The sequence below is a fragment of the Halorientalis marina genome (assembly GCF_023028345.1).
GTDB classification, from domain to species: domain Archaea; phylum Halobacteriota; class Halobacteria; order Halobacteriales; family Haloarculaceae; genus Halorientalis; species Halorientalis marina.
In genome coordinates this window covers 1,996,876-2,214,802 of record NZ_CP095487.1, presented here as the reverse complement: position 1 = coordinate 2,214,802, position 217,927 = coordinate 1,996,876, and the positions used below count along the sequence as shown (strand labels likewise).

At 67.0% G+C, this 217,927-nt stretch carries 229 protein-coding genes and 2 tRNA genes (2 of these 231 running past the window's edge); 106 read left to right on the top strand and 125 right to left on the bottom strand.

The genetic code is table 11. From position 1 onward, the window contains the following. From MUG96_RS11240 to acs (MUG96_RS11225), 4 genes are all read right to left on the bottom strand, one after another. A protein-coding gene (locus tag MUG96_RS11240; protein ID WP_246982743.1) for a substrate-binding protein crosses the window boundary here: on the bottom strand, positions 1 to 1,161 show its 5' portion. The gene continues 180 nt to the left of window position 1, outside the view; only the first 1,161 of its 1,341 coding nucleotides appear in the window; the start codon lies at positions 1,159 to 1,161; its stop codon lies off the left edge, out of view. A gap of 216 nt (positions 1,162 to 1,377) precedes the next feature. After that, positions 1,378 to 3,357 (bottom strand): acetate--CoA ligase, encoded by a 1,980-nt coding sequence (gene acs, locus MUG96_RS11235; RefSeq protein WP_246982741.1) that lies wholly within the window; start codon positions 3,355 to 3,357, stop codon positions 1,378 to 1,380. A 132-nt stretch (positions 3,358 to 3,489) separates the two neighbouring features. Further along, positions 3,490 to 5,667, bottom strand: a complete 2,178-nt coding sequence (locus MUG96_RS11230; protein WP_246982739.1) for a bacterio-opsin activator domain-containing protein — start codon at positions 5,665 to 5,667, stop codon at positions 3,490 to 3,492. 165 nt (positions 5,668 to 5,832) lie between these two features. Further along, positions 5,833 to 7,806: an acetate--CoA ligase gene (gene acs / locus MUG96_RS11225; RefSeq protein ID WP_246982737.1), complete on the bottom strand. Its 1,974-nt coding sequence runs from the start codon at positions 7,804 to 7,806 to the stop codon at positions 5,833 to 5,835. A 97-nt stretch (positions 7,807 to 7,903) separates the two neighbouring features. On the opposite strand from acs (MUG96_RS11225), the gene MUG96_RS11220 reads away from it, so the two are divergent. The 3 genes from MUG96_RS11220 (at position 7,904) to MUG96_RS11210 (ending at position 10,705) form a co-directional block, all read left to right on the top strand. Continuing rightward, positions 7,904 to 8,530, top strand: coding sequence for a uracil-DNA glycosylase family protein (locus tag MUG96_RS11220; RefSeq protein WP_246982736.1), 627 nt, complete (start codon positions 7,904 to 7,906; stop codon positions 8,528 to 8,530). Between the two features lie 209 nt (positions 8,531 to 8,739). Beyond that, positions 8,740 to 9,621, top strand: coding sequence for a PKD domain-containing protein (locus MUG96_RS24215; RefSeq protein ID WP_308220105.1), 882 nt, complete (start codon positions 8,740 to 8,742; stop codon positions 9,619 to 9,621). A gap of 592 nt (positions 9,622 to 10,213) precedes the next feature. Continuing rightward, entirely contained in the window at positions 10,214 to 10,705 is a 492-nt protein-coding gene (locus MUG96_RS11210) for a hypothetical protein (RefSeq protein WP_246982733.1), read from the top strand. 1 nt (position 10,706) lies between these two features. Here the strand turns inward: MUG96_RS11210 and MUG96_RS11205 are convergent, their stop codons facing one another. Both MUG96_RS11205 and purD read right to left on the bottom strand, forming a co-directional pair. Beyond that, complete coding sequence (locus MUG96_RS11205) at positions 10,707 to 11,207, bottom strand: acyltransferase (RefSeq protein WP_246982731.1); 501 nt, start codon at positions 11,205 to 11,207, stop codon at positions 10,707 to 10,709. 51 nt (positions 11,208 to 11,258) lie between these two features. Beyond that, positions 11,259 to 12,548: a phosphoribosylamine--glycine ligase gene (purD, locus tag MUG96_RS11200; protein ID WP_246982727.1), complete on the bottom strand. Its 1,290-nt coding sequence runs from the start codon at positions 12,546 to 12,548 to the stop codon at positions 11,259 to 11,261. Between the two features lie 107 nt (positions 12,549 to 12,655). On the opposite strand from purD, the gene MUG96_RS11195 reads away from it, so the two are divergent. Next, entirely contained in the window at positions 12,656 to 14,773 is a 2,118-nt protein-coding gene (locus MUG96_RS11195; RefSeq protein WP_246982726.1) for a thioredoxin domain-containing protein, read from the top strand. 18 nt (positions 14,774 to 14,791) lie between these two features. Here MUG96_RS11195 and MUG96_RS11190 read toward each other — a convergent pair whose 3' ends face one another. Both MUG96_RS11190 and MUG96_RS11185 read right to left on the bottom strand, forming a co-directional pair. Then, complete coding sequence (locus MUG96_RS11190) at positions 14,792 to 15,193, bottom strand: TlpA family protein disulfide reductase (RefSeq protein WP_246982725.1); 402 nt, start codon at positions 15,191 to 15,193, stop codon at positions 14,792 to 14,794. 51 nt (positions 15,194 to 15,244) lie between these two features. Continuing rightward, the gene (locus tag MUG96_RS11185; RefSeq protein ID WP_246982723.1) at positions 15,245 to 17,878 is read right to left on the bottom strand and encodes a PAS domain S-box protein; all 2,634 of its coding nucleotides are present in this window, start codon (positions 17,876 to 17,878) and stop codon (positions 15,245 to 15,247) included. Between the two features lie 157 nt (positions 17,879 to 18,035). Here MUG96_RS11185 and MUG96_RS11180 point away from each other — a divergent pair, with 157 nt between their 5' ends. Both MUG96_RS11180 and MUG96_RS11175 read left to right on the top strand, forming a co-directional pair. Then, positions 18,036 to 19,037 carry a PLP-dependent cysteine synthase family protein gene (locus tag MUG96_RS11180; RefSeq protein ID WP_246982721.1) on the top strand — a complete coding sequence of 334 codons (1,002 nt, stop codon included), beginning with the start codon at positions 18,036 to 18,038 and terminating at the stop codon, positions 19,035 to 19,037. A gap of 63 nt (positions 19,038 to 19,100) precedes the next feature. Beyond that, a complete protein-coding gene (locus tag MUG96_RS11175) occupies positions 19,101 to 19,262 on the top strand; it encodes a hypothetical protein (protein WP_246982719.1) in 162 nt (53 codons plus the stop codon). Here MUG96_RS11175 and MUG96_RS11170 read toward each other — a convergent pair whose 3' ends face one another. The 3 genes from MUG96_RS11170 to cyaB are packed head-to-tail and all read right to left on the bottom strand — an operon-like array spanning position 19,263 to position 21,695. Beyond that, positions 19,263 to 19,817, bottom strand: a complete 555-nt coding sequence (locus tag MUG96_RS11170; protein WP_246982717.1) for a DUF5804 family protein — start codon at positions 19,815 to 19,817, stop codon at positions 19,263 to 19,265. It abuts the gene before it with no gap. Positions 19,818 to 19,868: 51 nt separating this feature from the next. Then, on the bottom strand, positions 19,869 to 21,071 hold the full coding sequence (locus MUG96_RS11165; RefSeq protein ID WP_246982715.1) for a methionine adenosyltransferase: 1,203 nt from the start codon (positions 21,069 to 21,071) through the stop codon (positions 19,869 to 19,871). 60 nt (positions 21,072 to 21,131) lie between these two features. Beyond that, positions 21,132 to 21,695 carry a class IV adenylate cyclase gene (cyaB, locus tag MUG96_RS11160; protein WP_246982713.1) on the bottom strand — a complete coding sequence of 188 codons (564 nt, stop codon included), beginning with the start codon at positions 21,693 to 21,695 and terminating at the stop codon, positions 21,132 to 21,134. Between the two features lie 126 nt (positions 21,696 to 21,821). Between cyaB and MUG96_RS11155 the strand changes: the two genes are divergently transcribed. Continuing rightward, a complete protein-coding gene (locus MUG96_RS11155) occupies positions 21,822 to 22,853 on the top strand; it encodes an FKBP-type peptidyl-prolyl cis-trans isomerase (protein WP_246982711.1) in 1,032 nt (343 codons plus the stop codon). Between the two features lie 269 nt (positions 22,854 to 23,122). Here the strand turns inward: MUG96_RS11155 and MUG96_RS11150 are convergent, their stop codons facing one another. Beyond that, on the bottom strand, positions 23,123 to 23,752 hold the full coding sequence (locus MUG96_RS11150; RefSeq protein ID WP_246982710.1) for an RAD55 family ATPase: 630 nt from the start codon (positions 23,750 to 23,752) through the stop codon (positions 23,123 to 23,125). Positions 23,753 to 23,781: 29 nt separating this feature from the next. Further along, the gene (locus MUG96_RS11145) at positions 23,782 to 24,429 is read right to left on the bottom strand and encodes a MinD/ParA family ATP-binding protein (RefSeq protein ID WP_246982709.1); all 648 of its coding nucleotides are present in this window, start codon (positions 24,427 to 24,429) and stop codon (positions 23,782 to 23,784) included. A gap of 251 nt (positions 24,430 to 24,680) precedes the next feature. Between MUG96_RS11145 and pyrB the strand changes: the two genes are divergently transcribed. From pyrB to MUG96_RS11130, 3 genes are all read left to right on the top strand, one after another. Beyond that, positions 24,681 to 25,595: an aspartate carbamoyltransferase gene (gene pyrB, locus MUG96_RS11140; protein WP_246982705.1), complete on the top strand. Its 915-nt coding sequence runs from the start codon at positions 24,681 to 24,683 to the stop codon at positions 25,593 to 25,595. Continuing rightward, complete coding sequence (pyrI, locus tag MUG96_RS11135) at positions 25,592 to 26,056, top strand: aspartate carbamoyltransferase regulatory subunit (protein ID WP_246982703.1); 465 nt, start codon at positions 25,592 to 25,594, stop codon at positions 26,054 to 26,056. The genes pyrB and pyrI overlap by 4 nt, the downstream gene beginning before the upstream one ends. A gap of 234 nt (positions 26,057 to 26,290) precedes the next feature. Further along, a complete protein-coding gene (locus MUG96_RS11130; RefSeq protein ID WP_246982701.1) occupies positions 26,291 to 27,115 on the top strand; it encodes a glycoside hydrolase family 18 protein in 825 nt (274 codons plus the stop codon). Here the strand turns inward: MUG96_RS11130 and MUG96_RS11125 are convergent, their stop codons facing one another. Together MUG96_RS11125 and MUG96_RS11120 are read right to left on the bottom strand one after the other, a co-directional pair. Further along, positions 27,116 to 27,616, bottom strand: coding sequence for a hypothetical protein (locus MUG96_RS11125; protein WP_246982699.1), 501 nt, complete (start codon positions 27,614 to 27,616; stop codon positions 27,116 to 27,118). A 109-nt stretch (positions 27,617 to 27,725) separates the two neighbouring features. Then, positions 27,726 to 28,286: an NUDIX hydrolase gene (locus MUG96_RS11120; protein WP_246982697.1), complete on the bottom strand. Its 561-nt coding sequence runs from the start codon at positions 28,284 to 28,286 to the stop codon at positions 27,726 to 27,728. 294 nt (positions 28,287 to 28,580) lie between these two features. Between MUG96_RS11120 and MUG96_RS11115 the strand changes: the two genes are divergently transcribed. The 4 genes from MUG96_RS11115 (at position 28,581) to MUG96_RS11100 (ending at position 30,871) form a co-directional block, all read left to right on the top strand. Then, the gene (locus tag MUG96_RS11115) at positions 28,581 to 29,267 is read left to right on the top strand and encodes a DUF7504 family protein (protein ID WP_246982695.1); all 687 of its coding nucleotides are present in this window, start codon (positions 28,581 to 28,583) and stop codon (positions 29,265 to 29,267) included. A gap of 89 nt (positions 29,268 to 29,356) precedes the next feature. Next, the gene (locus MUG96_RS11110; protein ID WP_246982693.1) at positions 29,357 to 29,539 is read left to right on the top strand and encodes a DUF1918 domain-containing protein; all 183 of its coding nucleotides are present in this window, start codon (positions 29,357 to 29,359) and stop codon (positions 29,537 to 29,539) included. Between the two features lie 4 nt (positions 29,540 to 29,543). Then, positions 29,544 to 29,996, top strand: coding sequence for an RNA-binding protein (locus MUG96_RS11105; protein WP_246982691.1), 453 nt, complete (start codon positions 29,544 to 29,546; stop codon positions 29,994 to 29,996). A gap of 158 nt (positions 29,997 to 30,154) precedes the next feature. Further along, the gene (locus tag MUG96_RS11100) at positions 30,155 to 30,871 is read left to right on the top strand and encodes an RNase P subunit p30 family protein (RefSeq protein WP_246982689.1); all 717 of its coding nucleotides are present in this window, start codon (positions 30,155 to 30,157) and stop codon (positions 30,869 to 30,871) included. Here MUG96_RS11100 and MUG96_RS11095 read toward each other — a convergent pair whose 3' ends face one another. Next, entirely contained in the window at positions 30,872 to 31,807 is a 936-nt protein-coding gene (locus MUG96_RS11095; protein ID WP_246982686.1) for a hypothetical protein, read from the bottom strand. A gap of 104 nt (positions 31,808 to 31,911) precedes the next feature. Here MUG96_RS11095 and MUG96_RS11090 point away from each other — a divergent pair, with 104 nt between their 5' ends. The 6 genes from MUG96_RS11090 (at position 31,912) to MUG96_RS11065 (ending at position 36,692) form a co-directional block, all read left to right on the top strand. Continuing rightward, positions 31,912 to 32,550: a class I SAM-dependent methyltransferase gene (locus tag MUG96_RS11090; protein WP_246982684.1), complete on the top strand. Its 639-nt coding sequence runs from the start codon at positions 31,912 to 31,914 to the stop codon at positions 32,548 to 32,550. Further along, the gene (locus tag MUG96_RS11085; RefSeq protein ID WP_246982680.1) at positions 32,547 to 33,023 is read left to right on the top strand and encodes an Rpp14/Pop5 family protein; all 477 of its coding nucleotides are present in this window, start codon (positions 32,547 to 32,549) and stop codon (positions 33,021 to 33,023) included. Before MUG96_RS11090 ends, MUG96_RS11085 begins: the two co-directional genes overlap by 4 nt. Positions 33,024 to 33,025: 2 nt before the next feature. Next, complete coding sequence (gene psmA / locus MUG96_RS11080; protein ID WP_246982679.1) at positions 33,026 to 33,811, top strand: archaeal proteasome endopeptidase complex subunit alpha; 786 nt, start codon at positions 33,026 to 33,028, stop codon at positions 33,809 to 33,811. Between the two features lie 71 nt (positions 33,812 to 33,882). Beyond that, positions 33,883 to 34,608 carry a ribosome assembly factor SBDS gene (locus tag MUG96_RS11075; RefSeq protein WP_246982678.1) on the top strand — a complete coding sequence of 242 codons (726 nt, stop codon included), beginning with the start codon at positions 33,883 to 33,885 and terminating at the stop codon, positions 34,606 to 34,608. Positions 34,609 to 34,720: 112 nt separating this feature from the next. Next, the gene (locus tag MUG96_RS11070) at positions 34,721 to 35,638 is read left to right on the top strand and encodes a S49 family peptidase (protein ID WP_246982676.1); all 918 of its coding nucleotides are present in this window, start codon (positions 34,721 to 34,723) and stop codon (positions 35,636 to 35,638) included. Further along, on the top strand, positions 35,631 to 36,692 hold the full coding sequence (locus tag MUG96_RS11065) for a DUF4350 domain-containing protein (protein ID WP_246982674.1): 1,062 nt from the start codon (positions 35,631 to 35,633) through the stop codon (positions 36,690 to 36,692). Before MUG96_RS11070 ends, MUG96_RS11065 begins: the two co-directional genes overlap by 8 nt. A gap of 8 nt (positions 36,693 to 36,700) precedes the next feature. Here MUG96_RS11065 and MUG96_RS11060 read toward each other — a convergent pair whose 3' ends face one another. Further along, on the bottom strand, positions 36,701 to 37,015 hold the full coding sequence (locus tag MUG96_RS11060; protein WP_246982672.1) for an FUN14 domain-containing protein: 315 nt from the start codon (positions 37,013 to 37,015) through the stop codon (positions 36,701 to 36,703). A 216-nt stretch (positions 37,016 to 37,231) separates the two neighbouring features. Here MUG96_RS11060 and hflX point away from each other — a divergent pair, with 216 nt between their 5' ends. Then, positions 37,232 to 38,548 carry a GTPase HflX gene (gene hflX, locus MUG96_RS11055; protein ID WP_246982670.1) on the top strand — a complete coding sequence of 439 codons (1,317 nt, stop codon included), beginning with the start codon at positions 37,232 to 37,234 and terminating at the stop codon, positions 38,546 to 38,548. Here the strand turns inward: hflX and MUG96_RS11050 are convergent, their stop codons facing one another. The 6 genes from MUG96_RS11050 to MUG96_RS11025 all read right to left on the bottom strand — a co-directional run bounded on the left by MUG96_RS11050 (position 38,549) and on the right by MUG96_RS11025 (position 42,967). Next, positions 38,549 to 38,791: a hypothetical protein gene (locus tag MUG96_RS11050; protein WP_246982666.1), complete on the bottom strand. Its 243-nt coding sequence runs from the start codon at positions 38,789 to 38,791 to the stop codon at positions 38,549 to 38,551. Beyond that, complete coding sequence (locus MUG96_RS11045; RefSeq protein ID WP_373222112.1) at positions 38,791 to 39,591, bottom strand: M48 family metallopeptidase; 801 nt, start codon at positions 39,589 to 39,591, stop codon at positions 38,791 to 38,793. Before MUG96_RS11045 ends, MUG96_RS11050 begins: the two co-directional genes overlap by 1 nt. A 119-nt stretch (positions 39,592 to 39,710) precedes the next feature. Further along, positions 39,711 to 40,235, bottom strand: a complete 525-nt coding sequence (moaC, locus tag MUG96_RS11040) for a cyclic pyranopterin monophosphate synthase MoaC (protein WP_246982661.1) — start codon at positions 40,233 to 40,235, stop codon at positions 39,711 to 39,713. Further along, positions 40,228 to 41,667, bottom strand: coding sequence for an NAD(P)H-hydrate dehydratase (locus MUG96_RS11035; protein WP_246982659.1), 1,440 nt, complete (start codon positions 41,665 to 41,667; stop codon positions 40,228 to 40,230). The genes moaC and MUG96_RS11035 overlap by 8 nt, the downstream gene beginning before the upstream one ends. A 66-nt stretch (positions 41,668 to 41,733) precedes the next feature. Beyond that, the gene (locus tag MUG96_RS11030) at positions 41,734 to 42,018 is read right to left on the bottom strand and encodes an acylphosphatase (RefSeq protein ID WP_246982651.1); all 285 of its coding nucleotides are present in this window, start codon (positions 42,016 to 42,018) and stop codon (positions 41,734 to 41,736) included. A 37-nt stretch (positions 42,019 to 42,055) separates the two neighbouring features. Then, on the bottom strand, positions 42,056 to 42,967 hold the full coding sequence (locus tag MUG96_RS11025) for a DNA-3-methyladenine glycosylase family protein (protein ID WP_246988675.1): 912 nt from the start codon (positions 42,965 to 42,967) through the stop codon (positions 42,056 to 42,058). Between the two features lie 147 nt (positions 42,968 to 43,114). Here MUG96_RS11025 and MUG96_RS11020 point away from each other — a divergent pair, with 147 nt between their 5' ends. Further along, entirely contained in the window at positions 43,115 to 43,615 is a 501-nt protein-coding gene (locus tag MUG96_RS11020) for a DUF555 domain-containing protein (protein WP_246982649.1), read from the top strand. A 75-nt stretch (positions 43,616 to 43,690) separates the two neighbouring features. On the opposite strand, the gene MUG96_RS11015 is transcribed toward MUG96_RS11020, so the two are convergent. Beyond that, on the bottom strand, positions 43,691 to 43,927 hold the full coding sequence (locus tag MUG96_RS11015; RefSeq protein ID WP_246982647.1) for a UPF0058 family protein: 237 nt from the start codon (positions 43,925 to 43,927) through the stop codon (positions 43,691 to 43,693). A 228-nt stretch (positions 43,928 to 44,155) separates the two neighbouring features. Here MUG96_RS11015 and MUG96_RS11010 point away from each other — a divergent pair, with 228 nt between their 5' ends. After that, entirely contained in the window at positions 44,156 to 44,560 is a 405-nt protein-coding gene (locus MUG96_RS11010; protein ID WP_246982645.1) for a translation initiation factor IF-2 subunit beta, read from the top strand. Here the strand turns inward: MUG96_RS11010 and MUG96_RS11005 are convergent, their stop codons facing one another. Next, entirely contained in the window at positions 44,561 to 44,740 is a 180-nt protein-coding gene (locus MUG96_RS11005) for a DUF7836 family putative zinc-binding protein (protein ID WP_246982643.1), read from the bottom strand. It abuts the gene before it with no gap. 69 nt (positions 44,741 to 44,809) lie between these two features. Next, a complete protein-coding gene (locus MUG96_RS11000) occupies positions 44,810 to 45,820 on the bottom strand; it encodes a transcription initiation factor IIB (RefSeq protein WP_246982641.1) in 1,011 nt (336 codons plus the stop codon). Between the two features lie 232 nt (positions 45,821 to 46,052). Here MUG96_RS11000 and MUG96_RS10995 point away from each other — a divergent pair, with 232 nt between their 5' ends. Next, positions 46,053 to 47,579, top strand: a complete 1,527-nt coding sequence (locus MUG96_RS10995; RefSeq protein ID WP_246982635.1) for a sodium:solute symporter family transporter — start codon at positions 46,053 to 46,055, stop codon at positions 47,577 to 47,579. After that, positions 47,579 to 47,722, top strand: a complete 144-nt coding sequence (locus MUG96_RS10990; protein WP_246982634.1) for a hypothetical protein — start codon at positions 47,579 to 47,581, stop codon at positions 47,720 to 47,722. Before MUG96_RS10995 ends, MUG96_RS10990 begins: the two co-directional genes overlap by 1 nt. Here the strand turns inward: MUG96_RS10990 and MUG96_RS10985 are convergent. The 4 genes from MUG96_RS10985 to MUG96_RS10970 form a co-directional block, all read right to left on the bottom strand. Then, positions 47,716 to 48,555, bottom strand: coding sequence for a DUF4397 domain-containing protein (locus MUG96_RS10985; protein ID WP_246982633.1), 840 nt, complete (start codon positions 48,553 to 48,555; stop codon positions 47,716 to 47,718). The genes MUG96_RS10990 and MUG96_RS10985 overlap by 7 nt on opposite strands. Positions 48,556 to 48,680: 125 nt before the next feature. Then, positions 48,681 to 48,983, bottom strand: a complete 303-nt coding sequence (locus MUG96_RS10980) for a DUF8036 family membrane protein (RefSeq protein WP_246982632.1) — start codon at positions 48,981 to 48,983, stop codon at positions 48,681 to 48,683. A gap of 55 nt (positions 48,984 to 49,038) precedes the next feature. Beyond that, entirely contained in the window at positions 49,039 to 49,314 is a 276-nt protein-coding gene (locus MUG96_RS10975; protein WP_246982631.1) for an ArsR/SmtB family transcription factor, read from the bottom strand. A gap of 82 nt (positions 49,315 to 49,396) precedes the next feature. Further along, on the bottom strand, positions 49,397 to 49,681 hold the full coding sequence (locus MUG96_RS10970; protein WP_246982630.1) for a DUF357 domain-containing protein: 285 nt from the start codon (positions 49,679 to 49,681) through the stop codon (positions 49,397 to 49,399). A 102-nt stretch (positions 49,682 to 49,783) separates the two neighbouring features. Here MUG96_RS10970 and MUG96_RS10965 point away from each other — a divergent pair, with 102 nt between their 5' ends. Continuing rightward, positions 49,784 to 50,836 carry an NAD(P)/FAD-dependent oxidoreductase gene (locus MUG96_RS10965; RefSeq protein ID WP_246982628.1) on the top strand — a complete coding sequence of 351 codons (1,053 nt, stop codon included), beginning with the start codon at positions 49,784 to 49,786 and terminating at the stop codon, positions 50,834 to 50,836. A gap of 12 nt (positions 50,837 to 50,848) precedes the next feature. Here the strand turns inward: MUG96_RS10965 and MUG96_RS10960 are convergent, their stop codons facing one another. Beyond that, complete coding sequence (locus MUG96_RS10960; protein WP_246982626.1) at positions 50,849 to 51,955, bottom strand: hypothetical protein; 1,107 nt, start codon at positions 51,953 to 51,955, stop codon at positions 50,849 to 50,851. 112 nt (positions 51,956 to 52,067) lie between these two features. Between MUG96_RS10960 and MUG96_RS10955 the strand changes: the two genes are divergently transcribed. After that, positions 52,068 to 52,355: a DUF7545 family protein gene (locus MUG96_RS10955; RefSeq protein ID WP_246982624.1), complete on the top strand. Its 288-nt coding sequence runs from the start codon at positions 52,068 to 52,070 to the stop codon at positions 52,353 to 52,355. 20 nt (positions 52,356 to 52,375) lie between these two features. Here the strand turns inward: MUG96_RS10955 and MUG96_RS10950 are convergent, their stop codons facing one another. Further along, positions 52,376 to 53,038: a 2,5-diamino-6-(ribosylamino)-4(3H)-pyrimidinone 5'-phosphate reductase gene (locus MUG96_RS10950; protein ID WP_246982622.1), complete on the bottom strand. Its 663-nt coding sequence runs from the start codon at positions 53,036 to 53,038 to the stop codon at positions 52,376 to 52,378. Positions 53,039 to 53,183: 145 nt separating this feature from the next. On the opposite strand from MUG96_RS10950, the gene MUG96_RS10945 reads away from it, so the two are divergent. Beyond that, the gene (locus MUG96_RS10945) at positions 53,184 to 54,287 is read left to right on the top strand and encodes a bactofilin family protein (protein WP_246982620.1); all 1,104 of its coding nucleotides are present in this window, start codon (positions 53,184 to 53,186) and stop codon (positions 54,285 to 54,287) included. Positions 54,288 to 54,301: 14 nt separating this feature from the next. On the opposite strand, the gene MUG96_RS10940 is transcribed toward MUG96_RS10945, so the two are convergent. After that, complete coding sequence (locus MUG96_RS10940) at positions 54,302 to 54,562, bottom strand: DUF7513 family protein (protein ID WP_246982619.1); 261 nt, start codon at positions 54,560 to 54,562, stop codon at positions 54,302 to 54,304. Continuing rightward, a complete protein-coding gene (locus tag MUG96_RS10935) occupies positions 54,559 to 56,142 on the bottom strand; it encodes a Na+/H+ antiporter NhaC family protein (RefSeq protein WP_246982617.1) in 1,584 nt (527 codons plus the stop codon). Before MUG96_RS10935 ends, MUG96_RS10940 begins: the two co-directional genes overlap by 4 nt. A 123-nt stretch (positions 56,143 to 56,265) precedes the next feature. Here MUG96_RS10935 and MUG96_RS10930 point away from each other — a divergent pair, with 123 nt between their 5' ends. Genes MUG96_RS10930 through MUG96_RS10915 form a run of 4 tightly spaced genes read left to right on the top strand, consistent with a single transcriptional unit; the run spans position 56,266 to position 63,016 of the window. Then, a complete protein-coding gene (locus MUG96_RS10930) occupies positions 56,266 to 57,543 on the top strand; it encodes a Single-stranded DNA binding protein (RefSeq protein ID WP_246982615.1) in 1,278 nt (425 codons plus the stop codon). Continuing rightward, positions 57,540 to 59,327, top strand: coding sequence for a hypothetical protein (locus MUG96_RS10925; RefSeq protein ID WP_246982613.1), 1,788 nt, complete (start codon positions 57,540 to 57,542; stop codon positions 59,325 to 59,327). Before MUG96_RS10930 ends, MUG96_RS10925 begins: the two co-directional genes overlap by 4 nt. Continuing rightward, complete coding sequence (locus tag MUG96_RS10920) at positions 59,327 to 60,082, top strand: metallophosphoesterase (RefSeq protein ID WP_246982611.1); 756 nt, start codon at positions 59,327 to 59,329, stop codon at positions 60,080 to 60,082. Before MUG96_RS10925 ends, MUG96_RS10920 begins: the two co-directional genes overlap by 1 nt. 54 nt (positions 60,083 to 60,136) lie before the next feature. Then, a complete protein-coding gene (locus MUG96_RS10915) occupies positions 60,137 to 63,016 on the top strand; it encodes a DEAD/DEAH box helicase (RefSeq protein WP_246982609.1) in 2,880 nt (959 codons plus the stop codon). Positions 63,017 to 63,037: 21 nt separating this feature from the next. Here MUG96_RS10915 and MUG96_RS10910 read toward each other — a convergent pair whose 3' ends face one another. Both MUG96_RS10910 and MUG96_RS10905 read right to left on the bottom strand, forming a co-directional pair. After that, positions 63,038 to 63,928: a COG1470 family protein gene (locus MUG96_RS10910; RefSeq protein ID WP_246982606.1), complete on the bottom strand. Its 891-nt coding sequence runs from the start codon at positions 63,926 to 63,928 to the stop codon at positions 63,038 to 63,040. Positions 63,929 to 64,014: 86 nt separating this feature from the next. Beyond that, entirely contained in the window at positions 64,015 to 64,698 is a 684-nt protein-coding gene (locus MUG96_RS10905) for a YqjF family protein (protein ID WP_246982604.1), read from the bottom strand. A 112-nt stretch (positions 64,699 to 64,810) separates the two neighbouring features. Between MUG96_RS10905 and MUG96_RS10900 the strand changes: the two genes are divergently transcribed. Both MUG96_RS10900 and MUG96_RS10895 read left to right on the top strand, forming a co-directional pair. Then, positions 64,811 to 65,125 carry an Hsp20/alpha crystallin family protein gene (locus tag MUG96_RS10900; RefSeq protein ID WP_246982603.1) on the top strand — a complete coding sequence of 105 codons (315 nt, stop codon included), beginning with the start codon at positions 64,811 to 64,813 and terminating at the stop codon, positions 65,123 to 65,125. 89 nt (positions 65,126 to 65,214) lie between these two features. Next, positions 65,215 to 65,427: a DUF8145 family protein gene (locus MUG96_RS10895; protein ID WP_246982602.1), complete on the top strand. Its 213-nt coding sequence runs from the start codon at positions 65,215 to 65,217 to the stop codon at positions 65,425 to 65,427. An 18-nt stretch (positions 65,428 to 65,445) separates the two neighbouring features. Here the strand turns inward: MUG96_RS10895 and MUG96_RS10890 are convergent, their stop codons facing one another. From MUG96_RS10890 to MUG96_RS10870, 5 genes are read right to left on the bottom strand one after another with little or no spacing between them, the layout of a single operon-like run. After that, positions 65,446 to 66,597 (bottom strand): alpha/beta hydrolase, encoded by a 1,152-nt coding sequence (locus MUG96_RS10890; RefSeq protein ID WP_246982600.1) that lies wholly within the window; start codon positions 66,595 to 66,597, stop codon positions 65,446 to 65,448. A 3-nt stretch (positions 66,598 to 66,600) separates the two neighbouring features. After that, positions 66,601 to 67,575 (bottom strand): aldo/keto reductase, encoded by a 975-nt coding sequence (locus MUG96_RS10885; RefSeq protein ID WP_246982598.1) that lies wholly within the window; start codon positions 67,573 to 67,575, stop codon positions 66,601 to 66,603. Between the two features lie 36 nt (positions 67,576 to 67,611). Beyond that, positions 67,612 to 68,676, bottom strand: coding sequence for an ABC transporter permease (locus tag MUG96_RS10880; RefSeq protein WP_246982596.1), 1,065 nt, complete (start codon positions 68,674 to 68,676; stop codon positions 67,612 to 67,614). Beyond that, entirely contained in the window at positions 68,663 to 70,534 is a 1,872-nt protein-coding gene (locus tag MUG96_RS10875; RefSeq protein ID WP_246982592.1) for an ABC transporter permease family protein, read from the bottom strand. The genes MUG96_RS10880 and MUG96_RS10875 overlap by 14 nt, the downstream gene beginning before the upstream one ends. Next, complete coding sequence (locus MUG96_RS10870; protein ID WP_246982591.1) at positions 70,531 to 71,406, bottom strand: ABC transporter ATP-binding protein; 876 nt, start codon at positions 71,404 to 71,406, stop codon at positions 70,531 to 70,533. Before MUG96_RS10870 ends, MUG96_RS10875 begins: the two co-directional genes overlap by 4 nt. Before the next feature lie 92 nt (positions 71,407 to 71,498). Between MUG96_RS10870 and MUG96_RS10865 the strand changes: the two genes are divergently transcribed. Continuing rightward, entirely contained in the window at positions 71,499 to 71,942 is a 444-nt protein-coding gene (locus MUG96_RS10865; RefSeq protein ID WP_246982590.1) for an SRPBCC family protein, read from the top strand. Between the two features lie 12 nt (positions 71,943 to 71,954). Here MUG96_RS10865 and MUG96_RS10860 read toward each other — a convergent pair whose 3' ends face one another. The 6 genes from MUG96_RS10860 to MUG96_RS10835 form a co-directional block, all read right to left on the bottom strand. Continuing rightward, the gene (locus MUG96_RS10860) at positions 71,955 to 72,191 is read right to left on the bottom strand and encodes an HVO_2901 family zinc finger protein (protein ID WP_246982589.1); all 237 of its coding nucleotides are present in this window, start codon (positions 72,189 to 72,191) and stop codon (positions 71,955 to 71,957) included. Positions 72,192 to 72,410: 219 nt separating this feature from the next. Continuing rightward, positions 72,411 to 74,255, bottom strand: coding sequence for a PAS domain S-box protein (locus MUG96_RS10855; RefSeq protein WP_246982588.1), 1,845 nt, complete (start codon positions 74,253 to 74,255; stop codon positions 72,411 to 72,413). Between the two features lie 101 nt (positions 74,256 to 74,356). Continuing rightward, positions 74,357 to 75,226 (bottom strand): succinate--CoA ligase subunit alpha, encoded by an 870-nt coding sequence (sucD, locus tag MUG96_RS10850; protein WP_246982584.1) that lies wholly within the window; start codon positions 75,224 to 75,226, stop codon positions 74,357 to 74,359. Further along, on the bottom strand, positions 75,223 to 76,368 hold the full coding sequence (gene sucC, locus MUG96_RS10845) for an ADP-forming succinate--CoA ligase subunit beta (protein WP_246982583.1): 1,146 nt from the start codon (positions 76,366 to 76,368) through the stop codon (positions 75,223 to 75,225). Before sucC ends, sucD begins: the two co-directional genes overlap by 4 nt. 210 nt (positions 76,369 to 76,578) lie before the next feature. Further along, positions 76,579 to 77,766 (bottom strand): hypothetical protein, encoded by a 1,188-nt coding sequence (locus MUG96_RS10840; protein ID WP_246982579.1) that lies wholly within the window; start codon positions 77,764 to 77,766, stop codon positions 76,579 to 76,581. 114 nt (positions 77,767 to 77,880) lie between these two features. Continuing rightward, positions 77,881 to 78,603, bottom strand: coding sequence for a DUF7979 domain-containing protein (locus MUG96_RS10835; protein WP_246982577.1), 723 nt, complete (start codon positions 78,601 to 78,603; stop codon positions 77,881 to 77,883). 248 nt (positions 78,604 to 78,851) lie between these two features. Between MUG96_RS10835 and MUG96_RS10830 the strand changes: the two genes are divergently transcribed. Further along, positions 78,852 to 79,817, top strand: a complete 966-nt coding sequence (locus MUG96_RS10830) for a transcription initiation factor IIB (RefSeq protein ID WP_246982576.1) — start codon at positions 78,852 to 78,854, stop codon at positions 79,815 to 79,817. A gap of 30 nt (positions 79,818 to 79,847) precedes the next feature. Here the strand turns inward: MUG96_RS10830 and MUG96_RS10825 are convergent, their stop codons facing one another. The 4 genes from MUG96_RS10825 to MUG96_RS10810 form a co-directional block, all read right to left on the bottom strand. Further along, complete coding sequence (locus tag MUG96_RS10825) at positions 79,848 to 80,582, bottom strand: bacteriorhodopsin (protein ID WP_246982575.1); 735 nt, start codon at positions 80,580 to 80,582, stop codon at positions 79,848 to 79,850. 2 nt (positions 80,583 to 80,584) lie between these two features. Further along, the gene (locus tag MUG96_RS10820; RefSeq protein ID WP_246982574.1) at positions 80,585 to 82,903 is read right to left on the bottom strand and encodes a methyl-accepting chemotaxis protein; all 2,319 of its coding nucleotides are present in this window, start codon (positions 82,901 to 82,903) and stop codon (positions 80,585 to 80,587) included. Between the two features lie 93 nt (positions 82,904 to 82,996). Further along, positions 82,997 to 84,637: a DUF3604 domain-containing protein gene (locus MUG96_RS10815; RefSeq protein WP_246982573.1), complete on the bottom strand. Its 1,641-nt coding sequence runs from the start codon at positions 84,635 to 84,637 to the stop codon at positions 82,997 to 82,999. Between the two features lie 109 nt (positions 84,638 to 84,746). After that, complete coding sequence (locus tag MUG96_RS10810) at positions 84,747 to 85,214, bottom strand: NUDIX domain-containing protein (protein ID WP_246982571.1); 468 nt, start codon at positions 85,212 to 85,214, stop codon at positions 84,747 to 84,749. A gap of 120 nt (positions 85,215 to 85,334) precedes the next feature. Here MUG96_RS10810 and MUG96_RS10805 point away from each other — a divergent pair, with 120 nt between their 5' ends. Both MUG96_RS10805 and MUG96_RS10800 read left to right on the top strand, forming a co-directional pair. After that, the gene (locus MUG96_RS10805; RefSeq protein ID WP_246982570.1) at positions 85,335 to 86,813 is read left to right on the top strand and encodes a protein kinase domain-containing protein; all 1,479 of its coding nucleotides are present in this window, start codon (positions 85,335 to 85,337) and stop codon (positions 86,811 to 86,813) included. After that, a complete protein-coding gene (locus MUG96_RS10800) occupies positions 86,810 to 87,556 on the top strand; it encodes a hypothetical protein (RefSeq protein WP_246982566.1) in 747 nt (248 codons plus the stop codon). The genes MUG96_RS10805 and MUG96_RS10800 overlap by 4 nt, the downstream gene beginning before the upstream one ends. 50 nt (positions 87,557 to 87,606) lie before the next feature. Here MUG96_RS10800 and MUG96_RS10795 read toward each other — a convergent pair whose 3' ends face one another. Beyond that, entirely contained in the window at positions 87,607 to 88,272 is a 666-nt protein-coding gene (locus MUG96_RS10795; protein WP_246982564.1) for a glycerophosphodiester phosphodiesterase, read from the bottom strand. Positions 88,273 to 88,404: 132 nt separating this feature from the next. Between MUG96_RS10795 and MUG96_RS10790 the strand changes: the two genes are divergently transcribed. The 3 genes from MUG96_RS10790 to MUG96_RS10780 all read left to right on the top strand — a co-directional run bounded on the left by MUG96_RS10790 (position 88,405) and on the right by MUG96_RS10780 (position 92,034). Beyond that, on the top strand, positions 88,405 to 89,112 hold the full coding sequence (locus tag MUG96_RS10790) for an SDR family NAD(P)-dependent oxidoreductase (RefSeq protein ID WP_246982562.1): 708 nt from the start codon (positions 88,405 to 88,407) through the stop codon (positions 89,110 to 89,112). Positions 89,113 to 89,251: 139 nt separating this feature from the next. Continuing rightward, positions 89,252 to 90,592 (top strand): sodium-dependent transporter, encoded by a 1,341-nt coding sequence (locus tag MUG96_RS10785; protein ID WP_246982560.1) that lies wholly within the window; start codon positions 89,252 to 89,254, stop codon positions 90,590 to 90,592. A 44-nt stretch (positions 90,593 to 90,636) separates the two neighbouring features. Further along, a complete protein-coding gene (locus MUG96_RS10780) occupies positions 90,637 to 92,034 on the top strand; it encodes a sodium-dependent transporter (protein WP_246982558.1) in 1,398 nt (465 codons plus the stop codon). A gap of 14 nt (positions 92,035 to 92,048) precedes the next feature. Here MUG96_RS10780 and MUG96_RS10775 read toward each other — a convergent pair whose 3' ends face one another. Then, a complete protein-coding gene (locus MUG96_RS10775) occupies positions 92,049 to 92,489 on the bottom strand; it encodes a DUF7960 family protein (protein WP_246982551.1) in 441 nt (146 codons plus the stop codon). A gap of 118 nt (positions 92,490 to 92,607) precedes the next feature. Between MUG96_RS10775 and MUG96_RS10770 the strand changes: the two genes are divergently transcribed. Further along, complete coding sequence (locus MUG96_RS10770; RefSeq protein WP_246982550.1) at positions 92,608 to 93,642, top strand: tyrosine--tRNA ligase; 1,035 nt, start codon at positions 92,608 to 92,610, stop codon at positions 93,640 to 93,642. Positions 93,643 to 93,655: 13 nt separating this feature from the next. Here MUG96_RS10770 and MUG96_RS10765 read toward each other — a convergent pair whose 3' ends face one another. The 3 genes from MUG96_RS10765 to MUG96_RS10755 all read right to left on the bottom strand — a co-directional run bounded on the left by MUG96_RS10765 (position 93,656) and on the right by MUG96_RS10755 (position 94,664). Further along, entirely contained in the window at positions 93,656 to 93,841 is a 186-nt protein-coding gene (locus MUG96_RS10765) for a glycine zipper domain-containing protein (RefSeq protein WP_246982549.1), read from the bottom strand. 63 nt (positions 93,842 to 93,904) lie between these two features. Beyond that, complete coding sequence (gene glnK1, locus MUG96_RS10760) at positions 93,905 to 94,255, bottom strand: nitrogen regulatory protein GlnK1 (RefSeq protein ID WP_246982548.1); 351 nt, start codon at positions 94,253 to 94,255, stop codon at positions 93,905 to 93,907. 43 nt (positions 94,256 to 94,298) lie between these two features. Beyond that, entirely contained in the window at positions 94,299 to 94,664 is a 366-nt protein-coding gene (locus tag MUG96_RS10755) for a winged helix-turn-helix transcriptional regulator (protein ID WP_246982547.1), read from the bottom strand. Positions 94,665 to 94,833: 169 nt separating this feature from the next. On the opposite strand from MUG96_RS10755, the gene MUG96_RS10750 reads away from it, so the two are divergent. The 3 genes from MUG96_RS10750 to MUG96_RS10740 all read left to right on the top strand — a co-directional run bounded on the left by MUG96_RS10750 (position 94,834) and on the right by MUG96_RS10740 (position 96,756). Beyond that, positions 94,834 to 95,253, top strand: coding sequence for a DoxX family protein (locus MUG96_RS10750; RefSeq protein WP_246982546.1), 420 nt, complete (start codon positions 94,834 to 94,836; stop codon positions 95,251 to 95,253). Positions 95,254 to 95,387: 134 nt separating this feature from the next. Continuing rightward, positions 95,388 to 95,933: a flavin reductase family protein gene (locus MUG96_RS10745; RefSeq protein ID WP_246988673.1), complete on the top strand. Its 546-nt coding sequence runs from the start codon at positions 95,388 to 95,390 to the stop codon at positions 95,931 to 95,933. A 61-nt stretch (positions 95,934 to 95,994) separates the two neighbouring features. Continuing rightward, on the top strand, positions 95,995 to 96,756 hold the full coding sequence (locus tag MUG96_RS10740) for a PKD domain-containing protein (protein WP_246982544.1): 762 nt from the start codon (positions 95,995 to 95,997) through the stop codon (positions 96,754 to 96,756). On the opposite strand, the gene artA is transcribed toward MUG96_RS10740, so the two are convergent. The 5 genes from artA to MUG96_RS10715 form a co-directional block, all read right to left on the bottom strand. Beyond that, on the bottom strand, positions 96,744 to 97,619 hold the full coding sequence (gene artA / locus MUG96_RS10735; RefSeq protein ID WP_246982537.1) for an archaeosortase A: 876 nt from the start codon (positions 97,617 to 97,619) through the stop codon (positions 96,744 to 96,746). The genes MUG96_RS10740 and artA overlap by 13 nt on opposite strands. A 79-nt stretch (positions 97,620 to 97,698) precedes the next feature. Beyond that, positions 97,699 to 98,817 carry a hybrid sensor histidine kinase/response regulator gene (locus tag MUG96_RS10730; RefSeq protein ID WP_246982536.1) on the bottom strand — a complete coding sequence of 373 codons (1,119 nt, stop codon included), beginning with the start codon at positions 98,815 to 98,817 and terminating at the stop codon, positions 97,699 to 97,701. 3 nt (positions 98,818 to 98,820) lie between these two features. Further along, positions 98,821 to 99,309: a response regulator gene (locus tag MUG96_RS10725; RefSeq protein ID WP_246982535.1), complete on the bottom strand. Its 489-nt coding sequence runs from the start codon at positions 99,307 to 99,309 to the stop codon at positions 98,821 to 98,823. A 13-nt stretch (positions 99,310 to 99,322) separates the two neighbouring features. Next, positions 99,323 to 101,644, bottom strand: a complete 2,322-nt coding sequence (locus MUG96_RS10720; RefSeq protein ID WP_246982534.1) for a PAS domain-containing protein — start codon at positions 101,642 to 101,644, stop codon at positions 99,323 to 99,325. 67 nt (positions 101,645 to 101,711) lie between these two features. After that, positions 101,712 to 102,788 carry a phosphotransferase family protein gene (locus MUG96_RS10715; protein WP_246982533.1) on the bottom strand — a complete coding sequence of 359 codons (1,077 nt, stop codon included), beginning with the start codon at positions 102,786 to 102,788 and terminating at the stop codon, positions 101,712 to 101,714. A 148-nt stretch (positions 102,789 to 102,936) separates the two neighbouring features. Between MUG96_RS10715 and MUG96_RS10710 the strand changes: the two genes are divergently transcribed. Both MUG96_RS10710 and MUG96_RS10705 read left to right on the top strand, forming a co-directional pair. Then, a complete protein-coding gene (locus MUG96_RS10710; RefSeq protein WP_246982532.1) occupies positions 102,937 to 104,151 on the top strand; it encodes an acyl-CoA dehydrogenase family protein in 1,215 nt (404 codons plus the stop codon). 50 nt (positions 104,152 to 104,201) lie between these two features. Beyond that, a complete protein-coding gene (locus tag MUG96_RS10705; RefSeq protein ID WP_246982531.1) occupies positions 104,202 to 105,890 on the top strand; it encodes a rhomboid family intramembrane serine protease in 1,689 nt (562 codons plus the stop codon). Between the two features lie 517 nt (positions 105,891 to 106,407). On the opposite strand, the gene MUG96_RS10700 is transcribed toward MUG96_RS10705, so the two are convergent. Then, positions 106,408 to 107,028, bottom strand: a complete 621-nt coding sequence (locus MUG96_RS10700) for an METTL5 family protein (RefSeq protein ID WP_246988671.1) — start codon at positions 107,026 to 107,028, stop codon at positions 106,408 to 106,410. 237 nt (positions 107,029 to 107,265) lie between these two features. Between MUG96_RS10700 and lipP1 the strand changes: the two genes are divergently transcribed. Together lipP1 and MUG96_RS10690 are read left to right on the top strand one after the other, a co-directional pair. Next, positions 107,266 to 108,207, top strand: a complete 942-nt coding sequence (gene lipP1, locus MUG96_RS10695) for a LipP1 family hormone-sensitive lipase (protein ID WP_246982530.1) — start codon at positions 107,266 to 107,268, stop codon at positions 108,205 to 108,207. A 23-nt stretch (positions 108,208 to 108,230) separates the two neighbouring features. Next, on the top strand, positions 108,231 to 108,611 hold the full coding sequence (locus MUG96_RS10690; protein WP_246982529.1) for a DUF4112 domain-containing protein: 381 nt from the start codon (positions 108,231 to 108,233) through the stop codon (positions 108,609 to 108,611). 37 nt (positions 108,612 to 108,648) lie between these two features. Here the strand turns inward: MUG96_RS10690 and dph2 are convergent, their stop codons facing one another. Continuing rightward, positions 108,649 to 109,716, bottom strand: a complete 1,068-nt coding sequence (dph2, locus tag MUG96_RS10685; protein ID WP_246982526.1) for a diphthamide biosynthesis enzyme Dph2 — start codon at positions 109,714 to 109,716, stop codon at positions 108,649 to 108,651. A gap of 82 nt (positions 109,717 to 109,798) precedes the next feature. Then, on the bottom strand, positions 109,799 to 111,202 hold the full coding sequence (locus MUG96_RS10680) for a hypothetical protein (protein ID WP_246982525.1): 1,404 nt from the start codon (positions 111,200 to 111,202) through the stop codon (positions 109,799 to 109,801). Between the two features lie 135 nt (positions 111,203 to 111,337). Between MUG96_RS10680 and MUG96_RS10675 the strand changes: the two genes are divergently transcribed. The 7 genes from MUG96_RS10675 (at position 111,338) to MUG96_RS10645 (ending at position 119,093) form a co-directional block, all read left to right on the top strand. After that, positions 111,338 to 111,733 (top strand): YlbF/YmcA family competence regulator, encoded by a 396-nt coding sequence (locus MUG96_RS10675; protein ID WP_246982524.1) that lies wholly within the window; start codon positions 111,338 to 111,340, stop codon positions 111,731 to 111,733. A 62-nt stretch (positions 111,734 to 111,795) separates the two neighbouring features. Then, on the top strand, positions 111,796 to 112,482 hold the full coding sequence (locus tag MUG96_RS10670; protein WP_246982516.1) for a histidine kinase N-terminal 7TM domain-containing protein: 687 nt from the start codon (positions 111,796 to 111,798) through the stop codon (positions 112,480 to 112,482). Positions 112,483 to 112,521: 39 nt separating this feature from the next. Then, positions 112,522 to 113,355, top strand: a complete 834-nt coding sequence (locus MUG96_RS10665) for an MBL fold metallo-hydrolase (RefSeq protein WP_246982514.1) — start codon at positions 112,522 to 112,524, stop codon at positions 113,353 to 113,355. Between the two features lie 112 nt (positions 113,356 to 113,467). After that, entirely contained in the window at positions 113,468 to 114,730 is a 1,263-nt protein-coding gene (locus MUG96_RS10660; RefSeq protein ID WP_246982512.1) for a hypothetical protein, read from the top strand. 69 nt (positions 114,731 to 114,799) lie between these two features. Beyond that, on the top strand, positions 114,800 to 115,696 hold the full coding sequence (locus tag MUG96_RS10655; protein ID WP_246982510.1) for a phosphoribosyltransferase HisG-related protein: 897 nt from the start codon (positions 114,800 to 114,802) through the stop codon (positions 115,694 to 115,696). 1,955 nt (positions 115,697 to 117,651) lie between these two features. Then, positions 117,652 to 118,044 (top strand): DUF5805 domain-containing protein, encoded by a 393-nt coding sequence (locus tag MUG96_RS10650; protein ID WP_246982508.1) that lies wholly within the window; start codon positions 117,652 to 117,654, stop codon positions 118,042 to 118,044. Next, a complete protein-coding gene (locus MUG96_RS10645) occupies positions 118,041 to 119,093 on the top strand; it encodes a tyrosine-type recombinase/integrase (protein WP_246982506.1) in 1,053 nt (350 codons plus the stop codon). Before MUG96_RS10650 ends, MUG96_RS10645 begins: the two co-directional genes overlap by 4 nt. A 90-nt stretch (positions 119,094 to 119,183) precedes the next feature. Here the strand turns inward: MUG96_RS10645 and MUG96_RS10640 are convergent, their stop codons facing one another. Next, on the bottom strand, positions 119,184 to 119,609 hold the full coding sequence (locus tag MUG96_RS10640) for a hypothetical protein (RefSeq protein ID WP_246982504.1): 426 nt from the start codon (positions 119,607 to 119,609) through the stop codon (positions 119,184 to 119,186). 546 nt (positions 119,610 to 120,155) lie between these two features. Between MUG96_RS10640 and MUG96_RS10635 the strand changes: the two genes are divergently transcribed. The 3 genes from MUG96_RS10635 to MUG96_RS10625 all read left to right on the top strand — a co-directional run bounded on the left by MUG96_RS10635 (position 120,156) and on the right by MUG96_RS10625 (position 122,861). Further along, positions 120,156 to 120,926, top strand: a complete 771-nt coding sequence (locus MUG96_RS10635; RefSeq protein WP_246982502.1) for a helix-turn-helix transcriptional regulator — start codon at positions 120,156 to 120,158, stop codon at positions 120,924 to 120,926. Positions 120,927 to 120,975: 49 nt separating this feature from the next. Further along, the gene (locus MUG96_RS10630; RefSeq protein WP_246982500.1) at positions 120,976 to 121,683 is read left to right on the top strand and encodes a dolichyl-phosphate hexose transferase; all 708 of its coding nucleotides are present in this window, start codon (positions 120,976 to 120,978) and stop codon (positions 121,681 to 121,683) included. 65 nt (positions 121,684 to 121,748) lie between these two features. After that, the gene (locus MUG96_RS10625; protein WP_246982498.1) at positions 121,749 to 122,861 is read left to right on the top strand and encodes a DUF3179 domain-containing protein; all 1,113 of its coding nucleotides are present in this window, start codon (positions 121,749 to 121,751) and stop codon (positions 122,859 to 122,861) included. Here MUG96_RS10625 and MUG96_RS10620 read toward each other — a convergent pair. From MUG96_RS10620 to MUG96_RS10600, 5 genes are read right to left on the bottom strand one after another with little or no spacing between them, the layout of a single operon-like run. Next, positions 122,849 to 125,014 carry an ArnT family glycosyltransferase gene (locus tag MUG96_RS10620; RefSeq protein WP_246982490.1) on the bottom strand — a complete coding sequence of 722 codons (2,166 nt, stop codon included), beginning with the start codon at positions 125,012 to 125,014 and terminating at the stop codon, positions 122,849 to 122,851. The two genes, MUG96_RS10625 and MUG96_RS10620, sit on opposite strands and share 13 nt — an antisense overlap. A 3-nt stretch (positions 125,015 to 125,017) precedes the next feature. Continuing rightward, positions 125,018 to 126,166 carry an ABC transporter ATP-binding protein gene (locus tag MUG96_RS10615; protein WP_246982488.1) on the bottom strand — a complete coding sequence of 383 codons (1,149 nt, stop codon included), beginning with the start codon at positions 126,164 to 126,166 and terminating at the stop codon, positions 125,018 to 125,020. Next, entirely contained in the window at positions 126,156 to 127,805 is a 1,650-nt protein-coding gene (locus MUG96_RS10610) for an ABC transporter permease (RefSeq protein WP_246982486.1), read from the bottom strand. The genes MUG96_RS10615 and MUG96_RS10610 overlap by 11 nt, the downstream gene beginning before the upstream one ends. Positions 127,806 to 127,836: 31 nt before the next feature. Next, positions 127,837 to 129,003 (bottom strand): extracellular solute-binding protein, encoded by a 1,167-nt coding sequence (locus tag MUG96_RS10605; protein ID WP_246982484.1) that lies wholly within the window; start codon positions 129,001 to 129,003, stop codon positions 127,837 to 127,839. Positions 129,004 to 129,044: 41 nt separating this feature from the next. Next, complete coding sequence (locus MUG96_RS10600; protein ID WP_246982477.1) at positions 129,045 to 130,214, bottom strand: alpha-1 4-glucan-protein synthase; 1,170 nt, start codon at positions 130,212 to 130,214, stop codon at positions 129,045 to 129,047. 224 nt (positions 130,215 to 130,438) lie between these two features. Here MUG96_RS10600 and MUG96_RS10595 point away from each other — a divergent pair, with 224 nt between their 5' ends. Genes MUG96_RS10595 through MUG96_RS10585 form a run of 3 tightly spaced genes read left to right on the top strand, consistent with a single transcriptional unit; the run spans position 130,439 to position 133,063 of the window. Continuing rightward, a complete protein-coding gene (locus MUG96_RS10595) occupies positions 130,439 to 131,182 on the top strand; it encodes a beta-ketoacyl-ACP reductase (protein WP_246982475.1) in 744 nt (247 codons plus the stop codon). A 1-nt stretch (position 131,183) separates the two neighbouring features. Next, positions 131,184 to 132,758: an acyl-CoA carboxylase subunit beta gene (locus tag MUG96_RS10590; RefSeq protein WP_246982473.1), complete on the top strand. Its 1,575-nt coding sequence runs from the start codon at positions 131,184 to 131,186 to the stop codon at positions 132,756 to 132,758. After that, positions 132,755 to 133,063 (top strand): DUF8022 family protein, encoded by a 309-nt coding sequence (locus tag MUG96_RS10585; protein WP_246982465.1) that lies wholly within the window; start codon positions 132,755 to 132,757, stop codon positions 133,061 to 133,063. The genes MUG96_RS10590 and MUG96_RS10585 overlap by 4 nt, the downstream gene beginning before the upstream one ends. A gap of 2 nt (positions 133,064 to 133,065) precedes the next feature. Here MUG96_RS10585 and MUG96_RS10580 read toward each other — a convergent pair whose 3' ends face one another. From MUG96_RS10580 to MUG96_RS10570, 3 genes are all read right to left on the bottom strand, one after another. Next, positions 133,066 to 133,662 (bottom strand): cysteine hydrolase family protein, encoded by a 597-nt coding sequence (locus MUG96_RS10580; RefSeq protein WP_246982464.1) that lies wholly within the window; start codon positions 133,660 to 133,662, stop codon positions 133,066 to 133,068. After that, entirely contained in the window at positions 133,649 to 134,452 is an 804-nt protein-coding gene (locus MUG96_RS10575; RefSeq protein WP_246982461.1) for a YqcI/YcgG family protein, read from the bottom strand. The genes MUG96_RS10580 and MUG96_RS10575 overlap by 14 nt, the downstream gene beginning before the upstream one ends. 61 nt (positions 134,453 to 134,513) lie before the next feature. Further along, positions 134,514 to 134,969: an MOSC domain-containing protein gene (locus MUG96_RS10570; protein ID WP_246982453.1), complete on the bottom strand. Its 456-nt coding sequence runs from the start codon at positions 134,967 to 134,969 to the stop codon at positions 134,514 to 134,516. Positions 134,970 to 135,075: 106 nt separating this feature from the next. Between MUG96_RS10570 and MUG96_RS10565 the strand changes: the two genes are divergently transcribed. Together MUG96_RS10565 and MUG96_RS10560 are read left to right on the top strand one after the other, a co-directional pair. Next, a complete protein-coding gene (locus MUG96_RS10565) occupies positions 135,076 to 136,230 on the top strand; it encodes a thiolase family protein (RefSeq protein ID WP_246982452.1) in 1,155 nt (384 codons plus the stop codon). 2 nt (positions 136,231 to 136,232) lie between these two features. Continuing rightward, positions 136,233 to 136,598, top strand: a complete 366-nt coding sequence (locus MUG96_RS10560) for a Zn-ribbon domain-containing OB-fold protein (RefSeq protein ID WP_246982450.1) — start codon at positions 136,233 to 136,235, stop codon at positions 136,596 to 136,598. A gap of 37 nt (positions 136,599 to 136,635) precedes the next feature. Here the strand turns inward: MUG96_RS10560 and MUG96_RS10555 are convergent, their stop codons facing one another. The 4 genes from MUG96_RS10555 to MUG96_RS10540 all read right to left on the bottom strand — a co-directional run bounded on the left by MUG96_RS10555 (position 136,636) and on the right by MUG96_RS10540 (position 138,954). Continuing rightward, positions 136,636 to 137,118 (bottom strand): HTH domain-containing protein, encoded by a 483-nt coding sequence (locus MUG96_RS10555; protein WP_246982449.1) that lies wholly within the window; start codon positions 137,116 to 137,118, stop codon positions 136,636 to 136,638. A gap of 69 nt (positions 137,119 to 137,187) precedes the next feature. Further along, positions 137,188 to 137,667 (bottom strand): HTH domain-containing protein, encoded by a 480-nt coding sequence (locus MUG96_RS10550; protein WP_246982447.1) that lies wholly within the window; start codon positions 137,665 to 137,667, stop codon positions 137,188 to 137,190. Between the two features lie 73 nt (positions 137,668 to 137,740). Then, positions 137,741 to 138,241 (bottom strand): HTH domain-containing protein, encoded by a 501-nt coding sequence (locus MUG96_RS10545; protein ID WP_246982445.1) that lies wholly within the window; start codon positions 138,239 to 138,241, stop codon positions 137,741 to 137,743. Between the two features lie 155 nt (positions 138,242 to 138,396). Then, the gene (locus MUG96_RS10540; protein WP_246982443.1) at positions 138,397 to 138,954 is read right to left on the bottom strand and encodes a DUF7547 family protein; all 558 of its coding nucleotides are present in this window, start codon (positions 138,952 to 138,954) and stop codon (positions 138,397 to 138,399) included. A 106-nt stretch (positions 138,955 to 139,060) separates the two neighbouring features. Here MUG96_RS10540 and MUG96_RS10535 point away from each other — a divergent pair, with 106 nt between their 5' ends. Next, complete coding sequence (locus MUG96_RS10535; RefSeq protein WP_246982441.1) at positions 139,061 to 139,654, top strand: DUF7504 family protein; 594 nt, start codon at positions 139,061 to 139,063, stop codon at positions 139,652 to 139,654. A gap of 44 nt (positions 139,655 to 139,698) precedes the next feature. Continuing rightward, positions 139,699 to 139,878 (top strand): hypothetical protein, encoded by a 180-nt coding sequence (locus MUG96_RS10530; protein ID WP_246982439.1) that lies wholly within the window; start codon positions 139,699 to 139,701, stop codon positions 139,876 to 139,878. A 28-nt stretch (positions 139,879 to 139,906) separates the two neighbouring features. Here the strand turns inward: MUG96_RS10530 and dpsA are convergent, their stop codons facing one another. From dpsA to MUG96_RS10515, 3 genes are all read right to left on the bottom strand, one after another. Next, positions 139,907 to 140,452 carry a DNA starvation/stationary phase protection protein DpsA gene (gene dpsA / locus MUG96_RS10525; protein ID WP_246982437.1) on the bottom strand — a complete coding sequence of 182 codons (546 nt, stop codon included), beginning with the start codon at positions 140,450 to 140,452 and terminating at the stop codon, positions 139,907 to 139,909. A 92-nt stretch (positions 140,453 to 140,544) separates the two neighbouring features. Next, positions 140,545 to 141,321, bottom strand: coding sequence for a carbon-nitrogen hydrolase family protein (locus MUG96_RS10520; RefSeq protein ID WP_246982429.1), 777 nt, complete (start codon positions 141,319 to 141,321; stop codon positions 140,545 to 140,547). After that, the gene (locus MUG96_RS10515) at positions 141,321 to 141,692 is read right to left on the bottom strand and encodes a DUF8048 family protein (RefSeq protein WP_246982427.1); all 372 of its coding nucleotides are present in this window, start codon (positions 141,690 to 141,692) and stop codon (positions 141,321 to 141,323) included. The genes MUG96_RS10520 and MUG96_RS10515 overlap by 1 nt, the downstream gene beginning before the upstream one ends. Positions 141,693 to 141,807: 115 nt before the next feature. On the opposite strand from MUG96_RS10515, the gene MUG96_RS10510 reads away from it, so the two are divergent. The 4 genes from MUG96_RS10510 to MUG96_RS10495 all read left to right on the top strand — a co-directional run bounded on the left by MUG96_RS10510 (position 141,808) and on the right by MUG96_RS10495 (position 146,236). Beyond that, positions 141,808 to 142,401, top strand: coding sequence for a protein sorting system archaetidylserine decarboxylase (locus MUG96_RS10510; RefSeq protein WP_246982425.1), 594 nt, complete (start codon positions 141,808 to 141,810; stop codon positions 142,399 to 142,401). 48 nt (positions 142,402 to 142,449) lie between these two features. Beyond that, positions 142,450 to 142,926: a YbaK/EbsC family protein gene (locus tag MUG96_RS10505; RefSeq protein WP_246982423.1), complete on the top strand. Its 477-nt coding sequence runs from the start codon at positions 142,450 to 142,452 to the stop codon at positions 142,924 to 142,926. A 98-nt stretch (positions 142,927 to 143,024) separates the two neighbouring features. After that, complete coding sequence (locus tag MUG96_RS10500; protein ID WP_246982421.1) at positions 143,025 to 145,172, top strand: acetate--CoA ligase family protein; 2,148 nt, start codon at positions 143,025 to 143,027, stop codon at positions 145,170 to 145,172. Beyond that, positions 145,169 to 146,236 (top strand): phosphotransacetylase family protein, encoded by a 1,068-nt coding sequence (locus MUG96_RS10495; protein ID WP_246982419.1) that lies wholly within the window; start codon positions 145,169 to 145,171, stop codon positions 146,234 to 146,236. Before MUG96_RS10500 ends, MUG96_RS10495 begins: the two co-directional genes overlap by 4 nt. A 350-nt stretch (positions 146,237 to 146,586) precedes the next feature. Here MUG96_RS10495 and bioD read toward each other — a convergent pair whose 3' ends face one another. The 8 genes from bioD to MUG96_RS10455 form a co-directional block, all read right to left on the bottom strand. After that, positions 146,587 to 147,282 carry a dethiobiotin synthase gene (gene bioD / locus MUG96_RS10490; RefSeq protein ID WP_246982417.1) on the bottom strand — a complete coding sequence of 232 codons (696 nt, stop codon included), beginning with the start codon at positions 147,280 to 147,282 and terminating at the stop codon, positions 146,587 to 146,589. Next, the gene (locus MUG96_RS10485; RefSeq protein WP_246982415.1) at positions 147,279 to 148,562 is read right to left on the bottom strand and encodes an aminotransferase class I/II-fold pyridoxal phosphate-dependent enzyme; all 1,284 of its coding nucleotides are present in this window, start codon (positions 148,560 to 148,562) and stop codon (positions 147,279 to 147,281) included. The genes bioD and MUG96_RS10485 overlap by 4 nt, the downstream gene beginning before the upstream one ends. Next, a complete protein-coding gene (gene bioU, locus MUG96_RS10480) occupies positions 148,562 to 149,701 on the bottom strand; it encodes a (S)-8-amino-7-oxononanoate synthase BioU (RefSeq protein WP_246982413.1) in 1,140 nt (379 codons plus the stop codon). Before bioU ends, MUG96_RS10485 begins: the two co-directional genes overlap by 1 nt. 85 nt (positions 149,702 to 149,786) lie before the next feature. After that, on the bottom strand, positions 149,787 to 150,917 hold the full coding sequence (gene bioB, locus MUG96_RS10475; protein ID WP_246982411.1) for a biotin synthase BioB: 1,131 nt from the start codon (positions 150,915 to 150,917) through the stop codon (positions 149,787 to 149,789). A 58-nt stretch (positions 150,918 to 150,975) separates the two neighbouring features. Next, positions 150,976 to 151,758 carry a sensor domain-containing protein gene (locus MUG96_RS10470; protein ID WP_246982409.1) on the bottom strand — a complete coding sequence of 261 codons (783 nt, stop codon included), beginning with the start codon at positions 151,756 to 151,758 and terminating at the stop codon, positions 150,976 to 150,978. A gap of 81 nt (positions 151,759 to 151,839) precedes the next feature. Next, a complete protein-coding gene (locus MUG96_RS10465) occupies positions 151,840 to 152,112 on the bottom strand; it encodes a DUF7521 family protein (RefSeq protein ID WP_246982407.1) in 273 nt (90 codons plus the stop codon). After that, positions 152,109 to 152,468, bottom strand: a complete 360-nt coding sequence (locus MUG96_RS10460; protein WP_246982397.1) for a hypothetical protein — start codon at positions 152,466 to 152,468, stop codon at positions 152,109 to 152,111. Before MUG96_RS10460 ends, MUG96_RS10465 begins: the two co-directional genes overlap by 4 nt. Next, a complete protein-coding gene (locus MUG96_RS10455; protein ID WP_246982395.1) occupies positions 152,465 to 152,827 on the bottom strand; it encodes an ArsR/SmtB family transcription factor in 363 nt (120 codons plus the stop codon). The genes MUG96_RS10460 and MUG96_RS10455 overlap by 4 nt, the downstream gene beginning before the upstream one ends. A gap of 165 nt (positions 152,828 to 152,992) precedes the next feature. On the opposite strand from MUG96_RS10455, the gene MUG96_RS10450 reads away from it, so the two are divergent. Further along, positions 152,993 to 153,751 (top strand): sensor domain-containing protein, encoded by a 759-nt coding sequence (locus MUG96_RS10450; RefSeq protein ID WP_246982393.1) that lies wholly within the window; start codon positions 152,993 to 152,995, stop codon positions 153,749 to 153,751. 21 nt (positions 153,752 to 153,772) lie between these two features. Here MUG96_RS10450 and trxA read toward each other — a convergent pair whose 3' ends face one another. Beyond that, the gene (gene trxA, locus MUG96_RS10445; RefSeq protein WP_246982391.1) at positions 153,773 to 154,177 is read right to left on the bottom strand and encodes a thioredoxin; all 405 of its coding nucleotides are present in this window, start codon (positions 154,175 to 154,177) and stop codon (positions 153,773 to 153,775) included. Between the two features lie 151 nt (positions 154,178 to 154,328). Between trxA and MUG96_RS10440 the strand changes: the two genes are divergently transcribed. Then, positions 154,329 to 154,760, top strand: coding sequence for a DCC1-like thiol-disulfide oxidoreductase family protein (locus MUG96_RS10440; RefSeq protein ID WP_246982389.1), 432 nt, complete (start codon positions 154,329 to 154,331; stop codon positions 154,758 to 154,760). A 48-nt stretch (positions 154,761 to 154,808) separates the two neighbouring features. On the opposite strand, the gene MUG96_RS10435 is transcribed toward MUG96_RS10440, so the two are convergent. Continuing rightward, complete coding sequence (locus MUG96_RS10435) at positions 154,809 to 155,117, bottom strand: HalOD1 output domain-containing protein (RefSeq protein ID WP_246982387.1); 309 nt, start codon at positions 155,115 to 155,117, stop codon at positions 154,809 to 154,811. Between the two features lie 122 nt (positions 155,118 to 155,239). Between MUG96_RS10435 and MUG96_RS10430 the strand changes: the two genes are divergently transcribed. Both MUG96_RS10430 and MUG96_RS10425 read left to right on the top strand, forming a co-directional pair. Continuing rightward, positions 155,240 to 155,746, top strand: coding sequence for an LUD domain-containing protein (locus MUG96_RS10430; protein WP_246982385.1), 507 nt, complete (start codon positions 155,240 to 155,242; stop codon positions 155,744 to 155,746). Next, complete coding sequence (locus MUG96_RS10425; RefSeq protein WP_246982383.1) at positions 155,743 to 157,929, top strand: LUD domain-containing protein; 2,187 nt, start codon at positions 155,743 to 155,745, stop codon at positions 157,927 to 157,929. The genes MUG96_RS10430 and MUG96_RS10425 overlap by 4 nt, the downstream gene beginning before the upstream one ends. A 1-nt stretch (position 157,930) precedes the next feature. Here MUG96_RS10425 and MUG96_RS10420 read toward each other — a convergent pair whose 3' ends face one another. Then, entirely contained in the window at positions 157,931 to 158,458 is a 528-nt protein-coding gene (locus MUG96_RS10420) for a hypothetical protein (RefSeq protein ID WP_246982381.1), read from the bottom strand. A 157-nt stretch (positions 158,459 to 158,615) separates the two neighbouring features. Here MUG96_RS10420 and MUG96_RS10415 point away from each other — a divergent pair, with 157 nt between their 5' ends. Beyond that, positions 158,616 to 158,912 (top strand): PRC-barrel domain-containing protein, encoded by a 297-nt coding sequence (locus MUG96_RS10415; protein WP_246982379.1) that lies wholly within the window; start codon positions 158,616 to 158,618, stop codon positions 158,910 to 158,912. A 49-nt stretch (positions 158,913 to 158,961) separates the two neighbouring features. Here the strand turns inward: MUG96_RS10415 and MUG96_RS10410 are convergent, their stop codons facing one another. Further along, positions 158,962 to 160,428, bottom strand: a complete 1,467-nt coding sequence (locus MUG96_RS10410; RefSeq protein WP_246982377.1) for a DHH family phosphoesterase — start codon at positions 160,426 to 160,428, stop codon at positions 158,962 to 158,964. Positions 160,429 to 160,582: 154 nt separating this feature from the next. On the opposite strand from MUG96_RS10410, the gene MUG96_RS10405 reads away from it, so the two are divergent. The 6 genes from MUG96_RS10405 to MUG96_RS10380 all read left to right on the top strand — a co-directional run bounded on the left by MUG96_RS10405 (position 160,583) and on the right by MUG96_RS10380 (position 166,015). Then, positions 160,583 to 160,656 (top strand) — tRNA-Lys (locus MUG96_RS10405). 443 nt (positions 160,657 to 161,099) lie between these two features. After that, positions 161,100 to 162,386, top strand: a complete 1,287-nt coding sequence (locus MUG96_RS10400) for an ABC transporter substrate-binding protein (RefSeq protein WP_246982375.1) — start codon at positions 161,100 to 161,102, stop codon at positions 162,384 to 162,386. 6 nt (positions 162,387 to 162,392) lie between these two features. Further along, positions 162,393 to 163,262, top strand: coding sequence for a branched-chain amino acid ABC transporter permease (locus tag MUG96_RS10395; protein WP_246982373.1), 870 nt, complete (start codon positions 162,393 to 162,395; stop codon positions 163,260 to 163,262). Beyond that, positions 163,259 to 164,434, top strand: a complete 1,176-nt coding sequence (locus MUG96_RS10390) for a branched-chain amino acid ABC transporter permease (RefSeq protein WP_246982367.1) — start codon at positions 163,259 to 163,261, stop codon at positions 164,432 to 164,434. Before MUG96_RS10395 ends, MUG96_RS10390 begins: the two co-directional genes overlap by 4 nt. Next, entirely contained in the window at positions 164,424 to 165,215 is a 792-nt protein-coding gene (locus MUG96_RS10385) for an ABC transporter ATP-binding protein (protein WP_246982365.1), read from the top strand. Before MUG96_RS10390 ends, MUG96_RS10385 begins: the two co-directional genes overlap by 11 nt. Next, positions 165,212 to 166,015 (top strand): ABC transporter ATP-binding protein, encoded by an 804-nt coding sequence (locus tag MUG96_RS10380; protein ID WP_246982357.1) that lies wholly within the window; start codon positions 165,212 to 165,214, stop codon positions 166,013 to 166,015. The genes MUG96_RS10385 and MUG96_RS10380 overlap by 4 nt, the downstream gene beginning before the upstream one ends. Here the strand turns inward: MUG96_RS10380 and MUG96_RS10375 are convergent, their stop codons facing one another. Beyond that, positions 166,016 to 167,143 (bottom strand): ATP-binding protein, encoded by a 1,128-nt coding sequence (locus MUG96_RS10375; RefSeq protein ID WP_246982355.1) that lies wholly within the window; start codon positions 167,141 to 167,143, stop codon positions 166,016 to 166,018. It abuts the gene before it with no gap. Between the two features lie 232 nt (positions 167,144 to 167,375). Continuing rightward, on the bottom strand, positions 167,376 to 168,863 hold the full coding sequence (gene guaB / locus MUG96_RS10370) for an IMP dehydrogenase (protein WP_246982354.1): 1,488 nt from the start codon (positions 168,861 to 168,863) through the stop codon (positions 167,376 to 167,378). 506 nt (positions 168,864 to 169,369) lie between these two features. Here guaB and MUG96_RS10365 point away from each other — a divergent pair. The 3 genes from MUG96_RS10365 to MUG96_RS10355 all read left to right on the top strand — a co-directional run bounded on the left by MUG96_RS10365 (position 169,370) and on the right by MUG96_RS10355 (position 170,743). Beyond that, a complete protein-coding gene (locus tag MUG96_RS10365) occupies positions 169,370 to 170,254 on the top strand; it encodes a DUF5794 domain-containing protein (RefSeq protein ID WP_246982352.1) in 885 nt (294 codons plus the stop codon). A gap of 45 nt (positions 170,255 to 170,299) precedes the next feature. Then, the gene (locus tag MUG96_RS10360; protein ID WP_246982350.1) at positions 170,300 to 170,527 is read left to right on the top strand and encodes a DUF5795 family protein; all 228 of its coding nucleotides are present in this window, start codon (positions 170,300 to 170,302) and stop codon (positions 170,525 to 170,527) included. A gap of 40 nt (positions 170,528 to 170,567) precedes the next feature. Then, positions 170,568 to 170,743, top strand: a tRNA-Trp gene (locus MUG96_RS10355). 214 nt (positions 170,744 to 170,957) lie between these two features. On the opposite strand, the gene MUG96_RS10350 is transcribed toward MUG96_RS10355, so the two are convergent. Beyond that, a complete protein-coding gene (locus MUG96_RS10350) occupies positions 170,958 to 171,467 on the bottom strand; it encodes a type IV pilin domain-containing protein (RefSeq protein ID WP_246982348.1) in 510 nt (169 codons plus the stop codon). A 376-nt stretch (positions 171,468 to 171,843) separates the two neighbouring features. Between MUG96_RS10350 and MUG96_RS10345 the strand changes: the two genes are divergently transcribed. From MUG96_RS10345 to dinB, 5 genes are all read left to right on the top strand, one after another. After that, the gene (locus MUG96_RS10345; protein WP_246982346.1) at positions 171,844 to 172,725 is read left to right on the top strand and encodes a hypothetical protein; all 882 of its coding nucleotides are present in this window, start codon (positions 171,844 to 171,846) and stop codon (positions 172,723 to 172,725) included. A 245-nt stretch (positions 172,726 to 172,970) separates the two neighbouring features. Beyond that, positions 172,971 to 174,620, top strand: a complete 1,650-nt coding sequence (locus MUG96_RS10340; protein ID WP_246982344.1) for an FAD-binding oxidoreductase — start codon at positions 172,971 to 172,973, stop codon at positions 174,618 to 174,620. 174 nt (positions 174,621 to 174,794) lie between these two features. Then, complete coding sequence (locus MUG96_RS10335) at positions 174,795 to 175,226, top strand: hypothetical protein (protein WP_246982342.1); 432 nt, start codon at positions 174,795 to 174,797, stop codon at positions 175,224 to 175,226. A 41-nt stretch (positions 175,227 to 175,267) separates the two neighbouring features. Beyond that, positions 175,268 to 175,792: a hypothetical protein gene (locus tag MUG96_RS10330; protein WP_246982340.1), complete on the top strand. Its 525-nt coding sequence runs from the start codon at positions 175,268 to 175,270 to the stop codon at positions 175,790 to 175,792. A gap of 75 nt (positions 175,793 to 175,867) precedes the next feature. Then, the gene (dinB, locus tag MUG96_RS10325; protein ID WP_246982338.1) at positions 175,868 to 177,109 is read left to right on the top strand and encodes a DNA polymerase IV; all 1,242 of its coding nucleotides are present in this window, start codon (positions 175,868 to 175,870) and stop codon (positions 177,107 to 177,109) included. A gap of 8 nt (positions 177,110 to 177,117) precedes the next feature. Here dinB and MUG96_RS10320 read toward each other — a convergent pair whose 3' ends face one another. Continuing rightward, a complete protein-coding gene (locus MUG96_RS10320; RefSeq protein WP_246982331.1) occupies positions 177,118 to 178,899 on the bottom strand; it encodes a PAS domain S-box protein in 1,782 nt (593 codons plus the stop codon). Positions 178,900 to 178,986: 87 nt separating this feature from the next. Continuing rightward, positions 178,987 to 179,340 carry a hypothetical protein gene (locus MUG96_RS10315; protein ID WP_246982329.1) on the bottom strand — a complete coding sequence of 118 codons (354 nt, stop codon included), beginning with the start codon at positions 179,338 to 179,340 and terminating at the stop codon, positions 178,987 to 178,989. A gap of 157 nt (positions 179,341 to 179,497) precedes the next feature. Between MUG96_RS10315 and MUG96_RS10310 the strand changes: the two genes are divergently transcribed. Together MUG96_RS10310 and MUG96_RS10305 are read left to right on the top strand one after the other, a co-directional pair. Continuing rightward, on the top strand, positions 179,498 to 181,627 hold the full coding sequence (locus MUG96_RS10310; protein WP_246982327.1) for a helicase HerA domain-containing protein: 2,130 nt from the start codon (positions 179,498 to 179,500) through the stop codon (positions 181,625 to 181,627). Continuing rightward, positions 181,624 to 181,872, top strand: a complete 249-nt coding sequence (locus tag MUG96_RS10305) for a hypothetical protein (protein ID WP_246982325.1) — start codon at positions 181,624 to 181,626, stop codon at positions 181,870 to 181,872. Before MUG96_RS10310 ends, MUG96_RS10305 begins: the two co-directional genes overlap by 4 nt. On the opposite strand, the gene tpiA is transcribed toward MUG96_RS10305, so the two are convergent. Then, positions 181,843 to 182,490, bottom strand: coding sequence for a triose-phosphate isomerase (gene tpiA / locus MUG96_RS10300; protein ID WP_246982323.1), 648 nt, complete (start codon positions 182,488 to 182,490; stop codon positions 181,843 to 181,845). The two genes, MUG96_RS10305 and tpiA, sit on opposite strands and share 30 nt — an antisense overlap. Before the next feature lie 106 nt (positions 182,491 to 182,596). On the opposite strand from tpiA, the gene MUG96_RS10295 reads away from it, so the two are divergent. After that, positions 182,597 to 183,160: a response regulator gene (locus tag MUG96_RS10295; RefSeq protein ID WP_246982321.1), complete on the top strand. Its 564-nt coding sequence runs from the start codon at positions 182,597 to 182,599 to the stop codon at positions 183,158 to 183,160. Positions 183,161 to 183,181: 21 nt separating this feature from the next. Here MUG96_RS10295 and MUG96_RS10290 read toward each other — a convergent pair whose 3' ends face one another. The 4 genes from MUG96_RS10290 to hisC form a co-directional block, all read right to left on the bottom strand. After that, the gene (locus tag MUG96_RS10290) at positions 183,182 to 183,733 is read right to left on the bottom strand and encodes a multiprotein bridging factor aMBF1 (RefSeq protein ID WP_246982313.1); all 552 of its coding nucleotides are present in this window, start codon (positions 183,731 to 183,733) and stop codon (positions 183,182 to 183,184) included. Positions 183,734 to 183,805: 72 nt separating this feature from the next. Further along, positions 183,806 to 184,414: a CDP-alcohol phosphatidyltransferase family protein gene (locus tag MUG96_RS10285; RefSeq protein WP_246982311.1), complete on the bottom strand. Its 609-nt coding sequence runs from the start codon at positions 184,412 to 184,414 to the stop codon at positions 183,806 to 183,808. Continuing rightward, the gene (locus tag MUG96_RS10280) at positions 184,411 to 184,917 is read right to left on the bottom strand and encodes an adenylate kinase family protein (RefSeq protein ID WP_246982309.1); all 507 of its coding nucleotides are present in this window, start codon (positions 184,915 to 184,917) and stop codon (positions 184,411 to 184,413) included. The genes MUG96_RS10285 and MUG96_RS10280 overlap by 4 nt, the downstream gene beginning before the upstream one ends. Then, a complete protein-coding gene (hisC, locus tag MUG96_RS10275) occupies positions 184,914 to 185,987 on the bottom strand; it encodes a histidinol-phosphate transaminase (RefSeq protein ID WP_246982307.1) in 1,074 nt (357 codons plus the stop codon). The genes MUG96_RS10280 and hisC overlap by 4 nt, the downstream gene beginning before the upstream one ends. Positions 185,988 to 186,089: 102 nt before the next feature. Here hisC and MUG96_RS10270 point away from each other — a divergent pair, with 102 nt between their 5' ends. Then, positions 186,090 to 186,542 (top strand): transporter, encoded by a 453-nt coding sequence (locus MUG96_RS10270; RefSeq protein WP_246982305.1) that lies wholly within the window; start codon positions 186,090 to 186,092, stop codon positions 186,540 to 186,542. 164 nt (positions 186,543 to 186,706) lie between these two features. Here MUG96_RS10270 and MUG96_RS10265 read toward each other — a convergent pair whose 3' ends face one another. The 4 genes from MUG96_RS10265 to MUG96_RS10250 form a co-directional block, all read right to left on the bottom strand. Next, positions 186,707 to 187,444: an ATP-grasp domain-containing protein gene (locus MUG96_RS10265; RefSeq protein WP_246982303.1), complete on the bottom strand. Its 738-nt coding sequence runs from the start codon at positions 187,442 to 187,444 to the stop codon at positions 186,707 to 186,709. A gap of 143 nt (positions 187,445 to 187,587) precedes the next feature. Continuing rightward, on the bottom strand, positions 187,588 to 189,252 hold the full coding sequence (locus tag MUG96_RS10260; RefSeq protein ID WP_373221668.1) for a GMC family oxidoreductase: 1,665 nt from the start codon (positions 189,250 to 189,252) through the stop codon (positions 187,588 to 187,590). Then, complete coding sequence (locus tag MUG96_RS10255; protein ID WP_246982301.1) at positions 189,249 to 189,794, bottom strand: gluconate 2-dehydrogenase subunit 3 family protein; 546 nt, start codon at positions 189,792 to 189,794, stop codon at positions 189,249 to 189,251. Before MUG96_RS10255 ends, MUG96_RS10260 begins: the two co-directional genes overlap by 4 nt. A gap of 127 nt (positions 189,795 to 189,921) precedes the next feature. Next, the gene (locus tag MUG96_RS10250) at positions 189,922 to 190,695 is read right to left on the bottom strand and encodes a fumarylacetoacetate hydrolase family protein (RefSeq protein ID WP_246982299.1); all 774 of its coding nucleotides are present in this window, start codon (positions 190,693 to 190,695) and stop codon (positions 189,922 to 189,924) included. Between the two features lie 62 nt (positions 190,696 to 190,757). Here MUG96_RS10250 and MUG96_RS10245 point away from each other — a divergent pair, with 62 nt between their 5' ends. The 4 genes from MUG96_RS10245 (at position 190,758) to MUG96_RS10230 (ending at position 192,974) form a co-directional block, all read left to right on the top strand. Then, entirely contained in the window at positions 190,758 to 190,985 is a 228-nt protein-coding gene (locus MUG96_RS10245; RefSeq protein ID WP_246982297.1) for a hypothetical protein, read from the top strand. 89 nt (positions 190,986 to 191,074) lie between these two features. After that, positions 191,075 to 191,803, top strand: coding sequence for a metal-dependent hydrolase (locus tag MUG96_RS10240; RefSeq protein WP_246982295.1), 729 nt, complete (start codon positions 191,075 to 191,077; stop codon positions 191,801 to 191,803). A gap of 69 nt (positions 191,804 to 191,872) precedes the next feature. Beyond that, positions 191,873 to 192,271, top strand: coding sequence for an OsmC family protein (locus tag MUG96_RS10235; protein WP_246982287.1), 399 nt, complete (start codon positions 191,873 to 191,875; stop codon positions 192,269 to 192,271). Positions 192,272 to 192,521: 250 nt separating this feature from the next. Continuing rightward, positions 192,522 to 192,974: a DUF5799 family protein gene (locus tag MUG96_RS10230; RefSeq protein WP_246982279.1), complete on the top strand. Its 453-nt coding sequence runs from the start codon at positions 192,522 to 192,524 to the stop codon at positions 192,972 to 192,974. Here MUG96_RS10230 and MUG96_RS10225 read toward each other — a convergent pair. From MUG96_RS10225 to MUG96_RS10185, 9 genes are all read right to left on the bottom strand, one after another. Then, positions 192,968 to 193,120: a DUF7557 family protein gene (locus tag MUG96_RS10225; RefSeq protein ID WP_246982277.1), complete on the bottom strand. Its 153-nt coding sequence runs from the start codon at positions 193,118 to 193,120 to the stop codon at positions 192,968 to 192,970. The genes MUG96_RS10230 and MUG96_RS10225 overlap by 7 nt on opposite strands. 69 nt (positions 193,121 to 193,189) lie before the next feature. Further along, positions 193,190 to 194,218, bottom strand: a complete 1,029-nt coding sequence (locus MUG96_RS10220) for an isocitrate/isopropylmalate dehydrogenase family protein (RefSeq protein ID WP_246982275.1) — start codon at positions 194,216 to 194,218, stop codon at positions 193,190 to 193,192. A 69-nt stretch (positions 194,219 to 194,287) separates the two neighbouring features. Further along, positions 194,288 to 194,947 (bottom strand): 3-isopropylmalate dehydratase small subunit, encoded by a 660-nt coding sequence (gene leuD, locus MUG96_RS10215; RefSeq protein ID WP_246982273.1) that lies wholly within the window; start codon positions 194,945 to 194,947, stop codon positions 194,288 to 194,290. Next, positions 194,944 to 196,365 (bottom strand): 3-isopropylmalate dehydratase large subunit, encoded by a 1,422-nt coding sequence (gene leuC, locus MUG96_RS10210; protein WP_246982271.1) that lies wholly within the window; start codon positions 196,363 to 196,365, stop codon positions 194,944 to 194,946. The genes leuD and leuC overlap by 4 nt, the downstream gene beginning before the upstream one ends. A 55-nt stretch (positions 196,366 to 196,420) precedes the next feature. After that, positions 196,421 to 196,675 (bottom strand): DUF7989 family protein, encoded by a 255-nt coding sequence (locus MUG96_RS10205; RefSeq protein WP_246982269.1) that lies wholly within the window; start codon positions 196,673 to 196,675, stop codon positions 196,421 to 196,423. Then, positions 196,672 to 197,670, bottom strand: coding sequence for a ketol-acid reductoisomerase (gene ilvC / locus MUG96_RS10200; RefSeq protein ID WP_246982267.1), 999 nt, complete (start codon positions 197,668 to 197,670; stop codon positions 196,672 to 196,674). Before ilvC ends, MUG96_RS10205 begins: the two co-directional genes overlap by 4 nt. Continuing rightward, positions 197,663 to 198,310, bottom strand: coding sequence for an acetolactate synthase small subunit (gene ilvN / locus MUG96_RS10195; RefSeq protein ID WP_246982265.1), 648 nt, complete (start codon positions 198,308 to 198,310; stop codon positions 197,663 to 197,665). The genes ilvC and ilvN overlap by 8 nt, the downstream gene beginning before the upstream one ends. Position 198,311: 1 nt before the next feature. Next, the gene (gene ilvB, locus MUG96_RS10190; RefSeq protein ID WP_246982257.1) at positions 198,312 to 200,108 is read right to left on the bottom strand and encodes a biosynthetic-type acetolactate synthase large subunit; all 1,797 of its coding nucleotides are present in this window, start codon (positions 200,106 to 200,108) and stop codon (positions 198,312 to 198,314) included. Between the two features lie 294 nt (positions 200,109 to 200,402). Further along, positions 200,403 to 201,656 (bottom strand): LeuA family protein, encoded by a 1,254-nt coding sequence (locus MUG96_RS10185; protein WP_373221664.1) that lies wholly within the window; start codon positions 201,654 to 201,656, stop codon positions 200,403 to 200,405. 102 nt (positions 201,657 to 201,758) lie between these two features. Here MUG96_RS10185 and MUG96_RS10180 point away from each other — a divergent pair, with 102 nt between their 5' ends. After that, positions 201,759 to 202,049: a DUF5779 family protein gene (locus tag MUG96_RS10180; protein WP_246982255.1), complete on the top strand. Its 291-nt coding sequence runs from the start codon at positions 201,759 to 201,761 to the stop codon at positions 202,047 to 202,049. 28 nt (positions 202,050 to 202,077) lie between these two features. Here the strand turns inward: MUG96_RS10180 and MUG96_RS10175 are convergent, their stop codons facing one another. Then, a complete protein-coding gene (locus tag MUG96_RS10175) occupies positions 202,078 to 202,758 on the bottom strand; it encodes a VOC family protein (RefSeq protein WP_246982253.1) in 681 nt (226 codons plus the stop codon). Between the two features lie 138 nt (positions 202,759 to 202,896). Between MUG96_RS10175 and MUG96_RS10170 the strand changes: the two genes are divergently transcribed. Then, positions 202,897 to 203,577 carry a hypothetical protein gene (locus tag MUG96_RS10170; protein WP_246982251.1) on the top strand — a complete coding sequence of 227 codons (681 nt, stop codon included), beginning with the start codon at positions 202,897 to 202,899 and terminating at the stop codon, positions 203,575 to 203,577. Positions 203,578 to 203,593: 16 nt separating this feature from the next. Here the strand turns inward: MUG96_RS10170 and MUG96_RS10165 are convergent, their stop codons facing one another. Then, positions 203,594 to 203,887: a PadR family transcriptional regulator gene (locus tag MUG96_RS10165; protein WP_246982249.1), complete on the bottom strand. Its 294-nt coding sequence runs from the start codon at positions 203,885 to 203,887 to the stop codon at positions 203,594 to 203,596. A gap of 111 nt (positions 203,888 to 203,998) precedes the next feature. Here MUG96_RS10165 and MUG96_RS10160 point away from each other — a divergent pair, with 111 nt between their 5' ends. Further along, the gene (locus tag MUG96_RS10160; RefSeq protein WP_246982247.1) at positions 203,999 to 204,412 is read left to right on the top strand and encodes a JAB/MPN domain protein-containing protein; all 414 of its coding nucleotides are present in this window, start codon (positions 203,999 to 204,001) and stop codon (positions 204,410 to 204,412) included. On the opposite strand, the gene MUG96_RS10155 is transcribed toward MUG96_RS10160, so the two are convergent. After that, a complete protein-coding gene (locus tag MUG96_RS10155) occupies positions 204,413 to 204,622 on the bottom strand; it encodes a ribbon-helix-helix domain-containing protein (RefSeq protein ID WP_246982245.1) in 210 nt (69 codons plus the stop codon). Between the two features lie 93 nt (positions 204,623 to 204,715). Here MUG96_RS10155 and MUG96_RS10150 point away from each other — a divergent pair, with 93 nt between their 5' ends. Next, positions 204,716 to 205,042, top strand: a complete 327-nt coding sequence (locus MUG96_RS10150) for a DUF5789 family protein (RefSeq protein WP_246982243.1) — start codon at positions 204,716 to 204,718, stop codon at positions 205,040 to 205,042. A 1-nt stretch (position 205,043) separates the two neighbouring features. On the opposite strand, the gene aglJ is transcribed toward MUG96_RS10150, so the two are convergent. Together aglJ and MUG96_RS10140 are read right to left on the bottom strand one after the other, a co-directional pair. After that, positions 205,044 to 206,093 carry an S-layer glycoprotein N-glycosyltransferase AglJ gene (gene aglJ / locus MUG96_RS10145; RefSeq protein WP_246982242.1) on the bottom strand — a complete coding sequence of 350 codons (1,050 nt, stop codon included), beginning with the start codon at positions 206,091 to 206,093 and terminating at the stop codon, positions 205,044 to 205,046. Between the two features lie 81 nt (positions 206,094 to 206,174). Continuing rightward, a complete protein-coding gene (locus tag MUG96_RS10140; RefSeq protein ID WP_246982240.1) occupies positions 206,175 to 206,351 on the bottom strand; it encodes a DUF8595 family protein in 177 nt (58 codons plus the stop codon). Positions 206,352 to 206,438: 87 nt separating this feature from the next. Between MUG96_RS10140 and MUG96_RS10135 the strand changes: the two genes are divergently transcribed. After that, complete coding sequence (locus tag MUG96_RS10135; RefSeq protein WP_246982238.1) at positions 206,439 to 207,281, top strand: TrmB family transcriptional regulator; 843 nt, start codon at positions 206,439 to 206,441, stop codon at positions 207,279 to 207,281. On the opposite strand, the gene MUG96_RS10130 is transcribed toward MUG96_RS10135, so the two are convergent. After that, a complete protein-coding gene (locus tag MUG96_RS10130; RefSeq protein ID WP_246982236.1) occupies positions 207,282 to 208,478 on the bottom strand; it encodes a sulfatase-like hydrolase/transferase in 1,197 nt (398 codons plus the stop codon). 53 nt (positions 208,479 to 208,531) lie between these two features. Beyond that, positions 208,532 to 209,527 (bottom strand): polysaccharide deacetylase family protein, encoded by a 996-nt coding sequence (locus MUG96_RS10125; RefSeq protein WP_246982235.1) that lies wholly within the window; start codon positions 209,525 to 209,527, stop codon positions 208,532 to 208,534. A gap of 123 nt (positions 209,528 to 209,650) precedes the next feature. On the opposite strand from MUG96_RS10125, the gene MUG96_RS10120 reads away from it, so the two are divergent. The 3 genes from MUG96_RS10120 (at position 209,651) to MUG96_RS10110 (ending at position 213,797) form a co-directional block, all read left to right on the top strand. After that, entirely contained in the window at positions 209,651 to 210,793 is a 1,143-nt protein-coding gene (locus tag MUG96_RS10120) for a glycosyltransferase family 4 protein (RefSeq protein WP_246982233.1), read from the top strand. Further along, on the top strand, positions 210,786 to 212,342 hold the full coding sequence (locus tag MUG96_RS10115; protein WP_246982231.1) for an oligosaccharide flippase family protein: 1,557 nt from the start codon (positions 210,786 to 210,788) through the stop codon (positions 212,340 to 212,342). The genes MUG96_RS10120 and MUG96_RS10115 overlap by 8 nt, the downstream gene beginning before the upstream one ends. 72 nt (positions 212,343 to 212,414) lie before the next feature. Then, positions 212,415 to 213,797 carry a sulfatase-like hydrolase/transferase gene (locus tag MUG96_RS10110; RefSeq protein WP_246982229.1) on the top strand — a complete coding sequence of 461 codons (1,383 nt, stop codon included), beginning with the start codon at positions 212,415 to 212,417 and terminating at the stop codon, positions 213,795 to 213,797. A gap of 40 nt (positions 213,798 to 213,837) precedes the next feature. Here MUG96_RS10110 and MUG96_RS10105 read toward each other — a convergent pair whose 3' ends face one another. After that, complete coding sequence (locus MUG96_RS10105; protein WP_246982228.1) at positions 213,838 to 215,232, bottom strand: sulfatase family protein; 1,395 nt, start codon at positions 215,230 to 215,232, stop codon at positions 213,838 to 213,840. A 142-nt stretch (positions 215,233 to 215,374) separates the two neighbouring features. Between MUG96_RS10105 and MUG96_RS10100 the strand changes: the two genes are divergently transcribed. After that, positions 215,375 to 216,454, top strand: a complete 1,080-nt coding sequence (locus tag MUG96_RS10100) for a glycosyltransferase (RefSeq protein WP_246982220.1) — start codon at positions 215,375 to 215,377, stop codon at positions 216,452 to 216,454. 5 nt (positions 216,455 to 216,459) lie between these two features. On the opposite strand, the gene MUG96_RS10095 is transcribed toward MUG96_RS10100, so the two are convergent. Both MUG96_RS10095 and MUG96_RS10090 read right to left on the bottom strand, forming a co-directional pair. Then, positions 216,460 to 217,272, bottom strand: coding sequence for a polysaccharide deacetylase family protein (locus MUG96_RS10095; RefSeq protein WP_246982217.1), 813 nt, complete (start codon positions 217,270 to 217,272; stop codon positions 216,460 to 216,462). 7 nt (positions 217,273 to 217,279) lie between these two features. Next, on the bottom strand, positions 217,280 to 217,927 hold the end of the coding sequence (locus MUG96_RS10090) for an alkaline phosphatase family protein (RefSeq protein ID WP_246982215.1). 870 nt of this gene lie beyond the right edge of the window; only the last 648 of its 1,518 coding nucleotides appear in the window; the start codon falls outside the window, past its right edge; its stop codon occupies positions 217,280 to 217,282.

Sequence of the window (217,927 nt, the reverse complement as noted above, 5' to 3'; positions counted from 1 at the left end):
CATGGTTTCCGAGCCGAGACCCGCGTTCTCGTACTGGACCCCTTCGAGCTGACGGATGACCTCCGGCGGGTAGAAGGTCTCCGCGCGCTCGACCGCGGCCGCGTACTGCAGGGTCTGGACGTACGCCAGCCGGGCGGCGTACGACGGCACCTTGTCGTACTCGCTCTGGAACGACTCGACGAACGTCTGCGAGACGGAGTCCTCGAGCTGCCAGTTCCAGTCGGCCGTCCCGAACACGCCCTGGATCGAGTCGCTGGCCGCCTGTGCCATCAGCCGGTTGTACAGCGGCACCACCAGTTCCATGTCCTCGTCCATGCCCTGCTCGATGGCCTGGGGCAGCGAGTTCGCCGCGTCCAGCCCGTAGTGGACGAGCAAGAGCGCGTCCACCTCGTCTCGCGGCACGTCCGAGAGGAACGACTGGTAGTCCGATGTCCCCAGCGGCGTCGCCACGGAGTCGACCTCGTTCCAGCCGGCCTCCTCCAGGAACTGCGTCATCGACGACTGGACGGTCTCGCCCCAGGTGTAGTCCGCGTACAGCTGGTAGAAGTTCAGGTCGTCCCCGTACTCCTCGGAGAGCACCGGCGCGAGCGACTGCCCGGTCATGTACGCGTTGAACATCTCACGCGTCGAGTACCGGACACACGCGCTCCCGGTCGTGTCGTTGGAGTGGGTCAGGCAGGCCTGGAACTGGACTTTCTCCTGCTGACACAGCTCCTGGACTGCAATCGCCACTGCCGACGAGGACCCGCCGGAGATCATGACCGCGTTGTCCCGGTCGATCATCCGTGAGGCGGCCTGTCGCGCCGTGTCCGGGTCCGTCGCGGTGTCACCCTCGACGGACTCGACGGTCTTGTCCAGTACGCCGTTCCCCGACAGGTCCGACCAGCTGTCGACCCAGCCACCGCCGTTGTTCAGGTGTTTCTGCGCGAGGTTGTACCCGCGAAGCTCGTCTTCCCCCTCCTGGGAGTACGACCCCGACTGGGGAACGTTGTACCCGAACGTCACCGTATCACCATCCACCGGGTAGTTCCCCAGTGGGGGGTACTCGCTGCCGCCGCCGCCGCCGGAACAACCGGCCAGTCCCGTGAGACCAGCCACACCTGCGGCACCGGCTCCTTTCAGTAGCGTACGCCTGTCCACACGTTTGCCATCCCGTGTCATGTCCACTGGAATAGATAGACCTATCCCGTATAACCGTGCGTGCTAAATATTTACAATTGTCCGTCCCGCGCAGCGACTCGATGGCTCTCCGAACGACACACGAAGCGGTCGAATCGACCGCCAATTCCCTCGAAGGAACTATTTGGGTTAATATTTTAGAACCGGCACCGCAGTAGCCACGCGGTGAAAAAACGGGTGTGCTGGGGCGCGGCGCTCTCAGTCGTTGCTGACTTTGCTCTGGATTTCGCTGACGATATCCGGGTTCCGAAGCGTGCTGGTGTTCCCGAGTTCCTCACCGTTGGCGATGTTCTCGAGCAGGCGGCGCATGATCTTGCCGGAGCGCGTCTTGGGCAGGTCCTCGGTGAAGACGACCTCCTCTGGCCGCGCGATAGGGCCAATGGCGTCCTCGACGCCTTCGATGATGCGCTCGCGGAGGTCCTCGCCGCCCTCGTAGCCGTCCTCCGTGATGACGTATGCGTAGACGGCCTCGCCCTTGATGTCGTGTTTGCCGCCGACGATGGCGGCCTCGGCGACACCCTCGACGCCGACGACGGCCGATTCGAGTTCCATCGTCCCGAGGCGGTGGCCGGAAACGTTGATGACGTCGTCCACGCGCCCGAGGACGGTGATGTATCCGTCCTCGTCGATCTTCGCGCCGTCCTCGGGGAAGTAGACCCACTCGTCCTCGTCCGGGTCGGAGTACTCCTGCCAGTACTCCTCGATGAACCGCTCGTCGTTCTTGTACAGCGTCCGGAGCATTCCGGGCCAGGGCTTGTCGACGACGAGGTAGCCCGCCTCACCGGGGTCGACCTCGTCCCCGTTCCCGTCGACGACTTTGGCGCTGACGCCGGGCAGGGCTGGGCCGGCGGAACCGGGTTTCATCTCCGCGACACCGGGGATGGTCGTGACCATCATGCCGCCGGTTTCGGTCTGCCACCAGGTGTCGACGACGGGACACTCCTCGTTCCCGATGTGGGTGTAGTACCACTTCCAGGCGCGGGGATTGATCGGTTCACCGACCGTCCCGAGCAGGCGGAGACTGGACAGATCGTGTTTCTCGGGGTACTCCTCGCCCCACTTCATGAACGCCCGAATCGCCGTCGGCGCAGTGTACAGCTGGGTCACGTCGTAGTCGTCGACGATCTGCCAGAGGCGGTCCTTCTCCGGGTAGTCAGGGGTCCCCTCGTACATCACGGAGGTCGTGCCGAGCGCGAGAGGGCCGTAGACGATGTAGGAGTGGCCGGTGATCCAGCCGATGTCCGCCGAACACCAGTAGGTGTCCTCCGGCTTGATATCCAGGACGGACTGAGAGGTCCAGGAGACCCACGAGAGGTAGCCGCCGGTGGTGTGTTTGACGCCTTTCGGCTCGCCGGTCGTTCCCGAGGTGTACATCAGGAAGAGCATGTCCTCGGCGTCGCGGGTGACCGGTTCGACGGACGCGCCGGCCTGGGCCTCGACGAGGTCGTCCCAGTCGTGCTGGCTATCGCCGAGGTCGTGGTCGAGGTCGTCACCGAGGCGGTCGACGACGACCGTGGTCACGTCCTGTTCCACGTCTTCTAGGCCCTCGTCGGCCTTGTTCTTGTGGTTCAGCGGGTCGCCGCGGCGGTAGTAGCCGTCGCAGGTGACGAGATACTCCGAATCGGCGGAGTTCATCCGGGTGGCGAGGGCGTCGGCGGAGAAGCCGGCGAAGACGACCGAGTGGGGCGCGCCGATGCGGGCGCAGGCGAGCATCGCAATCGGGAGTTCCGGGATCATCGGCATATACATCGTGACGACGTCGTCCTCCTCGACGCCCATCTCCCGGAGGGCCGCGGCGAACTCGTTGACCTCGTCGTGGAGTTCCTGGTAGGTGTACGACCGTGTCTCCCCGAGTTCGCCGATCCACTCGATAGCGGTTTCGTCGCCTCGTTCGTCGAGGTGCCGGTCCAGGCAGTTGGCCGACGCGTTCAGTTTGCCGTCCGTGAACCACTCGTAGAACGGCTCGTCGCTGTCGTCAAGCACCTGATCGTACTCCTCTTCCCAGGTGAGCAGGTCCGCGGCCTGCTCCCAGCACTCGGGCCAGTTCTCCTCGAACTCCTCGTAGATGTCCTCGTCGGCCACGTTCGCCTGCTCGACGAACGACGCTGGTGGGTCGAAACTCTCACCCTCTGCCAGCCGCGCCTCGAGTTCTACCTCGGACTCGCCTTGGTCTGACATGTGCGGGTCTAGCATCACGAACGTCGCTGTTAAGAGGCGGTTCTAATTATCACAAGTCCACGGACAAAGCCAGGTCGACCGGCCGACGGCAGCCGGTTTCCTTCAAGGGAATGGCGGGTGACCGCGGCCCGCTCAGTCGTCGGCCCACGGCGTCTCGTCGCCGAGCAACTGCTGGTCTTGCTCCTCGAAGAACGTCACCAGCAGTTTCTGGAGCCCCCGCCGGAGGTGGTTGTGGAGCGTCGGCGAGGTGATCCCCATCGAGTCGGCGAGTTCCTCGGCAGTGCTCCCGCGGGGCCACTCGAAGTAGCCCGCGTGGTGGGCCGCCTGGATGACCGCGGCCTGCTTCTCGGTGAGCGCGTTCTGGAGCGACGAGCGGAACGCCGCGCCCGTCTCGACGGATTTCTCGCGTTCGCGTTTCGTCAGCAGTTCGGTGTCCGGGAACGCGTCGGTCAGCGTGTAGACGGTCTCGCGCACGTCGGCGTCGGAGGGCATCGCCCCCACGAACGTCTGGACGCCGTCCTCGACGGTCATCTCCCGGACGGTCCCGCCCTGCTCGGTCAGACACTTCGACACCTCGCTGTCGGTGACGACGAACTCCAGCAACGCCTCGTCGCCGTAGTCACGGACGAGACGCACGTCCGCGATGCAGTCCCGGTCGTCGGCCCACTGGCGGACCGCCTCGTCGTCCGCGTCCTCGAGAACGACGAAGTACAGCAGTGACCCCTCCTCGCCGGGGACGACGCCTTCGAGCGTGAACGTACAGCCGAGTTCCTGAGAGGCGGCGACGAAAAACGAGGCATCGTCGGTGCTCTTGAACTCCAGTTCGACGACCGTGTCGGCGAGCAGGAGCTTTCGCCGTTCCGCGGCGGTCAGCGCCCCGCCGATCCGCTTGCCGAGGTCTTCGAGGAGGTCACACTCGCGGTCGCCGAACGCCTCCGGATCCGCCGCTCCGACGCTCACGACGCCGTACGTCGTGTCACCGTCCGTGACGGGGACGACGGCCGCGGCCCGGTATCCTTCCTCCCGGGCGTGGTCGGCCCACGTCTCGAACTCGGGGTCGTCGGTCACTTCGGTGGTCGCGACGACGGACTCCGTTTCGAGCGCGGTCGTCACCGCCCCCGACGCCGTGGCGAAGCGGTCGACCGCCGCGTCGTCGATACCGGCCCGCGCACATGTGTGGAGTTCCTGCCCCGAGCGCTTCCCCGCCACCGCGAACTCGTAGGCCTCGCCGTCGGCGAGGCGCTGACAGGACCGCTGTTCGATCTCCTCGCGCATCGACGACTCGACCAGTTCCTCGCCGACGGCCCGATACCGGTCGAGGACCGCGTCGAAGCGCGCGTCGACGGTGCGTTTCCCGTCGTCCAGCGGCCGTTCCCCGGCGACGGCGACGTACCGGCGCGTCCCGTCCTGGCTGGTGATGGGTGCGATAGTCTGGTGGACCCGGTACTCCTCGCCGCCGTCGCGGACTGCGGTCACGTCGTGCTCGGAGACCTCCCCGTCTTCGAGGTCCTCCCAGCAGGTCGTCGGGTCCCCCTCGTCGCCGCCGACGAGGGCCTGTGGGGAGCGGCCGATAGCGTCACCGGCGGCGTACCCCGTCATCTCCTCGAAGCGGCGGTTGACGTACTCGATGACGCCCTCGTCGTCGGTGATGTAGACGGCGTGACCACACCCCTCGATAGCCGTCGCGAGCGCTCGCCGGTCGAGTCCGTGGCCGCCTCGTGCCGAGAGGCTGGTTCCCTCGAAGGCCGCGATTATATCGTTCCGGTCCGGATCGGACAGGTACGGTTCCAGGCTCGCGAGCCGTTCCCAACCGCCGACGAGCTGGACGACTTTCGGGTGGACGCCTTCTTCGTCGAGCAACTGTCGCGCGAAATAGCGGCGTAGACTCCGCGAGGAGACCGTCTCGAAGCGTTCGTTCCCGGTCCGGTCGGCCGTGCGGGTGACGATCTCCGAGACGAGCATCTGGATACGCCGCGGCGTGACCGGGAGCACTCGCTCGTCGTCGGCGATGTCCTCCGCCTGGACGTACTTTCGCAGGTCGTTCTCCACGTCGTCGGGCAGGTACGCCCGGCGGTCGGTGCCGCCGTCTTCGCTCGGCACGTCGACGAAGTGGTGAAACCGTCCGCCCCGTTCGTGTGTCGTCACGTCCGCCGGACGGAGACGCGTCATCTCCGCCGGTCGCAACCCAACCTCCGCTCCCAGCCGCAGGACCAGTTCCTGCCGGTACGTCTCGACACCCATCCTGAGCTGGCGGTAGTGTCGATCCGTCAGCCTGAGTGCCGCGTCGTCGGCCGCCTCCTCGAGGAGCATGGTTTCGTTCCCGTACACACATACGAAACTTCAATCTATCGCCACTGTACTGATCGACTCCTGATAGAACCAGTCTGGACCGCACATCAGCGGGCGGATGTGAATCACTATCAGTGGCTTCTCGTCCGCTACCGTTTCGAGGAAATATCGCAAACCGAAATCGACTCAGCGCTCGCTATCGATCGCGGATTCGAGTTCGCCGACCACCTCGGGGTTGCGGAGGGCGCTCGTGTCACCGAGATCGTCCCCACGGGTGACGGACGCCAGCATCCGGCGCATGATTTTCCCGGAGCGCGTCTTGGGCAGGTCCGGCGTGAACACGATGATATCGGGCGCGGCGAGCGGACTCACCTGCTCGGAGACGGCCTCGATCACGTCCTCCCTGAGTTCCTCGCCGTACCCCTCGGCCGTACTGACGTACGCGTACACCGTCGCCGCACCCCGCCCATCCGATTCCTCCGGCCCGCTGACCACAGCCGCCTCGGTGACGCCCTCCGTGTCCGTGATGGCCGTCTCGATGTCGGCCGTCCCGAACAGGTGGCCGGAGACGTCGATGAGGTCGTCTACACGACCCAACACCGTGATGTAGCCGTTCTCGTCGACCGTACCGGCGTCTTCGGAAAAGTACACCCAGTCGAAGCCCTCGAGCGAGGGATATCCCTCGTTTCGCTCGACGAACCAGCCCTCGTTCTCGACCATCGACAGCGGCATCCCGGGCCAGGGCCTGTCGACGACGAGGTAGCCCGCCTCGTTCGAGGATATGGGTTCACCGGTCCCGTCGACGACTTTGGCGCTGACGCCGGGCAGCGGTGGCCCGGCGGAACCGGGTTTCATCTCCGCGACGCCCGGGAGCGTCGTGACCATCATGCCGCCGGTTTCGGTCTGCCACCAGGTGTCGACGACGGGACACTCTCCGTTTCCGATGTGTTCGTGGTACCACCTCCAGGCGCGGGGATTGATCGGTTCACCGACCGTCCCGAGCAGGCGGAGACTGGACAGATCGTGTTTCTCGGGGTACTCCTCGCCCCACTTCATAAACGCCCGGATGGCAGTGGGGGCGGTGTAAAACACGTCGACTGCGTTGCGCTCGATGAGTTCCCAGACGCGGTCCTTCTCCGGGTAGTCGGGGGTCCCCTCATACATCACGGAGGTCGTGCCGAGCGCGAGGGGGCCGTAGACGATGTAGGAGTGGCCGGTGATCCAGCCGATGTCCGCCGAACACCAGTAGGTGTCCTCCGGCTTGATATCCAGGACGGACTGTGCCGTCCACGCGACGTGCGAGAGATAGCCACCCGTCGTGTGACGCACGCCAGTCGGCTCGCCCGTCGTGCCGGACGTGTAGATGAGGAACAGTTCGTCGTTCGCGTCGCGAGGGACCGGTTCCACCGTCGCGTTGCGGTGGCGCGCTATCAGGTCACTGTAATCGTACTCGCTGTCACCCAGCGGGGTCCCGTCCCCGAGCCGTTCCACGACCACTGCGGCAGCGACGTCGTGATCGAGCTTCAGTCGCGCGTTGTCGGCTTTGCTCTTCTGGTGGACCGGCGTCCCGCGGCGGTAGTAGCCGTCGCAGGTGACGAGATACTCCGAGTCGGCGGAGTTCATTCGAGTGGCGAGGGCGTCGGCGGAGAAGCCGGCGAAGACGACCGAGTGGGGCGCGCCGATGCGGGCGCAGGCGAGCATCGCAATCGGGAGTTCCGGGATCATCGGCATGTACAACGTGACGACGTCGTCTTCCTCGACGCCCAGTTCCCGGAGGGACGCGGCGAACTCCTCGACTTCGCGTTTGAGCGCGAGATAGGTGTACGAGCGGGTTCCGTTCTGTCGCCCGGACCACTTGATAGCCACCTTGTTTTTCCGTCCGGCCTCGACGTGGCGGTCGAGACAGTTCACCGATGCGTTCAATTGCCCACCCTCGAACCAGCGGCGCGTCTCGCCGTCCCGTGCGAGCACCTGCTCGTAGTCCGACTCCCAGTCGAGGAGGTCGCCCGCTCGCGCCCAGCACTCGGGCCAGTTCTCCTCGAACTCCTCGTAGATATCCTCGTCGGCCACGTTCGCCTGCTCGACGAACGACGCCGGCGGACTGACGGGAGCGCTGGCTGGCGGGTGGTTCTCCAGCTGCGACTCGTGGTCCGGGGCCATTCGATTCGAAGCTACAGTGGTCCTCGGTTAAACGTTCCCTCTAGTTACTGGGAATACCTGACACAGTGTTTTAGACCGTCGCCGCCCAGGGACGGCTGTGGAGAACGTCACCGACCGCCAGTCCAACCCCTTCGGGATGTCACCCCCTTGCGAGCGGTTCGTCCCGGGCTACGGCGACGCCAACGCCCACTTCCACGTCGTCGGCGACCACCCGACCGTCCACGGCGGCATCCGATCCGGCGTTCCGTTCACAGACACGGATGTCGGAGAGCGGCTCCAGCGCGCACTCGCTGCCGGGGGTCTGCTGTCCGACACCGGTACACCGCCCGTCGTCGACCGGACGTTCCTCTCGTACCTCTGCCTGTGCGTTCCCGACGGAACCGAACCGACCGCCACCGAGTACGCGGAGACCGAGCCGTTCTTCGACGCCGAACTACGTGCCATCACCGCCCACGTGCTCCTGCCGGTCGGGGACCGTCCCATCCAGCACGTCCTCGAAACGTACACCGCTCGTCGCCCACCGGCGACCCCCGGAGACCTGCACGCGACCGAACTCCAGGGTAGCGGCTTCCTCGTCGTCCCTATCGACGACCCGTCGGATTGGACCCGTGAGGACGAACTGACTCTCGTGGACACCCTTCAGGACGTGCAGTCGTCAGACTACCGCCGTGAGGCCGACCTCGGGCGGTTCACTGCCGACGACACTCCCTACTTCGTCCGATAACGGACCGCCGCTCCCCGCACCCCGTCCTGTCGTCGAACCGAACGTTTATAACCAACACCGCGGCAACCTCGGCGTGGGAAATGACAGACAGTGTGGGGATTGGACTTCTGATTTCGATGGTCGCAATGGGTCTTACGACCTCGGCGGTGTCGATGGCGGCGGCGACACCGCGGTCTGAGGCTGTGACAACGGGAGGGAACCAGCCTCCGTTGGCGGACGCGGGTCTCGATCAGCAGGTCGAGTACGGCGCGACGGTCAGGCTCGACGCGACCGGATCGCGCGACCCCGACGGCGACGTGAGAGCCTACGAGTGGCGCATAGAGCGGCCCAACGGGACGACGGTCGAACCGGACTGTCGGTCCTGTGGGCGGACCAGTTTCCGACCGCGGGCGGTCGGCACCTACGAGGTGACGGTAACAGTCACCGACGACGACGGGGTGAGTCGGTCGGACACGCTCTACGTCGAAGTCGACGGTGGGACCGGCCCGTCGGTGTCGCTGTCGGGACCGCAGGACCCGCCGACCGCGACGGACCAGCTGTACACGGCTCGGGTCGAAGCGGGGACCGTGCCCATCGACCAGCTGACCTGGATCGTCGACGGCGAAACCGTCGCCGAGACGACCGCAACAGCCGGCAACGAATCACGGACATTCCGATTCGGGGACACCTCTGAGACGGTCGTGACGGTCCGCGTGACCGACAGGGCAAACCAGACCGCCACGGCCAACCGAACCATCGAACCACGCCTGAACCGCGGGGTTCGGCCCTCGCGCGTCGGGGACGACGGCCCACCGCCGGTCGGTACATACATTCCGGCGAAAGACGTCTGGATTCGCAGCGGCGCTATCGAAACCGAAGAAGAGGCCATCGCGTTCGCTATCGAAGGGAGTCAGGCTCTTGACGAGAGCGAAAAAGGTGGATACCACGTTGATCGGAGCTTGGATGAAGGGGATGGAGGAAGTAGCGACGGTGATGATGGTGGTGGGGGCAATAATTTAAATCGGCAAGCATCATCTAAAAATGAGAATAATAATTATAATAGTATTAATTCAGTAATAGACAAAGCAAAAAGTGTGTTAGAAAATGAATAGAGTCCACTTCTCGGTAGCCGTCTGCATACTGATGATAATCTCTGGTTGTAGCGGGTCACAACTTCCTGAAAAGACATCAGAACAGCAGATCCAACCGGAAACAGCAACCGTCGGAACCACTACTACTGCTACTACTACCTCAACATCAGTAACTGACCAGTCTACGTCAACACCGAACAGAGAGAACAATGGTTCGGTAAAAGACACCAACGATTCCGACGATTACACACAACAATTCTACAACATCATAACAAATGATTCTGCTCGTCTCAGTCAATTAAATAATCCATACGAGCCTGGTCGTTATGACAGAGTTGATATCAATATCACCGAGGTCCGAATCCGAGAAGTCCCGCCTGACGATCAAAATATTCTCATTGTGTCCCAGAATCTGGAAAATTTGTCTACCCAACCTCTCAGGAATAGTCTAGGTAAGATCAGTATCGCTTTTGCAACAGTCCTGAAACGGGAGGCAGTCTATAACGAAGGAGACTGGAATATTTCTCAGGTACGAGTACTTACCCGGTATAATGAATCTCTGTTGTTCAAACATCGTATTGAATATAATTGGGCCGGTGCCTGGGTATTTCAGTTGAAAGACTGGACCACTAGCGGCTATGTACGAGGTTCCGTAGGTACTTCATCAGCTGTTCACCGTCCAAACGAAGGTACATTCTCCTCTCCATATGCTGAAACCCTTGAGTCCAACCTCGAGGTAGAGACCATTGACACCAACATCACTGGCGTCCACGTCAACCAGTCGGGGAGACAAGTGTTTCTCACCTACACGACGACGACGCCCCCGACGGACACGCATCTGTACGATCATATGGACGAGTATCACTTGATACTCGACGAATACGGGAAACTCGCTGCCGACGAGGACTTCGGCTCGCGCAATTGGACGAGACTATCCATCGAGGAGGTCTACGAAACGCCGAACGGGACGTACGATACACGGCGGATGTACACTGTCAACTCCACCTACGCGGAGCGGGTCTACAACGACGAGGTGACGAGACCGGAGATCGCGCAGTATCTTATCGATAACGCAACGCTCGAGCAGGACGCCTACTACGAGTAACTCAGACTTCTTCTGCTGGAACCCCGGCGACCGTCGTCTCAGGGTCGACGTCCTCGGTCACGAGCGAGTTCGCGGCGACCTGTGCACCCTCGCCGATCTCGACGCCGGGGAGGACGATTGCGCCGGCGCCGATCATGGCTCGCTCGCGGACGACGACCTCGCCGGTGCGGTACTCGTCCTGGAGGAACTCGTGACAGAGGATCGTGGCGTTGTAGCCGACGATGACGTGATCCTCGACGGTAATGAGTTCGGGCCAGAACACGTCGGGCGTCGATTCGAGGCCCCAGGAGACGCCCTCGCCGACGGTGATCCCGATGCGGCGGAGGAGCCAACTGGTGAGCCAGAGACTGGGGGAGTGCCGAGCCAGGACGATAACGACGTAGTTGAGATACACCTGGAGGGGATTGCGAGCGTCGAGCCAGTGCCGGAGGGAGTTCCGTGGTCCGGGTGTCGCGTGGGCCGTGACTCGCTCGTGTCGCTCCGGAGCCTCGTCGTCTGTCACGTCCCGTGATTCACCGCCGGGTGTCTTGAAACCAACCGAAAACGGGGCTGCTCACTCGCGAAGTTCGGCCATGTGGTCGATCCGCTGCTGGACGAGGTCGGGCTTGCCGATGTCGTGGCGAACACGGAGTCCTTCCGTGCCGGCGCGCTGGAGCGCGTCCTCGGCGATTTCTTCGGCTTCCGTGATGGAACCGGCAACGCCGACGACGGCGTAGGAGCGGGAGGTGGTGGTGTAGATGCCGTCGTCGCGCTCGTCGACGCTGGCGTAAAAGAGGAGCGCGTCGCCGGCCGAATCCTCGTCGATGGTGACTTTCGCACCGGCGTCGGGGTCGGTTGGGTAGCCGTCGGGGACGGCGTACTTACAGACCGTGGCCTGCTTCCGGAAACTGAGTTTGGGGAGGTCGTCGCCGTCGCGAGCTGCGGTGACGACGTCGAGGAAGTCGGTGGTGAGAACCGGGAGCGTGTTCATGGCTTCGGGGTCCCCGAAGCGGGCGTTGAACTCGACGACCTTGATGCCGTCTGCGGTGAGCATGAACTGACCGTAGAGAACGCCCTTGTAGCCGTCGAGAGCGTCGACGACGGCCTCCATGATGTCGACGGCGTCGGTGTACTCCTCGCGGACCATGAACGGGAGCTCGAGGCTGGCGTCGCTGTAACTGCCCATGCCGCCGGTGTTGGGCCCGACGTCGCCCTCGTAGGCACGTTTGTGGTCCTGCACGGCCGGCGTGACCCGTAGTTGTCCGTTCGCGACGAACCCCTGGATCGTGAACTCCTCCCCGACGAGTCGCTCTTCGAGGACGACGCGGTCGTAGCCGGACTCGCGGATGTACTCCTTGGCTTCCGCGGCGGTGACCTGGTCGCCGATGACGCGGACGCCCTTGCCCCCGGTCAGGCCGGCGGGCTTGACCGCGAGGTCGCCGTCGTACTCGTCGATGTACTCGCAGGCGGCTTCGGTGTCCCGGAACTCCTCGAAGTCGGGGCAGCCGGGGATGTCGTGCTCGGCCATGAACCGTCGCTGAAAGCCCTTATCCGTCTCGATGCGGGCCTCTTCGGCCTGTGGACCGAACGTGTAGATGCCCGCGTCGTCGAGGGCGTCGGCGACGCCGGCTTCGAGGGCGGCCTCGGGGCCGATGACCGCGAGCGTGGCGCCGACATCCTCGGCGAAGGAGACGACGGCGGGGGGCGTGGTGGTATCCAGCGTCTCGAACGCCTCGGCGAGGTCGGCGATCCCCGGGTTCCGGTTCCCGGCGCAGGCGTAGAGGTCGGCGGCCGAGTCGGCGAGTGCGCGAGCGATGGCGTGCTCCCGACCGCCGCCGCCCACGAGCAGCACGGATTCTGTCATATCGGAAACGCTGACACCCGTGTCACGTAAGCGTTGCCATCAGTGGCCGCGAGTGGCCCGAAATCGCTGTTCCCGTGTTTTAGTAGCCTCGTCACGTAGGCCGGGGTATGAGCGACACAGCGGCTGACCGCAACCGCCTCGACGAGGAGGAAAGCCCCTACCTCCGCCAGCACGCCGACAACCCCGTCAACTGGCAGCCATGGGACGAACGAGCCCTCGACGCCGCGGCGGAACGGGACGTGCCCATCTTCCTCTCCGTCGGCTATTCGGCCTGTCACTGGTGTCACGTGATGGAAGAGGAGAGCTTCGAGGACGAGGGAATCGCCCGGACGCTCAACGAACACTTCGTCCCCATCAAGGTCGACCGCGAGGAACGACCCGACCTCGACAGCATCTATCAGACCATCTGCCAGATGACCAGCGGGCAGGGGGGATGGCCTCTCTCGGTCTGGCTCACGCCCGAGGGGAAGCCCTTCTTCGTCGGCACCTACTTCCCGAAGGAACCCCGCCGCGGGATGCCGGGCTTCGGCGATCTGCTCGAACGCATCCGCGACTCCTGGGAGAACGACCGCGAGGAACTCGAAGGCCGTGCCGAGAAGTGGACCGACGCGGTCCGTGGCGAACTCGAGGAAACGCCCGAGCCGGCCGACGAGACGCCTGGCGGTGACACGCTGGAGACGGCTGCGAAAGCCGCCCTCCGCGGCGCCGACCGCGAGCACGGCGGCTGGGGCCGCGGCCAGAAGTTCCCTCAGACCGGCCGCGTGCACATCCTCCTCCGCGCGTGCGAACACTCCGGGCGCGAGGAGTACCGCGACGTTGCCAGGGAAGCCATCGACGCGATGGTCGACGGCGGCCTCTACGACCACGTGGGCGGCGGTTTCCACCGCTACTGCACGGACCGCGACTGGACCGTCCCGCACTTCGAGAAGATGCTCTACGACAACGCCGAAATCACGCGGGCGGTCCTCGCGGGCTACCAGCTGTTCGGGACGGAGCGATACGCCGACGTTGCCCACGAGACCTTCGCGTTCGTCGAGCGAGAACTGACCCACCCCGACGGTGGGTTCTTCAGCACGCTCGACGCCCAGAGCGAGGGCGAGGAAGGGAAGTTCTACGTCTGGACGCCCGCGGAAGTTCGGGACGCGGTCGAGGACGAACTGACCGCCGACATCGTCTGTGACCGCTTCGGAATCACCGAAGCGGGTAATTTCGAGGGGAAGACGGTCTTGACCGCCGGTGCCTCCGTGACCGACCTCGCGGATGCCTACGACCTCCCCGAGGTCGACATCGAGGACCACATCGACCGGGGCAAAGAAGCCCTGTTCGAGGCCCGGAGCGACCGCGTCAGGCCAGGCCGGGACGAAAAGGTCCTCGCCGGCTGGAACGGCCTGCTGATCTCCGCGTTCGCCGAAGGCGCGCTCGTCCTCGGCGACGACGACCTGAGCGAGACGGGTAGAGCCGCGCTCGACTTCTGCCGCGACCAGCTCTGGGACGCGGACGAGAAACGCCTCTCTCGGCGGTACAAGGACGGCGAGGTGAAAATCGACGGCTACCTGGAGGACTACGCCTTCCTCGGTCGGGGGGCACTCGACCTCTACCAGGCGACCGGCGACGTGGACCACCTCGCGTTCGCGCTCGACGTCGCACGTGCCATCGAGGAGGCCTTCTGGGACGACGAGGCCGGCACGCTCTACTTCACGCCCGAGGGTGGCGAGGAACTCGTCGCGCGGCCGCAGGAACTCAACGACCAGTCGACACCGTCCAGCGCGGGCGTGGCCGCCGAACTCCTGCTCGAACTCGACCACTTCCTGCCCCGGTCGGGCTTCGCGGACGTGGCCGAGGGCGTCCTCCGGACCCACGGCAGCGCCATCGAGGGGAACCCCCTCCAGCACGCCTCACTCGCGCTCGCGGCCGAGGGCTTCGCGAGCGGGCAAACCGAACTCACGGTCGCCGCGGACACGCTCCCCGCGGACTGGCGAGCGCGCATCGGCGAGACGTACCTCCCCGGTCGGCTGCTGACGGTCCGCCCGCCCACCGAGGACGGGCTTGACGACTGGCTCGATACCCTGGGGCTGGACGAGGCACCGCCGATCTGGGCCGACCGCGAGGCACGTGACGGAGAGCCGACTGTCTACGCCTGTCGGAACTTCGCCTGTTCGCCGCCAACCCACGACATCGACGACGCACTGGACTGGTTCGCGGACGGTGGAGCCGCCGGAGAGTAGCTGCGGCGCGTTCGACGCTCAGGCCTCGGCTTCGAGGTCCGCCAGCCGCTCCGCGAGGTAGACCGCGATGGGCTGGGATTCCTCCTCGACGAATCGCGCCACTTCCTCGCCGTCTTGCTCGACGACGACGGTCGGGATGTACTCGATACCGTACTCCTCGACGCCGGGGCCGGTCTTCGAGCCGTCCTCCTCCTTCTCGGTCGGGTAGTGCTCGATGTGGTCCTCGGGGACTTCCGCGGCCGCGAGCGCGGCTCCGAAGTCGGGGAGCTGGGCGCGACAGTCCTTGCACCAGTCGCCGCCCCAGACCTTGTAGACCAGGTCGTCGGCGTGTTCGGCGAGCGTATCGACGGTGTCTGGGTAGGATTCTTCGTCCCACACCGGATTCGGTTCCATCGTGGACAGGCGTCCCTCGTCGGTCATGGCTCGGAGTTGACGGGCCAGGGGCTTAACCGCGCCGCTTCCGTGGACGGGTCAGGCCGCCGCGCGGAGCCTGACCGTCACGACGCTCCCTTCGTCGTCGGACCGAATGTCGATGGTGCCGTCGAACGAGCCGACGATCCAGGAGACTGCCCAGAGACCCAGGCCGCTCCCGTGTTTGAGCGGTGTCGCCTCGGTGTCCTCGTCGACGACGACCCGCTCTTGCTCCGGGATGCCGGGTCCGTCGTCCGCGACCGTAATCTCGTACCAGTCGCCGCGGTCCGTGTCCTCCTCGTCGATGCGCACCGTCACCGTCGGCGGCCCGTCGCTGTGGACGATGCCGTTCTCGACGAGGTGTTCGACGGCGAGTGCAAGCGATTCGCCGGCCTCGACGGGCGCCCGCTCCGGGAGGTCGAGCCGGAGGTCCGCGTCGGGATGGGCCTCGTGCACGGAGTCGACCACGTCGGTCACGACTGCGACGGCGTCGACCGACGGGACCTCGCCGCGGTCCCGTTCCAGCGCCGACTGGATGCGCCGGACCTCCTCGCTGATGTCGAGGAGGTCCCGCCCGGACACAGCCACGTCGTCGGCCATCCGCGCGTTCTCGGGGTCGTCGTATTCGGTTCGGAACTCGTCGGCGAGCGCGTCGGCGGCCGCGATCATCACGCCGAGGTCGTTGCGGAGGTTGTGTCTGAGGACGCGGTCGAGGACCGCCAGGCGCTCGCGGCGCTGCTCGCGTTCGGTGACGTCCCGCAGGATACCGGTGATGCCCCGGAGGTCACCGTCCGCGTCGAGCATCGCCGTGAAGTGGTTCTCGGCGGGGAAGCGCCGCCCGTCGGTCGTCACGCCCGTACACTCCACGACCGCCTTGTCGCCCGTGTCGTACCGGTCCGAGAGGAGCCGCCTCGTCGCCCGTTCGAGGCGGTCCTCGTCCTCCGCGGCGACGAACGACGAGAAGTGTGGCCGCTCGCGCGCGACCGTCTCCGCGTCGAGGCCGAACTGGGAGAGACACGCCGCGTTGTGGAGGTCGAGGCGACCCTCGGCGTCCAGCGCGAACACCGCGTCCGGGACGGTCTGGACCAGCGTCTCGTAGCGTTCGAGTTCCTCGATACGCTCCTTGCGCTCCGTGATGTCGCGCACGACGCCGATGATCCCCTCGTACCCCCCGTCGTGGGGCCGGAGCGCGACCCGCGCCTCGCAGACGAGTCGCGGGTCGTCGTCACCCCGGAGCGCCTCGAACTCGACACGAGCCTCGTCAACGGGCGAGTCAGCCGCGAGCAGGTCCGGGACGACGCGTCTGATTTCGTCACGGAGCGTCCCGCCGAACCGCCCCTCGGCGACGAGTTCGTCGCTATCGGTCCCGATGACGTCCTCGTAGTCGAGTCCGAGCAGGGCCGCGAAGTTGTCGTTCCCGCCAACGATCACGTCGTTTCCGTCCGTCACGAACACGGCGTCCGGCACCGTCTCGACGATCGTCTCGTACTGGGCGAGTTCCCGCTCGCGCTCCTTGCGGTCCGTGATGTCGACGACGGCACCGAGCAGTGCCGGCTCGCCCTCGTACTCGATGCGGCCGCTGTGGACCTCGAACTCGAACTCCGTCCCGTCCTTCCGGCGGCCGGTCAGTTCGTACTGGATCTCGCGCTCCTCGCCCTGTTCGCGCCGGCGGATGTTCTCCGCGAGCCGGTCGTGGTCCTCGGGCGCGACGATGTCGAAGACCGAGAGTTCACTGACCATCTCGTCGGGGTCGTAGCCGAACAGGTCCGCCGCCTTCGGGTTGGCGTACTCGATGCGCTCGTTCTGGACGATGTAGATGCCAAAGAGGTTCTGCTCGACGAGTCGCCGATACCGCTGTTTCGTCCGCCGGAGGCGCTGTCGTGTCTCCGTCCGCTCCGTGATGTCCCGGACGACGGCGACGGTCCCCCGGAACGGGACCCCGTCGTCCGGCGGTAACAGCGCCAGATGCGTCTCCGTGGGAATCGACTCCCCGTCGGCCGTCCGGAGCGTGACCTCGACGGTCCCCGTCGCCCGGTCGTCGTCGAGCAGGCCGGCGGTCGGCCTGCCCGCGCCGGTGGCGTCGTCCTCGACGAGGACGGACACGTCCTCGCCGACGAGGGCCGCCGGGTCGTACCCGGTCAACGCCTCGATGGCGTCGTTGACGAACCTGATGGTCCCGTCCGTGCCGAAGACGAAGACCGGGTCCGGGAGCCGTTCGACCAGGTCGCGGTACTCGAACTGGCCCGTCGTCCCCATCGGGGACTCGGCGCCGACTCCGGTGTCGGACGCGAACGGGTCGTGCTCCCCGGTGGCGACGACTCCACGGACGGCCCGTTCGAGCGCCTGCATCGGCTCCGCCGCCGTCGTGAGACAGCACACGTCGGTCACACCCGCGTCGAACGCGCTCGCAGGGACACACTCGTCCGGGCCCGCTGCGAGGTGGAGGACCGGCACGTCGCCGCTCCTCCCTCGAAGCCGCTCGATGAACTCGCTGGCACCGTCCGCGAAGGCCGTCCCGTTCACGAGACAGTCGAGCGCCGACGCGTCGTCCGCCAGCGCGGCCGCTGGCGTCTCGTGGAAGACGACCTGCGCCTCGGGGAGGGCGTCGTCCAATCGCCGAGCACAGTCGCGTGGCGTCAGGTCGGCCGGCACTGCGAAGCCGGTGCCGACGAATCCGACCACCGCACCCACCATACACGAGGGTTCCCGACCCAGCGGTTAAACCTAGTCGAAGTGTGAATCGGTGAGTCGCGGGTCCGCGGGCGCTACGCTCGTGTCTGCCCGTCACCGGCCACGGCACGGCCTGCCGGAGGCGGCGGGCACTTGTACCGGGCCGGCCAACGCGGGCGTAATGCACGGGAGCGTTCTGGAGACCGTCGGCTCGCCGCTCGTTCAGGTGAAGTCGCCGCCCGGCGCGACGGTCGCCGCGAAAATCGAGTCGAAGAACCCCGGCGGCTCCGCCAAGGACCGCCCGGCGCTTTCGATGATCGAAGCGGCCGAGCGGGCCGGCGATATCGAGCCCGGGGACCACCTCGTCGAACCCACAAGCGGCAACACCGGTATCGGCCTCTCGCTCGTCGCCGCCGCGAAGGGCTACGACATCACCATCGTCATGCCCGCCTCGAAGTCACAGGAGCGCCGCGACCTGATGAAGGCCTACGGCGCCGACCTCGAACTCGTCGAGGGGGAGATGGCGGACGCCCGCGCCGTCGCGGACCGCCTCGAAGCCGAGGAAGGGATGTACCAGCTCCGCCAGTTCGAGAACGACGCCAACCCCGACGCCCACTACCGCACCACCGGCGTCGAAATCCTCGACCAGATCGGCGACCGGGAACCCGACGCCTTCGTCGCCGGCGTCGGCACCGGCGGCACCATCACCGGCACGGCCCGCAGACTGCTCGAGGAGTTCCCCGATATGGAGGTCGTCGCCGTCGAACCCGAGACCAACGCCGTCCTCTCGACCGGCGAGTCCGGGTCCGACGACTTCCAGGGGATGGGGCCCGGCTTCGTCTCCGACATCCTCGACACAGACCTCATCGACAGCGTCGAGACTGTCGGCATCGACGCGGCCGAGGCCGAGTGTCGCCGCCTCGCCCGCGAGGAAGGTATCCTGGTCGGCCAGTCCAGCGGCGGGACGAACCTCGTGGCCCGCCGCGTGGCCGAACGGCTGGCCGACGAGTCCGCGGACTGCCCGCCATCGCCCGACACGTCACCGCCCGCGTCCGGTATCGTCGTGGACGGCGACGAGCCGGTCGACCCCGGGGACGAGGCGTTCGCCGACTGCCCGCTCGTCGTGACCGTCTTCTGGGACTCCGGCGAGCGCTACATGTCGACCGGGATGTTCGACGGGTGAGCCCGCTCTTGTTACTGCCGACACAGGCAGTACGTTCTTTGTCGTTCGACCGGAGGCACTGATATGCCGATGATGTCCTCCGAGGATTTCACGGTCCACGACGATGGCTGCGAGGCAGCCGCCGACGGAATGCCCATCTCGGACCTCCCCGACGAAGTCACCGCCATCGACGACCTCGACTGCGAGTGCTGGGCGGAGTACGACTCCCTCGCCGAGATCGAGTGACTACCGCTGGCGTTCCCCGCCGAACTCCTCTTCCGTCACCCGGACGGTCAGCGTGTCGGTGACCGGTCGGAGGTCGTACTCCGGGAGGCTCCGACCCGTGCGCGTCACGTACATCGGTTCGACGAGTTCCGGGGGTGCGTCCTCGCCCGCCCCCTCACCGTCGACCTCGCTCTCCTCACCGTCCTCGCCTTCGCTCCCGTCGTCGTCGGCCCCGTTCTCTTCGTCGACGACCCCGTAGAGCTTCAGGAAGCGGTCGGTCTCCTCCGGGTCGACGGCGTCGTCGCGGAGGCCCGTGGCGACGGCGCGGGAGAGCCACTCCGTCTCGCTGACGCTTTCCTCGCGGACGAAGGCGTCACGGGCGAAGCGAACGAGATACCAGTTCAGGTCGTTCAGGAGGGCAACGGCACTGCCCAGGCTCACCGTCTCGACGGCCACCGTGTTCTCGTACGGTTCTCGCAGGTCGTAGGTCGCGAGGGCGTCGCGGGCGGTCTCCCGGGAGAGCAGTTCGTACCGCAGATTCACCTCGGGGTCGCCGACGAGACAGACCTGCGCCATGTCCGGGTTCACAGGCCCGCGAGTGATAGCGGTTTCGCTCGTCCGCGCCGGTCAGAAGGTCCTGATCTCGCCGTGGATCGCCCGCTCGGTGACGCTCGTCACGTCCGCGAGTTCGCGGTCGACGATCCGGGTCACGTCGCCCTCGATGTCGGCCACCGAGACGCCGTCCTCGGTGACGAGGTGGGCGTCGGCGACGTGGGGTTCGTCGATGGGCCGCCCGATCTGACTGAGCAGGCGAATCTGGAGGTCACGAATCCCGTCGACCTCGTCGACGACCGTCTCGGCGATGTCCGTCGAGAGCAGATTGTAGATCTTCCCGATGTGGTTGACCGCGTTCTTCCCCGAGGTCGCTTCCATGCTCATCGGCCGGTTCGGCGTGATGAGGCCGTTCGCGCGGTTGCCGCGGCCGACCGACCCGTCGTCGCCCTGTTCGGCGGAGGTGCCGGTCGTCGTGAGATAGATCGCGCCGTCCTCGTGGTCGTCGGCGGTGTTGACGTCGACGCTCACCGCGCGGTCCGTGTACTCGCGGGCGAGGTCCGAGACGTACTCGCGGACACCCTCGACGGCCGCCCGGTACTCGTCCATGCCGGCGACGTGCTCGTCGACCATCGCCGCGGCGACGGTCACATCGATGTGGTCGTCCTCGCGTTTGCCCATGACCTTCACGTCCGGGCCGACCTCTGGGTTGTCCGCCGCGTACTCGGTGTTCAGGCTGCGCTCGGTCCGGAAGACGATCTCCTCGGTTTCGGTCAGCGGCGCGTGTCCGACGCCGAAACTCGTGTCGTTCGCCATCGGAACGGTCCCCTCCTCGCCGAACACGTCCCTCAGATCGCCGCTTCCCTCGCCGAGTTTCACGTCCACGACGACGTCCTTGCCCACGTCGAGCCGTGGGAGGGTCTCGTTCAGGTACTCGCGGGCGGCCTCCAGCGCGATGGTCTCGGCCGGGATTCTCTCGCCCTCGTACTCCTTGGTGGCGCGCCCGACGATGAGGAGATAGATCGGTTCGAGCACTTCGCCGCCACCGAACGCCGGCGCGGCGGTCCCGGCGACCAACTGCGTCTCGTCGGTGTTGTAGTGGAGAGGCTTGCCGAAGCGCTCGAGGTACTCCTGTGCGAGCGCGCGGGCGACCGACTCCGCCACGCCGTCACAGATCGAATCGGGGTGGCCGATCCCCTTCCGCTCGACGATCTCTACCTCCTGGTCCTCTACTGCGAGCCGATTCGTCGGCTCGACGCGAATGTTCCGGTCCGTCATTACTCGACCCCTTGGGAGGTGGGCGTTCTATAACTTCCGGAAATTTCACGCCACACAGGATTACTCTGAGGTATCGAGCAGGAGTCCCAGGTAGGAGGTCCTGATGCCGTCGTCGGGGTCGAGACCGAGCGAACGCAGGAGGTCGGCGGCGTCGTCGCGGCGGTCCGGGACGGCGCTTTCGGTTTCGACCTCGGCATCGACCTCGACGAACTCGCCGAGCCCGTCGATGGTGTCGAGCGTGACGGTGAACCCCTGAAGCGAGAAGCGTTCCCGTTCTTTTTCGACGGTCGCGGCCGGGGCGAACCCGACGGATTCGAGGATAGCGCGCACGTCGTCGCCGTTCTCGACGCCGGCCTCGATCTCCTCGCGGGTCTTGGACTCCGAATCGACGAGCGGCCCCTTGTAGGTCAGCTGCGCGTCCGTCTCCCCCTCGCCGGTCGCGTCGGCGGTTCGTGACTCCCGGCGGATCCGCAGCGCCTCGTCCGTCTCGGCGAAGTCCCGGTGTGGGGCGTCGAAGTACGTATCGACCTGCGTGACGCGCCCGAGCGAGGTGGCGTCCGCGTCGGCCAGTCGTTCGCGAACGTCGTCGTGGGCCGCACGGACCTTGATCTCGACCTCGTACATACCCTCTGATAGACCTTTTCCCGGCCTAAAACCGGTGGTTTCGGCCGCGCTTCGCGGGTCGTGACCGGTTGCCACTCCCCGCGGTGAAACGTTGTCCTTATACCGTCAACGACTGTCCATCCGGGTATGAGTGACGAAGCCGAGGCCGACGAGGCCAGCGAACCGGCCGATGACGTCGCGGAGAGCGACGAGGGAGCGGACACCGAACAGGACGTCGACGCCGAAACGGAGACCGAAGAGGAGACCGGACTCCAGACCGGCGACTTCATCGAGCTCGACTACACCGCAAAGACCGTCGAGGACGGCATGCTCGTCGACACGACCCACCAGGAGGTCGCCGAAGAGGAGGGCATCGACGACGAGGAGCGCGAGTTCGAACCCCGGACCATCGTGCTCGGCGAGGGCTTCATCTTCGACGCCGTCGAGGACGATATCGTCGGCAAGGAAGTCGGTGACACCGGAACCGTCCAGATCGCCGCCGAAGAGGCGTTCGGCGAGTTCGACGAGGACCAGGTCCGGACCGTCAGCGCCAACAAGATCGACGAGGACGACCGCTACCCTGGCGCACAGGTGCAGATCGACGGCGACCAAGGCCGCGTCGAGACCATCGTCGGCGGCCGCGCTCGCGTGGACTTCAATCACCCGCTGGCCGGCGAGGACGTCGAGTACGAGTACGAGATCGCCGGCACCGTCGACGACCAGCTCGAGCGCGCACAGGGCCTGTTCCAGATGTACCTCGACATGGACCTGGAGATGTGGGTCCAGACCGACACCGTCGAGGAGGAACAGCTGATCCAGCCCGACGAGGACGAACTCGAAGAGGGCGAGGAGCCCGAACCCGAGACCGAAACGGTCGAGGAGGACAAGGAGACGCTGTACATAGAGGCGACGCCGCAACTGACGATGAACCAGCAGTGGATGTTCCAGAAACAGCAGATCGCCCAGCAGGTCATGGACCTGCTCGACATCGACCGCGTCATCATCCAGGAGACCATCGACGGTGGCGGTATGGGCGGCATGATGGGCGGCATGGGCGGCATGATGGGCGGCATGGGCGGCGGCGAGGAAGACATCGAGGAGGCCCTCGAAGACGCCGACGTCGACGCCGACGAGATCGTCGAGGAGATCGAAGGCGCCGCCGAAGAAGCGAACGAGTAACGTAGTCGCGCTGTTTTCGCGGCTTCTGCGGTCGCGGTCTTTTGACGAGCACCAGCATCCGAGCGAGCGACCGCAGGGAGCGAGCGCGGTTCACCGGACGCGAGGCTTCGCCGAGCGTCCGGCAGTTTTTGTACTAAATTTTTGCGAGTAGTGCGGGACCGGAGGTCCCGCATACCGTGCGAACGGGCGCTTCGCGCCCGTGAGCAGACGTGGTTCCCGCAGGCGCTCGAAGAGCGCCGAGGAAACCCGCCGAAGTAGAAATTTAGTAGTTACGCGATGTCGCGGCTGGTGTCGATGGACACCTCTTCGACGAGGTCGAGCTTGATGACGTCGCTGGGCGCGCGCCCGCCGCGGAACTTCGGGATCGCGAGCCTGTTCTCGACGTCGTCACCGGCGACGGTAGTGTCCAGCTGGAACACCACGTCGGCGAAGTGCTCGGTGGCGTCGCGCAGACGCGGAATCTGGTGACCGGTGAGACAGTGCAGCACGGCCAGTGACCCGGTGTTGAAGATGTGGTTCTGCATCTCGTTCATGAAGTTCCGGAACCGCGACGGCGGCTCCTGTGTCTCCAGGACGTTCACCGGATCGATGATGAGATTGGAGGTTTCGGGGAGGGCGGAGACCAACTTGCCGGCGTTGTCAAGCGGTGCCTCGCCCGGAACGTGTCGGACCGTGGGATCGCCGGTCTCGGTGGGGGAGTTGGTGATGCTGTCGGTGACCGCCTCCTCGGAGCGGTCGAGCGAGAGGTAGAGGGTGCCACGCGTCGCTGTCAGTTCGTACAGAAACAACTCCGCCTGGCTCGCCGGGTCAGCACACAGCGCGACTGTACTCCCGGCCGGGATACCCCCGTTGAGCTTCCTGTCGAGGACGTCGATCCCGGTCCGGAGCCGATTCTCCATGCCAATGAGAAGCAAGCAGACCGAGCGGATTAAATATTCCGTTTGTTGATCTTTTTTGCGACCCGGTCGTACGCTGAGCGAACGATTCCGGCGGTCAACGGCCGAGCAGGACCCGGGGGAACCCGGCCCAGAAGGGGACACTCGAACGCCGAGCGCGCGGCGAACGGGGCTCCCGGCGACTCGGGCGCGCCGCGAGCGCACACGAAGACGACTCCGATCGGCGGCGCGCCGAGCGACCGCGCCATCGCGGCCGTTTTGACCGTATCCAGCACACACTGTCTGGTTTGCGTCGTGACGAGGAGCGTTCTGTCTGCGACTCGCAGCGGTACTGCCGCGTCGCGCGCGGCCCCGGCCGGACAGTCGACGATCGCGTGTCCGGGCCACCCCCGGAGCCTGGTCAGCGCACTCGGGAGGTCGGTCTCGTCGATTCCCGCCGCGGGCGCGGCACTGACGCCGTCCAGTCGCGTCCGGTGGGTCGCGGTTTCGAGCGACTGCCCGCGCGCGATGGCGCGCAAACCGGGCTCGGTGGGGACGTCCGCGACGACGTGGACGTCCGGCATTTCGATGTCGGCGTCCGCCACGAGCGGCGTGTCGCCGTTCCGTGCCATCGCGTGCGCGAGTCCGATTGCTGTCGTGGTCTTCCCGCACCCTCCTTTGCCTCCGGCGATGGCGAGCATGGCGGCTCTGGTCCCGGGTTCCATCAAAAAGGTTGGCCCGCCGCTCGCGCATCCGATGGCGCTCGTTGCACTCGCGCCATCCGGCTCACGGGTCGCTCCGTTCACCGCTCGCCAGCCGTTGCACCTCGCTGCGCACGGAGCAACCGGCTCACGGGTCGCTCCGCTCCCCGTTCGCACAAACGATGGCACTCGTTGCACTCGCGCCATCCGGGTCGGGACATTCAAGGGGGTTCGGGTCGCGGTTCCCGACAATGCGGCACGACCACATCATCAGCGCGAAACAGCTCTCCCGGGCTGATATCGCGTCCGTACTGGACCGCGCTGCCGAGATCGACGAGGATCCCGGTGCGGTCGCGGACCGCCACAGCGGGAAACTGCTCGGCACGCTCTTTTTCGAACCGAGCACGCGCACGAAGATGAGTTTCACTGCGGCGATGAAGCGGCTGGGCGGCGATATCGTCGACATGGGGCCGGTCGACCAGTCCAGCGTCAAGAAAGGGGAGAGCCTCGCCGACACCGTCCGGGTCGTCGAGGGATACGCCGACGCGCTCGTGATGCGCCACCCCCTGGAGGGCTCGGCGAAGATGGCTAGCGAGTTCGTCGACGTCCCCCTCATCAACGCCGGTGACGGGGCGGGTCAACACCCGACACAGACCCTGCTCGACCTCTACACCATCCGCGAGTCGGCGGGCTTCGACGACCTCACGGTTGGCATCATGGGCGACCTGAAGTACGGGCGGACGGTCCACTCGATGGCGCACGCGCTGACGAACTTCGACGCACAGCAGCATTTCGTCAGCCCGGAGAGCCTCAAACTCCCGCGGGGCGTCCGCTACGACCTCCACGAGGCGGGCGCGTCGATGCGGGAACACACGGACCTGAACGAGGTATTGGACACCCTCGACGTGCTCTACGTGACGCGTATCCAGCGCGAGCGCTTCCCCGACGAGAACGAGTACCGCGAGGTCGCGGGCCAGTACCAGATCGACGCCGACACGCTGGCGGCGGCCAAAGACGACCTCGTGGTAATGCACCCGCTCCCCCGCGTCGACGAGATCGCGCCCGACGTCGACGAGACCGACCACGCACACTACTTCCAGCAGGCCCACAACGGCGTGCCGGTGCGGATGGCTCTGCTCGATCTGATCCTGGAGGACTCGACATGAACGGCGACGAAGAACTCCGCGTCAGCAAGATCAAAAGCGGTACCGTCATCGACCACATCACCGGCGGGCAGGCGCTGAACGTCCTGGCGATTCTTGACATCGACGGCAACAACGGCGAAACAGTCAGCGTCGGCATGAACGTTCCCAGCGACCGTCTCGGGCGGAAAGACATCGTCAAGGTCGAGGGTCGGGAGCTGAGTCAGGACGAGGTGGACGTGCTCTCGCTCATCGCGCCCGCGGCGACGATCAACATCGTCCGCGATTTCGACGTGATCGACAAGTCCCGCGTCGAGCGCCCCGAGCGGGTGTTCGGCGTACTCGACTGCCCGAACCGCAACTGCGTGACCACCGAAAACGAACCCATCGATACCCACTTCGAGGTGCTCGACGACGGCGTTCGGTGTGCCTACTGCGAGACGATCATCCGCGACGACATCGCCGACCACATCCAGGTCGAGTGAGCGGTTGGGGTGCCCGCTCTTATGCGGGCGTCTGACGCCCCGGAAAGATTATAGCCCGACCGTGCGTTCGTTCGATTGTAATGTCGAAGAAGCTCAAACTCGCCGTCGCCCTGGTCGCGGTCGTTCTCGTCTACCGCCTCGCGGTCAAGAAGTAACGGGACGGCACCGACTGGCGTACCGCCCGCAAAACCGCGTTTCCCAACGCCTTTTCCCGCTGCCCACGTATGCAGTTCCATGTACGGCGTCGTCACGCGCAACGAGGAGGAACTGGTCTGGTCCGAGTTCGATATCGCCTTCTACGAGGTCAAGGACGTGACCGGCCGGGCCGCCGAACCCGTCCCCGAGGGCATCAGCATGGTCTCGTGTTTCGGCGACAACGCCGCCGCCGACGCGAACGAGGACCTCGTCCCGGTGAGCGAGGACGGCGAACTGGCGACCCGCGACCGCGACTACTTCGACTGGGCCTACGTCTGCCCCAACGCGGAGGAGTACCGCGAGGGCCTCCTCGAAATCGTCGACGACGCCGTCGAGGTTACCGAGGACCTCCGGCTCGACGACGTGGGCTTCCCGCGTCCCGAGTACTGCCACTGCGAGCGCTGTGAGACTGCCTTCGCCGAGAGCGACTTCGAGGACTGGTACGCCTGGCGCGCCGACGTCATCACCGAGTTCGTCCGCGAGGCGCGCGAGCGCGTCCCCGGCAAACTGTATCTCACGCTCTACCCCGACCCCTACCCCGGCCACGTCTACGAACGTGCGGGACTGGACCTCGACGCCCTCGCCGAGTACGTCGACGAGTTCGTGGTCCCGCTGTACGACATGGCCTACGAGACGACCTACTGGCTGGAGATCATCGCCTCCGGGTTCGAGGACGCGCTCGACACTCCCTTCAGCATCGAACTTTACGCGGTCAACGTCGATATCGACAACCTCGTGCACGCGGCGGAGGTCGCCGCCGAGTACGGCGAGTCGGTGCTGTTCGGGTACGACGCGAGTAACGCGCGGGCGACGCTACGGCGGCTCGACGCCGACGCCCGCGACGGCAAAGAGTTCGGCGGGTGACTAGCCGACGTTGTCCTCGTCGCTGAACTGGGTCTGTCGTTCACCGTCCGCGTAGACGGTGGTGATGACCGTGACGTCGCCGTCGTTCCCCCGAATCTGGAGTCCGTCCTGGATACCGACCTCGATCCGGGTCGTCCGCTCGGCGGTCGCGTTCGCGTCGAGTTCGCCGACGGATTCGGTCCCCTCCCAGACCGTGCTGTTGCCGCCGGCGTACACCTCGAACGCGAGGGTCACGTTCGACGCGCGCTCGTCCACGCCGTTCGTCAGTTCCCAGGTCATGTCCCGACAGGTCTGACCGCACTCGCTGAGGTTCGTGATATCGAACGCGTAGGTAGCGTTCCCGTTTTCGGTCTCCTTGCTCGAACTGTCGACCGAGGGCGGACTCCCGGTCGAGTCCGGCGCCCCGGTGCTCGGAGCGAGACCGAGCGCGACGGCGCCGGCGGCGACGGCCGCGATCACGACGATCACACCCCCAACGAGGGCGAGCGTTCTCCGTTCCATGTGTCTGTCTCCGCGCAAAACGCGGTCCGTGCCCTCCTTCCGCTGTCGGTGTCAAAACAGTGTGGGTTCTTCGTGGGGTCGAAACGCGGTTCCCGCGGAGCGACCGTCGCTAGATGCCCGTCCGCTCGCGCCACGCCTGCAACACGTCGCGGTCGCGGGTGTCCGTCGGGAGGTCGTCGAACCATCTCGCCTCGGAGATCTCGTCGTCCGGGTCGTCGACCTCGGGGTCGACGGTGTCCGGGCGGGCCTCGAAGACGGGGAGGACGCCCCAGGTGTCGTGGCCGTCGCTGAAGAAGTCGACCTGTGCGAGGATGCCCATGCCGTCGTAGGTCGCGTCGATACCGGCCTCCTCCGCGAGTTCCCGGCGTGCACCGTCGAGCAGCCCCTCGCCGGGCTCCAGTTCGCCGCCGGGAATGACCCACATGTCGACTCCCTCGTGGCGGACGAGGAGGATTTCACCCGAGTCACGGCGGACGAGCGTGTGGACGCCGTACGGGAGGCCGTTCTCGCGGATGCGGTCCGAGACGGTTCGGAATCGCTCCCGGGAGACGTGCCGGGTCCGGTCGACTTCGAGCGTCGCGTCGTACTCCTCCTGTAGCCGGTGGTACGATTGCGCGGCTCGCTGGTCGGCCTCGTCGGCCAGGTACCAGAGGTTGTCGACCGCCGTCATCGTCCGCGCGGTGCAACCGAACGGATACAGGGCCGACCCGGGGGGCAGAGGCGGAAGCGGCGTGTGTCGTACATATCCAAACGTAACGAGCGTACCTGCAATAAGTCTTCGACACGGCCTTCGCCCGCACTCGCCGCGATCTCGTCGAACCGTCGCGTACGAGCGGCAGACGGCCGTCTGACGGGGTGTTTTGTGACTAACTGACAAACATGGCGACAGCAATGGGACCGTGGGGACGACGCGGGAACGGCCGACGGTGGCACAGGAACGGACGGGATGGACGGTGGTTCGAGCGTGGACACGACCCCGAACGCGGGGGTGGTGCGAGCGACGGGACAGGGCTGGCGCTCGGGGGAACGAGCGATGGTCGGGCGTAGCGAGCGCTCCGTCGCGACCGAGCGGGAGTCACTACCGGCGGACGGAAACCTCCTTCTCCTGGCCCCATCCATCGGGTCGGCCGAGCGCCGGGCGTGTACGAATCTCCTCGGTCGGCACTCGCTCGACATCACGAACGCGCTGCACGTCCTCTACGTGGAATCGCCGGCCGAGCGGTACGAGACCGTCGAGGCGCATCTCCCGCACCACCCCGCGGAGACGGCGGTACTCACCGTCGGTACGGGTGGGCTGGTCGAGGAGCGTGGCCCGGCACCGACACACACCGACTATTTCGTCGAGACGGTCCCGGACCCGGCCGATCTAACCGGCCTCGGGATGGCCCTGGAGGACTGCCTCGCGGCGTGGCACGGCGACGGCTACGACGTGGGCGTCTGTTTCGACTCGGTGTCCGTCCTGCTCCAGTACGCCGAGACCGACCGCGCCTATCGGTTCCTCCACTCGCTCACGGACCGACTCGCGGCCGTCGGTGCCGCCGGTCACTTCCACCTCGACCCGGCAGCCCACGACGAGCGCACGGTAGCGCGACTGTCCTCGCTGTTCGATAACGTGGTCGAGGTGACCGGCGACCATACCGTCGGGCCCTGACGCTCTCGGGCGGTTGCGGCCGGAGTGATGTCGGCGGACGACGAGTCGGAATCAGTCCCTTTTTACTGGGCCGCGGGGTACGGAAGCGTATGAGCTTCGAGGAAGACGATACGGTCATTCTGCACGACGAACACAGCGACTTCGACGGCGAGGAAGGAACCATCACGGCGATTTCGGAGACGATGTTCGGCGACGAGAACTACACCGTCAGTTTCGAGGACGGTCAGGAAGCGGGCGTCCCCGAGGACTCGCTCGAAGCCGCCGAGGAGTAAGGCCGTGGCCTCGGTCCCGTTTCACTACCTCGATCTCCGTGCGTTCTGTTACGCGACCGAGGACGAAAAACGGGTCGTCGCGGCGTTAGAGACGTTTCTCCCCGAAGACGTCGAGATCGAGCGGGCGACCTCGGAGGGTCACCACGGCGACCGCATCGTCGTCTGCTCGGCGCGCGTCGAGCGCGCCGACGAGATGCGTCACGTCCTCGACCGACTCGGTCGAATCGACGACGTGGCCGGTCTCCGGGACGAACTCGACGACCGCATCGACGACAACACCGCCTTCTACGTGACGCTCGACAAGCAGGCCGCCTTCCGCGGCGAGGTCCGCCGCGGTGACGGTATCACGCTCCGCGCGAAAGTCGAGGCCTATCCCGCGACGAGGGAGAAAGCCGTCGCGAACGCCCGCGAGGCGCTCGATACCTTCGTCGCCGACGGCGAAGACGACGGTGAGTGAGCGGGTACGCGGGGCCGTCGGGAAGCGACGGCGACCTGCTCCTCTGCAAGTTCGCCGCGCACCTGGTCCGGGTCGGGCTCTCGGAGGTAGGCGAAACGGAGCCCGCTCCGGCCCGTCGTTCCGAAACGCCCAAGCACCGGGGTCCGGTTGCAGGCGGTATGTACGAGGCGGTACACGGCCGACCGGACGGTGACAGCACCGTGGCGCGCCAGGCCCTGACCGCCGCCGAGTTCGGCTTCGAGGGGATCGTCGTCCGCAATCACGGCGACGCGGACCACGACGCCGACCTCGACGCCGTCCGGAGCGAGTACGATATCGACGTGGTCGACGGGGTCGAAGTCCGGGCCGACGACCCCTCCCGCGCGAGCGGGTACGTCGGCAACTACCGCGACGAGCGGACCGTCGTCTGCGTCCACGGCGGGACGGAGCGCCTGAATCGCTTCGCCGTCGAACAGTCGGCCGTCGACGTCCTCGCCCACCCCATGGTCGGCGACGGGGACTTCAATCACGTCCTCGCGAAGGAGGCCGCGCGCAACGGCGTCCGGGTCGAGTTCTCCCTCCGGCGGGTGCTCCGGGCACAGGGCGGTCGTCGCGTCCGCGCAATCGGCGACATCCGGAAGCTCCGGGAGATCGTCGACCACTACGACACGCCGTACGTCGTCACCGCCGACCCGCGGTCACACCTCCAGTTGCGTGCCCCCCGCGAACTCCGGGCCGTGGGCGATGCTATCGGCTTCGACCCCGAGGACATCGAGCGCGGACTGGCCGAGTGGGGCCGACTCGCGGCCCGCAACAGGGAGCGCACCGCGGACGCGTTCGTCGAACCCGGCGTGCGACGCGGCAGTGCCGAGACCGGGAACGGCGACGACCAGTAGCTACTCGTCGACGGTCTCGATCTCGATGCTGGTCCCGTCGGGACCGTCGTCGACGCCGGTGCGGTAGAGGTTGTCGAGCGCCGTCGCGGCGTGGGAGACGAGCATCTCCAGCAGGGTGATGGTCTCGTCTTCGACCTCCTCGCCGCGGTTGAACGCGACGATCGTGATCGTCGCGCCGCGGGTCTCGGTGACGAGGATCGTGACGACTGACTCCACGTCCGCCGGGAGGTCCGCGGGGAGGTCGTCGGCGTGCGTCGTGACGGTCGCCTGGTCGCCGTCGGCGCCGCGGCCGGCGAGTTCGGCGACGATGCTCTCCTCGACGCCGACGATGCTGTTGTCGAGGATGGTCGCGAACTCGTCGCGGCGCTCGACGAAGGCGGCGTCGTGGAAGCCGACGAGCGTCGCGATTGCCTCGACACAGAGGGCGCTGACCTCCTCGATGGACTCGGACTGGTTCAGCGCGCGACCGTAGTTGTTCACGTCCGCGGCCCGATTCGCGTAGGCCTCGATGCGGTCGCGCTGGCGTTCGAGTTCGGCCTGCCTGGCCTGACTGCGGGCGTCGTAGATGCCGACGAGCAGTCCGGCGAGCGTCCCGGCCGTGATGGTGTCGGTCGCGACGTGCTGTGCCGACGCGAACACCGGGAAGTCGCTCACGGCGACGTTGGCCGAGAAGACCGTGAGCGCGCTCACGGCCGCGAAGCCGACTGCGCCGCCCGCTGCCCACGCCGAGATGCGGGTCGTGTGCGCCCCGAGGTCGTCGGCGGTGATCACCCAGTAGCCGACGTACGTTATCGCGAGTGCCATCAGCACGAACGGGACGGCGTTGAAGGCCAACCCGACGGTCGTCTCGGTCCCCGAGAGCGCGTGAGCCACCTGCACGCCGGCAAGGACGAGCCCAGCGACCCCGATCAACGCCCCCTGTGCCTGGCGGTGCATACGCACCTCCATGAGTTCCACCTAATTGGCTTTGTGGGCCGTATCGTGCCCGCACACTGCCCGCCATCGGGGGATTCTTTGGTTTCGGGACCCACGTGGCTGGTATGAAACAGAGCATCGACGAACACGCGGCCCGCTTCGACGAGAAGGCCGCCGACTACGACGACGACGCAACCCCGGAGTACCGGGCCTGTGCCGACCTCGTCGTGCAACACGCCGCGCCCGGCCCCACGGACACCGTCCTCGACCTCGGGACCGGCACCGGGGCCATCGCGCTGGCGCTGGCACCCGACGCCGGCAGAGTCGTGGGCCGGGACATCAGCGAGGGGATGCTCCAGCAGGCCCGCGAGAAGGCCGCCGACGCCGGTCTCGGAAACGTCGAGTTCGGCGAGGGACGCTTCCGGGCGCCGAACGTTGACGGCAGTGGCGTGGACATCGTCACCTCGAACTTCGCCATGCACCACCTCAGTGACGACGAGAAACGCGAGGCCATCGACACTATCGCAGCGTTGGAACCCCGCAGGTTCGTCCTCGGCGACGTGCTGTTCTTCGGCGAACCGGACCCCGACGAACCGTTCTACACCCCCGAAGTCGACGACCCGGCGACGGTCGGCGTGCTCGCGGACGCCCTGACCGACGCCGGCTTCGCACTGACGGCGGTCGAACTGGTCCACGAGCAGGTGGGCGTGCTCGTGGCCGAGCGAGGCACGCCAGCGGTCGACGGGAGCACTGACGAGTCGTGAAACACCTTCCGAAACACCTCCAGCCGCGGTGGCGCTACCTCGCGGTCGGGATCGAGACGTGGCCGGACGCGGAGTTCGACCGCGGGGCGTTCCAGCGGCACCTCTGGTACGCGGCCCAGAACCTCCTCGGGGAGGCGGCGAGTGCCGCGATGGACCTGCGCGTCCTGCGGTTCGAGTTGGCCTCGGGCGCGGGCCAGGCAGTCGTCCAGGTGCGCCGCGGTGAAGTGGAGCGGGCACGGGCGGCGCTCGCCTGTCTCGACGCGGTCGACGGTGCTCCAGTCGGCGTCCGCGTGCGGGGCGCGAGCGGGACGGTCCGTGCCTGTGAGGAAAAATATATACGAGACGGCCCGGAAGCCGTGGCAGAGAGAACCGTCGCCTTCGAGGACGACCAGCGGACCGCAGTCGTGCGGTCGCCACGGTACGACGTGGCTACGCCCGACGGGTTCGCGGGGGCGACCACCCTCGACATCTAGCTATGCAGGGACAATCACAACAGCAGGCATACGACCGTGGTATCACGATCTTCTCGCCCGACGGCCGCCTCTACCAGGTCGAGTACGCCCGCGAGGCGGTCAAGCGCGGGACCGCCAGCATCGGCATCCGCGGGACCGACGGCGTCGTCCTCGCGGTCGAGAAACGCGTCCGGTCGCCCCTCATGGAGCGGTCGAGCGTCGAGAAGATCCACAAGGTCGACGACCACGTCGGGATCGCAAGCGCCGGCCACGTGGCCGACGCCCGCCAGTTGATCGACTTCGCCCGCCGCCGGACACAGGTCAACCGGCTCCGCTACGGCGAACCCCTCGGCGTCGAGACGCTCACCAAGGAGGTCACGGACCACATCCAGCAGTACACCCAGATCGGCGGCGCGCGTCCGTTCGGCGTCGCGCTCATCGTCGCCGGGATGGACGACGGCGAGCCGCGCCTGTTCGAGACCGACCCCTCGGGGACGCCCTACGAGTGGAAGGCCCTCGCCGTGGGTGCCGACCGAAGCGACGTGCGTGAGTACCTCGAGGAACACTACTCGGAGGACGTCGACCTCGACGGTGCAGTCGAGTTGGCCCTCGAAGCGCTCGCGTCCGTGAACGACGACTCCCTCACGCCGGAGAGCGTTGGCCTCGCAGTGGTCGATTCGGACGGCTACCGCCGGCTGACCGACGACGACGTATCGGGGTATCTGGACGGCCTCGACATCCTCGGCGAGGGTGAGGACGACACCGAAGGCGACGGAGCCGCCGAGGACGACACCGAAGGCGACGAGTAGGGACTGTTCGGCCCCCAGCCGGCGCCCGGATGGGGACATACCTTTTTAATTTCCCCCGCCAAGGCTCAGGTATGATTTCACTCGACGAGGCCGTGACTGCCCGTCTGGAGTCTCACGGGCAGCGGTTCGAGGTACTGGTCGACCCGGACGCCGCGCTGTCGATCAAACGCGGCGAATTTGACGGCGAACTGGAGGACGTCATCGCCGCCGAGGACGTCTTCGAGGACGCCTCCCGCGGCGACCGCCCTCCGGAGGACTCCCTCGAAGAGGTGTTCGGGACGACGGAACCCCTGGAGGTCATTCCCGAAGTGATCGAGCGTGGTGAAATCCAGATTACGGCCGAACAGCGCCGCGAGATGCAAGAACAAAAGGAGAAACAGCTGGTCCAGCACATCGCGCGCAACGCGGTCAATCCCCAGATGGACGACGCGCCCCACCCGCCAGACCGCATCGAGTCGGCCCTCGAAGAGGCGGGCTTCAGGGTCGACCCGATGGAACCAGTCGAGGCCCAGGTCGACGAGGCACTGGAGATGCTCCGGCCCGTCATCCCGATCCGGTTCGACGAGATGACCGTCGCCGTCCAGTGTCCGGCCGACTACGCCGGCAGCGCACAGGCCCAGATCCGTCAGTTCGGCGACCTGGAGCGCGAAGAGTGGCAGGCCGACGGCTCCTGGATCGGCGTCATCACGTTCCCTGCCGGGATGCAAAACGAGTTCTACGACGTGGTGAACGAGCACACGAGCGGCGAGGCCGAGACGCGGATCATCAGCAACGAGGACGAGATTTCGACGCGGTGAGGCGTCCGCGGGGCACCGCCGGAATCCGGCCGCGCACCTCGATAAACAGTTAGAAACGTAATAGGTGTTTGAAAACGCTTCTTGTGAGGTGGCGTGAGGTGAGCCGTGCATCATGTCACAGTTAGGTGAATCGACCGGGACGAGCGCGTGGCGGTACGTGATCGTCGTGGTCGTTGCCGTCCTGATTGGTGCGGTGGTGGCGCCCTACGCACCGAGTCTGTCGAGCCCCCAGCCCGACAAGGTCGCCGTGGTCTCCCTCGAAGGGCCGATCACGGCGGACTCGGTGGAGGCGGTCCGTGAGGACCTCCGTCGGGTGCGCCAGGATGGATCGGTGAAGGCGGTGGTGCTCCGGGTCAACAGCCCCGGCGGGACCGTCGCCGCGACTGAGTCGCTGTATCTCGCGGTGAACAAGACCGCGTCACGCAAGCCGGTCGTCGCGAGCGTCGGCGGTATCGGCGCGTCCGGCGCGTACTGGGCGATGCTACCGGCCGACCGAATCTACACGACGCCCGGCTCACTGGTCGGGAGCGTCGGCGTCATCGGGTCCGTCCCGAGCGGCCCGACGACCGCCGGCGGGCAGATATTCACGGGGCCGGACAAGCCGACCGGTGGCACCGCCGACGACGCGCGAACGCGACTGCAGACCCTCCAGACGCTCTTTCTCGATACGGTGTACGAACACCGTGGCGAGAAACTGCGTTCGAACGGGACCCCGCGTGAACGGCTGGCATACGCCAAGGTCTACTCCGGCGCGCGAGCCGTCGAGAACGGCGTCGCCGACCGGATCGGTGGCATCGACAGCGCCATCGCCCACGCCGCAAACGAAGCGGGCATCGACAACTACCGGGTCCAGCGGCTCGAACCGCCCCGGCGGAACGTCGGCATCCTCCTCGCCGGCGGCGACGGCGCCGGGAATCGGACAGTCCTCCTCGAGGAGGACCCGTTCGGCTTCCGTGGCGTCGAGGCACCGCAGTACTACGCCCTCTATGGCCGGCTCACCAACGATACGGAGGTGAGCGTCGATGGCTAGCCTCGCCAAGTACGCCGGCGTCTTCGTCGTCGTCGTGGCGCTGGTCGTCGGCGCCGCCGCCGTCGCACCGGCCGTTCTCGGCGGTGGCGCACCGCCCGGTGTCCAGCCCGAGAACGCGAGCACGTTCGACTCCGACGCGATCCTCGCCGACGACTTCGACGAGCGAGGGAACGTTTCCGTCGACGGGAACGAGTCCGGCAAGGTCGTCGTCGTCGACGCGGCCCACGCAAACAGTTTCTCGCGGAGCGAGATTCAGCCGTTCGTCGACGCGCTCGTCGAATCGGGTCACGAGGTCCGGTTCCACGGCGCCGGCCAGCAGGCCGGGTCCGGCTTCGGCCCGCCGTCCACTCAACGGCCGCTGAACGCCTCGCTCGCTCGGGCCGACGCGTTGGTGGTCATCAGCCCCGGGGTACGCTACTCGACGAGTGAAGTCAACGGCGTCCGGAACTTCACCGAGCGTGGCGGACGCGTCGTCATGCTCGCCGAACCCGAAAGCGTCAGCGTCGGCCTCGGCGGCGGTGGCGGCCCGATTGGCGTCTCCGTCCAGCGGATTCAGAGCCAGCTGACGCCGCTGGCCTCCACGTACGGGTTCGACGTCGGGACCGACTACCTGTTCAACATGGAAGAGAACGCGAACAACTTCCAGTACGTCTACGCGACGCCGACGGGGAACGGATCGCTCACCGACGGCGTCGACCGGGTCGCCCTCCCGCAGGCGACGCGGCTCACGGTGGACGAGGACAACGCGACGACGCGCCTGACCGCGATAGACGGGACGCAGCTCCAGTCGACGCGGTCCGCGGGGACCTACGCAGTCGCCGCCCGGAACGGGAACGTCACCGCGCTCGCGGACAGTTCGTTCCTCAGCCCGGACTTCCACACGGTCGCCGACAACGAAGTGCTGCTCGGGAACGTCGTCGAGTTCCTCACGAGCGGCGAGAAAGAACCGAAACCAACGCCGGAGACCGATGCTGGGCCAGGTCGGCCCGGCCCCGGTCCAGGACCGGGCGGCCCGTCGCCGCCGCGACCGACGCCGACGCCGCCGTCACCCTGACCGCCCGGCTACCCTTTTCTGAAGCCGACGAGGAAGCCGCCGGTGAACCCCGCCGTGACCGGCAGGGCCGAGAGGAGGCTGACGATCCAGCCCGGGGCTTCGGCGGCCTGTCCACCCGCATCGGTGGCAGCGCCGCCGATGGCCTCCCAGTTCACCACGAGGATGCCCTTGGTTTCGAGGAATTTGAAGAGGGCGAGTTCCAGCCCGACGATAATGGCGATGATCTTCGCGACCTTCTTGGCCGCGAAGCCGATGACGCCACCGATCAGTGCGCCGCCGCCGACTTCGAGACCGATCTGTGTCGGATCGAATATATCGGCCATGATACCCCTCTTGCCAGCCTGGGTTAAGACTCTTGTGCCCGGCCGGAGTTCTCGATATCCAGCCGACCTACGTGCGCTGATACGTCGGGCGAGCGTCCGTGACTGCGGACCGACCACGGGTCGGGACCCCACCACCCGCAGCTCCGGCTCGCCGGGGAACCGCCGGACGCGAGCCGGCCGGGTTTTTAAATACCAGCGTATCTTATTTCTGGATAAGTGACGGACGAACCAGTACGGACGGAGCAGGCGGTCGTCGCCAAACGGGTAGACTCCGGGACGGCCGACACGGCCGAAATCCGGGAGTTGGCTCGCGCGGCCGGGTACGACGTCGTGGGCGAACTCACCCAGACCCGGACCGAGGACCCGGCAATGCACGTCGGGGAAGGGAAGGCCGAGTCGCTCGCGGCCCTGGTCGCCCGCGAGGACGCTGCTGTCGTCATCTTCGACAATCAGCTGGGTCCCTACCAGACGTACAACCTCGGGAACGTCCTGCCCGACGGCGTCCGACTCATCGACCGGTTCCGACTCATCCTCGAGATATTCGGCCAGCGTGCACACACCCGGAAAGCCCAACTCCAGGTCGAACTCGCGGAACTTCGGTACGAACTCCCCCGGGCCGAGGCGAAGGCGAGCCTCGCCAGACGCGACGAGCGGCCGGGGTTCATGGGGCTCGGCGAATACGACGAGAGCCGGGAACGGGACATCAAGGCCCAGATCGCGCGCATCCGGGACGAACTGGAAGACATCGAGCAGACCGAACAGCACCGCCGCGAACAGCGCCGTGAATCGGGGTTCGACCTCGTGGCCCTCGCGGGGTACACCAACGCCGGGAAGTCGACGCTGTTGCGCCGGCTCGCCGAAGACCTCGACGTCGACGAGAACGAACGCCTCCACCCGGACCTCGATTCGACCGCCGAGAGCGAGGACCGACTCTTCACCACGCTCGGGACGACGACCCGCCGCGCCGACATGGACGAACGGGACGTGCTCGTCACCGACACGGTCGGGTTCATCACCGACCTCCCGCACTGGCTCGTCGAGTCGTTCAAGTCGACGCTCGACGCAGTCTACCGCGCCGACCTCGTCCTCCTCGTCGTCGACGTGAGCGAGCCCATCGACGATATTCACGAGAAGCTCGTCACCTGCCACGACACCCTCTACGAGCGAAACGAGGCACCCATCGTCACCGTCCTGAACAAGATCGACAAAGTGGACGACGAGGAGCTATCGCGGAAACGCGAGTCGCTGTCGGCACTCGCTCCCAATCCCGTCGCCGTCAGCGCCAGATCCGGCGCCGGAATCGACGATCTCCGGACCCGAATCGACGGGGAACTCCCCGACTTCCAGCACGAACGCCTCGTCCTCCCGATGACCGACGACACGATGAGCCTCGTCTCGTGGATTCACGACAACGCGAACGTCGAGACGGTCGATTACGGCGACGAGGTCGTCATCGAGTTCGAGGCTCGCCCCTCGGTCGTCGAGCAGTCGCGGGCCAAGGCCGGCGAACTCGTCCCCGCCGAGTCGGCCTGATCAGAACAGGTTCAGCAGGCCGGCACCGATGACGCCGCCGATGCCCAGACAGGCGACGCCGAGCACTCGAACGAGCCACAGCCACTTCGCGTCGGTGTCGCCGTCGGGACCCGCCGGGCCGGGCGTGCGTGGCCGGCGACCGACGGTGTGGACCTGGACGATCACCTGTGGGTAGGCGATCATGACCAGCCCGAGCAGGACGCCGAGAACGGCAGCCAGCAGGTCGCGAACCGGGACCGCCATCAGTTACGGAGGCGTGCGATGCGTTTCTCGGTCGGGGGGTGCGTCGAGAGGAAGCGGGCGATGCCCTTCCCGTCGCCGAAGATACAGAGGGCGTTGACTTTCTCGTCGACTTTCGAGTCGGAGGCGCGCTGGTTCCCCTGGCTGATTTTCTCCAGCGCACGGGCGAGCGGATCGCCGCGGCCGATGGAGCGGGCGGCGTCGGCGTCGGCCACGTACTCGCGGTACCGCGAGATGGCGAGCACGAACAGCATGACGAACATCTGGACGATCTGGCCGACGACGAGGGCGAGGAAGAAATCCGCCAGTTCGTTGTCGCCGGTCAGCAGGACGACGTACTGGGCGACGATGGCGACGATGGAGGCGATCCCCTGTCCGAGGACCATCAGCACCACGTCGCGGTTGTCGATGTGCGCGAGTTCGTGAGCGATGACCCCCTCGAGTTCGTCGTGCTCGAGGATCTGGATGAGTTCCTCGGAGATGACGACGGTACCGTTACCGCGACGCCCCACAGCGAAGGCGTTGGGGACGCCCATCTGGGCGATCTTGATGCTCGGCTTCTCCAGGTTCATGTCCTGGCAGATGCGGTCGACGCTGCGGTGTATCTCGGGATACCGGTTCTCGTCGAGGTCTTCGGCGCCGACCGACCGGAGGGCGGCCCACTTCCCGACCTTGTACTGGATTCCGACGAGGAGGACGCTCCCGACGAGGACGATGGGGAGGACGCCGGTGCCGAACGCCGCCATCGCGACGACGGCGGCGACGGCGTAGAACGCGAACAGGATCGAACCGACGATCGCCATTCGCACCTTCAGACCGAAGTGTCTCATGGACAGTACTAGTTCCTGATCGTATTTAACCTCGGGGTTTGGCCGCCCGCCGAAAGAGTCTTGTCGGTCCGGCACGGCGCCGGTGTCGCCACTCAGTTCAGCTCTCTTTTCTCCTTCGAGACGACCCGCACGTCCCTGATCGCGGTGTCGGGATACTGACCATCGTCGTCCTTCTCGGCGGCCTTGACCATGTCCCAGACGACGTTCAGCCCCGTCGTGACCCCCTCCAGGGCCTCCATCTCGCAACCGGTCTTGCCGGTCGTCTCCACCGCGACTTCCAGTTCGACCCGGTCCTCGTCGAGGGAAAAGTCCGTCTCGACGTTCGTGATCGGGATCTGGTGGCACATCGGGATCGTCTCCCAGGTGTGTTTGACGGCCTGGACGGCGCCGACGCGGGCGGTCGCCAGCACGTCGCCCTTCGAGAGGTCGTTGTCACGGATCGCGTCGACCGTCGACGGCTGGAGTGCGATTTCTCCCCGGACGACCGCTCGCCGTGCCGTGTCGGGCTTGTCGCCCACGTCGACCATCTGTACGTCCCCGGACTCGTCGGTGTGGGTGAGGTCAGCGTCGGTAGCTCCCTCCCCGCCACGGCCGTCGCCTCCCTCGCTCTCAGTCATCGTCGTCACCCCACATCGCCTCGGGAACGGCGTCGAGCAGGTCCGAGGCGACCAGCCCGTAGCCCCGCTCGTCGACGACAATGTCGCCCGCCCGACCGTTCGCGTACGCGGCGACTGCGGCGGCGTGGTGGGGTTCGAGAACGGAGACGAGCGCACCGGCGATGCCCGCCAGCACGTCGCCGGTCCCGCCGACGGTCATGCCGGGGTTGCCGGTCCGGTTGGCCCGCGTCGTCTCGCCGTCCGAAACCACGTCGTAGGCCCCCTTGACGAGCAGCGTCGCGTCGACGTCGTCGGCGAAGGACTCGACGAGAGCCATGCGGTCGCGCCAGTCGTCGGCCGTCTCCCCGCCCATCTTCCGGAGTTCGCCCTGGTGGGGGGTACAGAGGAGCGTGGCGGCGGTCTCGACTTCGGGGACGACCTGGAGCGCGTCGGCGTCGACCACGGCCCGGCCGTCGAACTCGGCGAGGAACCGCCGCACGGCCTCCAGTGTCGCGTTCGCGTCGCCCAGGCCGGGTCCGAGCACGACCGCATCCTGCTCGACGGCGATGTCAAGCAGTTGGTCGACGTGCTCCGGGCGGAGCATTTCACCGGCGAGTGGCCGGGTGATGATACCCTCCTCGAACGCCTGTACCTCGCGGGCGATGGCCGTCGGACAGGCGACACGGACGAGGTCGGCCCCGGCGCGGAACGCCGCCTGTGCGGAGAGTGCCGGTGCGCCCGTGTAGGGGCCGCCACCGACCACGAGCACCTCGCCGTGGTCGCCCTTGTGGCTCGTCGGGTCGCGGGAGAGCCGCAGGAGATCGCCACGTTCGACGAACAGCTCGGCGGCCTCGGGAATGCCGATGTCGGCGACGGTCACCGCGGCCTCGACGTCGGCGAGTCCGGGCTTCGTCTCGTGGAAGGTAACGACGTGGTCGGCGTCGACGGCGGTGCCGTCGGCCTCGCCCGTGTCCGCGTCGACGCCGGAGGGAACGTCGACGGAGATCACCGTCGCGTCGGCGGCGTCGATGCGGTCGGCGGCCGTCGCCTCCGGTTCGCGAAGCGCGCCCGTGACGCCGGTGCCGAGCATCGCGTCGACGATCACGTCGGGGTCGTCCAGGTCGAGCGCCGACGAGTCCCGGACCTCGCGGGCGTCGACCGCGGCCTGCCCGAGTGCGTCCCAGTTCTCGGCCGCGATGTCGGTGGTGATGGTCTCGGCACGGCCGAGGAGGTGGACGGTCACGTCGTGGGCCGAGAGGAAGCGGGCGGCGACGAAGCCGTCACCGCCGTTGTTCCCGCGGCCGGCGACGATGGCGACGGAATCGCCGGGGGCGGCGTACTCGCGGACGACCCGTGCGACGGCGTTGCCACTCGACTCCATCAACTGCTTCCGTGGCACCCCCAGTGCCGCGGCGTTCTCGTCGAGGACGGACTGATCGACGGCGTGCATCATGACCCCGGGTTCGACCGCGCCGGGCGTAAGGCTTCGGGAGCGGCCCGACTCGCGGCCGCCGACCCGTCAGTACCGCACCTCGAACCCGTCGATTCCTTCGGGGTCCTCGTACTCCACGTCGACGCCGTCGACGCGGGCGCGGGGACTCCCCTCGTGGCACCACTCGACCATCGACTCGACCGCGCTCCCGGGCCCCTCGAAGACGGCTTCGACGCGGCCGTCGTCCAGGTTGCGGACCCAGCCGTCGATCCCGTGCTCCCGTGCGGTGTCGCGGGTGTTCGCGCGGTAGTAGACCCCCTGGACTTTGCCGGAGACGAACACGTGTGCGCGGACGCGGTCGCTCTCGTTCATACCCGACTCATCGCGCGCCGGCGTGATATGCGTGGTCCTACTCGCCGCCCGACCGGAGGTAGTGGAAGACGTACGTCTGGGCGTACCCGGCGTACTCCCCGCCGAAGGTCTCCCGGATGGCCCGCGAGGTCTCCTCGTAGGAGCCCCGTTCGCAGTCGGGGTAGTACTCCTCGATGGTCGTCCGTATCCAGGTGTCGAGCGGCACCGCTTCGAGATAGCCGAGCGAGAACAGGAGGACGCAGTCCGCGACCTTCTGCCCGACGCCGACGAACCCGGTGAGGAACTCTCGGGCCTCCTCGTACGGTCGGCCGGTGGCGTCATCGGGGTCGAGTTCGCCGTCCGCGACCAGTTCGGCGCTCCGCTTGACGTAGGGGGCCCGGTAGCCGAGACCTACCTCCCGGAGGTCGGCCTCCGTCGCGGTCGCCAGCGACTCGGGCGTGGGGTAGGCGTGGTACGTCCCGCCGTCGAATGTGACAGGCTCGCCGAAGGCCTCTCGCAGGGCCTGTTGCATGCCGTGGATGCGGCCGACACGCATCTGGGCCGAGCAGATGAACGAGACGAGCGACGCGAACGACGGGTCGCGGACCAGCCGCATCCCGCGATAGGCGTCGAAGGCCCGGCCGAGGAGCGGCCGGTCGGGCGTCGCGGCCTCGATTGCGCCGAGGTCGTCGTCGAGGCGCAGGCGATGCCGCAGCCGGTCGGTCGCGTCGACGGTCGATTCCCACTCCAGCCGGCCGTCGGTCTGTCGGACGCGGACGACGGCAGGGGTCCCGTCGTCGGTTCGGACCGTCGTCCAGTACCAGGCGGTGCCGCCGTAGGCGCCCCCGTCACGGTTCTCATACATACGGCCGTCGGTCCGGTCCCAGAGGTACGACTGGCCGCTCTCGACGGTCGCCTGGAGATCGAAGCCACCGGACAGCGACGACAGGTCGACGACACCCCGTTCCATCATCGGGACGGACGGGCCGGACGCCCTTCCCGGTTACGAGTGGGGGTCGAAACCGCAGACTGGGGGTGGTATGCGGAGCCGAACACCTGCCGCGGGGGGCGTGAACGGACGCCAACCTTGATAGGACTGGACGGAGAACAGACGTGTATGAACTGCAGAGTGGTCGTGGAGGCCGCTGTGCCGGTGTACGATGTAGAGACTCCGGACGAAGCCGTCCGGATCGCGATCTCGAAGACCGGCGAGATGCTCAACCCTGACCTCAACTACGTGGAGATCAACATGGGTGAGCGGTCGTGCCCGCACTGTGGGGAGGAGCAGGAGCCAGCGTTCATCGCTGCCGACGAGTCACTCGTCGCCCTCGAGCTGGAGATGACAGTGTTCAACGTCGAGCGCGACGAACACGCGGCCCGCATCGCGCGCAAAGAGATCGGCCAGCGGCTCGACAACATCCCGCTGGAGGTCGTCGAAATCGAGGAGATAGCCGAAGAGGGGGAGGCCGAGGAGGAGGAGGAGAGCGAGGAGTCAGCCGACGAGGTCCCCGTCGAAACGTCGACCGTGGACGAAGTGACGGACGACGCCGACATCGGCGAGGAGCGCGCGCGAGACGACGACATCCTGCCGGAGTTCGAGGAACTCATCGACGAGTAGACGGCGGCAGGTCGGTAGTTCCCACTCGCGGCCGCTAAAGACGAAACCCCGAGAACTGAAAGTGACGGAGAACGATCAGTCGGCGGCTGCAGGAACCTGCTCGGTCGCTTCGTCGCGCATCTCGGACGTGATGCCGCCCGCGAGGGCGAACACGGCGTCTTTGTGATCGTCTTTCGACATGTGAATCGAGGTGGGTCGCACGTTGATCTCCGCGTAGCGGTCGTGCTCTACGGTGTTCCCTGTCCGCTCCTCGTAGTGATTCTGCACCTGTGCGAGCAGGCCATGCAGATGGATGAGTTCCTGCTTTTTCATGGTCATCCGACCGTTAAGACTCAAGGGTAATAGTAGTACTCTGAGGAGAGTTAACATGCATCTTCGCAGTAGAGCCGGCAATAAGGGGTTTTTCAAGTGTTGAACCATCGGCAGGTCCGTTGTCGAGAGTTGTTCGGGGGGTCGCTGCGATCGCGGTTCGCCCCGCCGAGCGGGGGGCACAACGACGAGTTTGAAAGGTTTTTGTCGACCCGGTGGCATCGATGAGGTATGGACTACGACGATCAGCTCGACCGGGCGCTCGACGAGACGCCCGACATCGAGGGCAGCGGCGACCGCTTCGACGTTCCCGACCCGGAGGTGCGACAGGAGGGGAACGCGACCGTCTACGAGAACTTTCAGGACACGACGAAACGGCTCGGCCGCGACGAGGACCACGTCATGAAGTTCTTCCAGAGCGAACTCGGGACGAGCGGCCACATCGACGAGTCCGGCCGCGCACGACTCACCGGCGAGTTCAATCAGCGACGGGTCCAGGACGCTCTCGACGCCTACGTCGAGGAGTTCGTCCGCTGTTCGGAGTGTGGATTGCCGGACACGAAGCTCGAGAAACAACAGGGCGCGCTCATCCTTCGGTGTGAGGCCTGTGGGGCCATCTCTTCGACGAGCGGCTGACTACTGGAGGGACTTCAGCGTCGAGAGGTCGTGTTCCGTCCGCGTAAACTCCGCGAGCCGCCGGCTCGCGTGACAGTTCGGGCAGTGATAGGTGCGTCTGTGTGACGGCAGATCGCTCGGGGTCGACTCCCACCCCTTCTTACACTCCGGACAGAGCAACCGAACGTAGGTCTCCCTCATGTGTGGTTCGTTCACACACGGCAAAGATAAAAAGGTTGCCGCCGGTTCGAGTGCCGGAACTACCGGGTTTCAGGCCGGGACCTGACCGGCTTCGAGCAGTTCCTTGTAGCGGTTGCGGATGGTGACTTCGCTGATGTTGGCGACGGCGCTGACCTCCGACTGTGTGACCTTCTCGTTAGCCAGCAGTGAGGCGGCATAGACCGCAGCAGCGGCCAGTCCGACGGGCGACTTCCCGCTGAGAATCCCCTCCTCGCGGGCCCGGTCGAGTAGTTCGCGGGCGCGGCGTTCGACCTCGTCGGAGAGTTCGAGGTCCGAGACGAACCGCGGGACGTAGCTCTCGGGGTCGGCGGGCTGGATTTCGAGGTTCAGTTCCCGGACGATGTACCGGTAGGTCCGGGTCATCTCCATCTCGCCGACGCGGGAGACGGCGACGAGCTCGTCGATGCTGCGCGGGACGCTGGCCTGTCGCGCGGCGGCGTAGACGGCGGCGGTGGCGACCCCTTCGATGGAGCGACCGGGCAGCAGGTCCTCGTCGAGCGCCCGTCGGTAGATGACGCTGGCCGTCTCGCGGACGCTCTCGGGGAGGCCGAGTGCGGAGGCCATGCGGTCGATCTCGCCAAGCGCCTGCTTGAGGTTCCGCTCTTTCGAATCCCGGGTGCGGAACCGCTCGTTCCAGGTCCGGAGCCGCTGCATCTTCTGTCGCTGGCTCGCGTTGAGTGAACGGCCGTAGGCGTCCTTGTCCTGCCAGCCGATGTTGGTCGACAGCCCCTTGTCGTGCATCATGTTGGTGGTGGGGGCACCAACGCGTGACTTCTGGTCTTTCTCGGCCGAGTCGAACGCACGCCACTCGGGCCCGTGGTCGATCTCGTCTTCCGAGATGACCAGGCCGCAGTCGTCACACACGCTCTCGCCGTGTTCCGCATCGTTGACGACGCTGCCGCCACACTCGGGGCAGACGTGTTCGCGTTCGTCGCCGTCCGTCTCCGTCCGTTCGCCGGCCGTCCTCGTCTCCTCCGCCGTCGCTTCTGTACTCTCGCGGGTGCGTTCCTCGGTGCTGGTCCGTGTTGTTGTATCGCTCATGATGGGGGGTGGGTGGCCCGGGTGCGCAAGGCAAAAAACATACCGGGCTACTACTTACTCATAGTTAGTCCGATAGATATTTAAACCTTTCGCTACCTGCGTCGGTTTTCCGACGCCTCGTATTCGACCGCAGTGTTGCGATTTCGGATGCGGTGTATGGTGTCATCTGACGTGTTCTCATAACTGGCCTATACCACTATATTATATATACGGGAGCGAACAATGCTACCCCATGGTCGAGAGCCGGCTGGCACTGGGTGCGACCGTCGTCGTTCTCGGGGCGTTCAGCGCCATCGGGCTGTGGTACAGCGCGGGTCGGGTACGGTCCATCGAGGACTTCATCAGCGCCCGTGGAACCGCGGGCGGCGGGACGCTGACGGCGACGCTCATCGCGTCGAGCATGGGTGCCTGGATTCTGTTCAGTCCGGCCGAAGCGGGCGCGGCCTTCGGCGGGATTACGGCCGTGTTCGGTTACGCCGCCGGGAGCGCCCTGCCGCTTCTCGCGTACGTCGTCGTCGGCCCGCGAATCCGGGAGTACCTCCCCGACGGGCACTCGCTGACCGAGTACGCCTACGCACGCTACGGACGTGCCATGTACGCGTACGTGCTCGTCGTGTCCGTCCTCTATATGTTCATCTTCCTCGCCGCCGAGATGACCGGCATCACCGGCGCGCTCGAACTCGTCGCGGGCGTCCCGCGCTGGCAGACCGCCGCCGTCGTCGGCCTGTTCGTCCTCTCCTACACCGTCTACGGTGGCCTGCAGGCGAGCATCTTCACCGACACGATCCAGACGCTCGTCATCCTCCCGCTGCTCGCCGTCGGCTTCGGCGGTGCCCTGCTGGCGCTCGGCGGTCCCGGAGAGATTCACGCCTCCGTCGCCGCCAGGAATCCCTCCCTGCTCGATCCCGGATTCGTCACGGGCCTGCAGTTCGGAGGCTACGTCGCCATCGCGGTCCTCGGCGCTGAGATGCTCAACCAGGCCTGGTGGCAACGCATCTACGCCGCCGAGAGCGACCGCACGCTCCGCCGGTCCTTCCTCGTCGCCGCCGTCGCCGTCGTCCCGATGATCCTCGTCGCCGGCCTCTTCGGCCTCGCGGCGACCGGACTCGACGCTATCGTCACCGACCCGACGAGCGCCGGCTACAACGCTGACGTGGCCTTCTTCCTCGTCGTCGACAGTGCCTTCCCGGCCTGGGTCGCGCTGGCCGTCGTTTTGCTCGCCATTCTGCTCGTGATGAGTACCGCCGACACGCTGTTCAACGCCATCGCCAGCGTCGTCACGGCGGACCTCCCGACCCTCCTCGACGACCCCGACGACCGCACGCTCACGCTCGGTGCGCGCGGGCTGACGGTCGCAGTCGCACTCGCCGCGACCCTCGTCGGCGCACAGGGCTACAGTGTCCTCCGGATTTTCCTGACGGCCGACCTGCTGGCCGCCGCGACGTTCCTGCCGCTGCTCTACGGCCTCTTCTCGTCGCGGCCCGGCGGCCACGGAATGCTCGTCGCGAGTGTCAGCGGCCTGCTGGTGGGACTCGCGTTCTTCCCGACCCTCCGGGGTCTGGTCGCGAGCGTGCCCGGGGTCGGCCCCCTCCTGCCCGCCCCGGACTTCCTGCTGGCTTTCGCCGGTGCGGCGTTCGTCTCCGGCGGTCTCGCAGTCGTGTTCGCACTGCTCACGCCGGGTCGGTTCGACCTCGACGACCTCGGTCGGGACGTGCGACGGCTCGACGACGCCGCGGAGTCCGGGGAGGTGAGCGACTGATGGCCGCCATCGGCGCGACGGCGTTCGCCGTGCTCGCGTGGGGCGGAATCGCGCTCGTGGTGGCCGTCTTCGCGTACGAAACATATCAGGTCTTGCGGGAGTACCGGGGCGGCTCGGAGAGCCGAGGGCAGGGGGATCAGTAACTGGCGTCCTGCTCGACGAGCAGATCGAAGGCCTCGTCCGTCGGCTCGTCGTCGGGCGAGAGGTAGCCCGCCGCGAAGGCCGTGTACACCGTCCCGCCGTTCAGTGACACGTCGTAATCGGCGACCACGTCGCCGTCGTTGCTCTCCGTGTCGCCACGGATTTCGAGCGTGTAGTCGTTGGCGGGGACGGTCACCGACGCCGTGTCACCGAAGGCCGCGCCGTCGACGATGGCGTCGCCCGAGGCGGCGACGGTCACGTCCACTGCGGGCGCGTCCGGCGAGGCGTGGACCACGCGGACTCGCGCCGAGTCGCCGCCGGGGTCGGACACGTCGTCTTCGAGGACGAGCGGGCGGAACTCGGAGTCCTCGCTCGTGAGTTCGCCGATGGCCGCGACCGTGTAGCTGGTGCCGGCCTCCACGGACACGTCGCCTTCGAAGGCAACGGTGTCCGCGTCGCCGGCGGCCGTGATCGTCACCGTGTACGTCCCTCCGGGGAGCGGGAGGTAGTCGCTGGTCGTGCCGAAGGGGACGTCAGACAGCACCGGGTCGCCGCCGTCGACGTAGACGTCGACGTTGGGCGCGTCCGGCGACATGTGGGAGACACGGACCATCGCCTGCTCGCCGTCGTCCATGCCGCCCTCGGTCATCTCACCCTCCGTCGTCGTCATCTCCGACATCTCGGTATCGGTCGATTCACCCTCCGTCATGCCACCCTCGGTGGTGGTCGCGGCGTCAGTCGCCGTCCCGTTGCCGCCACCGCTGCAGCCGGCGAGGCCGACCGCGACTGTTCCACCGAGCGCTGCGAGTACTCTCCGTCGCGTCTGATCTGACATCACCAGTCCGTTCGACTAGTCAGGATTTGTACATTTTCCCAACTGCGGCCGGACTCTCACCCAAATTCGGCTAGACTGGACGGGGGCGTCCGAGGCGGAGGTGGAAATGAACTGGGAAGCGGTCGTCAGTCCCAGGTGACCCAGGTGAGAAAGCAGAGCGCGGCGAGTTCGAGGATCTGGACGGACATCATGGCGCGGCCGGCGACGGGAGCGGCGCTGTTGAGCAGGGTCGCGACCTGCGGGTCGAGGACGTAGTAGTAGAACGCGAGGACGTTCTCCGCGAGGAGGAGCACGCCGAACAGGGCCAGTCCCAGGGCGTGTTTGGACCCGAACGAGCGGTAGTTTCGGCCCCAGATACCGACGAGGACCACGAGCAAGACGACGTTCAGCGCCGTGGCCGCACTCGCCGCATCTAACCAGATACCCATGCTTGCCTCCCTTGGCGCCTCCGTCGTATATGCACTTTCCCAAATTCGACCATACTCACTCGACCTCCGCCAGTATCTCCTCGACTGTATCCCAGTTGTGCCGGGCGCGGTCCGTCGGCAGGTACACCGCTCCGTAGTCGTCGCCGCTGTTCGTCAGGATGTCGTTGTCCATGAGAACGTCCAGGTGGTGTCGAACCGTCTTGTAGTCGAGATCGAGGTCCTCGGCGAGTTGATTGGCGTTTCGCGGGCGCTCGTCGAGCGCACGCAGGATGCGCACCCGGTTCTCGCCCCCGCGAGTACCCGTCAGCACGTACCAGAGGACCGCCTCCATCGAACGTTTCGAACACGCCCCCGGGGTTTATAAGCACCGACAGACGGCGAGACTGCCCGTACTCACGGAGGCGGTCGGGCAATCACACGGTGAACAGATGCCCCTCGTCGGGCACGTCGAACAGCCCCATCCGGGCGCCAGCGTCGAGCCAGGCGTGGCCGTAGGAGAACGCGGCGAGCGCGTTGACCGGGTCGCCGTCCTCGCGGAAGTGGCGACCGTCCTCCAGGTACGAGCGGGCCATCTCCTCGAACTCGGTGGCGGCCTCGCCGAGCGGCGTGTCCGGCGGGACGGCGGTTTCGGATTCCGACAGGGCCTCCGCGAGCAGCCCCTCGTACCGATCGGTCTTCTCGTCGAGGTCGGCGGGCATGGCCGAAGGGAGGCCCGGACGGCCCCTAAGCGTGTCGTCGTGGTTGTGCGCCCGGTACCCGACAGCGCAGGGTTAATAGCCCGGCCACGACTACGTCGAGACATGACTGACGAGCCCGTCGAACACCGCACGTTACTGATCGCCGGCTCGGGCATTGCCGGCCTGAGCGCCGCCATCTACGCCGCACGCTCGAACAACGACCCGCTCGTCTTGGAAGGTGACGAGCCGGGGGGACAGTTGACGCTCACGACCGATGTGGCGAACTACCCCGGCTTCCCGGATGGCATCAACGGCACCGAACTCGTGAACAATATGAAAGAGCAGGCCGAGCAGTTCGGCGCCGAGATCGACCACGGCATCGTCGTCGACGTGGACGAGAGTCAGCGCCCGTTCCGCGTCGAACTCCGGGACGGCACCGTCTACACCGCCGACGCCGTCATCGCCGCCTCCGGCGCGAGCGCACGGACGCTCGGGATTCCCGGCGAGGACCTGCTGATGGGCCACGGCGTCTCGACGTGTGCCACCTGTGACGGCGCCTTCTTCCGGGGCGAGGATATGCTCGTCGTCGGCGGCGGCGACGCGGCGATGGAAGAAGCCTCCTTCCTCACGAAGTTCGCCGACACGGTCTACATCGCCCACCGCCGCGAGGAGTTCCGCGCCGAGGACTACTGGATCGACCGCGTCCGCGAACACGTCGAGGCCGGTGACATCGAGATCATGAAAAACACCGAGGCCATCGAGATTCACGGCTCGAAAGAGGACGGCGTCGACCACGTCACCCTCGTCGAACACCCCGAGGGCCACCCCACCAACAAACTCGACGACCCGGACACCGAGGAGTACGATTTCGACGTGGGCGCCGTCTTCCTCGCTATCGGCCACACGCCGAACACGGAGTACCTCGAAGGCACCGGCGTCGAGATGGACGACGCGGGCTACCTCGAGACCCAGGGCGGCGAGGGCGGCGGACAGACGAAGACTGCCGTCGAAGGAATATTCGGTGCCGGTGACGTAGTGGACTACCACTACCAGCAGGCGGCGACGGCCGGTGGCATGGGCGTGAAGGCCGCGCTCGACGCCGACGACTACCTCGAAGACAACGCGACGGCCGCGGCCGAGGCCGGCGGACAGGCGACGGCCGAAGGCGACGACTGACCGCGCCGCGGCTCAGCTCCCGGTCGCCCGCTCCGGTATCCACTGTCCGACCATCGGGTAGAGGAACCAGCTGACGGTCGCGACCACCAGCGCGTACCCCGCGAGCATGGCGACCAGGATGATCCCGAACATCGGATAGGGATGCAGCGGTGGCACGAGCAGGAACGCCACGACGAGGTAAGCGAGCAGTGACGACGCGAACCAGCCGACCGCGGCGTAACTCCGGGGGTTCAGACCCTCCTGGCGGCGCGTCCGCAGGGCGTGAACCAGACCCAGAGCCGCGACGAGTACCACGAGACCGGGCAGGTGGAACGAGAGGAACGCGTCGACGGCGGTCGGCAGGGTCGCGGCGGCGAGTCCGACCGCGGCGCGAAGCCCGGCGGCGTCACCCCGCGGGACGAACGCGACGTAGATGTCGCTCCGAGCGACCCTCGTCGCGTTCTCCGGGTCGCCTTCGAGGACGACGCGCCGGTTCTCGACGGATTCGAGCGACGGGCCGAACGCGGTCCGCACGTCGTTCCCGACCGTGGTGTCCGGCGGGCCGACGATGGTCAGCCGGTCCACGTCGACGTACCACCCGCTTCCGAGGCCGCGGGTGTGGTACTCCTCGAACAACAGTGCGCCACCGGTCACGTTCCGTGCGACGTCCGGCTCGCGGAAGGAGAATCGGAGCGTCGAGTTCGTCATCGAGACGGACTGGAGCCCCGCGTCCGGGCGGTCGGGTTCGAGGTACTCGCGGCTGTCGCCGACGGCCTCGCGCACGACCGACCGACGGAGCGTCGCGTTGGTTCGCAGTTCGCTCACGTTCCGGAGCGAGGCGTTCGGCCGGAACTCGTTCGCGTCGGGATCTCGGGCGGCGACCGTACTGGTGACCATCCACGTCGCGGAGCCGTTGGGATGGACCTGGACGGTCGCGGTGCTCTCGGTGACGCGAAGCGGGAGGGAGTGCTGGTGGCCGGCACCGACCAGCCCGTCGTTGCAGGGGCCACAGACCGACTGTGGCGGTGGTGCGGCGAGGACACCGGCAGTGGCGACCAGGAACAGGACGGCGAGGGCGATGCAGACGAGGAGCCGGCGATGCGACCGGATGGAGGGCCACCGGAGCGGCGGGGAGGGCATGGTGACGAGCGAGTGTGCTCGCGGCGCGCACAAAGCGCTTGTGCTGTGCGCGTTCCCGCGACGGCGGCACCGACCCAACAGTCCCTTACGTCCGGTTCGCGAAGGGGCTGGCATGGCAGACGACACGATCACGCTGACGATCGAAGCCGACGACGGCTCGCTCGACGAACTGACCGTCCCGACGGGACTCCTCGATATGCTCCGGGAGAACGACGAGTCGCCGCCGCAAATCGTCGGCGATATCGCGATGTTCGGCCTCGCACAGCGCATCCACGGGGCCATTCACCACGCCGAAGGCGAGGTCTCGCCCGAGGTGCGGGCGGCCGAGGAGGAGACGATGGAGGTCTTCGAGGAGCGATTCGGCGCGACCTTCGGCGAGATGACCGGCCACGACCACTAACGGGTTCTCTCGGGCCCGCTTCAGGGCACGTCCCACTGCAGCAAGGCGCCGTCGTCGAGTCGCTCGACCGACTCCAGGGTGAGTTCCGGGAAGTCCTCGGTGAAGCCGTCGCCGTCGGCGAGCGTGGGAGCGTCGCGGCCGCCGATGAGCGTCGGGCCGACGAACACCGAGAGTTCGTCGACGAGGCCGTCGGCGAGCAGCGAGAAGATGAGTTCGCCGCCGCCCTCGACCATCAGCTGGTCGATACCCTCGGCTTCGAGTTTGCCGAGGGCGGTCACGAGGTCGACGCGGTCCTCGCCGGTCGCGATGACGGTCGCACCGGCTTCCTCCATCTCCTCGACGAAGTCGGTCGGGGCCACTTCGCTGACCATGAGGTACGTGTGCGCTGCATCGTCGAGGACGGTCGCACCCGGCGGTGTACGGATTCGCGAGTCGGCGACGACCCGCGCGGGGTTCGGTCGCTCGCCGCGTGCTTCGCGCTCGGCCCGGCGGTCCTCGCTGTCGACCGTCAGCGAGGGGTCGTCGGCGAGGACGGTCCCGACGCCGACCATGACGGCGTCACTGTCGGCACGGAGTTGGTCGACGCGGTCGAAGTCCCCGGGCCCGCTGATTTCGACCTGCGTCCGCTCCCGGGACGAGAGCTTTCCGTCGGCACTCATCGCGGCGTTGACGACGACACGCATACGCGCCAGTTTCAGCCGGGTTCCTAACGACCTTTCGATGCCGCCGCGATGGCGGCCGAGTGTTCCGGCCGGTGATGGGTCCCTGATCGTGTGGGTACCGCCGACGGTTATGAGGCTACACGTCGTAGCTTCCGCCGGTGATCCGATGGAAATTACACTGCCGAACGGTACCGCTCAGGTTCTACTGGCCCTCCTGCTTGCGGTTTCGGTCCTGCCAGGTGTCGCAGCCGCGGAGAGTCGCTCCGGAGGCTCGATCGTCGTCGAACGCGGCGAAACCGTCGACGGCAATCTCGAAGCCTTCGGCGGGAACGTCGTCGTCCGTGGCACCGTAACGGGTGACGTGTCGGCGTTCGCAGGGAACGTCCGTATCGAAGGGCGTGTCGACGGCGACGTCGAGGCGGCCGCGGGGAGCGTCGTCGTCGCGCCCAACGCGAGCGTCGGCGGCGACCTCCGGGCCTCGGCGGGAACCGTCCGCATCGCCGGCGCTATCGACGGCTCCGTCGAAGCCGCGGCGGAGACGGTTACGCTGGCGTCGACCGGCACCATCGGTAGTGACTTCCAGGCCGGGGCCGAGACCCTCCGGCTCGCGTCCGGCTCGTCCGTCGGTGGCGACGTGCGGTACGGCGGGCAACTGGAGCGCGAGGACGGCGCGCAGGTCGGTGGCTCCGTCGAACGCGATTCCGACCTCGTCGTGGAGGGGCCCCTCGTCGGGGGCGTACCGCAGGTTCCCCCGTGGGTCGGCTCGGTGTACGGCTTTCTCGTGAACGCCGCCCTCGGCGCGCTCCTGCTCGTCGCGTTCCCGGTGTTCTCGCGAGCGGTGTCGACACGGGCGAGCGACTCCCCGCTCCGAAGCGCGGGGGTTGGCCTCGTCGCCCTACTCGGCGTGCCGCTGGCGCTCGTGGCCGTCGCCATCACGATCATCGGCATCCCGCTCTCGATAATCGGGGCGCTCCTCTTCGCGCTCTCGCTGTGGATCGGGGCCGTCTACGGCCGGATCGCGGTCGGCGATTGGCTCGTGGCGCGTGCCGGCACCTCGAACCGCTGGCTCGGATTGCTCGTCGGGCTCGTCGTGGTGGCGGTCGGCGTCAGAATCCCGCTCGTCGGGGGGCTCGTCGAACTGCTGGTCCTCCTGCTCGGCTTCGGCGCACTGGCCGTCACGCTCTCCCGTGGCTACCGGAACCGTGACCGCGAGGTATCCGACGCGGAGTCCGACGAGGCCGGCGACGACGGGCGGACACAGCCCGCCTGAGCACCGGGTTCCCGTCAGAAATCGGCGGTGTCCAGCACCTCGAGTAGTTCCGCATCGCCGCGATGTGTCTCCTCGTCGAAGGCAGTCACGCGCACACTGACTCGGGCACCCGTCGGGGCACGCTCGTCCAGTTTCAGGCGGGTATCCCCGACCCGCACGAGGGAGGTGTCGTCGTCGGCGTCGGTCACGTTGACGACGAGTTCGTCCCCGGGAGCGTAGCTAGGCGTGCGGGAGCGGAACTGCCAGCCCGCCATGTACTTCTCGAGGAAGCTCATATCCGGGACACCTCCTCGGACTCGCGGTCGGGCGTGTACTCGCGCCCGAAGCCGGTCAACGCGGCGAACAGGAACGCCACGAGTAGCAACCACCCGTGGAAGACGAAGGGGACGACTGCCACGGGGTTGACCATCATCGACGGCTCGAACCAGGAGTAGGCTTCGGGGAGCCCCTGCATCGCGGCGACGCCGACAAGCACACCGCCGGCCCACGGGAAGATGTACCCCAGTGCGGACGTGTTGGCGTCGAGGATGTTCGCCCGCCGGTAGCCGTTGAGGTTGAACCGCCGGCCGATGTTGGAGACGTAGGGTGCGATGGCGATCTCCGCGGCCGTGTTGATCGTGATCATCGCGTTGACGCTGGCCGTCCCGAGGACCATGACCGTCTCGGCACGGGTCACGGTCGTCGCGACCCGGTCGAGCAGCCAGTTCTGGAGCGCGGCGAACCCGCCACCGCGGATCATGATCCGCGCACCGGCGACGATGAGCAGGGTGAGGACGATCAGCGGGAAGAACCCTTCCGCGCCGGTGAAGATACTTCCGCCGACGACCGCCGCGGTTTCCTGTGGGTCGACGACCTCGACCACGGGGAGCCAGGAGACCGACTGCGCGATCCCCGACCGGGCTGGAGCGCGGAACACGAGCATATCCGCCGGTGCGGCCAGGCCGAACGCCAGGTTCGCGGCGATCGCGACGACGAGTCCCCACGAGACGGCTTCGACGATGTGCCGGCCTCGGACCGCGGTGACGATGACGACGCTCATCGAGACGAGGTGGACGAGCCCCGCCGGTTCGGCGCTATCGACGAACACCTGCCGGGCGTCGCCGGCGACCTCGATCCCGCTCATGGTCGATCCCGCGACTACGTAGAGGGCGAACGCGACGATAGCGGGCACGATGGCGTACTTGAACCGCGACGCGACGACGCCGCCGATGTCCGAATCCTGCGTGACGGCGCTCACGATTGTCGTGTCGCTCACGGGCGCGAGGTTGTCCCCGAACACGGCCCCGGACAGGATGGCCCCGAACGTGAGCACCGGGCTCGCCCCGAGGACGACGCCGGCGGGGAAAAACAGCGCCGTGAAGGCGACCGTCGTCCCGTAACCGGTGCCGATACCCGTCGCCAGCAGGCCGGCGAGGACGAACGTGAGCGCGGGGAACAGGGCCGCGCCGATGTCCAGGGCGCTGGCCGCCCAGACGAGGCCGCCGACGAACCCACCCGTCTGGATCGTTTCGGCGAACATCCCCGCCCAGAGCCACGCGACGATCGCGGTCGCGGCCACGCGCTGTGTCATCCCCTCGAAGATCGTGTCCGCGTAGGTCTTCCAGTCGCCTTTCACCAGGAACATCCCGACGATGAGTGCGAGCAACATCCCTGGGATCAGCCCGGCGGTGTGTGCGATGCCGAACAGACCGCTCTGGACGATCGCCCAGCAGATGAACAGCCCGATCGGGACGGCACTCGCCGCGCGTCCACCGTAGAACTCGATCGTCGTTTCGTTCGACGACTCGTCGGCATCGAACTCGTCGACGACCGACTCGGTCCGTGTTCCCGCAGCCTCATCGTCCCGGTCCGACATATTTTGCCTGTTCCGATAGCGTCGATACAAACCTGTTGGTTGTGGGCGGACGCGACCAGGTGGCGGGTACGGTCCGCGTCGGCCACAGCACGTTTTTATCCCGTCCTCCCGAAGTCCGGTTCGATGGAGTTAGACGATCATGCCGAGGAGCTCGCCTCCGACCTCGGCGTCGACAAAGAGGAGGTCAAATCCGACCTGGAGAACCTGGTATCGTACAGCGTCCCGATGGACGAGGCGAAACAGAGCCTGCGCCGGAAGTACGGCGACGGGTCCAGTGGTGGCGGGGGCGGTGCGCCACCGGCCGTCGACCTCGCCGACGTGGACCCCGACGACTCGAACGTGACCGTCACCGTGACGGTCCTGACCGTCGGGAAACGCCCCATCTACTACCGCGGCGAGGAACACGTCATCTTCGAGGGGCGGATCGCCGACGAGAGCGGGGAACTCTCCTACACCGCGTGGGAGGACTTCGACCTCGAACCCGGCGAGACGGTCCGCGTCGGCAACGCCGGCGTCCGCGAGTGGGAGGGCGAGGCCGAACTCAACCTCGGCGAGTCGACCGACGTGGAGCGCGTCGACGAGCGCCTCGACATCGACGCCGAGATCGGCGGCAACGCCCGCCTCGCGGACCTCTCACCTGGCGACCGCGGCGTCAACGTCGAGGTGAGCGTCATCGAGTGCGAGGGCAAGACCATCGACGGCCGCGACGGCGAGACGGAGATCCTGAGCGGCACGCTCGCCGACGAGAGCGCCCGGCTCCCCTTCACCGACTGGGAACCCCGCGACGGCGTCGAGGAGGGGGCCTCGCTCCGCATCGAGAACGCCTACGTCCGGGAGTTCCGCGGCGTTCCATCGGTGAACCTCTCGGAGTTCTCGACGGTCGAACCGCTCTCGACGCCCGTCGAGGCACGTGAGGAACCGGAACGCCTGACCATCCGCGAGGCCGTCGACCGCGGCGGCGCGTACGACGTGGCACTGGTGGGGAACGTGCTGGCAATTCGCGACGGCTCCGGGCTCATCGAGCGCTGTCCCGAGTGTGGTCGCGTCATCCAGAAGGGCCAGTGCCGGAGCCACGGCGAGGTCGATGGCGAGGACGACCTCCGGACGAAAGCCATCCTCGACGACGGGACGGGCACCGTCACGGTCGTCCTCGACGACGACCTGACCGCGCAGGTCTACGGCGGCGGCCTCGAGGACGCGAAGGACCACGCCCGCGACGCGATGGACCAGTCCGTCGTCGCCGACAGCATCCGCGAGGCGGTCGTCGGCCACGAGTACCGCGTCCGCGGGTCGCTCTCGGTCGACGAGTACGGGGCGAACCTCGACGCGACCGACTTCGAGCGCAGCGAGGACGACCCCGCCGACCGCGCGGCGGACCTGCTCGCGGAGGTGGACGGATGAGCGACAGCGAGTCGGGCGGCGGCCCCGGCGGCCGCGAGGTCGCCTACCGCCTGTTCGCCGCGGAGTACGACGACGCCGACTTCTCCTACTCCGAGAGCGACGAGGAGCGCGCGCCGAACTACGTCGTCACGCCGACCGGCGCCCGCGCGAACCGCGTGTTCGTCGTCGGCGTCCTCACCGAGACCGAGCAGGTCAACGACGACGTGCTCCGCGCACGCGTCGTCGACCCGACCGGTGCGTTCGTGATCTACGCGGGCCAGTACCAGCCCGACGAACTGGCCTTCCTCGAACGCGCCGACCCGCCGGCGTTCGTCGCCGTCACCGGGAAGGCACGCACCTTCCAGCCCGACGACTCGGACCGGGTGTACACCTCGATCCGTCCCGAGAGCATCAACGAAGTCACGGCGGAGACGCGGGACCGCTGGACCGTCGGCACGGCCGAGCAGACCCTCGCCCGCGTCGCGACGATGGCCGACGCCCTCTCCCGGGAGGAGCGTGGCGACGACCTCCGGGACGCGCTGGTCGCGGAGGGCGTCGAGGAGGGGCTGGCCTCGGGTATCGCGCTGGCGATAGACCACTACGGAACGACGGCCACGTACCTCGGCGCAGTCCGGGACCTCGCACTCGACGCCGCCCGCGTCGTCGCCGGCGAACGCGACGAGGTCGGCGAACTGACGGCCGACCCCGACGCCGAGGGGGCGTCGACAGTCGCCGACCTCCTGGCGCTGGACGCCGATCTGGGACTCACCAGCGACGTCGCGACCGACGCCAGCGAGGAGACCGAGACGCGCGAGTCGCCGGCGACGGGGACGACGGAACCGGCCGAGACTACAACCGAGACCACGACCGAACCGGCCGAGACTACAACCGAAACCACGACCGAGACCACGACCGAACCGGCCGAGACCACGACCGATACGGCGGACGCCGGCGGCTCGGAACCGGAACCGGAACCGGCGGACGCCACGACCGAGGCCGACGACGACGCGACAGCGGAGCAGTCACCCCCGACTGGCTCGACAGCGGACACCGAACCGACCGTCGGCACGGACTCGTCGAACACGACGGTCGACGAACCACCCGCTGGCGGAGCCGGTGGCCCCGACGCGGCAGACGCGAGCGAGGAACCGGAACCGGCCACGGAGCCGGTCGACGACGAGGAACTCGGCGACTTCGAGCCCGGCGAGTTCGACCTCGACGACGACGAACGGGAGGAGATCGAGGAGGAGTACGGGACCGAGTTCTCGACCGGTACCGAGGTGGACGAACCGGGGGAAGCCGACATCGAAACGCCCGATCCTGAAGAGATGGAGGCGGCCGAAGGGGCCGGCGAACCCGACGCAGCGGCCGAGGGCGAGACGGCGGCCGAACCGGCGACCGCGTCCGCCTCGGAGACGGACACCGACTCGACCGACGGAGCGGAGACCGGCGACTCGGGGGGCGGACACGCTGAGGCGGCCGAGACCGCCGAAGCAACCCAAACGGAAACGAACGACACCGCGGCTACCGACACCGCGGCTGTCGACACCGATACTGCCGACACCGATACTGCCGACACCGAGTCCGAAGCGGACGAACCGTCCGAGGACGTCGATCTCCCCGACGCCGTGATGTCGGTCATGGAGGACCTGGACGGTGACGGCGGCGCGCCCCGTGACGAACTGGTCGCTCGCGTGGCAGACGAGTACGGGGCGAGCGAGGACGAGGTCGAGGACGCCATCCAGGACGCGCTGATGGACGGGCGCTGTTACGAACCCGACGAGGAGACGCTGAAACCGATCTGATGGCGGTCGAACCGGTCCCCGGGGAACCGGCCGCGGTCGCGGACCTCCCCGGCGAGCGCGCGCTCGTCGTCGCCGACTACCACGCCGGACTGGAGGTCGCGCTCCGCTACGACGGCGTCGAGGTCCGCTCCCGCGCAGACGTGCGTCGCGAGGGCGTCCTCGACCTGCTCGACAGGACTGCCGCCGACCGTCTGGTGGTTCTCGGCGACCTCGCAAACGCCATCGGCGACCCCGGTGAGGAGGAACGCGACGAAATCGCGCAGTTGCTCGATGCGGTCACTGAACGCGTTCCGGTGATGCTGGTGAAGGGCAACCACGACGGTGACATAGAGGACCTGGCCGCCGACCGCGAGGACGTGACCGTGACGCCGGGCCACGGCGCTCGGTTCGGCGACGTGGGGTTCGCCCACGGGCACACCTGGCCCTCGCCGGCCGTACTGGCAGCCGATGTGGTCTGTGTGGGACACGAGCACCCGACCGTCAGGCTCGAAGACGAGGTGGGCGGCACCCGCGTCGAGCGGGCGTGGCTCCGGGGCTCGCTCGCACCCGACCCGTTCTTCGAGCAGTCCCCGGACCGCGACCTCGACGTCGACGGCGACCTCGTCGTCTTTCCCGCGTTCAGCGACCTCTCGGGCGGGACGTGGGTGAACGTCGCCGGCCAGGAGTTCCTCGCACCCTTCCTGCCCGCCGGACTGGATGGCGGCGAGGCCTTCCTGCTCGATGGCACCAGACTCGGCCCCTATCGTGACCTGTGAGGCGACGCGCACCGAAACGGTGTCCTTAATCGGGTCGCTCCGCTAGACGGGCCGATGGCAGAATCGGGGTCGGCGGCCGCGTTCGCCGAACTTGGCCCAGCGGTCCGGGACGCGCTCTCGGAGCGTGGGTTCCAGACGCCGACGGAGCCACAGCGCCGTGCGATCCCGCCGCTCGTCGCGGGCGAGGACGCGCTCATCGTCGCGCCGACCGGAACCGGCAAGACCGAGACTGCGATGCTCCCCGTGTTCGATGCGCTCGTGAGCGAGGCGCGAAGCGCCTCGGAAGACCGAGCGGGGAACGGAGAGACCCGCGAGGGCACCGATCTGTTCGGCATCGGTGCGCTCTACGTGACGCCGTTGCGGGCACTCAACCGCGACATGCGCGACCGGCTGGAGTGGTGGGGCGAGACCCTCGGCCTCGACGTCGACGTACGTCACGGCGACACGACGGACTATCAGCGCCAGCAACAGGCCGAGGACCCGCCGGACGTGCTGGTGACGACTCCCGAGACCCTCCAGGCGATGCTGACCGGGAAAAAGCTCCGGCGCGCGCTCGAAGACGTGGCCCACGTCGTCGTCGACGAGGTCCACGAGCTCGCCGCGTCGAAACGCGGCGCCCAGTTGACCGTCGGCCTTGAGCGCGTCCGCGAACTCTCGGGGCCGTTCCAGCGCATCGGCCTCTCGGCGACGGTCGGCGACCCCGGCGAGGTCGGGAAGTTCCTCACCGGGGGCCGGGACTGCGAGATCGTCGAGATCGACGTGGGGAGCGAACTGGAGATCGCCGTGCGCGAACCGGCGGTGACTGCCGAGGACGAACGCCTCGCCGGCGAACTGATGACCGACGTCGAGGTCGCGAGCCACGTCCGCGTCATCGACGAACTCGTCCGTGAACACGAGTCGACGCTGGTGTTCGTCAACACCCGACAGACCGCCGAGGCGCTCGGCTCCCGGTTCAAGGAGCTCGGGACGCCCATCGAGGTCCACCACGGCTCGCTCTCGAAGGAGGCCCGCATCGAGGTCGAGGACGCGTTCAAGAACGGCGAGCTAGCGGGCCTGCTCTGTACCTCGTCGATGGAACTGGGCATCGACGTTGGCTCCATCGACCACGTCGTCCAGTACCAGAGCCCGCGCCAGGTCTCCCGGCTGCTTCAGCGTATCGGGCGCGCGGGTCACCAGCGCGACGCGGTGTCGTCGGGCACCGTCGTCACGACCCGCCCGGACGATACCTTCGAGGCGCTCGCCATCGCCCGGCAGGCACAGGCCGGCGAGGTCGAGCCCGCGAACATCCACCACGGCAGTCTCGATACGGTCGCCAACCAGATCGCCGGCCTCGTGATGGACTTCGGCGAGATTTCGGCGATGCGAGCCTACCGTATCGTCACCCGCGCGTACCCGTTCCGGGACCTGGACGAGCGGGCGTTCAAGGACGTCGTCCGCGAACTCGGCGCCAACCGCGTCGTCTGGCTCGACGAAGACGAGGACCGCATCGAGAAACGACGCGGGACCTGGCAGTACTTCTATCACAACCTCTCGATGATCCCCGACGAGGCCACTTACGAAGTCCGGGACATGGCCGCCGGGCGGCAGGTCGGGACCCTCGACGAGCGGTTCGTCGTCAACTTCGCCGGCCCCGGCGAGGTGTTCATCCAGCGCGGCGAGATGTGGCGCATCACCGAGGTCGACGAGGACGAGGAGGAGGTGCTGGTCTCGCCCGTCGAGGATCCCGCCGGCGAGGTTCCGTCCTGGGTCGGTCAGGAGATTCCCGTCCCCTACGAGGTCGCACAGGAGGTCGGCGAACTCCGGGACGTCGGCGGCTCACAGCTCCGCGACGGCGGCGACCGGTCGATGGTCGCCCGCGACATCTGCCGGCGCTACCCCGCCGACGAACACACCGTCGCCGAGGCCCTGGCGCAACTGGCGAACCACACCGGCCCGTTCCCCTCGGACGACCGCGTCCTCGTCGAGTCCCACGGCCGTGAGGTCGTCCTCAACGCCGCGTTCGGGCACACCATCAACGAGACGCTCGGCCGGGTCCTCGCCGCCCTGCTCGGCCAGCTGACGGGCTCGTCGGTCGGCATGGAGATCGACCCCTACCGCATCGAACTCGAAGTCCCGCAGGGAATCACCGTCAACGACGTGCTGGACGTACTCCGGGACACCGACCCCGACCACGTCGCGAGCATCATCGAACTCAGCCTCAAGAACGCCGACACGCTGAAATTCAAGCTCGCGCAGGTCGCCTCGAAGTTCGGCGCGCTCAAGGGCTGGAAACAGGGCTCCGCGAATCGTTTCGGCCGGGACCGCCTGCTGTCCGCCCTGGAGGACACCCCCATCTACGACGAGGCCCTCCGAGAGGTACTCCACGAGGACCTCGCCGTCGACGCGGCCGGGGAGGTGCTGGCCCGACTCCAGGCCGGCGACATCGAGATCGAGACCGTCTCAGAGCGGACGGCAATCGGCCTCGGCGGCCGCTCGTCGGGCCGCGAACTGCTCGCCCCGGAGAACGCGGACGCGAGCGTCATCAACACCGTCCGCGAGCGCATCCAGTCCGACCGAGTCCTGCTTTTCTGTCTCCACTGCCAGGACTGGAAGCGGAAACGGGAGGTCAGCCGCGTCGCCGAGCAACCCTCGTGCCCGGAGTGTGGGTCGACGCGAATCGCTGCGCTCAACCCCTGGGCCGACGAGGTCGTGACGGCGATCCGTGCCGACGAGAAAGACGAGGAGGCGGAGAAACAGACGCGGCGCGCCTACCGGGCCGCGAACCTCGTCCAGAGCCACGGCAAGCAGGCCGTGGTCGCGCTGGCCGCCCGCGGCGTCGGCCCGCACAACGCCGCTCGAATCATCAGCAAGCTCCGTGAGGACGAAGACGAGTTCTACCGGGACATCCTCGAACAGGAACGGCAGTACGCCAGAACGCAGTCGTTCTGGGACTGAGGGGACTCCAGCGGCCGACTTTCACTGCCCCGAACCGCCTGCCTCACTCGACCCGTCGGTGCCGTTCCCACCGCCGTCCGGACTCAGCCACACCGCGCGCGCCCCTCGTTGCTCGAACTGGATGACAATATCGTCCTTCGATATCGACGCCGGAACCTGATACTGGATGATACCGCCTGACTCCTGGCCGCTCTGGAGGGTCTCACTCTCGTACTCCGGTGACCGGTTCGCGTAGCCGTAGCTGTCGTACTCCGCGCCGTCGTGGAGGAAGCTGATTTCGCGCGTGTTGGGAGTGCGGGCTACGCGCGGCCCGGTGTTCCTGACGCGGACCCACACGAACGCCCACTGCTGGCCGTCGCTGGCCTCGACGTTGCCGCCGCGCGGCCCCTGGTACGACTCCGTGAGTTCGACGCGGTCGACCGTGATCGCCAGGTCGTCGTTGGGGAACGTCCCGCCGAACGCCAGGCGCCGCTCCGTGACTTCGACGCCCCACTGGTTGGCGGCGCCGCCGAGGCGGACGTTCACGCGACCGATCTCTGAGAACGGGGAGATCGTGATTTCCGCCGTCTGTGTCTCCCCCGGCTCGACGTAGACGAGTGCTTCCCGCTCCTGTCGAAACTCGACGTTGCCGGTCCGCTGGACGGAGACCGGCGCACGGTACACGCCCGCGGTGTCCCCGGTGTTTTCCACCGACAACTCGAAGCTGTACGGCGAATTGAGCGGCGTGCTATCGGATGCGTTGATCGATTTGAGACGCAGGTCCGCGCTGCTGCGGCTCACGTTCTGGACCGGCTGTGACCCCGCGACCGTCGTCGGTGTCGCCGAATCGTCTCCCCCACCACCACCGAACAGACACCCGGTCAGACTGGCGATCCCCACCCCTGCCGACGCCAACAACGTGCGTCGCTTCATGTATGCCCAGTGTGCAAGTCCCCGCTAATAGATGTTGCGAGAAGTCAGTTCTCGACTGTGGGATGCGGAGACCCCGGTCCCCGCGACTACTCGCGTTCGAGCATCCCGGCGGTCACGTCGACGCCCGGGCTGTAGTGAATCAGTGGGTCGGATGCCGGCCGCTCGAACCCGTTGACCGCGAAGAGGTAGTTCTCCCTGATCGTCGCCGAGCCCGCCGCGAGCTCCCACGGCCGGTGTCTGATGTCGCCGTAGTAGAGCCGCCCGTCGTCGGCCGCCGTGTAGAACCGGTAGCGCTCCGTCAGGAAGTGCTCGAGCGTGCCCGCTTCCGGCGTGTGGAGCGGCCCGTCCGCCGAGTAGGTGGCGTCGAAGACGGCGGGACGGTCGGCGTCGGGGCGCTGGCTCCGCAGTCGGTAGGCATCGCCCGGGCGGGACACCGACATCCGTGCACGATAGTAGGGCAAGCGGAAGAGCCGTTGCGCGACGAACACGCCCAGCGGGTCGTCGGCGTCGAGATTGAAGAAGTAGATGCCCGGTTGCCCGTCCCGTTCGACGTACGTGCGGAGGTTCAGTTCGGGGAACGTGAGTCCGACCGGAACCCTGCGCGGCCGGATGTTCTGCATCTCGAAGCCGACGACGCCGAGATAGGCCTCGCCTTCGAAGGTATCGACGGACAACGACGGAGGGAGGCGCTGGTCGACGGTGTCGGGTTCGACGGCCCAGTGTGCGAACAGCACGTCCGCCCACCGCATCGACAGTACCTCGTCGAACATGTACTCGTTTGGGACTCCGGACGGGAGAGGCTACCGCCTGCCGGTCGTTCCCACGTCCTTGGAACACCGAACACGTTTGATACGGTCACCCGTCGAAGCGCCGAATAGGACCATGACGGACCACCAGCTCGACCACGAGATCGAACTGTATCGCGAGGACGACCACTACGTCGTCCTGATGGAGATGGCGGACTACGACCGCGAAGATCTCGACCTCACCTGGCACGACAACAGGCTCCACATCGAGGCCCACCACGTCGACACCGGGTCGGGACGCTCGCAGGTCCTCCAGCGGTCGCTCAGTTTCCCGAAGGAGATCGACGAGGACGGAATCACGGCCGCTTCCGAGGGCGGGACGCTCGAAGTGGAACTCCCCATCGCCGCGGAAGAGCGCGATCCGGGACAGTCCATCGAGATCGACGGCTGACCCGGAGGCCAGTCGCGGGGCCCTGCTGACGTTCATTCTAGATGACAGGATAGCAGGAGTTTTACCGCCCGAGCCCTAACGTCGTGTCAATGCACGAACCGGACGACCCGCCCGCGGCCTGCCCGGTCTGTGAGGGGGCGTACGATTCCGTGTCGGTCCACTCCTCCGGGTTGATGATCAACCTCCTCGAAAACGAGCTGTACCAGCGCGTGTGCGTCGAACCGCTCGACGCCGGGGCCGGGGAGGGACGCATCAGATTTTTTCACCACACCCACGAGCAGGCCGCCGAGACCGACGACTGAGAACCCGTCGGGTGCCGGTCAGAGGCCGGCTACGTCGGCGATGGCCGCCGCGACGGCACCCGGGCGCGCCTCCTCGACGAAGTGGCCCACGTCCTCGAAGGCGCTGACGTGCCCCGTCAGTTGCGGGAGGGCCTGCCGCCAGGTGTCGAGCACCGCGGGTTTGCCGGTCGGGTCCCAGCGCCCGACGACCGCGCGGACGCCGATGTCCCGGCCCGCCGGCCCCCAGGCGTCCCCCAGCGAGTCCTGGATGTCGTCGTAGAACGCGTTGGTGTCCCGGTAGCCGATCTCGGGGTCGACGAAGACGTTGCCCTCCGCCCAGTGTGGCGTCTGCCTGACGAGGCGCTTCGACGCGGCCACGTTGCCGGCGTCGCGGAACTGCTGTGTGTAGACGTTGTGTGCGTCCGGGGCTCCGTCGGGCACCCACCCGAGGCGACGGACGGCGGTATAGCCCGCGAGGGCGGCATAGAGGCGCGGCGCGGAACAGGGCGACCGGAAGTTCACGTAGGCGGCGAGTTCGCCCCAGAGTCCGTCGGGAATCACGTCCGGGACCGACGACCAGGGGAGCACCGAGGACGGGTACTCGGTGTAGGTCAACTCGCCCTCGGGGATGGGAAACACCGTGCTGTTGGTGATCACGAGGTTCGAGACGCGCTCGGGGGCACGGAGGAAGGCGCCGATTCCCGCGGGGCCGCCCCAGTCGTGGACGACCAGCGTCACGTTCGTCAGTGCGAGTTCGTCGATGAGGTGTTCGAGGTTCCGGGCGTGGTCCAGCGGGAGCATCTCGTAGTCGGCGGTGTCCGAGAGGCCGAACCCGAGGTGGTCCGGGGCGACGACGCGGAACCGCCGCCCGGCGCGTACCCGGAGTTCCGACACGACGTTGCGGTACGTGTAGGAACACTCCGGGTTGCCGTGGATGAGGACGATGGTCGGATCGCTCTCGATTTCGCGCCCGTCGTCGCCGCCCGCAGTTCGCTCCGCACTGGTCTGGTCGCCGCCGCCCGCCGCGTCCCCCGAGGAGCCGCCGTGAACGCTGTCGCGGACGAACAGTCGCTTGCCGGCGTCCCGGCCCTCCGGAATCTCGAACCACGCGCCACAGCCCGGCGGGTAGTAGTCCGCTGGGATGTCCGTCACCGGGGTATCGCCGGGCGTCGCGTGCCAGGTCCCCGCCATCGCTCACTCGTGGCCGGAAACCGGCACCGGCTCGTACGGCTCCTCGAGGTACGCCACGTCGCTCTCGGCGAGGTCGATATCGAGTGCTTCGACCGCCTGTTCGAGGTGTTCGACGCTCGTCGTCCCGACGATGGGGGCGTCCACCCACTCCTTGTCGAGCACCCACGCGAGCGCGATCTGGGCCATCGATGCGTCGTACTCGTCGGCCAACTCCTCGACTCTGCGGTTGATCTCGGGACCGCCACCCTCCATGTAGGGGTGTTCGTAGAGGTACTCCTCGCTCTCGCCGCGGGCGGTCGCGTCGACCTCGTCGTGTGGCCGCGTCAGGTACCCGCGGGCCATCGGCGACCACGGGATGACGCCGATTCCCTCCTGCTGACAGAACGGGAGCATCTCCCGCTCTTCCTCGCGATAGACGCAGTTGTAGTGGTTCTGCATCGTGGCGAACCGATCCAGTCCCAGCCGGTCGCTCGCGTGGAGCGCGTCCGCGAACTGGTGGGCCCACATCGAACTCGCGCCGACGTAGCGGGCCTTCTCGCGGCGCACGGCGTCGTCGAGCGCGCGCAGGGTCTCCTCGATGGGCGTGTTGTCGTCCCAGCGGTGGATCTGGTAGAGGTCGACGGTGTCCATCCCGAGCCGGTCGAGACTCGCGTCCAGTTCCTGCTCGATAGTCTTCCGGGAGAGTCCGCCGGAGTTGGGGTCGTCTTCGTCCATCTGGAAGTAGACCTTCGTGGCGACGACCGATTCCTCGCGCCGTCCCTCCAGGGCCTCCCCGAGGACCCGCTCCGACTCGCCCGTCGAGTACATGTTCGCGGTGTCGAAGAAGTTGATCCCGAGGTCGATGGCGCGGTCGATGATCTCGTGGGCCTCCTCGTCTTCGAGCACCCACTCGCGCCAGTCCGAGTCGCCGAAACTCATGCAGCCGAGACAGAGCTTGCTGACCTCGACCCCCGTCGAACCGAGCGTGGTGTACTCCATGCCCGCCGGGTCGGTCGGGGCCGGCAAAAAGCTACCTCAGAGCGATTCGGGATCGACCCGGCTGACGAACTCCCTGGCGACGACCGCGAGGGCGGCCGCGCCGACGGCCAGCGCGCCGACGAGCGCGTAGGTCGTCGTCGATGGGCTGTCGACGGCGAGTTTCGCGACGGTCGTGGCCGGATGCTCCGGCAGGAAGACGCCGCCGGCGAACAGCGCCAGGACGCCGATGGAGTAGACGAGCTGTGCGCTCCGGCGTTCGCCGAGGTACAGTCCCAGCAACACCCCGATGAGGACGACGATGGTGGCGACGGCGGCGACCATCACCAGCAGGAGGGGGACGTTGGCGACGCCGATCCCGTTGACGCTGAGGAGGGCGATCCAGAGCAGTGCCTGCGCGGGCGCGAGGATCGCCATCGCCGCGGCTTTGCCGTCGACGATGTCGAGCAGGGACAGGGGCGCGACGCGGAGCAGTTCGAGCGTCCCGCGTTCGATCTCCTCGGTGATGGCGTCGACCGCGACGGACCCGGAGATGAACGGCGGCAGGAACAGCAAGAGCGGGAGGAGGATGGTGTAGGTGAATCCGAAGTATGGGCTGGCGTCGACGCCGTCGGGCAGCGGGACGAGCGGCCGGTCGAGGTACTGCTGTCGCTCGACCCGCTCGTGGCGCTCGAAGGCCTCCAGGAGTTGCCGTATCTGGACGATCACGAGCGTCGTCCGCAGACTACCGTCCGGTGCGGTGGCGTTCACCTGGATGCTGCTGTCCGGTTGCCGCTCCGCTATCAGTATCGCGTCGGCGCGGCCCGACTCGAACGCCGCCGACGCCGCCTCGCGTGACGGGAACTGTCGCAGTTCCGGGCCGGCGACGTCCTCGGCTTCCGCGGCCGCGATCAGGTCGTCGCTCGCGTTGCCGGCGACGCCGATGTCCACCTCGTTCGAGGCGACGGAGCCGGGGTCGTACAGCGAGGTCAGGCCGACGACCAGGAACGAGGAGAAGGCGGCGACGAACAGCTGGATCAGCAGGGCCAGCACGATGGTCTTCTCGCGTGACAGCGAGGCCAGATCCCGGCGCGCGATGGTGATCCGCGGGTCAGAGGATGCCACTGATACTCACCACCGTGAGGTTGTAGGCCAGGTGAATCACGACCGCGATGCCCAGCGCGGCCGTGTAGGCGCGTTTGCTCCTGCTCGCACCCACCGCCGAGATGGCGGCGGTCACCGTGTGCAAGAGCAGTGGTAAGAGAAGCAGGGAGGCGAGGACGGGAAGCGAGGCCGACGGTGCCCCAGCCGCGCCGCTCTCGGTGAGCACGGCGTTCCCGACGGGGAGGTTCTGGAGCCCGACCGCCTGTGCGAGCAGGGCGAGTTTCTCCCCGACGAAGAAGCCGAGCCCGGAGAACGCGCCGAGGATGACGGCGGGCAGGAGCGCCCGCTCGAAGCGGCCGTGGACGTACCCGGCGTAGACGTGGAGGCTCTTCGCCACCTCCTCGACGACGGCGACGATGACCAGGATGACCGGCACCGCCAGTTCCGGCGGGATGGCGAAGAACATCGCCACGCCGACCAGTTCGAGGACGAAGACGAACGGCAGGAGGAGGATGCTCAGCAGGAAGACGGTCCACTTGCCGTGGACGCGCGCGGCGAGCGCGTCGAGCACCTTCAGTGGGATGGCCCGCTGGGTGAACATGTCCTCCTCGCGGTAGAGGCCGGCACCGAGGACGAAGAGGACGCCAGCGGTCAGCGTCGGCGGCGCCGTCGAGAAGACGAACTCCCAGAAGCCGACGGGCGTGTTCTGGATGTTGCGGACGACCACCGTCAGCGGCGAGATGAGCGCGACCGCGCCGACGTCGGTGAAGATGGCGGGCACGAACGCGTAGGTCGTCAGCGACACCGTGACAGTGACGGTGACGAACGTGAGTTCCTTGAACGACCGCGCGAACATCGCGCCGAGGAACGTCGCCGAGAGAAAGAGGAGGGCGATTGGCGTGACCGCGGCCATCGACACGAGGACGGACACGGGCGAGAACGACCCGATCTCCAGTGCGGTCGCGATGACACCGGTGGTCCCGATTGCCGCCGCGAAGTACGGGAGCGTCTTCCCGCCGATGATGTCGAACCGGGTGACCGGCGCCACCAGCAGGAGTTCGCCACGCCGATTCAGCCGCTCGCTCAGCATCGTGCTCCCGTATGCCTGGATGACGAAGTTCATCGGCAACAGAAAGAGGAAGGCGAGCAGGAGCGACTGGAACGGGAAGGGCGGCGAGATGTCCCCCGGCGTTCCGGACGCGTTGTTGCCGCCGAGCTGGCCGGCGATACCGCCGACGCCGCCCGCGCCGCCGGCACCGCCCGTTGCACCGTTTCCGTCACCGCTTGCGGGTGTGGCCGTCCCGTCGTTCGGCGTCCCGCCGTCCTCACCGCCCTCGTCGCCAGTGCTATCGTCGGACGGTGTCGTCTCGGTGTCGTCGCCGCCCGGGGTGCCGTCCCCGTCGCCCGCGCCGGGCGCGATCACGTCCGTCACGTTCGCCCGCTCGCGGTAGACCAGCGAGACGCCGACCGGGAACGCCGCGGACTGGTTCGTCGCCTGGCGCATCTGTGCGTCGTTGTAGTTCTGGACCGACGACCGGAGTTCCTCCAGTGCCGCGCGACCCTTCTGCTCGTCGGCGGCGACGATTCGCGACCCCGAGATAAGGACGTCGACGCGTCCTGCCTCGAAGGCCTCCTCGCTCGGTTCCCTGACGACGAACGTGGGATCGTCCGCGACGACCGGGTGGTAGGGGTTGTCCTCGGAGACGCCGACGCGGTAGAGGCCGGCGTCGAGCGCGACACCACCCGAGGCCGCATACGGCGCGACCGCCCCCGCAGCGAGCAGCGCGATCCCGGCGACGACGAGCGTACGCCTGTCGACGCCGCCGGCGTTTTTCGTGACCTCCCACTTGGCTATCCGGAGGACCTTCCGGAGCTTCACGCCTCGGCCCCCGACTCGGCCAGGTCGAGAAACACCTCTTCGAGGCTGGACTCTTTCGTCCGGATGTCGACCACGGAGCCGCCGGCGTCCTGTGCGGCCTCGCGGGTTCGTTCGACGGCGTCCATGTTCTCGACGACCGTCCGATGCCGGCCGTTCTCCTGCACGCTATCCGGGACTTCGACGGTAGTGTAGACGTGGTACTCCGTCGAGCCGTGTTCCGCGCGGAGGTCGTCGAGGTCGCCCTGTGCGACGATGTGCCCCTCGTTCATGATGGCGACGCGGTCACAGATCTCCTCGACGTGATAGAGGTTGTGCGCGCTGAAGACGATGGTCTTGCCCTCGTCTGCGAGCGTGCTCGTGAAGTCGATGACGTAGTTGGTCGTCAGCGGGTCAAGCCCCGAGGCCGGTTCGTCGTAGATGAGTACGTCCGGGTCGTTGATGAGCGAGCGGGCGATGGCGACCTTCCGTTTCATCCCCTTCGACATGTCGCCGAGCGCCCGGTCGCGGTGCTGGAGGTCCAGTTCGTCCAGCGTCTCGTGCATCCGCTCTTTCGCCACGTCGCCGGGCACGTCGTAGAGGTCCGCGAAGAAGTTCAGGTACGAGGTCGGGGTCATCTCCTCGTAGAGCGGGGATTCCTCCGGGAGAAAGCCGAGCCGGCGGCGCATCTCCGGCTCGCCGGCGGGGTAGCCCGCCACCTGGGCCGTTCCCTCGGTCGGCTCCAGCAGGCCGGCGAGCATCTTCAGCGTCGTCGTCTTCCCAGCGCCGTTCGGCCCGATGATGCCGAACACCTCGCCGCGGTCGACCTCGAACGTGCTCCCGTCGACCGCGGTGAACGTCCCGTACTCCTTCCGGAGATCCCGGACCTCGATCATTCGACCGGTCGTATGAACGGGGGTCCCCTATACCTTGGCCCCCGATTATCAACCCTGGAAAACGTTTTGACCGGGCGTTCCCATCACCCGACGTGGTCACGCTCCCCGGCCTCGACGGTTCGACCGACGCCAGCATCGAACGGACTCCCGACGGCCGCCGAATCGTCGTCACGCGAGCCGTCGACGCGCCCGCAGAGACCTGCTGGGACCTCCTGATCGACACCGAGCAGTGGCCTGCATGGGGGCCGTCCGTGAGTGCCGTCGACTGCGCGGAGCGGCACGTCACGGGGGGCACGACCGGCCGAGTGCAGGTCGCCGGCGGCCCCTGGCTCCCGTTCGAGATCACCGACTGTCGGGACTACCGGTGGACGTGGCGCGTGGCGCGGATTCCGGCGACCGGGCACTTCGTCCGGGACGGGCGTCAGTCCCGGATCGGGTTCGAGGTGCCGCTCGCCGCGGCGGGGTACGTCCCGGTCTGCGTACGGGCACTGCAGGATTTGGCGGGGCTGGTCGATGGGGTGGCGAACGAGACGTAACTGAGAGGAAAATTACTGTTTCGCGACGCGTACGTCGTCTACTTGATAGATGTCTTCGCCGATTCCGTTGCCTGTGCAGTCCTCGGTCGGGCATCGATAGTGCCACCCGTCGGTCGTCGCGCTCCGCTCCGAGAACCGTTCGCCACACTTGTCACAGAACAGCTGGCCGTCCGAACACGTGTCCTTGTGGAGATCGAGTTCGAGTTCCGTGGCGAACGTCCGCTTGCAGTTCCTGCAGGTGTGTGCCATATATCGCCTATTTCGAATCAACCCTTATATCTGCACCGGAACGTTCACGTCTATCGATTCCGCGATAGCAGCGTCTTTCCCCCGCCGCTGTCGGGCGGTTCGACCGCCGGTAAAAAACTCCGCCTCCGGACTCCTCGATAGGGCTCTGTACGGCTCCGGCGATCGGGAGCGTGGCGGCGGCCGTCGGCTGCCGGTCGGCGAGGAACCCCATTCCGGCGGTCACGTCGGCCAGGACACGTCGGTGACCTCGAAACGAGCGCCCCCGTCGCGGCTCTCGGTGGCGTCGATGGTCCAGCCGTGGGCCTCGACGATCCCCTCGACGATAGCCAGCCCGAGTCCGGTCCCGTCGGTCGCGGTCGTGTAGCCGTGGTCGAACACGCGGTCGTACTCGTCGTGTGTGAACCCTTCGCCGTCGTCGGCAACGTAGAAGCCGGTCGTCTCGTCGCTGTCGATGCGGCCCACGCGGACGGTCACCTCGTCGCCGCCGTCGTGCTCGACAGCGTCACCAGAACGCGGAGCGTTCCAGGTGTCCGTGGGGCCGTGCTCGATTGCGTTCCGAAAGAGGTTCTCGAACAGCGACGGGAGTCGGTCACCATCGGCCGGGACGACGCCGAGGTCGCCGTCGACGTCGAGGTTTGCCGCCCCCGTCTCGACGGTGCCCCACGACCGATCGACGACGGCGTCGAGCGAGACGGGGTCGACCTCGCCGACGCGCCGACCGTCGCGGGCGAGCGTCAGGAGGTCGTCGATCAACCGCTCCATCCGGCGTGTGGAGCGTTCGATGGCGGCGAAGTGTTCGTCGTTGCCGGTCTCCCGCGCGGCTTCGAGCCGACCGACGATGACGCTCAGTGGGTTCCGGAGGTCGTGGGAGACGACGCTCGCGAACTGGTCGAGCCGCTCGTTCTGCCGGCGGAGCGTCCGTTCTCGCTCCTTCCGGTCCGAGATGTCGCGGACGACGCCGGCCGTCCCGTTGAACTCCTGCGGGCCGGGGAGCAGTGTCACGTGGTCCTCACAGGGGATGTGGTCGCCCGCCTTCGTGATCGCCTCCATCTCGAACGTGCCGGTGCGCCGGTCGTCGGTTTTCAGCAAGTCCTCGATCAGGCGCTGGGCGGTCGCCACGTCCTCGTCGCGCATCAGAATCGAGACGTGCTCCCCGAGCAACTCGGACTCCTCGTACCCAGTGATCTCCGCCAGCGCGTGATTGACCAACGCGATCCGCCCGTCGGGGTCCAGCGTGTAGACCGGGTCGCCGACCGTCTCGATGATGGTCCGGTACTGCGCGAGTTCGCGCTCGCGTTCGCGCTTGTCCGTCACGTCCCGGACGGAGCCGAGCGCCGCCCACTCGCCCTGGTAGGTCGTCGACTGGACGCTGAACTCCAGGTACCGCGTCTCGCCCTCGGCGGTGACGACGCGTGCACCGTAGGTGTTGGGAGCGTCCCCGCCGTTCCGGCGCTTGCGGCCGATCTCACGGACCCGGTCCCGGTCCTCGGGGTGCAGCAGGTCCCAGATCGACATCCCGAGGAGCGTCTCGCGGTCGTAGCCGGTAATCTCGCAGGTCCGCTCGTTCACGAACCGGAACTGGTCGTCTCGGTAGATGTAGATGCCGTCGTGGCTCCCCTCGACGAGCGTCCGGTAGCGCTGTTCGCTCTCGCGGAGCGACTGCTCCGTTCGGTGGTCCGCGACCGCCGCCTCGATTCGATCCGTGAGCGCCGCGTACCGGTCCGTCTGGGACCCGTCGACGTATTCGCTGACGCCGAGTGAAATCGCGTCGCTGGCGACGCGCTCGTTGCCCTCCTTCGCGAAGAGCACGAACGGGAGGAACCGGTCCGCCTCCCGGACCGATTCGAGGAGGTCCAGGCCGGTCCCGTCCGGAAGCCGGTACCTGCTGACGAGACAGTCGAACTCCGCGTCGGTGACCGCCGTCAGCGCAGCGTCGACGGAGCCGACGCTCTCGACGGTCATCGACGAGTCGTCCACCGGAATCCGTGTCGCCGCTCGTTCGCGCCCCCGCCCACCACCGTCCACGACGAGCACCGTGATCGTCGCTTCCGACGACCCAGTCATTGAACCGTGGTACCGAACCACCCGGTTTAATAGTTGTCGTTCCGACTGATCGTGCCGTCCGACGGCTGAACGCGGTGAAAACGGGGGTCGACCGAGCGCGATCAGATGATGTCTTCGACGTAGTCGGCGACTTCCTCGGGAGTGTCGCCGACGGGAACGCTCGCGTCTTCGAGCGCGTTGATCTTCGACTCGGCGGTGCCGGTGCCCGACCCGGAGACGATGGCGCCGGCGTGGCCCATCCGTTTGCCCGGCGGGGCGGTGCGGCCGGCGATGAAGCCGACGACGGGTGTGTCCATGTACTGGGAGATGTACCTGGCGGCCTCCTCCTCGTCTTCGCCGCCGATCTCGCCGCACATCACGACGGCCTCGGTGTCGGTGTCGGCCTCGAACTGCTCCAGTGCACCGATGAAGTCCGTTCCGATGATCGGGTCGCCGCCGATACCGATGGCGGTGGTCTGCCCGATGCCGCGCTCGGTGAGGTTGTCGACGACCTGGTAGGTCAGGGTGCCGGAGCGCGAGACCAGTCCCACGTCGCCCTCGGAGAAGATGTTGCCCGGCAGGATGCCGAGTTTGGCGACGCCGGGGGTGATGACGCCGGGGCAGTTCGGCCCGACGAGGTGCGTGTCGGTCTCCTGGAGTCGGCGGTAGACCCGGGACATATCCTGCGTGGGGATACCCTCTGTGATGGCGACGACGAGGTCGACCGGCGAGTCAAGCGCCTCGAAGACGGCGTCGCCGGCGAAGGCCGGCGGGACGAACACGACGGAAGCGTTGGCGTCCTCCTCGCGGGCGGCCTCGTGGACCGTGTCGTAGACCGGGACGCCGGCCACTTCCTGGCCGCCGCGGCCGGGGACGGCACCGGCGACGACGTTGGTGCCGTAGTCCATCATCTGTTCGGTGTGGAACTTCCCTTCCCCGCCCGTGATGCCCTGCACCACGACGCGGGTGTTTTCGTCGACTAGAACGCTCATTGTGAATCCTCCTGTGCGTATTCGACCGCACGCTGGACGGCGTCCTCCAGCGTCGCCTCGACGGTCACGAGGTCGGTGTTCAGAATCTCCATACCCTCCTCGGCGTTGGTTCCGGCGAGTCGGACGACCACGCGCTTGGGAATCTCGTCGAAGGCCTCCAGCGCCTCGTTGATCCCCTGTGCCACCTCGTCACCGCGGGTGATACCGCCGAAGATGTTGAAGACGACGGCGTCGACGTTCTCGTCGGAGAAGACCATATCGAGCGCGTTCGTCACGCGTTCGGCCTTCGCGCCGCCGCCGATGTCGAGGAAGTTCGCGGGCTCGCCGCCGTAGTAGTCCACGAGGTCGAGCGTCGTCATCACCAGGCCCGCGCCGTTGCCGATGATGCCGACGTTGCCCTCCAGTCGGACGTAGTCGAAGCCGTACTCGTTGGCCTTGGCTTCGAGGTCGTCCTCGGCGGCCTCCTCTTCCATGTCGGCGAGTTCGGGCTGGCGGAAGAGCGCGTCGTCGTCGATGTTCATGACGGCGTCGGCCGCGATCACCTCGTCGTCGGCCGTGACCATCAGGGGGTTGATCTCCGCGTCGCTGCCGTCCTTCTCGTCCCAGAGTTCGTACAGCGTCGACAGCACGCCGGCCACGTCGCTTGCGATCTCCCGGTCCACACCCGCGTCGAAGACGGCTTTGCGAGCTTGGTAGGGATGCATCCCGAACGCCGGGTCGATGTGCTCGCGTGCGATGGCGTCGGGGTCCTCGGCCGCGACCTCCTCGATGTTGACGCCGCCACGCGTCGAGACCATGGCGACGGGTTTCCCCTCGCCGCGGTCCATCGTCACGCCCACGTAGAGTTCGTTCGTGAAGTCGACGGCCTGTTCGACCAGGACGCGACCGACGTGGTAGCCCTTGAGGTCCATCCCGAGGATGTCCTCGGCCGCCGCGCGCGCTTCCTCGGCGTCCTCGACGAGTTTGATCCCGCCGGCTTTACCCCGACCGCCCACCTGTACCTGTGCCTTGATCGCGACCGGATAGCCGATGGACTCGGCCGCGTCGACCGCCTCGTCGACGGTTTCGGCAAGCTCAGAGTCCGGCGTCGGGATTCCCGCCTCGGAGAACACCCGTTTCGCCTGATATTCGTGAAGTTTCATACGTCGGATACCGCGTTCGGCGCCCGCTTAAAACCAACCTTCGACAAACGCGTTTCCGTTTCCCCGTTCGCCGAAACGTTTTGTATTCCGTAATCACTTCCGATAATTCGACCCAAAAACTCTTTACAAACTACTTCCCAGTACCGATGTGGCACGCGGACGTGCCACCCCCACCCCACCCCACCCACTTTCGTTTTCGGTGGCAGGGCGTTATGCCTCGACCAGTTCACGATAGGACGGTGAGTCGCGGAGTTCGCGAGAGGCGCCGAGCTCCTCTATTGCGGCGTCCGTCTGTTCCTCGCGTTCGCGGGGGTTCCTGGCGGACCCGGCTTCGGCCGCGCTAATGAGCGAGCCACAGCCCGAAACCCCCCGTCTGGCCGCGTTTCGCGCGCGGTCGATCACGCCGGTCATTCCCCCTTCGGCGACGACCACGGTCAGACCGTTGTCGGCGAGTTCGAACCCGCTCTGTGCCTCGATGAAGTTCGAGTTCGACACCGTGTAGTTGCTCGACCCGGCGAAGTTGTCCACCCCTTCGGCGAGCGCCTCCATGCCCTGCCGCAGGTGCTCGAAGGGGTCGTCCATCTCGGCGACGGACGCGACCTCCGCGCGCAACTGGTCGACCTTGCTGGCGTACTCCCGCCGGGAGACGGCACCGAGCAACGCGACGTCCTCCGGGTCGGTGTTGGCCTCGAACTCGTCGATAGCGTCCGTTGCTTCGTCGCGACGACGCGAGACGGTCCTGGCGTCGCTCTCCGCGGCCGCGAAGTTCTCGTCGAAGGTGTTCGTGACGGCACCGTCGACCGCCGCGTACAGGTCGACGACCGCAGCCTGACTCGCCGTCAGGGCCGCCATGAAGTCGGCGAACGCGCGAAGCTCGGTCGCGCGGGTCCCCGGCGTCCGCGTCCCGGCCGTCACTTCGTCGAGCGCGGTCCGGGCGCCTTCGATGTCGCTCTCGATGGCCGCTCGGTCGAACCCCGGTGCGTCCGCCTCGACGTCGACGATGGAGCTGGCAGCGCCGGCCGACGAATCGAGGTACGTCTCCAGCGCGCTCTCGAGGCGCGCCCTGGCGTCGGCCAGTGTCGCCGCCCGGCGCTCCGCTTCCGACGGCGTCCGTTCGGTCGTCTCGACGGGCTCTTCGGGAGGCCCGCCGGGGTTGCCCGGTCCGTCGGGGTCGTCGACGGGCTCCAGCGTCTCCGTCTCCCGTGTCTCGATGTTGATATCGACCGGTTCCGGTGTGGTCGTGGTGGTGCGGCGGACGGTCGTCTCGCGCACCGTCGTCCGGTTCGGGGCGAATCGGCCGTCCAGTTCGTCGCCCGTATCGCTGCCGCTACTGCACCCCGCGAACAGGATCGTGCCGGCCGCGGCGAGGAACCGCCGCCGTGTTGGCGTCTCGTCCATGGCGTCCCTACCCCCCCGGATAGTGTTGTCTCGGCTATGTACGTCGTCGGTGAAAACCGTTCCGGCCCCCGTCTCGACCCGTCGGTACCCGGGACGCAGCCGCTCCGGCCCGTGTCATCGGGAGCGCTCGCCGGGGTCACCCGACCGGTCCGCGAACCGGTCCCGGGCGGTCAGATACCCTAGATAACCCGCGCCGGCGATGCCGAACAGGAGCGCGAGGAGGATGAACACCGACCCGCCGAAGACGTTGAGTCCGCCCAGCAGGTCGCGGGCGTACCGATAGGAGATGTTCAACAGGAGCATCACGCCACCGAGCGCGCCGAGTGAAGCTCCCACTCCAATCGGCTGGTCCCCGCGCCAGGCGTACAGCAGGCCCGCGAGGAGGAGTGTCAGCCCGAGTGCGAAAAGCGCCTGCGAGCGCCGCTGCTCCGTTCCGAACGACGGCGGTTGCTGGAGGGCCCACACGTAGTAGGTTTCGTTCTGGTGGTCCACGATGTACCAGTTCCCGGCGGCGCCCGACTCGTTTTCGGCGACGAACTCGAAATCGGGCGGTCGCCGGTCGTCCCCGTAAAACGTCGTGATGTTGTCGGGGGACTCCCGGGCACGGTCGAACAGCGTCCGTGCACGCGGCGAGAGGTCGTCGTACGTGTAGTTCCCTCGCGGTTGCTCGAGCGCGAGATAGTCCCGTGGTGAGTTCAACGACCCCGACTCACGCGGGTCCGAAACGATACGGACCTCGTTTACCTCGTCCGGATGCTGATAGATGTAGAGTGGATTCGCGGCCAGGAGGCCGCCGAGAATGACGAGGACCACCCCCAGAGCCCGTCGCTTGTTCATACCCTAGCCGTGGCAATTCGGCACGTCACCCTAAACCTTTCGTGAACACTGACCGCCGCAGTTCGCCGGTGCGCGCGAGCTTCGAACCACCTCGAATCGCGCCCCGAAGCCTCGACAGACCCCCGCTCCGGCCCCCAACCTCTCGCCCGCCCGACCAGTTCGCCCCGCTGGAACGGGGCCACCGCCGGAAGCGAGGGGTATCTCGGCGAAAGTTTTAAGTGAAGGTGTTTGTTTTCTATATAAGAACGATGGTTCGTCCCAGTCGCCAGCGAGAGCGGGAGCATGAGCAGAGCGAAGAACGGCAGGACGAGGACGAGGAGGTGCGGAGTTGTCCGGAATGCGAGTCCGACGATCTGGTATCCAGCGCGGACGGCGGGGAGATCGTCTGTAACGATTGCGGGCTCGTCATCGAGGAGGAGAACATCGACCGCGGGCCGGAGTGGCGCGCGTTCAATCACAGCGAGCGCCAGAACAAGTCCCGCGTGGGCGCCCCGACAACGCAGACGATGCACGACAAGGGGCTGACGACACAGATCGACTGGAAGGACAAGGACGCCTACGGCCAGTCGCTCTCCTCGGAGAAACGCTCCCAGATGCACCGTTTGCGAAAGTGGCAGGAGCGCATCCGCACCAAGGACGCCGGCGAACGCAACCTCCAGTTCGCGCTCTCGGAGATCGACCGCATGGCCTCCGCCCTGGGTGTGCCCCGCTCCGTCCGGGAGGTCGCCTCCGTCATCTATCGACGGGCGCTCAACGAGGACCTCATCCGTGGCCGTTCCATCGAGGGCGTCGCCACCAGTTGTCTCTACGCCGCCTGTCGCCAGGAAGGCATCCCGCGCTCGCTGGAGGAGGTTTCAGACGTCTCCCGCGTCGAGCAGAAGGAGATCGGCCGCACATATCGGTACGTCGCCCAGGAACTCAGCCTGAAGATGGAGCCGGTCGACCCCAAGCAGTACGTCCCACGCTTCGCCTCCGACCTCGGGCTCAGCGAGGAGGTCCAGTCGAAGGCGAACGAGATCATCGACGAGACAGCCGAGAAAGGCCTCCTCTCCGGGAAGTCGCCCACGGGCTACGCCGCCGCCGCCATCTACGCCGCCTCGCTGCTCTGCAACGAGAAAAAGACCCAGCGTGAAGTCGCCGACGTGGCCCAGGTCACCGAAGTCACCATCCGGAACCGCTATCAGGAACAGATCGAAGCCATCGGCGTCCGCTGACGCCGGGCCGCTTCTCCGTTCGTCGCTCTGTTAGTCCGCAGCGACCGCGTCGCCGCTCGTGCCGCCCGCGTCGTTCGGTTCGTCCTCGTCCGACGCGGAGAGATACGAGGCGACGGCCTGGCCGTTGAGCGCGATGAGGCCGAAGCCGATCTTCGCGACCACGTCGATGTACGAGATGACCAGCGACTGCGTCTCCAGGTCCATCACCCCGAGTCCCGAGGGCGCGAGAATCCACGTCACGGGATAGACCATCCAGAGGACGGCGATGAAGTTGAGGAGTTTGCGGTAGAGGCCCACGAGCGAGTCGGACTCACCCTGGATTTCGGCCGCGACCGGGCCGTAGAGCAACTGGAGGACCCGGGCGAACAGGAGCCCGCCGATGGCGAAGAAGACCCACTTGAACGGCGGCGCGACGATGGCACCGGCCATGCCGAAGACGATGGTCAGCGCCTGGACGATGCCGACCTCCGCGAGCAGGCGCTTCGAGGCGCCGGCGATGACCACGAGGTAGGCGACGTTCAGCGGCGTCGTGAGCAGCCAGTCGATGTAGCGCGCGAGGTAGACGGTGTGGCCGTCCGCGGCCGTTATCGTGCCGATGCCGAGCGATAGGATGGCGTACGCGACGGCGGCGATGCCGCCGACGGCGATCAACAGCATACTCTCGCGGTACTTCTCGCGGGGGACGCGCCGCATCGCCCATAGCATCGCGAGCGTTCCGAGTACCATTCCGACCGTCCCGAGCTGGAACCAGGTTGTGATGTTCATGGTTAGTCGTCGTCAGTGGCCGCAGTGGTCGTCGAGCCGGCGCCGGCCGCGTTCATCGCGTCCGCGTCGAACCGTTCGAGGAGGTTCGACAGTTCCTCTGCCCGGGCGCGGAGCCCTTCGGCGCTGTCGGCGACCTCCGAGATCGAATCGCTCTGGTCGTCGGCCGCCTCCGCGACGGTGTTGGACTGGGCGGAGGTCTCCTCGCTGATGGAGGTCAGGTGGTCGATCACCTCCATGACCTCCTGGGCCGTCGTGGCCTGCTCGGCCGTCGCGTCGTCGATCTCCTGAATCCCGGTGTCCAGTTCCTCCGTGTACTCGACGATGCTCTCGAGCGAGTCGACGGTGTGTTCGACCGTCTCGACGCCGTCGGTGATGCGCTCCTGTGTCGTCTCCATCGTGTCGACCGTGTCGCCCGCCTGCGCCTGGACGCGCTCGATGCGGTCCTCGATGTCCTCGGCGGCGTCGCGAGTCTCCTCGGCGAGGTTCTTGACCTCGTCGGCGACGACGGCGAAGCCCTCGCCGGCCTCGCCGGCGCGGGCGGCTTCGATGGAGGCGTTCAGCGCGAGCATATTCGTCTGCTCGACGATTTCGGTGATGACGTTCACGATGTCACCGATCTCGCTCAGCTCGTCGTCGAGGGCGTTCATCTCCGCGACGGCCGCATCCGTCTCGGACTCGATTGCGTTCATCCCCTGGATGGCCTCCTGGGCGGCTTCGCGGCCGGTCTCCCCGACTTCAGCCGCGTTGCGGGAGGTCTCGGCGACCTGCTGTGCGGAGGCAGCGACCTGCTGGGCCGTCGCGGAGAGGTTCTCCATGTCGTCGGCGGCGTCGAGCAGGCTCTCGCTCTGTTCGCTCGCGCCGTCGTAGATCTCGCGGATCGACTGCCTGACCTGTTCGGAGGCCTCGCTGACGGCCTCGGCGTTCTCGCCCAGTTCCTCGCCGGATTCGAGGACGTTCTGGGCGAACGACTGGGTGTTCGCGATGGTCGCTTCGAGGTCGGAAATCGCCTCGTTGATCGCCTCTGCGATCTCGGCCATCGCCTCGTTGTCCACGTCCGCGTCGGCCCGGACGGTCAGGTCGCCCGCCGCGACCGCACCGAGGACGTCCCCGTACTCCTCGGCTTTCCGTTCGAGCTGTTGGTTGATCGCGCGTGCTTCCTCGCGTTCGCGCTCGGCCTCGCTTCTGGCTTCCTCTGCCTCGCTTCTGGCCTCCTCCGCTTCGGTTTTGGCCTCCTCGGCTTCGCGAATGTTGGCGCGCAGGGAGTCACGCATACGGTCGAAGGAAGCGAACACGGAGCCGATCTCGTCCTCGCGGGCGGAGCGGAGGTCGACGTCCAGATCACCGTCGGCCATCGATTCCGCCCGGTTCGCCAGCCGTCGGAGCGAGATCGCGGTGCCCGACCCGATGGTCACGCCGATGAGTCCGAGGTTGATGACCGCGAGCAGGATGAGGCCGATCAGGTCGGCGTTGATCTGTTGCCCGAGGGCGTAGGCCTGGGCCGCCGGCGAGTGGGTCATCACGGTCCAGTCTTCCTCCGTCATGGCCGTCGTCGCCATCAGCAGGGTCTCGCCGTCACGCTGGACCGACATGAACCCGCTCTCGTTCCCGTCACTGCCGACCATCCCGTCGTGTTCGGACATGATCTTCGAGGCGTTCGGGTGGGAGACGTACCGCCCGTCCTCGTTCACGACGACCGTGAACGTCTCGCCTTGTTCGCCCGAGATCGCGTCGGTCCGGGACTTCATATCGATCATGTAGAGCATGACCCGGTCCTCCGCGCCGTCGACCGGCGTCATCACGGTCATGATCGGGTGGTCGACGACGCCGATATCGAACGGCTCGGTGACGTACGTGTCGTCCGGGCCGCTGAATGTGGGCGGATCGTCCGCGAACGGTGCGCCCTGTTCGGCCGGGCTGACGCCGACGAACTGGTCGTTCGAGGAGGCGACGATCTCGTTACTGTCCGTGTCCAGGACGTGGACTGCCACCACGTCCCGCGGAACCGTCTCACGGTCGATCAGTCCCGATAACTCGCCGTTCAGTTCCGCCGTGTCGCCGCTCGCGTACACCGACTGTCCCGACGTGGTGCGAGCGTGCCCTTTCACCGAGTGGAGCCAGGTGTCCAGTTGCTGTGCCCGCGTATCCGAGAGTGTCATCAGGTCGTCCTGGACGTCCTCACGCAGGGTCGCCTGTGCCTGCTGACTGATGACGAACCCGGACGCGACGACGACGAGGATCGCGATCACCAGTGCGAACCCCAGTCGAGCCGTGTACCGACTCCTGATGAACTCCGGCATAAGCGATAGCCGATCCGTTGCCATTACCCTATTTCACGACGTACCCAATGTAAACCGTTCTCCCGCAATTCTCATGTCTGATAGAGTTTGCGGCCCTGACACACAGACCGCCGGCGCTCAGTCCTCGGCGACCCAGAGCGGGCCGGCCCAGGCCATTCCGCCGTCCGCCTGCCGGACGCGGAGGTAGTAGCAGTCCGCGTCGGTCCCCTGTTCCTCGAACCCCATGCCCGTTATCGGGTCGTCGTCGGTCCGGGACCCCTCGGCCGTGTAGGTCGCCAGGTCGGCGTCGGCGTCGTCGGTGCCCTCGACGACCGTCCAGGGCTCGTTGTTCCTGACGACCGTCACGCTCGAAAGCGGTGCGGTCCCGGCGACGCGCCAGGAGACGGTCCGACTCGACTCGGCCGACGGGACCGTGACTTCGCTGTCGTGTTCGCCGACCGCGACGCCGTCGATCTCGAAGTCCACGAGAATCCGGTCCGGCTGTGTCGTGCCGTAGACGCGGCGGCTCCGAAGGCTATCGAAGACGGCCTCGCGGGTGAGTTCGGGGGCGCGAAACGCCGTCAGCCCGCCGGGGTAGCTCCCCTCGCTCCAGAGCCGCCAGATGTGGCCCCAGCCGACGCCGTCCTCGCGCCACTCCGACAGCGCAGGGAAGTGCGGGTCGGCGTGGATCAGGGAGTGCCCCGGGAACGGGCCGTGGTAGTCCGCCCCCGCTATCATGCCGACGCGGTGGCCCATCGCCAGTGCGTCCTGCACGTAGTGGCCCGGCGTCTCGACTTCGCCCTGGCCCATCTCCAGCGGCGCAGGGTTCCCGGCGGCTCCCGGCATCTCGCTGCTGCCCCACTGGGAGTAGACCTCCACGAGCGGCGCGAGGTCGTCGTCGTAGTCCATCGCCGAGAAGTCGAAGGGGTACATCTTCTCCGCGGTGTGATGTGGAATCGTCAGGGCGTCGTTACCCGTCCGCTCGCGCCACTGGTCGAGGCGTCGCCACAGCTTCTCGTAGGTGTTCGTCGCCGGGTCGAGCGAGTCGAACAGCTCCGCCTCGTCGACGGCCGCGTCGAAGTAGACGTTGATGTGACCGCCCTTGTTGGGCTGTTTGGTCCACTCGTAGCCGAACAGCGTGACGAACTCACCGGGGTCGTGATACTCGTGAGTGGCGGCTTTCATCTCCTCGAAGTACCGCCGGTGCATCCGCCGGCGCTGGAGCTGTGGCGGGATGAAAAACCCCATCGTGTCGTGGTCCGTGTAGGCCACCACGTCGAGGTCCATCACGTCGCGTCCGAATCGCATCCCCTTCCCGATGCTCCCCGCCCCGTCCGAGAGCCGCGAGTGGAGGTGGATGTCCCCCCAGTAGGTCCGCCGGTCGGGCTCCGCCGCGGTCACGTCGACGGGGTTGCTCACGAACCGCTCGCCCCCGCGGGACAACGTGAGGTACTGTATCCCCGGCGTCTCGAAGGTGATCCCGTCGTCCGAGCGGACGCCGTCGGAGATGGACCCGAAGTCGATGCCCGCCGGGTGGGTCGCGTCGGGATCGGTCGAGTCGACGGCGAACTCGCCGTCGAACTCGGGATAGAGCCGTTCGTACTCGTCCCAGACCTGCGTCGTCAGCGATACCGGCTCGCCGACGACGGCGTTCGACGGGAGGATGGCGTGAGCGCGGTCGAACGAGGGGTTCCGGCTCGCCCAGAGTCCACGGAGCGAGGGGCGAGAGTTGAGGAAGACACGGACCGTCTCGGCAGCCTTCGCGAGCAAGCTATCCACCCCTGCCGGAACGGTGACCGAGCGTGCTGGACGCGGATCGAATCACGATGTCGTTCGACAGTGGTCGCCGGGGCATAAGTGTCGCGGCGACACGCGACGGGTACCGGGGTCAGTCGAGCAGGTCGTAATCGTCGATGTAGGCCTGAACGTACTCCTGGAGGCCGCGCTCGGGTTCCTGCAGGAACCGATAGTCGCTGTGCTGGTCGTCGAGTTCTATTTCGGGGTCCTCGTCGACCGGTTCGACGTGGAAGACGACGTTGACGGTGTGGCGGTCGTCCAGCCCCTCGACCGACGACTCCTCCCAGAAGTGGGACTGTGCGCCGAGCAGTTCGCGGACGCCGACCTGAATCCCGAGTTCCTCGCGGGCGATGCGGCGAGCGGCGGGCCGGAGTTCCTCGCCCCTGTAGAGGCGGGCGCCGGGCCAGAACCACTCCCACTGGGCCGGCCGGTTAGTTCGCTTGACCAGCAGGACGCCGCCGTCCGGTCCGTCGACGACGATTTCGACACAGGGCTGTGGCATTGCGGCGAGACACTCGGCGAACTGCTCTTCAGGGATGTGGTCGTCGTTGATCTCCATACCCCCACCATGACGGGGGGCCGATATAAACGCTGGTCACGGAAACCCGGGTTCGGCACGGGGAAACCGGCAAAACCCACATAACGGCCCGTTTCGAAGGGGGGTGTAGAGAGCGGGCCGATGACAGCGCGTGGTTCCGACGGACGAGCGGACGTGGCGGCGGTCGTGAGCGACGTGTTGGTCGATGCGGAGGGGTCTGAGGGGGCACTCCCGGCCCTGCTGAGCGCGCTCGACGCCGGCGACCGCCGGACGCGACTTCAGGCCGCGTTCGGCGTCTGTCTCGTCGCGGATGCGGTCCCCGAGACGGTGGAGCCGCTCACCTGGCGGCTCGTCGACAGGCTGGCAGACGACGCGGAGAACCTGGAGACACGACACGCGCTCGCGTATCTCAGACAGCGCTACCCCGACCGGGTCCGGGAGGTCCTCCTCAGCATCGCCGACGCCGCGGCGGAACGCGAGGAACGGACCAGACACGTCGAGATATCACGCGGGTTCGCCCGGAGCAACTACTACGGCCAGTCCGAGACGAACCGCGACATCGGCCGGACGCAAGTCCCCGGTGAGGGCGGGGCGGGTCCCCGGCGTATCTACCGCGAGGAGGGCGAAGCCGTCGGCGGCCCGCCGGTCGAGGAACGCGACGTGGACCCCGACGCGCTCGTCGAAGCCCTGACCAGCGGCGACGCCGACGACGACGAGGCGGACAGCGAGGCCGCCAAGCGACGGGACCGGGCCGAGGCGCTGGAGCGAGCGGCGACGGCCGTCGGGCTCGACCGCATCGCCGCGGAGAGCCGGTTCGACGAACTCCACCTCGTCGCGCCGCCCACGGAGGGGCGCTACACGACGATCTACCGGACTCGCGCGGTCGCCGGGGGCGAGGCGGAGGGTATCGCAGTCCGGACGTTCGCGGTGCCCGAGGAGGACGGCGACGCCTTCGTCGCGGCCGTCGGCGACGCACTCGCCGAGTGGGCGGCCGTCGACGACCACGATCTCGTGGCGACCCTCTACGACTGGGGCGAGCAGCCGGGGCTCTGGATCGCGACCGAGTACGCCGACGAGACGCTCTACGACCGGGTCGACCTCAGCTACACGGACGGCCTCTGGAACGCGCTCCGCCTGGCCGAAGCCGTCGCTCACACGCACGGGCGCGGCGTCGTCCACACCGGAATCGACCCCTACAACGTGGTCTATCCCGGGACGACGATGGCCGACCGGCCCGCCCCGTTGCTCACGAACGTCGGCCTGCTCGACGCCGTCCGCTCCTTCCGGGAGCCGTCGGACTACCTCGACCCACGGTTCGCGGCACCGGAGTACTTCGACCGGAAGTACGGAACCGTCGACCACTCCACTGACGTGTATCACCTCGGCGCGGTGCTGTACTACCTCGTCACGGGCCGCGCACCCTTCCGGGGCACGTACGAGGAGGTCCGCACGGGCGTCCTCTCCGCGCGGCCGCCGCCGCCGAGCGAGGTCAACCCGGAGGTGCCCTCGTGGGTCGACGAGCTCGTCGCGAAGGCGACGGCGAAACAGAAACTGGCTCGCTACGAGGCCGTGACGGACCTCGTCGCGGACCTCAACAGGGGACTCGGTGACGACGCATGACCGCGGTGCCCGTCCAGTCCGTGTTCGCCACGGACGCCGGTCTCGCGTTCGTCTTCTTCATCGCTTTCAGCCTCATGGCCGTGCTGGGCGTGCGCTTCGGGCTCTACGCCTACCTCAACCGCCGTGCCGTCGGCATCGAGAGCCAGGAGCGGCTCTGGACGTACCTGACGCTCGTCGGCGCGACGGCCGCGGTCTACGGTCTGCTGGGCGTCGTCGAGGCGGCGACTGCGGTCACGCAACCGACGGCCATCGCCACGCCGTTCCGGGACGGCGTCCTCCTCGGGTTCCTGTTGCTCGTCTCGCTGACGATGCGGGAGGTGTGGGCCAACGCGACGGCCTCGCCCGACGGCGGCGCCGCGGCGACGGGCCGCCACCGCGCCATCGACACCGGGTTCGCCGTCGGCGCGACCGGGGCCGTCGTCACCGCCGTCGTCGTCGGCTCCGGGGTCGCGTCGACCGTCGTCGAAGGGATCGGCGCGCTCGTCGTTTCCGGATACGGGCTGACCTACGGCCACCGCCAGCTCGGTGACGCCTCGGTCCAGGGGACGATGATCGACTCCCTGCTCAGACACCTCCTGCCGGTGACGACCTTCGGCGTGCTCGTGCTCGTCGTCGACCTCGCGACTCTCGCGGGCCTCGACGTGGCAATCGTCCGCCACGTCCAGGTCGTGTTCGTCATCATGACCGCGACGGCACTCATGACGGCCACGATCAAGCTCCGGCAGAACGTGGGCGGGCTCTGACGGCGGCCGGCGACCGCCGGTCGGGGCACCGATCACTTCCGCGGACCGACTTACTCGCGCTCCGAGACGACCTCGGGCCGGTCGACGATGAGGCCGTCGACGCCGACGTATTCGAGGGCGCTCGCGTCGCGACGCGACGGCACCGTCCAGGCGTTGACCTGGAGGTCCCGCTCGTGTGCCTCGGCGACGAACTCGTCGACACAGGCCGTCCAGTGTGGGTGGATAGCGGCGCAGTCGAGGGCTGCCGCCGTCTCCAGGCCCGTCCGCGCCTCGCCGTCGGTGACGAGGTACGCGAGCGGGGCGTCACCGACCGCCGCCGCGGACTCGAGTACCTCGATATCGAACGCCGAGACGGTGACGGAGACGTCGAGGTCGTCGGCGAGGTCGAGCGCGTCGGCGGCCAGCCCCGACTCCTTGAGTTCGAGGACGAACTCGGCGTCGGGCGCGGCCTCGAACACCGCTTCGAGCGCGGGGACGCCTTCGCCGGAGTCGAGCACGTCCAGCGCGTCCAGTTCCGCGCGGGAGAAGTCGGCTACCGGTCCGCTCTCGTCGGTCACGCGGTCGACCCGTTCGTCGTGAATGACGACGAGATCGCCCGAACCACACCGCCGCACGTCGATCTCGACGTGCCCAGTGTCGTCCAGCGCGCCGCGAACGGCCGCGACCGTGTTCTCCGGGTACGTCTCAGCGAAGCCGCGATGGGCGATACAGCGCACGGTCGTACTCCACCCCGTGTCGAGAAATGATTTTCCCCCGTTTCGCCCCCGCCCGGGGGACGGAGCGACACGGCCCGGTTCGACCCGTTCGTGTGACGTACGTTTATGCGCCAGCAGGCCCGGGATGTGAGTATGCCAGTCGAGTTCGACTTCGACGACAGGGTGGTACTGGTCACCGGCGCGGGCGGATCGCTCGGGAGCGCGGTCGTGAAAGCGTTCGACGACGCCGGCGCACAGGTGTGCGGCGCGGACGTGGTCGGTCCCGAGAGCGAGGACTTCGGCCTCGACCCCGACCGCGTCTGCTACCACCAGGGCGATTTCACCGACGAGGGGGACGTCGAACGCGTCGTCGACACCGTGATCGACGAACACGGTCGCCTCGACGCGCTCTGTAACGTCGCGGGCACGTGGCGTGGGGGGGACCCGCTCCACGAGACCGACGAGGACACCTTCGATTTCCTCTTCGACGTCAACCTCAAGACGATGTTCCTGGCCTCGAAACACGCCCTCCCACACCTCCAGGAGGCCGAGGGCGCCATCGTCTCGGTCTCCTCGCGGTCCTCGCTGGAGGGCGGCGAGGGCGACGGCATCTACCGCGCCTCGAAGGCCGGCGTGCGTCGCCTGACCGAGACCGTCGCCGAGGAGAACCGGGGCACCGTCCGGGCGAACGCGGTCATGCCGTCCGTAATCGACACGCCGATGAACCGGGAGATGATGCCCGATGCCGACCACGAGTCGTGGGTCGACCCCGCCGACATCGCCGACACCGTCCTCGCGCTCTGCTCGGAGGCGACGGGGGTCACGAGCGGTGCCGCGGTGCCCGTCTACGGCGAGGCGTAGGTGTATTCACCGGTCGGCCGGCGGCGCCGTCCGCGGGCTTCGAACGGACAGGAACGCCCACTCTCCGCCGACGTTGTGCACTCCCCGGCGGGTCGTTTCGCAGGGGTTATGCCCCGGGCTGCGGTACCCCGGCGGTGGTATGACCGAACGCGAAACCTGGGCGACGCGTGTCGGCTTTCTCGTCGCGGCCATCGGCAGCGCGGTCGGACTGGGGAACCTCTGGCAGTTCCCGTTCAAGACCGCCGCCAACGGCGGCGCGGGCTTCGTCGTCTTCTACCTCGTGGCCGTATTGCTCGTGGGCTTCCCGGCGCTGCTGGCCGAGTTCGTCGTCGGGCGCCGGACGCACATCAACGCCATCGACGCCTTCGAGCGTCTCGGCCACCGCGAGTGGCGGTTCATCGGCGTCGTCGGCGTCGCGACCGGCTTCTGGATCCTCTCGTACTACAACGTCGTCGGCGGCTGGGTCATGCGGTACATCCTCGGGAGCGCCACCGGCGCGTACTTCGGCGACCCGGCCGCCTACTTCGGGGCGGTCTCGTCCGGCCCCGAGGCGGTCCTCGCCCAATTCCTCTTTCTGTCCGTCGCCGTCGGCATCGTCGCCCTCGGCATCGAGGACGGCATCGAGAAGGCGACCAAACTGATGGTCCCGAGTATCGTCATCCTGATGATCGTCCTCGCGGCGTGGGTGACCACGCTCGACGGCGCGATGGCCGGCTACGGCTACTTCCTCTCGCCCGACCTCGACGTGATGCTCGCCAACGCGGGCAGCGTCGTTCCCTTCGCCGTCGGCCAGGCCTTCTTCACGCTCTCGCTGGGGATGGCTATCATGCTCACCTACTCCTCGTACATCGACGAGGACGACGACCTCCCGTTCGACGGGGGCGTCATCGTCGTCACCAACACCCTCATCGGCGTACTCGCCGGCCTCGTCGTCTTCCCCATCCTCTTCGCGAACGGCATCCAGCCGGGCGCGGAAGGCGGCGCGTCGGCGCTGTTCGTCGCCACCGCCAGCGGCTTCGCACAGTTGCCCTTCGGCCGCGTTCTCGGGGTCCTCTTTTTCGCCGTCGTCCTCATCGCCGCGCTCTCCTCGGCGATCAGCCTGCTCGAAGTCTCCGTCGCGTACGTGACCGACAACTACGGCTACTCCCGGCCGAAACTCGCCCTCGGCGTCGGGGTCGGGCTGTTCGTCCTCGGCCTTCCGTCGGCGATGGACACGGCGTGGCTCACCTGGTTCGACACCTTCGCGTACAGCCTCTTTCTCCCGCTGTCGGTCCTGGCGATGGTCGTCTTCGTCGGCTGGGTTCTCGCCGCGGACGCCGTCGACGAACTCCGCGAGGGAGCAGGTGACCTTTCGCGGTTCGGCCCGCTCTGGTTGTGGGTCCTCCGCCTCGTCGTCCCGGCGGGGGTCCTGCTCACGCTCGTACTCGGTTTCCAGGACCTCTTTCTCGGCTCCGACCCGGCCGCGTTCGCGCCGTTCTGACCCGTCTCGTCAGTCTTTTCACTGTCGACTGGCAGACTTCGGCGATGACGAGAGCTTCGTGGCGCACCCGGATCGGCTTCATTCTGGCCGCCGTCGGCAGTGCGGTCGGTCTCGGGAACGTCTGGCGGTTCCCGTGGCTCACCGCCGAGAACGGCGGGGCCGCGTTCCTCGTGTTGTATCTCGCGGTGATCGTCCTCGTTGGCGTGCCGGGGCTCCTCGGTGAACTGGTCATCGGTCGCCGGGCGCGCACGAGCACGGTCGGCGCGTTCGAGGCGCTGGCCGGCCGCAACTGGCGGGCGCTCGGCGCCGTCCCGTTGCTGGCGTCCGTGGTCGTGCTCAGTTTCTACACCGTCGTCGGCGGGTGGATCGTCCGCTATCTCGTCGGGAGCGCGACCGGCGCGTACTTCGACGCGCCCGCCCAGTACTTCGCCGCCATCGACCACGGACTCGGTGCCGTCGGCTTTCACGTCCTCTTTCTCGCCGTGACGGCCGCGGTCGTCTACGCCGGCGTGGACCGCGGGATCGAACTCGCGACGACGGTGATGGTGCCGGCCATCGTCGTCGTGCTGGTCGGTCTCGCGGCCTGGGCGGCCACGCTCCCCGGCGCGGGGGCCGGCTACGATTTCTATCTCGCGCTCGACGTGGCCTACCTCCGGGAGAACTTCCTCGACGTGCTCGCGGCGGCCGCCGGCCAGGCCCTGTTCACCCTCTCGGTCGGTGCGGGCGTGATGGTCACCTACGCCTCCTATCTCGACGAGGACCGCTCGCTCGCGGCGGACGGAACGATCATCGCCGGACTCAACACCGGCATCGGCCTCCTCGCCGGCCTGTCGATCTTCCCGGTCCTCTTCGCGCTCGACGTCGCGCCCGGGAGTGGTGGCCCCGGTGCCCTGTTCATCAGCCTCGCCGGTTCGTTCGCGAGCCTGCCCTACGGCCGCGTCATCGGGATAGCTTTCTTCGCCGTCATCGCTCTCGCCGCGCTCTCCTCGGCGATCAGCCTGCTCGAAGTCCCCGTCGCCTTCCTGGTCGACGAGTACGGGGTCTCCCGGGGACGGTCGACCGCGCTCGTCGGCAGCGGGTTCCTCGCGACCGGCACCGTCGCCGCGCTCTCGCCGTCGGCGTTCGCCCTGCTCGCGGACACGATAGCGAACCTCGCACTCACCGCCGGCCTCGTCGGCTTCCTGCTGTTCGACGGCTGGGTCCTCGGCCGGGACGCACTCGAGGAGTACGAACTCGGCGCCGGCAGGCTCGCACGCCTGGCCGGGACGCCCTGGCTCTACGCCGTCGCCTTCGTCCTCCCGGTGTTTCTCACGTTTACTTTCCTCTCGGCGGTGACGACCACGGCCGGAGTCCCGGTCGAAGGGACGACGCTTGCCGCCCTGGCCGCGGCCGCCGTGATCGCCTGCATCGTCGTCCTGCGCAGGCCCTCGTCGGTCCTGTGACAGGGGCCGTCCCGTCAGGCCTCGGCCGCGAGGTCGTCCAGCGCCCACGTGACGACCCGGGCTTCGACGAGGTCGCGGACCTCGATGTGGTCGTCGGACTCGTACTCCGCGATGACCTGCTCGCTCTCTTCGCGCATCTCCGTTTCCAGCGGCTGCTGGTCTGGTTCGTCGCGCACGTCGTTGAGCAACGCCTCGAAGTCCTCCCGGAGGTCGAAGTCGGCACGGGCGGCGTTACACCGCGAGAGCGGGCTCATCCCGGCATCGAGCACGAGATCGGTGACGGTCTCCCAGTCGCTTTCACAGAAGTAGATCGAGACCTCACCGACGATGTCCTGCCACGCGATGGGGCCGCTCTTGTCGAGCAGTTGGACGGCACGCGGCGGGATATCGATCCGGGACACGGTGTCAGGGTTCCCGCACAGACAACAGGGCTTCTCCGTCTTTCCCGTGTACATACCCCCGCTAGGGGTCGGCCCGGCTTGTGCCTGTCCGTTTCGGCGGGGCGTCCGGTCCAGCGGGACCACGCCGGACGGACTGACAAGGTTTTAATCGCCGGCACCGGGAACCTCGGGTATGGACGCCGCCGAGCGGACACGCCTCGTCAGGCGCTACACCGAGGAGGTCGTGACCGAGGACGAACTCGAGGAACTGCTCGCCGAGGAGTCGCCGTCGGCCTACATCGGCTACGCGCCGACCGGCGAGATGCACATCGGTCACTTCACGACCATCCGCAAGCTCGCCGACTTCGTCCGGGCCGACCTCGACGTGACCGTCCTCATCGCCGACCTGCACGCCCACCTCGACAGCGAGAAGAGCCCCTGGGACCTGCTCGACGCCCGCAGCGAGTACTACGAGGAGGCGATTCGGGGGATGCTCGAAGCGACCGGCGCCGACCCGGACGACGTGACCTTCGTCCGCGGCCGGGAGTTCCAGCTCGACGAGGAGTACACCCTCGATATGTACCGGATGGCCGCGGAGACGACCGTCGCCCGTGCCCAGCGCGCCGGCAGCGAGGTCGTCCGCGAGAGCGAGAGCCCGAACCTCGGCGGCCTCGTCTACTCGCTGATGCAGAGCCTCGACGTGAAGGCCCTCGACGCCGACATCGCCTACGGCGGCATCGACCAGCGCGGCATCTACATGCTCGGCCGCGAACTCCTCCCCGACCACGGCCACGACGCGCCGGTCTGTCTGTTCGCCCCCCTGCTGTCGGGCCTCTCCGGCGGCAAGATGAGCGCCTCCGACGCCGGCTCGAAAGTGAACCTCACCGACGAGCCCGACGATGTGGTCGAAAAGATCGAGGGCGCGTACTGCCCCCAGGGCGAGGTCGAGGACAACGGTGTCCTGGAGTACCTCCGCTATCTCGTCTTCCCGATCCTGGACGACCGCGGTGAGGATTTCGTCGTCGAGCGCCCCGACGAGTACGGCGGCGACATCGTCTTCGAGTCCTACGAGGAACTGGAGACGGGCTTCGTCGGCGGTGACCTCCACCCGGCGGATCTCAAGCCCGCCGCCGGCGAATACATCTCCGACGTCATCGACCCCATCCGCGAGCGGCTGAACGCACAGCCCGATCTGCTGGCGCGGGCCTACCCCGACAGCCACGACTGACTCACTCGTCGACTCACCGGCCGGGACAGAGCTTCGACTCCACCTTGTCGCGAGCGTCGCCGGCGAGATAGCCGACGGCGCCGCCGAACCCGGCACCGACGCCGGCCCCGAACGGGCCGAGCGGGCTACCGGCGACGGCACCCACGGTCGCTCCGGTCGCTGCGCCCCGTTTCGCGTGCTTGCCTCGTTTACGTCCCATAGGCACCCCTCCTAGGGACGCGACCGATGTAAAACCACTTGCGTGTCGTCCCACCCGGCACCGTCAGACCGCGTCGGGGCCTTCCTTCCCGGTCCTGATCTGGTGGGCCTGCGCGACGTCGAGAACGAACACCTTCCCGTCGCCCGGCTCGCCCGTGTAGCCCGTGTCGCTGATCGCGTCGACCACGTCGTCGACCGGGATGTCGGCGACGACGCACTCGATTTTGACCTTCTCGTGCAGGTCGACCACGTACTCCTCGCCGCGCCACTGCCCTTTCTCGGCCGGCTGATTCCCGCGCCCGCGAACGTTCGAGACGGTCAGTGACGGCGCGCCCGCCCCAGCCAGGGCCTGCTTCACGTCGTCGAGCTTCGACGGTCGGATGTAGGCGACGATCATCTGGATGTCGCTGGACATGACTGGCCGTTCGCACCCCCCGCGCTTGTGTCCGTCGGTCGGCCTACTGTGACGCCGGTCGGACGGGCTGACCCTCTGGGTCTTCGACGGCGGCGTCCCCGAGCCAGTCGTCGGCCCAGTCCTCGATCTCGTCGAAGACCGGACACAGCGATTCCCCCTTCGAGGTGAGCCGGTAGTACGACGCGACCGGCGCGTCCTCCTCCAGCCGCCGGGCGACGAAGCCCATCTCCTCCAAGTCGTCCAGTACGCGGGAGAGCGTCCGCGAGCTGGCCTCCGTCGACCGCTTCAGTTCGTTGAACCGCTTCTCGCCCTCCTGGAGGTCGTGGAGGACGATCAGCCGCCACTGCGAGCCGATCTGTTCGAGCGATTCGACGATGGGACAGGCGTCGGGGTTGGCGTCGGCAGACATCGGTGTTACCTGGTATCAGGTATGTCCGGGAAGGGATATATAGGTTCGCATTCGTACCAGGTAACGCAATGAAACTGAGTATCCAATTGCAACCGAGTATCAGTGTGGAACTACCTGTCGGCGACCGCCGTACTGTGCCACCGACGGCTCTCGCGGGGATGAGCGCCTGATGGCCTTCGAGTCCGCGGGCGCCGGAATCGCCTTCCTCATCGCGCGCCTCGCGTTCGGCCTCGTCGTGGCGTTCATGGGCGTCAACCACTTCGTGAACACCGGGCAGATGGTCCCCTACGCGAAAGCCAAGGGCGTCCCGGCGGCCGGTCTCGCCGTCCCCTCCAGCGGCGGGATGTTGCTGTTCGGCGGCCTCTCCATCGCCGCGGGGGTCTACCCCGTCGTCGGTGCCGGTGCAGTCGCCGTGTTCCTGCTCGCGACGACGCCCGTCATGCACGACTTCTGGGCCGCACCCGAGGAGGACCAGCAGAGCGAGATGACGCAGTTCCTCAAGAACGTCACCATGTTCGGGGCCGCGCTGGCCTTCCTCGCGCTGGGCACCACCGCCTGGCCCTACGCCGTGGGCGTCGGACTCTTCTAGGCCCCCCTCCAAGGGTCGGCCGTGCGTTCCCCACCCACCGCTACTCGCGACGCCAGCCATGACACCGACAGCAACGGAGCGACCCGACAGTGAAGATCGACCCCGATACCTACGAGCGGTCGCTGTACCGGACGATGACCGGCGCGGTCGTGCCCCGACCCGTCGGCTGGATTTCCACGACGAGTGAGGACGGCGTCGACAACCTCGCGCCCTACAGTTTCTTCAACGTCGTCACCGTGCAGCCACCGATACTCATGTTCGCGCCGGCGAACACCGCCGACGGCCCGAAAGACACCGCGCGCAACGCCGTCGAGACCGGCGAGTTCGTCGTCAACGTCGTCACCGAACCGCTCGCCGAGGCGATGAACGAGACGAGCGCGACGCTCCCGCCCGACGAGAGCGAGTTCGACCACGCCGGCCTCGAACGGGCGCCGTCCGAGAAGGTGACGCCGCCCCGCGTCGCCGCCGCCGAAATAACCTTCGAGTGTGAACTGTACGACCACGTCGAGGTGGGCGCGTCGACGATGGTGCTCGGCGAGATCGTCCTCGCCCACGTCGACGACGCACTGACGACCGACGAGGGGAACCTCGACGTGGAGCGAGTCGACGCCGTCGGGCGACTGGCGGGGAACTGGTACGCGAGAACGAGCGACCGCTTCCGGCTGGAGCGTCCGGACTGAGCCGTCTCGACGACCGAAACGCACAAAAAACACTATTTGCCGGCTCACGACTCACCGGGTAGTGTCACTCAGCGGACGTGCTCAGTCGGAAGTCACCGGAACGCTGTTACTGGCCGGACTCGCGATCTCCGTCACCGTACTGGTCGTCATTCTCGTCTTCCCGATCCTCGAGGACACGAGGTCGGCACCCACCATGGAGTTCGAGGTGAGCGAGTCCCGGGACGGGTTGGTGTTGACCCACGCCTACGGCGACCCGGTCGACCCGCCGGACCTGCGACTGGTCGTCCGCAACGAGTCCGGCGAGACGTTCCGGCGGAGCGTCATGGACGGCGTCCACGTCGGCGGTGACCCGGGCTCCTTCTCGGTCGGCGAGCGCCGGGTCTTCGGGGGGGCGTACCCGACCGGGAGTGCCGTCGTCAAGGTATTCCACACGCCCTCCGGCGCGCCCGTGTTCGAGCGCCGGGTGACGCTCCGTGGCCCGCCGAACCAACCCCCGGAGCCGTCGTTCTCGTCGACCACGATATCTTTCGGTATCGAGTACGACGCGAGCGCGTCGACCGACCCGGACGGCTCGATAGCCTACTACGAGTGGGATACCGACGGGGACGGGAACTTCGAGGGGAATACGACAGATCCGGTATACACCACGGGAACTTTCGGCACCGCCACCGGCGATGTCACCCTCAGAGTGACCGACGACGACGGCGCGAGCGCGACACTCACGAAGTCCGGCCAACCCCAACCCGTCCCGGGCTTCGGCGCCGTCGCAGTGCTGGTTGCGGTTCTCCTCGGGGCTGGCCTGCGCCGTTTCTATCGGCGCTGAACGATGGGCTGCATGTCACGTTCCAGCGACGAGACGATGCCGCCGACGAAGCTACCGAGTTCGGGGAGCCACCTGCTCACGGCCAGGTACACGCCGAGGAGGACGAGGACGACCAGTGCCTGTGCGATCACGTACTCCGCGACGTAGTAGGACGCGAGGGCCGGATCGGCGGCACCGAAGACCCAGGTGCCGACATCGGCGAACCATCGACCAGCGAGCGCGCCCGCCACGAACGCCGTCCGAACGAGGTTCAACACGTAGATCGCGACACCGACAGGGAGACACGCGACCAGCCGTCGACGGACCGGCGCGTCGGTCGCAGCGATGAGACCGACGAACAACGCGATCCCGCTGATTCCCGTACAGGCCGAGACGATTCTGATTCCGTGCGTGGGCGGCCGTCCCTCGAACAGCACCAGGTTCGCAGCCCCGCCGGCGCCGTGTGCGAAGACGGGTGAGAATCCGAGCGCAGAGAGGAGTGCGCCCGTGTGCCCCGCGACCAGCGACAGTCCGGCCCCATACACCGGGAGGAGAAACTGAAACGGAACGAACAGCAACCCCATGACTGCGAACGCCCTCGTCAGGCGCCAGCCGACCTGTCGGTGGCGGGCGACGAGCGACCCGCCGTAGACGGCTACCCCGGCCGCGACCACGCTGACGACGCCCAGGAAGGAGCGCCCGGTCGCGAGATAGTCGACCCCAGTCGCCGTCCAGAAGCCTCCGAACAGAAGCCACGCGGCGGCTGTTATGGCCGGTCCATAGCGCCACGTTCCGACGCGTCTGCTCCCGCTCGCGATGACGAAACCGGCCACTGCTGCCAGGAAGATCACGTCGAGTACAGTGAACGACCGCAGGAGCGTCACGGTCGGTCGTACTGCACGGCAAATCAAGAACGTTGGTGGTGAATCGAGGCGGCGAACCGGACGAGTGGGGTGAGTCGTCTCACGCCGCCGCGAGTTCGAGGACGACTTTCGCGCCGCCTGCCTCGCTGTCCCCGATCTCCACCGACCCGCCGTAGGTATCGACCATCGCGCCGACGAAGTAGAGGCCGAAGCCGGTCCCGGTCGACTGCGTACCAGTCTCTCCTCGCTCGAAGACCCGCTCGCGTGCGCTCTCCGGGTATCCCGGCCCGTCGTCCGCGATAGAAATTCTGACGGTCGAGTCCGTCCGCTCAGCGCGGACCTCGATGCTGACGCCCGGGTCGGCCGACGCGTCCGCGTCGGTACCGGGGCCACCACCGCTCGCGCCGCCGTGTTCGACCGCGTTGGTCAAGATGTTCCCCAGCACGTCGCTCAGGAGGTCGTCGGCCAGCACCGTCACCTCCGGGACCTCGATGTCGATACTGACGTCGTCGGCTTTTCCGCGGACGCGCTCGGCTTCGGCCTCAACGAGCGGCCCGAGCGCCATCGCCTCCAGTTCCGGTTCGTCGTCGGCGGTCAGCGTGTCCAGCGTCGAGCGGACCTTCGCCGTGAGGTCGATGATGTTGTCGCTCCAGTGGACGATGGTCTCGGCCTGTTCGCCGTCGTCGCCGTCCAGCCGTTCTTCGAGTATCTCCGCCCGCATCTTGATGACGTTCAGCCCGTTGAGCATATCGTGCCGGAGGATGGAGTTGAAAAACTCCATCCGCTCTTTCGTCCGCTCCAGTTCCCGGGTCCCTTTGCGGCGTTCGATGGCGTACCGAAGCGACCGCGACAGCGAGTCGCCGGTTATCTCCCCCTTGACGAGGTAGTCCTGCGCCCCGCTCTGGATGGCCTGGATCGCCCGTTCCTGGTCGTCGAGTCCCGTGAGCACGATCACCGGCGTCTCCGGCTCGTCGGCCATCAGTCGGTCGAGCGTCTCCAGCCCGGAACTGTCGGGAAGCCCGAGGTCGAGAAAGACCACGTCATAGTCCGTCGCCGCCAGTTCATCACGGCCCGCAGCCAGCGACTCGACGTGGGTGATGTCGTCCGGGCTGACGAGACCGGTGAAACTCTCGTCCCGGAACGTCAGTTCGAGGAGCTTCGCGTCGCCGGGATTGTCCTCGATCAGGAGGACCTCTTCGATGTTCTGCTGGAACCCCATCGGTCACTCCGACGGCGTCTTCACGACCGTCAACCAGAAGTCCTCGATGCGCTCGACCACGTCGATGAAGCCACCGAAGTCGACCGGTTTGGTCAGGTAGGCGTTCGCGTGGAGGTCGTACGACTTCACCACGTCCTCCTCGGCCGAGGAACTGGTCAAGACGACCACCGGAATCCGGCGCAGTTCCGGGTCCGATTTCACGTCTTCCAGGACCTCCTTCCCGTCCTTGCGGGGCATGTTCAGGTCCAGAAGGACCAGGTCCGGGCGCGGTTCGTCGGTGTACTCGCCCTCCTGGCGGAGGAACTTCATCGCCTCGACGCCGTCCTCGACGACGTGGAGGTTGTTCAGCACGTTTCCGTTCTCGAAGGCCTTCCTCGTGAGTTTCACGTCACCGGGGTTGTCCTCGGCGAGCAGGATCTCGATGGGCTGGGTCCGCTGGTCGGTCACGAGAGCGCCCTCCGGTCCCACGGGTCGGTACGTCGCCGTCGGCATCTGTCAGTCGCTATCATGGTAGTGTCGTCTCCGTCGTCTTCGGAATCGTGAACCGGAACGTGGCACCGTCGCCGGGCGCGGAATCGACCCAGATGTCGCCGCCGTGCCGGTGGACGATCCGTTCACAGACCGCGAGGCCGATCCCGGTGCCGCCGGGCACCTCGCTCCCGCGGTGGCCGCTTTTGAATATCTCGAAAATCCGCTCCTGGTCCGCCTCGGGGATGCCGACGCCGTCGTCGGCCACGGCGAACTCGATGCTCTCGTCGCCTTCCTGGGCGGTGATTTCGACCGTCGGCATCCCGTCGCAGGCGTGATCGATAGCGTTCTCGATCAGGTTCTGGAAGAGCTGTCCGAGCTGCGTGCGGTCGGCCTCGACGGTCGGGAGGTGACTCGCTCGCACCTCGGCGCCGGTCTCCTCGATGCGGAGGCTCAGGTCGCGGCGGGTCTCGTCGACGACCGCCGCCGTGTCGGTCCGCGTGAACTCCTCGCCCTGTGTCTGGACGCGGGAGTACGCGAGCAGGGCCTCGATCATCGCCTGCATCCGCTCGGCGCCGTCGACCGCGAAGTCCATGTACTCCCGGGCCTCGCCGTCCAGCTCCTCACCGTACTCCGTTTCGAGCAGGTCCACGTAGCTCGACACCATACGCAGCGGTTCCTGCAGGTCGTGGGAGGCGATGTACGCGAACTGCTGCAGGCTCTCGTTCGAGCGTTCGAGTTCCTGGCGGTGGGTCGCGAGTTCCTGCTCGCGCTCGGCCCGCTCCAGTGCCGCCTCGGCGTTCCCGGCCAGGATTCGCACGAGGTTCAGGTCCGCGTCCGAGAACGGTTCGACCGCACCGGAGCCCACGTGCAACATCCCGAACTCGCCCAGCGGGACCATCGCAACGGTCCCGAGCGGCGCGTCCTGCTGTGCGGGGTCGTCGAGCGCCGCGTAGTCATCGACCACGCGAACCGATCCGTCCTCCAACACGGACATCTCGGTCGTTCCGGGGCCGATGGTCGGGAGTGCGTCGGTGGCGTCCGTCGCGTCCATCGCGTCGAGGACGCTGTCGGTCGCCGCGAGCGGCTCGAGCACCTCGGCGTCTTCGTCGCACGTCCAGATGCCGGACAGCGGCTCGTCCAGTACGTCCCCGGCGATGTCCATCACGGTCCGGCCGACCGCGGCCGGCGACCGGGCGTCGATGAGGTCGTTCGTGGCGTCGCTCATCGCTTCTATTCGGCGCTCCTGGCGTTTCTGCTGGGTGATGTCGATGGTGACGCCGATGACGCGCTCGACCTCGCCGTCGCGCTCGATGGGGCGGAACCAGATCTTGAATACCACGTCGTCGAGTTCCTGGATCGAGGTCACGTCCTCGCCTTCGGCGGCCCGTTTCACGTCCCGCTGGAGGGCGGGGTCGTCGGCGTAGGCCTCGTAGAGATTCTGTCCGACGAGCTCGCCGGGTTCGAGGCCGTAGGCGCTCAGCCCCTTCCCCTGTGACATCGTCACCGTCCCGTCCGGGTCGTAGGAGAACACGACCATCGGCGCGTTCTCGATGACGGTCTGGAGACGGTCCTTCCAGGCCTGCAGTTCCTGCTCCCGGGTCTTCAGCTCGGTCACGTTCTGGGCGACGGCGATGACCTCCTGCACGTCGCCCCCCTCGTCCCGGACCGGTTCGAGATACGTCTGGAATTTCTTGCCCCCGAAGTCGAGTTCGGCCTCGGTCGCTGTCCCGTCCAGCGCGCGGCTCACGCTGTCCGTGATCTCCGGGAAATCCTCGTACAGCTCGAAAACGGACTGACCGACCGCGGTGTCGGGTTCGAGGTCGGTGGCGCCGAACGCTGCTCCCCTCGCCTCCGAGACCGTCCCGTCCTGCTCGATGACCAACAGCGCCAGCGGCGCGTTGTCCAGGATGGTGCCCAGACGCGCCTGGTTCCGCTGCACGGCTTCGAGCCGACGGTTCTGCTCGGTCACGTCGATCCCGTGTGCCACGAGCGTCTCCACGGTGCCGTCCTCGTCACGGACCGGCCGGATCGTCCCCTCGACGTCTATCGCCCGTCCCTCGGGGCTGACGTGTGTCGCGTCGAACTCGACTGTCTCGCCGCTCCGGGCCGTCGCGACGGCCGCTTCGATCCGCTCCTGGAGGGACTCGTCGTGGTCGAACCACGGCCCCTCCCAGAACGGCTCGCCGAGGAAGGTCTTCGGGTCGACGCCGGAGAAGGACCGGACCGCCTCGTTCACCCGGCGAACGGCCCCGTCCGGGTCCAGCAGGCCGACGAACGAATCCGCGGTGTCGAAGACCGCTTCGAGACTGCGCCGCTCGACTGCCCCAATCTGTTCGTCGCCCTGTCCGCTAGCCATACCGAACTATGGCGACGTCCCTACAAGGGTGTACCGGGCGAGTTATCGAAACGAATAACGGGGCGGTTCAGAGCGGTTCTTCGCCGTCGATGATGCGCACGGCGCGGTCGGCGAGCGCGGGGACGCCCTCCTCCATCTTGGGGTACAGCGGGTCGTCGCTGTTGCCCTCCAGGTACCGGCGGAAGAACATCTCGCCGAGGCCGGCGAGCTTGTAGACCGCCAGCGTCCGGTAGAACTTCTCGTTCTCGAAATCGATGCCGGTTCGTTCCTCGTAGCGGTCGACCAGTTCCCGGCGGGTGAGGTAGTCCTCGCCCTTCATGAACGTGGCGTTGAGCGAGGTCGTCGCGTTCGGCGGGTCCGGGTCCTTCGCGTCCCACCAGTAGGACAGCATCCAGCCGAGGTCGGTCAGCGGGTCGCCCAGCGTCGACATCTCCCAGTCGAAGATGGCGTTGATCTCGGGGGGAGTCCCCGGGGCGTACATCACGTTGTCGAGCTTGTAGTCGCCGTGGACGAGCGTGTGGGGATGCTCCTCGGGCGCGTTCTCCTGGAGCCACTCCATCACGTCGTACAGCTGTGGGACCTCCCGTTCCTCCGCGGTCACGGAGAAGGCCCACGTGAGCTGTTCGCTCCAGCGTTTGACCTGGCGCTGGGTGAACCCCTCGGGGTAGCCGAACTCGCCCAGGCCGACGGCTTCGTGGTCGACCTCGTGAATTTCGGCCAGCCGGTCGACCAGTTCCTCGCCGATGGCCTCGCGGTGCTCGGGCGTCTCGAACCGCTCGGGGAGCTCGGTGCGGATCACGTCGCCATCGGTCCGCTCCATCACGTAGAAATCGGAGCCGATGACGTCGTGGTCGTCACAGGCCGCGACGGTCGTCGGGACCTCGACGCTCGTGTCCTGGAGCGCGTCGACGACCTTGTACTCCCTGAGCACGTCGTGGGCGTTGTCCGCGGTCTCGCCGGGCGGGGGCCGCCGGATGACCAGTTCCTGCTCGCCCCAGGTCACGAACAGCGTCTCGTTCGAGTGTCCCTCCTGGTGGCGGCGGACGTCGTACTCCTCGACCGTGCCGAGTTGGTCCTCGAGATACGACGCGAGTTTGTCCTCGTCGACGATTCGCCGGAAATACTCGTCGCTGGTGTCGCTCACGTGCGATCCCTCCCGCGGCCGATAGTCTTTTCTGCTAACATTGTTAGACCGATTCGCGCTCATGGTACGAATAAGTGGGGGTTCGTCCGAACCGCCGCCGGCATCGCCGACCCACGAGTTTTACAATGTTGTGTTCCGAAGGAAGGCTATGGTAGTCGACTACGAGGATTCACAGCGAGCGTCCGAACTCGAAGACCGCGCACGAGAGTTCGTGGAGAACGAAGCCATCCCGGTCGAGCGGGAACACCAGGGACAGGGGCCCGTGAGCTGGGACGTGATCGAGGACCTCCAGGAGAAAGCCAAGGAGTACGACATCTACTGTCCGCAGATCGACGAGGAACACGGCGGCATGGGCGAGGACTTCCGCGACGTCCTCCCCCTGTTCGAGCAGGCCGGCCGGTGTCTGCTCGCGCCGATGGCGATGCGCGTCGACGCCCCCGACGAGGGCAACATGCACACCCTCGAACTCGTCGGCACGGAGGAACAGAAAGAGCGGTTCCTCGATCCGCTGGTCGAGAGCGAGATTCGTTCGGGCTTCTCGATGACCGAGCCGATGGCGGGCGCCGGCTCGGACCCGAAGATGATGAAGACCACCGCCGAGAAAGACGGCGACGAGTGGGTCATCAACGGCCACAAGTGGTGGACCACGCAGGGCGACGAGGCCGACATCCTCCTCGTGATGGCCCGCACCGACATGGACGCCCACCCCTACGAGGGCACGTCCATCATCGTCGTCCCGTCGGACGCCGACGGCGTCGAGATCGTCGAGTCCACCCCGCACATCGGCCAGGACCTCATTCCGGAGGGCCACGCGGAGATCCGATACGACAACGTCCGCGTGCCCGAGGAGAACCTGCTCGGTGCCGAGAACGCCGGCTTCGCCATCGCACAGCAGCGACTCGGCCCCGCGCGCCTGACTCACTGTATGCGCTTCTCGGGCATGGCCTCCCGCGCGCTCGGCATCGCGAAGGAGTACATGCAGGAGCGCGACGCCTTCGGCGACTCCCTGTCGGACAAGCAGTCCCAGCGGTTCCGGATCGCCGAACAGGAGACCCAGCTCCACGCCGCGCGGACGATGGTCCGTCACGCCGCGGAGAAGATCTCCCAGGGCGAGGAGGCCCGCATCGAGGTCGCCATGTCGAAGTACTACACCGCGAACGTCGTGCAGGAGACCATCGACCTCGCCCTGCAGTCCTGTGGTGGCTCGGGCATCTCGAAGCACCTGCCCATCGCGGACTTCTACGAGGCCAACCGCGCGTTCCGCATCGTGGACGGCGCCGACGAGGTTCACAAACGCTCCATCGCCCGTGCGGCCTTCGAGGACGTGCCCGAGGGCGAACTGGAGAACCTCCCGCGGTTCTGACGGTCGAGTGAGCCGGAACTGACATACCCGCGGCGTCCGAGGATCCGGCCATGGCACCGGTGCCGTCGCCCGTGTCGGTCCCGTCGTGGCTGCCGCTCTGGCCGCTCGCCGTTCTCGCCGGCGTCGCCGTTTCCGTCGCAATCCTCCTTCGATTGACCGGCTGGAACGCCCGCTGGCGACGGGTTCTCACCGAGCGATTCGTCCTCGGCGTCCCCTGGGGAACCGTCCTCACCGGTCTGGGCGTCCTTGCCGTCTATCTCCTCCTCCAGGGCGGCTGGCAGCACCCGAACGACCCGCTCGTCGTCCCGTTCCGTGCGTGGTCGTACCTCTACCCGCTCGGCATCGTGACGGCACCGTTCGCGCACAACGGTCTCGGCCACCTGACGGGGAATCTCGTCGCGACGCTCGCATACGCACCCCTCGTCGAATACGCGTGGGGTCACTATCCCGAGGAGTCCGTCTCTGCGGACTCCCCGCTCGCGTCCCCCGCCGTCCGCGTCCTCGCCGTCCCGGCGGCGGTCCTCGTCGTCGGCCTGCTCACCGGGCTGTTCGCGGTGGGTCCCGTCATCGGGTTCTCCGGCGTCGTCTTCGCGTTCGCCGGCTTCGCCCTGGTGCGGTACCCGATCGCGACGGTCGTCGCGATGGCCGGCCGCGGCGTCATCGACCTCCTCTACACCGCCCTGCGGAACCCGGTGACGGAAGCCAGCGGCGGCGGCCGGTCGTTCGGGACGCCCTGGTGGGCGAACATCGCCATCCAGGGCCACGCGCTCGGTCTCTTCCTCGGCGTCGCCCTCGGCTGGCTGTACGTGACACGCCGGGACCGTCGGCCGTCGCCGGGGCGACTCTGGCTCGCCGCGCTGATCTTCGCCGTCGGCCAGTCGCTCTGGGCGCTGTACTGGTACCGCGGCGGCGTCACGTACGTCCTCTTCCGGGGGGCGGGCGTCGTCGCGGTCTTCCTGCTGGCGGCGCTCGTCACCGCCGCGGTGACGGCCGGCGACGGCCTCCTCGTCGAATCGGTCGGCCTCCCGGGAACCGACCGCTCGGTCACGGTCGACCTCCACGGGCGGGAGGCCGCAGTCGGGCTCTTTCTCGCCCTCACGCTCGCCACGGCCGCCGCAGCGATTCCGATCAACCTCGCGACGGTCTCCGGCGGCCCGACCGGCGACGGCGTCCAGGTCAGAGGCTACGAGATAACCTACGCCGAAGACGTCCCGGACCAGTACGTCTCGGCCGTTCCGATAACGGCGTTCGGCGAGACGACGCAGGTGAACACGAGCGGGGTGATCGTCGTCAACGAAGGCCGGAAGGTGTTCCGAACGGCCATCTCGAAACCGCGGCTCGCCTTCCAGGGGAGTGGGTCGGTCACCGTCGGGGGACTCGGCTGGCGGCGGACCGTCGACGTGAACCGACAGGCGTGGGACCCGGTCGGCAACGGCAGCGTCTACAAGGTGTTCCTGAACCCGCCCGACGGCGACCGCCGGCTCGTCTTCACCTCGGACCCGAAGACGGCGGAGCCACGGGTCGGGGGCCGCCGGGTGTCGGTTCGGCCGTCCCGGCAGGCGTTCGACCTGGTCGTCCACGGCGGGAACGAGACCCTCGGCGAGACGACGCTCCCGACCGAGGGGTCGAACGTCACCGCTGGCGGGCTGACGTTCAACAGGTCCGGGGGACGGGTCTTCGCCATCCGGGACGGCACGCGCGTCAGGATCGCGGATAGCTCGGGGCGCGGGAACGGGTGAGAACCCCCGGCTCAGACCCCGAATGCTACAGCTCCGCCAACGCAAAACAGTACCGACAGTTCCTGAAGCTGGTGGACGTCTCAGTAGCCGCCTTCGTTCTCGAAACACCGACCGCATTTATCGGCGCTCGTCATAGTGTTTGATTCCTCGACGGTGGTGATTTCGAGGTTATCGTGGGCCAGATGGTGGTGAATCCCACATTCGGTCTGTAAATTCGAATCCGCCCAGGACATGCTCTTCTCGCATTTGTGGACCGTATATGTGACCTCGTTCAGAATCACATCCATGCTAACAAGTAACGTAGACTCCTGTGGTAGCATTACTGCCTGGTACACAATGGTATTCGTTCACTGGTTGGCGCGACAGCGGGGCCATCGGCCGATACGGACCGTCCGTCTCGCACGGGCCGTTCCGACGAGGGTCGTATTCGACGATTCACCGATCGGTAGTGGAGTGAGAACCCGCAGGTCCACGGTTGCCGAACCACTGGGGAGAACGAGCGGGGCGCCCCGGACTGTTACCAGTCGATGCGGAACACTTCGGCGTCGATGACCTGCGTGTCGGCGTCGTGGTGGTCGAACTGCCGTGGAAGCTCGAACTCCGCGCCGAACGCGTGGGTGACCTCGCCGCCGTTGTCGCCGGCGAAGGACTCGACGAACTCCCTGCTACCGGCGTTGTGGATCGAGTAGGACACGTCCGCGACCGCGGCGGCCGTCGCGAGGAACGCCCGGTCGGCGTGTTCGTTGCCCGACTGCGCGCCGAACGGCGGGTTCATGACGACCGTCGTCTGCTCGGCGTGTCGGAGAGGGGCGTCGGTCGCGTCGCCGCGGACCCACTCGACGTTCGTCGTCGAGGCCACTTTCCGTTCGTTCTCCAGCGCGGTGTCGAGCGGGTCCGGATCGATGTCGAGTCCGACGACACGTGTCGGCCCCCGCAGTGCCGCCCCGAGCGCGAGCATCCCCGTTCCACAGCCCAGGTCGACGACCGTGCGGTCCTCGATGTCGCCCTGGAGGTCGGCGGTGTGGACGAGATGTGCGGCCAGTTCCGGCGGCGTCCGGTACTGCTCCAGGGACACCGTCGGGTCCTCGAACCCCGCGACGATAGCCAGCCGCTGAGTGAGGCCGCTTTTCGTACTCACGACCGCGTCCCTCCCGTCCACTGCAGGGGCCGCCCGCGACTCGTGTTCATTCATCGGGCATACATTCCGCGCATTCAAAAACCTTTGTGAATGTCTGTCAGTTATAGCACGGTTGGCACGGCGGGTCGATACCGGTCGTCGTTCGTATCGATACCGTAGTCGTTCGTGCCCCCTCTGGTTAACGGCGTAAGAGGAAACCAGGGATACTGTTAACATCTTCCCATTCGATGGGTGGGTATGGCAGACCAGCCCCATCCACAGGTACGGACGATTCTGCAGATGCTCGACGACCAGCCGGTGCCGCCGACGTACGCGGTGGCGGTCGACGACGCACGCGAGCAACTCGAAGCCCTGGCCCAGATGCGCGACGGCGAGGAGGTGGCAAACGTCGAGAACTTCGATATCGGCGGGCCGGAGGGGCCCGAGGGGTCGCTCCCGGTCCGCGTGTACTATCCCGAGGGGGACGGGCCACACCCGACACTCGTCTACTTCCACGGCGGCGGCTACGTCCTCGGGAGCCTGGAGACACACGACGCGCTCTGTCGCGCGCTGACCAACGCCGCGGAGTGTGCCGTCGTCTCGGTGGACTACCGCCTCGCGCCGGAACACCGCTTCCCCGCGGCGGTCGAGGACGCCTTCTTCGCCGTCGAGTGGGTCGCCGAACACGGTGCAGCCGTGGACCTCGACCCAGCGCGAATCGCGGTCGGCGGCGACTCCGCCGGCGGAAACCTCTCGGCCGCGGTCACGCTCGTCACGCAGGACCGCGACGGCCCGGACCTGGCCCACCAGACCCTCATCTACCCCGCCGTCGACTCCCCGGTCACCGGCGAGTACGACTCCTACGAGGAGAACGCTGAGGGCTACTTCCTCGAACGCGAGGGGATGGAGTGGTTCATGGAACAGTACGTCGACGACGAGATTCACCTCCGTAACGAGTACTTCGCGCCCATCCTCGCCGATCTCTCGGGGGTCCCGCCGGCCTCGGTCGTCACCGCGGGGTTCGACCCGCTCCGGGACGAGGGGCAGGCCTACGCCGCGAAACTGGAGGCTGCCGGTGTCGAGGTCCACACCCACCACTACGAGGACATGATCCACGGCTTCGCCAACATGGTCGACATGGTCGACGCCGCCGGCGACGCGGTCGACGCGCTCGCCGCGGAACTGGCGGAATCGTTCTAAACGCCGGGCCCGTACCGGCGACCGTGACCACGAACGCCCACACGACTGAATCGCCGAGCGAGCGACGGAAACGGCGCGCGCTCGACCGTGCTCGGCGCGTCGGCTACCTCCTGGACGAGGCCTTCGAAGTGCCGGTTCTCGGCTACCGGATCGGTCTCGACCCGCTGATCGGCCTCGTTCCGGTCGCCGGTGACGCGGTCGCGGCCCTGCTCTCGATGTACGTCGTCTTCGAGGGCGCCCGCGCGGGCGCCTCGTTCCCGCTTCTCTTCCTCATGACGCTGCTCGTCGTCGTCGATTTCGTCGTGGGCTCGCTCCCGCTGGTCGGCGACCTGTTCGACGCCGTCTGGAAGGCAAACGCCTGGAACGCCCGGCTTCTGGAGCGCCACGTCGCGGTCGACGGCTGAAAACGGCCGGCGAGCGACCGTCCCGTCGGGGGGACGCTCACCAGGTCCCGTGGAAGGTGTCGAAGGAGAGTTCGTCGAGCGGTTTCTCGCCGATGGCGATCTCGTACTCGCCTGGGGTGAGCATCGGTTTCTTGAACTGCGGGCCGTCGTCGGTCGTGATGCGCGGACAGCCGGTGTTGACGTAGGCGTCGAAGCCGAACTGGGTGAGGCGGTCGGGCGTGATCTCGTCCATCGTGACGAGGTAGGCGTCCTCGTTTTCCTCGACGATCTCCTGGGCCTGGTCCCAGCGGCCCTGGCCGATCTTGGTACAGAAGATGACGCCCCACTGTTCGGCGTCCATGGCCTTGTGAACCGACGCGTAGCGCTGTTTCAGGAACTTCTCCGGATCGGCGATGGTGACGACGTTGTTGACGGGATCGGCGATGACGACGTGCTTGTCGGGGTGTTCCATCGCCAGGCCGAGCGGGTGGAACTTCCCGCCGCCGACGTAGAGGATCTGGTCGGCGTCGACATCGGCGCTGGCGTAGTTACACCCGAGGACCTGCCCCTCGTGGGTCAGGCGGTCGTCGCCACGGCGGGTGTGGATCTCGTAGCCGCGGTCTTCCATCCACGCGCGCATCTCCTCGAACTTGTTCATGTGCTGGGCCGTGGTGACGAGGCCCACGTCCGGGTCGTCCTCGGGGTCCGCGAGGTCGTCGAGCGATTGCTGCATGATCGGCTCGACGTCGACGTTCGAGAACAGCGGGACGTAGATGATCTTCTCCGACTCCTTCATCGGCGAGTGGCCGAAGTGGACGAACACGTCCGTCCGGCGCATGAGGAAGGTATCGAGGTCACAGGCGCCGTAGCAGGGCTGGCCCGAGGTCATGACGGTGACGTCCTCGGGGAGGTGTTCGCGGAGGTCGTCGGTGACGTTCGATGCCCGCCGCTTCAGTCCCTCGGGGAACTGGAGGCCGACGGTCTCGGCGTCCCGTTCGTCGACGGCCTCGACGATGCGGTCGATTTCGTAGTCCCACTCGCGGTCGTGTTTGAGCGACAGCCCCGTGTTCCGGAGATCGCCCGCCGTGCGGTCGTCCGGATCGGTTTCCGCCCGGTCCTGACTCATTGCCCCATCGTATCCGCTCGGCGCGTAAAACGACGGCGCTTCGGGCCGACCGCCGACGTGTGTGCGCTCGACGAGTCCGCGCTCAGCGGACGCTCCCACGCCGCAGGAGGATGCGGAACTGCTCCGGACGGAGTCGACGGCCGGCCGCGTACAGCGGCACCGACAGGAGCGCGCCCAGGAGCGTGGACACGGCGAGCGTCGAGAGGACTGACGTGTCGCCCGCGAGGACGGCGTCGACCACGCCCAGCACTCCCGAACGAGCCGGCTCGGGGTGGTAGGCGCTCGCGATCGTACTGCCAGTCGCCACGTAGCGGTCGAGCCACCCGTCCATCGAGTGACCAGCCACCGCGGCGACCATCGTCTTGAACTCCGCGTACGTCACTGGCCCGTCGTGTCCGTTCATGCGCTCGAAGACGTCCTGGAGCGACCGTTCGCCGTCGGTCGACTGTCGGATGTTGCGGTCGAGCAGGGCGAGCACGCGCGCCCCCTTGCTGTAGGGTGCGCGACCGTCCGCCCAGGTGTCCGGTCGGGTGAGCGTCGCGTCCACGCCCTCGCCGTCGAGGTGGGCGTGCATCTCCCTTGCGCTGATACTGCCCCGTTCGTGAGTGAACCGCGCGGCGTAGTACTCGGCGCTGGCCTCGCGGAACCACTGCATGTCCTCGCTCAGGCGAAAGCTCTGACGCGTGTGGACGTACTCGTGGACCCAGACGTTGTTCGGGCTGTTCACGCGGGAGTCCGCGCGCACCCACGCCTCGTCGCGAGCGGGGAAGGACTCGCCGCCAGCGCGTGCAGGGGCCGTCGGCGCGAACAGCGTCAGCGTCTCGTCGCGGTCACCGACCTGCAGGCGCGCGCTCGCCGCCCGGAGCGTCGCCGCGACCGCCTCCGAGCCCGCGGCCAACTCCGTTCCTGCCGGGCGGACGATCCGAACCTGTTGGCCCTGCAGGTCGTGTGTCTCCACCGTCCGCTCGCCGACCATTGCGTAGCGGTCGCGGTAGGTACCCGACCCGTCGTCCAGGGCGCCGAACTCGTCGCCCAGCGGTCTGACGCTCCGCATCCCGTCGGCTCCCCGCGGCGACCAGCGGGCCACGGCGTATGGGACGCGAGTCAGGGCCCAGCCGTCGCCGGTGACGTACGCACCGTCCCCGCTCCGGCCGGGGGCGTCCACCCGAATGACGACCGATCCGCTCGTCCGGCCGGCCGCCGGAACCAGTCGCGCCCCGTCGTCGGCCCGCTCGAAGCCGTCCGTGTCCGTGACCCTCGCATCCCCGCCCACGGCCAGCGCGAACCGGTCGACCTGCCCCAGCTCGTCGACGCTGATACGGTACGTGATGGCACCCGAATCGTCCTGCGGGGTGGCCTCGACCGCGATTCCGGGCGTCGGCTCCTCGGTCGGTCGCTGTGTCGCGCCGGCGGTGCCGACGCTCGCGACCGCCGCCGAACACACGACGACGGCGATGAGTCCGACCGCGACCGCCCGAGGAACCATTGTTGCCGCCTCCTACCGGCACGGGGAACTGCGAGGTTAAATCCGTATGGCTCACATTATCACGACTGAATTTTTCAAGGTGGTGTGGACGGCGGTTCGGCACTTTCAAAACGCTGAAGCACCAACAGAGGAGTGATGAGCATCGATACGGAGTCGGCGGAGACCACCGAATCGCGGGTCGACGAACTCAGTGTGGAACTCGGCGAGGCCATCGAGGCCATGCCCGAGTACGAGGCGTTCGAAGAGGCGAAAGAGGCCGTCGAGAACGACGAGGAAGCACAGGAACGCATCACGGAGTTCGAGGAGTTCCGCGAGGAGTTCATGCTCGCCCGACAGACTGGCGAGGCGACACAGGAGGACCTGCGCGAACTCCAGCGCAAGCAGGAGCGACTCCACGACATCCCGGTGATGTCGGAGTTCCTCCAGGCACAGAACGAACTCGAACTGCGCCTGCAGGAGATCAACGAACAGATTTCCGCGCCGCTGAAGGTCGACTTCGGACAGAAAGCCGGCGGCTGTTGCGAGGACTGACCGCAGTCGCGGGTTATAAATCCCCCCACCCTGTATAATCGGGCCACGCGGAGGGGGGATCAGTGGCGTTTCAGCTATCAGCACCTATCGTACCGCTGTTCGTCGCGGCGGCCATCGCGGCGGTCCTGTTCGGGCTGACCGTCGTCCAGCGGGGGCGGACGGGGGCCATCCCGATGAGTGGCTTCCTCGGGGCCATCGTCATCTGGACCGTCTCCTACGGGCTTATGCTCGGGACGACGGACCCCCAGTCCCGGCTGATCTGGTTGAACCTCCGGTTCGTCGGCCCCACCGTGGCGACGCTGTCGATTTTCGTCTTCGCCGTCCAGTACACCGGCCGGGAGAGGTACGTGACGCCCCGGAACGTCGCCCTGCTGTCGGTCGTCCCGCTCGTGACGAATGCCCTCGTCTGGACGAACGCCGGGAGCATGATGTTCCAGTACGTACGCGTCGTCGCACCTGTGGGCGAACTCGTCAGAACGGAGGTCGTCTACGGGCCGTGGTTCTGGGTCCACACGGCCTACTCGTACCTGCTCGGGATGGGCGCGGTCACGCTCTTTCTGGAGAAGTGGCTCCGGATCGGGCAGTCCGAGAGCGAGGAGCGGTTGACCCGGAACCTCCTGCTGGCGACCGTCATTCCCTTTTCGGGGAACCTGATCCACCTGCTCGGCCTCTCCCCGCTCGACCTCGCCCCGTTCGGGTTCGTCGTCAGCGGGGCCTTCATCCTCGCGGCTATCGCGCTGCACTCCTGACTCGAAACCCTCTTTGTGCCGTCCCGAGCAGTCGCGGGCATGACGATTCACAGCGACTGGGGCGACTGGCTCCCCCGCGCGATAGCCGACACCGACCCGGACGGCGTCGCGCTCTGGTATCTCGGCTGTAACGGGTTCGCGCTGAAGGCCGCCGACGGGACGACCGTCTTCGTCGACCCCTACCTCGGGACCGGCGACCCCGGGCGGACGACGCGGATGATTCCCGTTCCCTTCGAGCCACGGGACGTGCGCGAGGCCGACGCCGTTCTCGCGACGCACGAACACTCCGACCACGTCGACGGCCCCAGCCAGGCTCCGATCCTCGCGGAGACGGGCGCCGAGTTCGTCGGCCCGGACGATTCCGTAGCTGTCGCGCGCGAGAACGACTGGACCGACCGGTGGGCCGTCGACGACGAGCACTTTCGGGTCGTCGCGGAGGGCGACACCTTCTCCGTCGGCTCTCTTACAATCCACGTCGAACCGGCGAACGATCCCGATGCGACCCATCCGGTTTCGTACGTCTTCGAGCACGAGGCGGGCACGTTCTTCCACGGTGGCGACGCGCGCCCCGGCGACCCCTTCGAATCGGTCGGCACCGAGTACGACATCGATCTGGGCGCGCTCGCCTTCGGGTCGGCCGGAACCATCCCGGACAAGGAGACCCGCGAACCGCAGTACACGAAGTGGTACAGCGACGAGACGGAGGTGGTCGACGCCGCGCGCCAGCTCGGTCTCGACCGCCTGCTGCCCACCCACTGGGATATGTGGAAAGGACTGACAGCTGACCCGACTGCACTGCACGACCACGTCCGTAGTTTCGCGGCGCCCCGACGACTCGAAATCACCGAAATCGGCGACAGAGTCGATCTGTAGGGTTTCATCCCCGAAATTCGCTCGTGGGGTGAGAAAATTTCAGCGAACGGAGCGGTCCAAAAGAGAAAAATGGGACGTAGCTTTAATATCATTGCTTAACGGACTTGTAGCCATGAGCGAATCGCAGAACTACGAGGAGGTCACCGTCGCCTCGAACGGGATCACGGTCATCAAGACGTTCGAGGCCGACGCCTTTCCGGTTCCGGCCATCGCGTTCCGGATCAAGTCGGACCGGACGGAGCCAGTGACGGTGAGAATCGTCGACGACGTGCCCGAGAACGTCGCCGTCGAGGACCTCGGTTTCCACCCCGAGTACGGCAGCGAGTACTGGACCATCGAAGACGACGAAATTACCTTCGAGCGCGAGGTCGAATCCGAAGAGCAGTACACCACCGTCTACGGCATCCGCGCGACGGGGACCGACGACGTCGAGCAGTTCCTGACGGAACCCGACATCGCGGACGTGGACCCGCCGCTCGAAGACGAGGATGGGGTCGTCGGCGGCAGCGGGAGCGACGTCGTCCGCGACGTGATTTCGGGCAATACCGACTCCGTCCCCGGCCTCAGCGACGAGGAAGGCGGCGACGAGGACGAGGACATCGGGACTCTCGACCTCGCGGACCCCAACTCCGAAGGCGAGGAAGCCGAAGCCGAGGACGACGACGAGGACAAGGCCGAAGCCGAGGATGCCGACGAATCCGAAGCGGAGGACGACGAGGCGGACGAGCCAGAAGCCGAGGAAGCCGAAGCCGAGGACGACGAGGCGGACGAGGCGGAGGCCGAAGAGGCAGATGCCGCGAAGACGAACGGTGTCAGCGGTGACATCGAATCGGTCGCTGCGGCGCTCGCGACGGAAATCCGCGAGGGCGAGGTCGACGACGACGACATGGAGGTCCTCCAGGACGAACTCGAAATCGAGGCGAGCGGCGGGACGGACGGTGCAGCCATGGACGCCCGAATCGGGAAGCTCCAGACGAACGTGGCCGACATGGAGGCCTATATCGACGCGCTGGAGGAGTTCCTCGAGGAGAACGGCCAGGGTGAGGACCTCATCGAGGATGTCCAGAGCGGTCTCGACGACCTCGAATCCAAGATGGGCGAGATCGAGGACGGAATCGAGGACAACGCCGACGATATCGCCTCGCTGGAAGGCAAAGTCAACAACATCAAAGGCGATATGCAGTCGCTGAAGGGCGACGTGAAAGACGTCGACGACAGCATCCACGAGATGCAGTCGACCATCGACGACCTGGAGGGCGACCTCGACGACATCGAGGGTGTCTCGGACACCATCGAGGATGTCGAGGACGATATCGTCGAACTCCAGGAGTGGCGCGAACAGCTCAGCAACGTGTTGGGCGCACAGGGCGACTGACGGCGACGGTGACCTCGACGTCGCTTCGAACCGGATTCGTTTTACTGTCGGCTCTACTCGAATCGCTCAATGAGTACCGTCAGGGTTGCCGTGCCGCGCAAGGGGCGGCCGCTGGAAGCCGTTCTCGAACGGCTCGCGGATCGGACGGGGGCGACCGAGAGCGCGGACGAGATCATCTCGACGCTCCGCTACGAGAAAGCAATCACGAAAGGGAACCAGACGGCCGACCGTTCGGTGTACGACCGACTCGCGGCGTACAGCGACCTCTCCTCACCCGAGGGACCCGAGTACACGCTCCTGCGAGACGACCGGGACGGGATGCCGCGCCGCATCGTCTTCGACAGCGTGCGGATGGAACTCGGGGACGTGGACGTTCATCTCGTCGGCCGCGAGGAGCCGTTCCGGGCGCTCCGGAAACACGAGTTCGCACTGGGGTTCGACAGCGCCGACCTCGTTCTCGAGGAGGTCGTCGAACTCACGCCCGACCCGCTGACCGATCTGACGGAAGTCAACGACCGCATCGATCCCCACGACACCGACGTCCGGGTCGTCTCCGGTCTCGGTGATACGGTGTGGCATACGCTGCTCGCGACGCCCGAAACCGTCGACGCCAGCGACTACCCACTGACCCGAGAACTCGTCGAAGCATACGAAGGGACGCTCTGCATCTCGCCGCGGTACGAACGTCTCGTGGAGGCCGTTCTCGGCACCCGTGCCCTCGACGGTATCGAGTTCGCCTACACCGAAACCGGTGCGGAGGAGGAAGCGGCGATCGCCGACACCGGAATCGGCGTGTACCTTACGGTGACTGGGACGACGGCCCGGGAGCACGGACTCGAACTCGGCGAGCAACTGTTCCCGAGCGAGACGGTACTGCTGGAGAACGCGGCCGAACGGGACCCGGTCGTCGAACGGGCTACCGAACTGTTCGTCGGCGACGGACTGGAGACGGAACTGGCAGTCTGACGCCGCTCACTCGTCGAGCACCGATTTCCGGAGGGAGCACGTACACCACGGATCGTCGATTCTTCTCGGTCACTTCGGCAGCGAAACGTCGTCTCTGAGACATCGAGTCCGACGCCATTCTATATAGCGACATACAGTTTACGAGTTCGTAGAGCGGCACGTAAAATCAGAAAATATTGGTAAGTCAGATTATAGAATGGGGGAATGTTGTCGAGTGTATCAGTTTGGGACGGCAAAGACGTCTCGCTTCGGGTGTCCACGTCGCTGCAAGAACCACGCGGCGAGAGCAGAGATGCAGCCCTTATGACGTTGAGGAGCCTGGACGGACGGCGACAGCAGCGAGGCGCTTCCCGCCTCGGTCGCACGCCAGGACCTTCGAGCTACGTGGATGGCCGTTTGGGCGTCCGCTGTCACCTCCAATTGACGATGCGGTCGCGACGAGGGGTAGTAGACATCCTAGTGGGCGTAGATCACCCAGGCGGCCGGCTCGTCACTAAACGAGCCGGCCGATAAGTGAATGGTCCGCCGACGTTCACCAGCGCGAAGCTCTCGTACAGCCGGCCTGAAGCCGCTCAATCCGGTGACGGCGCAGGCGTAAGTCTCGCGGGTTACGAGACCGCTGTCCAGCTCGACGGTGAGCGGTGCTGGTGTGTGTGACGGTATATTCCGCACCCATTCCAGCGCGGCGTGTTCAGCGGCCACGACACCGATCCAGCAGCAGTGGTCCTGCGTCGGTTCATCGATAAACAGGATGTCAACGATAACCCCGGAAAGACCCCGGCTTTCTGCTGCGCTGCACGAGAGCCCGACTCTCGCGACACGCCGTGGTTTTCGTCGATAGCTATTGCTACCCAAGGATCCTGGCTCGCTCGGGAGGGAGGTGTCGGTGGGGCCCCACCGACCGAACCACACTGGGGTGGTTTCGGATTCCGGTTCCCGCCGACCGAGTCCATTCTGGTGGGTGGGCAACTGGCAGACCGTCAGAGAACGATGTCGTCGATTTCGCCGCTACTGCAGCCGTCAGCGGTCGATCAGGCATAGGAAGGTAACATCCTGAGGAGCCATCTGGACGGAGTAACGATTCCGAGAGGCGGCCGGAGCCGGGCCAAATGAACCATTGGATGCATCCATGCCAGTGAGCATTCTCACGGCGAGTATCACGTAAAAAGCCACGTGTGTTGCCTATAGTAGTCACCAGAAGTCTTCGCTCACTGTGTGGTTCAAAAGGGGGATTCGGCCCGAAAGCCGTCCTGTTGACGCTCGTGACCGGTGAGAATTTCTGCTGACTACTATAGGCTCCTGACTCACCAGGTCGACAGTGGGAGACAGGTGGCTGGGGGCGGGCCAATTACAGTTAGAGCGAAGGAACGGTCGGCTGTTTCGTGCGGACGTGTGCGCGTGGGGGCAGGGAGAACAGCACGAATCCTGGCCCAACAGTGTAGCCACTACCACGGTTGCCATCGGCCGAACCGGACTGTAGATGAACGTACTGCTGTCGAGAGGAGCAAGACCGACCTCCAATCCCCGCCACATCTCCCGACGTCCAGAATCGTTGTCGGATCCGTCCCGCCGTTCACACGCTACGAAGACCGAATACGTCGACGCGCGCGCAGAATTTCGGTGACGGGCAGGCGCGCCCCGCGTACGAATCGACTCGCGGGCTCGTCCGTGGACGAGACACTACCGTTCGGACGTCAGTGACGAGGAGCTGAACAACACTGTTCTCCAGAGGTAGCAAGTGCCCACACATCGTTCGACTACCCCCTCCAGCGAACGTGTGCCGCGGAGCCGACATTACATTATCGTCGAGTGTAGAACCAGACGTTGCTCCGATGGCAAAATATCTACCCCCAAATAAAATAATGTACTGTATTTTGGCGCTATATCCATCGATAAAAACCCTTATCGACGAGACTGGGGAAGATTGATGTGAGGGGGGGTTCGAAGTGAGAGGTATGGTCGCAGACGGCGTGGACACGGAGCGGGCAGCAGTGAAGACCTACGTCCCTGCCTATCAGAAGGCCGAGTGGCAGGCGCACGCTGACGACCTGGACATGAGCCAGAGCGAGTTCGTCAGGACGATGGTACAGGCCGGCCGGCGGGAGTTCGACCTCGATCCCGTCGAAGGGGAAGATACCGACGCCGACCCTAGGGGTTACGACCTCGAAGAGGTGGTCCTCGACGTTCTTCGATCTGGCGGGCCGAAGTCGTGGGACGACCTGCTCGCGCAGTTGACCGAGGACATCGAGGACCGTCTGGACGAGACACTCAGTGACCTCCAGAGCGAGAACCGAATCGAGTACAGCGGCCGTGCCGGCGGGTACAGGCTCACGGAGGGTAGCGGATGAGTGCCGGTGATGTCGCCGACGCTGAGAGCGGCGACGGTCCTATCGACCGATTCCTCGAAGAACTCACGTTCCACGGGAAAACCGAGCGGACACGACGCGCATACGACCGCGTCCTCTCACGCTTCGAGGCGTTTCTGGCCGACCCCGAGCGGAACCCCCGGGGAGAGCCGGTGACACCTGCTGACGCCGGCCGCCGGGAGTGTATGGCCTGGATCCATACGCTCCGCGGCGATCTCGAGTCGAGCACCGTCGCCACGTACGCTTCGTATCTCCATCGATTCTACAGCTACATGACCGAGATCGGCGCCTTCGAGCACAACCCGATGACCGTCGTCCGTGAGGAGATGGACGAACGAATCGACACGGATCCCGCCAGACGGGACGTCTCGGTGCCGGAGATGCGGGAGTTCGTCTCGACCGTTCGCCATCCGCTCGAACGGGCGGTGATCGTTACGTTGCTCAAAACCGGTATGCGTGTCGGTGAGCTCTGTAATCTCGACCTCCGCGACTGTTCGCTTGCAGTCGAGACGGGAACGCTCCCGCTCGGGGACAGGGCACAACTCGACGGTCGTGGAAACGCCCTCTATGTCGCCAGCGAGATCAGCGTCGGCGATCACGTGAACGGCGAGCGCCGAACGGCAGCGAACAAGCGGAAGCGCGGGACGGTAGTGCCCGTCGATGCCGAACTCGGTCGGATACTCCGGGAGTGGCTTCTGGTGCGGCCCGATGCGGTGACCGGGAACGGGCTCTTTCTAAGTACCGGCGATGCCTGGGGCGAGCGGTTGACGCCGTCGATGGTGCGGGCCACTGTCCGCGACCACGCCGAACGGGTCGGTTGGTACAGGCAGGGTGGCGGCGCCCAGGAGAACGTCACGCCACACTACTTCAGACACTTCTTCACCACACACCTCCGGGATCGCACGGGCGACCGTGGTATCGTGAAGTACCTCCGCGGCGACGTCGCCTCCGACATCATCGATACCTACACCCACGACTGGGGGACACGCGTCCGAGACACCTACGAGGCTAACATCTATTCGTTGCTCTGACGAATACGTCCTTTCTGAAACAACGAAAGCCGTGACTGCTGGCGACGCATAGCCAACTCGTAAATCGTATGCCGCTATATCGAATCGGTGTCAGAGCCCGGGCGGCAGGTCCGACGAGGAAAGCAGTTCTGCGGCCCGCTCACGGTCCAGCGGATTCGTCTGGGTGTTCGTCAACCCGTCACCGCCGTAGGGCACGTCCGCGTCACTCGTGGTTTCACCGATAACTGCGCCGGTGGTCCCTGATGGCTCGTCGCGTCGATCGTGGTCGGCCCCCTGGGATCGTTCTCGAACGTGTACCCTTCCAACTGCGAAGTTGCGTCCTCGGGCACGGTACTCCCGGCGGCGTCCGTCGCGCCCGTCAGGACGGCGGCTTCCGTCGCGCCCGTCAGGACGTGGCCCCTGCCTAGGTGCTCCCGCCGGCGAAGGTAGGGCAGCCAGCACCTCGCTGTCGTCCCGGTAGGCCCCACGGTAGCGGTCGACGAACGAAGCGATTGCGTAGGTCGTGTGCGTCGTCACCGCGTTCATTCGAAGCAAGTTCGATACCCCGGCCGCGCGCCCGTCGTCGCTCTCAACCGCCTCGTCGTCCCCGCCCGTGAGCGCCGAGCAGCCGGCCCACCGGAGATGGCCGCGCCGTTGCTATAGAGTACGTCCCGCCGCTCGTCATCCATGCCAAATCTCTCGACAGAACTGACGAAATACTGTGCCGGCTATCGGCGAACCGTCCGGCAGCGTCACGACTGTCGAAGGAGTCAGCGGGAACGGTACCAGGAGACCTGCGTGGGCAGTCCCGGCAGGGTGGGCAAGCCCTGCCGGGTGGGCATGTCTCGGGCGGACTTCGACGAACGACCGGGGCAGGCCCGCTCGTGCTGCCGGGGGTACGTGGATATATCCACGGCAGCGAGCGAATAATCTACAGCCAATCTATTAAACACACGAGTTTTTTACCGTGAATTTTTCCAGGAGGAGGCGACTGGTGAAGCTCACGGAGACAACTCCGATACCCCTGGAATCAGAAATATCGATAACGAGGGAACTAAGCAGGGACGTATCGAACCGCCGAGTATGGTAGGGGGCCGAACGCACGTCGAGTTCGTGACCGGGTCGTCGGTCCGCTCGGACGTGTTGCGTGCAGTGGTGGACGGAACGCGGTCGACATCGTCGCTCCTCGACGAGGTCGACGCGAGCGAGTCGGCAGTCTACGGAGCAGTCAACGAACTACGCGACCGTGGGCTGTTGACCGAGAACGGCGACCTGGCCGTAACCGGTGTCGGCGAAATCGTCCGAGACGTGCTGACGACGCTCGACGAGACCGAAGCGTTGTTGACCAACGACCCGGCGTACTGGCGGAGCCACCGGGTCGACGTCCTTCCGGAGCGGTTCCGGACCGACCTGTCGGCCCTGGCGGGCTGTGACATCGTTCGGGCGACGGAGACCGACCCGCATCGGGCCGTCAGGACCGTCGCTCGTCGCCTCGAGGACGCGGACCACGTCTCCATCGCGACACCGATCTACCAGGACGAGTACGCGATGCAACTTCCGGCGGTCGACGAGATTCGACTCCTCCTGAACACCGCTGTCGTCGAAGATGCGACCGCGGACGCAATCGAAGGCGGCATCGAGCCGCCGGCGGATGCCCGGCTTCGTGTCGGCGACGTCGGGTTCGCGCTCACGGTGACCGACGATGTTGTCATGCTCTCGCTGCCGGAACTCGACGGGGGGTACGACACCGGGAGCGAACTCATCGCCGAAAGCGACGACGCCCTCGACTGGGGCCGCCGGCTCTACGAACACTGCTGGGAGCGAGCGACCCCCGTCGAGTCGTTCGCCCACTGATTTTGGCGAACCTAAAAGTTCAAGCATCCGGAGCGGAGAGAGGCAAGCGATGGCAACCGCGACGGCAGTCGAGGACGAGGCGTTCACGTTCGACGACGTGAGCGTCGTCATGGGGACGTACAACGAAGCGGCAGCGATCGGCACGGTCCTGTCGGACATCGACGACGTGACCGACGGACGGGCAGAGGTAGTCTGTGTCGACGGGTCCAGCGACCGGACCCCGGAGATCGCTCGCGAACACGGCGCTCGCGTCATCGAACAGGAGCCACAGGGGTACGGCGTCGCCGTCGAGGCGGCACTCGATGCCGCTTCCCGGCCGGTGATCGTGACCACCGACTGTGACGACACCTACCCGATGAACCGGCTCCCCGACTTCCTCGAGAAAGTAAACGAGGGGTACGACGTGGTCAGTGGCGATCGGCTCTACCACGGCGCGGACGCGATGCCGCTTTTCAATCGCCTGGGGAACCACGCCTTCGCCGCGCTGGCGAGCGTTCTCCTCGGCGAACGCATCCACGACACGACGACGGGGATGCGAGCGTACCGGAGCGAAGTGATCGAGAAGATCCGCTGGACCGAAAACACCGGGCTGTCGGCGGAACTCCTCATGCGGCCGCTCGCACGCGAATACGACGTCTACGAGATGCCCATCGAGTACGCAGAGCGGAAGGGCGAGACGACGCTCGACCCCATCTCCGGTGGCTGGGACATCGCGCGGTCGATCTGTACCGTCGCCATCGAGGAGCGGTTCCGGTAACGACGGTCGTGCACCCGGTCGTGAGACCGCCACGCGGCTAAGTTCCAGCACCCCAACCACCCGATATGAACAGGCGGCGACTCCTCAAGGGTGTCGGAATCGCGGCAGTCGGTGGCGCAGCCGGCTGTCTCGGCGGGGGCTCCGCCGACGACGGCTCGTTTTCGACGTTCACCGGAACGCCACAGTCGGTCGGCGGCGTCGACCTCCCGGTTCCGGAGTCCGATCTTAGACGGGGTGCCCAGAAGGACGCGATTCCAGCCGTCACTGAGCCAGCGTTCGGAAGCGACTGGAGCGGGGTCGACGCGACGCTGGACGACGACGAACGCGTCATCGGTGTCGAGCGCGACGGGCGGGCGCGTGCCTATCCACTGGCGGTCATGAACTGGCACGAGGTCGTCAACGACGAGTTCGACGGCCCGCTGCTCGTCACCTACTGTCCGCTCTGTGGGAGCGGCGTCACCGCGGAGCGCCGCGTCGACGGCGAACCGACCACCTTCGGCGTCTCCGGGTACCTCTGGAAATCGGACCTCGTGATGTACGACGAGGCGACGGGGAGCCTCTGGAGTCAGATTTTCGCCACCGCGATCCGGGGCGCGAAGACGGGGGCGGAGCTCGAACTCACGCCGTCGACGTTCGCCACGTGGCGTGAGTGGCAGGAGGAACATCCGGAGACCCAAGTGCTCCTACCCCCACCGGAGTCCGGGACGATAGCGGGCGACGTCACCAGGAACTACGACCGCGACCCCTACAGCGGATACGACGAGTCGCGCCGGATCGGTATCGGCGGCGGCGATGGGTCCACCGACGCACGGCTCCACCCGAAGACGGACGTCGTCGGCGTCACCTCGGACGGCGCCGCCAAAGCCTATCCCCTGGACGCAGTCGAAGACGCCGGCGTCGTCAACGACACCGTCGGCGACCGTCCGGTCGTGGTGACGACCGGTCCGGATGGGACGCTCGTGGCCTACGACCGGCGATCTGACGGACGAACGCTGACGTTCTCCGCCGGTGACGACGGTCACATCCGGGCTGGCGACTCGCGCTGGCGCATCCTCACCGGCGAGGCGGTCGACGGGCCGTTCGCGGGGTCGACGCTCGCGCGGGCGAACGACCGGTCGCCGATGTTCTGGTTCGCCTGGGCCGATTTCCACCCCGACACGGCGCTCTACGGGGAGTGATCGGCCGGCGAGAGCGTCGTGTTCAGGGACACGCCGGTCACGTAGTCGTCGCTCCCGGGAACGTAGGCACCCGCCGTGCCGCAGTCGGCGACGAGCCGGCAGATCGTCGTTTTCGGCGGCCAGAGGACCCTGACCTCGTCCGTCGTCGTCTCGACCGAGAGCTGCTGGCGGTAGGTGACCGTCGACCCGCCGGGTTGCGTGTAGGTGACCGCCAGCGCGAGTTCGTCGGCGTCGCGGTAGGTGATCCACCGTTGCTCGCTATACGATTCCAGCCCGTCACCGGTCGCCCGCGCCCGGCCCCGCTCGACGAGCCACTCGACGGTCGTCGTCTCGCCGCTCACGTTCGTGACGCCGTAGTTGATGGCTCCCTCGGGGCCCGACAGGCGAACGGTCGCGGACTCGGCGGTACCGACGACGCCGACGGTCGTCTCGACGCGGAACCGCTCGGCGGAGCGGACGGCGAGTGGTTCGACCGTCGCGTCGACGGGGTCGCGCTCGTTCACTTCCGGCGTCCACTCGCCGCGGACGACGTACCGGTACGGCTGGCGGTCGGGATACGTATCCAGGACGGCGAACCGCGTCGCAGCGTCCTCGTCGATGGCATAGAGGGCTGGCCCGTCGAAGTCCGGGTCGTTACGGAGCGACTGGAACGGGTGGTTCAGCCAGTCGCCGTACGGGTCCGGGACGAACACGACCGCACGCTCGAACGTCCGGTTCTCGAAAGGTGCGTACGCACGCTCGTATCGCTCGGTGTAGGGCTCGTTGCGCTCGACCGGACCGGCGAGTGCGTCCGCCTGCGCGACCGCGCCGCCGGCCACCCCGACGAGCAGGACAGCCGCGAGCGCGACTCGAGCGCCACGAGGCCCGGTGTACGTGGACACGGCGGCCCGGAGCCGACGCCACGCCACGACGAGTCCGAACGCGCCAAAGGCCGACAGCGGGGCGAGCAAGTCGAAGTGATAGAACGGGCCGATCAGCGAGATCAGGCCGTCCGTCGGGTCGCCGAGGGCGGCCAGGAGATTCAGGTTCCCCCAGAAAAACACGTTGCCGACGGCGACCGACAGGGCCACGCCCGCGAGGAGGAGCCGGATGCCGTGGTCGGAGAGCCCATCGACTGCCGGGAGTGAGACGCGGCCGCGAAGTCGTGCAGCGGTGACCCCAAGCCCGAGACCCGCGGCGAGGGTCCCGAGCGGCGGGGCGACGGTCCATCGTGTCGCCAGCCGCCACAGCACGAGCGCGTTCGTTTCGAGCGCCAGCGCGGGGGTGTAGTGGCGCTCGTAGCCGAGGATGCTGCGGACGCCGAAGCCGGGGCCGTCCTGGGGGGCGAACGCCTGATAGGGAAAGACGAGCGCCGACCCGGTCACGACGTGGTTGTACGACAGCGCGATCCCGACGAACGCGAGGCCGGGGACGGCCACGAGCAGGCTCCGCTCGACGGCCGGCGCCGCGAGCAGACTCCGGGGGTCGTACTGTTCGGCGCTCCAGCCCGTGCGGACGAGCGTCGCAAGTGCGTGCCCGACGAACGGGAGCGCGAAGAGGACGGCGGTAAACGGGCGCGCCCAGAACGCGACCCCGATGGCGGTCCCCGCGAGGAGGGCGTACCGGCGTCGGCGACCCCCCTCAGCCCGCGTCGCTCGCACGTACGCGAGGGCGAAACAGAGATTCAGCGCAGTCGTCGGCGCGTAGGAGAGAAAGAGCGCGCCGTTGAGCAGGAAAAGCGGGGACGCCGCCAGGAGGACCGCAGCGACGACCGCGGTCGAGCGGCCGAACCCCTCGCGGACGAGCAGCCCCAGGAGGGCGACGTTCGCGACCGCGATCAGGGCGGGAACGAGTCGCGGGACGCCCACCGCGACGCCGGGGGCGAACAGCGCCGCCGCGACCGGCGTGTACTTCGGGTACAGCCGGGCGCCGTCCTGCACGAAGAACCACGGGTGGACGGCCTCCGGAATCGGGGAGTACATCGCGAGCTGGCCGTCGAGCAGCAGTTCGGCCTGCTGGAGGTAGACGCCCTCGTCGTGGTTCGAGGAGAGGTGTGGGAACAGTTCGGTACCGACGAAAAAGACGGCGACGCCGGCGGCGAGCGCGACCGCGGCGAGGGCGACCCGGAACGGGCGGTCCCGGCGGCCGAACTGGAGGGCTGGAGGGGTGACCACGGCTCAGTCGTCGCCGGGGACGCGCGGCGCTCCCCGTGGGAACCAGGCGAGGTCGTGATCGGCGTCGAGTTCGACCGTCACCGGCTGGTCGAGCGGGACATCGTCGGCGTGGTTGTGCATACAGCCGACGACGTCGCCGCTGTCGAGTTCGACGCGGTAGAGGATCGTCGGGCCGAGGAACCGCCGGTGTTTCACACGGCCGTTCCCGTCGCCGTCCCGGGCCGCGCGAACGCGGGCGTCGTCGGGGCGGACCAGCACGTCCACCGCGGACCCGTCGTAGGCCTCGGCGAGGCCCTGAATCCGCTCGCGCGGCACGTCGCCGAGGCCGGTGTGGACCACGTCGCCGTCGACGTCGCCGGAGACGAAACTCGCGTGGCCGAGGAAGCTCGCGACGAAGCGGGACTCGGGCTGCTGGAACACCGCCTCCGGGCGCCCGACCTGTTCGATGTGGCCCGAGCGCATCACGGCCACGCGATCACTGATCGACATCGCCTCCTCCTGATCGTGGGTGACGTTGACGGCGGTGACGCCGGCCTCCTTGATGATGCGGCGGACCTCCTCGCGCATCTCGACCCGGAGGTCCACGTCGAGATTGGAGAACGGTTCGTCGAGCAGGAGGACGGACGGCTCGGGAGCCAGCGACCGGGCGAGTGCGACCCGCTGTTGCTGGCCGCCGGACAGTTCCTCGGGGTACTGGTCACGGTGTTCGGTCAGCCCGACGAGTTCGAGCAGTTCGGCCACGCGCGTTTCGCGTTCGTCGCCCGAGCGGTCCGTCAGGCCGAAGGCGACGTTCTCCGCGGCCGTCTTGTGCGGAAAGAGCGCGAACTCCTGAAAGACGACGCCCACGTCGCGCTCCTCGGGCGGGAGGAACGCCCCGTCGCTGACGACGGAGTCACCGCGGAGGCTGATGGTACCCCCGTCGGCGCGTTCGAGGCCGGCGATCAGACGGAGCGTCGTGGTCTTCCCACACCCCGACGGGCCGAGGAGGGTCAGCAGTTCGCCGTCCCGGACCGTGAGATCGAGGTCCTGGATGACCTCCGTGTCGCCGAAGTGCTTCTCGACGCCGTCGAGCCGAAGGACCGGGTCACCGGTCGCGGACGGCCGTGACGTGTCGGTTCGATCCTGTCTGAGTGACGTGGTCTTATTCGACATCGTAACCCTCCATCGTGAGCAAGACGAGCATCGAGACCCCGGAGACGACGAGCAAGACGAGCGCCGGCATGGCGGCCTGGCCGAACTCCGCGGAGGCCTGTGCCCGCCAGATGCCGGTCACGAGCGTCGAGAAGCCCGGCGGTCGCAAAAGCAGCGTCGCGGGCAACTCCTTCATCGTCGTCAGGAAGACGAGCGCGGCGCCGGCGAGCAGACTCGGTGCGACGAGCGGGAGTGTCACCGACCGGAACGCGGCGAGCGGCGTGCGGCCGAGCGTCCGGGCGGCCTCGGGGAGTCGCTCGCTCACCTGCAGGAAGCCGGCCCGGGTCGACCCGACGGCCTGCGGGAGAAAGCGGACGACGTAGGCGAAGATCAGGAGCGGAAAGGCGATGAGTCCCTGGCGGTAGAGCGCACCGCCGTAGGTCGCGCCGAGGTAGACCAGCGCCAGTCCGAGGACGATTCCCGGCACGGCGTAGCCGACGTAGGTCGCCCGCTCGAAGAGGGCGGCCAGTCTCGAGGAGCGCTGTGAGGCGAGATAGGCGATCGGGAGGCCACAGAGCGTCGCGATGAGCGCCGCGGCCGCCGAGACCGACACCGAGTTCAGGCTCAGCGCCACGAGGTCGACCGAGTAGTTCACGGAGCTGGCCGACCCCCGGACGAGCCACAGCGAGAGGATGGTGAGCGGGACGATCAGCGCGACGGCCGCCACGAACAGACAGGCGAGCGCGGCGAGCCACCGCCAGGGGCCGAGGGATACTGCTGCCCGGCCACCCGAGGCGTAGCCACCTTCGGTCCCGATGCGGCCGCCGTCGCGGACGCGGGACTCGATCGCGAGGATGAACGCCGTGACGGCGACGAGCTGGAGGGACAGCAGGGCGGCGACGTTCCGGCCGTCGCCGAAGGAGTTGTACTCGATGTAGATGACGCGCGTGAACACGTCGTAGCGCATGATGGCTGGCGTCCCGAAATCCGAGAGGGCATAGAGGGCGACGAGCAGGGACCCGGCGGCGATGGCCGGCCTGATCTGGGGGAACGTGACGCGCTTGAACGCCTCCCACTTCGTGTGTTCGAGCGTGCGCGCTGCGTCGATCAGTTGCGTATCGAGCGACTTCAGGGCGGCACGGGTCGTGATGAAGACGTAGGGGTACGTGTACAGCGTGATGACGAGCGTCGCGCCGAACAGGCCGTAGATGCTGGGGATCGACTCGATGCCGAGCGGGGCCAGCAGCGACTGGAACTGGCCGCGCGGACTGAACGCGGAGACGAACGCGAAGGCACCGATGTAGCTGGGGACCACGAGCGGGAGGGCGAGGAGTATGGTAAAGGCCCGGCGGAAGGGGAGGTCCGTCCGCACTGTCAGGTATGCCATCGGGACGCCGAGGAGGATGGAAAAGCCGGTGACCAGCCCGACCATGACGAAACTGTTGACGGTGACCTGGAACACGTCGGGCTGGAGCAGCATCTCGACGGCCTGCGCGATACCGACGCGCTCGGCGGCGATCAGGAGCCACGAGAGCGGGAGCAAGACGACGACAGCGACCGCGGCGGCGAGCAGGTGGAGGGCGAGCGACCGGGAATCGGTATCGGAGCCGGTGCTCGCCTGCCGTTCCGGCCGCGTGGGTTCCTGTGTACTGCCTGTCATTGGTGCGGGGTACCCCCCGTCGGTCCCCGGATCAGGTCAGGACGCCGACGTCCTGCATGAGGTCGATGGTTGCCCCGAGGTCCGAGAGCCGCGAGAGGTCGATGTCGGGTACGTCGAGTTCCGAGATCGGCGGGAGCCGGCCGACCGGGTCGACTCCGTCGACGAGCGGGTACTCGAACGTGCGGATCGCGAAGTACTCCTGTGCTTCCGCCGACAGGAGGTGCCGGACGAACAGGTCGGCCTGGTCCGCCCGGTCGGACGCGTTGATTCTAGCTGCGCCGGCGACGTTAAAGACGGTTCCGGCATCGTTCTGCGTAAAGGCCGTCCCGATCGGCGCGTTGGGACGGCCCGCCAGCACGCGCTGGATGTAGTAGTGGTTGGCGAACCCGAGACTGAGTTCGCCGTCGGCGACCGCCTGCGAGACGGCGAACTCGTCGTTGTACTCCTGGACGTTCAGATCGAGCATCCCCTGAAGCCAGTTCCGGGTCGCGTCCTCGCCCTCCAGGATCCGCATGGCGGTGACGAACGCCTGGAACGAGGAGTACGACGGTGCCCACCCGATCTCGCCGGCGTACCCGTCGAGGTTCGGGAACTGCATGATGTCGGACGGCACGTCCGACTCGCTCAGCGCGTTCGTGTTGTACGGAATCGTTCGCGCGCGCCCGGAGGTCCCGGTCCAGGCGTTGTCGCCGGCCCGAAACTCGGACCCGACGAGCGAGTACGTGTCCTCGCGGAGCGACTGGGTCAGTCCCTCCTCGGCGACGAAGCCGAGCGATCCCGCGTTGACCGAGTAGAACACGTCCGCCGGCGTGTTGCTGCCCTCGGTGACGAGTCGCTGGGCGAGGTCGGCCGCCGGGGCGTAGGTAACCTCGACGTTCAGGTCCGGATACCGACGTTCGAGGTACGCGATCAGATCGCCGACCAGCCCCTCGCCGCGCCCGGAGTAGACGTTGAGCGTCCCGGCCATGTTCGGCATTTCGGACATCGACGTGCCGCCCGGTGCCGGCCGTTGCTCGAACGATCCCGGGCCGGACCCGTACCAGGACGGGGCAGCCGTGTTCTCCGTCCCGTTGATCGGCGTCGAGTTGTCGTTGCTTCCGCCACACCCTGCGACCCCGCCCGCAGCGGCCACCGCGCTCGCCGCGATGAATCGCCGCCGCGTGGATCGCCCGTCAGCACCGTCGTCAGTTCTTCTCATGTTTCGTTTTAGGCTCACCTAAATCACTTGTACCTGACGATTCAGTCGTCCGCGGTCGCGGTCGCCGTCGCCGTCGCGGGAATGGTACCGGGACGGAGTTCCTCCAGCGCGCCGAGCCAATCGTGCATGTACTCGCCGCAGTAGTTCAGGAAGGCGGCGTTCTCGTAGTCGAAGTCGCCCTCGTCCAGGGCTTCGGCCATCGCGCGGAAGACCCCGGCGAAGGTATCGGCGTCGCCGCCCACGTCGTCGATGACCTCCCAAACGTGCTCGTTGAGTTCCAGCCCCGGAACCTCGTTGTTCAGGTCGCCGAAGGTCGACCGCGGGGCCTTGTTGTGCTCACAGAGCGGGTAGCCGTTGACGATGCGCTTGTCGAGCACGTCACAGGCCCGCTTGAGGAACAGGCCGCTCCAGATGTCGTCGAACCGGCCCACGTCCCACTCGTTGTCGTCCATCGGCAACTGGTAGAACGCCGGCACGACCTCCCGGCGGAAGGCGAGGTTCATCGAACAGACCGTGAGGTAGTTGCCCCGCTCGGCGACGAAGTTCCCCTCGTAGTCGTCCGCCGTCGTCCGGGTCTGGGCCTGGCCCTGCAGGTCGCCGTCCATCAGGATGCGGACCGCGTCGAGGTCCGGGACGTTCGTCCACAGTCCTTGCGAGGCCACCACGTCGTCCACCTCGACGGTATCCGTTTCGACGCGCTCGTCCATGGCGCTGTAGGGATACCCGCGCGGATACAGGTCGTGGTCCTCGACGTTCTGGTAGAGGACGTTCACCCAGCGCTCGTCCGACCTGACCGATTCGATCTCGCCTTCGTAGGCGAGATTGTCGAAGTGCCTTCCGAAGAAGTCGAAACCCGGGTGGGGGAGCGTGTCGTCGTCGATGAAGAAGCCGTACTCGAAGTCGTTTGCCCAGAGGTACAGCAGTCCGAAGCTGGTCTGTGCGTGACTCGCCTCGGGGATCAGGTGGCCGTACTCGTCGACCCCCTGCTCGGCGAACCACTGCTCGCGGGCCGCCCCGTCGAAGACGTCGCCGTCGACGCCCTCCTCGTCGAGCATCGACTGCATCGCGTCCGTGTCACAGAAGTCCTCCGTGACCAGCACGACGTGAAGCCTGTCGAGGTCGAACCCGTGTTCCCGCGCGTTCTCGAAGTAGGCGCGCAAACACTCGTACTCCCGTATCGTCGGCACGACGACACACGTGTCCTGTCGCATCTCTTGTCTCCGTATCTTTAGGCATCCCTAAAGTAGCTGTCGGAGTGAAAATTCGTGTGGCCGACTGCCGGGGGCCTAGTACACTCGGGTTTTCGATTAACGACGTATAAGGGGAACTATTATTTGCCAGTATGCGGCCACCCTAGACGAGGGAGAGGGAGTGCGGGACCGGTCGTCATCGCCGGATATCGGGCGGGCGGCCGCCCGCGCTCTGCACACCAACGATGACACTCGAAAATCAAACCTGTGTGGTAACCGGTGCGTCGCGAGGTATCGGACGTGGGATCGCCGAGGAGTTCGGCCGTCGAGGAGCGAACGTGGTCGTGAACTATCGGTCCTCGGAGGCGCGAGCGCACGAAGTCGTCGACACGATCGAGGACGCCGGTGGCAAGGCCGTGCCGCTTCAGGCGGACGTCTCCGACTTCGACCAGGTCGAGGCCATGGCCGAGGACACCCGCGAGGTCTTCGGCTCCGCCGACGTCCTCGTCAACAACGCCGGCATCACCATCGACAAGAAGTTCGAGAACATGACCAAGGAGGACTGGGAGACGGTGATGCAGGTCAATCTCGGGGGCGTTTACAATACCACGAACGCCTACTTCGAGGATATCAAGGATGCCGAGGAGGGGCGTCTGATCAACATCTCCTCGGTCGTGGGCCAGCAGGGCAACTACGGCCAGGCCAACTACGCCGCCACGAAATCGGCCCTGTTCGGTTTCACCCGGACGCTCGCCCTGGAGCTGGCTTCAACGGGCTCGACCGCGAACTGCGTCGCCCCTGGCTTCGTCGAGACCGATATGCTGGAGGAGGTCCCCGAGCGCGTTCAGCAGAAGATCATCGACCGCATCCCCCTGAACCGGTTCGCGACCGTCGACGACATCGCCGGCATCGTCCGCTTCGTCGCGTCCCCGGAATCGAGCTACATGACCGGTCAGATACTGGCCGTCAACGGCGGTATGGAATGGTAACATGAGCAAACAGGAAGAGTCCGATGTGGACGAGGAATCACCCATCGAAGAACTCAGACGCCGGCGCCGGGAGGCCGAACTCGGCGGTGGTGAAGCGCGAATCGAGCGCCAGCACGAGAAAGGCAAGCTCACCGCCCGCGAGCGCATCGAGTACCTCCTCGACGACGGAACGTTCGAGGAGGTCGACCCGTTCGTCGAACACCGCGCGCAGTCGTTCGGGATGGACGAAAAGCAGTTCCCGGGCGACGCGGTCGTCACCGGCTACGGCGACATCGACGGCCGGAAGGTCTTCGTCTTCGCCCACGACTTCACCGTCCTCGGGGGCTCCGTCGGCGAGGTCGTCGCCGACAAGATCTGTAAGGTGATGGACAAGGCCACCGAGAACGGCGTCCCCGTCATCGGCCTCAACGACTCCGGCGGTGCACGCATCCAGGAGGGCGTCGACTCCCTCGTGGGCTTCGCGAAGATCTTCAACCGGAACACGAAGGCCTCGGGACTCGTCCCACAGATTTCGGCCATCATGGGTCCCTGTGCCGGCGGTGCGACCTACTCCCCCGCACTGACGGACTTCACGTTCATGGTCGAGGACACCAGCCACATGTTCATCACGGGGCCGGACGTCATCCAGACCGTCACCGGCGAGCAGGTGTCAAAGGAGGAACTCGGCGGCGCCAAGACCCACGCCACGAAATCGGGGGTCGCACACTTCGCCGCCAGTTCCGAGGAGGAGGCCCTGGACGACATCAGGCAACTCCTCTCCTATCTTCCCCAGAACAACATGGAGGACCCGCCGCGGGTCCAGCCCTGGGACGACCCGGACCGTGCCTGCGAGGAACTGGTCGACATCGTGCCGGAGGAACCGCGCAAGCCGTACGACATGACGTCCGTGATCGACCGGATCGTCGACGAGGAATCCTTCTTCGAGGTCCACGACGGGTTCGCTCGCAACGTCGTCACCGGCTACGCGCGACTGGACGGGCGCGTGGTCGGCATCGTCGCGAACCAGCCCCGGGTCAGCGCGGGCACGCTCGACATCGACGCCTCCGAGAAGGCCGCGCGGTTCGTGCGCACCTGCGACTCGTTCAACGTCCCGATCCTGACGCTCGTGGACGTGCCCGGGTTCATGCCCGGAACCGACCAGGAGCACAACGGCATCATCCGCCGGGGGGCGAAACTCATCTACGCCTACGCCGAGGCGACGGTCCCGCTCATGTCCGTCGTCGTCAGGAAGGCCTACGGTGGGGCCTACATCGTCATGTCCTCGAAGTTCCTCGGCTCGGACGTGAACTACGCGTGGCCCGGCTCCGAGATGGCCGTGCTCGGTCCACGCGGTGCCGTGAACATCCTCTTCCGGAACGAGATCGCCGAGGCCGACGACCCGGACGCGAGGCGACAGGAACTCATGGCGGAGTTCCGCGAGGAGTTCGCCCACCCCTACGGCCCGGCCAGGCGGGGCTACCTCGACGACGTGATCGAGCCCGCCGATACCCGGTCGCGGCTGATCGACGATCTCGAACTCCTCGAACGGAAGCGGACGGACTCGCCGCCGAAAGACCACGGCAACATCCCGCTATGACCGCTGACGGTCCCGAGTCGGAGGGTATCGTCGAGGTGAGTCTCGACGACCTGCTGGCGGCACTGCGGTTCGACGGCGTCGCGACGCCGAACGAGCGCGAGACAGCCGCCATCGCCGCGGCCGTCGGCGCCCATCTCACCGACCAGCAACGGGCCGCGGCCACAGACGCCGCCGAGACGTCGCCCGAGCGCGTCAGCGAGTGGACGCTCGCCGGTCGCTTCGAGTCCGTCGGCGCGCAGTCCCGGCGCCGGCCGAGATCGGTCGAGCGTGGGAGCGAGTGGAAAGCCGCCGCGCGGTCGCTGTAGTATTACTCCGGGCTCTTCCGTTCGACCGCGGCAGAGACTGCCCCCGCAGTGACAACCCTCGCGAACTCCCCGTCGAGGTGTGCGAGCGCCGAGCGGTGGACGCGGTCCGCTGCCATCGGCTCCCCGTCGAACCGCCGGTCGAACGTGGCTGTCGCGTCGGCGACGAGTACTACCTCGAACCCGCGGTTCTCGGCCATCCGCGCCGTCGTGGAGACACAGTGGTCGGTCGTCAGTCCGCAGACGACGAGCGTCCCGTACCCCCGGTCGCCGAGCCACGATTCCAGGTCAGTACCCACGAAGGCACCGTTCCTGTGTTTCGTGACGACGCGTTCGCTGTCGGCCGGTTCGAGGCCGTCCTTGAACGGGAAGCCGTCGGCGTCGGACCGGAGTGGGGAATCCGGTTCGGTCGAGTCGTGACGGACGTGGACCACCGGCAGGCCTCGGTTGCGCCAGGCCGCGAGAAGATCGGCTGCTCGGCTCTCCGCCCGGGGGTTGTTGCGGTCGCCCCAGCGCGGGTGCTCGAAGCCCTGCTGGAAATCGATGGGGAGGAACACGGCGTCCTCGGGGAGCGACACCGTCCGGTTCTCAATCCGCGACATACTCCTCGGGGAGGGTCCGGGTGGCTTTCGGGTGGTCCCGACTGACGGAGATCGGCGGATCGTCGGGAGCCTGGGACTCGTCCGCCGCGAGCATATACTGGGGCCACTCCAGGTCGACGCCGTAGTTTCCGATGTCGGCGTGTGGACAGACGCCGTCGTACGCCTCGATCCGGTCGTGGATGACCTCGCGGGCCTGCTGTCCGGCGTCCGTGTCGTGGGTAATCCCCTCGAACAGCGTCCGGGGCTGGAACGTGATTTCGAGGCCGACGGGGCAGTACCGGCTCTTGCGTTCGTCGTAGAAGGGCGCCCGGCAGGTCGGGAACATCGGTTCGCCGCCGAAGGCGAACTCCCAGTATGGGTCGTCGGGATCGGTCGGGATGTCCTCGGGCCACGGTTCCGGGTCGTGCACGTGGAGGAACTGGAGGACGTGCCACAGCCGCTCGTGGTAGCCGGCCTCCGTGAGTTCCTCGTCGGGAGGCTCGAAGAACGTGACCAGCGACGCCCGCTCGGCGTGGTCCTCGTAGACGGCGAGGTACTCCAGGATCGCGTCTCTGAGGCCGAGCAGGGCGTCCTTGTCGGTCATCGACGGGACGAGCGTGTAGAGCGGATCGCCGTTCTCGACGGATTCGACGCCGAAGAAACAGGGGAACGGTGCACCGTCCCGGTCACCGAGTATCCCGTCGCGGAACGTTCGCCAGTGGGCCTCGGCCCAGTCGGGGACCTCGCCCGACTCCACGCGTGCTGCCAGCGTGTCCTGGTCGACGAGGCTCTGGACGCCAGGTTCGTTCATATACGAACCCGTTCGGCCCCCAGCGATTTGAACGTTAATATCTGCTATGGTGACCGTGTATCTAATCACTACAGATATTATCGCCTGTTCGTATGGTTCCGGACTGGGCGATCCGTGCTCGGAGGCCGCCGCGGCCGTCGAGTGCCGTCCGGAGTCCCGGTTCGTCGAGATGCGATTCGAGGTAGGCACACGGATCACAGGGGGCGGTTCCCACACAGACGGCGTCGCCGATCCGGAAGCGCTCGCCCACGAACCAGTCGAGGTCGACGCCGCTGGTGGTCACGTTCCGGCGGTGTGCCCCGGGTTCGAGGTCGAACTCGTCTGCGAGCGCGTCGAGTGTCGCCCGTTCGACGAGCGTCAGATCGCTCCCCTCGCGGTCGGCGAACGTCCCGCCGGCCGCGAAGTACCGGTCCCCTTCCAGACCGCGCCCGGCGACAGCACGGACGGTGTCGACGGCCTCCGGCGGGGCACCCGTCGCGGGCGCGACGTGGATCGCGTCGACACGACCAGTGGGCATACCGGCGCGTTCGTGGCGCGGCGACAAAGATGCGGGGGTCGATGGTTGCAAGCCCAGCCGAGAGAAGGTGGTTTTACGTTGCCTGCCGGAGAGGTTCCAGGCGAGTATGGATAGTGAAGTGGCGATTATCGGGGCTTCGATGACCCAGTTCGGCCAGCGTGACGCCTGGATTCGGGAGTTGCTCGCCCAGGCGGGCAAAGAGTGCCTGGCCGACTCGGGCGTGTCGCCCCCGGACGTCGATCACGTGTACGTATCGAACATGGCGAGCGGGGAGTTCGAGGGACAGACGGGAATCATGAACGCCCTCGCACACGACCTGGGCCTGATGCCGGCCTACTCCCAGCGGATCGACCAGACCAGTTCCAGCGGCGGGGCCGGCATCTACGCCGCCTGGCAGTCGATCGCGTCGGGGTCGAGCGACATGACGCTGCTCGTCGGCGGCGAGAAGATGACCCACAAGGGAACCGGCGGCGCGACCGACGTGATCGCCTCGATCACCCACCCCGTCGAGTACAAACACGGCGTCACGCTCCCCTCCTTCGCGGGGCTGACGGCTCGACACTACCTGGAGAAGTTCGACGCCCCGCGGGACAGCCTCGCGAAGGTCGCGGTCAAGAACCACAAGAACGGCGTCGACAACCCCAAGGCACAGTTCCAGAAGGAGATCTCCGAGGAGAAGGCCCTGGAGAGCCCGATCATCGCCGACCCGCTCCGGTTGTACGACTTCTGTCCCATCACGGACGGGAGCGCGGCGCTGATGTTCTGCCCGGTCGAAGTGGCCGAGGAGTACGCCGACGAGTACGCGGTCGTCTCCGGCGTCGGCGGCGCGACGGACACCCACGTCGTCCACGAGCGCGACGACCCGACGACGATGGGCGGCGTCGTCGATAGCGCCGAGACCGCATACGAACGGGCAGGAGTCGGTCCCGACGATATCGACGTGGCCGAACTCCACGACATGTTCACGATCCTGGAGTTCCTCCAGATGGAGGGGCTTGGCTTCGCCGAAAAGGGGAAAGCCTGGGAGCAGGTCGAGGAAGGCCGGACGGAACGGGACGGCGAACTCCCCATCAACACCTCCGGCGGCCTGAAGTCGAAGGGGCACCCCCTGGGCGCGAGCGGCGTCGCCCAGGCCGTCGAGATTTACGAACAGCTAGTCGGCGAAGCCGGCCCACGGCAGGTCGAGGCCGACACCGGACTGGCCTGTAACGTCGGCGGCTTCGGCAACTGTGTCATTACTACCGTCATGGAGGCGCGATAACGATGTCGATGGACGCACACCGCTGTCCGAACGGCCACGTCACGTTCCCAGGACACACCCTCTGTCCCGAGTGCGGAGAGGAACAGACCGAGACGGTCGACCTCTCGGAGCTGACCGGCGAGGTCGTCACCTGGACGACGAGCACGGCGACGCCGCCGGGCGTTCGCGAACCGAACACGCTCGCGTTCGTCGAGTTCGACGTCGACGGCGTGTCCGTGCGCGCGCTCGGACAGTGCACGACGGACGAGATCGAGACCGGCGACGAGGTGACGCCCGTCTACGTCGACCAGCTCCGTGACCCCGAGATCGGACTGAAAGCCGGAAGCGGGGACCAGGAGTGGGACGGGTATCGGTTCGAACCGACGTAACATCGATACGGCGGTCCCCTGACTGCACCGTGCACGGTCAGGGCGTCGGGCGGTCGCGGTCCGTCGCGGTCGCCACCGACTCGGGGGCGGCCGTCAGTGCACCGGCTTCGAGGACGGAGAGGCAGTCGGCGACCGATACACTGCCGGTGTCGGTGCTGTGCGGGTAGACCCCGACCAGTTCGTCGTGCTCGTACACCGCGAGGCAGACGACGGGGAAGACGGTGGTCCGGAAATCACGGCCGGTGAACCCACAGTGTGTGTCGTGAGAGTCAAAGCCGGGAGTCAGCCGGACACCGTGTTCGTCCGCCCACGCCTGCAATTCGTCGAGGACGGGCAGGGAGCGGTTCTCGTTCCTGTCCGTATCGGTCGTCCGGTTCGCCCAGGTATCGACGCGGACCTCGTCGACGACACCAGCGGACTGGAGCGACCGGAGGCGGCTGCGGGTCACGAGCTGTCGCGCCTTGGCGTGGAACGGGACCGAGTTCCGGAGAAATACGTCTACGCGTGTGCTGGGCTCCATACGGCCCCGACGCCGGGAGAGAGTATAGCTGTTCGCGAACGTGGCAGACACCGGGCAAGTCCCCGGGGGTCACTCCGCGGGGACGAGCGCCCGGTCCTCGTCCGTCGGTGCCGGCAGCCCGCCGGTTTCGATGGCACAGAGACCGTCGAAGACGGATCGGTGCGGGTCGGTCCCGTGGGGATAGACGGCGACCAGGGCATCGTCCTCGTAGACGGCGAGGGCGACGACGGGGACGACCAGCGCGGTGTACGGCCGACCGGTCTCCCAGGAGTAACACTCGCGCGTGTCGAAGGCCGGATGGAGACGGACCCCGGTCTCGTCGGCCCACTCCCGGAACCGCCCGAAGGCAGCGATTGCCCGCGGATCCTGTGGCCCGTGGGCACCCAGGGACGGCTTTCGCTCGGTCGCGATCACGTCGAGTTCGTCGACGGCATCGGTGGCGGCGAGTTCACGGGCTCGGGTTTCGATAGCGTCCTGCCTGCGCCCGGCCAACCCCATCGTCTCGGCCCGACAGTACAGTTCGAGGCGGCGCGTGCTCGTTGCGGTCATCGGCGCTCCCACGTGGACCTGTCACGCGAGCGCAAAAAAACACCCCCCGGAATTCCCGTGTCGTGAGAACGGGTCACTCGGCTTCGATGGGGTCTTCCTCGCGCGTGTCGACGTCGTCGGTCTCGAACGCACGTGGGTCGGTCTCGACGGTCTCGATAGCGTTGAGACAGTCCAGAACGGTCCGGGACCCCTGTGGCGTGGAGTGGGGATAGACCGTCTGGAGCCGGTCGTTCCGGTAGATGGCGATACAGAGGGCGGGCAGGACGAGCCGCTGCCCGCGTTCGCCGGTGTCCATCGAGTAACACTCACGCGTGTCGAAGAAGGGGTCGAGGCTGACGCCGACGTCGCTCGCCCACTCCTCGAACCGCTCGTAGAGTGCCCGTTCGGGCGACGGCTCGTCGAGCGGGACCTTCTTCCGGTAGGTCTCCGTCTCGATGGTTTCGATGTGGCCCTCCTCGACCGTCTCTTCCAGCCGGTTCTCGACCGACTCACGTCGCCGCGTAGCCACTGTCGGCAGCGACGACCGGGCGTACAGTTCGACCCGGACTCCCTCCGATATCCCGTTTCCGGTCATTTGCGTTCAGAGCCTCCACGCTGTAACAAATAAAACCCGCTATGTGGGCGTGTATTGTGACTGTGACACAACCCACGACTCCGGAGGGGTCTGTCTACGACCGGGGTATCAGACACCGAACGGACGGGTATATCCGTCTACATATCAACCTCCGGTCATTCGTCGTCGTCGACTTCGTCCCTGATCGACCGGAGTTCCGCCTCCACGTCGACCGGGACTTCCCGGACCGTCTCGTCGGCGTCAGCGTCGGCATCGGTCGTCGCGTCCGCTGGCGGTTCGGCCCGTTCGGTCAGTCGGTCGTCGATTTCGCGTCGGAGTTCCCTGGCCTCGTCGAGCAGTTCCCGGGCGTCGTCGTCGGCCGGGCGGCCCTCGATAGCGTCCTGTACGTCGGCGAGAGCAGTATCGAGTCGTTCGAGTGTTACCCGACCGAGCGACGCCGCGCGGTCGCTCACTGCACCCTGGTCGCTCGGCCGGCCGCCGCGGTCGTCAGCCAGCCGAATCGCCCGCTGGAGGAGGCGAAGCGCGCGGACGTTCGTCTCGAGCAGGAGTATCGCCGCCGGAATCGCCACCTCGTCGGTGAACCGGAGGAGGTCCCCGGGAGTCGGTAGCCGCGGGTCGCGTCGCGTTTCGAGTTCCCGCTGGAGGTCGCGGAGCGAGCGCGCGAGGTCCGCGGTGAGTCGAACCAGGTTCGGGTCGTCGGGGCGGTCGGCCATACGTCGCCGTTACAGGCCCGACACCAAAAGTCCACGTCGGCCCCCACCGTTTCGAACGCCGAAGCGAATTCATATATTATGCATCACTCGCGCTAAATTTGGAACGATGACCGTCGAGCCAGCGATGACGCACCTGCCCGGTCGTCTGGCAGGCCTCAAGCGTTGCGGGGGAGGGGTTCTCGTCGTGGGTACCGACGGCCACGACGCACTCTGTCGGCGGTTCCGTGGCGATGCGGCCACAGAGCGGCGAGTCGTCACGCTCTCCCCGGAAAACTGTGTGCCTGGCGGGGAAAGGCGACGGCGAGCGGTCGGTGGGACCGCAGCGGGGAAAGACGAGGGTCCGGCGACGCCGCGACTGTCTCGTCTCGGCCACGACGTGCTCGGCCGCATCGACACGCTGGCCGACCGCGGACTCGACGCCGCCGAACTGCGTGTCTGTATCGGCCCCCTCGACTGCCTCGTCGAGACTGCAGGGCTCGACCGGACCGCACCGTTGCTCGCCGCCATCCTCGAACGGACCCGGGCGGCAGACGGCCTCGCGCACGCTCACACCGCCGCCGCGTACCGGAGCGACACCGTCAGACGGCTCGAGCCCCTCTTCGATGCCGTCGTCGAGGTGGATGCCGACCCGACTCCGCGCCAGCGTTGGCACTTCGCGGCCGACGACCCCGAAACCGGCTGGCTTCCGGTACGGGATTAGGCGTACCAAAACCTTTTTGTCTTTAGGTATGCCTAACTCTCGATATGGCAGAATCAGAGCGGCAGGGGGCCCGCGCCGGGGAGTCCGACGCCGAACCGGAGTCGGAGCCGGACGCACCGACGGTGACGGCCCACGCGACGAGCCCCGACAGAGTCGTGTTCACGGAAGAGGGGAACAGCGACGGGTGGATCGCGACGGACCTCGCAGTCGATAGCTGGCGATAACCGCAAAAAACGGTTTCTGGCGGGCGTTCTATTCCGACGAGGTCTCGAAAACCAGCGTGTCGTCCTCGAGGTAGTGCTCGATGTGGTGGGCGTCTTCCTCGGTCTGGACGAGGATATCACGGAGGATCTGTGCGGTCGCGTGGTCGCCCAGGTTCGTCGCGAGTTCGACGTGGTCGCGGAGGCTCTCGATAACGTCGCCGTACATCTCGAGGTCGTTTTTCAGCGACGTGCGGATATCGTAGACGTTCCCGTCCTCGGGTTCTACCGTCGCCATCTCCGCCTGGTTGGGCATACTGGCTACCGGCGTGCCCCCGAGTGCCTGGAGTCGCTCGGCGATCTCGTCGCCGGCCGCCTCAGCGTTCTCAGCGGCTTCACCGAGGAAGAGGTGGAGGTCGCGGAACTCCGCACCCTCGACGTTCCAGTGGTGCTTTCGGAGCTGGTGGTACAGCGTATAGGTGTCCGCGAGGTCCGTGTTGAGCGCGTCGACGATCTGCTCGGATTTCTCCTGGCCCAGACGGAGTTCGCTCTCTTCGACGTCACCGAACTCTTTCCGGACGGACTTCTGAGTACTCATTACGCCTCTAGATAGCCTCGGCACCTACTTAAACATTGCCTCTTAGAAGATATTTTTGGCAAACCCAAAACTCGATTTCAGGTATCTGGAATCTAGTTGTCGAAGACCCCGACCTGGGTCCGCGCGCGGTCCAGGGTCGCCGGGTCGAGGTCGGCGACGACGGTACCGGAGTCCCGCGTGAGCGCGGACGCAACCTCACCGTTCGGATACGCGACCAGTGACCGCCCGGCGTACGCGGCTGGTGGCGCGTCGCCGAGGTCGCGTCGACCGGTTCGACCGGCCGCGACAGCCCAGCGGACGCCGTCGAGTGCCCGGGAGCGAACCAGGAGGCGCCAGTTCTCGCTGTGAGCCGCCGGCCAGGCGCCCGGAACGAGCAGGAGCCGGACCGACGGGTCGGTCGACGCCGCGCTCTCCTCGACGAAATTGAGGTCGTAACAGGTGAGGACCGCCGCCGTCCCCGCCGGCGTCTCGACCCGGACGCGTTCGGTCCCGGCGTCGAGGAGGTCCCGCTCGCCCGCCCAGAGGTGGCGCTTCCGGTAGACGGTCGTCGACCCGTCGGGCGTGAGGTACGCCGCGGCGTTGTAGTACCCCTCGTCGCCGTCCTCGACGAATCCCACGAGCGCCGCGATGTCGCGCTCCCTCGCGGCGTCGTGGACGGCAGTCACCGCCGGCCCGTCCCGCTCGATTGCGGCGTCGTGAATCCGGTCGTCGGGAGCGAACCCGGTGAGCACCTGCTCGGGGAACACCGCGAGGTCCACCGCGTCGGGGAGGTCCCGGAGGCGGTTACGGACCCTGTCGCGGTTCCGGTCGACGGCGAGGTCGTCGACGGCGAGCTGACAGGCCGCGACGGTCGGTGGGTCCCGCGTCATCACTCCCTCGTGAGGACCATGAACCGCTCGTTCTCGCCGCGTTCGGCCCCAGTCTCGCGGCGGACCTGCTCCTCGTGGGCGTCGAGGAGGGCGTCCAGTTCGACATCGGGGATGTCGAGCGCGCTCGCGAACTCCTCCCAGACGTGGGTGCGCAGGCGCAGGTAGTAGGCGTCCGCAGTGCGGTGGAGCAGGGGCGCCTCGTGGAACTGCGAGCGCCACTCGTAGACGATGTCCTCGACACCGGGGTTGTCCCTGACCTGCTGTTGGTGGGCACGGAGGAGTTCGGTCAGGCGCTCGGCCGTCGGTTCGGTCCTGTCGGCCACGAGCGCGACGATGTCGTCGTCGAAGGTTCGCAGGAGGTCGTCGGCCATGCAGGGCCGTCGGCCGCGCGCACCAAAACGGTTGGCCGTGACGGAGCAGGCGAGCCGGAAAGGCACGAAGCGCCCAGGTCGAAAGGTTCGTTACGCCGGTGCCGTACTCGGGAGTATGCGGAACCCGTTCGTACCCGGCGCCTGGCGGTACGCGCTCCCGGTCGCCGCGCTCGCCGCGCTCCTGCGCCGCCGGTTCCCACGGGGCTGGCTGGCCGTCCTCGCTCTCGCCGGAGCAGCCCTCGGCTTCCATCGCGACCCGGCGCGTGACCCGCCGGAATCGGGCGTCCTGGCCCCCGCAGACGGGCGCGTTTCCGTGATCAGGACGGAGGGCGACCGCGTCCGCGTTGGCATCTTCATGAACCTCCACGACGTCCACGTCAATCGCGCGCCGGTCGCGGGCGTCGTCGAGTCGGTGACCCACTCTCCGGGCGGGCACTGGCCGGCGTTCACCAAGGCCTCGGATCGCAACGAGCGACTCGCCGTCGACTTCGGCGAGTACGAGGTCACGCTCGTCGCCGGCGCAGTCGCCCGCCGTATCCACCCCTACGTCGAGCCTGGGGACGAACTCGACCGCGGCGAGCGTCTCGGACACATCTCCTTCGGGAGCCGCGTGGACGTGCTCTTTCCCCCCGAAACCGACCCGTCTACCCTCGCGGTCGAGTCCGGCGACCGCGTCACCGCGGGCGAGACGGTGCTGGCTACGGAGTGACGGCGCCACGCCGAAAGGGTATTTTTCCCCGGCTTCGAGAACCCGGCCATGCACGAGCGAGCAGTCGAGTTCAGCGAGCGCGCCGCAGACGAGTACGACTTCGACGTGGAGGTCCACGAGTTCCCCGAGGGGACGAAGACGGCCGCCGACGCGGCCGAAGCCATCGGCTGTGACGTGGCCCAGATCGCCAGCGCCATCGCCCTCGTGGCGGCCGATCAGCTCGTCGTCTCGATCACCAGCGGCGCGAATCGCGTGAGTCACGCGAAACTCGCCGACCGCCGCGGCGTGGACGAAACCGACGTGCGGATGGCCGAGGCCGACGAGGTCAAGGAGACGTTGGGCTGGTCTATCGGCGGCGTCCCCCCGTTCTGCCACGAGACGGCGGTGCCGGTCTACCTCGACGAAACGCTCGAGGGCTTCGAGACGGTCTGGGCCGCGGCCGGGACGCCCGAGGCGGTCTTCCCCATCGCCCCCGACCGCCTGGTGGACCTCTCCGGCGCGGACCCGGCAGACCTCGCCGAGTGAGAAACGCCCGTTGGCAGTCACCGTCCCGTCGCGTGCCGTGGTCCCGTCCGCCAACCCGAACTATTTGAGACGGCAGGGCGAACCATCGACGTGACACGATGGGTGAGTTAGCTTCGATGTTCGCGCCCGACCGGGTCGCGGTCATCGGCGCGAGCGAACAGCAGGGGTCGGTGGGCCGTGCCATCACCGAGAACCTCCAGGCGGACTTCGATGGGGACGTCGTCCCGGTGAACCCGAACGCGGATCGGGTACTCGGGATCGACTGCGTCGACGACATTACGGCAGTCGCCGAACCGGTTGACGTGGCAGTCGTGGTGGTCCCCGCGAGCATCGCCATCGAGATGGTCGAGGGCTGCGGTGAGGCCGGCATCGAGAACGTCGTCGTCATCACCGCCGGGTTCAGCGAGGCCGGCAGCGAGGGCGCCGCCCGCGAACGGCGGCTGAAGGAGGTCGCCGCGGAGTACGACCTCGACCTCGTCGGCCCGAACAGCCTCGGGGTCATGAGTACCGGCGTCGGTATGAACGCCACGTTCGGGCCGGAGAACGCCCAGCCCGGGAATATCTCTTTCATGAGCCAGTCGGGCGCGTTCGTCACCGCCGTGCTGGACTGGGCGAACGACCGCGACGTCGGCTTCAAGGACGTGGTCTCGCTCGGGAACAAGGCCGTTCTCGACGAGCGGGACTTCATCGACGAGTGGGGCTCGGACCCCGACACGGACGTCATCCTGGGCTATCTCGAGGGTATCGACGACGGTGAGGGGTTCATCCGAACCGCCCGCGAAGTGACACAGGAGACGCCGATCCTCCTCGTGAAATCCGGTCGGACCGAGGCTGGCGCCTCGGCGGCCGCGTCCCACACCGGCACGATGGCCGGCAGCGAGGAGGCCTACGAGGCGGGGCTCGAACAGGCGGGCGTCGTCCGCGTCGAGACCGTCCAGGAGCTGTTCGACTTCGCGGGTATCCTCTCGGGCCAGCCACTGCCCGAAGACGAGTCGGTCGCCATCGTCTCGAACGCCGGCGGTCCGGGCGTGATGACGACCGACGCCGTCGGTGATTCCGGACTCGAACTGGCATCGTTCACCGAGGAGACGCTAACGACCCTCGGCGACGCGCTCCCCGGCGGGGCCAACATCTACAACCCCGTCGACGTGATCGGTGACGCCGACGTCGAGCGGTTCGAGCGAGCCATCGACGCCGCGCTCGCCGATCCGAACGTCGGCGCGGCCATCGTGTTGGCCTGCCCGACCGCGACGTTGGGGTTCGACGAACTGGCCGAGACCGTCGTCGACCTGCAGGACGAACACAGGACGCCCGTCGCCGTCTCGCTGATGGGCGGTGATTCGACGCGGGACGCACAGGCGCTGCTCTCGGAAGTCGGCATCCCGACGTACTTCGACCCCGCACGCGCCGTCCGGAGTCTCGACGTCCTCTCGCAGTACCGCGAAATCCGCGAGCGCGAGTACGAGGAGCCGAAACGGTTCGACGTGGACCGCGAGCGCGCTCGCGAGATACTGCTGGAGGCCAAACACAGCGACACCAACCGGCTCGGCGTCGAGGCGATGGGGCTGCTGGAGGCGTACGGCATCCCGATCCCGGACGGCGAGATCGTCGACAGCCCGGGCGACGCCCGCGCCGCCGCCGAGCGAATCCTCGACGAGACGGACGCGGCCGACGAGGATAGCGATGGCGAGGCCGCGAGCGGCGAGGTCGTCATGAAGATCGTCAGCCCGGACATCCTCCACAAGTCCGACATCGGCGGCGTGGAGGTCGGCGTCCCACTCTCGGAGGTCGAGGACACCTACGAGGACCTGGTGACCCGGGCCCGCAACTACCAGTCCGACGCGAAGATACTCGGCGTTCAGGTCCAGGAGACCCTCGATCTGGACGCGGCGACCGAGACCATCGTCGGCATGAACCGGGACCCGCAGTTCGGCCCGCTGCTCCTTTTCGGCCTCGGCGGCATCTTCGTCGAGGTGCTCGAGGACACCACCGTCCGGGTCGCGCCGGTCAGCGACCCCGAGGCGCGAGCGATGATCGACGACATCGACTCGGCGCCGCTGTTGCGTGGCGCCCGCGGCCGCGAGCCGGTCGACGAGGACGGTATCGTCGAGACGATCCAGCGGCTCTCGCAACTGGTTACGGACTTCCCGGCGATCCTGGAACTGGACATCAACCCGCTCGTCGCGACGCCCGACGGCGTCTCGGCGGTCGACGTGCGACTCACCATCGATCAGGAGGAACTATGAACCCGATTCTCGTCACCTCGACGGCGGAGAGTACAGGCAAAACGGCCATCTCGCTCGCGCTGGCGAAACACGCTGCGGACGCGGGCCGCTCGGTCGGCTACATGAAACCCAAGGGGACCCGGCTCCAGAGCGCGACCGGGAAAACGCTGGACGAGGACCCGATGCTCGCCCGCGAGGTCCTCGGCCTCGACACCCCGATGCACGAGATGGAGCCCATCGTCTACTCGCCGACGTTCATCGAGGAGGCGATCCGCGGCCGCGAGGACCCCGACGAACTCCGCGAGCGCGTCCGGGAGGCCTACGAGACGGTCGCCGCCGACAGGGAGACGGTACTGGTCGAGGGCGGGGGAGTCTACACCACCGGCGGCATCGTCGACCTGACCGACCCCGACGTGGCGGACCTGCTCGAGGCGACGGTCCTGCTCGTCACCCGCTACGACGGGCCGGGTGACGTGGACGACGTGCTCGCCGCGGCGGACGCGTTCGGCGACCGACTGGGCGGCGTCCTCTTCAACGCCGTCGGCGACGACGAGTTCGACGGTCTCACGGAGGACGTCATCCCCTTCCTCGAAGGCCGGGGAATCACCGTCTTCGGCGCCCTCCCCGAGGTGAGCGACCTCTCGGGGGTTACGGTCGCCGAACTCGCCGAGAGCATCGGCGCGGAAGTACTGACCGACGAGGCGGCGACGGACGCACACGTCGAGCGCTTCTCGGTGGGCGCGATGAGCAGTGACGCCGCGCTCCGCGGGTTCCGCCGGACGCGCGACGCCGCCGTCATCACCGGTGGGGACCGCCCCGACATCCAGACGGCCGCGCTCGAAGCCCCCGGCGTGAAGTGTCTCGTCCTCACGGGCGGCTTCCGCCCGACCGGGGCCGTCGTCGGCCGCGCCGAGGAGGCCGGCAAGCCCGTCCTCGTCGTCCAGGCAAACACCCGCACCACTATCGACCGCGTGGAGGACGTCATCCAGTCCGGGCGAACACGCGACCCCGACACCGTCACCCGAATGGGCGAAGTACTCGCCGACGGCGTCGACGTCGACGCCGCCCTCGCGCTCGGGGAGTGAGTGGCTCACCGCTCCGATTCGATTGTGTCTGACGCGCGTCAGACCTTTCTCTCACCCGACACTGGACGGAAAGCAGACTTATTGCAGTCGAGAACCTATTGCCTATGGAGCCAGTTGGCTCCGTAGTGTCACACGCCGGGGGGCTCGGCCCCCTGGTTCCCTTTGGAGTCGGCCGACGAGTGGCGACGCTGGTCACAGGAACGCAGCCAGAACCGATACCCAGAAGACGACGAGAACGAGGCGAGGGTGGCGAGGAAGGCCCGAGCGGTCCAGTGCAGGTCGTCGAACCGTCCGGGACCGGTGGAGCGCGGGGGAGCACGTCGCTAGCTCGGTCCGCGTGACTGAAAAGGCTAGTCGGCCGGTAGTATCGACGGCGGGAGGTGGTCCTGGACCAGCTCGACGGCCGCGGACGGCTCCTCGAGGTCACGTTCGGGGAGTTCGTGGACCGACACCCCCGTCATCCGCTTCAGGACCGCGGGGTTGGTCCGCTCGGCGACGCTCGCTCCGGTGTACTCGTTGAGAACGATTCCGGCGACGGGAACGTCGCGCCTCCGAAGCGCATCGACGGTGAGAGCGGTGTGGTTGAGCGTCCCGAGTCCGGAGCGCGCGACGACGACCGCGGGGACGTCGAGGTCGGCGACGAGGTCGATTACCTCCGTATCGTCGGCCAACGGGACGCGGAGGCCGCCGATGCCCTCGACGACGCCGACCGCTGTCGCGTCGAGCGCCGCCCGACACGCCGAGAGGATGGCGTCGTAGTCGAGTGTCGTCCCCGACTGCTCGGCGGCGACCTGCGGCGCGAGTGGCGGTTCCAGTCGGTGGAGGCAGGTCGCGGCCGCGTCGGTTCCGCAGGCGTCCGCGACGAAGCCCGCGTCGTCGTCCGGGGGATAGCCGGTCTGTGCCGGTTTGATTCCGCGGGCGTCGACGCCCGCCTCCCGGAGTCGAGCCACCAGCCCGGCCGTGACGACGGTCTTGCCGACGCCGGTGTCGGTGCCGACGACGGCGAAGTCCGCAACGTCGTCGAACGGTGGTTCGCTCGCGCTCATACCAGCCCCAGTTCCCGACCGGCCTCGCGGAAGGCCGCGAGACAGCGGTCGATCCCCGTCTCGGTGTGGGTAGCCATCGGGGCGACGCGGATCCGGCTGGTGCCCTCGGGGACCGTCGGCGGGCGGATGCCAGGCGCGACGACGTCGTGGTCGCGCAGTCGCTCGGCCAGCACCATCGCGTCGTCACGGTCGCCGACGACGACCGGGAGAATCTGACTCTCGCCCCACACCTGGTAGCCGGCGGCTTCGAGACCGTCACGGAGGCGAGCGACGTTCTCCCAGAGGCGCTCCCGGTGTGCGTCGTCCTCGCGGGCGATCCGGAGCGCCTCGCGGGCGGCGCCCGCCGCGGGGGGCGCCAGCCCCGTGGAGAAGACGAACGACCGCGCGGCGTTCAGGAGGTGTTCGATCAGTTCCTCGCTGCCGGCGACGTAGCCGCCCTGGCTCCCCAGGGCTTTCGAGAGCGTCCCCATCTGCACGTGGACGCGGTCTTCGAGGCCGTCCCGCTGGACGATGCCACCACCGTCCGCGTAGAGACCGGTCGCGTGGGCCTCGTCGACCATCAGCCAGGCGCCGAACTCCTCGACGGCGTCGCAGATGGCCGGAAGCGGCGCTACGTCGCCGTCCATGCTGAACACCGAATCGGTGAGGACGAGCCAGGACTCGTCCCGATTCCTCGCGGGGCCGTGCTCCGCTCGCTCGCGCATCTTCGCTCGCAGGTCGGCAGCATCACAGTGGTCGTAGACGACCGACTCCGCGCCGGTCTGTCGACAGCCGTCGATGATGCTCGCGTGGTTGAGTTCGTCGGAGAACACGACATCGGGGTCGAGCGCCGAGATGACGCCGACGTTCGTGGCGTATCCCGAGGAGAAGGCGAGCGCGCGCTCGGTGCCCTTCACGGCCGCCAGGTCGCGCTCCAGTGCCCGGTGTGTGGGCGTATCGCCGGTGACGAGCCTGCTCGCGCCCGAACCTGTCCCGACCTCGCGGGCCGCGTCGGCAGCGGCCTGCTGGACGCGGTCGTCGCCGGCGAGTCCGAGGTAGTCGTTCGCCGCGAAGACCAGTTGCTCGTCGCCGTCGAACGTCGGCGGATCGCCGCCCGGGTCGGCCGCGATACGACTGCGTGCCCCGACCGTTTCGACGGGTGTCAGGTCGCGTCGCAGGCCCTCCCGTTCGCGCTCGGCGAGCCGTGCCCGAGGGTCGAACCCGCGGTCGGCGTCGGGCGCGTCCCTCCGTCGACCGTCGGTGCCCGGTCCGCCGGGCGAGGCGTCAGCGTCGCCCCGCATCAGAACCCGGGCATCAGCTCCGCGGGGCCGAACACGCCGTACTCGCCGGCCCGGTTCCGACGGACGCCGGCCTTCAGATAGCCCAGCGCCGGCCCGTTGACGTTCGCCTCCATGCTCGTGGCATCGTCGAGTTGGAAGGTGTTCGTTCCCGTCTCGCCGTCGAACGTGGTGCCCGTCACGCGCACCGTCGTCGTCGTCGGCTTCTCGTCGCTGGTCACGTCGAGGATGCCGCCGACAGTCACGTCCTCGGCGTCACAGACCCCCGCCCGCTCCAAGAGTACGTCGTCGGCGTGTTCCATGTCCTCGAACTCGATGACGCCGTCGTGGTCGTCGATGACTGCTTCGATCTCCTCGTCGCTCATCCCGCGGGCGTCCTCGATGTCGTACTCCGGGAGGTGGGCGATGTCCTCCCGGACCGTCCCGCGATTGTCCTCGTAGCCGGATTTGAGACCGACACCCCACCAGATTTCGACTTCCTCGATCTCGACGTAGGACTGGGCGGCCAGTGCGGCCGCACCCGTCAGCAGGCCGGGAGTCGCGCCCGCACCACAGACGAACGTGATGCCCTGCTCCTCGAAAGTCTCGGAGCGGTCGTCGAGCATGTCGATGACACGGGAGCGCTTGAGCACGTCCACGAGCACGCCCGAGTAGCCCGCGTCGGCGAAGCGGTCCGCGACCCGCGGGATGAAGTCGTGCTCGAAGTTCGGGAGCGCTATGAGGACCGCGTCGATGGCCTCGTGTTCGTCGATGATTGCCTCGATGGGGTCCTCGGTCGGTTCGGCCTGCTCGGAAGCCACGACACCTTTGTCCTCGCCGGACTGTTTGACGCCGCCGCTGGCGCTGCCGCCCTCGCTGGCGGTCGCGCCGTCCTCAGACCCCATCGGGGTCTGATGTGCTGCGGAATCACTGAGCGATTCCGCACCGCCGTCGGTCGCCACGTCCCTGTTTTCCGGCCCGCTGTCTATGTTGCCCTCGGTCGCCGCGAGGAGTTCGTCCACGTCGAGGCCGTCGTGGTCGACGGCGACCCCGTGGCGGTCACACGCCGCGACGGGCGTGAGGTGTTCCTTGTCCTCGGACACTTCGAGCGTTCGTCGGCCGATACCACCGCATCCCAGTACTGCGAAATTGACTTCGTGCATGAGTCGTGTGCGAAATCCGCGTGTTCACGGCGTCTGAAGGCGCCGTTCGCTCGTTCGGGGACACTCACTGCGTCCGTGTCTCCCGCTAGTCGTCCAGTTCGGCGTTGCTCGTGGCCGTCCCGGCCGCCGTCTCCACGTCCTCGGCGGTCGCCTCGCCGTCCGCCTTCGCGCGGGCCTTGACGGCCTCCTTGTCGAACTCGTTGGCGTCCATGTTCGGCTCCATGCCGGCCTCCTCCATGACCTCGATGTCGTCGCCGGGCGACTGGCCCGACGTGGTGAGGTAGTCGCCGGTCAGGATGCCGTCCGCGCCCGCCTCGAAGGGCAGGTGCTGTTCGTCGGTGTCGAGGTTGACCTCGCGCCCACCTGTGAGGCGAACCCGGGCTTCGGGGTGGAGCAGCCGATAGACCGCGATGGTCCTGATGATCTCGTCGGTCTCGATAGCCGCCTCGCCGCCGAGTTTCTCGCCCAGCGGCGTCCCCGCGACGGGGTTGAGGATGTTCACCGGGAGCGAGGAGACGCCGACGTCCTGGAGGGCGATGGCCGCGTCCACCCGGTCGGTCGGGCTCTCGCCCATGCCGAGAATGACGCCGGCACAGAGGTCCATCCCCACGTCCTTGGCGAGTTCGAGCGTCTGCACGCGGTCCTCGAAGGAGTGGGTCTCGACGATCTCCGGGAAGAAGTTCGGCGAGGTCTCGATGTTGTGATTGTAGTGATTGATTCCCTCGTCGGCGAGGATTTCGGCCTCCTCGCGGGTGAGGATGCCCAGCGAGGCGTCGACCTCCACGTCGGTCTCGTCGCGGACCAGCCGGATGGCCCGGATGACCTCTTCCCACTCGCCGGGTCGTTTTTCCTTGGAGACGCCCTTCTCGGCGACGACGATGCCGAACCGCTGGGCGCCGTCGCGCTCCGCGCGTTTCGCCGCGTCGAGGATCTCCTCGGGGTCGAGGAACCCGTACGTGTCGATGCCGGTGTCGAAGTGGACCGACTGCGCGCAGAAGCCACAGTCCTCCGCGCAGTTGCCCGCCTTCGCGTTCACGATGGAGCAGGCGTCGACAGTGTCGTCGCCCAACTGCGAGCGGACGTAGTCGGCTCCCGCCGCGAGTTCCTCGACCGGCTGTGCGATCAGTGCCAGGCCGTCTCTGCGGGCCAGCCGTTCGCCGGACAGCACCCGCGCGACTGCGTCGTCTACCGTTGTGTTGCCGGTCTCGTAAACCACGGCCGCACTGTCGGTTGACGAGTAAATAAATCCCGGGGTCTGTCGGGACCGGTCGCGGTCAGGCCGTCGACTCGGCCCCCTCGCTGGGCTGGCCGACGTCGAGCAGGGCGGCGGTGAGCAGGCCGCCGAGTCTGGCGAGGCCGTTCAGGAGGTGGAGACCGACGAGGAGGGCGAGAACGCCGACGACCGTCGCCCCGACCGCTTCGGGGACGGAGTCGACGGCCCACAGCACCTCGGCCGCGCCCGTCTCGGTCACGCCGACGATGCCGCCGGTACCTACCTCGGGTCGGAGGACGCCGACGGTGAGCGACGGCTCCCGTAACAGCAGCGGGGCCGAGAGCAGCGTCCCGGTCAGAACGGCGAGGACCACGAGCGCGACGAACGAGACCAGTCCGAAGACGAACTTCAGGCCGACCAGAACCAGCGCGGTCCAGGTCGTCGGCGTGGTGAGGAGGCGCCGCGTCCAGGCGACGAAGGCGTCGAACCCGGATTCGTCGCCGACAGACCCGCTCCCTTCCGCAGCCGAGTCCGTCGCGTCACGGAGCAGCGCCGGCGTCGGGGCGTCCACGTCGACCAGGAGCCGTGCGAGCGAGGCCTCGATGCCCGCGATGACCGTCGTCAGGTACAGCGTCACCACCAGAATCGGAACCCCGACGAGCGTGACGAGCAGGCCGGTTCCGAGCGAGAGCCCGACCGTCACGCCTACGAAATAGAGGATGCCGAGCGGCCACGCCAGCGCGAGGTAAGCGAGGTTCTTGTACGTCGCGGTACGGAAGGGTACGCCGACGAAACGACCGAGAGCCGAACCGATGCGTCGGTGTGGCGGGAGTGTTTCACTCATCACGAGTGTCGCTTGGCTCCCGATTCCCGTATAAACGGGACTAGCGTCCGAGAGCCACGGACGCGACCCAAAATATAAATATCACGTCCGGAAGGTCCGGTAGATCGCGAGCAGACCGACGGTATGAGCCAGCAGAATGGCGATCAGTGCCTGCGCGTCGGTGGGGGCGACCAGTCGGCCGGCGAGTTCCGTCACGAGGAAGGGTACGACCGCGATGGCGAAGATGCCGACGGCGAGTCCAGCCATGACGGGGCTGTCCTGTCGGCGGTACCCCTGGACGGCGAGGACGGTCACGAACAGTCCCACGACGGCTGTGAGGGTGGTCGCGGCGTCGGCGAGTAGTTCCGGAATCATGAGTCGTACACCACGTACAGCAGGGTCAGTAGACCACACAGTTCGAGACAGGCGACGACGAACCGTCGCGTCGTGCTCGTGACGAGGTCGACGTTACCCAGCAGCAGGCGGACGAACATCGGCGCGGCCGCCAGCAGGAACATCCCGACCGCGAGCAACAGCATCGGCCGACGACCCGTCCGGCGGTAGCCCTGAACGAAGTGGTAGGTGACGAGGGTCGCGAGGACAACAGCGACGCCGAACAGGAGGAACACGGCGAGAATGGCGGCGGTCGACCCGCCGGTCGTCTCCGCGGCCTGTGCGGGAACCGCTCGACGGGAGGCGAACGCCGCGAGAGTGGCTCCGATCCCGGTCATGATTCCCCCGTGAACTCCTCGTAGAGTCTTGTGAAGCGGCTGGCGGCGTCCTCCTCGGCGCGGTCGACGGTCACGTCGAAGCCGTCGTCGGTCAACTCCACTGTGACGCGTTCGAGGCTCGCGGCGTACACCTCGCGGTGGTGGCCGTCGGGGTCGATCTGCTGGCGCGTCTCCACCAGGTCGTGGTCCTGTAACTGTTCGATGCGGCGGTAGACGGTCGAGCGGGAGGCGTCACACAGTTCGGCGAGGCGTCTGGCCGACCGGGGTTCGACGTACGTCTCGACGAGGATGTCCTCGGCGTACTCGTCGTCGAGGAGCGAGAGGACGTCCCCCTCCCCGCGACCGTCGCCGTCGCTCATTCGCGCTGTGGGTTCTCGCCTGGGGGCCAAAAACCCGGGCAGTCAGTGACTCGGGACACACCGCCGGCTTTGCGACGGGGACAAATGATGGCCTCCCCACTGTTGCAGGCCCTGAGACACCGCGGCACCCTTTTTTATGTTCGGCCGTGTCGACACGTCCAAGAGATGTCATCGAGCGTGCGCGCGGCGACGGCGACCGTCCCGCGGCCGTCCGTCCGGTCGCTACTGACCGCCCCCTTTCGCCTCCAGACGTACAAGAACCTCTTCTACCTCTGGATCGCCTTCCCGCTCGGAATCGCGTACTTCGTGGGCGTCGTCGCCGCCTTCAGTGTCAGCATCAGCCTCGTCATCGTCCTCGTGGGTGTCCCCCTGCTCCTGCTCAGTTTCCTGTTCGTCGCGGTCACCGGCGGCGTCGAGCGCGTCCTGACGGGTCGTCTCCTGGCCGTCGACATCCCCGAGCCCTCCTACGACTACCTCCGCGAGGGGGAACTCGTCGACCGAGTGGTCGGGCTCGTGACCGACACGACGACGTACACGGCGCTCGTCTACCTCCTCAGTAAATTCGCCTTCGGCATCGCCTCGTTCGTCCTCGTGGTCACGTCCTTCGTAGTCAGCGCCGTCCTCATCGCTACGCCCACGTTCTACGACCAACCGGGCGTTAGGGTCGGCCTGTTCCCCGCCGACCCGATCACGCTGACGCCCTCGGCCTCCATCGCGTGGAACGACCTCTTCGTTGGGATCGAAGCGGTCCTCGAACTCGCGTCCTGGCGCGTCGACACGCTGCCGGAAGCGCTCGCGGTCTCGCTTCTCGGCGTCGTCGTCCTCCTTTGCAGCCTGAACCTCTGTAACGCGGTCGCGTGGCTCTGGGGACGGTACAGCAGCGTCATGCTCGGGGCGGACCCGCTCCGCGTCCTTCGGGGCTGAGAAGCGGCGAGAGCAGCGTTCTCAGGCGTACCGGGCGACGAGTTCCCTGAGCGTCGCCTCGTCTTTGACGCCCACCATCTCCTCGACCAGTTCGCCGTCGGCGTAGAGGTGCAGCGTGGGGACGCCCTGGACGTTGAACTCCCGGGCGAGCCCCTGGAGTTCGTCGATGTCGACCTTGGCGACTGTCGCGTCCGTCTCCGCCGCGATGGTCTCGACCGTCGGCGCCAGCATCTTACAGGGGCCACACCAGTCGGCGTAGAAGTCGACGAGGACGACCCCATCCGCGGTCAGTTCCCGGAAGTGAGCGGTATCCTCGACGTGGACCGGTTCCGCGGGCGACTCCGGACCCGATAGCTCCGACTTGAGCTGCTCTTTCTTGCGCTCTCGAATCTCGTCGATCTCGTCTGACTCACTCGCGTCGCTCATGTTCAGGTGTACGGCACAGCGCCCTAAAACCACGTTGGTGGCGTGTCGGCGCCGCGCACGAACGCCGTCACCGGACCAGTCTTTCCCGCGGCACCCTCCGTGTCGCTCGTTCACACGAATCCGTTTTGAGTCCGAAAGCCCTAGGTGTGGTATGGCGCGAGAGTTCGGCTCGGTACTGGTCTACGACGGGGAGTGCCCGTACTGTTCGGTCGCGGCGAAAGCACTCGAACGAACCGACGATATCGGTGCAGTCTCGTGGTACGACGACGCGGTCGGGCCGTTCTTGCAGGCCCAGTACGGCGCGGAGCCGTTCGCGATGGTCCTCGTCGACGGGGACCGGGCGCGTGTCTACGCCGGTCGGTCGGCGGCCGAGGAACTGGCCGACCGGGCCGGACTGCCGGGGCTCGTCGGCTCGCTCGTCCGTGACAACTACGAGACCATCGCGAACGTCGTGGGGCTGGCGAGCGGCCGGGGCCGTGACCCGGACGACTATCACGGGGTGTCGCGACTCGACGACGACGCCCGAGAGCGCTACGAATCGTTAGCGGCCGCTGCGAGCCGTGGGCCGCTGGCCTCGACATGATCGAGAGACGTAGCCGTACGACCCCCACCCAGTCGGGTCTACAGGTCGTCAGCTCTCGGCCGCCGAGACGTCGATTTCGCCCGAGCGATGGACCGTCACTTCGTGATCGTCGACTTCGAAGGTGACATCCTCGGGGCCCGACTCGTCGTCGGCCTGCCCGAACAGTGCAGCGAGGTCGTCCAGGTCGACGTACTCTTCCAAGTCGTCGAACTCGTCGACGTCCGTGTCGACTTCCTCGGCGACGGCGCCGAGGATGGCCTCGTCTGCCGGCTGTGGGCTGACCCACGATTCCTCGTCGTCCTCTGGCGCCTCGTCGTCGGGACGGAGGATGTACACCTCACCTTCTTCTGCGCCCATATACCCCCATATACCGTACACCCTTATAATAGGGTTCGAGTGATTTCAGAGCGTGAATCCACCCGCCGGGTGCGATAGTGTCCGTCACAAACGCTTTGTTTGCTGGTGTGTCAGCATATTTCATGGGCACCGACTACCTTTCGGCGTTCGAGTCGTCGGCGATGGGTACGACGACGGTCCACGTCACCTCGTCAGGGTCCTTCCCCGGGACGCTCGCCGAAATCGTCGACGAACCGGCCGTCGGAACACCGCTTCCGTTCGAGGAGGTTTCGCTCGATGACACGCCGGTCGCGGTCGATCCGTCACCGACGGCCGTCAGAGACGCGGCGACGGGAGTGACACCCGCCGGGCTCGGGATCGCGGACTACGGGACAGTAACGCTCCCGTCACGGGAGACGCCGGACGAAGTCGTCGCACTGTACCCGGTCCGACACGTCGCCGTCGTCGCAAAGAGCGACATCGTCGGTGATATGCCGGCAGCGTACGAGCGACTGAGCGAGGAGTTCGCGGGCGGGCTCGACACCCAAATCCTCGCGACGGGGCCGAGCACGACCGCGGATATGGGTGCGCTCGTCGAAGGGGTCCACGGCCCACAGGAGACCGACGTGATCGTTCTGGAGGACCGATGAGTTCCCGCAAGGAGCGGGCCGCCTTCTACGAGCGGCTCATGGAGCGGGAGGGCGAGGCCGTCGGTGAGAACATCCGGACGGTGAACCAGCTCACCGACTACAACATCTCCCGGTTCGAGGATTACGAGGACCTGCGGTCGGCCGCCCGGTCGATCAAGGAGGACGCAATCGCGGACCTCCCGGCGCTCATCGACGAGGTGGACGCGGCCGTGAGCGAGAACGGCGGTGAGGTCCACGTCGCGAGCACGGCCGACGACGCCAACCGCATCGTCGAGTCGATCCTGGACGACAACGACGCCGAAAAGCTCGTCAAGAGCAAATCGATGACCACCGAGGAGATCGAGGTCAACGACCACCTCCAGCCGGAGTACGAGGTGGTCGAGACGGACCTCGGGGAGTTCGTCATTCAGGTGGCCGGCGAGTCCCCCTCCCACCTCATCGGCCCGGCGATGCACAAGTCAACGGGCGAGATCGCACGGCTGTTCAACGAGAAACTGGACCCGGAGACGGAACTCTCGGACGACCCGCACGAACTCACCGAGTTCGCACGCGAGCGCGTGGGCGACCACATACTGGACGCCGACGCGGGGATGACGGGTGCGAACTTCGTCGTCGCGGAGAGCGGGACGCTCATGCTCGTCACCAACGAGGGCAACGCCCGCAAGACGGCGGTCACGCCGGACCTGCACATCGCCGTCGCGGGCGTCGAGAAACTGGTCTCCTCGCTCGCGGACCTCCAGCCGTTCACCGAACTCATCGCCCGGACGGGAACCGGACAGGACATCACCTCGTACATCTCGCTTTTGACGCCGCCGGTCGACACGCCGGTTCCCGACTTCGAGGCCGACGAGTGGGACGACGCCGGTGACCGGGAGTTCCACCTGATCCTGCTCGACAACGGGCGGATGGGGATGCGCGAGGACGACGACCTCCGGGAGACGCTGTACTGCATCCGGTGTGGCGCCTGCAACAACTCGTGTGCGAACTTCCAGACAATGGGCGGGCACGGCTTCGGCGGCGAGACCTACACCGGCGGCATCGGCACCGGCTGGGAGGCCGGCGTCGAGAGTCTGGAGAGCGCCGCCGGCATGAACGACCTCTGTACCGGCTGTTCCCGGTGCGTCCCGAAGTGCCCCGTCGAGATCGACATCCCGTGGATCAACACGGTCGTCCGCGAGCGGGTGAATCAGCACGAAGAGGCCTCCGACCTCGACTTCCTCGTCGACGGGCTGACCCCCGACGAGGAGTCGGCGGGCATGGACCCCCAGAAACGCTTTTTCGGCAACGTCGAGACGGTGGCGAAACTGGGCTCGCTCGCGCCCGGCCTCGCCAACCGCGTGGCACAGTCCGGCGTCGGGAAACGGGTCCTCGAACGCCTGTTCGGCGTCGACCCGCGCCGCGACCTCCCGGAGTTGGCCGACGAGACCCTCCGGGAGTGGTACGGCGGGCGCGGCGCGCAGGTGGCCGACCCCGACCGCGACGTGGTCCTCTATCCCGACCTCTACACCGACTACTTCGACCCCGAACGCGGGAAGGCGGCGGTCCGGACGCTGGAGGCGCTGGGCTGTCGCGTGCACGTTCCCGAGGTGCCCGAGAGCGGGCGAGCGCCCCTCTCACAGGGGATGGTCGAGACCGCACGCGAGCAGGCGCGAGCGGTCCACGGCGACCTCGTCACCCACATCGACGAGGGGAGAGACGTGGTCGTCGTCGAGCCGAGCGACCTCGCCATGTTCCGCTCGGACTACGAGCACCTCCTGCCCGAGCGGTCGGCGGAACGGCTGGCCGACAACAGCTACGAGATCGTCGAGTACGTGTACGGCCTGCTCTCGAACGGTGCGGATGCCGACGCGCTCTCGGTCGCGGGCGAGGACGACGCGGTCGCCTATCACAGCCACTGCCAGCAGCGAACGCTCGGGCTGGACGAGCACACGGAGGCCGTCCTCGACGACCTCGGCTACGAGGTCCGGACCAGCGACGCCGAGTGCTGTGGGATGGCCGGGAGTTTCGGCTACAAGGTCGAGTACTACGACGTGAGCGTCGACGCCGGCGAGTATCTGGCCGAGGACCTGGGCGACGTGGACGGGGAGCACCTGCTCGCCAGCGGGACCTCGTGTGCGGCACAACTCGACACGCTCTACGACCGCGACGCGCCCCACCCGGTCGAACTGATCGCGCCCGAGTGAGCTACGCCACGGGGAGCGCGGTCCGACTCCCAGCCAGCAGGACCAGCGTCCAGAGGAAGCCGGCGATGCCGGCCGAACCCGGGATTCTCGTGAACCAGCGGAGGGGGACCGCGAGCAGGTAGCCCGCCGGTCGAACCCAGCGCGAGAGTCGGCCGGCGGTCTCGACGAGCGTTTCGGTGTCACCGACGCTCGGGAAGGCAGTGAGGGCGAAGCAGGCGCCGAGCCAGTACAGCGGCCAGGCGAGCGGACCGGTGACCGCCGTCGCCGCCCCGAACGCGGCGAGGCCGAGCAGGGTGTTGACGGGCAGGGGCGCGACGGCGATGGCGAAATCCGCCGGGAACGACTCGACGGTTTCGTGGACGAGCGTGACGTCGGGTGCGAAGGGGTCGAACTGCGGGTACCGGAGCGCGTCGACCCCGACCAGCCCGCAGGCGAGCAGGTGTGCGAGTTCGTGACCGACGATACCCGGCCACAGCAGGAGCGTTTCGAACAGATAGTAGGCGTCCCGGAGCGTGTGACGAGCCCTCACGAGTGGTTCGTTGGATGGACGGGACGGTTGGGCCTGAACGTTTCGCTCCCGCGAGCACGGAGCGACCGAAACGACCGTCTCTCACGTGTGTACCGCGCGTCTGACGGATGTCAGACGATGACTAAAGGTTAAGTTGGAGGGGGGACAGACCGCGTGTATGGACGCGCCAACGCAGGAAATCACCGCCCTCGTGGGTCGCGAAGTGTACTCGAACAACGGAGTGTTCGTCGGCGAAGTCGAGGACGTACGCCTCGACCTCGACGGCGTGCAGGTGACCGGCATCGCCGTTCACCGGGCGAACAAGGAGCTGTTCGGCGACCGGACGGCAGGCAAAAACGGCGTTATCGTCCCCTACGACTGGGTCCAGGCAGTGGGGGACGTGGTGCTCGTCAGCGACGTGATCGAGCGCATCAAGCCGGTCCACGAGGAAGACGAGGCGGAAGTCGCGGTCTGAGCGGTCCGGGCGGTTTCCAGGGTGTGGCGGGGGAAGGGACCCGGGGCAGCTACCCGCCGTTACTCGACGTGTTATCGCTGCTGCTCGACCCTTCGACGCCCATCGCCTCGAAGAGCTTCGTCTTGACAGCCTGTTCGGTCAACTCGAGCAGCGTGTCGCGGTTGTCGTCGTTGGTCTCGATGCCAGTGAAGATGCCGAGCGGAATCTCCGCGCTCGCGTCCGTCGAGTGGCCGGCCGTCTCGCCGATGTCGGCGAAGGCGTCTTCGAGGACGGCGCCGATGTCCATCCGGATGTCCTTCGACCGGGCCGCGAGGTAGATGGTGTCGTCGGCCAGTGCGAACACCGCCGTCGTCGTGATACCCTCCAGATTCAGGAGGTGCTGGGCGGCCTGGGAGAGCGCGTCACGGTCCCGGATGAACCCGGCGTTGGAGATGAGGTGTGACCCCTTTACCTCTCGATTCCTGATAGCCTCGGCGAGCACGTCCAGCGTCTCGGGCGACATCGACGGCGATTCGACCTGTTCGAGCGTGTCGTGGTCGGCGAAGGGGTAGAGATAGGCGGCGGCGGTGAGGTCGGCGGGCGTCGTGTCGCGCTTGAAATCGAGCGTCTCGGCACGGATGCCGTAGAGGAGTGCCGTGGCGACCTCCTGGCTGAGATTGAGGTCGAGTTCCTGGATGTACTTCGTGAGGATGGTCGAGGTGGCGGAGACGTTCGGGCGAACGTCCATGAAGTCGGCGTCGTAGTCCTGGTCGGGCTCGAAGTGGTCGACGAGGATGTCCACGTCGTGTTCCACGGTCGGCTCGCCGCCCTTGGCGTGGTCGACGAGCGCGAACGTGTCGTAGCTGTCGAGGTCGATGGTGCTGGCCGAGGTAAGTTCGATGCCGAGCAGATTGACGAACGCACGGTTCTCCTGGTGCCCGATCTCGCCGTGGTAGACGATGTCGGCGTCCACGTCGAGTTCGCTCGCGATGAGCTGGAGGGCGGCGGCGCTCGCGATGGAGTCGGGGTCGGGACTGCGGTGGATGAGAATAGCCATGCCCTCGCCGGTATCCGCGATGACGTCGGCCAACTGGGTGGCCTTGTACTCCAGTTCGCCGGTTTCCAGGGCTCGCAGGGCGGAATCGGCGATGACTGCGGAGGGATTGATGACGGTGTCGGTACCGGCTTCCCGGAGTTCGTCGGCCGAGACGGGGTCGGAGGCGCGGGCGACGATGAACTGTTCACCGCCGCGCTCGCGGATGTTCTCGACGGCAGCCCTGTTCGCGTCCACGTCCGAGGAGAGGATGAGGACGACGTCGCGGTCGCCGATATCCTCGGCGACGCTCTCGTCGCGGATGTCGGCGGTATGGGCGTCGAGGTCCTGGTCCCTGAGCGCTTCGACCCGCCCGTCGTCCATGTCGATGATGAGGACGTCTTTCCCCTCGGATTCGAGTTCCTCGGCGACGGCGTGACCCACGCTCCCACACCCGAGAATCGCGTACGTGGACATCGACGCCATCGTAATACCGGTGCTCATGGTGGAGGATTTCGGGCCGGGAACCACTTATAACACTCACTTCTCTCGACCGCGGACATCGGCCGCGGAACCGACCTGCGGGACGGCCACGGCCCCGCTGTGACGGCCCGAAAGGAAACGTATATCAAGTGGTCCCCGTAAGGTGGAGATGGAAGGGCCGGTAGCTCAGTCCGGCAGAGCGACGGCCTCTTAAGCCGTCGGTCAGGGGTTCAAATCCCTTCCGGCCCGTACTCTACGCCGCGAACAAACCGTGAGCGGCGCAGTTAGTCTCGGCGGGTTTGAACGTTGCCACGAGCGAGCGAACGGGGGCGACCGTGGTTCGAATCCCCTCCGGCCCGCTCTTCCGTCGAGCGTCAGTGAGTCGAAGGGCACAGAGTGCAGTTCCCGAACGGTGTTCGGCGGGGGCATCAGCTTCGATCCGGACGGATCGAAGCGGATGGCGTGGCGGCCAGCGGGCGGGAATCAAAGTTTCGAACCGTAAGTCACGCGCAGATATGAGTAAATATATCCTAATCGGTTAGTACATATTTCCTAAGCGTCCAATAAATAGTATTCAATCAGTAGAGGATTTCGTAGTACAGCGTCTAAACTTGCCCGTAAACTTTTATTATATTGGAATAAAGCTCGGTGCAGATCGCGGTTATGCAGGACCGCAGCTACGAGGGACAACAATGACAGAGTACGACTTTTCGTCAGTAGATCGGCGCAGATTCCTGCGAGCTACAGGGGCGAGTGCGGTCGCGGCAGGGCTCGCGGGGTGTCGGTCGAGCGGCGGTAACAACGGCAAATTGAAGCTCGGTGTGCTGTCACCGTCACCGGGGCAATCACCGACAGGAACGTCGATAGAACGCGGTGCCGACCTGGCGGTGAAGCAACTCAACGAGAACGGCGGCGTCAACGGCCGAGACGTCGAACTGATAAAGAAAGACACCGAGGCCGAGGCCAGTACGGCCAAACAGCGCTACCAGGAGTTGCTGCTCGGCGAGGGGGTCCAGGCGACGTTCGGCGTGTTCACCAGCGAGGTCCTGTTGACGCTGATGGACGAGATCGCCGAACAGGGCAAGATCCACATGACGACCGGGGCCGCGACGCCACAGTCGGCGACGCAGGTCTCGGACAACTACGAGCAGTACAAGTACTACTTCCGCACTGGGCCGCTGAACGCCGTCCAGTTGGGGCAGAACATGCTGGACTTCGCCGAGGGTATCTTCGAGGACATCGGCTGGAGCGACGTGGCCCTCATCGCCGAGGACTACGAGTGGACACGGCCGATCTACAACATGCTGGAGGGGGGACTGGCCGACCGCAACATCAACGTGGCGCTCAAACAGCGGTACTCTTCTGACACCGAGAACTTCTCCCCGATCTACGACGACATCTCGAACTCCGGTGCCGACGCGGCGTTCATCTCGATGGCACACACGGGGGTCCCGGCCATCGTGCAGTGGGCACGCGACAGGCGACAGTGGGGCTTAGGCGGGATTCACGTCCCCGGCCAGCTACCGTCTTTCTACCAGCAGTCGGAGGGTGCCGCCGCCTACTCGGTCACACAGAACGTCGCGACGCCACAGAGCGAGATCACGCAGAAGACCCAGCCGTTCGTCCAGGCCTACCGGAACGAGTACGACAGTCTGCCGGTGTACACTGGGTACATTACCTTCGACGCGGTCAAACAGTGGGCGTCCGTTGCCCAGAACGAGGGGACGGTCGACACGGACACCGTCGTCGGCGGCCTGGAGCGGAGTTCCTACACCGGGACAACCGGGACCATCGAGTACCACAACAAGGGCCACCGGTTCGCACACGACGTGATCTACTCGCCGGGGAAAGTCGACCCCGTCTATCAGCAGTGGCAGCCCGAAGACCCCACCGACATCGGGGCCGGCGGGAGCCAGGAGGTCATTTACCCGACGCAATACAAGACTGCGGACTATCAACAGCCGATCTGGATTCAGTAACTAGCTATGGTTGATGTACTCACGATTGCGGTACAGGCGATCATAATCAGTGCACTGTACGCGCTCGTGGCCGTTGGGTTCACACTCATTTTCGGCGTCGGCGGCGTGTTGAACCTGGCCCACGGGGCGAGTATAACCATCGGGGCGTTCGCCGCGTACTTCGCGATGACATCCTACGGACTCGGGATCGTCGGCGCGTTCGCGGCCGCGGCCATCGTTCCGGCCGTGTTCGGTGGCATCCTGTATCTGGGTGTCATCAGGCAGTTCCAGGACGAACCGATCATCGTGATGATACTGACGCTCGTGACCTCGGTCGCCGTCGAGGCGATCCTGGTCACGACCCAGGACGCGACCTCCTATACGCTCCCGGTGCTCGTTCCGGGGACGGTGGACCTCGCGGGCGCGACCATCCAAATCACGTCGCTCGTGATGTTCGCCATCTCGTGGCTCATCCTGATCGCGCTGTTCCTCTACGTCAACAAGACCGACACGGGACGAGCGATCATCGCGACCTCGATGGACCGGAAAGGTGCGTTCCTGGTCGGGATCGACAGTGGCCGGATCAACCTCCTCATGTGGGTGCTGGCCGGCGCGCTGGCCGGACTGGCCGGGCTGTTCCTGGCCCAGCAGTTCGGTGGCGCAGCCTGGGACATGGGCCGGACGCCGCTGGTGCTCTCGTTCGCCATCGTCGTGATCGGTGGCCTCGGCTCGATCCGTGGTAGCGTCATCGGCGCCTACATCATCGGGACGATAGAGGTGCTGACAGTCAACCTCGTCAACGCAGAGCTGCAGGGGCTGATGCCACTGCTGGTGCTCGTGGCGGTCCTCCTGCTCCGCCCCGAGGGGCTGTTCGGACAGGAGGTCGAGACCACATGAGCTCGGACAACGAAGTCTTAGAGCAGATCAGTGTCGAATCGAACACGCTCGCGGACTGGCTGAACCCGATCAACAAGCCGCTCCGCCACAAACTCGGGATCATCGGGCTGATCGGTCTCGCGGCCTTGCCGGCCCTGCTGACGCCCCTGCAGGCACTCCAGCTGGCGGGCGCGTACTTCTTCGCGATGTTCGTGATGAGCTGGGACGTCGTCTCGGGGTACACCGGCGAGATCAGTTTCGGGCACGCGATGTTCTTCGCCGTCGGCGGCTACACGTCGGCGCTTCTGAACCTCGAGATGGGGCTCGATCCGTTACTGACGATCCCCGTCGGCGTCGTGGCGGCCGCGGTGTTCGGCGCGATCATCGGCATCCCGGCACTCAGACTCCGGGGACCGTATCTCTCGCTCGTGACGCTGATCGTCCCGCTGATCCTCGCACAGATCTTCAACGTGTACAGCGGCGTCTTCGGCGGCACCCAGGGGCTCGTGAGCCCACCACCGGACCGACTGCTCAACCTCGGGACGGGGGCTCCCATCCTCACCTACTACGTGTCCTTCGGGCTGTTCGTCTTCATCCTCGCGGTGTTGCTCGCGGTCACACGCTCCGACGCGGGGCGCGTGTTCACCGCGATCCGGGAGAGCGAAGACGCGGTGAGTTCCGCCGGCCTCAACCCCGCGAAGTTCAAGGTCTTCGCCTTCGTGCTGAGCGCGGCTGTCGGCGGACTGGCCGGCGCGGCGTTCGTCCACACCGTGGGCGAGGCAACGCCTGCGGCGCTGCTCGATCTGTTCGTGAGTATCGAGATCATCATCGCCGCGATCCTCGGCGGTATGGGAACTATCGTCGGCGCGGCCATCGGCGGCCTGTTCTTCGCGGTCTTCAGCGGGGTGCTCGGTGAGATGGCCGTCCAGCTCCCGCTGCTCAACGCGACCATCGCCGAACTCGAACTGGTGTTGTTCGCGGTGGTCACGCTCGTGCTGATCTACGTCCTGCCCGGCGGCCTGCTTCGTGGCGGGATGATCGTTGGCCGGTACGTGCTCAGCGCGGTCGGGCGCGGCGGCGGCGGCAGCGGCGGCGAGGACGTGGCAGCCGACGGCGGCACCCGCGTTTCGCCGCTCGGACAGGTGCGTGACAAATGGGCCGGTGTCCTCGGAGGTGACGACGATGAGCGCTGACGCCGAGGCACCGCCCGAGTGGAGCGACGAACTCGGCCCCGAGGACGGGATGCTCGTCGTCTCGAACCTCGTCAAGAACTTCGGCGGCATCACGGCCGTCGACGAACTCTCCTTCGCGGTGCAGGAAGGGGAAATCCTCGGGTTCATCGGCCCGAACGGGGCCGGGAAGTCGACGACGTTCAACTGTATCACCGGCGTCTACCCGCCCAACGAGGGGGCGGTCTGGTACAAGGGCGAGAACGTGACCACCGAGAAGCCTCACGAGATGGTCAAGCGCGGCATGGCCCGGACCTACCAGTCGTTCCGGCCGCTCGACGACCGCACGGTCGTCCAGAACGTCGCGCTGTCGATGGTGCCGGACAAACTGTTCTCGCTGGCGGGCCTGCGCGGGGACACGATCCAGAAGGCGGAAGGGATCTGTGAGCTGGTCGGGCTGGACGACAGGCTGCGAATGTCGCCCGACGAACTGCCACACGCCGGGATGCTCCGGCTGGAGCTGGCCCGGGCGCTGGCGACGAACCCCGAGATGCTCCTGCTCGACGAGCCCTTCGCCGGGCTGTCGGAGCCGGAGGTCGACGCCATCTCGGACCTGCTGAAACGCCTGCGAAGCGACGCGGGCGTGACGCTGGTCGTCGTCGACCACAACATGCGGGGGCTGTTCCCGCTCATCGACCGCGGCATCGTCATCCGCTTCGGCGAACTGCTCGCGGAGGGCACGCCGGAGGAGATCAGGAGCGATCCGATGGTCAAACGCGCCTACCTCGGAGGTGGGACGGAATGAGCAGCAGCGACCAGATTCTCACAGTCGAGGACCTGAACGTCTCGTACGGTCGAATTTCGGCACTCCGCGGCATCTCCTTCGGCGTCGACCAGGGCGATTTCATCGCCATCATCGGTCCGAACGGCGCCGGGAAGTCGACGCTCGGCGACGCCATCTCGGGCTTTCTCGACTACGAGGGCTCGATCACCTACCGCGGCAAGGAGGTCCGCGACCGGATGACTGCCTCGGCGACCGACATCATGCGCCGGGACGAGGCGACGTTCGGCGACCGAATCGGGACGCTGGCCGACCGCTATGTGACCCGTGGGGCGCGAACGATGGTCAACGACGGGCTGATCTACTGTACGGAGACCCGGAACCTGTTCGGGAACATGACCGTCGAGAACAACCTCGCGCTGGGGACCTACCAGCGAAAGGGGAACGTCGAGGACCGGCGGTCGTTCGTCTACGACCTGTTCCCGGTGCTGGAGAAGCGACACGACCAGCTCGCCCGCACGCTCTCGGGCGGGGAACAGCAACAGCTCGCCATCGGGCGGGCGCTGATGAGCAACCCCCGGATGCTGGTGCTGGACGAGCCGACGCTCGGGCTGTCGCCGGTCGTCTGTGACGACATCGCGGAGGCGCTCCAGCAGATCAACAACGACGGCGTGACGGTCGTCCTCTGTGAGCAAAACGTCACGTTCGCGATGGATCTGGCCGAAGAGGTCTACCTCATGGAGAACGGCCGGTTCGCCCGGCAGGGCTCGCCGGACGACCTGGAGGGCGACGAGTACATCCAGAGCGTCTATCTCGGGCAGTAGTCAACCGAACGGCCCCGTCTTCTCGTTCGTCGGTTCGCCGTTTGCGGCCGGTAGCGTGACTTCGAACCGCGCACCGTCGAGGTCCCCCTCCGTGACGCGAATCGACCCGTCGGACCGCTCCAGAATCGTCGCGACGATGTGGAGGCCGAGCCCACCGTCGCCGCCGTCGGTCGTCACGCCGCGCTCGAAGATGCGCTCCCGCTCTTCCGGCGGGACGCCGGGCCCGTCGTCCTCGACGACGACCCGGACGGTGTCGTCCGCGTCGTGGCCGGCGATGCGGACGGTCACGTCCGACCCGGTGTGCTGGATGGCGTTGTTCAGCAGGTTCGTGAACACAGGCTTGAGCGCGAGCGTGCCGTCGGCGACCAGCGTCTCCGGGAGATCCGTCTCGAAGGTCGCCGCCGGGAACGAGTCCTGAGCGTTCGAGACCGCGTCGTCGATCAGGGGGACGAGGTCCATTGGCTCCGACTCCGCCTCGTCCAAGAGCACGTCGGAGACGGCCCTGACTTCGTTGATGAGGGCTTCGAGCGAGGCCACCTGCCCGACGAGTGCGACGCCGGATTCGGCGACCCGGTCGTCGTCGTGTTCCTCGAGGAGTTCCGCGTGGCCCCGCATGATCTGGAGGCCGTTGAGCACGTCGTGGCGGAGTAAGCCGTTCGTGAAGGCCATCGCGTCTTTGCTCTGTGTCGCCCGGGCGCCCTCCTCGCGTGCCGTCTCGGCGTAGTTCCCAACCAGCGCGCCGAAGATGCCGCCGAGGTTACTCATCACGATCACGGAAAACTGCGGTTCGGTCACGGTTCGCCCCTCGAATACCCGGACAGCGACGGTAAAGGCCTCGGCGGAGACGGCGACCAGCGCGCCGAGGAGACACCAGCCCGCGATGGTCCAGCGCCGATGGTCCGGGAGCGGTGATCGGGCGAGCCAGACGCCCACGCCGACGAGTACCAGCGAGAGTCCCACGTTCGCGATTCCCGCGAAGAAGGGGCCGAGGAAACTCGAGAGAGTGTTCACCTCCATCCAGAAGTTCCAGAGGGAGATCGCCGTCAGTCCGAGCCCGAGTGTGATAACTGCACTCTCGCCGGGGACGATAGTGGCGAGTCTGTGCGAGAGGGCTCGGGGCCTGCTCACTGGTGGTATATATACCGGTTCGGATAAATGCCTTCGGGAGTATCCAGAAGCTATTTTTCGGTTCCGGCTGCAGTTCGACGCGATGTCGGACTTCGAGAGCTACACGTGTGGCAACTGTGGTGAGGGATTCAAAGCGCACCCGAGCGGTAACGCTGCGGCGAACGCGTACTGCAGTCCAGCGTGTGAATCGGTCGGGAAACGGTTGTGAGTTCGGAGCAGCCCGTTTCCGTGATCACTCACCGGGGCTGTAGTTCGGTGCCTCGTCGGTGATGACCACGTCGTGTGGGTGGCTCTCCTGCTGTCCGGCCGAGGAGACGCGGACGAACTCAGCGCGCTCCTTGAAGTCGGGGATGGTCTCGGCGCCGACGTAGCCCATACCGCTTTTCATGCCGCCGACGAGCTGGTGGAGTTCGTCCTCGACGGGGCCCTGATAGGGTGTGGCGGCCTCGACGCCTTCCGGGACGAACTCGTCGCCATCGTCCTCGTCGACGTCCTTGAGGTAGCGGTCGCCACCGCCCGACTTCATGGCGCCGACCGACCCCATGCCGCGGTACTGTTTGTACTTCTTGCCCTGCATGGTGATGACGCGACCCGGTGCCTCGTCGGTGCCGGCGAAGTAGGAGCCGAGCATGACGGCGTCGGCGCCTGCCGCGATGGCCTTGATGGCGTCACCGGAGTAGCGGATACCGCCGTCGGCGATGACGGGGATGTCGTGTTCGCGGGCCACGTCAGCGACCTGTGCGACGGCTGTGATCTGTGGCATCCCGGCACCGGTCACGACGCGGGTTGTACAGATCGAACCGGGGCCGATGCCGACTTTCATGCCGTCGGCGAAGTCGGCGATGGCCTCGGCGGCCTCGCGGGTGCCGATGTTCCCGACGACCACGTCGGCGTCGACCGCTGCCTCGATCTCGCGGGCGGAGTCGATGACGTTGCGGTTGTGCGCGTGCGCGCAATCGATAAATACGACATCAGCACCGGCCTCGTCGGCGGCGACGGCGCGGTCGGTCTCGAAGGGGCCAACGGCGGCGCCGGCGCGGAGCGCGCCGTTCTCGTCGCGGGCGGCGTCGTCGTACTCGCGGCGCTGGAGGATGCCCTGCATCGTGACGAGGCCGATGAGACGGTCGGCGTCGTCGACGATGGGAACGCGCTCGATCTTGTGTTCGTACATGAGTTCGAGCGCCTCCCGCGGGGTCACGTCCTCGGGCGCGGTGATGACCTCGTCGGTCATGGCCTCGCGGACCTGGTCGCTCTCCCCGACCTCAAGGTGGGGGCGGATGTCCGTCGCGGAGATGATGCCGATGACTGCCTCGTCTTCGTTGACCACAGGGGCACCGGAGACGTCTTTCTGACTCATCATTTCGTCGACTTCGCGGACGGTCTGGTCGGGCGATGCCGTCACGACGTCGCGGATGATGAGTTCGTCGGCACGCTTGATGCGCTCGATTTCCGAGACCATCGCGTCGACGTCCATGTTCCGGTGGAGAACCCCCAGCCCACCCTGTCGAGCCATCGCGATGCCCATGTCGCTCTCGGTGACGGTGTCCATCGCCGCCGAGAGGACTGGCACTGTCAGCTGGACGTTCTTCGAGACCCGCGTTCGTGTGTCGGCGTCGTCCGGTTCGACGTGACTCTCCTTCGGACGGAGCAGTACGTCGTCGAACGTCAGCGCCTCCGGCACTCGCAGTTTCTCCGAGAAGAACTCGTTGTCGTTCGCCATGTAAACCGTGGCAGGCCGGGCGCCAAAAGCGTTGCGAGACGACAGCAGTTCGACAGGGAAGGCCATGCCGCGTCGACCCACAGGAGCCGAGCAATCCGACGCGGGCACGGGGATGAACGCGGAATCGACCATCCGTACACGGTTCCGTACGGTAGTGTCCAAACGTGTTCACGGATGGCCGATTGGGGCGATAGTGTCCATCTTTCACACGTACCAGTGGACGTTTTGGGAGCTATGTGCCCAATTACCACACAACGTTTATGCTCGAAACGGCGCAACGTTGTCGTATGGAACCCGCCAGCCAACAGCGTGTGTGCGTCGCGAAGCAGGCCCCGTTCGAGAGCGGCCGCTTCACATTCAATGGCGCACACACCAAACTGGCGGGGACCCCGCCCACGGTCGACGACGCGGCCCGGTTCGGTCGCTTTGGGCCGCTGTCGACCGCTGTACGCGTGTCTCGGGGCGGACACCACCCACTGGCCGCGGGAGACGGCCATCGTCCGTAGATGAGTAGCTCCAGACACCCGGTCGCACTCTCCGTCGAGCGACGCGTCGGCGGTGCGACGCGACTGCTGGGGACCGTGATGTGTCTCCCCCTGCTCGACGGTATCTTCCCGGCGCTCGTCCTCGCGGGCGCGCTCTCGGACCCGCTCGGCATCGTCGAGATCGGACTCCTGATCTTCAGCGGGAGCGCGACCGTCGCGGTCATCCTCGCGGAGTTGGAGGGAAGCGTCCGCGAGCAGACGACCGCGGTTCTGCTCGTCGGGGTCGTTCTCGTCGTCGGCGCCGTCGTCGAGGCGGCGCTCGCCCCGACCATCGCGGAACTGATCGACCTCGCCGTCTTCGAGCGATTCGCCGGCCTCGTCATCTTGGCCGTCGCGGCCAGGACCGCCAGCGCCCGGATCGGAGAGATTCTGCCCCGCCCGGCCATCATCATCGCGCTCGGTCTCGTCGCCAGTCTCGACCCCGCGGGCGCGTCGCTGGTCGTCCAGTTGAACCCCGACCTCATGCTCAGGGCGGCCGCCGCCGCGGGCGTCGCCGTTGCCTTCGCGCTCCACCTGGCCCTCTTCGGGCCGTGGCTCCGCGAGGTCGTCGACATCGACCGCTTCCGATTCGGCAGCGCCGTCGCCCTCGGGACGCTCCCACTCAGCCTGTTCGGGCTCGTCCCCGGCGACGCCCCCCTCGCGCTGGCCGTCCTCGGCGTGTCGTTCCTGTTCGCGTTCGACCCGGACGGGGCCTCGCTCCCAGGCGGTCGCGAGGACGGGTCGGCCGGCCGGGAGGGCCCCGGGAACGTGGACCCCTCGGTCGCAGACGGCGGCCGTGAGGACTTCGAGATCGTCGGCCCGGCCGGCGAGGAGGCCAGAGAGGAGGATCGCGCCCCCTGGCTGTGAGCCGCGAGGGGAAGGCTTAGGGAGCCGTCGGACGGTACGTGATGTATGGCCGACAACCGCGTCGTGCAGGGCCGCATGGTGACTCCGGGGAAACTCGCCGAACTGATCGAGGGCGAGAGCGTGATGGAGGCAGAAGCAATCGAGGACGCCGACAGGGACTGTCCGGACTGTGGCGGCGACGTCCTCGAAGTCGGATACATGCCCTCGGTGACGGAGTTCGTTACCGGCTGGAAGTGCCAGGACTGCGACTGGGCCGAGACGGACCGGGAGTAATCGAAACCCCTTTACGGGGAAGCGACCACCCAACACACGAGGGGTCGTGGCCAAGCCCGGCATGGCGACTGACTCCAGAGGCTGGCGCCCGGGACGAGACTCCAGACTGATATACTGAGCGACCGACTGATCATCGGTCGCGCTGATGACCCTCTGGAGTTCCGAGGCGCAACCGGAGATATCAGTCGATCGGGGGTTCAAATCCCTCCGACCCCACTATTGCTGTCGCGAGCTACTCCGCGAGCGACAGCGACGTTTGGGAGGAGGATTTGAACCAGGGAGCGAGCATCAGCGACTGTATTTCAATCATCCCGTGTCCATATTCTCACCGGATGATGTCTCAAGAGAGTCATCGCTGTCGGATGAAAAGGCGGTTTCATTCGCGTAGCCGCCGCTGATCGGATAATAAAAACAAAAAGTTGTTTGCTATTTATGCGTCGGGACCGGTGTCCTGACCGAGCGTGGCTGAGGAATCACCCTGTCCAGGCTGCCAAACGACGCGAATCTCGTAATCCGAAGCAGCACCGATATTGATTGAGTCGCCAGCCGCGACGGCGCTTTCGTCACCTACCTCTGCAGATGCTGACGCACCATCGTCAACGCCATCGCTCCACGTCTCGCCAGTGCTTTGAATGTGGTTAGTCACATCGCTTTGGCCGATGTTGTTGCCGAAGTTGCTACCTCGGAAGTAAAGCTCGCTAGTTTTGATCGTATCGCCACCATCATGGGTAACAGCGAGGTATGGATCGTCTCCTGAGGCATCGGGGTCTGTAAAGTCGAATGTAAAGCTAGCCGTCGGCGTCGCCTGCTGGTTGCCGCCCAGGCCCAGCACGAAGGAGGCGATAACGGCCGCCAGGATGACCGTGATTGCGACCATCAGGATGACCCCGATGACCGGACTCACCGCGTCGTCGTCGTGAAGCAGTCGTTTCAGTTCCATGGTTTTGTCACCACACCGCGCCGAGCAAGGGCCCCACTCGAACGAACGAGCGTACGTCGCACCGCCAGCTGGAGTCGTCGAGTCGTTCTCCCCAGCGCCCTTGTCGTCTTCGGCTCACGGTGTTACAATTCCTTTACCTGTTGACCTGGCTTAAAGGTTAGGCCGTTGTCTGATGCTGAAATTGCGGGAGTAAATACCGCATTAACATCGAGTGTAGTGACGCATTACACCCATCGCGTATTGCGGTTAGGCGAAATGTGAATCGAACGAGATGCCTGGTTTCGGAATATCATTCCAGAAAAAGAAGCCCTGTGCAAGGTAACAAACCTGTAACTGAACGGAGGGAGTGTCTCGGGATCGGACGTGGATTTCATTAGTGACGGACTCCGAGAGATGGGCGATGGAGGGGTCGGACGTACCGTCGCGCCGGCGACTGATCCAGGACGCGCTACTGATCGGTGGCGTCGCGGTCGTGCTCGCGGTCGTCCACCTCGGCCTGCCGCCCGCGACCAGAGCGCGCCTGGCGTTCGACCACGGGACGCTCGATCCAGTGACGGTCTTTACCAGCGCGTTCGTCCACGTCGACGGTCGGCACTTGCTTGGAAACGTCGCGGGGTATCTCGCGGCCGCGGCGCTCGCCTACGGTCTCGCCGTCCAGGTGGGTCGCAGGCAGTGGTTCCGGGTCACGTTCGGCTGTTTCCTGCTGGGGTTGCCGGTGGCCGTCGGCCTGACGAGCTACGCGATTCTCGCCTGGCAGTTCCCGGGCATCGACCCCATCACCAGGGGGTTTTCGGGGGTCGGAGCCGGGTTCGTCGGGTTCGTGTTCGTTGCCATGCTGGCCGGTATCCGCGACGCCTTCGGCGCACGGACGGCACTGTTCGTCGGACTGGCCGTCTGGCTGTTGTTACTGCTCGAAGTGTACGTCATATACGCCGGGTCCCTGACGCTCACGGTCGGTGTGGTCACCGCCATCGGCTGGGGGTTCTGCCTGTGGGGGCTACTCGGCGAAGTCGACCTCGCAGACAGCCAGTGGGCACGATACTGGCCCGCGCTGGGGCAGGTCACCACCGTCGTCGTCTTTCTCGTGCTGTTCGTCGCGATTCTCTTCCCTGCCCGGATCGTCGCCGACGGGACCGTCACGAACGTCTTCGCACACGCGACCGGCCTCCTCTATGGCACGGCGGGTGCGACTGTGACGTATCGGATTCTACCCTCGAACTCAGAAGGTTCGAACGGGAAGCCGCCCTTCCTACAGTGACAGTAACTACCATAACATCTTAGTGTGTGAGAGAATAACATCCATCCGGAGCCCCGGTGCGTGGGGTTCCCGGCGGGAACGACCGTCGCAACGCGACCGCTCGGGAATTGGCATCGGCGACCAAGCGAGACGCTCCCGGTGCATGGCTGGCCAGCCGACTCACGTACCTTTCCCGGGAGCCGGTTTTTATCGACCCTCGACTGACAGCCAGTCGTCTTTAGTCGGTCCGTCTGCTGTGGTACGGTATGTCTGACCGTGAACTGAGTTTCTGGGGGTGGGGGCACGCCGACCGCTTCCCGGACGACGAGGAGCGCCGCGAGTTGAAAACACGCCTGGAGGGGATGCTCGGCTTTCCCGAACGGCCGCTGCTCGATCCCCCGACCATCGATGCCGTCTCCATTCCCGATTCGCGGGTGCGCGTTCCGGACAGGCTCTCGGGGTTCGTCTCGACCGCGACTGAAGACCGGGTCCGCCACACGTACGGAAAGGCGTATCGCGACCTCGTTCGGGGGTTCCACGGCGATTTCGACGCCGCCCCGGACGCAGTGGCGGAACCCGCGGACGAGGCGGAAATAGCGGCGTTGCTCGACTGGGCTACGGAGGAACGCGTCGCCGTCGTGCCCTACGGTGGCGGCACGAGCGTCGTCGGCGGCGTGGAGTGTGACCCGGACGGTGACGGGAGTGGCTACGCGGGAGTCGTCTCCCTCGACGTGCGCGCGCTGGATGCAGTTCTCGAAGTCGACCCGCACTCCCGGAGCGCGCGGATTCAGGCGGGCGCGACCGGCCCCGAGATTCGGGACCAGCTCGCCGAACACGGCCTGCAACTGCGCCACTACCCCCAGTCTTACGAGTTCTCGACGCTCGGAGGCTGGATCGCAACCAGAGCGGGCGGCCACTTCGCCACAGTGTACACCCGAATCGACGACTTCGTGGAGAACGTCCGCATGGTGACGCCGGCCGGCACCGTCGAGACGCGACGCCTGCCCGGGTCCGGGGCCGGTCCGGACCCCGACAAACTCGTCCTCGGATCGGAGGGTGCCTTCGGCGTCATCACGGAGGCCTGGATGGAAGTACAGCCACGACCGCCCTACCGGGCGCGAGCGAGCGTCCACTTCGGGGACTTCGAGGCGGCTGTCGACGCGACCCGAGAGATCGCACAGGCGCGCCTCTACCCCGCCAACTGCCGCCTGCTGGACCGCAACGAAGCGATGTTGAACGAGGTGGCGATGGACGGCAGCCACGTCCTCGTCCTCGGGTTCGAATCGACGGACCACCCCGTCGAGGACGGCCTCGCCCGGGCCATCGCTATCGCTGAGGATCACGGCGGCGACCTCCCCGCGGAGCCGAGCTACGAAGGCCCGCATCTCGAAGATTCGGACGATGCTGGAGAGGATGGCGGGGCCGGTGACGACCGCGGTGGCTCTGAGGGGGACTGGCGATCGGCGTTCTTCGAGGCCCCGTACCAGTTCAACACGCTCGTGAGTCTGGGGGTGATCGTCGATACGTTCGAGACGGCGGTGACGTGGGACGGCTTCCCGGCGCTCCACGAGGCGGTCACGGAACGCGTCACGGCCGCCATGGACGAGCAGTGCGGGACCGGGTTCCTGGCGTGTCGGTTCACGCACGTCTACGAAGACGGTCCGGCGCCGTACTACACCTTGCTCGCGCCCGCCGACCCCGGCCGGGAACTCGAACAGTGGCGACCGATCAAGGCGGCCGCGTCGGACGCCATCGAGGAACACGGTGGGACCATCACCCACCACCACGCGGTCGGCCGCGTTCACCGCGACTGGTACGAGAAGGAGACACCCGCCGAGTACCGCGAGGCGCTCCGGGCCGCGAAGGAGGCTTTCGACCCAGCAGGCGTGATGAACCCCGGCGCACTGCTTGACTGAGGGCGTGCCGGGCCGGGAGTGACCTCCGCCCAGCCACCGTTTCCTGTGCAGGTGTGGAGACGAGCGAACGCGACGGCTGATGGCCGAATACGGCCAATCAACCGGGTATTTCACGACGAAACTGTCTGAAAGCGATAATAACGACTAATGTACCTGTTCCCGAACGAAGAGGCGATGGAGAATTCGGACGCCGGCGAGTTACCCCTGCGGATCACGGACCCTGGTTCGGAGACGACGGGACCGCGGGTCCTGTCCGCACTCCGTGGACGCCGCCCGAGCGACGTGGACATCGATACGCTCGTCCCCGCCTACTGCACGCTCGTCCAGCGGCTCTGCTCGCAGCCGATAGCGTACCTGGCTATCGTCGACAGGCTGACCGCGATCGTCGTCTTCGAGGACGAGAGCCGGCTGCAGATCGAACTCGTCACAGGCGTCGACACGCTGACGAAGGCGACCCTCGATGGGCTGCTTCCCCTGCTCTGTAAGAAGGGCGACCTCCTGCTCGTGACCGACGGCGAGGTCGACAACGAGGTACGAGCCTACTGCGAAGGGCACGACTTCGTCGATTACGCGCGCCTGACGGTCGACCGCCGCTCGCGGCAGTGAGCGCCAGGGGGTTTACGAGGTCGGCTCCCCTCGTGAGAGCCATGAGCGCCCTCACGGCCGTCGTCCACGTCGGCTCCCGCCCGCCGCTGGGTGGCGGTATCCGTCCATCCTCGGTCGCACACCTCTACGGTGGGACCCTCCCACGGTTCGTCGCCTACGATGTGACGGGCGACGGTGACGGACCGCCGCGGCTGGACCCGGTCGGGGGCGCCTACGCACCGGATTTCGAGGCCGAGCCGCCCTCTGCAATCACTGACCTCCTGCTCGCACTGGAGCGGTCGGGCTCGTCGATCGCACAGCGACTCGACACCCTCTCCGCGAAAGCCGAGGCCAACTACGGGCGGACGTTCCGCGAGATGGTCTTTACAAGCGACGTGGAGTGGGGCTCGGCCGGGTACGGGCGCCTGTTCGAGGCCCGCAGCCAGCTCGAAGCCCACCCCTTCGAGGACGCCGTCACCGTCGGGACCTACCCGGGCGTCGACGAGGGAGTTCGGGCCGCGCTCGCGGCGAACCTCGACCGCATCGACGGGCCGACCCGCTGGCTGGGCGACGCCGGTACGGAGTGACCGCCGGCGCACCCTCTCGGTTGACCAGCGGCCCGCAGCGGGAAGCTTAGGTGGGCCCGATTCCAAGCGGCGGGTATGAAGGAGCGGCTCCCGGGCGTCGACGATGGGTCGCCGGACCAGGTGGTCTGTCACGTCGATATGGACTGTTTCTACGCCGCCTGTGAGCGACTCCGGGAGCCGGAACTGCGGGGTGAACCACTCGTGGTCGGCATGGGCTACGAGTCCGGTGAGACCCACGGCGCGGTCGCGACGGCCAGCTACGAGGCCCGCGAGTTCGGCGTCGAGAGCGCGATGCCCATCACGGAAGCCCTGGAGCTGTTGCCCCGCGAGGCCGAGGCGAGTGAGTCCGGCCCCGAGCAGACGGGTTTCTACCGGCCCGTGGACCTGGATTTCTACGAATCGGTCGCGGCTGACGTGAAGGAAATCCTCCGGACCACCGCGGACACCGTTCGGGAGGTCAGCATCGACGAAGCGTACCTCGACGTGACCGACGCCGTCGACTGGGACGAAGCCGAAGCCTTCGGCGATCATCTCAAGACCCGCATCGAGGAGGAGGTCGGCGTGGTCGCGAGCGTCGGCATCGCACCGACGATGAGCGCGGCGAAAATCGCCAGCGACCACGACAAACCCGACGGGCTGACGGTCGTCGAGTCGGGCACCGTCCGGGAGTTTCTGGCACCGCTCGACGTGGCGGCGGTCCACAACGTCGGCCCGGTGACCGCCAGGGAACTCCGCGAGATGAGTATCGAGACGGCCGGCGACCTCGCTGCCGCGGACCCGGAGCCGCTCGTGGAGCGGTTCGGCGAGCGGGGCCGCACCATCTGGGACTTCGCCCGCGGCGAGGACGACAGGGCGGTCGAACCGGTCGGGGAGCCCAAGAGTTTCTCCCGGGAGTCGGCGTTCACCGAAGCCACCGACGACCCCGAGCGCAAGCGCGATCGCGTCCGCGCGCTCGCTTCCGACGTGGCCGAGCGGGCCACACGACGGAACGCGCTCTACCAGACCATCGGTATCAAGGTCGTCACACCGCCGTTCTCGATTCAGACCCGGGCCGAGTCGCTGCCGGGCCCGGTCGAGGACTCCGACCTCGTCGAAGAGATTGCCCTGGACCTGCTGTCGGAGTTTGCGGACGACGACGTGCGGAAACTCGGCGTTCGCGTCTCGAACCTCTCGTTTTCGACGGCCGACCAGGCAACGCTCGACGGCTTCGAGGACGGCCCCACGCGGACCGACCGGTCACTGTCCGAGTTCGCCGACGGCGGTGACACCGACGACGCGACCGTCACCGGACAGACTTCCCTCGGCGACTTCGAGTGAGCAGGCGGTCACGGAACCCGTGACGAGTCGGTCTCCTGCCCAGCAGTTGCGTCCTCGTCCTCGCCGGCCGGGAGCGTGACGACGACAGTCGAGCCGTTATTGGAGGATTCGAACGCGATGTCCCCGCCTGACAGCCGGACGATCCAGTGGACCAGCCACAATCCCATCCCGCTCCCGTGGGAGAGCGGGTCGACGTCCTCGGTCCCGGAGAGGATTTCGTACTCGCGTTGGGGGATACCGGGGCCGTCGTCGTTGATACGAATCTGGACGCCGTCGTCTGCCGTCGCGACCGCGATGCCGATGGTCGGCGTTCCCTCGTGGTGGACGATGCTGTTCTCGACGAGTTCGTACAGGGCGAGGTCGATCTCGCGTAGCGCGGAGACGGCGGCGGCGTCGGGCAGCGTCGTCTCGATGACCGCCCCCTCGTGGGTCTCCCGGAGTCGCTCGACCGACCCCTCGATGTCGGGGACCACGTCGAACGTGACCGGGTCGCCCCCGTTCGAGAGCACGTCGACGACGACGTGGCCCTTCTCGGCGGTTCGGAGGAGTTTCCGACTGCGGTCGCGGATCGCCCGAATTGGCTCCGCGGCCGACACATCCGGTTTCTCGTCGAGGTACGTCGCGTACCCGGAGATGACCGACACGTCGTTGCGGATGTTGTGCCGGAGGATGCGGTCGACGACCCGCAGTTGGCGCTGGCGATGTTTGCGGGTCGTGATGTCCTCGATGACGCCGTCGGCGATGGGGCGGCCGGCGTCGTCGGTCTGTCGGACCGTGGTGACCCGCCCCCAGAACACGTCCCCGGCGAGCGTCTCGAACTGCGTCTCGAAGGTGATCGTCCCTTCGTCGTCGAGGCGGTCGGCGATACGGGGTTCGAGGTCGGAGTCGTGGTAGAACTCCGCCACGCTGCGGCCGACCAGGTCGTCGGTCCCGTCGGCGCCAAGCATCGATACCAGGGCGGGGTTCGCTTGGAGGAGGCGACGCCCCTCGTCGAGCGCGACGCGGAACACCCCGACCGGGACGTTCCGGACGAGGTTGCGCTGGCGGAGCAACTCCATCTCGTGTTCGTTGCGCTCGGTGATCTCCCGCGTGAACCCGGCGACGCGGTACACCTCGCCGTCGTCGTTCCTGATCGGAATCCCGTGGACCCAGACGTATCGCTCGAAGTCGCTGGTCGGGTCGGTCCGGTACTCGATATCGATCGTTTGGCCCGCGCTGAGCCGCTTCATCGCGGCCCGCACGTCGGCCCGGTCGTCGGGGTGGACCCCGTTCAGGAAGTCCGTCGGGTCCGCACGGAGGTCCGACAGCGACCGTCCGAACACGTCCTCGTACGCCGAATTGACGAAGACGTACTCCTCCCAGTCCGCGGAGAACATCCACATCACGTCGGGCGTGTGCTCGACCAACTGTGACAGGACGCCGGGATTCGGCAACTGGTGGCCCGCTCCATCATCGCCCGCAACAGCCACAGTAACCAGCACACGATCCGCGGAGAGCGACGCGAGGCGAAGGTCGACCGACACCGGAACGGCGTCCGGATGGGCGACGGTAGCCGATACCGTCACGCCGTCCGTGCCGTCGCTTCGGTCACGGTAGGCGTCCATCGGCGACGACCCGTCGACCGAGTCGAACAGCTCCGAAAGAGAAACACCCGACAGCGCGTCAGCGTCGAGGCCCAGCAGTTCACGAGCGGCCGGATTGCTGTCACGTAGCCGCCCGTTCGACACGTCACAGACGAGCAAGGCGTCGTCGGTGACCTCGAACACTCGGTGGTAGTCAATGCCACCCATTAACACAGTACAGTTACCCAATAGAGGTAAGTGTGCCCCTCGATTCAGCCTCCCGAAGCGGGGGGAAAGCGCGTACGCGGCCCGTACTCAGTCGAGGCCGTTCTCCAGGTTCTCGAGGAGTTTGCCGACGAACAGCCCGAGCCTCGGGGAGAGCGGTTCCTCGGAGTCGGGGTCGGTTTCGGCGGGATGAGCCCGGAGCGTCTCGACGAAGGGGTCGCCGTGGGTCATCGCGGCCATCATGTCGACGACGTCGACGGTGAGCCCCTCGTCGCCGGTGTCGAGGTCGTCGTAGTAGTCGCGTTCCCACTCGGAGTACTCGATGGTCCAGGCGTGCCCGCCGACGGTCTCGATGATCGGCTCCACCTCGCCGACTTCGAGCCGGCTCTCGGGTGTCTCGATAAAGACGGTCCCGTCCTCGACGGTCGTTTCGTGGGTGCGCATGCGTGTCGCCATCCTGAGGGCCTTCGAGCGAGGGTCGTACCCGTCCGTTCGCGTGCCTCCCGTAAATCCGTTCGCACCGGTTCGGCCGGTCGGACCGTCGTCTGACGCCTGCCTGACGGATGATTATGGGGGCTGGCGTACAGTAGCCGAGTAAGCGATGGGAGACGAACAGGAACGAATCGAAGTCGCGGAGTTGAGCGACGGCCCGCCCCTAGGTAGCCTGCCCGACGAGACCGTCGATCTGCCGGTCGTCGAAATCCTCACCGGCCGCGGGTTCGTGACCGGCAAGAGCGGGTCGGGAAAGAGCAACACGGCGAGCGTCGTCGCCGAGAACCTGCTCGACGCCGGATTCGGGATGCTCATCGTCGACATCGACGGGGAGTACTACGGGCTGAAGGAGGAGTACGAGATCCTCCACGTCGGGGCCGACGACGAGTGTGACATCCAGGTGACGGTCGACCACGCCGAGAAGATCGCCTCGCTCGCGCTCGAACAGAACGTCCCGATCATCCTCGACGTGTCCTCGTTCCTCGACGAGGACGAGGCCGAGGAACTGCTCACCGAGGTCTCGAAACAGCTGTTCGCCAAGGAAAAAAAGCTCAAACAGCCCTTCCTCATGCTCGTCGAGGAGGTCCACGAGTGGATTCCCGAGAAAGGCTCGATGGGCGAGTGCGGGAAGATGCTCATCAAGATCGGCAAACGCGGCCGCAAACACGGCCTCGGGATGGTGGGCATCAGCCAGCGCCCGGCCGACGTGAAAAAGGACTTCATCACCCAGTGTGACTGGCTGGTCTGGCACCGCCTGACCTGGAACAACGACACGAAGGTCGTCAGCCGCATCCTCGATTCGGAGTACGCCGCGGCCGTCGAGAACCTGGACGACGGCGAGGCGTTCATGATGAACGACTGGTCCGAGTCGGTTCAGCGCGTCCAGTTCCACCGCAAGCAGACCTTCGACGCCGGCGCCACGCCGGGACTGGACGACGTGGACCGGCCGGACCTCAAATCGGTGAGTTCCGACCTCGTCTCCGAACTGTCCGAAATCAGCGAAGAGAAAAAGCGGACGGAGGACCGCATCGAGGAACTCAGGGAGGAACTCGACCGGAAGAACTCGCGCATCGCGGAACTGGAGACCGAGTTGCAGGACGCCCGGGACCTGAGCCGAATGGCCGACCAGTTCGTCAGCGCGCTCGTCGACCACGTCCAGGGCCCGAACCCCGGCCGCACCGAACAGGAGCGGATGCGCGACCGACGCCGACGGGAGCAGGGCAACGGGACCGTCGACGCCGATGCGGTGCCGACGCTCACCATGACGAACGGCGATTCGAGCCCGGAAACGAACGGGGCCGACCCCAGCGACGAGGAGAGTGCGTCAGCCGGCGACGAGGCCGACGACGGGGCGATGCCCGACCTCGCCGCGCTCGCCGACGTGGCCGCCGATGACGGCGAAACGGAGGACGAAGCGGCAGCCGACGACACGGGATTCGTGTTCGAAGACGGTATGGACGCAGTCGACGCGGCGGGGGATGCGAACCCAGAACCGGGCGACAGCGCGGGCGAGTCGACCGAAGAAGACGTGAGCGACGACGGGGTGGACCGGACCGGCTGGCTGCTCGACTCCGACGTGGCCGTCGAGGACGCCGTCTCCACGGCCGCGGAGGCGATGGCGAGCGGGAGCGAAGACGACGACGCGGCGACCGACTACGGCCAGAGCGGTGTCGACGAGGAAGCCGTCGCGGCCGCGCTGGCGAACATGGACGACCGGGTCGTCTCCGGCCCCGGGCCCTCGCCCGACGCGGCCAGCACCGCTGGAGCGGACGAACCCGGTGGCGTGGTGGCCGAGAGCGGTGACGGCGGCGACGTTCGAGGGGGCGTGACCACCGGCAGCGGTGCCTCGCCGGGCGTCGACCCGGCCGACCGCGAGGTCGTCACCGGACTCGTCTCCGCCGTCGAGTCGATGCCGGCGAAGACCAGGGGGATGCTGCGCTACTACCGGAAGGAGGGGCCGTCGAAACCGCTCGACGCGCACTTCGCGGGCGGCGGTGACAGCGAGGGACGAAGTCCCTCTGGCAACCGGCCACAGGCCGGTGACGGCGACCGAACCAACGCCTACGCCCACAACCGGACACTCCGGACGCACGGCCTCATCGAACACGTCGGCTGCGGCCACTACGACTACCGCCTCCGGGAACTGATCGCCGAGGAGTACGGCGGCCACCCCACCGACGCGGAACTCGACGCGATGGTCGCCGCCGTCGAGGATGCATTCACGAAGGGGGAGCAATGATCGAGAGCGAGCGTCGAATCCGGTCGACCGCCGACCGAGACGGAGGACGGTCCGGGTCGGCTTCGACCGATGACTCCCGGGCGGCCGTCGACTACGTCAGGCGGGTCTGCGAGACGAAGGGGTCGACGGGCGAACCGGCGCTCGACGAGAACGAGTACGTCCGTTATGTCACGGTCGGACGGCACAAGCGCGCGCCGGTCGCGCGCCGGCACCGGTCAGGCGACCGGCTCGACGAGGTCTTCTAGGGCGGCTTTCGGGTCGTCGGCCTTGGCGACGCCGCTGGCGAGCAAGACGCCCGACGCGCCGAGCTCTCTCGCGGAAGCGAGGTCCTCGCCGGTGGAGATGCCAGCGCCACAGAGGACGTCGACGCCCTCGCCGACGGCGGCTGCGGCGTCCACCGCGTCGCGCACGATATCGGGGTCGGCCTTGCTCACGGGCGTCCCCGTGCCGATGAGTTCCGGGGGCTCGACGGCGACGGCGTCCGGGCCGAGGGTCGCCGCCGCGCCGATCTGCTCGGGGTTGTTCGCGCAGACGATGGTCTCCAGGTCGGCGCGGTCGGCGGCCGCGAGACTCCCGTCGATATCGGCGAGTTTCAGGCGGTTCTCGGAGTGGTTGAGGAGGGTGCCGGTCGCGCCCGCGTCGGCGACGGCCTCGGCGAGCGTCGAGCCTGTGTGACTGCCGTGTTCGACCGGGCTGACGTGCTGGGCCCAGGTCTCGACGCCGGTGTCGGCGACGGCATTGAGGTGGGCTGCCTGCGGTGCGACGGCGATTCGGGCGCCGGTGGTTTCGCTGACCTCGTAGGCGGCGTTCGCGACCGCTACGGGGTCACAGGGGTACGCCTTGAGATTGACGAGAACGAACATACCGGACGCCGGACCGGCGGGAGTATATAGGTCCCGATTCGGCTTCGGCGCACCGAACCGGTCGACCGTTTTATTATTTGGTGGGAGGAACCCCACACCGATTGACGTGACCGAGCAGACACCCGAGCAGGCGACGGTTCTGGTCGTCGACGACGAACGCCACCTCGCTGACCTCTACACCGATTACCTGGCCGACGACCACGAGGTTCTCACTGCCTACGGCGGCGAGGAGGCCCTTGACTTGCTCGCGAACCACGATATCGACGTGACGCTCCTCGATCGCCGGATGCCGGATCTCTCCGGCGACGAGGTGCTCGCGGCGATCAACGACGGCGACGACGAGGTCCGCGTCGCGATGGTGACCGCCGTCAACCCCGGCTTCGACATCATCGACATGGGCTGTGACGAGTACCTCGTCAAGCCGGTCTCGCGCGAGGACCTGCAGGAGGTCGTCGCCCGCCTCCTGAAACTCTCGGAGTACAGCGAGAAACACCAGCAGCTGACGTCGAAGAAGCTCACCCGGAACGTCCTCCAGGTCGAAAAGAGCGGGCCGGAACTGGCCGAGAGTCAACGGTACGAGCGTCTGACCGAGGAGATCGCCGAACTCGAATCGGAACTGGACGACATCAGCGACGACCTGGAGTTCGAGGACCTCCAGCGCCACATCTGAGCCGCCCCGGTCGACCCCGGATCAGTCCTTCCGCTGGACCACGTCGCCGAGCGTCGTCTCCCCCGCATCGGAGGAACCTTCCCACTCGGTGTCACCGCCTCCACCGCCTTCGGTGAGCGAGATGCCGAGTTCGCTCTCCAGTTCCCGCTGAACGTCGTCGCTCGGCAGCGACGCGCCGCGTTCGAGCTTGCGGATCAGGCTCGCCTTCTCGTTGAGCTGGTTCGCCAGCTCCTCCTGGCTGAGTCCCGCGCGTTCGCGGGCTTCGCGGATGCGCTCGTCGAAGTCCTGGACGACCTCGTCCATCTCGTCGAACATATCGCGACGGCGGCCACCACCGCCCGAGCCGCCGGCACTGCTCCCCGTGGACCCGGAGGACCCGCCCGACGAACCCGACCCCGAGCCGGACGAGCCGCTGCTGCCCGTCGAGTACTTCGTCGACGTGCTGGAGCCGCTCTCCTGGCGCACCTCGGTCCCGAAGTCCGAGCACTCGTCGCACACGTCGAGCTCCGCACCCTCGACTTTCACCGTGTTCGGCGAAGCCGTCTCCGCTCCACACATCTCACACTGGACCATGTCCGCTCTTTCGCCGCCGCGTGTATAAATCGTACGCCGCCGATGGCGACCGGGGACCGTGACCGCAGGAAGTCAGGACAGCGCCCGGAACGCGCCGGCGAACCGCTGGAGTGCGGTGAAGTGGCCGACGACGGCGAAGAAGACGAGCAGCCATCCCACGAGCGTCAGTCCGCGGACCGGCGCGGGGAGGGCAACGGTCGCCGCACCGACCAGCCCCATCAGCGCCAGGCGGTCGGCCCGACCGAGTACGCCGCCGTAGACGCGGTCGAGTCCGACGGCCTGTGACTGTGTACCGAGATAGGAGGTCATCAGGACGCCAGTGACGGCCGCCAGTCCGAGCCCGAACCGGTCGACGCCCGCGGCGAGGCCGACGAGCATGACGATGTCGGCGTACCGGTCGAGCGCGTGGTCGAGCAGGTCGCCGGCCGCCGACGTCTCGTCGAGGCGCCTGGCGAGCGCGCCGTCCACGAGGTCGAGCCACCCGTTACAGAACACGAGTAGCGCCCCGATACCGTACCAGAGCGGGCGGCGACCGCCGAGGTAGAAGGCGACGCCGGCGGCGACCGCCAGCAGGAAGGCGATGACGCTGACCCCGTTGGGGGTCAGCCCGAGCCGTGCGGAGGCGCTGACGAACGGCGCCAGCGCACGGTCTGCCAGCGGCCGCAAGCGGTCCAGCGTCATAGGTACTCGACGTAGGACACCTCGCCGGCGCTCGGTTCACGGTCGCCGTCGACGACCCGCTCGATCTCTGCCGCCACCGCATCCGGCGAACGGTCGGTCGTCTCGATCTCGTAGACACTGTCCAGCCCGTGGCGCTCGACCGCCTCCGAGAGGATGACGTCGAGCGCCTCGCTCTCGGCGTTCTCTTTCGCACTGGCCTCGCTCTCGCCGCGTTCGCCGAGCCGCGCTTCGAGCTGGTCGGGGTGACAGCGGAGAACGACCACCCGGTCGGCGTCGAGGTGGTGGGCGAGGTGGGACTCGACGAGCACGCCGTCGCGGTCGCCGAGCCACTCCTGGACAGCGTCGAGGTCGGCGACCAGCGAGTCACGCTCGTCGTCGCGGCCGGTCGTCAGCTCCTCGCGCTCGATGACGTCGTTGAGATGGACCACGTCGAGGTCGGTGTCGAGCCGTTCCGTCGCGGTGGTCTTGCCCGTGCCCGGCGTCCCGGTGACGACGACCCTCACCTGCCGATCACCTCGTTGAGAACGGCGACGGCCCGCTCCATCTGCTCGCTCGTGCCGCAGGTGATCCGGATACACTCCGGGAGGCCGAAACTGGCGCAGTCCCGCACGATGATTCCCTCGTCCATCGCGGCGTCTGCCACGGCTTCGCCGTCACCCACTTCCGCGAGGACGAAGTTGCCGGCGCTCTCCCACGTCGGGGCATCGAGGTGGGTAGAGAGGTATTCGCGTGCCTCGCGCGCCATCTCGACGCTCGCGTCGAGGTGCTCGTCGTCGTCCAGCGCGGCCATGCCCGCGCGGCAGGTGAGTTCGCCGGTGTCGAAAGGTGTGTTGATCGCGGCGTAGGCGTCGGCCCAGTCGTCGGGGACGAGCGCGTACCCCAGCCGCATCCCTGCCAGCCCGTACGCCTTCGAGAAGGTGCGGAGGACGGCCACGTCGTCGCGCTCGCGGACGAGCGAGACGGCGCTGGGCGAGTCCGAGAACTCCTTGTAGGCCTCGTCGACGAGGACGAGGGTTTCCTCGTCGGTCGATTCCGCGAGCGTCTCCACCTCCGAGAGGGACATCTCCGAACCCGAGGGGTTGTGCGGGCTGGTGACGTAGACGATCCGCTCGCCGTCGTAGGAGGCCAGCACGCCGCCGGAGGTCTGGACGAAGTCCTCCGCCTTGCGCAGCTTGTAGGTCGCTACCTCGCCGTGGTGGTAGCGCGTGCTCATGGCGTAGTAGGCGAATCCGGGTTCCGGCACGAGTGTGCGGTCCCCGGGTTCGAGCATCGCCCGCGAGAGGCAGTCGAGGACGCCGTCGCCGCCGTTGGCGAGCCACACCTGCTCCGGGCGCACGTCCCAGTCGTCGGCGAGACGCTCGGCGAGGTCGGTGTGGGACGATTTGGGGTAGACGTGGACCCGGTTCGCGTACTCGCGGATGGTCTCGGTCGCCTTCGGACTGGGGCCGAGGACGTTCTCGTTGGAGGAGAGCTTCACGAGGTCGTCGGGGTCGAGGCCGCGCTCGCGTGCGACCTCCTCGATCCCCCGTCCGGCCCGGTAGACGGTGTGGTCCGAGAGGTCCCGTGGTTGCATGGATGAGGGGAGTGGCGGCCGAGTCTTAAGACTGCTCACATCGGGTCGCCGGTCCGAGGGGAACTCACCACCTTCAAGTCGGCGACGCGCCAGCATCCGCGTATGGCAGCAATCGGGACAACGATCAGTTACGTCGTACACATGCTGTTCGCCGGCGTCTGGACCGGTAGCGTCCTGTTCATGACCTACGGTATCCTCCCCGTCGCCCGGGCCGGCGACATCGACACTGACCCCTTCGCCGACATCACGAGCCGTCTCCTGACTCTCTCGCGGGCCAGCGCACTCGTCCTCTTTCTCACCGGCGGGCACCTCGCCGGCGTCCTTTACACCGTCGAATCGCTGACCGGCTCGACGCGCGGCTACCTCGTCATCGCCATGATCGTCCTCTGGCTCTCGCTGGCCGGCCTCGTCGAGGTCGGGACCAGCCGCATCAGCGACGGCCTCCGCGAACGCAAAGTCCGCACGCCCGCCGAGAAGGGGCGCCCCTTCTTCCTCGCCGGCTCCGTCGCCGCCCTCGGCCTGCTCGTCGTCGCCGGCCTCCTGCTCGGCCTCTGAATCGGTCTCAGTTGCCGCTGCTATCCGATACAACCGGCTTGCCGAATAGAGAGTGCGCTCGGAGAGGGCGGTGTTCGGTTTAGCGGATCAACAACGAGTCGATTCGGTAAAGCGGGCGGCTCGTTCGCTCGTGGAGAGGGTCGAGTGGGCCACCAGTTCGGCTGTCACTGGCCGCTCGGGACCGACTCGTGAATCGAATCGGTCAGGGCCGTCTCGAGTCCCGCCGCTCGGAAACTCGGCGCGGCGTTGCAGTCGACGGCGTAGTGGGTACCCTCCGACTCGATGACGTCGACACCGATCGCCTCCGTATCCGCGAGCGACAGCAGTCGTCCCATCCGCTCGGCGTCCCGCTCTGGTGTCGATTCGTGTCCAAGCACCTCCCGCTCGCCCAGCAGTTTCGAGGTACAGATGACCGTCGCGGTCTGGAGCGTCCGGCCGTCGTCGACGGCGTAATGCTTGCGGTCGCGGCCGTCGGTTTCCAGCAGCGGCTGGTAGAACCCACCAGTCCCGCCGATCTGCGGGTCACCGTCCCAGCTGTACAGCGGCTTTGCGACGTACGGCTCGTCGGGTGGCTCGAAGGTCACCGGCGGCACGCGAAAGCCGACCGCAGACAGCGCCTTCAGCATCACCAGCCGCGAGGCGAGGATGGTCGTCGACAACAGGCCGTTCCAGGTGGCGATACCGGCACGCTCGGCCGTGCGCAGTGCCCGAACCGACGCGGGGCGGACTTTCTTACAGACCAGGAGTGACACCCCCTCGATGGCAGACCGTGGCAGCTCCCGTTCCGGTTCGAGGAACGTCACCTCGTGGCCGCGGTCTCTGAGGCGGTGTCCAACTGTCTCGAAGACGTGATGGGTCGGCCGGCAGATGATCCCGATCCGCGATCCGTCACCAGTCGTCATATCCGTTGTCGGAGGGTGTGGAATAAATTACCCCAGTTTCTTTCAACCGCCCGAGTGGCCCGATTCGGCGATGACCGACTCGTGCCCTGGGTTCAGATGTGGCGCCGAAACAGATCTCTCGGGGTTTCGACGAGGCCGCGCAGTTACAACGATTCTGCGACGCCGTCCGCACACTTCAGCGCCAGCGCTGCGATGGTCAGCGTCGGGTTCAGGGCGCCGCTCGTGACGAAGACGCTGCTCCCCGAGATCGAGAGGTTCGCCACGTCGTGTGTCCGGAGCCGCGAGTCGACGACGCTCTCGGCGGGGTCGGTCCCCATCCGGGTCGTCCCCATGTGGTGGAAGGCGGGGCCGGTGTTGTCGGGGCCGACTGTCCAGCCGATGTCGACGCCGAGTTCGGTGAGGATTGCACGCTGGATTTCGTTCGCGCGCTCGATGGTCCGTCGCGTCCGGGCGTCGAGCGACCACTGGATATCGGGGACGGGGTTGCCGTGGTCGTCGGTCGTCGAGCGGTCGAGCGTGACGCGGTTCTCCTCGCGGGGGAGCTGGCCGACGAGTCCACCCATCCCGATGTGGTCGCCGTAGGCGCCTCGGAGGGTTTCGAGGAGGTCGTCGCCCCACTCGTTTCCGCCACAGGCCATCTCGACGGGCGAGGGGCCGGCGTAGTTGAGAAACTCCAGTTTGATGGGGCCGAGGTCGGCGTCGCTGCTGGGGACCGACCCTGCCGTGCCCTCGGTGGCCTTGCCGGGGTCGTCGTAGAAGTCGTGACACTCGCTGGTGATGAACCCGACGTGGTTCTGGCGCGTCTCGCGGTCGAGTTCGCCGCCCATCCCGACGAACAGGTGGTCCATGAAGCCCCGGCCGACGAGGCCGCTGGAGTTCGCGAGGCCGTTCGGGTGCCGCGCCGACTCGGAGAGCAGGAGGAGCCGCGGGGTCTCGACGCCGCCGCAGGCGAGGACGAACTGTCGGGCTTCCTGGCGGTACTCCTCGCCGTCGGGCGTGGCGTAGACGGCCGCGGTGACGCGCTCGCCGCTCGAATCGGTACCGAGGCGCTGGACCGGCGCGCGGTCGATCACGCGGGCGCCCTCGGACTCGGCCTTCCGGACGTGGACGTCCGCGCTGTACTTCGCGCCGGACGGACAGACCGGTTTGCAGGTGCCGTAGCCGACGCAGGCGCTCCGGTCGTCGTACCCTTCGGAGTTGCGGGCGTTGGGCGCGGAGTGCATCGTCACGCCCAGTCGCTCGCAGGCCCCGGCGAACAGCGAGTCGCTGTAGGACGGCTCGAAGCCCGGCATCGGATACGGCTCCTCGCGGGGCGGCGCGAAGGGGTTGTCCGCGGCGCCGGCGACGCCGAGTTCGGCCTCCGCTGCGGCGTAGTAAGGCTGGAGGTCGGCGTAATCGACCGGCCAGTCGCGCGCGACGCCGTCACGGGTCCGCCGCTCGAAGTCCGCTTCGTGGTTGCGAAAGACCATCCCCTGCCAGTGGAGCGTCGAGCCGCCGATCCCCTTCACGCGGGCCTTGTTGAGCGGATAGCCGCGGTCGCCCGACGAGGTGTAGGCGTCCCGCTCGCCGCCCATGTCCCAGACGCTGTCGTGGGCCGGGCGAATCGCACGCTCCATCCGGTCCAGCCGTGAATCCGGCTCGAATCGGGGGCCGGCCTCCAGTATCACCACGTCGTGGCCCGCGCTCGCGAGGCGGTCGGCGACGAGCGCGCCCGCCGGGCCGGCGCCGACGATGCAGGCGTCGACGCGCCCGCTCGGCGTGCGGTCCACCGCCTCGGTCGCGTCACGACTCCCTGGTGTCCCGCTCATTCCGGTGGCCCCCGCTGGTAGGAGTCGGTACCACCCGGGTGCCCCTGCGGGTTCTCGATACCGACCAGTCGGCCGCCGGTGGGCGAGGAGTACAGCGCGAACAACAGTTCGTTGACCACGTAGTACCGGATTCGTTCGGGCGTCGTCCCGTCCGGGGCTGGTTCGGCGCTCTCGACGCCCATCCGCTGTAACTGGATTTCCTGCTTCGCCCGCGGGAGGGCAACGAACCGACCCGCGTCGGCGTGGACTCGCGTGTAGTCGTCGAGGGAGGCGACTGACTCGCGCGCGCCAGCAGCGTAGGCGGGTCGCTCGTCGATCCGCGTCGCCGAGTAGGACTCGACGAACTCGCCGACGCCGTCGAGGGCGGAGGGATAGACGATTCGGGCGACGGCATCGAGGGTCTCGATTACCGACACCGCGGAGGGCCCGTCGGTGTCCTCCTCGAAACTGATCGCGTCGCGAGCGAGGACCGCGGCTCCGCCCCCCACCACGATACCGGCACTCGACAGCGCCGCCAGCGCGTCACGACGCGAGAGTTCCATCTCGCCAGGGATTAGGTGAGCCTAAACTTATGCGTTGCGTTGTGGGACGGCCGTCTCCGGGACACGGGTGAGTGACGGAGCAGCCACTCTTGGGGTCCGTCGAAAGCAACCGCCAACGGCCCGGCAGTCAGGGGATGTGAACGGTGTGGCTGAGGGCCCCGATGCCCTCGATCTCGATTTCGACCTCGTCCCCGTCTTCGAGCGGGCCGACGCCGGCGGGCGTGCCAGTCGATATCACGTCGCCGGGTTCGAGCGTCATGTAGGTCGTGATCTCCTCGATGAGTTCCGGGATCGAGAAGATGAGGTTGTCCCGTGAGGAGGACTGTCTGGTCTCGCCGTTGACCCGCGCTTCGATGGTCGCGTCTTCGGGGAGGTGTTCGGGCGTGGCGATGAGCGGGCCGATAGGCGCGGCGTTGTCGAAGGCCTTCCCGCGGACCCAGTTCTGTTCGACCATCTGGTCGTCGCGGTTCGAGAGGTCGTTGACGCAGGTGTAGCCCGCGATCACGTCCTCGGCGTTTTCGGCCGTGACGTTGCGGCACTGCTCGCTGATGACGACGCCGAGTTCCGCCTCGTAGTCGATGCGCTCCTTGTTCGCCGGGAGCGTGACGCGTTTCCCGTGGCTGGTGACGGTGTTGGGCGGCTTCAAAAAGAGCATCGGGCGGTCGGGAATCTCCTCGCCCTGTTCTTCGGCGTGGTCCTCGTAGTTCAGGCCGATACAGACGATCTTCGTGGGTTCACAGGGCGGGAGTATCTCCACCTCGTCGGGCGAGAACGTCTCGTCACCGAAGGAGATACGGCCGTACGGTCCGGCCGCCGCCGTGACGACGTCCTCACCGCCGTCGACGGTCCATCGACCGCCGCGTACGTTCCCCGCCGAGTCCCGGAACCGGACGCGTTTCATGTCCCGCGAATCGCGTCGCCGACTGATAAGCGTTTACAAGGACGGGCGCGTACGCCGACTCGATGGACCTACGTCGACCCGCGGGCCGGGACCGGGCTGTCGGCGGTCTCACGGTGACCGTTCCCGTCGCCGCCATCGCGATGGCACTGGTGGCGGCAACCGAGGGGGGCACGCCGACGGCCACGGACGCGACGTCCGTGGGAATCCAGGGGACGTTCAGCGGATTCACGCTCGGGGCGGCCCTCCTGGCGGTACTGGTCGGCGGCGTCTACTGGTACTACCGGCGGTGATACCCAGGACCGTGTCGGCCGACGAGAGCCGGCAGGGACTTCCAGACGCCTGTAGCGTTAAGTGGCCGTCAGTCGAAGGTGGGGCTGTCATGGAACTCACCTGGCACGGTCACGCGACGTGGCACGTCTCGATCGGGAACACGGACCTGCTCATCGACCCCTTCTTCAGCAACCCGAAGACCGATACCGACCCCGACGAGCTGGACCCGGACTACGTTCTGGTGACCCACGGCCACGACGACCACGTGGCCCACGTCGGGGCATTCCCCGACGCGACCGTCGCGGGAACGCCCGAAGTCGTCGGTCACCTCGCTGCGGAACACGGCTTCGACGACGATGCGACGATGGGGTTCAACCTCGGCGGGACCGTCGAACTCGGTGACGCCTTCGTGACGATGCACCGGGCCGACCACACCAACGGCCTCGAAGAGGGCTTCGAGGCCCCCAGCGGCGGGTCGTGTGCCGGCTACGTCATCAGCGACACGAAGCCGACCCAGGTCAGCGACGAGGACTCGACGACGTTCTACCACGCCGGCGACACGGCCCTGATGACCGAGATGCGCGACGTGATCGGTCCGCATCTCGAACCCGACGCCGCCGCGGTGCCCTGTGGCGACCACTTCACGATGGGGCCGATGCAGGCGGCCATCGCCGTCGACTGGCTCGACGTCGACCACGCCTTCCCGATGCACTACGACACCTTCCCGCCAATCGAGATCGACACGCAGGAGTTCGTCAACGAGGTCGCGGCCACCGGCAGCGACGCCGAGGTACACGTCCTCGACGGCGACGAGAGCGTCGACCTCTCGGCGCTGTAACGTCACAGCTATCCCTCGTATTTTCCCGTATGCCAACCGTTTAGCCGCTGGACAGCGACGTGCTATCGCATGGCAGACATCGAAACCACGACGACAAACGACGAGGGATTCGCGGCCGGAAACATCGTCGGCGAGTACGAACTCGACATCGACGCACAGGAGAAGACCGGGCCGAGTCCGAATCAGGTGCTCGTCGCCGACTACGCCTCGTGTTTCACCTTCGCCTTCCGTGCGGGGGCGATGCGGTCGGGCCGCGAGGAACTCGGTCGCATCCAGACCGAGGCGGAGGCGAACATCGACGACGACGACGATCTGACGGACATCGCGTTCACGATGCTGGTCGAGGCGGAGTTGAGCGACGAGGAGATCGACGACCTGGTCTCGAAGGCCGAGGACATCTGTCACGTCCACGCCGCACTCCGAGAGGGGTTGCACGCGGACGTGACGGTCGAAGCGGACGCGTTCTGAGCGGACGCCACCGCTCCGACCGCGGACTCAATGAACTATTGTTATAAATAGCCGGTTACACCCGGGGAAAGTATCAGTGGGGTAGCCGGGGGAGTAGTGTTTGCAGCGTCGGTCGGGGTGGGGGGAATCTGACCGAGGCTTCAGACGGACGCCGTGACCGGGGGATCGCGGCTGCCACTGGGGGGTGGCATCGACGGTCGCAACCGTCTTTTCCCGTACGCTCATAACGCGCCGGCGAGTACGTGGGTCTATGAGTGACGAGTGGACCGACCGGATCGTCGGCGACAGAATGACCGTCGACCAGGCGTTCAACGACCGCGTCCAGGGGTCGCAGTTCAGCAACCAGGAGTGGGGCATGATCATGACGGCCGTCGAGTTCGAAATCGAGAACCCCGAGAGCGCGGAGGGAGCACGTCTCGTCGCCGACACGACGAACGTCTCAGCAATCATTCCGGAACTCGACAAGATGGACGAACGGGTGACCGGCCCGGGGGGTGGACACAGCAAGAGCAGCGGGTTCCTCGGGAACGTCAAGAACGCTCTCGGCCTCGGCAGCGACGGGGATTCGTCCGACGATACCGCCAATCCCGACCGGGTCCAAGCGGCCGAACGGCTGGCACAGGCCTACGCGGAAGAACTCCAGGCCCACCTCGAAGAACGCGGGAAGTGGGACGACGTCCGGGCGGCCGCCGCCAGTCAGTAGTCCTCGTCGCTACCTCGGAACAGCGTCAACTCCTCCGCCTGGTAGATGTTAATCAGTTCGGTGACGATTTCGTCGTAGCTCTCGTCCTCGATACGGAGCCCGTCCAGTCGCTCGATCGTCTCCTCGTCGAGTTCGATTTTCGGCATAGTTGAAGGGTCTCCGCGCGATGACTTAAGCCTCGTGGCACGAGAAACGGCTCCGTTGCTGTTGAGCGATTAGAGTCGGTCGACGACCGCCGCGGTCACCTCGTCGGTCGACGCGTCCCCGCCGAGGTCGGGCGTGCGTGGCCCGTCTTCGAGGACGCCCTCGACGGCCTCGCGGACGCGGTCGGCCGCGCCGCCGTAGTCCAGGTGTTCGAGCATCATCGCCGCGCTCAAAATCATCGCCGCCGGGTTCGCGATGCCTTCGCCGGCGATGTCCGGCGCGGAGCCGTGAACCGGCTCGAACAGCGCGTTGTCCGGTCCGACGTTGGCGCTGGGGAGCAGGCCGAGTCCACCAACGAGGCCGGCTGCCAGGTCGGAGAGCATGTCGCCCGCGAGATTGGGGCAGATAACCACGCCGTAGTCCTCCGGGTGCATGATGAGGTGCATCGCGAGCGCGTCCATCAGCGCGTCGTCGAACTCGATGCCTTCGCTCACGGCTTCGCCGCTCGCGCCATCCGGGGTCCGTGGGACCCCGCGCTCCTCCGCGACGGCCTCGCAGGCCTCGAGGAACCGACCGTCGGTCTCCCGCATCACGTTCGCTTTGTGCGCGACAGTCACGTCGTCGTAGCCGTTCTCCGCGGCGTACTCGAAGCCGAAGTCCGCGATCCGCCGGGAGGCGTCCTCGGTGATGACGCGGGTCAGCGTCGTCACGTCGTCGGTGATGTGGTCCTCGATGCCCGAGTAGACCCCCTCGGTGTTCTCGCGGACGAAGACGAGATCGGTCTCGGGCTTGACCGCGTCGATACCGGGATACGCGCGGGCGGGCCGGACGTTGGCGAAGGAGTCGACGGCCTCCCGGAGCGGGAGGATGACGTCGGCGGCCGTCTCCCCGGCCGCACCGAACAGCGTCGCGTCGGCCTCGGCCGCCAGTTCGTAGGTCTCCTCGGGGAGCGCCTCGCCGCGCTCTGTGAGCACGTGGTCGCCGGCCTCACCCTCGACGAACTCGAATGCGGGGTCGAGCGCGTCGAGCACGTCGATTGCCGCCGGCACGACCTCGCCGCCGATACCGTCACCAGGAATGACCGCGATCCGGTGTGTCATGTCAGTCGCGACGTGGGCGGCCGGCGAAAAGGGTTCGGTTCGCCTGCGTCGCGAGATGGCTGGACGACCTCAGTCCGCCGACTCGACGTACGGCAGCGCGTCCGCCGTCTCCGAGATCGCCTGCTGGTTCGCCTTCATCAGCGCCGTCGTGTCCCAGATGCCGTCGACCAGCGCCTTCCGCTGGCCCTCGTCGACCGTGACCTCGACGGTCGTATCGCCGTAGGTCACCGTCTCCTCGGCGACGTCGATGTCTATCTCGGCGTCCGGGTTCTCGTCGACGAACTTCTGGATGTCCTCGACCGTCTCCTGGTCGGCGGTGACCGTCGGCATCCCCAGGGCGAGGCAGTTGCCGGCGAAGATCTCGGCGAAGGACTCGCCGATGAACGCGTCGATGCCCCAGCGCATCAGGGCCTGCGGCGCGTGTTCGCGCGAGGAGCCACAGCCGAAGTTCTGGTTGACGACCATGACGTTGGCGTCCTGGAACCGGTCCTCGTTCATCGGGTGGTCCTTCTCGTTGTCATCCTCGTCGAACCGGAGGTCGAAAAACGAGAACTGCCCCAGGCCGTCGAAGGTGACGACCTTCATGAACCGCGCCGGGATGATCTGGTCCGTGTCGATGTCGTTGCCGCGGATGGGGACGCCCGTCCCGGAGACGTGCTCCACTTCCGGAATCTCGACGTCGTCACCGCCGTCGGTTCGCGGCTCCCGTCGGTCAGCCTCCCGACTCATACGGAGACCACCTCCTCCATCTCGCGCACGTCAGTGACTTCGCCGGTGACCGCCGCCGCGGCGACCATCTGTGGGTTCATCAGGACGGTCCGCCCGTCCTTGCTTCCCTGGCGGCCCTTGAAGTTCCGGTTCGAGGAGGACGCACACGCCTCGTCGCCCTCCAGCTGGTCCTCGTTCATGCCCAGACACATCGAACAGCCGGCGTTGCGCCAGTCGAAGCCCGCGGCCTCGAAGATGTCCTTCAGGCCCTCCTCGGCGGCGGCCTGCTGGACGCGCTGACTGCCGGGGACGACGAACGCGCGCACGTCGTCGGGGACCTCGCGGCCCTCGACGATCTTCGCGGCGCGGCGCAGGTCCGGCAGCCGTGCGTTCGTACACGAACCCAGGAAGGCGACGTCGATCTCGTAGCCCTCCATGGTGTCGCCGGGTTCGACGCGCATGTGCTCCTGGGCACGCCGGGCGGTGTCCTGCTTCTCCGGCGGCAGGTCCTCCGGGGCCGGAATCGGGTCCGTGATGCCGACACCCTGGCCGGGGGTGGTCCCCCACGTGACGACCGGTTCCAGTTCGTCGGCGTCGATGGTGACCACGTCGTCGTACTCGGCGTCCTCGTCGCTGCGGATCGACTCCCAGTACGGTTTCAGCTCGTCGAACTTCTCCGGGTTCTCCTGGAAGTAGTCCGTCTCGCGGAGCCACTCGTAGGTGGTCTCGTCGGGGTTGACGTAGCCCGCGCGAGCGCCCCCCTCGATGGACATGTTGCAAATGGACATCCGGCCCTCCATCCCGAGGTTCTCGATGGCCTCGCCGGCGTACTCGTAGACGTAGCCGACGCCGCCCTCGGTCCCGAGCCGGCGGATGATCTCCAGGATGATGTCCTTGGCCTCGACGCCGTCGCCGAGTTCGCCGTCGACCCGAATCTTCCGCACTTTCCGTTTCTCCATCGCGATGGTCTGGGTCGCCAGCACGTCACGGATCTGGCTGGTCCCGATACCGAAGGCCAGCGCGCCGAAGGCGCCGTGGGTCGAGGTGTGGCTGTCGCCACAGACGATGGTCTTGCCGGGCTGGGTCAGCCCCTGCTCCGGACCGATGACGTGGACGATGCCCTGCTCGCCCGTCTCCGGGGAGAGGAACTCGATGTCCGCGTCGCGGACGTTCTCCTCGAGTTCCGACATCATCTCCTCGGCGGCGTCGTCGGTGTAGGGCCGGGACTGGTCGGCCGTCGGGACGATGTGGTCTACCGTCGCCAGCGTCAGGTCCGGGCGAGCGACCTCCAGGCCGCGCTCCTGCAACATACCGAACGCCTGCGGGCTCGTCACCTCGTGGATGAGGTGGAGGCCGACGAACAGCTGATCCTGTCCGTTCGGCAGCGTCGTTACCTTGTGGTTCTCCCAGACTTTGTCGTACAGCGTACCCTGGCTCATGTGAGGTCACCTCGTGACCGAGCATGAGGTCGAAACATCGCAGACGTTTCGGAACTCATACTGAATCGTCCCGTCGCTCCGTTCCGCGCTTGTAGACGCGGTTCGCGCTCTCACTGTCGTTCGGCGGCTCGTGGTCGACGTCTTCCATCGTCTCCTCGTCGACGTTCCGTTCGGTATCGTCGCCCGCTTCCTCGTCACGTCCGCCGTCCGCGGCAATCGTCGTCCCGCGGTCGAACACCTGCACGCGCTCCCCGAACGCTTCGTCGGTGTAGGGGTTCGTGTGGCTGATCTCTCCCATCTCGTCGGTCATTCGTCCTCACCCCACGCGAAGAGGTCGCGCAGCCGTGCGCCGACCTCCTCGATCTGGTGGTCCTGTTCGGCCGCGCGGTACTGTTTGTATGCCGGCCGATTGGCCTGATTCTCGTTGATCCACTCGCGGGCGAACTCGCCGGTCTGGACGCCTTCGAGGATGTCCTCCATCCCCTCGCGGTCGATGACCTCCTCGCCGCGGGTCAGACCGCCGTACTCGGCGGTGTCCGAGACGGAGTTCCACATCTCCATGTTGCCGCCCTCGTACATCAGATCGACGATGAGTTTGAGTTCGTTCAGACACTCGAAGTAGGCCATCTCGGGGCTGTAGCCCGCGTCCACGAGTGTCTCGAAGCCGGCCTTGACCATCTCGGTGACGCCGCCACAGAGGACGGCCTGCTCGCCGAAGAGGTCCGTCTCGACTTCCTCCTCGAAGGTGGTCTCGATGACGCCCGCGCGGGTGCAGCCGATTGCCTTCGCGTAGGCCAGGGCTTCGTCTTGGGCTTCGCCGGTCGTGTCCTGATAGACCGCCAGCAGGCCGGGCGTCCCCTCGCCTTTCTCGTAGTTGCGGCGCACGAGGTGGCCGGGGGATTTGGGCGCGATCATGGTCACGTCCACGTCCTCGGATGGTTCGATCTGGCCGTAGTGGATGTTGAACCCGTGGGCGAACATCAGCGTGTCACCGGCGTCCATCTCGTCTGCGACGGCCTCGTAGACCGACGGCTGGATGGTGTCCGGGACGAGCATCATCACGATGTCGGCCGCTGCGGCCGCGTTGGCCGGCGTCGCGATCTCCAGCCCCTCGTCCTGTGCCGTCTCGCGCGAGGAGGAGGATTTTTGAAGGCCAACAACCACGTCGACCCCGGAGTCGTCGAGGTTCAGCGCGTGTGCGTGGCCCTGGCTCCCGTAACCGAGGACGGCCACGGTCTTGTCTTCGATCTCCGAAACGTTCGCGTCGTCGTCGTAGTAGATGTCTGTCGTAAATTCGTCAGTCATCGTCGGCAGGCACTCCTGAATCCGCTGTCAGTTTCACTTCCGGTTCCACTTCCGCCGTCTGTCGCTCCCCGCGGGCCAGCGCCGCGTAGCCGGTCCGGACGATCTCGCGGATGCCGAACTGCTTGTACGCGTCGATGGCGTCGTCGATCTTCTGGACGTTCCCGGTGATCTCCACCGTGATCGTCCGCGGGCCGGCGTCCAGCGTCGTCCCGTCGTACATCTCGGTGATAGCGTGGACCTTGTCCGGGTCCTCGCCGTTGACCTTCACGATGACGAGTTCGCGCTGGAGCGCGTCGGCGTCGAGTTCCCGCACCGAGACGACCGGGATGAGCTTGTTCAGTTGCTTTTTCGCCTGCTCGACGCCCGGCTCGGGCTCCTCGATGACGATGGTCATCCGCGCCCGGGTCTCGTCGACCGTCGTCCCGACCGTGAGACTCTCGATGTTGAACTGCCGACGGCTGAACAGGCTCGACACCTTCGCCAGCACGCCGGGCTCGTGTTCGACCAGCGCCGACAGCACCGCGCGGCGCGGCTCGTGGGCCGCTTCCGCCTCGGGGTCGATGCGAATCCCCTGCTCGTTCCGTCGGCCCTCGGGCCGCTCGCGCTCGTGCGGACCGGGACCTGGCATACTGCCCGTCATCTCAGATCTCCTCCAGGTGGTCCTCGTTCAGGGCGAACAGGCCGTTGTCGCCCCCGGACGGCACCATCGGGTAGACGTTCTCCGCGGGGTCGATAATAACGTCGACGACCGAGGGGCCGTCGTACTCGATGGCTTCCTCGATCGTCTCCTCGACGTTGTCGTAGTCCTCCAGCCGCCAGCCGCGGGCACCGTAGGCCTCCGCGAGTTTGTCGAACTGCGGGATCCACGGGTACTCCGAGGCCATGCGGCGGCCCTCGTAGAAGCCGTCCTGCCACTGGCGGACCATCCCGACCGCCTCGTTGTTCAGGACGACCACCGTGATGTCGAGGTTCTCCCGCACCGCCACGGAGAGTTCCTGACTCGTCATCAGGAACGAGCCGTCGCCGTCGAAGCAGACGACCTCCTTGTCCGGGGCGGCGATCTTCGCGCCGATGGCCGACGGCAGGCCGTAGCCCATCGTCCCCAGGCCGTGGGAGGAGACCCACGTCCGGGGCTCGGAGAACATCCAGTACTGGCAGGCCCACATCTGGTGTTGCCCGACGCCTGTCGTGACGATTGTGTCGCCGTCCGGCGTCGCCTCGTCGAACTGCTCGACGATGTACTGGGGCTTGAGCGGCCGGTCCTCCGGCATATCGTACTCCATCGGGTACTGCTCTTTCCACTCGTCACACTGCTCGCGCCACTCCGCGACGTCGGGCGCGCCGGGCATCGCCGCGTCCATCTGTTCGATGACCGCCGCGGCGTCGCCCAGCAGCGGGTAGTCGGCCTCGACGTTCTTGCTGATCTCGGCCGCGTCGATGTCGCAGTGGATGACCTCCGCGTCGGGCGCGAACGAGTCGACGCCACCGGTCAGGCGGTCGTCGAAGCGCGTCCCGATGGCGAACATGGCGTCGGTCATCGTGATAGCCATGTTCGCGTAGCCGGTGCCGTGCATCCCCGCCCACTCCAGGGAGAGGTCGTGTTCCTCGGGGAAGGCACCGATGGCCGGCATCGTCGTGATGACCGGAATCTCGTACTCCATCGCGAACGCCCGGAGTTCATCGCTGGCCTCGCCCTTGATGACGCCACCGCCGGCCAGGATGACCGGGCGGTCGGCCTCGGCGAGGCACTCGGCGGCCGCCTCGACGATCCCCGCGTCAGCCTCCTCGGGCGGATTGTACGTGTCCGGCGTCGTCGGTTCGCCCGGTTCGGCGTCGGTCTCGTTCTGGGTCGTGTCCTTCGGGAGGTCCACCAGGGTCGGTCCCTGCCGGCCCTCCTTTGCCAGCGCCCAGGCGGTTCCCACGTCGTCGCCGACGTCGTGGGGGCTGTCCGAGAAGATGTTGTGTTTCGTGATCGGCGAGGTGACGCCGATGGTGTCGGTCTCCTGGAAGGCGTCGTTGCCGACGAAGTTCGTCGGCACCTGGCCCGTCAGGGCGATGACCGGGTCCGAGTCCATGTTGGCGTCGGCCAGGCCGGTCACGAGGTTCGTCGCGCCCGGGCCCGAGGTCGCCATACAGACGCCCGGGTCGCCGGTCACGATGCCGTAGGCGTCGGCCGCGTGGGCCGCGCCCTGTTCGTGGGCCATCGTGATGTGGTTCATATCTGTCTCGCTATACAACGCGTCGTAGACGGGCATGATCGCCCCGCCCTGCACGCCGAAGAGGGTCTCGACGCCGGCGTTTTTCAGCGCGGCGACGACCGCGTCGGCACCCGTCTCGACGGGTTCGACGTGGCTCTCGCCCTCGGGCTCGGTCCGAGTCTCGCTCTCGGCCTCGGACTCGACCTCGTCCGCGTGCGGTTTCTGTGCTCGTTCGCTCATGTTGTGTCCTCCATGTGTTGGCTGCTGGTCCGTTGTCGGCTGGAAGTCCGTGACGACTCAAATACGCTCCGATGTTCGGAGCAGTCCGCTACCGTCGACTGAGAGGGTGATGTAGGGGCTAGGCTGCCCCTACAATGATCGCCAGAAGATCGCTCGCGTCGCTGGTCGGGGGCACTCGCCCGGACCAGGCGCGCGGTGGCATCGTGATTGATGGATATCTGCGGAGTGGTATAATTCTTCCGAGTCGCACCCGCCCGAGCGTCACTCGCGGGCGTGTGCGACCGGAGGAGAGGGTTATACCCTGACCTCCTCGTCGGGTTCGCTGACGCCGACCTCGCGGGCGAACTGCTCCAGTTCCGTCATCGTCACCCGCTTTTTTTCGGCGCCGTAGTCCTTCACGCGCCGCGTGACCTCCCGGACCTCCTCGTCGGTCGGGTCGAACCCGGCGTCGACCAGCCGCTCGCGGACCGAGTGCTGGCCCGTGTGCTTCCCGAGGACCAGTTCCCGCGAGGCCCCGACCATCTCCGGGGTCATGACCCCCGGCTCGAAGGTGTCGGAGTTCTCGATGACGCCGGCGGCGTGAATCCCGCTCTCGTGTGAGAATGCGTTCTCGCCGACGACCGGCTTGTTCGCCGGCACCGGAATCCCCGATTTCTCCTCGACCATCCGGGAGAGTTCGGTGATCCGGGTCGTGTCGATGCCGGTATCCACGTCGTACAGGGACTCGAGGGCCATCACGACTTCCTCGTAGGCCCCGTTGCCCGCACGCTCGCCGATGCCGTTGACCGACAGCTGTGCCTGCATCGCACCGGCCTCGTAGCCCGACAGCGCGTTCGCCGCCGCCAGGCCGAAGTCGTCGTGCGTGTGGACGTCCACGCTCGCGTCGATCGCGTCGACGACCTTCTCGACCATGTCGTAGAACCGCCGGGGCGTGGCGACCCCGCAGGTGTCCGGGATGTTCACCCAGTCGGCACCCGCCTCGTCGGCGGCCTGGACGACGTCGATCAGGAAGCTCTCGTCCGTCCGCGTCGCGTCCATGGGCGAGAACATACACTCGACGCCGGCCTCGGTGACACGCTCGACCGACTCGACCGCGGCCTGTTTCGCCTCCTCGCGGGTCGCGTGCATGGAGTCCTGCAACTGCACGTCGCTGGTCGAGACGAACACGTGGACGAGGTCGACCCCCGAGTCCAGCGCCGCCTCGACGTCCGCATCGACGACGCGCGCCAGTCCACAGACCGTGCTGCGCGTTGCTGCGTCCGCGATGTCTCGGACGGCCTCGAACTCGGCGTCCGAGTTGACCGGGAACCCCGCCTCGATGACGTGGGTGCCCATGTCGTCCAGTACAGCCGCTATCTCGCGTTTGTCGTCGTAGCTGAACGACGTGCGAGGCGACTGCTCACCGTCGCGGAGCGTGGTATCGAAAATCCGTGCTTCGTCGATTTCAGAAGTGGAATCCAGTGTGCCCTGGAAGAACTCGATCCGCCGGGGAACCCGACGTGCCCTCGTTGGAGTTGGACATATTACACCCGAATCAAGCCCGCTCACACATATAAAACTATCTACCGAACAGCGCGCATGGGTTCGATTGGCACGGTCGCGTCGGGCCGGAGAGGTGGATTTTTGCGGGCCGGCCGCCAGAACGGGGATATGAGCGACATCGACCTCGACCTGCAGGCGGTCGAGGACCAGATGGAGACCGACGACGGCGAGTCCCGACGGATCGTCCTGGGGGTGCTCGACGGGTCGACGCCGGACGAGGAGTGGATCGACGAGGTAGAGTCCGGGGCCGTCCTCGTCCTCTCGGTGGAAGGCGACGTGAACGAACTCGCCGCGGGGTTCGCCCGCGAGATCACGGAGGCCGGCGGCGAGCTCATGCGCTTTCGCGACTTCCTGATCGTCGCGCCGCCGGGCGTCGTCATCGACACCGACCGGCTGTGAGCGGTCCGCCGGCGACCGATGCCGCCGCTCACCGGAACGTCAGGACGTGGCCGTCCGGGTCGGTGACGCGCACGCCGTCCGTCAGGTCCTCGACAGCGAGCGCGTCGTCGGCGATAGCCTCGCGGGCCTCGTCCGGGTCCGCCGTCTCGAACCCGAGGTCGACGTGGACGCCGCCGCGCCCGTCCGCCAGCCCGAGTTGTGGCTCCCAGAGTTCCAGGTCGAAGGGACCGGCAGTCAGTCGGACGCGCCGGCGCTCGTCACCGCGCCCCATCACCTCCAGGCCCAGCGCGCGGTAGAACGACTCCGCACGGTCGAGGTCCGCGACCTCCAGCACTACCTCGAACAGGCCGGTGATGCCGTTGCCCTCGCCGCCCCGCTGGCCGATCTCGACGCAGTTGCCTTCGAGGTCGTAGAAGTACAGCGACTTCGCGTCGCCGAACTGGTGCTCGACGAGGTCGAACGACTCGTTCAGCCGTTCGTACCAAGTGTCGTACGCGTCGTACGGAGTCGCGAGCGCGTAATGCGTGTGGAGGCCGCCGCGGGGAACGGCTGTCGGTCGCCGGAGGACGAGGTCGGTGTCCCCGGCCGCGAGCGCCACCTCGTCGGCCGTCTCCCGGACGGCTTCGAGGTCGAGAAACGACTCGTAGAACGATTGCGCGCGGTCGAGGTACTTGACTTCGAGCGCCAGCCAGCGGAGCCCGGTGAGCATACTCCCGCTTGGATGCGAATGGTCTTAATCGTCGGCGTCGGCTGGCACGGGACACGAGACGGACCCGAGCATACAACGGACGCCGGCAGGGCTACCGGTTTAGCGGGGCTTTTCAGTGCTGACGCCGTCCAGTCGGGTATGCCGATGAAAAGCTCGGGTGCGCCGACGGCGGTTCGCGAGATCGACAGGCGGGATCACGGCGTGGGGTGGATCCCTTACCCCGACGAACGGATGCAGCGGGCCAGCCACGCCTTCGAGATCGACGGCGACGTGTGGCTCATGGACCCCATCGACTTCGACGGACTCGACGACCTCGTGACCGAGTTCGGCGAGGTGGCGGGCGTCGTGACGCTCCTCGACCGGCACAAACGCGACGCCGCCGAGATCGCAAACCGCCACGACGTGGCCGTCCACGTCCCCCAGTGGATGGACGGCGTCGTCGAGGACATCGACGCGCCGACCGAGCGGGTCCGCCGGGAGCTGGCGGACACCGGCGCGGGCGTGCACAAGATCGTCGACAACCGGCTCTGGCAGGAGGCCGCGATCATGATCGAAGAACAGGGGACGCTGATCGTCCCCGAGGCCGTCGGGCGAGCCGAGTACTTCCTGCACAGCTCCGAGATACTGGGCGTTCACCCGGCACTGCGGCTGAAGCCGCCGAGACGACTCCGCCAATTCTCGCCGGACCGGGTCCTCGTCGGCCACGGCGACGGCGTCCACGAGGACGCGACGACGGCGCTACACGACGCCGTAGCCAACAGCCGCTCCCGGACGCCCGGCCTCTACGGCAAAATAACCAAGAACCTCATCTTCGGCTGACGACGGGTTGGCACAGTCACGCCGTCAGCAGTTCGTCATCGGGGAGGTACTCCGTCTCCCACTCCCTGCGCCGTTCGATCTCCGCTGCGCCGGCTTCTGTCAAGTTGTACGAGTTCGTTCGGCGGTCGATCTGCCCTTTCTCGACGTACCCACGCTCCACGAGGTCGTCCAGGTTCGGGTACAGCCGTCCGTGATTCACGTCGCCCTCGTAGTACCCCTCTAGTTCCCGCTTGATCGCCAACCCGTAGGCGTCCTCACTCCCGGCTAGCACGTACAGGATGTCCCGCTGGAATGCGGTCAGGTCGTGCATCGGTTAGTGATTCTGGGTTGAAACGCATAAGCCTGATGCTTGGTAACACAAGCCGTGGTTTGCGCTCGGGGTAGTCGGTGCGGTTATAACCGGGAATCGCCAAATGGAAACGTGGTTCATATTACCGAGGGCCTGACGGATACCCTGCTCCGGTTCGCGAAAGAGCGCGACCCGGACGGGGTAACCGTCGGAGTCGCCGTGACGCCGGCCGAACAGCTCGACGGGGCGTCGCTCCCGGCGGAGACACCCGTCTTCACGCACTTTTACATGCCCGAGACGGGCGATTCGGTGCAGGCCGTCTTCGGCGTCGACCTCGGGACGCCGGCGGGGCAAACGCAGGGGCGGTTCGTCTCGCACCCGGACGGAATGCTGGGCGTTTCGAAGCGCGACGACCTCCACGAGGTGGTCTTCGTCGCGGTTCCGCCCTGGGAGCGCGAGCACCTCGCGGCCTTCGACCGGCGTGGTGACCGCCAGGAACTGGTCATCGTCGACGCCGAACCGCCGGAGGAGTCGGTGACGTTCTGACTACTCCAGATAGCCCAGGTCCTGGAGCTGTTCGGCGATTTCCTGGAACTCCGCCTCCGTGAGTTCGCCGCGCTGTTCGTGCTGGATGACGATGCTCCGCAGGAGGAACCGAACGAGGTCGCTCGTGCTCGAGAAGCTCGTGCCCTCGATGGTATCCTCGACGCGGTCGGCCAGGTCGGTGGGGATCGAAACCGTCGTGTAGTCCGTCATACGCCTGATATCGGGTATCGGAGGGATAGGGATTGTGTTCGGCACGGCCGCGGAGGGATAGGATTTTCGGGCAGGGACTCAAAGACAGTGCCAATGGGAGTTCGCCCGCCACAACAGGACGACGACGAGCCGGACGCCATCGAGTTCGGGATCGCCGCACTGGATGCCCGTCTCTCGGACGCCGACGTGTCGTTCCCGGCCGACGGTGACGCGGTCGTCGAAGCACTGGGCGATTCGGAGATATCGTACAACGCCACCGGCAATACCATCACGATCCGCGAGGCCATCGACCGCACCGGCAAGGAGTACTTCGAGTCCGAGCAGGAACTGCTGAACGCGCTGCACCCGGTGTTCGAGGACCTGCGCGAATCGGCCTCCAACAGCATTCTGATGCAACTGAAAGCGCTCGTTCCGTTCTGAACTACTCCCGGTCAGCAGGGTCGGGGGCGACGCTGACCGGGTCACCAGTCCCAGCGTCCGCATCGCCGTCGTCGCCGTCGACTTCCCGGGTGACGTCCCGGCCGCGCTGTTGGAGCGGCCCCTCGTCGCTCAATCGTTCGGCCAGTTCCTCCAGTCGCCGCGTCTGCTCGCGGTTCAGGGCCACGATCATGTCCGAGAGAACGCCGAAGATGAGCAACTGGATACCGATGATGATCGCGAACCCGCTGGCGACGGCGATGACCTCGTGTGAGGTCCGTGGGGGAACGAACCACTCGTAGACGACGTATGCCCCCAGCGCGACGCCGAAGAGGGAGCTGAGCGTGCCGACGCTCCCGAAGTAGAACAGTGGGTTGTTCGTCTTTGCCATCCGGTAGAGCGTGACGATGATCGTCGCACCGTCGCGGAGGGGGTGGAGGTTCGTCTCCGACTCGTCCGGCCGGGCCTCGTACCTGATCGGCACTACCTCGGTCCGGACGCCGTGTTTGACACACTCGACTGCCATCTCCGTCTCGATGCCGAACCCCTCTGCATCGAGCGTGAGTCGCTCGAAGGAGTCCCGCGTGAACGCCCGGTAGCCGCTGAGGATGTCCTGCAGGTCCCGGCCGTGGATGAGCGAGAACGACCGGTTGATGATCCGGTTACCGACACGGTTCAGGCGGCTCATCGCATCGGGTTCCATGTCCGCGAAGCGGTCGCCGATGACGTGTTCCGCGCGGCCGGCGAAGAGGGGTTCGAGCATCGCGTCGGCGTCCTCGACGCGGTAGGTGTCGTCCCCATCGAGCATCAGCACGTACTCGGCGTCGACGTGGCGGACCCCCTCCCGGACGGCCTGGCCCTTACCGGACCCGGACTGGACGATCACACGAGCGCCCGCCGCCTCGGCGATCTCGCGGGTGTCGTCCGTCGAGTCCCCGTCGACGACGAGCACGTTCGAGAACCCACGGTCGACGAACTCCTCGACGACCGTCCCGATGGTCGCGGCCTCGTCGAGCGTCGGAATCAACACACACACGTCGGAACGGTCCACCATCGTCGAGGTATCGAAGCTACGCCCACAAATAGGTACGGTTCCGCCCGACCGGAACCCGACGCCAGCGCCGGCCTCGCGGCCTCAGTCCTCGGCCCGGCGCTCGCTCATGTGCTCCCAGACCTCGGCACAGCCACACCCGTCTTCCATTCCGTCGAGATGTCTCGTCTCCCGGTCCGCCGGGTCACTCGTCTCCCGACCCTCCACCTCGTCGGCGCGTCCCTCCGCCTCCGCCTCGGTCTCGGTTCGTCCTGTGGGCATAGTTACTCGCTCACTGAGTAACTGTATCCGTCCCCGGGATAAGTACTTTTCGGCGCTTTTACTACGGCGGCGAGTAAACGACGAGGTATGGCAGACGACGCCGCCGGGATGCTCGAAGGGCTGGGGCTTACCGAGTACGAGGCGACGGCACTTTCGGAGTTGCTGACGCTCGGGCGGACCACGGCACCGAACCTCGCGGAGGCGACGGGGATTCCGAAGGCCCGAATCTACGGCGTGCTCGACTCGCTGTCGGACCGCGGCTACGTCGAGATCATCCCCGGGCGGCCGAAGGAGTACCAGCCGAAGGCTCCCGAGGAGATTCTGGACCGGGCCATCGAGAACCGACGCCAGGAGTTCGAGGGGTTCCGCCAGGAGATAGCCCAACAGCGGGAGGCGTTCCTCGCGGAGTTCCGGCCCCGCTACGAGCGGGCCAGCGAGGACATCACACCCACGGAGGAGTTGTTCCACGTCGTCGACGTAGGCGACCCGAGCGAGACGGAGACGCGCCGGCTCTACCACGCTGCCGACGAGCGGATCGGCGTTATCACGAAGAGTTTCGAGTACTTCGACGCCGTGGCCCCCGCCTTCGATGACGCGCTCGGCCGCGGCATCGACGTCGACGTCCTCATGCTCCACCCAGAGCATCTCACCGACGAGAACCGGCCGGTCCAGCGCGACCGCGTCGAGCGCCTCCGGGCGGAGTACCCGTCGGTGGACCTGCGATTCAGCGAGGAACAGCTCCCCTGGCGCGGGACCATCGTCGACCCGAGCATGGACTACGAGTCGGGCCGGGCGATCTTCCTCGTGGAAGAGAAAGAGGTGCCACTGCACATGCGACAGGCCGCGATCACGGAAAACGGCTCGTTCGTCGCCGGCCTCAAGCGCTACTTCGATCTCGTGTGGGAGTACGAGAGCGTCGGGGAGCCCTGACTACTCGACGTAGCCGAGCGCGGCCAACTGATCCTCGTCGGGACCCGCCACATCGTACTCCGCGTCCCCGCTCCGGAAGTCGGTGACGACCGCCTCCCGGAGCCGCTCCACGGCCGGATCACCGAAGGTCAGTTCGGTACGCCCGTACAGCCGGAGCAGCGACGGAACCGACCAGGGCAGGCCCGCGCGGTTGGCCGGGGCCTGTGCCCCGCTCCGGAGGTTCCGGTCGACGCCGAAAGCGAGTCGTCGGAACCGACCGGCGAGGTGACGGACGAGACCGCCTTCGTCCGTCCAGGCTGATCCAGCCCCGTACGTTACCGAGCCGGTGTTTGCCCAGATTTCCGAGCGGACGATGCGGTCAGTCGGAGCCGAGTCGGTCCAGAGATCGACGCCGTCGACGTGTTTCGGAACCGGACGGTCCTGCGCGCCGAGAAGCGTCGGCGCGAGGTCGACCCCCGAGACGAGTCCGGCGAGTCCTTCGCCCTCGGGCAGGCCGGCACCGAGAAACACCGTCGGTACTTCGACGAGTTCGGGACACATCGGGCTCCCGTGGCCGAAGACGCCGCCGCGGTCGCGCTCGCCGAGTAGTTCCCCGTGGTCGCTCGTGAACACGAACAGCGTGTCCGCCAGTCGCCCGTCGGCTTCTGCCTGGTCAACCATGTCTAGAAAACGGTCACAGGCATCCCGGGCACCGCGAGCGTACAGTTCTCGGAGTTCTTCCGGGCGGTCGCCCAGGGCCGAAAAGAACGACGGAGAGTCGTCGTAGTCGCCGGCGAGGTAGTCGTATGGGCCGTGAGCGCCGCGGTCGTGGACGACAACGAGCGACGAATCGGCGTCATGAACGTCCTCGGGCCGCAACTCGGTGTCCAGCCGGAGCGTCCGCATCGGCGGTCGCTTGGGCGGCGCGAGGTCCTCCCAGACGTGCTGGGTGACCATGCTGCGGTGCTCGCCGTCGAACAGCGGCGGCGTCTCCGGGAGCACATCCTCGAAGTTCCAGACACGGTGGGCCGCCGGGTACGTACCGGTCATCATCGACGGGACCGACGATGCGGTAAAGGTGCTCGGCGAGATGGTTCGCGCCGTGACGCCGCGGTCCCGCACCGGGTCCGCGAGGTGGTCGAACCGGAGGCTGTCGGCGATGAAGACGACGACGTGCTCGACGGACTCGGTTCCGGCAAGCTCCGAGAGCGACGGCATTGCCGGGCCTTCTCCGGGGGTCCAAAAAACGCTTCTGCTCTGTGGGACCCAGGTCAGGATCGTACCCGGACGGCCACGTCCGCCATCGTCTCGACCTGGAGACCGTTTGCTCGGCGTCGGTGGACGTGTTCGAGTACGCGTTCGAGGCTCCGGAAGTCCCGCTCGGTGTGAAAGTCGGCCGGGTGGAACCAGAGGTGGATGGTCCTGTCGCGCTCGACAGCGCGGTCGACGCCGCGGGTCGCGACCCGTGCGAGTGGGTACCGGCCGGCGTCCCTGAGCGCGCTCCGAACCGCGACCGGCATCCGGTAGAGCGACGGCAACGACGACGGGACCGCGACGAGTCCCGAGTCGTCGAGTTCCGGTTCGACCAGTCCCGGACCGCTCGACCCAACCGTCCACGTGACTGCCTCCGAGAGCCTGTCGAACGCCCAGCCGGCCAGTTCTTTCGGGCGCTCCGGGACGAGTTCCAGCGGGTGGAACGGGTGCCGGTCGACGGACGACTCTTGCCCAGCGTCTGGGCCGGCAGTCCCCCGGTAGCACGTGAAGCCGGCCTCAGCGAGTACGTCGCGGTGAGCAACTGCGTTGAACGGGTAGACGAACGAGTCCGGGTCGGGGTTCCATCCTTCGAGTGCCGCCGTCGCGGCCTCGACGTCCGCAACGGCCAGCTCGCGGGAGACGTTCGTGAACCGCGGATGGCTGTACGAGTGTGAGCCGATGTCGTGTTCCACCGGGTTCTCCGCGAGCGCGTCGACGAGCCACGGGGCGGTGAGATCACGGGCCAGAGCTCGCCGTTCCCCGACGACTGCCGCCGCGTCGCGGTCGAACGACTCCGTAGCGCCGTCGGTGAACCACTCCTCGGCCGCGGGCGGGGCAATCGTGTCCTCGGTCGTACAGAGTCGGCCGACGACGGCCCACGTCGCCGGTACGTCGTAGGTCTCGAAGAGGGAGAGCAGTCGTCGCCAGCCGTAGCGGGCGCGCCGCTTCGCTCGTTCGGTCGGCGGGCGGTGGTTCGAGAGTTCGGCGTCGACCGACACGACGACGGAGGCCATGTGGCTCCGCGGTAGACCGACGACCGGCATAACGGTTGTGTCTGTCGCCGTCCGGCCAGCGTCGGCCCATGTGGGAAGGTATTTACCGGTCGGCGGACCGACAACGCGATAGTTGAGCCCCCGATGACCCGCGTGCTGTACCTCACCGAGGAGCCGATCCGCTTCGCGGAACCCATGGTCCGCGGGGGCGCGATCCACGTCCGCAACGTCGTTGCTGGGCTCCGCGACCGGGGCCACGAGGTCGCACTCGTCGACTGGAACGACCGCCCCGACCGCCCGTTCCAGCACTCCGTCTCGCCGAGGAGTCGGTTCGTTGACGGTGCCGTACGGACCGCCCTCCGTGCGGCGTCGGTCGGTTCGCGACGGCAGACCGAAGTAATCGTCTCGAAGACCCGGAAGACGTACCTCCCCGGTCTCCTCGCGGCCCGACGGCTCGGCATCCCGCACGTCGCCCACGTCGGGTCCAGCCTCGAACCGCGGGCTGGCATCGGGAATCGGCTCTCGGCCGCCTCGTTCTCGCTCCGACTCCAGGCCCCACACGACGCCTACTTCGTCGTCTGTGACGCCATCGTGGCCGAACTCGACGCACGCGGCGTCCGTGGCGACGTCTTCGACGTAAAGAACGCCGTCGACACCGACCGTTTCTCCACGGAGCCGACCGACCCGGACACCGTGGCACGGTTCCGCGCGGGCCACGCAGCGACCGTCGGCGAGGCCGACCTGACGCTCGGGTTCGTCGGCGGCCTCCACGACTACAAAGGCGTGTTCGACCTCGCGGATGCGATGGCCGACTGTGCGGCCGACGCCTCGCTACTCGTGGCCGGCGACGGCCCCGCCCGCGAGCAGTTGGCCGCCCGCCTCGGCGACCTGGCGACGTTCCTCGGCGCGGTCCCCTACGAGGACATCCCAGCCGTCTACCACGCGATGGACGCCTTCGTCCTGCCCTCACACACCGAGGGACTGCCACGGGTCGTCCTCGAAGCACAGGCGACGGCGACCCCGGTCATCGCCACGCGCGTCGGCGGCGTTCCCGAGGTCGTCGACGACGGCGAGACGGGGCTGCTCGTCGACTCACACGACCCCGCGGGGCTGGCTGACGCTATCGACCGCCTTGCGACGTCTCCAGCCGAACGAACCGAACTCGGCGACGCCGGCCGGAGCGCGGTCGAGCGGTCCTACGCCTGGGGCGCGCTGTACGACAGGTACGAGCGGTTCCTGAAAGAAGTGGTCGGTGACGACGAATCCGTGGAGGGCCGCGATGAGTGACACGCGCCGGAACGCGGTGCGGGACCTCGTCAAGGGGGCCGGCGTCGTCTATCTCGGCCTGCTCGTCGAGGTCCTGCTCGCCTTCTTCGCGCAACTGCTCGCGGCGCGGTACCTCTCGCTGTCCGGCTTCGGGGGCCTCACGACGGGGACGGCGCTGGTCAACGTCGGCGCGGTCGTCGGCACCATCGGGATGGGCGAGGGGCTTATCCGGTACCTCCCACGGGCCGACTCCGACGAGGAGCGGCGATTCATTACGTGGGTCGCGTACCTGATCGTCGTCCCGGTCTCGGTCCTGCTCGGCATCCTCGTGGCGCTGAACGCGGGATTCATCGCGACGACGATTTTCGACGACCCCTCCGTCACCGTCAGTATCCGCATCTTCGGGCTGGCTATCCCGTTCGGCGCGCTCGTGTCGCTGTCGATAAACGGCATTCGCGGCCGCAAACGCTCTCGCGAGCGCGTGTACGTGGAGAACTTCGTTCGGCCCATCGCTCGCTTCGCGCTCGTCGCCGCCGTCGTCGCCGTCGGCGTCAGTCAGGCCCGCGTCGCGGGCGCGTACGCCATCCCCTACGCGGTCGGTGCGGCCGTCGCGACCGTGCTCTTTCTACGCTCACTGCCGGACATCGGGTCGCCAATCGCGGACTTGCGGCGGGGTTTCCGGGAGCACCGCGGCCTCGCGGAGAGGTTCGTCCGCTACTCGGTCCCGTTCACGCTCTACGGTGCCGCCGGGTTCGTCTTTCGCGGCATCGACATCTTCCTGCTGCTCGGGATGAAAGGGAGCGAGGCCGTGGGGACCTACGGCGTCGCGTACGCGGCGGCCCGCCTGGTCCTCATGTTCTCGACGGCGTTCAACTTCCTCGGGGCACCCATCTCCAGCGAACTGGAGGCCACGGAGGGCGCCGACGGGATGATCAGCGTCCAGAACGCCGTGACGCGCTGGCTGGTCGTGCTCAGCGTCCCGGCGATTCTCCCCTTCGTCTTCTTCCCGAGCGAGTTCATCGAGTTCATCTACCGACCCCGGTACGCGCCGGGTGCGCTCGCCCTGGCGATCCTCTCGGTCGGGTTCGCCGCCCACAACGTCCTCAGCGTGCAGTCGAATCTCCTGCGTGGAATGGGCAGTTCCGACCAGATGGCGACCTACAACGTCATCGCGGCGGTCGTCAACGTCGGCCTCAATCTCTGGCTCATCCCTCGCTACTCCTTCGTCGGGGCCGCGGTCGCGACAGTCGTCGCCTACCTCGTCAAGGACCTGCTGATGACCTATCGCGTCAGGGTCGAGACGGGGGCGCTGGCGCTCTCGGGCGGCGTGCTCGTCCCCGCGGCGCTCGCCGTGCCGCTGTACGGGGCCGGGGCCGTCGTCGCGCCGGCGTTCCCGAAGTCGTTCCTCGGACTGCTCGCGTTCTCGGCCATCCTCGCCGTGGCATACGTGGTTGCCCTGGTCCTGGTGCAGGGGTTCACCGAGGAGGAAGTCATGCTCGTCGACTCCGTCGAGGAACGCTTCGAGGTGGACCTCGGCCCGCTCTCGGCGCTGGTCCGTCGGTTCTCCTGAGCGCCCGCGGGCCCGCCGACCGCCCCCCGTCAGGTAGACAGATACTTGAACCGACCCCTGCAACGGCCCGGCATGGACGTCGCCTGGATCATCCTCGACGCGCTCTCCTTCGAGGCGACACCCTTCGCCGACGGCGGCCCGGAGACGATGCCCGAACTGGCGGCGCTCGCCGACGAGCACGGGGTCGTCTTCACCGAGGCCTACGCGCCCGGGACGTCGAGTCCCTCCTCGCACGCCTCGATGTTCACCGGCGAACTCCCCTCGCGGACGGGAATGCACGAGGCCGCGCCCTACTTCGATTCCGACCTGCCGACCATCGGCGAGGAACTGTCCCGGACCCACCGGTCGCTGTTGGTTTCGTACAACCCATTCATCTTCAACGGACTGGAGCGGGGCTTCGACCGGACCGACGACCTCCGCGGGTCACAGTACATGGTCTTCGACGACGCGACCGACCCCCGGAAGTTCCTCGTTGCCAACCGGGATACACCGGTCCCGAAGCGATACCTCCGGTTCCTCAGCGAGGGTGGCAAACCCCTCCGGTCGTTCGTCAACGGCGTCAGCTTCAAACTCTGGGACCGCCGCGCCGAGGGCGGCCGGCCGGAGAAGATCGCCGCCGAATCGGCGCGCCACCAGTACGCGACGAAGATGAACCGCGAGATCGAGTCGTTCCTCGCCGAGTCCGACGAGGACGCCTTCCTCGTCGCCAACTACATGGACATCCATCCGCCGCTGGGGGCCAGCGACGAGGCGCTGGAGCGGTTCGCGCCGGGGAAATCACGCGAGGAACTGCCCGTCGGTCAGCGGAGTCCGGAGATCATCGACCGCATCGAGGCGGGCGACGAATCCGTCGCCGAGGACATGGAGCAACTGTACCACGCGGCGATCTGGGATACGGACCGGAAGGTCGGGCCGCTCGTGCGCGAGCTGGTCGAGGACGGTGCGCACGTCGTCGTGACCGCCGACCACGGCAGCCGGTTCACCGGCCACAGTTCCCTCGACGACCGCCGCATCCACGTCCCGCTGCTCGTGTTCGCGCCCGACGAGGAGCCGCGAACGGTCGACCACAGCGTCAACATCCGCTCGATGGCGGCGACGACGCTCGCGCAGGTCGCACCCGACCGCGACACCTTCGACGGCGACAACCTGCTCGACGTGACCGAGGACCAGGTGTCGATCACCGAGTTCGTCCACGACTCCTCGCCGACCGGGAACAGCGTGTCCGCGTTCGGCGACTTCGAGACCGTCCAGTACGACCTCGCGGCGATCAAAGGCGACACGCGCGTCGACTGGATCGACGGCGGCTTCCGCGACCTCGGCGACTCCCAGACAGAACGCGAACTGGCCGACATCGTCGAACGGCTCCAGGAGGAGGGGCTGGAGTCGAGTGCCCGGTCGCCGGTCGAGTACGACCAGGATACACAGGAACGGCTGGAAGACCTCGGCTATCTCTGAGTGACGCTCGCCTCGGGGGTTCGGCCCCGTGCCCGGACCGTCACGCCTTGTATCCGAGGTCGCGGAGCCGCTGTTTCACTTCTTCCGATTTCTCAACGTCCGGGAGGTCCAGTTCCGTCGCACGTGCGTCCTCGAGGTGGGCCTCGATGTGGCCCCGGAGCCGTTCGACGGTCTCGGGGTTCTCGTGGCTCACGTCGCGGGTCTCGCCCGGATCGGCATCGAGGTCGTAGAGTTCCACTTCCTCGTCGGCGACGCGCCAGAAACACTTCCAGTCGGGCGTCCGGCAGGCGAAGTACTTCCACTCGTCGACGTTTTCGGCAACCACGTCGTTTCCGGAACTGGCGCTAATAGCGATACGCTCGCCGTCGTCGTCCACCGCGTCGCGGACGCTCTCGCCCTGGACGGCCTCGGGCGTCTCGACGCCGGTCAGGTCGTACAGCGTCGGCCCGATGTCGAGGAGTTCGACCTGTGTGTCGCCCTCGTCGGGGAGGTCGGCGGCGTCGAGGTCGGGCGCGTCGACGACGAACGGGACCCTCAGGAGTTCGTCGTAGAGGAACGGGTGGTGGCCGTAGCGGCCGTGTTCGCCGAAGGCCTCCCCGTGGTCGGCACAGACGGCGACTGCGGTGTCGTCGCGGACGCCGAGCGAGTCGAGGTGGTCGAGGAGGTCACCGATCCGGTCGTCAGTGTACCGTATTTCGGCGTCGTAGAGCTTCAGCAGGTCCTCACGGTCGCTCTCGTCGAAGGACTCGGGATCCTCGTGCATCCGGCCGTTGAGGTCCGCGACACGACGGTTCGAGAGAGGGTCCAGCCCCAGTTCCGTCATGTACTCGTCGGGCGGCTGGAAGGGGTAGTGGACGTCCATGTAGTGGACCCAGAGGAAGAAGGGGTCCTCGGAGCCGGCCCGTTCGTCGAGCCACTCGATAGCGTTCTCGTTGATGGTGTCCGCCCGGGCGTAGGCCGCCGAGTCGGTCGCCATCGTGAACATGTGGTAGCCACGGCGGAGCAGACGGTAGAGGAAGCTGTCGGGGTCGAGGACCCGCTCGACTCGGTCCTTTAGCGACGCGACCTCGTCGGAGCCTTCGGCGGTATCGTTGAACGTGTCGAAGCCGGTGTCGTAGTTCTGCGGGGCACCGACGTGCGGATTCGAGTGGAAGGCGGCGGTGTCGAAGCCGGCCTCGGAGAAGGTGCGGGCGAGGAAGGGGCGCTCCTCCGAGAGGTAGGTGTACCCGCCGTACATCAGCGGGTAGGTGCTGGTGAGAATCGAGGGGAAACTCGACCGCGTCGAGGGGCCGTTGGCGATGGCCTGGGCAAACGACAGTCCGTCGTCGGCGACTGCGTCGAGGGTCGGTGTCGTCTCGCGCTCGTAGCCCATCCCCGAGCAGTGGTCGACGCGGAGGCTGTCGATGGTCACCAGCAACGCGTTCGAGGCCGTCATTACCTATCGTTCTTCGCAGTCGCGAAAAAGAACCTTCGGTTGTCGGGTCGCTCGCGCGGGAACGTGATCGGTCGTCGCGTGGGCTGGGGTGCGAGCGACACGGACCATATCGCTTTTGCGAGTGGTCGCAGAACCGGCGGGCATGGTCGAGGTCGTCTACTACTCGCCGGCGATCCCGGACGTACAAAGCACGGTCCGGTACGTCCACGCCGAGGCCGTGCCCGCCCACGTGGAGTCGACGACACTCGTGACCGAGTCGCCTCCGCCCGAGTCCATCCGAGCGGTCTACGACGACGTGATCGTCCTCGACGGCGGCGTCGTGCGGAACGCACGGGCCGCTGCCGGCGTCGCCGATGACGCCGCCGCGACCGGCGACCGGACGCTGTTCCTGACGACCTTCCACTACGGGCCCGCGCTGGCCGGCACCCTCGCCGACGTGCCGTGGGTTGTCGACGTGTTCGACAATCCACTCCAGTACGCGCTCAACAACCCCGATTCGTACCACCGCGTCACCGCCCGCGTCCTCCTGCGAATCGTCGATCGCGCCGACGGCGTCGTCCACGACTACCACCCCTCGGGACCGGTCCTCGGTCGAGACTCACGGTTCATCACGGAGGGCTGTCCGACCGAGCTGGTCGAGCCGACCTTCGAGGCGCCCGACGAACGACTGGAGTGTGTTTGGGCGGGGAGTCCGCGGCTCGACCGCGGGATGGACACCCTGATCGAGGCGCTCGCCGCCCTCGACGAGCCCGTGACCGTCGACGTGTACGGCGACGCCGACGACGAGGTAGCCGTGCTCGCGCGCCGCCGTGGCGTAGCCGACGGGCTGACGCTCCACGGTCGCACCGACCACGCCGCCGTCTGTGGCGGGATCGGCGACGCCCACGTCGGCCTCTGTGTCCTCCCCGGCCGGCGGGACTGGCGACACTCGGCGCCGCTGAAGATCCGCGAGTACCTGGCGGGCGGGACTGTCCCCATCTGTTCGGATTACCCGGGGATGCGGCTCACCGCCGAGTCCGCGGGCGTCTACACCGACCCGTCGCCCGACGCGCTCGCGGCGACGCTGCGGCGCCTCCTCGAAATCGGGCGAAGCGAGCCCGAACAGTACGTCGAGAAGATGCAGTTCTGCCGCGAGCGCGCCGAGGCACGACCGCTCGACATCGCCGGCGAGTGGTTCGTGCGACAGTGTCTCGACAGCGGTCTCGGCGTCGTGCCGTTCTGAGTCGGTCAGACCGAAGACATCGGGACGGCTTCGGCGTCCATCGCCGCGATTCGCTCACACAGTTCCGCGAACGCCGCCAGTCCGTCCGCGAGTTCCATGCAGGCGGGATGGGCGAGCACCGTCGCCACGTCCGCGGCCTCGCGGCGGCGCTCGACGTGGTCGAGAACCCACTCCACCCACTCGTCCGGCTCCCGTGACTCGGCGCCGAACGGCCCGGAGAAGTCGTCCGCGGCGACGAACTCGGGCGTCCGGAAGGCGTGATAGACGTGTTCGTGGTCCGGGGGCGTGTTGATCGGGACGACGGTCAGTCCGGACTGCTCGCGGACACTCCCGCCTGGTTCGACCGCGTCGGAGAAGTGCGTGATCCCGTGGCTCGCGAGCAGGTCTGCGGTGTGACCGTCGTGGCGGTAGGCGTGGTCGCGCCAGGACGCGATGCGGACGCCTAGGTCCTCGAAGGCCGCGACCGTCTTCCGTATCTCGTGGGCCTGGAACCGGCGCGGCCCCATCCAGGAACCGACGCGACCGGCCGTGACTTTCCCGAGGGCGCGCCAGGCGTCGTGGACCGGCGTCGTGAATCCCCAGTAGTTGTGACCGGCGAGTTCGACGGTCTCCATCGCCGCGAGTTCGGCCATCCGCCCGGGCTCCTCGGCGATGCATTTGCCGGTGCAGAAGAGCGTCACGGAGATGCCGTGATCGGCGGCAATCTCGGCGTACTCGACCGCCGCTTCGACCTCGGTCCCGTCGAGGTGGGCCTGGTCGCGCGTGTCCATGCCCATGTGGTGGACGTCGCCGGTGAGACAGATCGCTGGCTCGGTCATCGACCGCTCACTCCAAGTACCCCAGGTCTTCGAGCCGGTCCTGTACGTCCTGCCCGCCGGTCGCGGTCGCGTCCTCGTAGGGGATCGGGTCGCGCGTCTCGACGGAGCGGTCACCGAACAGCGGGAGCGCGTGCCCGTCCACGTCCTCGGGGACGGCCGCGTCGACGCTGTGGAGGACCGTCGGCGCGATGTCCGTGATCGAGATGGTGGCGAGGTCGTCGGCGGTCACCTCCGGGCCATCGGCGAGGAAGAGCCCGGTCCTGACGTTCTCGGCTTCCCACTGCCCGGCCTCGGCGAACACCGGGTTCGAGCCGATGGCGCCGCTCGTGTGGACGCCCGGCCGCTGGTCGAAGACGATATCGGGTGCCTCGTCGGTGTAGGGGCCGTCGTAGGCCTCCTCGGCAGTGTGGACCGCGCTGGCGACCGGCTCCCCGTCGATGTCGCTGTCCAGGTCCCGGAGGTCGGCGACGATCTCGTCGCGGACGGTCTCGTCGCCGTCGACGACGTAGACGAGGCCCTGGCCGCTGGCGATTGCTCGCGTCCGCTCCCAGTCGACCTGATCGAGTTTCCGCTCGCGGCGGAACCCCTCGTCGCTGTCGGGGACGCGCTCTTTGAGGCCATCGGGAGTCAGGCGCGTGACGAGTCCGTGGACGCC

What these genes read in the sequence shown, in the direction of transcription:
- acs (WP_246982741.1), bottom strand. Translation starts at nt 3,357, where the DNA reads ATGTCAGACCAAGGCGAGTCCGAGGTAGAACTCGAGGCGCGGCTGGCA.
- MUG96_RS11230 (WP_246982739.1), bottom strand. Translation starts at nt 5,667, where the DNA reads ATGCTCCTCGAGGAGGCGGCCGACGACGCGGCACTCAGGCTGACGGAT.
- acs (WP_246982737.1), bottom strand. Translation starts at nt 7,806, where the DNA reads ATGGCCCCGGACCACGAGTCGCAGCTGGAGAACCACCCGCCAGCCAGC.
- purD (WP_246982727.1), bottom strand. Translation starts at nt 12,548, where the DNA reads ATGACAGAATCCGTGCTGCTCGTGGGCGGCGGCGGTCGGGAGCACGCC.
- MUG96_RS11195 (WP_246982726.1), top strand. Translation starts at nt 12,656, where the DNA reads ATGAGCGACACAGCGGCTGACCGCAACCGCCTCGACGAGGAGGAAAGC.
- MUG96_RS11190 (WP_246982725.1), bottom strand. Translation starts at nt 15,193, where the DNA reads ATGACCGACGAGGGACGCCTGTCCACGATGGAACCGAATCCGGTGTGG.
- MUG96_RS11185 (WP_246982723.1), bottom strand. Translation starts at nt 17,878, where the DNA reads ATGGTGGGTGCGGTGGTCGGATTCGTCGGCACCGGCTTCGCAGTGCCG.
- MUG96_RS11180 (WP_246982721.1), top strand. Translation starts at nt 18,036, where the DNA reads ATGCACGGGAGCGTTCTGGAGACCGTCGGCTCGCCGCTCGTTCAGGTG.
- MUG96_RS11175 (WP_246982719.1), top strand. Translation starts at nt 19,101, where the DNA reads ATGCCGATGATGTCCTCCGAGGATTTCACGGTCCACGACGATGGCTGC.
- MUG96_RS11170 (WP_246982717.1), bottom strand. Translation starts at nt 19,817, where the DNA reads ATGGCGCAGGTCTGTCTCGTCGGCGACCCCGAGGTGAATCTGCGGTAC.
- MUG96_RS11165 (WP_246982715.1), bottom strand. Translation starts at nt 21,071, where the DNA reads ATGACGGACCGGAACATTCGCGTCGAGCCGACGAATCGGCTCGCAGTA.
- cyaB (WP_246982713.1), bottom strand. Translation starts at nt 21,695, where the DNA reads ATGTACGAGGTCGAGATCAAGGTCCGTGCGGCCCACGACGACGTTCGC.
- MUG96_RS11155 (WP_246982711.1), top strand. Translation starts at nt 21,822, where the DNA reads ATGAGTGACGAAGCCGAGGCCGACGAGGCCAGCGAACCGGCCGATGAC.
- MUG96_RS11150 (WP_246982710.1), bottom strand. Translation starts at nt 23,752, where the DNA reads ATGGAGAATCGGCTCCGGACCGGGATCGACGTCCTCGACAGGAAGCTC.
- MUG96_RS11145 (WP_246982709.1), bottom strand. Translation starts at nt 24,429, where the DNA reads ATGCTCGCCATCGCCGGAGGCAAAGGAGGGTGCGGGAAGACCACGACA.
- pyrB (WP_246982705.1), top strand. Translation starts at nt 24,681, where the DNA reads ATGCGGCACGACCACATCATCAGCGCGAAACAGCTCTCCCGGGCTGAT.
- pyrI (WP_246982703.1), top strand. Translation starts at nt 25,592, where the DNA reads ATGAACGGCGACGAAGAACTCCGCGTCAGCAAGATCAAAAGCGGTACC.
- MUG96_RS11130 (WP_246982701.1), top strand. Translation starts at nt 26,291, where the DNA reads ATGTACGGCGTCGTCACGCGCAACGAGGAGGAACTGGTCTGGTCCGAG.
- MUG96_RS11125 (WP_246982699.1), bottom strand. Translation starts at nt 27,616, where the DNA reads ATGGAACGGAGAACGCTCGCCCTCGTTGGGGGTGTGATCGTCGTGATC.
- MUG96_RS11120 (WP_246982697.1), bottom strand. Translation starts at nt 28,286, where the DNA reads ATGACGGCGGTCGACAACCTCTGGTACCTGGCCGACGAGGCCGACCAG.
- MUG96_RS11110 (WP_246982693.1), top strand. Translation starts at nt 29,357, where the DNA reads ATGAGCTTCGAGGAAGACGATACGGTCATTCTGCACGACGAACACAGC.
- MUG96_RS11100 (WP_246982689.1), top strand. Translation starts at nt 30,155, where the DNA reads ATGTACGAGGCGGTACACGGCCGACCGGACGGTGACAGCACCGTGGCG.
- MUG96_RS11095 (WP_246982686.1), bottom strand. Translation starts at nt 31,807, where the DNA reads ATGCACCGCCAGGCACAGGGGGCGTTGATCGGGGTCGCTGGGCTCGTC.
- MUG96_RS11090 (WP_246982684.1), top strand. Translation starts at nt 31,912, where the DNA reads ATGAAACAGAGCATCGACGAACACGCGGCCCGCTTCGACGAGAAGGCC.
- psmA (WP_246982679.1), top strand. Translation starts at nt 33,026, where the DNA reads ATGCAGGGACAATCACAACAGCAGGCATACGACCGTGGTATCACGATC.
- MUG96_RS11075 (WP_246982678.1), top strand. Translation starts at nt 33,883, where the DNA reads ATGATTTCACTCGACGAGGCCGTGACTGCCCGTCTGGAGTCTCACGGG.
- MUG96_RS11070 (WP_246982676.1), top strand. Translation starts at nt 34,721, where the DNA reads ATGTCACAGTTAGGTGAATCGACCGGGACGAGCGCGTGGCGGTACGTG.
- MUG96_RS11065 (WP_246982674.1), top strand. Translation starts at nt 35,631, where the DNA reads ATGGCTAGCCTCGCCAAGTACGCCGGCGTCTTCGTCGTCGTCGTGGCG.
- MUG96_RS11060 (WP_246982672.1), bottom strand. Translation starts at nt 37,015, where the DNA reads ATGGCCGATATATTCGATCCGACACAGATCGGTCTCGAAGTCGGCGGC.
- MUG96_RS11050 (WP_246982666.1), bottom strand. Translation starts at nt 38,791, where the DNA reads ATGGCGGTCCCGGTTCGCGACCTGCTGGCTGCCGTTCTCGGCGTCCTG.
- MUG96_RS11045 (WP_373222112.1), bottom strand. Translation starts at nt 39,591, where the DNA reads ATGGCGATCGTCGGTTCGATCCTGTTCGCGTTCTACGCCGTCGCCGCC.
- moaC (WP_246982661.1), bottom strand. Translation starts at nt 40,235, where the DNA reads ATGACTGAGAGCGAGGGAGGCGACGGCCGTGGCGGGGAGGGAGCTACC.
- MUG96_RS11035 (WP_246982659.1), bottom strand. Translation starts at nt 41,667, where the DNA reads ATGATGCACGCCGTCGATCAGTCCGTCCTCGACGAGAACGCCGCGGCA.
- MUG96_RS11030 (WP_246982651.1), bottom strand. Translation starts at nt 42,018, where the DNA reads ATGAACGAGAGCGACCGCGTCCGCGCACACGTGTTCGTCTCCGGCAAA.
- MUG96_RS11025 (WP_246988675.1), bottom strand. Translation starts at nt 42,967, where the DNA reads ATGGAACGGGGTGTCGTCGACCTGTCGTCGCTGTCCGGTGGCTTCGAT.
- MUG96_RS11020 (WP_246982649.1), top strand. Translation starts at nt 43,115, where the DNA reads ATGAACTGCAGAGTGGTCGTGGAGGCCGCTGTGCCGGTGTACGATGTA.
- MUG96_RS11015 (WP_246982647.1), bottom strand. Translation starts at nt 43,927, where the DNA reads ATGAAAAAGCAGGAACTCATCCATCTGCATGGCCTGCTCGCACAGGTG.
- MUG96_RS11010 (WP_246982645.1), top strand. Translation starts at nt 44,156, where the DNA reads ATGGACTACGACGATCAGCTCGACCGGGCGCTCGACGAGACGCCCGAC.
- MUG96_RS11005 (WP_246982643.1), bottom strand. Translation starts at nt 44,740, where the DNA reads ATGAGGGAGACCTACGTTCGGTTGCTCTGTCCGGAGTGTAAGAAGGGG.
- MUG96_RS11000 (WP_246982641.1), bottom strand. Translation starts at nt 45,820, where the DNA reads ATGAGCGATACAACAACACGGACCAGCACCGAGGAACGCACCCGCGAG.
- MUG96_RS10995 (WP_246982635.1), top strand. Translation starts at nt 46,053, where the DNA reads ATGGTCGAGAGCCGGCTGGCACTGGGTGCGACCGTCGTCGTTCTCGGG.
- MUG96_RS10990 (WP_246982634.1), top strand. Translation starts at nt 47,579, where the DNA reads ATGGCCGCCATCGGCGCGACGGCGTTCGCCGTGCTCGCGTGGGGCGGA.
- MUG96_RS10985 (WP_246982633.1), bottom strand. Translation starts at nt 48,555, where the DNA reads ATGTCAGATCAGACGCGACGGAGAGTACTCGCAGCGCTCGGTGGAACA.
- MUG96_RS10980 (WP_246982632.1), bottom strand. Translation starts at nt 48,983, where the DNA reads ATGGGTATCTGGTTAGATGCGGCGAGTGCGGCCACGGCGCTGAACGTC.
- MUG96_RS10975 (WP_246982631.1), bottom strand. Translation starts at nt 49,314, where the DNA reads ATGGAGGCGGTCCTCTGGTACGTGCTGACGGGTACTCGCGGGGGCGAG.
- MUG96_RS10970 (WP_246982630.1), bottom strand. Translation starts at nt 49,681, where the DNA reads ATGCCCGCCGACCTCGACGAGAAGACCGATCGGTACGAGGGGCTGCTC.
- MUG96_RS10965 (WP_246982628.1), top strand. Translation starts at nt 49,784, where the DNA reads ATGACTGACGAGCCCGTCGAACACCGCACGTTACTGATCGCCGGCTCG.
- MUG96_RS10960 (WP_246982626.1), bottom strand. Translation starts at nt 51,955, where the DNA reads ATGCCCTCCCCGCCGCTCCGGTGGCCCTCCATCCGGTCGCATCGCCGG.
- MUG96_RS10955 (WP_246982624.1), top strand. Translation starts at nt 52,068, where the DNA reads ATGGCAGACGACACGATCACGCTGACGATCGAAGCCGACGACGGCTCG.
- MUG96_RS10950 (WP_246982622.1), bottom strand. Translation starts at nt 53,038, where the DNA reads ATGCGTGTCGTCGTCAACGCCGCGATGAGTGCCGACGGAAAGCTCTCG.
- MUG96_RS10945 (WP_246982620.1), top strand. Translation starts at nt 53,184, where the DNA reads ATGGAAATTACACTGCCGAACGGTACCGCTCAGGTTCTACTGGCCCTC.
- MUG96_RS10940 (WP_246982619.1), bottom strand. Translation starts at nt 54,562, where the DNA reads ATGAGCTTCCTCGAGAAGTACATGGCGGGCTGGCAGTTCCGCTCCCGC.
- MUG96_RS10935 (WP_246982617.1), bottom strand. Translation starts at nt 56,142, where the DNA reads ATGTCGGACCGGGACGATGAGGCTGCGGGAACACGGACCGAGTCGGTC.
- MUG96_RS10930 (WP_246982615.1), top strand. Translation starts at nt 56,266, where the DNA reads ATGGAGTTAGACGATCATGCCGAGGAGCTCGCCTCCGACCTCGGCGTC.
- MUG96_RS10925 (WP_246982613.1), top strand. Translation starts at nt 57,540, where the DNA reads ATGAGCGACAGCGAGTCGGGCGGCGGCCCCGGCGGCCGCGAGGTCGCC.
- MUG96_RS10920 (WP_246982611.1), top strand. Translation starts at nt 59,327, where the DNA reads ATGGCGGTCGAACCGGTCCCCGGGGAACCGGCCGCGGTCGCGGACCTC.
- MUG96_RS10915 (WP_246982609.1), top strand. Translation starts at nt 60,137, where the DNA reads ATGGCAGAATCGGGGTCGGCGGCCGCGTTCGCCGAACTTGGCCCAGCG.
- MUG96_RS10910 (WP_246982606.1), bottom strand. Translation starts at nt 63,928, where the DNA reads ATGAAGCGACGCACGTTGTTGGCGTCGGCAGGGGTGGGGATCGCCAGT.
- MUG96_RS10905 (WP_246982604.1), bottom strand. Translation starts at nt 64,698, where the DNA reads ATGTTCGACGAGGTACTGTCGATGCGGTGGGCGGACGTGCTGTTCGCA.
- MUG96_RS10900 (WP_246982603.1), top strand. Translation starts at nt 64,811, where the DNA reads ATGACGGACCACCAGCTCGACCACGAGATCGAACTGTATCGCGAGGAC.
- MUG96_RS10895 (WP_246982602.1), top strand. Translation starts at nt 65,215, where the DNA reads ATGCACGAACCGGACGACCCGCCCGCGGCCTGCCCGGTCTGTGAGGGG.
- MUG96_RS10890 (WP_246982600.1), bottom strand. Translation starts at nt 66,597, where the DNA reads ATGGCGGGGACCTGGCACGCGACGCCCGGCGATACCCCGGTGACGGAC.
- MUG96_RS10885 (WP_246982598.1), bottom strand. Translation starts at nt 67,575, where the DNA reads ATGGAGTACACCACGCTCGGTTCGACGGGGGTCGAGGTCAGCAAGCTC.
- MUG96_RS10870 (WP_246982591.1), bottom strand. Translation starts at nt 71,406, where the DNA reads ATGATCGAGGTCCGGGATCTCCGGAAGGAGTACGGGACGTTCACCGCG.
- MUG96_RS10860 (WP_246982589.1), bottom strand. Translation starts at nt 72,191, where the DNA reads ATGGCACACACCTGCAGGAACTGCAAGCGGACGTTCGCCACGGAACTC.
- MUG96_RS10855 (WP_246982588.1), bottom strand. Translation starts at nt 74,255, where the DNA reads ATGACTGGGTCGTCGGAAGCGACGATCACGGTGCTCGTCGTGGACGGT.
- sucD (WP_246982584.1), bottom strand. Translation starts at nt 75,226, where the DNA reads ATGAGCGTTCTAGTCGACGAAAACACCCGCGTCGTGGTGCAGGGCATC.
- sucC (WP_246982583.1), bottom strand. Translation starts at nt 76,368, where the DNA reads ATGAAACTTCACGAATATCAGGCGAAACGGGTGTTCTCCGAGGCGGGA.
- MUG96_RS10840 (WP_246982579.1), bottom strand. Translation starts at nt 77,766, where the DNA reads ATGGACGAGACGCCAACACGGCGGCGGTTCCTCGCCGCGGCCGGCACG.
- MUG96_RS10835 (WP_246982577.1), bottom strand. Translation starts at nt 78,603, where the DNA reads ATGAACAAGCGACGGGCTCTGGGGGTGGTCCTCGTCATTCTCGGCGGC.
- MUG96_RS10830 (WP_246982576.1), top strand. Translation starts at nt 78,852, where the DNA reads ATGGTTCGTCCCAGTCGCCAGCGAGAGCGGGAGCATGAGCAGAGCGAA.
- MUG96_RS10825 (WP_246982575.1), bottom strand. Translation starts at nt 80,582, where the DNA reads ATGAACATCACAACCTGGTTCCAGCTCGGGACGGTCGGAATGGTACTC.
- MUG96_RS10820 (WP_246982574.1), bottom strand. Translation starts at nt 82,903, where the DNA reads ATGGCAACGGATCGGCTATCGCTTATGCCGGAGTTCATCAGGAGTCGG.
- MUG96_RS10810 (WP_246982571.1), bottom strand. Translation starts at nt 85,214, where the DNA reads ATGGAGATCAACGACGACCACATCCCTGAAGAGCAGTTCGCCGAGTGT.
- MUG96_RS10805 (WP_246982570.1), top strand. Translation starts at nt 85,335, where the DNA reads ATGACAGCGCGTGGTTCCGACGGACGAGCGGACGTGGCGGCGGTCGTG.
- MUG96_RS10800 (WP_246982566.1), top strand. Translation starts at nt 86,810, where the DNA reads ATGACCGCGGTGCCCGTCCAGTCCGTGTTCGCCACGGACGCCGGTCTC.
- MUG96_RS10790 (WP_246982562.1), top strand. Translation starts at nt 88,405, where the DNA reads ATGCCAGTCGAGTTCGACTTCGACGACAGGGTGGTACTGGTCACCGGC.
- MUG96_RS10785 (WP_246982560.1), top strand. Translation starts at nt 89,252, where the DNA reads ATGACCGAACGCGAAACCTGGGCGACGCGTGTCGGCTTTCTCGTCGCG.
- MUG96_RS10780 (WP_246982558.1), top strand. Translation starts at nt 90,637, where the DNA reads ATGACGAGAGCTTCGTGGCGCACCCGGATCGGCTTCATTCTGGCCGCC.
- MUG96_RS10775 (WP_246982551.1), bottom strand. Translation starts at nt 92,489, where the DNA reads ATGTACACGGGAAAGACGGAGAAGCCCTGTTGTCTGTGCGGGAACCCT.
- MUG96_RS10770 (WP_246982550.1), top strand. Translation starts at nt 92,608, where the DNA reads ATGGACGCCGCCGAGCGGACACGCCTCGTCAGGCGCTACACCGAGGAG.
- MUG96_RS10765 (WP_246982549.1), bottom strand. Translation starts at nt 93,841, where the DNA reads ATGGGACGTAAACGAGGCAAGCACGCGAAACGGGGCGCAGCGACCGGA.
- glnK1 (WP_246982548.1), bottom strand. Translation starts at nt 94,255, where the DNA reads ATGTCCAGCGACATCCAGATGATCGTCGCCTACATCCGACCGTCGAAG.
- MUG96_RS10755 (WP_246982547.1), bottom strand. Translation starts at nt 94,664, where the DNA reads ATGTCTGCCGACGCCAACCCCGACGCCTGTCCCATCGTCGAATCGCTC.
- MUG96_RS10750 (WP_246982546.1), top strand. Translation starts at nt 94,834, where the DNA reads ATGGCCTTCGAGTCCGCGGGCGCCGGAATCGCCTTCCTCATCGCGCGC.
- MUG96_RS10745 (WP_246988673.1), top strand. Translation starts at nt 95,388, where the DNA reads ATGACCGGCGCGGTCGTGCCCCGACCCGTCGGCTGGATTTCCACGACG.
- MUG96_RS10730 (WP_246982536.1), bottom strand. Translation starts at nt 98,817, where the DNA reads ATGGGGTTCCAGCAGAACATCGAAGAGGTCCTCCTGATCGAGGACAAT.
- MUG96_RS10725 (WP_246982535.1), bottom strand. Translation starts at nt 99,309, where the DNA reads ATGCCGACGGCGACGTACCGACCCGTGGGACCGGAGGGCGCTCTCGTG.
- MUG96_RS10720 (WP_246982534.1), bottom strand. Translation starts at nt 101,644, where the DNA reads ATGGCTAGCGGACAGGGCGACGAACAGATTGGGGCAGTCGAGCGGCGC.
- MUG96_RS10710 (WP_246982532.1), top strand. Translation starts at nt 102,937, where the DNA reads ATGGTAGTCGACTACGAGGATTCACAGCGAGCGTCCGAACTCGAAGAC.
- MUG96_RS10705 (WP_246982531.1), top strand. Translation starts at nt 104,202, where the DNA reads ATGGCACCGGTGCCGTCGCCCGTGTCGGTCCCGTCGTGGCTGCCGCTC.
- lipP1 (WP_246982530.1), top strand. Translation starts at nt 107,266, where the DNA reads ATGGCAGACCAGCCCCATCCACAGGTACGGACGATTCTGCAGATGCTC.
- dph2 (WP_246982526.1), bottom strand. Translation starts at nt 109,716, where the DNA reads ATGAGTCAGGACCGGGCGGAAACCGATCCGGACGACCGCACGGCGGGC.
- MUG96_RS10680 (WP_246982525.1), bottom strand. Translation starts at nt 111,202, where the DNA reads ATGGTTCCTCGGGCGGTCGCGGTCGGACTCATCGCCGTCGTCGTGTGT.
- MUG96_RS10675 (WP_246982524.1), top strand. Translation starts at nt 111,338, where the DNA reads ATGAGCATCGATACGGAGTCGGCGGAGACCACCGAATCGCGGGTCGAC.
- MUG96_RS10665 (WP_246982514.1), top strand. Translation starts at nt 112,522, where the DNA reads ATGACGATTCACAGCGACTGGGGCGACTGGCTCCCCCGCGCGATAGCC.
- MUG96_RS10660 (WP_246982512.1), top strand. Translation starts at nt 113,468, where the DNA reads ATGAGCGAATCGCAGAACTACGAGGAGGTCACCGTCGCCTCGAACGGG.
- MUG96_RS10655 (WP_246982510.1), top strand. Translation starts at nt 114,800, where the DNA reads ATGAGTACCGTCAGGGTTGCCGTGCCGCGCAAGGGGCGGCCGCTGGAA.
- MUG96_RS10650 (WP_246982508.1), top strand. Translation starts at nt 117,652, where the DNA reads ATGGTCGCAGACGGCGTGGACACGGAGCGGGCAGCAGTGAAGACCTAC.
- MUG96_RS10645 (WP_246982506.1), top strand. Translation starts at nt 118,041, where the DNA reads ATGAGTGCCGGTGATGTCGCCGACGCTGAGAGCGGCGACGGTCCTATC.
- MUG96_RS10635 (WP_246982502.1), top strand. Translation starts at nt 120,156, where the DNA reads ATGGTAGGGGGCCGAACGCACGTCGAGTTCGTGACCGGGTCGTCGGTC.
- MUG96_RS10630 (WP_246982500.1), top strand. Translation starts at nt 120,976, where the DNA reads ATGGCAACCGCGACGGCAGTCGAGGACGAGGCGTTCACGTTCGACGAC.
- MUG96_RS10625 (WP_246982498.1), top strand. Translation starts at nt 121,749, where the DNA reads ATGAACAGGCGGCGACTCCTCAAGGGTGTCGGAATCGCGGCAGTCGGT.
- MUG96_RS10615 (WP_246982488.1), bottom strand. Translation starts at nt 126,166, where the DNA reads ATGTCGAATAAGACCACGTCACTCAGACAGGATCGAACCGACACGTCA.
- MUG96_RS10610 (WP_246982486.1), bottom strand. Translation starts at nt 127,805, where the DNA reads ATGACAGGCAGTACACAGGAACCCACGCGGCCGGAACGGCAGGCGAGC.
- MUG96_RS10605 (WP_246982484.1), bottom strand. Translation starts at nt 129,003, where the DNA reads ATGAGAAGAACTGACGACGGTGCTGACGGGCGATCCACGCGGCGGCGA.
- MUG96_RS10600 (WP_246982477.1), bottom strand. Translation starts at nt 130,214, where the DNA reads ATGCGACAGGACACGTGTGTCGTCGTGCCGACGATACGGGAGTACGAG.
- MUG96_RS10595 (WP_246982475.1), top strand. Translation starts at nt 130,439, where the DNA reads ATGACACTCGAAAATCAAACCTGTGTGGTAACCGGTGCGTCGCGAGGT.
- MUG96_RS10590 (WP_246982473.1), top strand. Translation starts at nt 131,184, where the DNA reads ATGAGCAAACAGGAAGAGTCCGATGTGGACGAGGAATCACCCATCGAA.
- MUG96_RS10585 (WP_246982465.1), top strand. Translation starts at nt 132,755, where the DNA reads ATGACCGCTGACGGTCCCGAGTCGGAGGGTATCGTCGAGGTGAGTCTC.
- MUG96_RS10580 (WP_246982464.1), bottom strand. Translation starts at nt 133,662, where the DNA reads ATGTCGCGGATTGAGAACCGGACGGTGTCGCTCCCCGAGGACGCCGTG.
- MUG96_RS10575 (WP_246982461.1), bottom strand. Translation starts at nt 134,452, where the DNA reads ATGAACGAACCTGGCGTCCAGAGCCTCGTCGACCAGGACACGCTGGCA.
- MUG96_RS10570 (WP_246982453.1), bottom strand. Translation starts at nt 134,969, where the DNA reads ATGCCCACTGGTCGTGTCGACGCGATCCACGTCGCGCCCGCGACGGGT.
- MUG96_RS10565 (WP_246982452.1), top strand. Translation starts at nt 135,076, where the DNA reads ATGGATAGTGAAGTGGCGATTATCGGGGCTTCGATGACCCAGTTCGGC.
- MUG96_RS10560 (WP_246982450.1), top strand. Translation starts at nt 136,233, where the DNA reads ATGTCGATGGACGCACACCGCTGTCCGAACGGCCACGTCACGTTCCCA.
- MUG96_RS10555 (WP_246982449.1), bottom strand. Translation starts at nt 137,118, where the DNA reads ATGGAGCCCAGCACACGCGTAGACGTATTTCTCCGGAACTCGGTCCCG.
- MUG96_RS10550 (WP_246982447.1), bottom strand. Translation starts at nt 137,667, where the DNA reads ATGACCGCAACGAGCACGCGCCGCCTCGAACTGTACTGTCGGGCCGAG.
- MUG96_RS10545 (WP_246982445.1), bottom strand. Translation starts at nt 138,241, where the DNA reads ATGACCGGAAACGGGATATCGGAGGGAGTCCGGGTCGAACTGTACGCC.
- MUG96_RS10540 (WP_246982443.1), bottom strand. Translation starts at nt 138,954, where the DNA reads ATGGCCGACCGCCCCGACGACCCGAACCTGGTTCGACTCACCGCGGAC.
- MUG96_RS10535 (WP_246982441.1), top strand. Translation starts at nt 139,061, where the DNA reads ATGACCGTCGAGCCAGCGATGACGCACCTGCCCGGTCGTCTGGCAGGC.
- MUG96_RS10530 (WP_246982439.1), top strand. Translation starts at nt 139,699, where the DNA reads ATGGCAGAATCAGAGCGGCAGGGGGCCCGCGCCGGGGAGTCCGACGCC.
- dpsA (WP_246982437.1), bottom strand. Translation starts at nt 140,452, where the DNA reads ATGAGTACTCAGAAGTCCGTCCGGAAAGAGTTCGGTGACGTCGAAGAG.
- MUG96_RS10520 (WP_246982429.1), bottom strand. Translation starts at nt 141,321, where the DNA reads ATGACGCGGGACCCACCGACCGTCGCGGCCTGTCAGCTCGCCGTCGAC.
- MUG96_RS10515 (WP_246982427.1), bottom strand. Translation starts at nt 141,692, where the DNA reads ATGGCCGACGACCTCCTGCGAACCTTCGACGACGACATCGTCGCGCTC.
- MUG96_RS10510 (WP_246982425.1), top strand. Translation starts at nt 141,808, where the DNA reads ATGCGGAACCCGTTCGTACCCGGCGCCTGGCGGTACGCGCTCCCGGTC.
- MUG96_RS10505 (WP_246982423.1), top strand. Translation starts at nt 142,450, where the DNA reads ATGCACGAGCGAGCAGTCGAGTTCAGCGAGCGCGCCGCAGACGAGTAC.
- MUG96_RS10500 (WP_246982421.1), top strand. Translation starts at nt 143,025, where the DNA reads ATGGGTGAGTTAGCTTCGATGTTCGCGCCCGACCGGGTCGCGGTCATC.
- MUG96_RS10495 (WP_246982419.1), top strand. Translation starts at nt 145,169, where the DNA reads ATGAACCCGATTCTCGTCACCTCGACGGCGGAGAGTACAGGCAAAACG.
- bioD (WP_246982417.1), bottom strand. Translation starts at nt 147,282, where the DNA reads ATGAGCGCGAGCGAACCACCGTTCGACGACGTTGCGGACTTCGCCGTC.
- MUG96_RS10485 (WP_246982415.1), bottom strand. Translation starts at nt 148,562, where the DNA reads ATGCGGGGCGACGCTGACGCCTCGCCCGGCGGACCGGGCACCGACGGT.
- bioU (WP_246982413.1), bottom strand. Translation starts at nt 149,701, where the DNA reads ATGCACGAAGTCAATTTCGCAGTACTGGGATGCGGTGGTATCGGCCGA.
- MUG96_RS10470 (WP_246982409.1), bottom strand. Translation starts at nt 151,758, where the DNA reads ATGAGTGAAACACTCCCGCCACACCGACGCATCGGTTCGGCTCTCGGT.
- MUG96_RS10465 (WP_246982407.1), bottom strand. Translation starts at nt 152,112, where the DNA reads ATGATTCCGGAACTACTCGCCGACGCCGCGACCACCCTCACAGCCGTC.
- MUG96_RS10460 (WP_246982397.1), bottom strand. Translation starts at nt 152,468, where the DNA reads ATGACCGGGATCGGAGCCACTCTCGCGGCGTTCGCCTCCCGTCGAGCG.
- MUG96_RS10455 (WP_246982395.1), bottom strand. Translation starts at nt 152,827, where the DNA reads ATGAGCGACGGCGACGGTCGCGGGGAGGGGGACGTCCTCTCGCTCCTC.
- MUG96_RS10450 (WP_246982393.1), top strand. Translation starts at nt 152,993, where the DNA reads ATGTCATCGAGCGTGCGCGCGGCGACGGCGACCGTCCCGCGGCCGTCC.
- trxA (WP_246982391.1), bottom strand. Translation starts at nt 154,177, where the DNA reads ATGAGCGACGCGAGTGAGTCAGACGAGATCGACGAGATTCGAGAGCGC.
- MUG96_RS10440 (WP_246982389.1), top strand. Translation starts at nt 154,329, where the DNA reads ATGGCGCGAGAGTTCGGCTCGGTACTGGTCTACGACGGGGAGTGCCCG.
- MUG96_RS10435 (WP_246982387.1), bottom strand. Translation starts at nt 155,117, where the DNA reads ATGGGCGCAGAAGAAGGTGAGGTGTACATCCTCCGTCCCGACGACGAG.
- MUG96_RS10430 (WP_246982385.1), top strand. Translation starts at nt 155,240, where the DNA reads ATGGGCACCGACTACCTTTCGGCGTTCGAGTCGTCGGCGATGGGTACG.
- MUG96_RS10425 (WP_246982383.1), top strand. Translation starts at nt 155,743, where the DNA reads ATGAGTTCCCGCAAGGAGCGGGCCGCCTTCTACGAGCGGCTCATGGAG.
- MUG96_RS10415 (WP_246982379.1), top strand. Translation starts at nt 158,616, where the DNA reads ATGGACGCGCCAACGCAGGAAATCACCGCCCTCGTGGGTCGCGAAGTG.
- MUG96_RS10410 (WP_246982377.1), bottom strand. Translation starts at nt 160,428, where the DNA reads ATGAGCACCGGTATTACGATGGCGTCGATGTCCACGTACGCGATTCTC.
- MUG96_RS10400 (WP_246982375.1), top strand. Translation starts at nt 161,100, where the DNA reads ATGACAGAGTACGACTTTTCGTCAGTAGATCGGCGCAGATTCCTGCGA.
- MUG96_RS10395 (WP_246982373.1), top strand. Translation starts at nt 162,393, where the DNA reads ATGGTTGATGTACTCACGATTGCGGTACAGGCGATCATAATCAGTGCA.
- MUG96_RS10390 (WP_246982367.1), top strand. Translation starts at nt 163,259, where the DNA reads ATGAGCTCGGACAACGAAGTCTTAGAGCAGATCAGTGTCGAATCGAAC.
- MUG96_RS10385 (WP_246982365.1), top strand. Translation starts at nt 164,424, where the DNA reads ATGAGCGCTGACGCCGAGGCACCGCCCGAGTGGAGCGACGAACTCGGC.
- MUG96_RS10380 (WP_246982357.1), top strand. Translation starts at nt 165,212, where the DNA reads ATGAGCAGCAGCGACCAGATTCTCACAGTCGAGGACCTGAACGTCTCG.
- guaB (WP_246982354.1), bottom strand. Translation starts at nt 168,863, where the DNA reads ATGGCGAACGACAACGAGTTCTTCTCGGAGAAACTGCGAGTGCCGGAG.
- MUG96_RS10365 (WP_246982352.1), top strand. Translation starts at nt 169,370, where the DNA reads ATGAGTAGCTCCAGACACCCGGTCGCACTCTCCGTCGAGCGACGCGTC.
- MUG96_RS10360 (WP_246982350.1), top strand. Translation starts at nt 170,300, where the DNA reads ATGGCCGACAACCGCGTCGTGCAGGGCCGCATGGTGACTCCGGGGAAA.
- MUG96_RS10350 (WP_246982348.1), bottom strand. Translation starts at nt 171,467, where the DNA reads ATGGAACTGAAACGACTGCTTCACGACGACGACGCGGTGAGTCCGGTC.
- MUG96_RS10340 (WP_246982344.1), top strand. Translation starts at nt 172,971, where the DNA reads ATGTCTGACCGTGAACTGAGTTTCTGGGGGTGGGGGCACGCCGACCGC.
- MUG96_RS10335 (WP_246982342.1), top strand. Translation starts at nt 174,795, where the DNA reads ATGGAGAATTCGGACGCCGGCGAGTTACCCCTGCGGATCACGGACCCT.
- MUG96_RS10330 (WP_246982340.1), top strand. Translation starts at nt 175,268, where the DNA reads ATGAGCGCCCTCACGGCCGTCGTCCACGTCGGCTCCCGCCCGCCGCTG.
- dinB (WP_246982338.1), top strand. Translation starts at nt 175,868, where the DNA reads ATGAAGGAGCGGCTCCCGGGCGTCGACGATGGGTCGCCGGACCAGGTG.
- MUG96_RS10320 (WP_246982331.1), bottom strand. Translation starts at nt 178,899, where the DNA reads ATGGGTGGCATTGACTACCACCGAGTGTTCGAGGTCACCGACGACGCC.
- MUG96_RS10315 (WP_246982329.1), bottom strand. Translation starts at nt 179,340, where the DNA reads ATGCGCACCCACGAAACGACCGTCGAGGACGGGACCGTCTTTATCGAG.
- MUG96_RS10310 (WP_246982327.1), top strand. Translation starts at nt 179,498, where the DNA reads ATGGGAGACGAACAGGAACGAATCGAAGTCGCGGAGTTGAGCGACGGC.
- MUG96_RS10305 (WP_246982325.1), top strand. Translation starts at nt 181,624, where the DNA reads ATGATCGAGAGCGAGCGTCGAATCCGGTCGACCGCCGACCGAGACGGA.
- tpiA (WP_246982323.1), bottom strand. Translation starts at nt 182,490, where the DNA reads ATGTTCGTTCTCGTCAATCTCAAGGCGTACCCCTGTGACCCCGTAGCG.
- MUG96_RS10290 (WP_246982313.1), bottom strand. Translation starts at nt 183,733, where the DNA reads ATGGTCCAGTGTGAGATGTGTGGAGCGGAGACGGCTTCGCCGAACACG.
- MUG96_RS10285 (WP_246982311.1), bottom strand. Translation starts at nt 184,414, where the DNA reads ATGACGCTGGACCGCTTGCGGCCGCTGGCAGACCGTGCGCTGGCGCCG.
- hisC (WP_246982307.1), bottom strand. Translation starts at nt 185,987, where the DNA reads ATGCAACCACGGGACCTCTCGGACCACACCGTCTACCGGGCCGGACGG.
- MUG96_RS10270 (WP_246982305.1), top strand. Translation starts at nt 186,090, where the DNA reads ATGGCAGCAATCGGGACAACGATCAGTTACGTCGTACACATGCTGTTC.
- MUG96_RS10265 (WP_246982303.1), bottom strand. Translation starts at nt 187,444, where the DNA reads ATGACGACTGGTGACGGATCGCGGATCGGGATCATCTGCCGGCCGACC.
- MUG96_RS10260 (WP_373221668.1), bottom strand. Translation starts at nt 189,252, where the DNA reads ATGAGCGGGACACCAGGGAGTCGTGACGCGACCGAGGCGGTGGACCGC.
- MUG96_RS10255 (WP_246982301.1), bottom strand. Translation starts at nt 189,794, where the DNA reads ATGGAACTCTCGCGTCGTGACGCGCTGGCGGCGCTGTCGAGTGCCGGT.
- MUG96_RS10250 (WP_246982299.1), bottom strand. Translation starts at nt 190,695, where the DNA reads ATGAAACGCGTCCGGTTCCGGGACTCGGCGGGGAACGTACGCGGCGGT.
- MUG96_RS10245 (WP_246982297.1), top strand. Translation starts at nt 190,758, where the DNA reads ATGGACCTACGTCGACCCGCGGGCCGGGACCGGGCTGTCGGCGGTCTC.
- MUG96_RS10240 (WP_246982295.1), top strand. Translation starts at nt 191,075, where the DNA reads ATGGAACTCACCTGGCACGGTCACGCGACGTGGCACGTCTCGATCGGG.
- MUG96_RS10235 (WP_246982287.1), top strand. Translation starts at nt 191,873, where the DNA reads ATGGCAGACATCGAAACCACGACGACAAACGACGAGGGATTCGCGGCC.
- MUG96_RS10230 (WP_246982279.1), top strand. Translation starts at nt 192,522, where the DNA reads ATGAGTGACGAGTGGACCGACCGGATCGTCGGCGACAGAATGACCGTC.
- MUG96_RS10225 (WP_246982277.1), bottom strand. Translation starts at nt 193,120, where the DNA reads ATGCCGAAAATCGAACTCGACGAGGAGACGATCGAGCGACTGGACGGG.
- MUG96_RS10220 (WP_246982275.1), bottom strand. Translation starts at nt 194,218, where the DNA reads ATGACACACCGGATCGCGGTCATTCCTGGTGACGGTATCGGCGGCGAG.
- leuD (WP_246982273.1), bottom strand. Translation starts at nt 194,947, where the DNA reads ATGAGTCGGGAGGCTGACCGACGGGAGCCGCGAACCGACGGCGGTGAC.
- leuC (WP_246982271.1), bottom strand. Translation starts at nt 196,365, where the DNA reads ATGAGCCAGGGTACGCTGTACGACAAAGTCTGGGAGAACCACAAGGTA.
- MUG96_RS10205 (WP_246982269.1), bottom strand. Translation starts at nt 196,675, where the DNA reads ATGACCGACGAGATGGGAGAGATCAGCCACACGAACCCCTACACCGAC.
- ilvC (WP_246982267.1), bottom strand. Translation starts at nt 197,670, where the DNA reads ATGACTGACGAATTTACGACAGACATCTACTACGACGACGACGCGAAC.
- ilvN (WP_246982265.1), bottom strand. Translation starts at nt 198,310, where the DNA reads ATGACGGGCAGTATGCCAGGTCCCGGTCCGCACGAGCGCGAGCGGCCC.
- ilvB (WP_246982257.1), bottom strand. Translation starts at nt 200,108, where the DNA reads ATGAGCGAACGAGCACAGAAACCGCACGCGGACGAGGTCGAGTCCGAG.
- MUG96_RS10180 (WP_246982255.1), top strand. Translation starts at nt 201,759, where the DNA reads ATGAGCGACATCGACCTCGACCTGCAGGCGGTCGAGGACCAGATGGAG.
- MUG96_RS10175 (WP_246982253.1), bottom strand. Translation starts at nt 202,758, where the DNA reads ATGCTCACCGGGCTCCGCTGGCTGGCGCTCGAAGTCAAGTACCTCGAC.
- MUG96_RS10170 (WP_246982251.1), top strand. Translation starts at nt 202,897, where the DNA reads ATGCCGATGAAAAGCTCGGGTGCGCCGACGGCGGTTCGCGAGATCGAC.
- MUG96_RS10165 (WP_246982249.1), bottom strand. Translation starts at nt 203,887, where the DNA reads ATGCACGACCTGACCGCATTCCAGCGGGACATCCTGTACGTGCTAGCC.
- MUG96_RS10155 (WP_246982245.1), bottom strand. Translation starts at nt 204,622, where the DNA reads ATGACGGACTACACGACGGTTTCGATCCCCACCGACCTGGCCGACCGC.
- MUG96_RS10150 (WP_246982243.1), top strand. Translation starts at nt 204,716, where the DNA reads ATGGGAGTTCGCCCGCCACAACAGGACGACGACGAGCCGGACGCCATC.
- aglJ (WP_246982242.1), bottom strand. Translation starts at nt 206,093, where the DNA reads ATGGTGGACCGTTCCGACGTGTGTGTGTTGATTCCGACGCTCGACGAG.
- MUG96_RS10140 (WP_246982240.1), bottom strand. Translation starts at nt 206,351, where the DNA reads ATGCCCACAGGACGAACCGAGACCGAGGCGGAGGCGGAGGGACGCGCC.
- MUG96_RS10135 (WP_246982238.1), top strand. Translation starts at nt 206,439, where the DNA reads ATGGCAGACGACGCCGCCGGGATGCTCGAAGGGCTGGGGCTTACCGAG.
- MUG96_RS10130 (WP_246982236.1), bottom strand. Translation starts at nt 208,478, where the DNA reads ATGCCGTCGCTCTCGGAGCTTGCCGGAACCGAGTCCGTCGAGCACGTC.
- MUG96_RS10125 (WP_246982235.1), bottom strand. Translation starts at nt 209,527, where the DNA reads ATGGCCTCCGTCGTCGTGTCGGTCGACGCCGAACTCTCGAACCACCGC.
- MUG96_RS10120 (WP_246982233.1), top strand. Translation starts at nt 209,651, where the DNA reads ATGACCCGCGTGCTGTACCTCACCGAGGAGCCGATCCGCTTCGCGGAA.
- MUG96_RS10115 (WP_246982231.1), top strand. Translation starts at nt 210,786, where the DNA reads ATGAGTGACACGCGCCGGAACGCGGTGCGGGACCTCGTCAAGGGGGCC.
- MUG96_RS10110 (WP_246982229.1), top strand. Translation starts at nt 212,415, where the DNA reads ATGGACGTCGCCTGGATCATCCTCGACGCGCTCTCCTTCGAGGCGACA.
- MUG96_RS10105 (WP_246982228.1), bottom strand. Translation starts at nt 215,232, where the DNA reads ATGACGGCCTCGAACGCGTTGCTGGTGACCATCGACAGCCTCCGCGTC.
- MUG96_RS10100 (WP_246982220.1), top strand. Translation starts at nt 215,375, where the DNA reads ATGGTCGAGGTCGTCTACTACTCGCCGGCGATCCCGGACGTACAAAGC.
- MUG96_RS10095 (WP_246982217.1), bottom strand. Translation starts at nt 217,272, where the DNA reads ATGACCGAGCCAGCGATCTGTCTCACCGGCGACGTCCACCACATGGGC.